The organism is Chitinophaga fulva (assembly GCF_012927205.1).
Lineage (GTDB): Bacteria > Bacteroidota > Bacteroidia > Chitinophagales > Chitinophagaceae > Chitinophaga > Chitinophaga fulva.
Genome location: NZ_JABBGC010000001.1, coordinates 2,352,481 through 2,583,166 on the forward strand (window position 1 = coordinate 2,352,481; position 230,686 = coordinate 2,583,166).

General features: G+C 48.6%; 178 protein-coding genes and 1 other RNA gene (2 of these 179 running past the window's edge). 101 read left to right on the plus strand and 78 right to left on the minus strand.

Features of this window, described 5'->3' with window-relative positions; translation table 11 throughout:
- Positions 1-2,529: the 5' portion of an SGNH/GDSL hydrolase family protein gene (locus HHL17_RS09845; protein WP_169224550.1), read on the minus strand. Its footprint begins 366 nt before the window's first position; 2,529 of the gene's 2,895 nt are visible here — the first part of the coding sequence; the start codon lies at positions 2,527-2,529; its stop codon lies beyond the left edge, outside the window.
- A gap of 37 nt (positions 2,530-2,566) precedes the next feature.
- Complete coding sequence (locus HHL17_RS09850; protein ID WP_169224551.1) at positions 2,567-3,001, minus strand: hypothetical protein; 435 nt, start codon at positions 2,999-3,001, stop codon at positions 2,567-2,569.
- A gap of 443 nt (positions 3,002-3,444) precedes the next feature.
- Here HHL17_RS09850 and HHL17_RS09855 point away from each other — a divergent pair, with 443 nt between their 5' ends.
- The 12 genes from HHL17_RS09855 (at position 3,445) to HHL17_RS09910 (ending at position 27,845) form a co-directional block, all read left to right on the plus strand.
- Positions 3,445-5,724, plus strand: coding sequence for a hypothetical protein (locus HHL17_RS09855; RefSeq protein ID WP_169224552.1), 2,280 nt, complete (start codon positions 3,445-3,447; stop codon positions 5,722-5,724).
- An 8-nt stretch (positions 5,725-5,732) separates the two neighbouring features.
- Positions 5,733-6,848, plus strand: a complete 1,116-nt coding sequence (locus HHL17_RS09860) for a hypothetical protein (RefSeq protein ID WP_169224553.1) — start codon at positions 5,733-5,735, stop codon at positions 6,846-6,848.
- 33 nt (positions 6,849-6,881) lie between these two features.
- Positions 6,882-13,628 (plus strand): DUF5977 domain-containing protein, encoded by a 6,747-nt coding sequence (locus tag HHL17_RS09865; RefSeq protein WP_169224554.1) that lies wholly within the window; start codon positions 6,882-6,884, stop codon positions 13,626-13,628.
- Between the two features lie 15 nt (positions 13,629-13,643).
- A complete protein-coding gene (locus tag HHL17_RS09870; RefSeq protein WP_169224555.1) occupies positions 13,644-14,879 on the plus strand; it encodes a hypothetical protein in 1,236 nt (411 codons plus the stop codon).
- Between the two features lie 4 nt (positions 14,880-14,883).
- Positions 14,884-15,633 (plus strand): hypothetical protein, encoded by a 750-nt coding sequence (locus HHL17_RS09875; protein WP_169224556.1) that lies wholly within the window; start codon positions 14,884-14,886, stop codon positions 15,631-15,633.
- Positions 15,634-15,648: 15 nt separating this feature from the next.
- Positions 15,649-24,486, plus strand: coding sequence for an RHS repeat-associated core domain-containing protein (locus HHL17_RS09880; RefSeq protein ID WP_169224557.1), 8,838 nt, complete (start codon positions 15,649-15,651; stop codon positions 24,484-24,486).
- A complete protein-coding gene (locus HHL17_RS09885) occupies positions 24,487-24,849 on the plus strand; it encodes a hypothetical protein (RefSeq protein WP_169224558.1) in 363 nt (120 codons plus the stop codon). It abuts the gene before it with no gap.
- Positions 24,850-25,056: 207 nt separating this feature from the next.
- Positions 25,057-25,830, plus strand: a complete 774-nt coding sequence (locus HHL17_RS09890) for an RHS repeat-associated core domain-containing protein (protein WP_317166570.1) — start codon at positions 25,057-25,059, stop codon at positions 25,828-25,830.
- A gap of 53 nt (positions 25,831-25,883) precedes the next feature.
- Positions 25,884-26,120 (plus strand): toxin glutamine deamidase domain-containing protein, encoded by a 237-nt coding sequence (locus tag HHL17_RS33940; protein WP_394353271.1) that lies wholly within the window; start codon positions 25,884-25,886, stop codon positions 26,118-26,120.
- A gap of 6 nt (positions 26,121-26,126) precedes the next feature.
- Complete coding sequence (locus tag HHL17_RS09900) at positions 26,127-26,426, plus strand: hypothetical protein (protein ID WP_169224561.1); 300 nt, start codon at positions 26,127-26,129, stop codon at positions 26,424-26,426.
- Between the two features lie 428 nt (positions 26,427-26,854).
- Positions 26,855-27,235, plus strand: a complete 381-nt coding sequence (locus HHL17_RS09905; protein WP_169224562.1) for a hypothetical protein — start codon at positions 26,855-26,857, stop codon at positions 27,233-27,235.
- Between the two features lie 145 nt (positions 27,236-27,380).
- Positions 27,381-27,845: a hypothetical protein gene (locus tag HHL17_RS09910; protein ID WP_169224563.1), complete on the plus strand. Its 465-nt coding sequence runs from the start codon at positions 27,381-27,383 to the stop codon at positions 27,843-27,845.
- An 82-nt stretch (positions 27,846-27,927) separates the two neighbouring features.
- Here the strand turns inward: HHL17_RS09910 and HHL17_RS09915 are convergent, their stop codons facing one another.
- Positions 27,928-28,290: a helix-turn-helix domain-containing protein gene (locus HHL17_RS09915; RefSeq protein ID WP_169224564.1), complete on the minus strand. Its 363-nt coding sequence runs from the start codon at positions 28,288-28,290 to the stop codon at positions 27,928-27,930.
- A 151-nt stretch (positions 28,291-28,441) separates the two neighbouring features.
- Between HHL17_RS09915 and HHL17_RS09920 the strand changes: the two genes are divergently transcribed.
- From HHL17_RS09920 to HHL17_RS09940, 5 genes are all read left to right on the plus strand, one after another.
- A complete protein-coding gene (locus HHL17_RS09920) occupies positions 28,442-28,663 on the plus strand; it encodes a SymE family type I addiction module toxin (RefSeq protein WP_240975118.1) in 222 nt (73 codons plus the stop codon).
- Between the two features lie 648 nt (positions 28,664-29,311).
- The gene (locus HHL17_RS09925) at positions 29,312-29,800 is read left to right on the plus strand and encodes a DUF3592 domain-containing protein (RefSeq protein WP_169224566.1); all 489 of its coding nucleotides are present in this window, start codon (positions 29,312-29,314) and stop codon (positions 29,798-29,800) included.
- Positions 29,801-29,886: 86 nt separating this feature from the next.
- Complete coding sequence (locus tag HHL17_RS09930) at positions 29,887-30,243, plus strand: DUF3592 domain-containing protein (RefSeq protein WP_240975119.1); 357 nt, start codon at positions 29,887-29,889, stop codon at positions 30,241-30,243.
- 28 nt (positions 30,244-30,271) lie between these two features.
- Positions 30,272-30,631, plus strand: coding sequence for a hypothetical protein (locus tag HHL17_RS09935; RefSeq protein WP_169224568.1), 360 nt, complete (start codon positions 30,272-30,274; stop codon positions 30,629-30,631).
- Positions 30,632-30,694: 63 nt separating this feature from the next.
- Positions 30,695-31,081 (plus strand): hypothetical protein, encoded by a 387-nt coding sequence (locus tag HHL17_RS09940; RefSeq protein WP_169224569.1) that lies wholly within the window; start codon positions 30,695-30,697, stop codon positions 31,079-31,081.
- A 324-nt stretch (positions 31,082-31,405) separates the two neighbouring features.
- On the opposite strand, the gene HHL17_RS09945 is transcribed toward HHL17_RS09940, so the two are convergent.
- From HHL17_RS09945 to HHL17_RS09955, 3 genes are all read right to left on the minus strand, one after another.
- Positions 31,406-32,857 carry a coiled-coil domain-containing protein gene (locus tag HHL17_RS09945; protein WP_169224570.1) on the minus strand — a complete coding sequence of 484 codons (1,452 nt, stop codon included), beginning with the start codon at positions 32,855-32,857 and terminating at the stop codon, positions 31,406-31,408.
- A 138-nt stretch (positions 32,858-32,995) separates the two neighbouring features.
- Positions 32,996-35,371 (minus strand): ribonucleoside-diphosphate reductase subunit alpha, encoded by a 2,376-nt coding sequence (locus tag HHL17_RS09950; protein ID WP_169224571.1) that lies wholly within the window; start codon positions 35,369-35,371, stop codon positions 32,996-32,998.
- 84 nt (positions 35,372-35,455) lie between these two features.
- On the minus strand, positions 35,456-36,430 hold the full coding sequence (locus HHL17_RS09955) for a ribonucleoside-diphosphate reductase small subunit (protein ID WP_169224572.1): 975 nt from the start codon (positions 36,428-36,430) through the stop codon (positions 35,456-35,458).
- A gap of 450 nt (positions 36,431-36,880) precedes the next feature.
- Between HHL17_RS09955 and HHL17_RS09960 the strand changes: the two genes are divergently transcribed.
- Positions 36,881-37,522 carry an ABC transporter ATP-binding protein gene (locus HHL17_RS09960; protein ID WP_169224573.1) on the plus strand — a complete coding sequence of 214 codons (642 nt, stop codon included), beginning with the start codon at positions 36,881-36,883 and terminating at the stop codon, positions 37,520-37,522.
- Between the two features lies 1 nt (position 37,523).
- Positions 37,524-38,645: a hypothetical protein gene (locus HHL17_RS09965; protein WP_169224574.1), complete on the plus strand. Its 1,122-nt coding sequence runs from the start codon at positions 37,524-37,526 to the stop codon at positions 38,643-38,645.
- Positions 38,646-39,283: 638 nt separating this feature from the next.
- On the opposite strand, the gene HHL17_RS09970 is transcribed toward HHL17_RS09965, so the two are convergent.
- Together HHL17_RS09970 and HHL17_RS09975 are read right to left on the minus strand one after the other, a co-directional pair.
- Entirely contained in the window at positions 39,284-39,853 is a 570-nt protein-coding gene (locus HHL17_RS09970; protein ID WP_169224575.1) for an NADPH-dependent FMN reductase, read from the minus strand.
- Between the two features lie 17 nt (positions 39,854-39,870).
- Positions 39,871-41,424, minus strand: a complete 1,554-nt coding sequence (locus HHL17_RS09975) for a hypothetical protein (RefSeq protein WP_169224576.1) — start codon at positions 41,422-41,424, stop codon at positions 39,871-39,873.
- Positions 41,425-41,578: 154 nt separating this feature from the next.
- Here HHL17_RS09975 and leuC point away from each other — a divergent pair, with 154 nt between their 5' ends.
- From leuC to HHL17_RS10010, 7 genes are all read left to right on the plus strand, one after another.
- On the plus strand, positions 41,579-42,982 hold the full coding sequence (gene leuC / locus HHL17_RS09980) for a 3-isopropylmalate dehydratase large subunit (RefSeq protein ID WP_169224577.1): 1,404 nt from the start codon (positions 41,579-41,581) through the stop codon (positions 42,980-42,982).
- Between the two features lie 44 nt (positions 42,983-43,026).
- Positions 43,027-43,776 (plus strand): class I SAM-dependent methyltransferase, encoded by a 750-nt coding sequence (locus tag HHL17_RS09985; RefSeq protein ID WP_169224578.1) that lies wholly within the window; start codon positions 43,027-43,029, stop codon positions 43,774-43,776.
- A gap of 12 nt (positions 43,777-43,788) precedes the next feature.
- Positions 43,789-44,388, plus strand: a complete 600-nt coding sequence (gene leuD / locus HHL17_RS09990; protein ID WP_169224579.1) for a 3-isopropylmalate dehydratase small subunit — start codon at positions 43,789-43,791, stop codon at positions 44,386-44,388.
- Positions 44,389-44,427: 39 nt separating this feature from the next.
- Positions 44,428-45,507, plus strand: coding sequence for a 3-isopropylmalate dehydrogenase (gene leuB, locus HHL17_RS09995; RefSeq protein ID WP_169224580.1), 1,080 nt, complete (start codon positions 44,428-44,430; stop codon positions 45,505-45,507).
- 27 nt (positions 45,508-45,534) lie between these two features.
- Positions 45,535-47,040, plus strand: a complete 1,506-nt coding sequence (locus tag HHL17_RS10000; protein ID WP_169224581.1) for a 2-isopropylmalate synthase — start codon at positions 45,535-45,537, stop codon at positions 47,038-47,040.
- Positions 47,041-47,162: 122 nt separating this feature from the next.
- Positions 47,163-47,525, plus strand: a complete 363-nt coding sequence (locus HHL17_RS10005; protein WP_169224582.1) for a hypothetical protein — start codon at positions 47,163-47,165, stop codon at positions 47,523-47,525.
- A 127-nt stretch (positions 47,526-47,652) separates the two neighbouring features.
- Positions 47,653-48,015 (plus strand): hypothetical protein, encoded by a 363-nt coding sequence (locus HHL17_RS10010; RefSeq protein ID WP_169224583.1) that lies wholly within the window; start codon positions 47,653-47,655, stop codon positions 48,013-48,015.
- 122 nt (positions 48,016-48,137) lie between these two features.
- Here the strand turns inward: HHL17_RS10010 and HHL17_RS10015 are convergent, their stop codons facing one another.
- Positions 48,138-48,860, minus strand: coding sequence for a M15 family metallopeptidase (locus tag HHL17_RS10015; RefSeq protein ID WP_169224584.1), 723 nt, complete (start codon positions 48,858-48,860; stop codon positions 48,138-48,140).
- A 118-nt stretch (positions 48,861-48,978) separates the two neighbouring features.
- Here HHL17_RS10015 and HHL17_RS10020 point away from each other — a divergent pair, with 118 nt between their 5' ends.
- The 9 genes from HHL17_RS10020 to HHL17_RS10060 all read left to right on the plus strand — a co-directional run bounded on the left by HHL17_RS10020 (position 48,979) and on the right by HHL17_RS10060 (position 56,725).
- Complete coding sequence (locus tag HHL17_RS10020; protein WP_206155955.1) at positions 48,979-49,761, plus strand: SDR family NAD(P)-dependent oxidoreductase; 783 nt, start codon at positions 48,979-48,981, stop codon at positions 49,759-49,761.
- 75 nt (positions 49,762-49,836) lie between these two features.
- On the plus strand, positions 49,837-50,592 hold the full coding sequence (locus HHL17_RS10025) for a hypothetical protein (protein WP_169224585.1): 756 nt from the start codon (positions 49,837-49,839) through the stop codon (positions 50,590-50,592).
- Positions 50,593-50,616: 24 nt separating this feature from the next.
- Positions 50,617-51,468 (plus strand): fumarylacetoacetate hydrolase family protein, encoded by an 852-nt coding sequence (locus HHL17_RS10030; RefSeq protein ID WP_169224586.1) that lies wholly within the window; start codon positions 50,617-50,619, stop codon positions 51,466-51,468.
- 6 nt (positions 51,469-51,474) lie between these two features.
- Positions 51,475-51,804, plus strand: a complete 330-nt coding sequence (locus HHL17_RS10035; protein WP_169224587.1) for an L-rhamnose mutarotase — start codon at positions 51,475-51,477, stop codon at positions 51,802-51,804.
- Positions 51,805-51,880: 76 nt separating this feature from the next.
- Positions 51,881-52,708 carry an amidohydrolase family protein gene (locus HHL17_RS10040; RefSeq protein ID WP_169224588.1) on the plus strand — a complete coding sequence of 276 codons (828 nt, stop codon included), beginning with the start codon at positions 51,881-51,883 and terminating at the stop codon, positions 52,706-52,708.
- A 22-nt stretch (positions 52,709-52,730) separates the two neighbouring features.
- Positions 52,731-53,513, plus strand: a complete 783-nt coding sequence (locus tag HHL17_RS10045; RefSeq protein WP_169224589.1) for an L-fucose dehydrogenase — start codon at positions 52,731-52,733, stop codon at positions 53,511-53,513.
- Positions 53,514-53,572: 59 nt separating this feature from the next.
- Entirely contained in the window at positions 53,573-54,811 is a 1,239-nt protein-coding gene (locus HHL17_RS10050; RefSeq protein ID WP_169224590.1) for a sugar MFS transporter, read from the plus strand.
- 64 nt (positions 54,812-54,875) lie between these two features.
- Positions 54,876-55,652: an MbnP family protein gene (locus HHL17_RS10055; protein ID WP_169224591.1), complete on the plus strand. Its 777-nt coding sequence runs from the start codon at positions 54,876-54,878 to the stop codon at positions 55,650-55,652.
- An 8-nt stretch (positions 55,653-55,660) separates the two neighbouring features.
- Positions 55,661-56,725: a cytochrome-c peroxidase gene (locus HHL17_RS10060; protein ID WP_240975120.1), complete on the plus strand. Its 1,065-nt coding sequence runs from the start codon at positions 55,661-55,663 to the stop codon at positions 56,723-56,725.
- A 59-nt stretch (positions 56,726-56,784) separates the two neighbouring features.
- Here the strand turns inward: HHL17_RS10060 and HHL17_RS10065 are convergent, their stop codons facing one another.
- From HHL17_RS10065 to HHL17_RS10080, 4 genes are all read right to left on the minus strand, one after another.
- Positions 56,785-57,357, minus strand: coding sequence for a DNA-3-methyladenine glycosylase I (locus HHL17_RS10065; protein ID WP_169224592.1), 573 nt, complete (start codon positions 57,355-57,357; stop codon positions 56,785-56,787).
- Entirely contained in the window at positions 57,345-59,546 is a 2,202-nt protein-coding gene (locus HHL17_RS10070; RefSeq protein WP_169224593.1) for a DUF4954 family protein, read from the minus strand. The genes HHL17_RS10065 and HHL17_RS10070 overlap by 13 nt, the downstream gene beginning before the upstream one ends.
- A gap of 14 nt (positions 59,547-59,560) precedes the next feature.
- Positions 59,561-61,396, minus strand: a complete 1,836-nt coding sequence (glmS, locus tag HHL17_RS10075) for a glutamine--fructose-6-phosphate transaminase (isomerizing) (protein WP_169224594.1) — start codon at positions 61,394-61,396, stop codon at positions 59,561-59,563.
- A 268-nt stretch (positions 61,397-61,664) separates the two neighbouring features.
- Positions 61,665-64,034 (minus strand): S9 family peptidase, encoded by a 2,370-nt coding sequence (locus tag HHL17_RS10080; RefSeq protein WP_169224595.1) that lies wholly within the window; start codon positions 64,032-64,034, stop codon positions 61,665-61,667.
- Positions 64,035-64,135: 101 nt separating this feature from the next.
- Here HHL17_RS10080 and HHL17_RS10085 point away from each other — a divergent pair, with 101 nt between their 5' ends.
- Positions 64,136-64,672 (plus strand): histidine phosphatase family protein, encoded by a 537-nt coding sequence (locus HHL17_RS10085; RefSeq protein ID WP_169224596.1) that lies wholly within the window; start codon positions 64,136-64,138, stop codon positions 64,670-64,672.
- A 179-nt stretch (positions 64,673-64,851) separates the two neighbouring features.
- Here HHL17_RS10085 and mgtE read toward each other — a convergent pair whose 3' ends face one another.
- Positions 64,852-66,228: a magnesium transporter gene (gene mgtE, locus HHL17_RS10090; protein WP_169224597.1), complete on the minus strand. Its 1,377-nt coding sequence runs from the start codon at positions 66,226-66,228 to the stop codon at positions 64,852-64,854.
- 59 nt (positions 66,229-66,287) lie between these two features.
- Entirely contained in the window at positions 66,288-67,163 is an 876-nt protein-coding gene (locus HHL17_RS10095; protein WP_169224598.1) for a bestrophin family protein, read from the minus strand.
- Between the two features lie 202 nt (positions 67,164-67,365).
- Here HHL17_RS10095 and HHL17_RS10100 point away from each other — a divergent pair, with 202 nt between their 5' ends.
- The 6 genes from HHL17_RS10100 to hutG all read left to right on the plus strand — a co-directional run bounded on the left by HHL17_RS10100 (position 67,366) and on the right by hutG (position 74,547).
- Positions 67,366-67,779: an SET domain-containing protein gene (locus HHL17_RS10100; protein ID WP_169224599.1), complete on the plus strand. Its 414-nt coding sequence runs from the start codon at positions 67,366-67,368 to the stop codon at positions 67,777-67,779.
- 693 nt (positions 67,780-68,472) lie between these two features.
- Positions 68,473-68,964: a MarR family winged helix-turn-helix transcriptional regulator gene (locus tag HHL17_RS10105; RefSeq protein ID WP_169224600.1), complete on the plus strand. Its 492-nt coding sequence runs from the start codon at positions 68,473-68,475 to the stop codon at positions 68,962-68,964.
- 38 nt (positions 68,965-69,002) lie between these two features.
- Positions 69,003-70,571, plus strand: coding sequence for a histidine ammonia-lyase (gene hutH / locus HHL17_RS10110; RefSeq protein ID WP_169224601.1), 1,569 nt, complete (start codon positions 69,003-69,005; stop codon positions 70,569-70,571).
- Positions 70,549-72,219 (plus strand): urocanate hydratase, encoded by a 1,671-nt coding sequence (gene hutU / locus HHL17_RS10115; RefSeq protein ID WP_169224602.1) that lies wholly within the window; start codon positions 70,549-70,551, stop codon positions 72,217-72,219. The genes hutH and hutU overlap by 23 nt, the downstream gene beginning before the upstream one ends.
- A 92-nt stretch (positions 72,220-72,311) precedes the next feature.
- Complete coding sequence (hutI, locus tag HHL17_RS10120) at positions 72,312-73,562, plus strand: imidazolonepropionase (protein WP_169224603.1); 1,251 nt, start codon at positions 72,312-72,314, stop codon at positions 73,560-73,562.
- Positions 73,546-74,547 (plus strand): formimidoylglutamase, encoded by a 1,002-nt coding sequence (hutG, locus tag HHL17_RS10125; protein ID WP_169224604.1) that lies wholly within the window; start codon positions 73,546-73,548, stop codon positions 74,545-74,547. The genes hutI and hutG overlap by 17 nt, the downstream gene beginning before the upstream one ends.
- Positions 74,548-74,674: 127 nt before the next feature.
- Here the strand turns inward: hutG and HHL17_RS10130 are convergent, their stop codons facing one another.
- Positions 74,675-75,502: a CHAD domain-containing protein gene (locus tag HHL17_RS10130; protein WP_169224605.1), complete on the minus strand. Its 828-nt coding sequence runs from the start codon at positions 75,500-75,502 to the stop codon at positions 74,675-74,677.
- A 104-nt stretch (positions 75,503-75,606) separates the two neighbouring features.
- Here HHL17_RS10130 and HHL17_RS10135 point away from each other — a divergent pair, with 104 nt between their 5' ends.
- The gene (locus tag HHL17_RS10135; protein ID WP_169224606.1) at positions 75,607-76,197 is read left to right on the plus strand and encodes a hypothetical protein; all 591 of its coding nucleotides are present in this window, start codon (positions 75,607-75,609) and stop codon (positions 76,195-76,197) included.
- Positions 76,198-76,294: 97 nt separating this feature from the next.
- On the opposite strand, the gene purU is transcribed toward HHL17_RS10135, so the two are convergent.
- Positions 76,295-77,161 (minus strand): formyltetrahydrofolate deformylase, encoded by an 867-nt coding sequence (gene purU, locus HHL17_RS10140; RefSeq protein ID WP_169224607.1) that lies wholly within the window; start codon positions 77,159-77,161, stop codon positions 76,295-76,297.
- A 65-nt stretch (positions 77,162-77,226) separates the two neighbouring features.
- Here purU and HHL17_RS10145 point away from each other — a divergent pair, with 65 nt between their 5' ends.
- Complete coding sequence (locus HHL17_RS10145; RefSeq protein WP_262889031.1) at positions 77,227-77,700, plus strand: metallophosphoesterase family protein; 474 nt, start codon at positions 77,227-77,229, stop codon at positions 77,698-77,700.
- 35 nt (positions 77,701-77,735) lie between these two features.
- Positions 77,736-78,812, plus strand: a complete 1,077-nt coding sequence (locus tag HHL17_RS10150) for a DUF4421 domain-containing protein (RefSeq protein ID WP_169224609.1) — start codon at positions 77,736-77,738, stop codon at positions 78,810-78,812.
- Here the strand turns inward: HHL17_RS10150 and HHL17_RS10155 are convergent.
- The 3 genes from HHL17_RS10155 to HHL17_RS10165 all read right to left on the minus strand — a co-directional run bounded on the left by HHL17_RS10155 (position 78,809) and on the right by HHL17_RS10165 (position 82,399).
- Positions 78,809-79,390, minus strand: a complete 582-nt coding sequence (locus tag HHL17_RS10155; RefSeq protein ID WP_169224610.1) for an LOG family protein — start codon at positions 79,388-79,390, stop codon at positions 78,809-78,811. The genes HHL17_RS10150 and HHL17_RS10155 overlap by 4 nt on opposite strands.
- 15 nt (positions 79,391-79,405) lie before the next feature.
- A complete protein-coding gene (locus HHL17_RS10160; RefSeq protein ID WP_169224611.1) occupies positions 79,406-80,035 on the minus strand; it encodes an HD domain-containing protein in 630 nt (209 codons plus the stop codon).
- 90 nt (positions 80,036-80,125) lie between these two features.
- Complete coding sequence (locus HHL17_RS10165) at positions 80,126-82,399, minus strand: aconitate hydratase (RefSeq protein ID WP_169224612.1); 2,274 nt, start codon at positions 82,397-82,399, stop codon at positions 80,126-80,128.
- Positions 82,400-82,693: 294 nt separating this feature from the next.
- On the opposite strand from HHL17_RS10165, the gene HHL17_RS10170 reads away from it, so the two are divergent.
- Complete coding sequence (locus tag HHL17_RS10170) at positions 82,694-82,915, plus strand: PspC domain-containing protein (RefSeq protein WP_169224613.1); 222 nt, start codon at positions 82,694-82,696, stop codon at positions 82,913-82,915.
- Between the two features lie 166 nt (positions 82,916-83,081).
- Here the strand turns inward: HHL17_RS10170 and HHL17_RS10175 are convergent, their stop codons facing one another.
- Both HHL17_RS10175 and kdsA read right to left on the minus strand, forming a co-directional pair.
- Entirely contained in the window at positions 83,082-83,489 is a 408-nt protein-coding gene (locus tag HHL17_RS10175; RefSeq protein ID WP_169224614.1) for a hypothetical protein, read from the minus strand.
- A gap of 67 nt (positions 83,490-83,556) precedes the next feature.
- Positions 83,557-84,378 carry a 3-deoxy-8-phosphooctulonate synthase gene (gene kdsA / locus HHL17_RS10180; RefSeq protein ID WP_169224615.1) on the minus strand — a complete coding sequence of 274 codons (822 nt, stop codon included), beginning with the start codon at positions 84,376-84,378 and terminating at the stop codon, positions 83,557-83,559.
- A 252-nt stretch (positions 84,379-84,630) separates the two neighbouring features.
- Between kdsA and HHL17_RS10185 the strand changes: the two genes are divergently transcribed.
- Positions 84,631-85,569: an NAD-dependent epimerase/dehydratase family protein gene (locus HHL17_RS10185; RefSeq protein ID WP_169224616.1), complete on the plus strand. Its 939-nt coding sequence runs from the start codon at positions 84,631-84,633 to the stop codon at positions 85,567-85,569.
- A 226-nt stretch (positions 85,570-85,795) separates the two neighbouring features.
- On the opposite strand, the gene HHL17_RS10190 is transcribed toward HHL17_RS10185, so the two are convergent.
- From HHL17_RS10190 to HHL17_RS10230, 9 genes are all read right to left on the minus strand, one after another.
- Complete coding sequence (locus HHL17_RS10190) at positions 85,796-87,043, minus strand: sulfate adenylyltransferase subunit 1 (protein ID WP_169224617.1); 1,248 nt, start codon at positions 87,041-87,043, stop codon at positions 85,796-85,798.
- Positions 87,044-87,076: 33 nt separating this feature from the next.
- Positions 87,077-87,985 (minus strand): sulfate adenylyltransferase subunit CysD, encoded by a 909-nt coding sequence (cysD, locus tag HHL17_RS10195; RefSeq protein WP_168869605.1) that lies wholly within the window; start codon positions 87,983-87,985, stop codon positions 87,077-87,079.
- 39 nt (positions 87,986-88,024) lie between these two features.
- Positions 88,025-88,708: a phosphoadenylyl-sulfate reductase gene (locus HHL17_RS10200; RefSeq protein ID WP_169224618.1), complete on the minus strand. Its 684-nt coding sequence runs from the start codon at positions 88,706-88,708 to the stop codon at positions 88,025-88,027.
- A gap of 665 nt (positions 88,709-89,373) precedes the next feature.
- Positions 89,374-89,793 (minus strand): RrF2 family transcriptional regulator, encoded by a 420-nt coding sequence (locus HHL17_RS10205; protein ID WP_078672022.1) that lies wholly within the window; start codon positions 89,791-89,793, stop codon positions 89,374-89,376.
- A 160-nt stretch (positions 89,794-89,953) separates the two neighbouring features.
- The gene (gene dapB, locus HHL17_RS10210) at positions 89,954-90,670 is read right to left on the minus strand and encodes a 4-hydroxy-tetrahydrodipicolinate reductase (RefSeq protein ID WP_169224619.1); all 717 of its coding nucleotides are present in this window, start codon (positions 90,668-90,670) and stop codon (positions 89,954-89,956) included.
- A gap of 37 nt (positions 90,671-90,707) precedes the next feature.
- A complete protein-coding gene (locus HHL17_RS10215; RefSeq protein WP_169224620.1) occupies positions 90,708-91,409 on the minus strand; it encodes a DUF5683 domain-containing protein in 702 nt (233 codons plus the stop codon).
- A gap of 1 nt (position 91,410) precedes the next feature.
- The gene (locus tag HHL17_RS10220; protein WP_169224621.1) at positions 91,411-92,319 is read right to left on the minus strand and encodes a ParB/RepB/Spo0J family partition protein; all 909 of its coding nucleotides are present in this window, start codon (positions 92,317-92,319) and stop codon (positions 91,411-91,413) included.
- Positions 92,316-93,116 carry a ParA family protein gene (locus tag HHL17_RS10225; RefSeq protein WP_169224622.1) on the minus strand — a complete coding sequence of 267 codons (801 nt, stop codon included), beginning with the start codon at positions 93,114-93,116 and terminating at the stop codon, positions 92,316-92,318. Before HHL17_RS10225 ends, HHL17_RS10220 begins: the two co-directional genes overlap by 4 nt.
- A gap of 68 nt (positions 93,117-93,184) precedes the next feature.
- Positions 93,185-93,865, minus strand: a complete 681-nt coding sequence (locus HHL17_RS10230; protein ID WP_169224623.1) for a metal-dependent hydrolase — start codon at positions 93,863-93,865, stop codon at positions 93,185-93,187.
- A gap of 387 nt (positions 93,866-94,252) precedes the next feature.
- On the opposite strand from HHL17_RS10230, the gene HHL17_RS10235 reads away from it, so the two are divergent.
- The 4 genes from HHL17_RS10235 to lon all read left to right on the plus strand — a co-directional run bounded on the left by HHL17_RS10235 (position 94,253) and on the right by lon (position 100,002).
- A complete protein-coding gene (locus tag HHL17_RS10235) occupies positions 94,253-95,521 on the plus strand; it encodes a metallophosphoesterase (protein ID WP_169224624.1) in 1,269 nt (422 codons plus the stop codon).
- Between the two features lie 218 nt (positions 95,522-95,739).
- A complete protein-coding gene (locus tag HHL17_RS10240) occupies positions 95,740-96,588 on the plus strand; it encodes a hypothetical protein (RefSeq protein WP_169224625.1) in 849 nt (282 codons plus the stop codon).
- 112 nt (positions 96,589-96,700) lie between these two features.
- Entirely contained in the window at positions 96,701-97,309 is a 609-nt protein-coding gene (locus tag HHL17_RS10245; protein WP_169224626.1) for a porin family protein, read from the plus strand.
- Between the two features lie 290 nt (positions 97,310-97,599).
- On the plus strand, positions 97,600-100,002 hold the full coding sequence (gene lon, locus HHL17_RS10250; protein WP_169224627.1) for an endopeptidase La: 2,403 nt from the start codon (positions 97,600-97,602) through the stop codon (positions 100,000-100,002).
- Positions 100,003-100,369: 367 nt separating this feature from the next.
- Here the strand turns inward: lon and HHL17_RS10255 are convergent, their stop codons facing one another.
- Both HHL17_RS10255 and ahcY read right to left on the minus strand, forming a co-directional pair.
- Positions 100,370-101,104, minus strand: a complete 735-nt coding sequence (locus HHL17_RS10255) for a pyridoxine 5'-phosphate synthase (RefSeq protein ID WP_169224628.1) — start codon at positions 101,102-101,104, stop codon at positions 100,370-100,372.
- A gap of 149 nt (positions 101,105-101,253) precedes the next feature.
- Positions 101,254-102,582, minus strand: a complete 1,329-nt coding sequence (gene ahcY / locus HHL17_RS10260) for an adenosylhomocysteinase (protein WP_169224629.1) — start codon at positions 102,580-102,582, stop codon at positions 101,254-101,256.
- A 464-nt stretch (positions 102,583-103,046) separates the two neighbouring features.
- Here ahcY and HHL17_RS10265 point away from each other — a divergent pair, with 464 nt between their 5' ends.
- The 4 genes from HHL17_RS10265 to HHL17_RS10280 are packed head-to-tail and all read left to right on the plus strand — an operon-like array spanning position 103,047 to position 116,093.
- Positions 103,047-110,390 carry a gliding motility-associated C-terminal domain-containing protein gene (locus HHL17_RS10265; RefSeq protein ID WP_206155956.1) on the plus strand — a complete coding sequence of 2,448 codons (7,344 nt, stop codon included), beginning with the start codon at positions 103,047-103,049 and terminating at the stop codon, positions 110,388-110,390.
- A 35-nt stretch (positions 110,391-110,425) separates the two neighbouring features.
- Entirely contained in the window at positions 110,426-111,340 is a 915-nt protein-coding gene (locus HHL17_RS10270) for a PorP/SprF family type IX secretion system membrane protein (RefSeq protein ID WP_169224631.1), read from the plus strand.
- 34 nt (positions 111,341-111,374) lie between these two features.
- Complete coding sequence (locus HHL17_RS10275; protein ID WP_169224632.1) at positions 111,375-113,570, plus strand: OmpA family protein; 2,196 nt, start codon at positions 111,375-111,377, stop codon at positions 113,568-113,570.
- 36 nt (positions 113,571-113,606) lie between these two features.
- Positions 113,607-116,093, plus strand: a complete 2,487-nt coding sequence (locus tag HHL17_RS10280; protein WP_169224633.1) for a Calx-beta domain-containing protein — start codon at positions 113,607-113,609, stop codon at positions 116,091-116,093.
- 280 nt (positions 116,094-116,373) lie between these two features.
- Here HHL17_RS10280 and HHL17_RS10285 read toward each other — a convergent pair whose 3' ends face one another.
- From HHL17_RS10285 to rplU, 7 genes are all read right to left on the minus strand, one after another.
- Entirely contained in the window at positions 116,374-116,868 is a 495-nt protein-coding gene (locus HHL17_RS10285; protein ID WP_169224634.1) for a GNAT family N-acetyltransferase, read from the minus strand.
- 10 nt (positions 116,869-116,878) lie between these two features.
- Positions 116,879-117,514 carry a DsbA family protein gene (locus tag HHL17_RS10290; protein ID WP_169224635.1) on the minus strand — a complete coding sequence of 212 codons (636 nt, stop codon included), beginning with the start codon at positions 117,512-117,514 and terminating at the stop codon, positions 116,879-116,881.
- Positions 117,515-117,645: 131 nt separating this feature from the next.
- Positions 117,646-118,395, minus strand: coding sequence for a PrsW family intramembrane metalloprotease (locus HHL17_RS10295; RefSeq protein WP_169224636.1), 750 nt, complete (start codon positions 118,393-118,395; stop codon positions 117,646-117,648).
- Entirely contained in the window at positions 118,392-120,080 is a 1,689-nt protein-coding gene (locus tag HHL17_RS10300; protein WP_169224637.1) for a helix-hairpin-helix domain-containing protein, read from the minus strand. Before HHL17_RS10300 ends, HHL17_RS10295 begins: the two co-directional genes overlap by 4 nt.
- 639 nt (positions 120,081-120,719) lie before the next feature.
- Positions 120,720-121,115, minus strand: coding sequence for a histone (locus HHL17_RS10305; protein ID WP_169224638.1), 396 nt, complete (start codon positions 121,113-121,115; stop codon positions 120,720-120,722).
- Positions 121,116-121,179: 64 nt separating this feature from the next.
- Entirely contained in the window at positions 121,180-121,458 is a 279-nt protein-coding gene (gene rpmA / locus HHL17_RS10310) for a 50S ribosomal protein L27 (RefSeq protein WP_078672044.1), read from the minus strand.
- A gap of 50 nt (positions 121,459-121,508) precedes the next feature.
- On the minus strand, positions 121,509-121,811 hold the full coding sequence (rplU, locus tag HHL17_RS10315; RefSeq protein ID WP_168811125.1) for a 50S ribosomal protein L21: 303 nt from the start codon (positions 121,809-121,811) through the stop codon (positions 121,509-121,511).
- A gap of 391 nt (positions 121,812-122,202) precedes the next feature.
- On the opposite strand from rplU, the gene HHL17_RS10320 reads away from it, so the two are divergent.
- The 4 genes from HHL17_RS10320 (at position 122,203) to ssrA (ending at position 126,823) form a co-directional block, all read left to right on the plus strand.
- Complete coding sequence (locus tag HHL17_RS10320; RefSeq protein ID WP_169224639.1) at positions 122,203-123,702, plus strand: GH3 auxin-responsive promoter family protein; 1,500 nt, start codon at positions 122,203-122,205, stop codon at positions 123,700-123,702.
- Between the two features lie 66 nt (positions 123,703-123,768).
- On the plus strand, positions 123,769-124,935 hold the full coding sequence (locus HHL17_RS10325; RefSeq protein WP_206155957.1) for a 1-deoxy-D-xylulose-5-phosphate reductoisomerase: 1,167 nt from the start codon (positions 123,769-123,771) through the stop codon (positions 124,933-124,935).
- Positions 124,936-125,020: 85 nt separating this feature from the next.
- Positions 125,021-126,367 (plus strand): RIP metalloprotease RseP, encoded by a 1,347-nt coding sequence (gene rseP / locus HHL17_RS10330; protein WP_169224640.1) that lies wholly within the window; start codon positions 125,021-125,023, stop codon positions 126,365-126,367.
- An 82-nt stretch (positions 126,368-126,449) separates the two neighbouring features.
- Positions 126,450-126,823, plus strand: a transfer-messenger RNA (tmRNA) gene (gene ssrA / locus HHL17_RS10335).
- Between the two features lie 382 nt (positions 126,824-127,205).
- Here ssrA and HHL17_RS10340 read toward each other — a convergent pair.
- A complete protein-coding gene (locus HHL17_RS10340) occupies positions 127,206-128,075 on the minus strand; it encodes a hypothetical protein (RefSeq protein WP_169224641.1) in 870 nt (289 codons plus the stop codon).
- 329 nt (positions 128,076-128,404) lie between these two features.
- Here HHL17_RS10340 and HHL17_RS10345 point away from each other — a divergent pair, with 329 nt between their 5' ends.
- Both HHL17_RS10345 and HHL17_RS10350 read left to right on the plus strand, forming a co-directional pair.
- Positions 128,405-129,166 carry a DUF6577 family protein gene (locus tag HHL17_RS10345; RefSeq protein WP_169224642.1) on the plus strand — a complete coding sequence of 254 codons (762 nt, stop codon included), beginning with the start codon at positions 128,405-128,407 and terminating at the stop codon, positions 129,164-129,166.
- Positions 129,163-130,326 carry a nucleotidyl transferase AbiEii/AbiGii toxin family protein gene (locus HHL17_RS10350; protein ID WP_169224643.1) on the plus strand — a complete coding sequence of 388 codons (1,164 nt, stop codon included), beginning with the start codon at positions 129,163-129,165 and terminating at the stop codon, positions 130,324-130,326. Before HHL17_RS10345 ends, HHL17_RS10350 begins: the two co-directional genes overlap by 4 nt.
- A 213-nt stretch (positions 130,327-130,539) precedes the next feature.
- Here HHL17_RS10350 and HHL17_RS10355 read toward each other — a convergent pair whose 3' ends face one another.
- On the minus strand, positions 130,540-131,805 hold the full coding sequence (locus HHL17_RS10355; protein ID WP_169224644.1) for an MFS transporter: 1,266 nt from the start codon (positions 131,803-131,805) through the stop codon (positions 130,540-130,542).
- A 111-nt stretch (positions 131,806-131,916) separates the two neighbouring features.
- Positions 131,917-132,864 (minus strand): helix-turn-helix domain-containing protein, encoded by a 948-nt coding sequence (locus HHL17_RS10360; RefSeq protein ID WP_169224645.1) that lies wholly within the window; start codon positions 132,862-132,864, stop codon positions 131,917-131,919.
- 175 nt (positions 132,865-133,039) lie between these two features.
- Here HHL17_RS10360 and HHL17_RS10365 point away from each other — a divergent pair, with 175 nt between their 5' ends.
- A complete protein-coding gene (locus tag HHL17_RS10365) occupies positions 133,040-133,825 on the plus strand; it encodes a M57 family metalloprotease (protein WP_169224646.1) in 786 nt (261 codons plus the stop codon).
- Between the two features lie 61 nt (positions 133,826-133,886).
- On the opposite strand, the gene HHL17_RS10370 is transcribed toward HHL17_RS10365, so the two are convergent.
- Positions 133,887-135,065, minus strand: a complete 1,179-nt coding sequence (locus HHL17_RS10370) for an epoxide hydrolase family protein (protein WP_206155958.1) — start codon at positions 135,063-135,065, stop codon at positions 133,887-133,889.
- Positions 135,066-135,336: 271 nt separating this feature from the next.
- Here HHL17_RS10370 and HHL17_RS10375 point away from each other — a divergent pair, with 271 nt between their 5' ends.
- The 9 genes from HHL17_RS10375 to HHL17_RS10415 all read left to right on the plus strand — a co-directional run bounded on the left by HHL17_RS10375 (position 135,337) and on the right by HHL17_RS10415 (position 148,753).
- Positions 135,337-137,184 (plus strand): type VI secretion system Vgr family protein, encoded by a 1,848-nt coding sequence (locus HHL17_RS10375; RefSeq protein WP_169224647.1) that lies wholly within the window; start codon positions 135,337-135,339, stop codon positions 137,182-137,184.
- A 32-nt stretch (positions 137,185-137,216) separates the two neighbouring features.
- Entirely contained in the window at positions 137,217-138,530 is a 1,314-nt protein-coding gene (locus tag HHL17_RS10380) for a hypothetical protein (RefSeq protein WP_169224648.1), read from the plus strand.
- A 42-nt stretch (positions 138,531-138,572) separates the two neighbouring features.
- Positions 138,573-139,055, plus strand: coding sequence for a hypothetical protein (locus tag HHL17_RS10385; RefSeq protein WP_169224649.1), 483 nt, complete (start codon positions 138,573-138,575; stop codon positions 139,053-139,055).
- A gap of 13 nt (positions 139,056-139,068) precedes the next feature.
- Positions 139,069-139,884 carry a hypothetical protein gene (locus HHL17_RS10390; protein ID WP_169224650.1) on the plus strand — a complete coding sequence of 272 codons (816 nt, stop codon included), beginning with the start codon at positions 139,069-139,071 and terminating at the stop codon, positions 139,882-139,884.
- A gap of 28 nt (positions 139,885-139,912) precedes the next feature.
- A complete protein-coding gene (locus HHL17_RS10395; RefSeq protein WP_169224651.1) occupies positions 139,913-143,947 on the plus strand; it encodes a PAAR-like protein in 4,035 nt (1,344 codons plus the stop codon).
- A 5-nt stretch (positions 143,948-143,952) separates the two neighbouring features.
- Positions 143,953-144,849: a hypothetical protein gene (locus HHL17_RS10400; RefSeq protein ID WP_169224652.1), complete on the plus strand. Its 897-nt coding sequence runs from the start codon at positions 143,953-143,955 to the stop codon at positions 144,847-144,849.
- 36 nt (positions 144,850-144,885) lie between these two features.
- Positions 144,886-145,662, plus strand: a complete 777-nt coding sequence (locus tag HHL17_RS10405) for a hypothetical protein (protein WP_169224653.1) — start codon at positions 144,886-144,888, stop codon at positions 145,660-145,662.
- Positions 145,663-145,789: 127 nt separating this feature from the next.
- On the plus strand, positions 145,790-147,784 hold the full coding sequence (locus tag HHL17_RS10410) for an amidohydrolase family protein (RefSeq protein WP_169224654.1): 1,995 nt from the start codon (positions 145,790-145,792) through the stop codon (positions 147,782-147,784).
- Positions 147,785-147,931: 147 nt separating this feature from the next.
- Positions 147,932-148,753: a glycoside hydrolase family 16 protein gene (locus HHL17_RS10415; protein ID WP_169224655.1), complete on the plus strand. Its 822-nt coding sequence runs from the start codon at positions 147,932-147,934 to the stop codon at positions 148,751-148,753.
- Between the two features lie 109 nt (positions 148,754-148,862).
- On the opposite strand, the gene HHL17_RS10420 is transcribed toward HHL17_RS10415, so the two are convergent.
- The 8 genes from HHL17_RS10420 to HHL17_RS10455 form a co-directional block, all read right to left on the minus strand.
- Positions 148,863-150,431 (minus strand): SusD/RagB family nutrient-binding outer membrane lipoprotein, encoded by a 1,569-nt coding sequence (locus tag HHL17_RS10420; RefSeq protein WP_169224656.1) that lies wholly within the window; start codon positions 150,429-150,431, stop codon positions 148,863-148,865.
- A 10-nt stretch (positions 150,432-150,441) separates the two neighbouring features.
- The gene (locus tag HHL17_RS10425; protein ID WP_169224657.1) at positions 150,442-153,933 is read right to left on the minus strand and encodes a SusC/RagA family TonB-linked outer membrane protein; all 3,492 of its coding nucleotides are present in this window, start codon (positions 153,931-153,933) and stop codon (positions 150,442-150,444) included.
- Between the two features lie 157 nt (positions 153,934-154,090).
- Entirely contained in the window at positions 154,091-155,026 is a 936-nt protein-coding gene (locus tag HHL17_RS10430) for a FecR family protein (RefSeq protein ID WP_169224658.1), read from the minus strand.
- Between the two features lie 119 nt (positions 155,027-155,145).
- Positions 155,146-155,733, minus strand: coding sequence for an RNA polymerase sigma-70 factor (locus HHL17_RS10435; RefSeq protein WP_169224659.1), 588 nt, complete (start codon positions 155,731-155,733; stop codon positions 155,146-155,148).
- Between the two features lie 127 nt (positions 155,734-155,860).
- A complete protein-coding gene (locus tag HHL17_RS10440; RefSeq protein WP_169224660.1) occupies positions 155,861-157,321 on the minus strand; it encodes a RagB/SusD family nutrient uptake outer membrane protein in 1,461 nt (486 codons plus the stop codon).
- Between the two features lie 24 nt (positions 157,322-157,345).
- Complete coding sequence (locus tag HHL17_RS10445) at positions 157,346-160,681, minus strand: TonB-dependent receptor (RefSeq protein ID WP_169224661.1); 3,336 nt, start codon at positions 160,679-160,681, stop codon at positions 157,346-157,348.
- 166 nt (positions 160,682-160,847) lie between these two features.
- Complete coding sequence (locus HHL17_RS10450) at positions 160,848-162,026, minus strand: FecR family protein (RefSeq protein ID WP_169224662.1); 1,179 nt, start codon at positions 162,024-162,026, stop codon at positions 160,848-160,850.
- A gap of 51 nt (positions 162,027-162,077) precedes the next feature.
- A complete protein-coding gene (locus HHL17_RS10455; protein ID WP_169224663.1) occupies positions 162,078-162,686 on the minus strand; it encodes an RNA polymerase sigma factor in 609 nt (202 codons plus the stop codon).
- Between the two features lie 293 nt (positions 162,687-162,979).
- Here HHL17_RS10455 and HHL17_RS10460 point away from each other — a divergent pair, with 293 nt between their 5' ends.
- Genes HHL17_RS10460 through HHL17_RS10480 form a run of 5 tightly spaced genes read left to right on the plus strand, consistent with a single transcriptional unit; the run spans position 162,980 to position 166,522 of the window.
- Positions 162,980-163,381 carry a VOC family protein gene (locus HHL17_RS10460; RefSeq protein ID WP_169224664.1) on the plus strand — a complete coding sequence of 134 codons (402 nt, stop codon included), beginning with the start codon at positions 162,980-162,982 and terminating at the stop codon, positions 163,379-163,381.
- A gap of 30 nt (positions 163,382-163,411) precedes the next feature.
- Entirely contained in the window at positions 163,412-164,461 is a 1,050-nt protein-coding gene (locus HHL17_RS10465) for a metallophosphoesterase (protein WP_169224665.1), read from the plus strand.
- Positions 164,458-165,150, plus strand: a complete 693-nt coding sequence (locus HHL17_RS10470) for an SH3 domain-containing protein (protein ID WP_169224666.1) — start codon at positions 164,458-164,460, stop codon at positions 165,148-165,150. Before HHL17_RS10465 ends, HHL17_RS10470 begins: the two co-directional genes overlap by 4 nt.
- Before the next feature lie 38 nt (positions 165,151-165,188).
- On the plus strand, positions 165,189-165,773 hold the full coding sequence (locus HHL17_RS10475; protein ID WP_169224667.1) for a GrpB family protein: 585 nt from the start codon (positions 165,189-165,191) through the stop codon (positions 165,771-165,773).
- A gap of 53 nt (positions 165,774-165,826) precedes the next feature.
- The gene (locus HHL17_RS10480) at positions 165,827-166,522 is read left to right on the plus strand and encodes a membrane or secreted protein (RefSeq protein ID WP_169224668.1); all 696 of its coding nucleotides are present in this window, start codon (positions 165,827-165,829) and stop codon (positions 166,520-166,522) included.
- Positions 166,523-166,582: 60 nt separating this feature from the next.
- On the opposite strand, the gene HHL17_RS10485 is transcribed toward HHL17_RS10480, so the two are convergent.
- Positions 166,583-168,514 (minus strand): gamma-glutamyltransferase family protein, encoded by a 1,932-nt coding sequence (locus tag HHL17_RS10485; protein ID WP_169224669.1) that lies wholly within the window; start codon positions 168,512-168,514, stop codon positions 166,583-166,585.
- A gap of 169 nt (positions 168,515-168,683) precedes the next feature.
- On the opposite strand from HHL17_RS10485, the gene HHL17_RS10490 reads away from it, so the two are divergent.
- On the plus strand, positions 168,684-170,150 hold the full coding sequence (locus tag HHL17_RS10490) for a sialate O-acetylesterase (protein WP_169224670.1): 1,467 nt from the start codon (positions 168,684-168,686) through the stop codon (positions 170,148-170,150).
- Positions 170,151-170,185: 35 nt separating this feature from the next.
- Here the strand turns inward: HHL17_RS10490 and HHL17_RS10495 are convergent, their stop codons facing one another.
- On the minus strand, positions 170,186-170,683 hold the full coding sequence (locus tag HHL17_RS10495) for a DinB family protein (RefSeq protein ID WP_169224671.1): 498 nt from the start codon (positions 170,681-170,683) through the stop codon (positions 170,186-170,188).
- A gap of 13 nt (positions 170,684-170,696) precedes the next feature.
- Entirely contained in the window at positions 170,697-171,104 is a 408-nt protein-coding gene (locus HHL17_RS10500; protein WP_169224672.1) for a Dabb family protein, read from the minus strand.
- 127 nt (positions 171,105-171,231) lie between these two features.
- Here HHL17_RS10500 and HHL17_RS10505 point away from each other — a divergent pair, with 127 nt between their 5' ends.
- From HHL17_RS10505 to HHL17_RS10530, 6 genes are all read left to right on the plus strand, one after another.
- On the plus strand, positions 171,232-172,743 hold the full coding sequence (locus tag HHL17_RS10505) for a sensor histidine kinase (protein WP_206155959.1): 1,512 nt from the start codon (positions 171,232-171,234) through the stop codon (positions 172,741-172,743).
- Positions 172,744-172,751: 8 nt separating this feature from the next.
- Positions 172,752-173,957 carry a DUF4407 domain-containing protein gene (locus tag HHL17_RS10510; protein WP_169224673.1) on the plus strand — a complete coding sequence of 402 codons (1,206 nt, stop codon included), beginning with the start codon at positions 172,752-172,754 and terminating at the stop codon, positions 173,955-173,957.
- A gap of 32 nt (positions 173,958-173,989) precedes the next feature.
- Positions 173,990-174,697, plus strand: a complete 708-nt coding sequence (locus tag HHL17_RS10515) for a LytR/AlgR family response regulator transcription factor (protein ID WP_169224674.1) — start codon at positions 173,990-173,992, stop codon at positions 174,695-174,697.
- Positions 174,698-174,938: 241 nt separating this feature from the next.
- The gene (locus tag HHL17_RS10520) at positions 174,939-175,529 is read left to right on the plus strand and encodes a TetR/AcrR family transcriptional regulator (protein ID WP_169224675.1); all 591 of its coding nucleotides are present in this window, start codon (positions 174,939-174,941) and stop codon (positions 175,527-175,529) included.
- Between the two features lie 60 nt (positions 175,530-175,589).
- Complete coding sequence (locus HHL17_RS10525; RefSeq protein WP_169224676.1) at positions 175,590-176,459, plus strand: alpha/beta hydrolase; 870 nt, start codon at positions 175,590-175,592, stop codon at positions 176,457-176,459.
- Between the two features lie 138 nt (positions 176,460-176,597).
- Entirely contained in the window at positions 176,598-177,629 is a 1,032-nt protein-coding gene (locus tag HHL17_RS10530) for a sugar phosphate isomerase/epimerase family protein (protein ID WP_169224677.1), read from the plus strand.
- Positions 177,630-177,723: 94 nt separating this feature from the next.
- Here HHL17_RS10530 and HHL17_RS10535 read toward each other — a convergent pair whose 3' ends face one another.
- Together HHL17_RS10535 and HHL17_RS10540 are read right to left on the minus strand one after the other, a co-directional pair.
- The gene (locus HHL17_RS10535) at positions 177,724-178,566 is read right to left on the minus strand and encodes a dienelactone hydrolase family protein (protein WP_169224678.1); all 843 of its coding nucleotides are present in this window, start codon (positions 178,564-178,566) and stop codon (positions 177,724-177,726) included.
- Positions 178,567-178,711: 145 nt separating this feature from the next.
- Positions 178,712-179,506, minus strand: coding sequence for a FecR family protein (locus tag HHL17_RS10540; RefSeq protein ID WP_169224679.1), 795 nt, complete (start codon positions 179,504-179,506; stop codon positions 178,712-178,714).
- A 316-nt stretch (positions 179,507-179,822) separates the two neighbouring features.
- Between HHL17_RS10540 and HHL17_RS10545 the strand changes: the two genes are divergently transcribed.
- Entirely contained in the window at positions 179,823-181,001 is a 1,179-nt protein-coding gene (locus HHL17_RS10545) for a proline dehydrogenase family protein (protein WP_169224680.1), read from the plus strand.
- A 197-nt stretch (positions 181,002-181,198) separates the two neighbouring features.
- On the opposite strand, the gene HHL17_RS10550 is transcribed toward HHL17_RS10545, so the two are convergent.
- Positions 181,199-182,509, minus strand: coding sequence for a RagB/SusD family nutrient uptake outer membrane protein (locus HHL17_RS10550; protein ID WP_169224681.1), 1,311 nt, complete (start codon positions 182,507-182,509; stop codon positions 181,199-181,201).
- A gap of 29 nt (positions 182,510-182,538) precedes the next feature.
- On the minus strand, positions 182,539-185,532 hold the full coding sequence (locus HHL17_RS10555) for a SusC/RagA family TonB-linked outer membrane protein (protein ID WP_169224682.1): 2,994 nt from the start codon (positions 185,530-185,532) through the stop codon (positions 182,539-182,541).
- 323 nt (positions 185,533-185,855) lie between these two features.
- On the opposite strand from HHL17_RS10555, the gene HHL17_RS10560 reads away from it, so the two are divergent.
- Complete coding sequence (locus HHL17_RS10560) at positions 185,856-186,677, plus strand: thymidylate synthase (RefSeq protein ID WP_169224683.1); 822 nt, start codon at positions 185,856-185,858, stop codon at positions 186,675-186,677.
- Between the two features lies 1 nt (position 186,678).
- Positions 186,679-187,173 carry a dihydrofolate reductase gene (locus HHL17_RS10565; protein WP_169224684.1) on the plus strand — a complete coding sequence of 165 codons (495 nt, stop codon included), beginning with the start codon at positions 186,679-186,681 and terminating at the stop codon, positions 187,171-187,173.
- A 3-nt stretch (positions 187,174-187,176) separates the two neighbouring features.
- Here HHL17_RS10565 and dnaG read toward each other — a convergent pair whose 3' ends face one another.
- Complete coding sequence (gene dnaG / locus HHL17_RS10570; protein ID WP_169224685.1) at positions 187,177-189,150, minus strand: DNA primase; 1,974 nt, start codon at positions 189,148-189,150, stop codon at positions 187,177-187,179.
- A gap of 146 nt (positions 189,151-189,296) precedes the next feature.
- Between dnaG and HHL17_RS10575 the strand changes: the two genes are divergently transcribed.
- Both HHL17_RS10575 and HHL17_RS10580 read left to right on the plus strand, forming a co-directional pair.
- Positions 189,297-189,527, plus strand: coding sequence for a hypothetical protein (locus tag HHL17_RS10575; protein ID WP_169224686.1), 231 nt, complete (start codon positions 189,297-189,299; stop codon positions 189,525-189,527).
- 370 nt (positions 189,528-189,897) lie between these two features.
- Entirely contained in the window at positions 189,898-191,070 is a 1,173-nt protein-coding gene (locus tag HHL17_RS10580) for an acetyl-CoA C-acyltransferase (protein ID WP_169224687.1), read from the plus strand.
- 95 nt (positions 191,071-191,165) lie between these two features.
- Here the strand turns inward: HHL17_RS10580 and HHL17_RS10585 are convergent, their stop codons facing one another.
- Positions 191,166-191,786, minus strand: a complete 621-nt coding sequence (locus tag HHL17_RS10585; RefSeq protein ID WP_169224688.1) for a hypothetical protein — start codon at positions 191,784-191,786, stop codon at positions 191,166-191,168.
- Between the two features lie 248 nt (positions 191,787-192,034).
- Between HHL17_RS10585 and HHL17_RS10590 the strand changes: the two genes are divergently transcribed.
- Positions 192,035-193,018: a pyruvate dehydrogenase complex E1 component subunit beta gene (locus HHL17_RS10590; RefSeq protein WP_078672086.1), complete on the plus strand. Its 984-nt coding sequence runs from the start codon at positions 192,035-192,037 to the stop codon at positions 193,016-193,018.
- A gap of 66 nt (positions 193,019-193,084) precedes the next feature.
- Here HHL17_RS10590 and cysM read toward each other — a convergent pair whose 3' ends face one another.
- The gene (gene cysM / locus HHL17_RS10595; protein WP_169224689.1) at positions 193,085-193,957 is read right to left on the minus strand and encodes a cysteine synthase CysM; all 873 of its coding nucleotides are present in this window, start codon (positions 193,955-193,957) and stop codon (positions 193,085-193,087) included.
- 9 nt (positions 193,958-193,966) lie between these two features.
- Positions 193,967-194,779: a serine O-acetyltransferase gene (locus tag HHL17_RS10600; protein ID WP_169224690.1), complete on the minus strand. Its 813-nt coding sequence runs from the start codon at positions 194,777-194,779 to the stop codon at positions 193,967-193,969.
- A gap of 272 nt (positions 194,780-195,051) precedes the next feature.
- Here HHL17_RS10600 and HHL17_RS10605 point away from each other — a divergent pair, with 272 nt between their 5' ends.
- The 5 genes from HHL17_RS10605 to HHL17_RS10625 all read left to right on the plus strand — a co-directional run bounded on the left by HHL17_RS10605 (position 195,052) and on the right by HHL17_RS10625 (position 199,940).
- Positions 195,052-196,236: a sigma-54-dependent transcriptional regulator gene (locus tag HHL17_RS10605; RefSeq protein ID WP_169224691.1), complete on the plus strand. Its 1,185-nt coding sequence runs from the start codon at positions 195,052-195,054 to the stop codon at positions 196,234-196,236.
- 13 nt (positions 196,237-196,249) lie between these two features.
- Positions 196,250-196,906: an alpha/beta hydrolase gene (locus HHL17_RS10610; RefSeq protein WP_169224692.1), complete on the plus strand. Its 657-nt coding sequence runs from the start codon at positions 196,250-196,252 to the stop codon at positions 196,904-196,906.
- A 212-nt stretch (positions 196,907-197,118) separates the two neighbouring features.
- Positions 197,119-198,306, plus strand: a complete 1,188-nt coding sequence (gene lepB, locus HHL17_RS10615) for a signal peptidase I (protein WP_169224693.1) — start codon at positions 197,119-197,121, stop codon at positions 198,304-198,306.
- A gap of 138 nt (positions 198,307-198,444) precedes the next feature.
- Positions 198,445-198,936, plus strand: coding sequence for a cytidine deaminase (locus HHL17_RS10620; protein ID WP_169224694.1), 492 nt, complete (start codon positions 198,445-198,447; stop codon positions 198,934-198,936).
- Positions 198,937-199,025: 89 nt separating this feature from the next.
- A complete protein-coding gene (locus HHL17_RS10625; protein ID WP_169224695.1) occupies positions 199,026-199,940 on the plus strand; it encodes a tetratricopeptide repeat protein in 915 nt (304 codons plus the stop codon).
- A gap of 229 nt (positions 199,941-200,169) precedes the next feature.
- Here HHL17_RS10625 and argS read toward each other — a convergent pair whose 3' ends face one another.
- The 4 genes from argS to HHL17_RS10645 form a co-directional block, all read right to left on the minus strand.
- Positions 200,170-202,098, minus strand: coding sequence for an arginine--tRNA ligase (argS, locus tag HHL17_RS10630; protein WP_169224696.1), 1,929 nt, complete (start codon positions 202,096-202,098; stop codon positions 200,170-200,172).
- Between the two features lie 195 nt (positions 202,099-202,293).
- The gene (locus HHL17_RS10635) at positions 202,294-202,875 is read right to left on the minus strand and encodes a porin family protein (RefSeq protein ID WP_169224697.1); all 582 of its coding nucleotides are present in this window, start codon (positions 202,873-202,875) and stop codon (positions 202,294-202,296) included.
- An 83-nt stretch (positions 202,876-202,958) separates the two neighbouring features.
- Positions 202,959-203,444, minus strand: a complete 486-nt coding sequence (locus HHL17_RS10640; RefSeq protein WP_169224698.1) for a GNAT family N-acetyltransferase — start codon at positions 203,442-203,444, stop codon at positions 202,959-202,961.
- A gap of 99 nt (positions 203,445-203,543) precedes the next feature.
- A complete protein-coding gene (locus HHL17_RS10645; RefSeq protein ID WP_169224699.1) occupies positions 203,544-204,905 on the minus strand; it encodes an OmpA family protein in 1,362 nt (453 codons plus the stop codon).
- A 303-nt stretch (positions 204,906-205,208) separates the two neighbouring features.
- Between HHL17_RS10645 and dnaK the strand changes: the two genes are divergently transcribed.
- The 3 genes from dnaK (at position 205,209) to HHL17_RS10660 (ending at position 210,952) form a co-directional block, all read left to right on the plus strand.
- Positions 205,209-207,113, plus strand: a complete 1,905-nt coding sequence (gene dnaK / locus HHL17_RS10650) for a molecular chaperone DnaK (RefSeq protein ID WP_169224700.1) — start codon at positions 205,209-205,211, stop codon at positions 207,111-207,113.
- A gap of 199 nt (positions 207,114-207,312) precedes the next feature.
- Positions 207,313-209,934 (plus strand): 4-alpha-glucanotransferase, encoded by a 2,622-nt coding sequence (locus HHL17_RS10655; protein ID WP_169224701.1) that lies wholly within the window; start codon positions 207,313-207,315, stop codon positions 209,932-209,934.
- Between the two features lies 1 nt (position 209,935).
- The gene (locus HHL17_RS10660; RefSeq protein ID WP_169224702.1) at positions 209,936-210,952 is read left to right on the plus strand and encodes a dipeptide epimerase; all 1,017 of its coding nucleotides are present in this window, start codon (positions 209,936-209,938) and stop codon (positions 210,950-210,952) included.
- Here HHL17_RS10660 and HHL17_RS10665 read toward each other — a convergent pair.
- From HHL17_RS10665 to HHL17_RS10695, 7 genes are all read right to left on the minus strand, one after another.
- Entirely contained in the window at positions 210,949-213,543 is a 2,595-nt protein-coding gene (locus tag HHL17_RS10665) for a hypothetical protein (protein WP_169224703.1), read from the minus strand. The two genes, HHL17_RS10660 and HHL17_RS10665, sit on opposite strands and share 4 nt — an antisense overlap.
- Complete coding sequence (locus HHL17_RS10670) at positions 213,540-215,894, minus strand: hypothetical protein (RefSeq protein WP_169224704.1); 2,355 nt, start codon at positions 215,892-215,894, stop codon at positions 213,540-213,542. Before HHL17_RS10670 ends, HHL17_RS10665 begins: the two co-directional genes overlap by 4 nt.
- Positions 215,878-216,657, minus strand: coding sequence for a hypothetical protein (locus HHL17_RS10675; protein ID WP_169224705.1), 780 nt, complete (start codon positions 216,655-216,657; stop codon positions 215,878-215,880). The genes HHL17_RS10670 and HHL17_RS10675 overlap by 17 nt, the downstream gene beginning before the upstream one ends.
- Positions 216,630-217,766, minus strand: coding sequence for an AAA family ATPase (locus HHL17_RS10680; RefSeq protein ID WP_169224706.1), 1,137 nt, complete (start codon positions 217,764-217,766; stop codon positions 216,630-216,632). The genes HHL17_RS10675 and HHL17_RS10680 overlap by 28 nt, the downstream gene beginning before the upstream one ends.
- Positions 217,767-217,817: 51 nt before the next feature.
- Positions 217,818-218,444 (minus strand): hypothetical protein, encoded by a 627-nt coding sequence (locus tag HHL17_RS10685; protein ID WP_169224707.1) that lies wholly within the window; start codon positions 218,442-218,444, stop codon positions 217,818-217,820.
- A gap of 61 nt (positions 218,445-218,505) precedes the next feature.
- Positions 218,506-218,796 carry a hypothetical protein gene (locus HHL17_RS10690; RefSeq protein ID WP_169224708.1) on the minus strand — a complete coding sequence of 97 codons (291 nt, stop codon included), beginning with the start codon at positions 218,794-218,796 and terminating at the stop codon, positions 218,506-218,508.
- On the minus strand, positions 218,783-220,330 hold the full coding sequence (locus HHL17_RS10695; RefSeq protein ID WP_169224709.1) for a C25 family cysteine peptidase: 1,548 nt from the start codon (positions 220,328-220,330) through the stop codon (positions 218,783-218,785). The genes HHL17_RS10690 and HHL17_RS10695 overlap by 14 nt, the downstream gene beginning before the upstream one ends.
- Positions 220,331-220,466: 136 nt before the next feature.
- Here HHL17_RS10695 and HHL17_RS10700 point away from each other — a divergent pair, with 136 nt between their 5' ends.
- The 3 genes from HHL17_RS10700 to HHL17_RS10710 all read left to right on the plus strand — a co-directional run bounded on the left by HHL17_RS10700 (position 220,467) and on the right by HHL17_RS10710 (position 223,392).
- Positions 220,467-221,702 carry a DUF6807 domain-containing protein gene (locus HHL17_RS10700; RefSeq protein WP_169224710.1) on the plus strand — a complete coding sequence of 412 codons (1,236 nt, stop codon included), beginning with the start codon at positions 220,467-220,469 and terminating at the stop codon, positions 221,700-221,702.
- Between the two features lie 97 nt (positions 221,703-221,799).
- Positions 221,800-222,318 (plus strand): hypothetical protein, encoded by a 519-nt coding sequence (locus HHL17_RS10705; RefSeq protein ID WP_169224711.1) that lies wholly within the window; start codon positions 221,800-221,802, stop codon positions 222,316-222,318.
- A 30-nt stretch (positions 222,319-222,348) separates the two neighbouring features.
- Positions 222,349-223,392, plus strand: coding sequence for a DUF3137 domain-containing protein (locus tag HHL17_RS10710; RefSeq protein WP_169224712.1), 1,044 nt, complete (start codon positions 222,349-222,351; stop codon positions 223,390-223,392).
- A gap of 5 nt (positions 223,393-223,397) precedes the next feature.
- Here HHL17_RS10710 and HHL17_RS10715 read toward each other — a convergent pair whose 3' ends face one another.
- From HHL17_RS10715 to tssD, 4 genes are read right to left on the minus strand one after another with little or no spacing between them, the layout of a single operon-like run.
- Positions 223,398-224,804 carry a hypothetical protein gene (locus HHL17_RS10715; RefSeq protein WP_169224713.1) on the minus strand — a complete coding sequence of 469 codons (1,407 nt, stop codon included), beginning with the start codon at positions 224,802-224,804 and terminating at the stop codon, positions 223,398-223,400.
- Positions 224,804-226,615 (minus strand): type VI secretion system Vgr family protein, encoded by a 1,812-nt coding sequence (locus HHL17_RS10720; RefSeq protein WP_169224714.1) that lies wholly within the window; start codon positions 226,613-226,615, stop codon positions 224,804-224,806. Before HHL17_RS10720 ends, HHL17_RS10715 begins: the two co-directional genes overlap by 1 nt.
- A gap of 43 nt (positions 226,616-226,658) precedes the next feature.
- On the minus strand, positions 226,659-227,786 hold the full coding sequence (locus tag HHL17_RS10725) for a hypothetical protein (RefSeq protein WP_169224715.1): 1,128 nt from the start codon (positions 227,784-227,786) through the stop codon (positions 226,659-226,661).
- Between the two features lie 3 nt (positions 227,787-227,789).
- A complete protein-coding gene (gene tssD, locus HHL17_RS10730; RefSeq protein ID WP_169224716.1) occupies positions 227,790-228,179 on the minus strand; it encodes a type VI secretion system tube protein TssD in 390 nt (129 codons plus the stop codon).
- A 663-nt stretch (positions 228,180-228,842) separates the two neighbouring features.
- Between tssD and HHL17_RS10735 the strand changes: the two genes are divergently transcribed.
- Positions 228,843-230,686 carry the 5' portion of an AAA family ATPase gene (locus tag HHL17_RS10735; protein ID WP_169224717.1) on the plus strand. Its footprint extends 613 nt past the window's final position, so only the first 1,844 of its 2,457 coding nucleotides appear in the window; it begins with the start codon at positions 228,843-228,845; its stop codon lies beyond the right edge, outside the window.

Here is a 230,686-nt window from a genome sequence, read left to right on the forward strand (position 1 = left end):
ATTGGTAGAGGTACCGTCCACATCGGAAGCCTGGTTGCCACCCAATACTGACCAGTATGTAGTGGCGCCGCTTACGTTGTCAATGGTCCAGTTGGTGGAAGGGTCTGTGGCAACAATATGCAGACCTCCTGTGGGATAGGTGACGTTAAACCATCCCGGAATAGGGGTGACTGCAGTTTTACTGAAGTGTGCCCGTAAGGTCTTTTTGCCGTTGTTGTTAGGGAACACCTTAACTGTAGATTGCGCGATCAGCGCCTCACCTTCAGCAGTGGTACCGGTAACTTTGAACACGAAGGTGCCATTTGTCAGCCCGGAGAAACTTGCAGACGCGGTATTACCATTGCTGATCGTTGCTGTGTTGGGGCCGGATACCTGGCTCCATTGATAAGAAGTGATCTGGGCATTGTTCACAGGAACGGCAGTCAGCTGCATCGTTGAAAGTAAGGTAGTGGTATCTGTCAGCTTCAGCTGCGGTAGTATGGGTAATGTTCCCATCACGCCAATATCGACAAGGCTGAGGTGCGCGAAAGTGCTACCTGCACCTACTCTCAGCACGATGTCCACGGAGTCCAGTCCTTTAACCTGGTTGAAGGTAATGGCCCGGTTGTAATCCGGTGTTGCGGTGGTGGCATACCGCATATCTGCGGACAGTGCTGTTTCCCAGGCAGCATCGCCCAGTTTTGCCTGCAGGATGCGCGGTGTCGTGGAGGCATCATCCAGACGGGCGCCCCATAGTTTGATGTAATAAGTATTTGTTTTAACGAGACCTTTTATCCGCAGGGTGATGCCATTGGGGTTGATAGACGAATGAAGGAACATGTTGTCATATACCGCTTCCATGGGGTAATCACCTACGGGCACGTTGAAGCCATTGTAGTTGATGGATTTGGTTGCTGATGAACCGAAAGTGCCTTGTGGCAGCCCAATGATCTGCATGCTCATTTTGGTCGCTGCATTGGTAGTGGTTTTGAGTGCTGCAATGGATGATTTGTCAGCAAAACCGGTTACATCTCCTATACCGTACCAGTTGTTCCAGTATTTACCGGAACCATCTGGTGACGGAGTAGGTTTGCCATCCGCCTTACCTGATCCGTTGAGTGTGATAAGGCCATCACCACCCAAATCTACCAGCAGGCGGTAGTTATAGTCATCCACACCGGGATTGGTGGGCGTTGTTTTTTCGTCCAGTACTGCTATGCTGGAGAAGGGAGAATAGCTGCCATCCTGTAATTCTGCTTTCACCCGGAAATATTGTTTTGCCTGGTTATAGCGTATAAAGGACCGTTTGACAATGTTGGCATCCTGTTCTACAGCAAACTGCGACCAGCTGGTTTTATCCAGTGAAGAATCGATAACATATCTTTTAACACCTCTTACAGACTGAAAGAACTCCATCCATTTGTCAAAAAGCCGGGCAGCGATAAGTTGGTTGCCGGCACTGTTGAGATGTATCCCATCACCTTTGTCATATTTGCTGAGAATATTTCCCGTGGCGGCCGGATCTGCCACATCATTATAGCCTTCCACAAAACGATTGGGCCAGATGGTTCTGATACTGTCTGCCAACTGTCTTAACATGTCCTGTTGTGGGGCAGTATAGCTGGTGCGTGGTTGTGTGGTTTCGAAAAATACCGGTATTCCGCGGGCCTGAGCAAGGTTGTCAATGTTTTTTAAGTTGGCAATGCTCTGGTTAACGGATATGTTGGCGGCGGGATCGTTCGACGGCAACGATACAAAAATAAAATCCGGATTAAGTCCCAGCGCTGTTTCGATATTATGACCAACAACGCCGCCCTGTGTTGCGGGTAATACATCTTTGCTGGTATATCCCGCTACGGCGAGATTGTTCCAGGAAGAACCGGCTGTATTATTGCCCAGCCATAGCGAGATCTTGTCTCCCAGCCTGTCCGGAGCATCCAGTCCATAACCTGCAAGGGTGGAGGAGCCGATACCTGCTACTTTAGGTTGCAGGTACAGTGTTTTTGCGTTGGATGTCCATCTTAGGGTATAGGTTTTATCTGCGTTTTCAAACACGCCCGCGCGGAGTTGCAGTCCCTGCGGGATAATTGGATTGCCGGTATTAACACTGCTTCCGTCGAGTGTAAGGTCCATGCCACCTAATGCCTCAATGTATATGTGATCATTGTTTTGCAGAGCAGGATAGAAAGTGATTTTACCGGCGGCATCATCTATTTTAACGCCATTGGAATTACTCCTGTATTGTAACAGACCATTCCGCAATACCTTGATGGTGTAATTGGCCAGAGTGGCATCCTGGTATACAGAGTCTCCGGCTGCGGGATAGCCGGAAGTACCGGCCAGGAACTGCATTTGCCTGCCCATTTTTCTGAACATCGTTTTGCCGTCACCGGTATTGTACAGATACCCTGTCACATCCTTCGTGTTGTTTCTTAATACCAGTTCGGCATTGGTGATTTTTACCGAGTCTCTTTCAACCCGGAGGGGGGATTGGGCAACAGTAGCTATTCCTGCGAGTAGCAGGGGAATATATAGGACTTGTTTAAACATATGGCTGTTTATAAGATGGAAATAATGAAAAGGGTATCTATAAAGAGAAAGCAGCATCTTCCAGTGCTTCTATGTATATTTTTTCGGACTGAACAAGTGCGGGGTAAAAGACAATTTTCCCGGTGGCATTGTCAATGCTTATTCCCTGTTGTGTGTTCGGTTTCTGGAGAAGTCCGTTGCGCCACACTTTTACAGCCTTCTTTACAAGAGAAGAATGGGTATACGAATTTTCCCCATTCGCAGGAAAACCGGTAGTACCAACTGTGAACTGAATGGCGCAACCTGTTTTTTGAAAATTCGTTTTCCCGTCACCTGTATTGAACAGGTAACCGGATGTATTCATTGTCTTGTTGCGAATAACCATCACCTGTGTGGAAATGGTGGCGGCTTGTTTGTTCACGTCCATCCTGGACTGTCCTTTTACCTGCTGCAGGGATACAAACAGGAGGACGCCTACATAATAGCGTATCATGTATTAATTTTTTGATAAAAAAAATAAAGCGTAGATGATCAGGTATAGGTATTCATCTAACGACAATCAAACTGGCATTTCGAAACAATTATATCATGCTTATTCTTTCACGGTATCGGTAAGGTCAAATGACAAGGGTTAATACACATGTTGATATAAAATTACAAAGATTCGTTTATGTTGATGATAATTTTTTTGATAATTTTTTCTTTTCGCTTGAAATGGCTTGTAGTGGCTGAAGTAAAAAAGTTTTTTCAAAATTATTTTGTTATCATTTAAAATGATATACCTTTGATTTCAATCAGAGAAATGCAGAATTTGTAGCTGAGCTGTTGACTATACCGAATATGAAATTTTAGTTTTTGTTTAGATTTATCCTGACTACATATACCTGAGTTTTGAAAATTTTATTGGCTTGTTTGTTTGTTACCTTATTGTTCGTCATGCCCGCACATGCCCAACTGAACGTGTTCAAAGGCGCAGCAGTGAATGATACAGGACACCTTATCCTCCGGCTGGGTTGTAAAGCACCCTTTTTTGTGCCTGTGGAACTTTATGGAAAACGGGATTCAATACCTGCTCCCGTGGTCAGGAAACGTATGCCCGTTAAGGTTATGCCTGACCAGCACAGGGCGCCCTGGATCACCATCCATGGTAACATCTCCTATGATTTATTTTATCAGTCAAATGTTGACACGCCTTATGTGGAACATGATATCTACCAACATACTGTACAAACCGTATTAGACCTGACTGTAAAGAACAGGTATCCATTACATCTGGCTTTTAGCACACAGATGGGAAACTCCAACCTGTTCAGAAATATTACAGGCATCAATCTGCAATACACTAACCGTGATTTGAAACAGATGCTGCTGGCCCGTGCAAGAGAATGGGACAGCAGGAAACTGAAGCAGCTGCAAGAGCTGGACAAACTACGGTCGGCCATTGCCAATGCAGGCGCCAATCTTGCTTCCCTGCGTGCCTGGCTGTCTTCACAGGTACAGCTACAGCGATTGATAGAAGAAAGAGAAAGAAACTTTTACGGTATAGCCGACTCCGTTAAACAGATTGCCGGCGGACTGGGAAATGTAGACCAGTGGCGGAACAAGCTGCGGGTTGATCCAAATCAGATTGCGGATAAATGGAAGCTTAAAAGTAAAATTGATCAGGCTAAAGACAGCCTGAAAAAGAAGCTGCCGGAAAATTCTTTTGAAAATTATTACCGTAAAAAGCAGCAGGAAGCTGATTCGCTGTCAGGGCAACTGGCTGCGGCGGAAACAAAATACCGTGCGCTGAATGCTAAATATGGACAGAAGGCGGCCTCGCTCGTAGATGCGATTACCCATAGCAAAACCAACCAGGAGCTGGTGTCTGCACTGGACCAGATGAACCTTCCGGACAGCATGCTGCCCAAAGGATACAAGACACTATTGTCTGTACGGTCTTTTGGTATCGGAAGAACGATGGTGAATTATTCGGAACTGACAGCAAAAGATATCAGCATCACGGGTGTGCAATTGGAATACAATCCTTCCTTTTATCTGGCGGTGGCCTCGGGTGCGGTGGATTACCGTTTCCGCAATTATATCGTCAAAGAAAACCGGAGCCGCCAGTATCTGAATTTGATACGTGCAGGTATCGGCATGAAAGAAGGCAACAATGTGATCCTTACCTATTATACAGGGAAAAAAGACCTGTACAATATGAATACGCAAGGTGCAGATCCTGCTACCTACGCAGGACAGCACATTATGGGAATAGCGCTGGAAGGGCAGTGGCGGCTGAATCGCTCTACTTTTATCACTGCTGAAATGGCCAAGTCATCGATGCCTCATTATGCCAGGGCTTCCTCACATGAGTCTCCTTTCAATAGTATGCTCAATTTCAGTTCCCGCGATAACGAAGCGTATGCCCTGAAATTTAATACCGTGGTGGAGAAAACACATACCAACGTTAGCGGGATGTTTAAACAGATGGGGCGCGATTTTCAGTCTTTCAGTCTATACACGACCGGCTCAAAACAAACAGCCTGGAACATCCGGATTGACCAGCCTTTTTTTAAGCGGCAACTGACCATTAGTGCCGCTATCAGGAAGAACGATTATGTGACGTACATGATGCCGGCCAATTATCATAGTAATACGGTGTTCAAAAGCCTGCAAGCTACCTGGCGGAAAAAGTACTGGCCGGTGATCACTGTCGGGTATCAACCATCATCACAGCTGATGAAGCTGAGCGATGATCATTTTGTGGAGAACCTGTTTTATACGCTGACGGGTACTGCCAGTCATTACTACAGCCTGCATGGTATCAAGATGAATAGCGTAGTGTCGTATTCGCAGTTCTATAACCGGCAAACGGACAGCAACTTCGTATACTTCAACAGTAAAAACCTGATGGCGTCGCAAACCCTATTCCTGGGCCGTTTTACGTTGAACGGACAACTGTCGGCCGCGGTGAACCAGGAGTATGGCCTGTACGGCGCTGGTGGTGATGTGAGCTGGAAAGTCCTGGACTGGCTGGAGCTGGGCGGTGGAATGAAATACAACCGTCAAACGGTGTATGGTTTATCGCTGCTGGGATATTCCGGTCATTCAAAATTTCGTATACCCTGGATCGGTGAGATTGGATTATATGCAGACAAAGGCTTTATACCAGGAGCCAATAAAAAACTTGTCACAAACAATACTGGTAGAGTAACCTATACCCGGACCTTTTAACTGATTGTATGCCCAAAAAAATTTATGCCCTGTTGATCTGTATGGGCCTGCTACTGACGGAAACCTTGCATGCACAAGTGAGCATGACGGTGCAGCTGCCTCCTGTAGGCGTGCTGGTAAAACCACAATTATGGAACATGGTGCTGGTGAACGCAGGTACACGGTCCACCGGTGTGCGTGTGTTGCTGCGGTTATCGGATGCCAATACCACGCAGCCGGTACTAACAGCTGTTACCAAAACCGTTATCCTGAGCCCAGGCGCTAACCAGTTGCAGGAGAAAGACCTTGCGCCGGTGCAGTATGAATACCTGATGATGACTACTGACAGAAGACCGGAAGGGATGTTGTCTCCGGGCAGTTACCTGGCCTGCTACAGTGTGGTGATTGATGGTGATAAAGCGGGGCAGCCGGCGACAGAAGATTGCATTCCTTTTACGGTAGAACCATTAAGTCCGCCTTTGCTGAATATGCCGGCAGATGCTGCTGTGCTGGACCATCGCTTGCCACAGTTTACCTGGATACCGCCTGCACCGTTACAGCTATTCACCGATCTGAATTATGAACTGTTGGTAGCAGAAGTAAGAGAAACACAATCCGCCGCAGAAGCCATACAGTCCAATATTCCCGTGTATCGTGCACCTGCCTTGCGCCAGGTATTCGCTGCTTATCCATCCGGCGGCGTGCCGCTGGACACAGGCCGTACTTATGCCTGGACAGTAAAAGCATATAACGGGCGACAGTTTGCAGCACAAACGGAGATATGGACCTTCCGGTTGAACAGTAAAGCCCTGTTACCTGAGTATAACAGTCCTTATGTGTCGTTGAAAAGGGAAGTGGATGGTGTCGTGACCAATTGTGGCAATACACTCCGTTTCGCCTATACGAATGAAACCGGTGAACCTGCTGTTCGTTATAGTGTGATATCCCTGGACAATGGCAACCGTGAAATCATGTCCGGCACCATGTCGTTGCGGCCAGGAAGTAATCTGCTGGAGCTGAAGTTGCGTAAAAGTGGCAAGCTCAAGTCAGGTGCTTATTATGCGCTCATACTGCATAACTCGCGCGACGAGCGGTGGAGGATGAATTTCACCTATAACCCGGAGGAAAACACCGTAACAGAATAAACAGAACCCTATACCTATAAATATTTTTCGAACATGATATTGCGATTGTTGGGTAAAACCAGGAAAGTGACTTCCATTGCGTTGCTTTCACTGATGTATGTAGAAGCGATACTGCCCGCCTATGCATTTGGAGGAACGAGACCGGCCAGGATGCCCTACCGGACGGTGAAGGAGGCAAAGATGCCGGCTGCTGTTTCGCCCGTATTACCGGTGGCAGCCGCCACGCCGTCACCTGCTGCACTTGCCCCATCAGGAAAGAAAATGTTTGCCGCAGATTTCGGCGGGCCTACACAACCCGAGACCCAGGGCTTCCATTCAGTTGGTAATGCAAATATGGTGAACCTCTTTACCGGCGATTTTTCCTATACGTTGCCACTGATGGATGTAGATGGTTATCCACTGACAATAGGATATAACAGCGGCGTTTCCATGGATGAAGAAGCCAGCTGGGTGGGCCTGGGCTGGACATTAAATCCTGGTAGCGTTAATCGTAACATGCGTGGGCTGCCGGATGACTTTAACGGAGAGGATGTCATTAAGAAGGAAATCAATGTTAAAGACAATAAAACAGTTGGTGTAACTACCGGTGTGAACGTGGAAGTCGTTGGGTTTCCGAGCCTGTTAAAAGGTGGTGGCGGCATGCAGCTGGGCGTCTTTCATAACAGTTACAAAGGCTGGGGGCTCGAATACGGCCTCAATGTGTCCCTGAATGCAAGCACCCAGGCAATGGGTAAATTTACGGCGGGGTTGTCTTTGCCTAATAACTCACAGGAAGGGCTGACCGTTTCGCCTTCGTTGTCTTACTCAACACCTGAGAAGGAAGAAGTTACTGATAAAGGTGCTTTCGGTGGCGTATTCAGCATTGGAGGGGCATATAACTCCCGCTCAGGCATGAAGGCATTACAGTTTAGTGCCGGCTTGAATCAATACGTAAAGAGCAGCAAAGCCAAAAAAGGGAAGGAGTCCGCCGGTAGTACTTTTTCAACAGACATCTCCTTTGCCTATCCCGGTTTCACGCCCAGTACAGCTATCCCTTTCACCAACCGTATTTTTACCGTGAACACCCGTTTCGGTGTAACGGTCAAAGTAGTGAATACTTCGTTTAACCTGGGTGGCTATGAAACCCTTCAGTATATTGATGAGAGTGACAAGGTAAGGACCTTTCCTGCATACGGTTATCTCAATTACCAGAATGGTGTTGGTGCCAGTGGTAGTTTGCTGGATTTTAACAGGGAACGTGATATACCTTACCGGGAGTTTCCCCCGGTGCCCAATATCGCGGTGCCTTCTTACACCTATGATGTTTTCTCCATTTCGGGAGAAGGCAGTGGCGGTATGTTCCGCGCTTACCGGAATGACCTGGGATATATGCGGGACCCGCTGGTGACCACAAGAGATAAATCGGACCGTTACAGCCTGGATGCCGCATATGGTGATATCGTGCATGCTGGTATTGATCTGACATTTACTCGTAGTTATACCGAAACCGGTATGTGGAATTCCAGTAATCCGCTGGCGTCCAGCCTGGCTTTTACCCGTTCCGATAAAAAATACGAGGCTGCTTATTTCCGTAATCCAGGTGAAAAAACATTGAATGACAAAGCATTTATGGACGCCATCGGCGGCGATGACCTGGTGACGGCCCGCTTGTTCCAGCCGGATAAAAGCTCACCTGTTATTACTACTACCAATAAGCTGATGCGGTATGCCAATAAACGGAATGTATCGGACATTACCCTGCCTGCGGGAATAGTGAAAAAGCAGGAGCGGGAAAAACGTACACAGGTGATCAGTTACCTGACTGCTAAGGAAGCAGGTGAAGCAGGCCTTTCAAAATATATTGACAGTTATGGTTATAACCAGGCTGTATTGAATACTTGTGATGACAAAGTAATACCGGACGAATTTCCTGAACAGGTTTATGGACTGAATGGAGATTTTCATAGAATAATGGATTGGGGAGAACAGACGTTTCAACGCGTGGATACCATGCTCAGTTTTATGAATATTGATAATTACCCCAATAGTTGGCCTTACAGTCCATTTGGCTATGACTACTTCTGGACTACCTGGACCGGCCGTTTACGGGCACCGGTGGACGGCAAATATGATTTCAGGGCAATGATTGATGAGGATTGCCATATATCCATAGAGGGTGTTCCGGTGCTGAGTGCCGGGAACAATAACGGAGGGGATAAAGAGACGTCTATTTACCTCCAGGGGGGCCGGCTTTATAACATCAGGATCGACTATAATAACGAGGAGTCTGAATCGAGGATGATCCTGCTATGGAAATATGGTAATATGACCGATTGGGGCAATATTCCTAAATCCTGCCTCGTGGCGTCTTCTCCCCAGGACAGTGTGAAGCTGGACAATGGTGTTGTCAGGGAACAGCGTGTGAATGCTTACCGTAAGCCACACCATATTTCTGAAATATCGGTGCTCAATAACGACGGACGCCGTTACGTATATGGTATACCGGTATATAACCTCGGACAGGAGGAGGCATCTTTTGCCGTTGAGTCAAACAAGGGAAATCCGGCTACGGGCCTGACCAGTTATTCTGATACAGAGAACTCTAAAAATAATAAGAGCGGCAGCGATAATTATTTCAGTAAGGAAACAGTGCCTGCATATGCGCATAGCTTCCTGCTGACAGGTATCCTGTCCCCGGATTATGTAGATGCCACGGGCAACGGCATCTCCGATGATGATGCCGGCACGGCAGTGAAGTTCAACTACACGAAAGTAGCGGGCATCAATAACCCGCAACTGTGGCGTACGCCCAACAGCGACAAGGCTTCTTACCAGGAAGGACTCAAAACGGATTCCCGTGATGACAAGGGAAGTTATGTGGCCGGCAAAAAAGAATTGTGGTACCTGAATTCCGTAGAGTCGAAAAATATGATCGCTGTTTTTACATTGGAAGACCGCCAGGACCTGACACAGCTTTCAGCTGCAGGTGTCCGTTCCTCCGGTGTGGCAAAAAGGCTCAAACAAATAGATCTCTATACTAAAGCGGAGTTTGCAAAAGGAACAGCTGCGATACCGGTGAAGACGGCGCATTTTTCCTATAGTTATAATTTATGCAGGGAAGCAGACGGCTCAGAGTATTTTGGTAAACTTACCCTGGACAGTATATGGTTCTCCTACAATGGTAATACCAAAGGACGCAAAAACCCTTACGTGTTCCGTTACAACACACATAATCCTGCATACGCTACGCAACAATATGACCGTTGGGGCAACTACAAAAATTCTGCGGACAACCCGGGCGGTTTGTCCAACGCCGACTATCCTTATGTTATACAGGACAGTACACTGGCAGCGCGTAACGTTGCGGCCTGGACAATGGATGAAATAGTGATGCCTTCCGGCGCCAAAACGAAAGTCACCTATGAAAGTGACGATTACGCCTACGTGCAAAACAGGCGGGCCATGCAGTTTATGAACATTGTTGGTTTTTCCCTGACGGAACCTCTTCATACCGGTTATCTTACCAATGCCTTATACAGCGGCGAGGGTGACAATATCTATGTATCGGTGAAAGTGCCGAAGCAGGTGGGAACCTTGGAGGAACTGTATAAACGCTACCTGGAAGGTATTGAGGACCTCAGTTTCCGGTTGAATGTAAAAATGCCGGGAGACCAATATGGACAAGGCAATGAGTTTGTTCCCTGCTATGCAAAGCTGGACAAGGACCACGGCCCTTATTACGGTTCTGTGAACGGTAGTGATATTATCTGGCTGAAGCTGGCCACTATCAATAAAAAAGCTGAGCCGGGAGGCCCATACAGCCCGTTGGCAAAAGCAGCGCTGCAGTTCCTGCGCCTTAACCTGCCATCCAAAGCGTACCCGGGTTCAGATATCGGAGATGATGTGAATGTGGCGAACGTGATAAAAGTATTGGGCAGCATGGTGGACAATGTCAAAAATACGATGAACTCATTTGATGAAAACAGCCGGAGGCGCGGTTGGGCAAGGGACGTAGACCTGAGCAAGTCATTTGTCAGGCTAAATAGCCCCACTTTCAAAAAATATGGCGGCGGTTTGCGTGTAAAACGTATTGTGACTTATGACAACTGGAATAAAATGACGCACCAGGCAGAGTCTCAATACGGACAGGAATACCAGTACACTACTTCCACCGTGATTAATGGAGATACGGTACAGATCAGCAGCGGGGTAGCTGCATATGAGCCTGTTTTAGGCGGCGAGGAAAACCCGTTCCGCCAGCCAGTGTATTACACCGGTCAGGTGGCGGCAATGGCGCCTGTGACCATGGGTTACGCAGAAGAACCTTTCGGGGAATCATTTTTCCCGGCTCCTATGGTGGGCTACAGTAAAGTACGGGTATTGTCTATCAATAAGAAAAATACAAGATCTGCTAATGGCCTGACGGAAAGTTGTTTTTATACCACTTACGATTATCCGACACTGACAGATCGGACAATGATCGACGGAGATACAAAGAAACGTTACAAGCCTTCTATTGATAATTTCCTGAAGATCAATGCACGCCATTTCCTGGCTGTATCACAAGGCTTCCGGGTGGAGCTGAACGATATGAACGGAAAGCCCCGTTCCGAAGCCGTGTATGCAGAAACGGACCCTTATAACCCTGTCACCAGTACTGCTTATTACTATAAAACAACGAAGAAGGATGGTGTAACGCGCCTGGACAACACGGTGCTGACGCTGAATAACCGCGGCGTAGTAAATGCCGCCGCAGTGATCGGGAAAGATATTGAGCTGATGACAGACATGCGCCAGGAACGTTCCGTAACCAACGCCAGTAATCCTAACCTGAATACAGACCTGTTTTCTTTCGGTATTCCGCCTGTGATGATCATCCCCAGCCTGATCATGCTGGCGCAGCGGGAAGAAAACCTGTACCGCTCTGTGGCCATGACGAAAGTGATCAACCGTCACGGTATCCTGGACAGCATGGTGGCGGTAGACAAAGGCAGCGGGGTGTCTACCCGTAATCTCCTGTATGATGAAGAAACAGGAGATGTGTTGCTGACCAGTGTACAGAATGAATACAACGATCCGATGTATCATTTTACCTATCCCAGCGGATGGATGTATGATGGCATGAGCGGCGCGTATAAAAATATCCAGCTGACACTGAATGGTCTTACCTTTTTAAATGGCCGTATTATAAAAGGTTTCCCTGCTGGTAATTCCCTGAATGATTATTTCTATCCGGGAGACGAAATACTGGTATATGCCAAAAGTGGTGTTGGCGGTCCTGAGTGTGATCCATGGATAGCCATGTTCCCTGGTGTTAACCGCATTTGGGCGGTGGATGCCAATATTACCGCCGGAGGCCAGCCGGACATTTATTTTATGACCAAAGAAGGAAAGCCTTTCAATGGAGAAGATGCTACTATTAAGATCATCCGTTCCGGGCGCAAGAATATGTTTGCCGCCGCCGGTGAAGTGACGATGATGTCAAACCCGTTGACAGGCAGCGGGGACGCCTATACGTTTGATATTAATGCAGGCAAGAGAATCATCAATGCCAGTGCGGTAGAATACAAACAGCTCTGGAAAGTGCAGGACAAAAAACTGCCGGTGAAGGTGCCTCCGATATATGAGAATGATATGGTATCGCGGTATTTCAAAGTTGTTTGCCCGGGACAGGCCGTGGATACATTGGTTTTGTATACGGTACCTTTCGGCAAGTATACCGGAAGCACCAGGCAGGAAGCCAATTTGAAAGCGGAGAACGATCTGACCACCAACGGACCTGCTTTTGCAGAGCAGCATAAGCGCTGCGGCTGTCTGAGTCCCGCCAGGTCTAAAGTGTTTTATAAACAGGATTGTGTAGATGCGGTACCGATGCCGTACACCTATACCGTTCCTGCCGGTAAATATCTGCGGGCCACTTGTGAGGAAGCATTGCAAGCCGTTTTGGACAGTATCGATATCAATGGCCAGCTGGAAGCTAACCAGAAAGGTGGTTGCGGGTGCGCGAATCCGGAAATGGGAGCGGGTTTCTATAGTCAGGTATGTACAATGCCGATACCTTACAGATATGTTGTACCAGCGGGTAAATATGTCCGTGCCACCTGCGAAGAAGCGAAACAGGCTGCATTGGATGACATTGCCGCCAATGGCCAGCGGGAGGCTAACGAAAAGGCAGTGTGCCACTGCGAGAATGACGAGATATCGAAGGTGTTCTATAAAAATGACTGTCCGGGTGGTCTGGGTTCTGCGGTAACCTTCACTGTTCCGGCAAGTACATTCCATCGTGTGACCTGTGAGGAGGCCAACAAAGAAGCGCGGGACTACCTAGAAGCGAACGGTCAGGCGTATGCGAATGCCCATGGCACCTGTGAGACATTTTATGTGAAAATGACATCTGAAAACCCGATACGGGAATTGTCAACCACTCCCACAGATAATCATGAATATGATTATTCGGATATAAGGGTGTCTTTCTATAAGGATGCAGCCTGTACTGTTCCGTTGGCGGTTCAAAACCAGGAGGTGTATTACAATATCACTACCCTTTCACGATATATTAACGACCATAGCCCCGGTTCCTGGAACAACGAGAATACTTCGGATCCTGTCAAGGTCATCTGTAATGGTACTTCTCAGTTACTACTGCAGAAGGTAGTGGTAAATCACGTCATGGATGTCAGGAAGTTTTCCAACGATAATGATCCTCGTCTTCCTCCGGAGGAGCAGGTACCAGAGGAGCATTATATCACGACCTATAAGTATCAGCTAAGCTCTGTGCCCGGATTCATTATTGTTAAATAATTAATGTCTGTTATCATGAATTCATTATATAAAACCCTTTTCTTTTCACCACTGGCGTTGTTATTATCCATGACCGCCAGCAGTGCTGGCAGCATTATAGCTGCCGGCGCCCTGAAGCCTGATACCTCCGGCGGATGCTTCAGCGGTGTTACTGAAGTAAGTGTGAATCCCTATACCTATGGCATCGCCGGCAATTGGCGCCCGGCAAGGTCCTATGTCTATTATGGCAGCCGCGCGGAGGAAGATCCGGCGGCCGCCACAGACATACGTAACAATGGCACCATCCCTTCCTTTATCGCTTTCTGGAATAATATGGCCGGTGCCTGGAAACCATCGCAGGATACCAACAAATGGGTGTGGAATGCGGAAAGCACGCTTTTTAATGCCAAAGGATTTGAACTGGAAAACCATGATCCGCTGGGAAGATACAATGCCGGTATATACGGGTATGACAATGCCCTGCCGGTAGCGGTAGTGCAGAACAGCCGTTACCGTGAGTCTTTCGCGGAAGGCTTCGAGGATTACAGCTATGGCAACTCCTGTGATGTTGTCTGCTCCGGCAACCGTACGTTCGATTTTTCCGGCCATAAAGATGCAATGGTACAAGGCAATGCCCATACCGGGCGTTATTCCCTGCGCGTGGAAAGTGGTAAGGACAAGGGCGTCAGCGCTATGGTGGTGTCAACCGATAACCAGGATTTCGCGCTGACGGTCAACCGTAAAGATGCTGCCTGCCGTTATCCGGGGCAGATACTGGAAAGCATCCGGGCCGGTGAGGCTGCGTTGTTGCCTGGTTTCTCTCCATTACAGGGCACACGGCTGTTGGTATCGGCCTGGGCAAAGGAAGAAACTCCCTGTAATTGTATTACCTACAGCAATGCAGGAGTGGAGGTGCAGACAGGAGATAAAGTCTATCACATAAGACCTGTAGGCTATCTTATCGACGGATGGCAACGTTATGAGATGGTCATCGATGTGCCGGCGAATGCCACTACGTTGTCGGTCATCCTTAAATCTACCGGTAATACGGCGGTGTTTTTTGATGACGTACGGGTGCACCCTTTCAACGCCAATATGAAATCATTTGTCTACGACCCGGTGTCACTGCGGCTGATGGCTGAACTGGATGAAAATAACTACGCTTCCTTTTATGAGTATGACGATGATGGAACACTCATCCGGTTGAAGAAAGAAACAGAAAGAGGTGTAATGACCATTAAAGAATCCAGAAGCTCGCTGGCAAAAGAATAAAGATATGAGAAGACTGATCGTCCTGTTTATAGCATTATGGTATAGTACCATTTCTAATGCACAATCGCCTGCTCTGGACCAGCAGTTACAAAAAGCTGTTGCCCTGATGCATAAAATACAGGCCGCAACGATGGCCACACCCTATAATTGCCAGGTGGAATACCGGTACAGCAATGAGTCTACTCCCGCTGTACTGCTGGATTCAAAGAAGGGTATGATGACGGTGGACAGCAGTCGTTATTTCCAGTTTATCGGGAACACGGAGATGTTGCATAACGACCGTTATGATATAGCGGTGTTTAATGATGATTCGCTTATTTACATCACCAACGCAACTGCTGCTACACAAAGCGCACGGCCGTTCTATAATCTGAAGGAAATGTTGAAAGACAGCTTGCTGGCCGGATGTACTATTAACAGCAAAGGGAGTACGAAAACGGTCCGTTTCCTTTTTCATCCCAATGTATCCTATAAGTGGGTTGAAGTAGTGGCAGATACTGTTAAGATGAGAGTGATGACTGTGAACATGGTGATGCGCACATCACTGATGATGAACGGAGCGGAGCCTGGCGAAGGGTACGAGGAATATGCGCTCATGAGCATACGTTTATCTGACTACCAGTCCCTGAAGCCCGGAGCAATAGCCAACATTTTCGACGAAAAAAGATTTTTCCATAAAACGGACAAAAGCCTTATCCCTTCGGCAGCCTATGCCGGTTACCAGGTTTTTTCCGGTTCACCCCAGCTTCAATAGCGTAATGCAATACCTATGTTGAAAAGATATCCTGTTTTATTTATCCTGACCTTCTTCCTGTTGCTGTGTGTAACCGGTCGGGCGCAGAACAGCGTTACTGTAAAACGTGTTCTGGAAGGAAGCAAAAATGAACTGGTTGCGAATGCCACGCTCCAGGTGCAGGACAGCATTTATTTTAATACCGACAGAAATAAGCTGGTACTGCCTTATCAGATCAGAAATGTGATCACTTTTAAGATTGATGAATATAATAAGACCTACCTGCCGGATGCCTATGACGCCAGCGTTACCGTAATGCTGACTTATACCTACCTGGATGGCAGTGGTAATCCACGCCAGGACTCAACGTCTACTTTACTGAAAATCTACAGTGATACCAGCCGTGTACATAATCCCCGTGCCTCCTTTGTGTTTAATAACGCACAAAATGTGGTTGCCAGAATCGTCGATATACAGGTGTCCAAACCCAATGCTATCAAGGCACTGGTGTTGGAAAACGAGATGAATATTCTGCCGGTATACAAACTGGACAGGACGGCCGATGCGGTGAAAAACCTGCAACATAACAATCCGCCTAATACGGATGATACTGACGAGATCCTGGTCACCTGGAATGCGGTGACCGGGGCAGATATGTATGACCTGGAATGGGCTTATGTTGACTACTCTGTGTTATCAAAGTATCAAAGCCAACCTGCGCTGATCTTTGCGAATAACGCCACCCGCGTGAGTGTCAGAGGAAACAGCTACAACATACCGTTGCTGTATGACAATGCCGGTTCTTTATTTGTACGTGTCCGCGCGGTACAGCAACAAAACAAAAAAGCGCGGTTGTATACTATCTGGAACACCGAGGTAAGTGGTGTTTCGGCATTATCGTACGACTTCAAAGGGCACCAGCAGAAGTTAAACTGGCAGTCAGATGTTACCTATGCAGAAGATGGTAAGAGGAAGGCTGTTGTGCAATATTTTGACGGATCGCTGCGTAACCGGCAGACTGTTACCAAAGATAATATCACCCAGCGTACCATCGTTGGTGAGACTTACTATGATCAGCAGGGACGCCCGGCGGTGCAGGTATTACCTTCACCTACGCTTAGCAACATTATCCAGTATAGCCGTAGTTTTAACGTGGCAGCCAGTGGACAGGAGTATGCCAAAGACCAGTACGATTACCTGGCCACTCCGCTGGATTACCGTACTGCCCATGCTGCTCCGCTGGATTCCTTTTTCGGTGGTACCGGTAGATACTATTCATCCATGAACCCGGAAAAAGACAATGGCATTAACCGGTACACCCCCGCGGCAGGAGGTTATCCATTGACAGAAACTGTTTATACGCCAGATAATACCGGCAGGATCGCCAAACAGGGCGGCGTGGGACCGGAGTACCAGATCGCTTCCGGGCATGAAACCATCTATTCTTATGCCGGTGCCGCTCAGAAACAACTGGACGTTATTTTCGGTACTGAAGCAGGTGATGAGAAACACTATTTCAGGAATACAGTACGTGATGCCAATGGCCAGTACAGTGTAAGCTATCTCGATATGCACGGCCGGACAGTCGCTACTGCGTTGTCCGGAAGCCCTGAGAATACCGGCTTGAAAGATCTCGACAGTAAAAACACGGTTACCGTTACAGACAGCCTGTCCACCGCCGGAAAGAACATGGTACAGGACCTCGTGGCCGTATCGCACAAAACCCAGCAGGTGGAAACGAAAGGGAATTATTCCTTTCGTTATTCCTTTACGCCGCCGGTAGTAACGGTCAATTCCTGCGCAGGCACTCCTTTAAGTTATATCGGGTTGTATGAGCTGGAAATCCGTATCACAGACAATGAGAACAACCAGTTGTTGCCCAACAGGGAGCCATATGTGAAAGTGTTGCGTAACTACAATGCCGGGCAGATCGTTGAGAACGGTATTACCCCAGGCCCGGTTGAGGTGAGCTTTGACCTGATGCTTGATAAAGGATCTTATGAAGTCACCAAGTCGCTCCGTATCAGTAAGGAAGGACTGGATTATTATAAGGAGAAACATCTGCCACAGACGGTATGTAAAAGTCTGAGTGAATTTGAACAAGAGCAGCAGGCAGCCACGCCCAATTTGGGTTGTAAGCCGAGTTGTTCTGCTTGTATGGCGCGTTTGAGGTCTTATCCTGATTTCAGGGATATGATGTTGTCGCAGATGGACTGGAATGCTCCTACCGATTCTGTTACTCACCGGAAGGAAATTCAAATGGCCTATGATAAGGCGTTGGAAGACTGTAAGGCGCTGTGCCAGACTTCCAATCTTTATGATGACATGAAAAAGGCACTGTTGCTGGATATGACGGTACCGTCCGGCCAGTATGCAGACCCCGCCAAAATGCGTGATCCGAGGTCAATTTTTTATTCAGACGCGAATACGCAGGCGTTTTATGCCCGGGTGACTACCGATTACCTGGATGCTAATGGACAACCGTCACTGGTATACGACCCGATTTCCGGTTTGAATGTAAGGCCACAGCAGCTGCGGCCTGCCCAATTCGCGGAGTATTTCCAGGCTTCGTGGGCGGAAAATCTGCTGTCTTTCCACCCGGAATACGGCATGCTGGTGAAGTATGAAACGTTTAAGGCGAGCATGGACTGGGACGCTAAGGTAAAGGCAATAGATTCCTATGATAAAGCAAGGGAGACTGGTTACCTCAACCCAACGGGAGACCAGGCTAATTTGCCTTTTCCTGCTGAGACATGGGGAATAGATGCGTTGGCCATTTACGATAATGGTGCATTGAAGGCCGAACTGCAAAATGGCCTGGCGAATTATAAAGACGACCTCTCCTTATGGTCGTTGGCAGCTATTTCAACGGTTTGTGATGCGAAAGATAATGCCTGCCGGGTTAACCGGTCATACACATCGAATGCGATGTACGCAGCCAGTTCTATTAGCACGGGCGACAAAAATATGATGTGGCGGATGTTCCGCGAGCTGTATATCGTTCTTAAGCAGAGAGTAATTTATAACCAGTTACGTGCTGCTTGTCCCAGCTGTCCTACCGATGTTCAATTGATCCAGGAAGGAAGAAATCCCAATTTCATCAATGATATGGGTGCCATGAACAAGGCCTATGGCGACCTGATAACCAACAGCGGCAGCGAAGAAGCCACCCGTACCAAGTCAGATGCATATCGCCAGGAGCAATACAAGGAAAACTGTAAGGTCTATGTAAAAACCTGGCTCAGTCAGTTAAGCAAATGTACCTACTATAGCCCGGCAGCATTAACGAAAATTACCGATGCGCTGCTGGAAGTGTGTATGCAGGGATCAGACAGTGACCACCCCATGGGGGCGAGCTCTGTGAAACCTTCCAGTGGAGCCACGCTCCGGAGCTTTGAGGATGTGATCAATGATTATAACAGGAATAATTATATAAATCAATCGGAGAATTGTAATGGTATGCTGGTGACCATCCCGGCTCCTTATGAGAAAAAGCAGGCGGCTGGTGGCAAACCGATCTTCTCTAAACCTTCCGATTGTGAATGCACCCGGATCAATGCTTTATACAAAGAATATGAAAGCTTTGGCATACCAGCAGGAGACGGCAGTTTTTCCGCTTATCTGCTGCGTACCCGGAAGGTAAATATGAGTGAGAGTGAACTGGCTACTTTGAGGGATGCCTGCAACGGACAGTTCGCTGGCCATTTCTTTACAAATATGATAGAGCTGCCGCCATTGCTGCAATGCAACACTGGCGGAGTATGTGTGACCTGTGTGGATTTTAATGCTGCTTACAACAGTTATGTGACGAACTACCCGTCAATGACACCAAAAGTGCAACCTGCTACTGAAAACGAAGTACAATTCAACCTCCTGTTTGAAAATTACATGAACTACAGGCTTGGACTGAACCGTACGGCGGCTGATTACCTGGCGTTCAAAGACAGCTGTGTGGCCGGTAGTTATACTTCAGACAGCGTTTGTACGGGTTCTGGTGTGGGTGTTATTCCTACTTATACGGTCATGCCTAACCTGGCGAAAGACATGATCGTAAAAGACATGAAACAGACAAGTGATTATGGATTTATTATGGCGGGGTCTGTGGTCAGAAATACCAGTTCCGGCGCTAATGAGGAAGCCTGTGTGATGAAGGTGGATGCGAATGCCAATGTGGTGTGGGCTAAAGTTTACAGCAGCAATGGAAGCGAACATTTTTCCAGGATAAAACGCACAAATGACGGGGGCTATTTATTAAGTGGTAGGTCCACCAAGAGCGGTGGCGTGATCAGTGGCCAGGTGGGGATCATAACGAAAATCAACAGTTCCGGCGTACAACAATGGACAAGGGCGATAGATGCGGGCACAGTTTATGGGGAAGATATCAGGGATGTGACAGAGCTGAGCAACGGGGATATTGCTTTTGCCGGTTGCTATAACCTGACAGCCGAAAAATCCAAGTTCCTGGTGGGTGTCATCAGCGGTAGTGGCGATGTCACCCGCTGGATCAAGAATATAGGAAGAAACGGGATCGGTGATATGGGCTATCGTGTGGAGCAGGACCAGGATACACTTGTATTGCTGGGGTTAACCAATAATGCCAGCAATTTTTACGGCACAGCATTGGTGAAGCTGAACCGGTCCACCGGTGCCATTATCAGCAGGGACCTGTATGAGAATGGTACAACTAAAAACGATATCGGTGACTTATTTAAAATGGATTTTGGTTACAGGCTGGCACTGGTCGAATCCACCAGCTGGAGCAATAGTAATAGTCAGCTGGTAATATTGGACATTAATAAAAACCGGTCAGTCCGTAGTTCAAGCCGTATTTTATCCGGAACGGCAGGTATTGACCGTATGGTTGTTGCTCAAACTACCGATTGGGGGATGATTGTGTCCCCGGTGTATAATACGCCGGATGGTTACTCTTTCTTTAAATTAAATGTTAACAACGATGTATCCTGGGCTAATAGGGTGGTTTATAAAGTAGCACCTACCAATACTGTAGGGGCTGTGGTGCCGATGACAGGTAACCTGTCTTCCTTCGCCCGGATGTCGAGCAATGGTTATTTTGCCGCTGCCATCCACCTCGATAATCATCCAGGAGTACTGGAACTGGATAACCAGGGCCGTGCAGGATGTTCGGACAATACGTATAGTGTTACCAGCTCACCGATCTCATATACGGTGACGAATGAATATCCGCTGCACGTAAACAACCTCCTGACTGATATTAACAAGCCGTTCCTGTTTACCATTACTGACGCAACGCCTGTCACCAACCAGGTAGGTTGTGGTACTATTCGCACCTGTACGAAGATCTATAACGGGCCGTACCTGTGTCCGGTCGTTATAGGTGGCAATGGCCCTGGAACAGCACCCGGTAGCCCCAATGACGTCAACGGCTGTTCTGACAATGTTTTCTTTGTAAAAAGTAAGTCTATTGAATTATACCGCCAGTACCGGGATTCTATCAGCAACAATTTTGAGCAGCAGTACCTGTCTTCTTTGCGGGACGCTTTCAACAAGGAGCAGTTTACCGTAACCCATGATGTATCAGAATATCACTATACCCTCTATTATTACGATCAGGCAGGCAATCTCTTAAAAACGATTCCTCCGCAGGGTGTCCTGATAGACACCACGGTGAATTGGCTGAACCGGGTAAGCGCAGCCCGCGCCGGTGGTCAAACACTGGTACCCGCGCATACCCTGGCTACCAACTACCGTTATAATTCACTCAACCAGGTTATTGCGCAGCAGTCTCCTGACGGAGGGGTGAGCCGCTTCTGGTACGACCGCCTGGGAAGGCTGGCTGTTTCCCAGAATGCGAGACAGGTGCCTAACCAGTACAGCTATACGTTATACGACGAGCTGGGAAGGGTGACCGAAGTCGGTGAGTTGTCGAACAGTGAGGCCATGACACCGGAGCTGGGCCGCAGCCCAAGCCGGCTGGTACAATGGGTGGCCAACGCCGGTTCTTCCCGCAGACAGATCACCCGCACGGTATATGATCAGCCTAATAACCTGATAGCGCCGGTATTGAGCAGTAATAATGTGCGCAACCGTGTGTCTTACAGCATGGTATACGATAATATAGCCGATACCGTAGCTGCCCGTTATATTGCAGCCACCTTCTACAGTTATGATATTCACGGTAACGTAGACACGCTGGTGCAGGATTACAAACGCGGTACCATGGCCGATAGCATGAACCGCTTCAAAAAGGTGATTTATGACTATGACCTGTTGAGCGGTAAGGTAAACCAGGTGGCTTATCAACCTGGCTACAAGGATGCTTTGTACCATCGTTATATTTATGACGCAGAAAACAGGTTGACTAACGTAGAGACGAGCCACGACAGTATTTACTGGGAAAACGATGCTTTCTACCAGTACTACAAGCATGGTCCGCTGGCACGTACCGTTATCGGTCAACAGCAGGTACAGGGTATCGACTACGCCTATACGCTCCAGGGTTGGCTGAAAGGAGTCAATGGATCAGGCGGAGCTACAGATATGGGCAATGATGCCCAGCCTGGTTCGCCGGTGGCCAAAGATGCCTTTGGGTTTACGCTGCATTATTATGGTAACGGCGACTATAAGCCGATTGGAACAGGTGTGAAATCACTGGCTGGTGTGAATACCTTTGCCGGTTTCCGTCCGCTGTACAATGGCAACATCGCAGCCATGGGCGTGCACTTGCCTATACTGGGACAACCATTGCTCTATACTTACCAGTACGATGTATTGCACCGTATTGCCGGCATGGATGCCAACCGCAACCTGGACGCCGCCAGCAACAACTGGGCGCCGCAGCCTATTCCTGACTTCCAGGAACGCGTTACCTACGACGGTAATGGCAATATCTTAAAATACCTGCGTAACGGTAACAATACCTTCGCTGGTAAGCCGCTGCAGATGGATAGCCTGAGCTACTTCTACAAGCCCGGCACCAACCAGCTGGACTATATCCGTGACGCCATCAGCAACACGGCATACGGTTCAGATATAGATGACCAGTCCGCACATAACTACGCCTACGATGCTATCGGTAACCTTATCTCCGACAAGGCCGCAGGTATTGACAGCATCGTTTGGAACGTATACGGAAAAATAAAACGGATACGTAAAACAAACGGCACCGTTATGGACTTCGCCTATGACGTAGCCGGTAACCGTATCAGCAAAAGTGTAAACGGTGTGCAGACACTGTACGTCCGCGATGCAACAGGCAACGTGATGGGTGTATATGCAGCCAATGACAACGAAAACGGAAAAGGACGGCTTATCCAACGGGAAGCGCACCTCTACGGCAGCAGCCGGCTTGGTATGAGCACCCGGCAAGTGGTAGTGGATACCGCCCAGGCGACACTGCCCGCTAAAAATGGCATCGGTATACCCAAAATGCTTACATTTACGAGAGGTGAAAAGCTCTTTGAATTAAGCAACCACCTGGGCAACGTACTGGCTACCGTGTCCGACCGTAAAAAGTCGGTGTCAGCCGATGGTACATCGGTAGATCATTATGATCCGGTTATCAGCGGCGCCCAGGATTATTATCCTTTCGGCTCCCTGATGCCTGGCCGCAGCGGTTACCTCTCCGAAGGAGGATGGACCAGCGGGGGCCCTGGCGGAGTAACGATACCGGCTACACTGACGGTTGACAGTCGCTCCAATAATACACCTGCGGAATATGCCGCTACCGAATGGATTGATTTTGCCCCTGGATTTGAGAGTGGTATCGACGATGCGTTTGTAGCGGTAATTAAAGATGCCGGCAGTGTACCTGGTGATGGCGGTAGTGGCGGAACGGATGGTACTGCGAGGGGTTATAGGTATGGGTTTAACGGGAAGGAGAATGATAATGAAATCAAGGGGGAAGGGAATCAGCAGGATTATGGGATGAGGGTGTATGATCCGAGAGTGGGAAAGTTCTTGAGTGTGGACCCGCTAACTTCAGCTTATCCATTTTATTCTCCTTATTTATATGCAGGTAATAGTCCGATACGTTTTGTTGATATCAATGGAGAAGGACCTGGCGATGGGCTAATGGCATTTGTTAGGCTAGCTTATAAAGCTCCCATTGTTCTAACCAAGTATGCATCCGATAAGTTTGCACAAACTAATGCTGGAAAGGCAACTGGTAAAACTGCTGCTCAAATCTATGTGTCTACCTTAGGGGTAGTAAATGGCTCTACGATGTTATTGAGCTTCGGATTATACAGTACTCCATATGAGAGATTGGGACTGCCTGAAGAGTATAGAGGATGGTATAATGGAGGAACATTAGTAGGCAAATCTCAACCACTTCCTGAAGCAATAGTTGGTCCAGGTGCGGGCGCATCTCCTAGTTTTTCCACCCCTTCGGGTAGAAACGTAATTGGTGCGACTAGACCAAGTGTAGTGCCTAGCACATATGTTTATTCAAACTCGACTAATAACAACGGGAATGGTTCCGGAGGAGAGTCAAATGGAGAGGGAGGGAGCACTAATTATAAAAGCCCTCTAACTGGTAGACATTTGGGTTCAAAGATTAATCAAAAAAGCCTTGCGAAGGAATGGAATACAGTATCGGATGGCTCATTCGAATTTAAGGTTGATGTGGATGCAATAAATGCAGGTAAGGCTGAAAGAGTTGGAAATGAGTTTCATATTAATAATAGGATATACGGTGAGCATGACGGTACATTATATCCAATATCAGGAGAGGGCTTATACAAATTAGATAGAGGCGCATTCAAGGCCTTAGGTCTTTTGAATCAATTTGGGAATACTGAAAGAACTCGAACGATAATGCAGAGTATGAAAATGGAGGAAAAAACTATAAATCAAGCAACAGAAGTTTATAACAAAATAAATAAATCACATTAGATGTATAATCTCATAATTGAAGATTGTGTAAGTCAATCAACAATCTTACATGGATTTACTGCTTATTTTGGTAATGGAATCTCAATAAATTGGATTGAGTTTGATAGCGTGTCAGATACGGATGTTTTGCTTGAATATATATTGATTAAAGGGGACTTTAATGTCAGCCTGAATGTATATACTGAAATGGAAATTGAACTACCGAAATTAGCTGGTTTTATTAGTATGAGTCTACATACTGATATTATTATCAGTGATGAAGGACTTGATCCATTTTCTTGGATTCTGATTAGTAGCGATGGAACACATAAAACTGTAAGTCAGATTGCTGCAGATGAAAATGAGTTTAGAATAAAAAGATAAAAGATATTAATCCTAAATTTTGCTGACGCCTTTTTGCGATGTTCCAAGTCTTTTTAGTTGTCTAGCTCATCTACATGGAGAATATATCGGCCACAGTACGGGGCCGGCTTATTCTCCATGTAGATGAAAACGAAATGAATAGTTATTATTATATGCTGAGTGTAGTTTTACCAGAGGATTATGGTGCTTTAGGATAGTACGAGGAAGATTTCTGTCGGCGTATATAGGTATGGGTTTAACGGGAAGGAGAATGATAATGAGGTGAAGGGAGAGGGGAATCAGCAGGATTATGGGATGCGGGTGTATGATCCGAGGATAGCCAAGTTCTTATCTGTTGATCCATTGACACAAGAATATCCATGGTATACACCCTATCAGTTTGCAGGGAATACACCTATACAGGCGACAGACAGAGATGGGGCTGAGGAAGAGTTGAGTCAGCTTGGTAGCGCTTTAAGGCGTAATGCAGCACTACAAAAGGCAAAGGCTGGAGAAGTTGGTATTGGTGAACCTAGTACAGGAACGATAAAAGCTACAGTGCCTAACTGGGGTGCCAAATGGAAGGCATGGAATGATAGTAAGTCGCCTACTCATACCGTTGGATTTTTTTCCAGGCTTTTATTTGCTGCTGTTAATGATGCTAAAATTGCTTATGCATCTGCCGTTGATGGTAAAAACCATGCAGTGGGAATTGATAACGGAGTTGTTAGTGATTATAAGGAGCGTGTAGGGGCGGGTTTGAATACTATATGGTTATTTAATCCATTAGCTGGTGGGGAGGCTCGATTGGAGTCTGCTCTGGCTGACGTGCTTGTGGTAGTTGGTAGTGCAGGAAGGACTCAACAAGTTAGTAAACGTTTAACTGTTCATAATGCAGAAGGGTATAAATGGAGCCTAATGGACATTAATGCGAGAAATAGAGAGTTTAGTGCCATACGTCAAAACTGTACTAACTGTGTAATTGCCCTGGATGCTTTTTAAAAGGGTTTCCTGCGTCTGCATTATTTTTGGAGAAAGGACGTGCCCCTAGTTTTTTGGAAAATTATTTTGGAAGAAAGTTTACTTATAATCTAACGATTGATCAAATTAAAGGCAGAGTTGGTAAGCCTGGTGATCTGGGAATAGTTATTAGCATAAGAGGAGGTGGATCGGCGCATGTATTTAATATTTACAATAATAGAGGAATTATCCAATTCTTGGACGCTCAGACAGGAAAGGTTGCTAATTTGAAGGATAATTATAAAGTATTCGGACTACTAAGGACAAACTAATATAATATGTTATCGAAAGGAGATGCATTAATAATCCTTCAGAGAATGTTGGATGACAAAGGATTAACTGAGCTTATGCTTTTTGATCAATATACGATTGAGGCAGAAACGTATTTTGTATTTTTTTGTAACTCAAAAAAGTTTTATGTATCGGGGGATTATTCTGATATGATAATTGAGAACACTATATTTATTCTTAATCGAAGTGATGGTAAAATGTACTATACCGCAACGGCTGAACCTATTGAGTATTATATAGAACTTTTTGAAAAGGGGGAATTACCTCTGTTGTATTCACCTGGCTAATCGCAAATTTTAACACCCTGATTCAGTCAAGTGAAATTATTATCCCGATTATCTTGATAATCGGGATTTTCTTATTTTTCACTCCACCGCAGTGACATCCAGTTCCCCGTTTTAAATTTTATTGCAGTTAGAGGTGTAAATGTGATCCGTGACTAGCATGCTGGGAAAAATGAATCCAGAGTTGAGGGGAGTTTTTGAAGATGCGTTAAAAAAATGGCTTTGCAAGAGCACAAGGAGAATCTGGGATAAAGCTGCTTACTAAACCTAATAGGAAAAAAGGAATTTTTCTGGTATGAGTTAAAAATTTCTGGTAAATATGGCAATCATAGATTGTATGGCAATATGGAAGATGTAATAGCTAATGGGGCAAAAGAAAGAAAGGTTGTATTTAGAAAATATTCACCAGATCATTAATAAAACAGTATTCAATGAAAATGCAAGACATTCTTCAAAGTAGCTTTACTCTTGAAAAATTAAGGTTAGACTTGTTTGGTTATCTTAATGATATGAACTACACAATGGATAGTAAGAGAGAATATTGTATATCTGTACCGAATATTGATACTAGTATTTGTGCAGAACTAATTTTAAGCCAAAAGGATGACATTCATGTTATTAAGTACATAGCAAACTATAACGTTATTGGAGGTCTTCATTATTATATAACAGTAGGAATTGGTAATTATATTGAATATGCTGACCTGGGACTTTTTACAGTAGATAAATGTTTAGTTGAGTTAAAGTATAATGATGATTTAACTTTCTATGATGCAGAATTGTATATAGAAGAGTTGAGTAGACAACATTAATGATTAATTGCATAATAAAGTTGTACCAATATTTATGATTTGTAATGGCTGACAAATGGGGATACGCTCAGAAGGTCACCATAACAGGATGCCTATTTATGAGCTAGGCGAGTTCTCTGTTTAATAAAACTAAAAAAAGAGCTGGATGAATACAGAACATAGTCGGTGGGTTTTATCCCGGGAGAGGGCTATTGAGGAGCTGCAGACTACCAAATTGAAATTTCTTACTTATTCAGATTTGATTTATTCTAATTCCCTTTTTGAGAAAATGGAAAGAATTGATAATAAAGATTTGAAACGGACCATCATACCTACTTGGTGTCGATATCAAAATGAAGAAATGGAGCTGAAGAACGAAGACTTTTTCAGTTTTTTTTTCGGTGACATCGGAATGGAGGAGTTAACATTTTTAATTACTGATGAAGGGCATGATAACGGATGGGTGTTTCAGTTTCTTGTTAAGGACTTTGCTGGTTTTAGTAAATGGTATGAAGCGTCTTTTGCGAGAGACTTTTTTCAGTTTAGTGATTATCTGGTGGTGTACCCTAGTCTCAATATGATAAGGTTGTTGGATGATGAAGGAGGTATTAATCAATTAGTTGTGTTATAATACTTAAAAGTGATTTTGTTTGTTTATCACCTTCTTAATATCTGAAATTCCGTCAATGGCGCGATTTCAGATATTAAGAAGCTTAATGAGTATAAGTTTGTTTTGTTTTTGCATCCCTGATAAACGCCGCAATCACTCTCAGCAATGCCTCTTTATCCTCATGAGGCAGCGTTTCGATCTCCTTGAAATACCTGATAATCTCTGCGTCATGTAGCGTTGCGCTGGCCTTGTCAGCGGTGTTTCCAAATATCAGGTAATCCACAGAAGTATCCAGTGCTTCAGCAATTTTTTTAATTACTTCAGCTGGCGGTTGGGCGTCTTTAGTCTCATAACGTCCAATCTGGGCATATGATATACCGACTTTATCAGCGAGCTTGCTTTGTGACCATCTCTTTGCTCTTCGTAGTTCCAGTATGCGGTTGCCAAGGCTATTCTTTTGAGACATAATTGCATGTTTTGGTTGCTAAAAATAGCTTATCTGTAGGAGGTCGGGACGTCGAATAATACGTGAGTGTGTTATGTTGCGAAAAATAGGTTTGTTTTTATGGTGCAAATAAGTTTATTTTGCTGCATAAATGTAGTAATTTAAAATGCATATGAAGCGAAAAACAATCCGGCGTGGGAAGGTCCACAGCCGTTGCCAGGAGGTAGTAAAACTTTATTCAGATGGCCGCTCCGGTTATCGGGGTGTCCCGCTATTGCGTATCGGCGGGTTATGGATGGAAAGGGTCGGTTTTATGATAGGGGACGCCATAGATATCACTGTAAAGGCGGAGAAACTGATCATAACAAAAGCCAGTGCTAATGAAAACCGCTAAGGCTAAGCCCTGGTATTGGTTATCATCAACGATAGATCCGTATTATTTGGGCTGAGCGAAAAAAAACGTTATTATCGTGTAACTTGGTCATAGGTTCGAATCCGCTCGGAACCTTTTAGTTCGAATCTAGTCGTCCCGACGAAGAGCATCTGACTGTTAATCAGAGGGTGTAATAGAAGGTTTGGGTGTTCGAATCTCCTTCTTCGCACTGAAACAGGTTCGAATCCAGTCATCCCGACAACGAGCATAGACCAACTGCCTTCTAAGCAGTAGGTCATTGGTTCGAATCCAATCCGGGATACAATGTGGGTTCAACTCCCTTCTGGGGTGTATTTTTAAATTTGCCCAATGGAGATGGCGGGAATCGAACCCGCGTCCCAAATTCCTTATCAGGGCTCGAATCCCTTCTTCTCCGCCAGCTGACTCTTAATCAGCGTGTCTATGAGCATCAGATTGTGGTACTGATGTATATCCTCCCAAATAAAGCTGAACCAGTACCTCCAAAAGTATTCCTTCGCTGCCCATTTTTATCTGCATCATGATTGCTTTATAAAAGAATGATTTGCTACGTTTATGTAGCAAAGTAAAAAGTTATTCACATTGTAATAAAAGTATATGCTTTGTCGCATATTGGGGTTTAATTTGTAGATGCCAAATCTTTGGAGTACTACATCTTTTAGTAACTCCATTGGCAATTTATTATTAATCAAAAGAAAGCAGGAAGCGCTATTAAAGAGAATCCACAAACTGAAGAATTACCAGAAAGCCGGAATGATGGTTTTTGTGTTGGCTGTTCTTTTCTTTGGTTTTTGGATGGGGAACCGGCGGGCAAATAGATTATATGAAGATGGTTATTGGACAACAGGCGTCATTGTTGAACGCGGAACAGATTATAAAGGCAGGTTAGCGTTTAATTATGAATTTTATGTTGACGGGAAGAAATACCATCATCAGGCTTCTGGAGTAGGAATACGACCTGAGTCATACCAGGAGTTTATTGGGAAGTCGTTGCCTGTACTATATAATTCAAAAGACCCTTCTGAGAATGATATGTTGTTACGTCCAAATGATTTTTCATCTCATGGGCGGGAACTACCTGATAGTTTATTTTGGATTTTAGATTGCGTAGAGAAATGATGATATCCTTTTAGCATATCATCGGTATTATTGTATTGCTGGCTATTGATTATTTTCTTTACAGAAGTATGATCAGAAATCTTATCATGCAGTACTTGCATGCAAAGAAGATGCTTAGATCTAGTGTGCATGTTAAGGGACAGATAACGGGGTTTGAGAGTAAGGAGGATCATGATAATCATACACAATTCGTTTCGGTAGTTGAGTTTGAATATGGGAATGGGGATAGGCATTTAGTAGTTTCTGACGATTATTTTTATACAAAACCGGAGGTAGGTTCATTCGTGGATGTATATTATGAAATGAATAATCCATCAAATTTTGTCATTGACTTTGGATCATTACTCCTGTTTAAATTTTTTCTGGCCACATTGCCTATTGTTATTGGGGTGATTTTAAATATTGCCGTCGTTTATTATGGTATGTTCGCAGTCAGTGAGTAAATGTCAATTAGTAAGAATGTTGTAGATCATGGAACGTTTAAATAAGAAAGAATGTTTTTTATCACTGTTGCAATTGTTAGCGACAAAAGGAGAGACGAGTAAAGCAGTATTGAATAAAATTACAACGGTTTTAAATTACTCTTGTATAACGTTAGAAACCAGTAGGGCTCATGGTTTGTACTCCCTTCGTCGTGATGTGGTAGAAAGAAAGGAAGAGGTAAAAGCGCAGTTTGATAACGTACTGCATTGTTTGTCCAATTACCCAGGGGAAGAGATAAGGCTTCATATAGTTATCCTGGGGAAGGTTGGTATTTTGATTTTTACGGGAATAAATGACGAATGTGAATTAGGCCATATTATGCTGGAAAGCGATAGGGAAGAGCCCTGAAGCCTTTTGGGTGCTTGGGGGATAGAAATGACGGATTTATTGTAGAATGGAATTAAAAACGCTATGAATATAACTATCACTGAAGTTAAAGATAAATACCTCCTGTTTGACAGCCCTCGTGGTCAGGGTATAGGGTTCTTTGCCAATCAGCGTTTAGAGCCGGGTAGCAACCATGGTGTTGAATTTGATTTTATGGAAGACCTGCATACTAATGTAAATACGCGTATTGGAACTACGAGGATGTTTGGTTTCTATCAGGAAGATGATTTTGTAATCGTAGTTGGAAATGTAGAGAGCGTTGATGAAGACGATGTTATATGTTTGAGAATAGACATGAGTTGTATCATCCTGGCGTATAAGAGTGATGTTCTTATACGCGAAGGTGATACCTTAGAGATCAGGCTTCACAAAGATCAGTTTAAAGTAACCAGCATTGGAACGGGATATTAATCTTCCGGGTATTAAAAAATGTGCAAACCTGGAGAAAAAGTGTTCCGGAACGGAGATTTTCTATATAGTTAAAAAAACATCAGGTCGGAAAAAGCGATATTAGAGAGATACGTATACGACAAGCGAAGGATACCTAAGAGATAACAAAAGAATAGCACCACAATAATTTGTAAATCATAAAGTTGCAAGCATAGTAAGAAATTGCATGTGACCTTGTATCCACCAATACTGATGATATTTTAAGCGATATCAATACAGCTGATACCTCACACAGCTATGAACGCTGCGGAGAAGTTATCAAAATAATGTAAATTAGAAGTAGGCTTAGAAATTATACCCCATCCTCACTTTAATAGGATCAGTCCTCGGCACATGCTGATTATACAGGAAATCAAACAGCACCATCATATTTCCTTTTAGTTTACTGTTGATCTTATACTTTTTGCTGATACCGATAAGGCCACTGGGCGTCCATACCTGGCCGACACCATTGGGGACACTGGCGATATCTGGTTGATAGTTCTGTTCGTAACCGCCGTTGAGGAAGAAAGTGCCTTTCAGTTTCCAGTCGATGAAGGAACGGATACTGGCGCCCTGACCGCTGAAATGAATATCATTAAAGCCGGTACCCAGACCGAGCTTATACGAGGCCCCGATACCTGCGCTACCGTTTTTATGGAATTTATAGGCTACCTGGCCGGCGAGATCGCTGGTGGTGGGGAAGAACTTGGTGCTACGTTGAAACTGGATATTGCTGCCGAATTCCAGCCTTTGCAGAAAACTTTTGGTCTTCAGCTCTTTCGGTTTGAAATTGGGCATATCGGCGGCGTTGTCCAGGTCGGGAAATTTGCTTTTCAGTTCGTTGATACGGCTGCGGGCTTCGGCCATCTGCTGACCGACAGCGGCGCCGGCATTGGGACCACCGCCCAGCCGTTGCTGGATGAGCTGCTCCACCTGTGAACGGGTTTGCAGGCCGGCGAGGTCCGCCGGGTTAGCGCTGCTGCCTCCCTGGAGGTTGAACAGGCTGGCCAACTGCGAGTTTTTCTGCATGAAATCATTAAAAGCGGGAACTTTTTTGATGATCTCCATCGCTTTCTGTTCTGCTTTTCTTTTATCCTTGAAGACTTCCTTGTACTCTTTCAGCTGCTGGGCGTAATAGTAGGCTTCCTTGTTCATTTTCTGAAGGTCTTTGGTGAAGCCGGTATATTGGGACAGTTGCTCTTTTAGTTGCTGTTTCCGCTCGCGGATGAAGGACTTGATAGCTTCGGCCTGTTGCAGTTTGTCTTTCAGCGCATCCATGGACTTGGTGGCGTTGCCGAGTTTATCGGTAATGCCTTTGCTCTGTTTGAGCAGGTCGTTGGAACCTTTGAGGAAGGCGAGGGAGTTTTGCAGGCTGTCCAGGTAAGGACCGCCGGGTTGGGAGAGCACGGAAGGTACTTTCACTTTCCCCAGTTTCCCTTTGAGGCGCGCTTGCAAGTTGCCTAGTGAGTCGATGCTGCGGGTGAAGATATTTTTAGCCGCCACGCTGTCTATTTTGGCCAGTTTTTTCTGCATGGCCTGTTCTTCTTTCAGGAAGCGTTTAAGTGCTTTGTCAGTGCGCGTGGTTACCTGTTTATTGAGTTTGTCGGCTTTGTTTTTGGCGGTGGAAATAAATTTCTCCGGCACCTGTTGCACTTTGGCGGCCACACTGTCTTTTTTAGCCAGGATGTCCTGTGCCAGTACAGGTTGCAGGCAAAAACAACAGAATAGGAATATAGCAGCGTGAATAAGTTTCATAAATAGGTACGGGTTACAAATAGTCAGGTGGCTATTGGGCGGTAAGATAGGAATTATCCTGCACATATAAACGAAAAAATCCCCGGCTGTTGAGGCCGGGGATGTTGATAATTATACTTATAAACCCTTTGCAAGTAATTAGGCGCTGCAGGTTACGCAACCTTCTTCCATGGTGCAAACAGCCCCTTCAGGGATGTCGTCGATGGAGATGTCACCGCCTTTGGCGATAACGGGTTGGATTTGCTGGCCGCCTTGTTTTTCAACGGTAAACTGTACCGCCTGGGTAGCTGCCTGTGTACGCAGATAATACATACCGGTTTTGAGGCCTTTTTTCCAGGCATAGAAGTGCATGGAGGTCAGCTTGGCGGCAGTAGGAGTGTCTACGAACAGGTTGAGCGACTGTGACTGGCAGATGAACGCGCCGCGGTCGGCTGCCATGTCGATCAGGCTGCGTTGTTTGATTTCCCAAACTGTTTTATACAGTTCTTTGATGTTAGCAGGGATCTCGTTGATATTTTGGATGGAACCGTTAGCGGAAATGATTTTTGTTTTCATATCATTGTCCCACAGGCCCAGTTCCACGAGGTCTTTCAGGAGATGTTTGTTCACTACCACAAACTCACCGCTCAGTACGCGACGGGTATAGATGTTGGAAGTGTACGGCTCGAAGCACTCGTTGTTGCCCAGGATCTGGGAAGTAGAGGCTGTCGGCATCGGTGCCAGCAGGAGGGAGTTGCGGATACCATCTTTAATGATGGATTTTTTCAGCGCATCCCAGTTCCAGCGGGATGTGGGTGTTACGTCCCACATATCGAATTGCAGCACACCTTTGGAGGCTGGTGAGCCCGGGAAGGTTTCGTAGTAACCGTCTTTTTTGGCGAGATCGTTGGAAGCGGTGAGGCCGGCGAAGTAGATGGTTTCAAATATTTCGCTGTTCAGTTTTTTAGCTTCATCGCTTTCGAAAGGATAACGCATCAGGATAAACGCATCAGCGAGACCTTGTACACCCAGACCGATCGGGCGGTGGCGCAGGTTGCTGCGTTCTGCCTCTTCTACAGGGTAGTAGTTGTGATCGATGATTTTGTTCAGGTTCAAAGTAGCCTGGTAGGTTACTTCAAACAGTTTCTGATGGTCAAACACGCCTTCGTTTACGAAGCGGGGCAGCGCCAAAGAGGCGAGGTTACATACGGCCACTTCATTAGCGTCGGTATATTCGATGATCTCTGTGCAGAGGTTGGAGCTCTTGATGGTGCCCAGGTTCTGCTGGTTGGACTTGCGGTTGGCAGAGTCTTTATACAGCAGGTACGGAGTACCGGTTTCAATTTGAGCGTCCAGGATGGCGAACCACAGGTCCTGTGCTTTCACAGTTTTGCGGGCGCGGTTTTCCTTTTCGTATTTTTCGTACAGGGCTTCAAATTCTTCGCCCCAGCATTCGTGCAGTCCGGGTGCTTCATGTGGACAGAAGAGTGACCAGGTGCCGTTGGCTTCTACGCGTTTCATGAACAGGTCAGGCATCCAGAGGGCGTAGAAGAGGTCGCGGGCGCGCATTTCTTCTTTACCGTGGTTTTTACGCAGGTCCAGGAATTCGAAGATATCGGCATGCCATGGTTCCAGGTAGATAGCGAAAGCGCCTTTGCGTTTTCCGCCGCCCTGGTCCACATAACGGGCAGTGTCGTTGAATACACGCAGCATCGGGATGATACCGTTGGAGGTACCGTTGGTGCCGCTGATATAAGAACCGGTAGCCCGGATGTTATGAATGCTCAGACCGATACCACCGGCGCTCTGAGAGATCTTGGCGGTCTGCTTCAGGGTGTCGTAGATACCTTCGATGCTGTCGTCCTGCATGGTGAGCAGGAAGCAGGAAGACATCTGCGGTTTCGGTGTGCCGGCGTTGAAGAGGGTGGGCGTGGCATGTGTGAACCAGCGCTCGCTCATCAGGTTGTATGTTTTGATCGCAGATTCGATGTCTTCTTTGTGGATACCTACAGACACACGCATGAACATGTGCTGCGGACGTTCTACTACTTTACCGTCTGTTTTCAACAGGTAAGAGCGCTCCAGTGTTTTGAAACCGAAGTAGTCGAAGGCGAAATCGCGGTCGTAAATAATGTTGGAGTCAAGGGTATCTGCATTTTTCTCAATGATGTCCCACACTTCGTCAGACAGCAAGGCTGCGTTCTTACCGGTTTTAGGATCAATGTAGTTATACAGTTTACGCATCGTTTTGGAGAACGATTTTTCTGTATTCTTATGCAGGTTGCTTACAGCTATGCGGGAAGCCAGCAGGGCGTAGTCCGGGTGTTTGGTGGTAAGGGACGCAGCTGTTTCAGCGGCCAGGTTGTCCAGCTCTGAAGTAGTTACGCCATCGTATAAACCCTGGATCACTTTCTTGGCCACGTCTATTGCGTCTACATATTCCGTATTAAAACCGTAGCACAGTTTTTCGATACGGGCAGTGATTTTGTCGAATTTCACTGCTTCTTTTCGTCCATCTCTCTTGATTACGAACATGGGTTTGTGAATTTAAGAGGTTAGATAAAATTTGGTTAGTTTTTCATTTAGTCATTTAAATAACCAAATGACACCATGAATAAATTAAAAGTCTTCTTCCAGGCTGAAGGTCTGCGCTTCTTTGCTGCCGCCCATTACGCCTGACTTCTGATAGTCACCCACACGTTTCTCAAAGAAATTGGTCTTGCCTTGCAATGAAATCATTTCCATGAAGTCAAAAGGATTGGACGCGTTGTATATTTTGCTGTAGCCCAGCTCAGACAACCATCTGTCGGCCACAAACTCGATGTATTGAGTCATCAGGTCTGAGTTCATGCCAATCAGGGCTACCGGTAAGGCTTCTGTAATGAATTCTTTTTCGTAGCTCACCGCATCACGGATGATGGTGTGCACTTGTTCTTCGCTGAGTTTATTTTCCAGCATGCTGTACAGCAGGCAGGCAAATTCGCAGTGCAGTCCTTCGTCACGGCTGATCAGCTCATTGGAGAAGGTCAGACCAGGCATCAGGCCTCTTTTCTTCAGCCAGAAGATAGAGCAGAAGCTGCCGCTGAAGAAGATACCTTCTACTGCTGCAAAAGCTACCAGGCGTTCTGCAAAGGTGCCGTTCTCGATCCAGCGCAGCGCCCATTCTGCCTTTTTCTTCACCGCAGGTACGGTGTCGATGGCGTGGAACAGCCGGTCTTTTTCTACTGCGTCTTTGATATAGGTGTCAATCAGCAATGCATATGTCTCGGAGTGGATATTTTCCATCATGATCTGGAAACCGTAGAAACAACGGGCTTCCGGGATCTGTACTTCACTCATGAAGTTTACGGCCAGGTTCTCATTGACGATACCATCGCTGGCGGCAAAAAAAGCAAGTACGTGGGATATAAAGTGGCGCTCGCCGTCATTCATGCTGGCCCAATCTTTCATGTCTGCACTCAGGTCTATCTCTTCGGCCGTCCAAAAACTCGCTTCGTGTTTCTTATACTGCTCCCAGATCCTGGGATATTTGATCGGTAATAAGACAAAACGGTCCTTGTTCTCTTTTAAAAGAATTTCATTCTCGTTACTCATAATAATATTTTTTATATCGGGTCGCGGTTCTCGGTTTTTCCTAAATGGGGTTGGTATACTGAAAAATTCGCATATCTCACATTTACCACCTGCCTGTTTCCAGCATCTATATCCTAAAACTGATTACGTCCGGGATTACAAATGTAAGGAACGACATTAGGGAGGGGAGTTTTAGTTTTCAACAGGTGTGGAAAAACAATGTGAACATTGTTGAAATGTAGTGCTGGAGCATGTTTCACGGTGATGTGGAAAACCCTGGGTATAACATTTTTTCTTCATGAAAAAAGCATGACATTTTGAGGAAATATATACACAAAAACCTTATGGACCGGCTAATAGTATGATGATCAGTGTAAAAAAAGCCGCTGGCAAATTTTTGTTAAATTGAATACCGGAATATATTATTATAAGGATTAATTCTTCATATTTACGGCCGATCAACTTATACGTATGCCCGAACCGGTTATTGCCCTTCATGCTGTCAAAAAGAATTACCAGGATGTGCCCATACTGGATATCCCCCATCTGGAACTGCCGGCCGGCATATACTGGCTACAGGGCGAAAACGGCGCGGGTAAAACCACCTGTATGAAAGTGATGGCCGGCCTCATACCCTTCAAAGGGGAAATCCGGCTTCGCGGGGAGGTCAGCAGCAAAGACCATCCTGTCGCTTTCCGCCGGCTGATCAACTACGCGGAGGCGGAACCGTTCTATCCGGCCTTCCTCACCGGCCGCGATCTGCTGGAACTCTACCTCGGTACCAAAGGGGGCGACCGCCAGCTGATTGGCGAAATAGCGGAGAGAATGGGTGTGCACATCTTTGTGAATAACCCGGTGAGCACCTATTCCAGCGGGATGCTCAAAAAACTGTCACTGCTGCTGGCCTTTACGGGCAATCCGGCGGTGATCCTGCTCGATGAGCCCCTTATCACCATCGATACCCGCACGCTGGCCATCATGTACGACCTGGTCCGCACCCGCCACGCGAATGGCGTTACTTTCCTTATCACTTCCCACCAGCCGCTGGACCCGGAAGAGGTCACCATCACGGGCACCCTGCGGATTGCGGATAAAAACATTACGCTCAATTAATATGCGTTCAGTTACGGCCATCCTGCAAAAAATATTCACTACCCAGTTTTATATACAGAACACGGGCTTCTTCCTGGTGCTGTTCTACTTCCTATTCGGCGTGGTGGACAGTGGCAGCCTTATCAGCTATCACAAAGGGCTCATGATGGGCTTCCTCGAAGGTCCTTCGTTCTTGCTGATCGTACTGGCGCTATGGGCGCTCTACTGCCTCAAATGTGTCGGCTTCGTGATGAAAGTGCTGCAAAGCCAGGGCTACGAATTCCTGTACCCGGCCATGGGCAGCATGGATAAAAACAGGCGGCTCCGCGAATGGCTGCTGATTCACAATGCCATCTACCTGCCGGTATGGATATATGCGGGAGTAGCGATGATGGTGGGTATTCGGTATCATTATTACGGGTCTTCCATCATCATCCTGGTGTTTAATGTGGCCATGGCCCTTTGGCCACTGGCGCTGTACGACAGGAAACTGTTCCAGCCGGATATTTTCTTCTTTACAGGGTATCTGCAACGCTGGATCAACCGCCGCTTTACCAAACCACCAGTGCTGTATTTCCTGTATGAACTGTTTACACAGTTTCCCCGCCGCATCCTCACGGCTAAACTGGTGTCTGCCCTGATGTTATGGCTCACATTTTTCCTCATGCAGCAGGGTGATTACTTTGATCTGCGCGGCCTTCAGCTGGGCGTGATGTTAAGTGTGCTGCTGCATCTTCAGCTGCTCACGCATCACCGCGCCTTTGATGATACATGGCTCAATTTCATGGAAAACCTGCCTATCAGCACCTTCCGGCATTATACCCGCATGGCGGCTGTCTACCTGATCATGTGGATACCGGAAATGGTGATGATCACGGTCAACGCCTATACGAAAACATCTGTGCTGTCACTGCTCATGGTTTTCTGCCTGGCGCTTTCCCTGTTGATGTTTTTCCGCGCGCTCTTATATTTTCCGAAGATGAATAACGAACTGCACGTGCGTTATGTACTGCTCACCTGTTTCGTCGTGCTGTTTATGGTGCTCGGACATTATGAATGGCTCGCTATTCTGCTGTTACAGGTGCTTTCAGCGATTGTTTTCTTTAGCAAATACCGGCGGTACGAACCTTATATTGAATCGTAAAAAGAGAGGTGTTACAAACAATTCAAATCAATTCATATTTACATTCGCTTGGCGTCGCATTCCCGATATTTTCATATTCGTCATATTGGTGATTCCCCGATTCCCCGATTCCCAGGGCTGAAGCCCTGGGCTACGATGTTATTCAGGTTCTTTTATGGCGGCATTATAATAGTAACCGGCCAGATGTGGCCAGTGCTGGGATATTCAACAGGGTACGTTCATTTATTGCAGTAGTAATTTTAAATGAATCGGGCTGACCAATTGGTCAGCCCGATTCATTTAAAATCTAAAATGTTTATGGTAGGTACTCATTTACAGCACATCCGGATAATGTTCAATTCATGTAGGATTTATCACCGATTGTCGCTAGACAGCCGTTAACCAGTAGTTAAGGAATGAAGCTAAATGAGGACTTGAAGAACATCGTAGCCCAGGGCTTCAGCCCTGGGAATCTCGAATGCACGAATCCCGAATCCCGAACCCCGAATGCACAAACCCTTAAACCTCGGATGTACGAATCCCGAATCCCGAATCCCGAACCCCGAATGCACAAACCCTTAAACCCCGGATGCACAATTGCCCGAATCCCGGATGTACATTCGGCGTAAATACACGCACATCTCATCCAAAACATTCATTTATTTCCCCTCACGCGGAAAACGATCGCTCAGCGTTGCCAGCGATTCCAGCATGATCGGTAATTGTTTACGGATAAATTCATCGTTCAGATTACCGTTTTCATCAAACTTATGCTGTGCATTGGCAATCATGATTTCCGGTTTGTTCACCACATGGGCGTTGAGGAACACCATCACCTGCCGCAGGTGGTACTGCATGCGTGCGGTGCCTACGTTACCCTGACTGGCGCCCAGGATGGCTACGGCTTTCTCGTTGAAAGGTTTGTCGGGGTGCCTGGAAAGCACGTCTATCACGTTTTTCAGGCCGCCAGGAATAGAGTAGTTGTATTCCGGTGAAACAAAAATAACCCCATCGGAGGATTGTATTTTCTCCGCAATAGGCACTACCTGTTCCAGCAGCTCCGTATGTACGTCGGCGTTATACACAGGGACGTGGTCGTAAAATACCTGTTCAATAGTGATGTGTGATGGCGCCAGCATTTGCATGGCTTTGAGGGCCATCTCGTTGTAGGACCCTTTTCTGAGGCTGCCACAGAAGGCAATAAAATGATACTTTTTTTCGACAGACATTGGACTGCTTTAAATGATTAAATTCTTCTTTCTTTATTGATGAACTTCCGGTGAATAACTTCCTGCACGGGGATGTTCTCGATCTTGCTTTCCAGCCACGAGATGATGTCCAGGTAGAGGAAGGACCGGCGTTCGTAAGGATCTTCGGAGATCTGTTCCAGCCTGTCTTTCAGGTCCACAAAGGCGCTGCGCAGCTCTTTGGGGTTAGCGTAAATATAACGGCGCAGGAACTTCATGATCGCTTCCATCACCAGTCCAAGGTCTTTGTGTTTGGAGATGAAGTGGTAAACGGATTTGATCAGGTATTCCACCAGGCTGTAATTTTCCAGTTCGTAGTGCGCGATGAGATGCAGTATACGGGCAAAACACTGAATATCGGCGCGCAGGTTGCCGATCTTCAGGTTGATGATTTTATTGAGATAAAAAATCGCTTTACTGTTATCGCCGCTACCGAAATACAGGCAGGCGATCTTATAGTAAAACACCAGTACCCGGTGCTGGTCTATTTTTAGGGTGTGATTGCTGATCTCAGACTCCAGCTCTGGTACCATGGCCAAACCCTGGCTGAAAGTGCCTTCCAGGAAGTAGCGGTTGATCTTGGCGGTATACAGGTATACAAACGCCGAGGTGCGCGTATTCTCATGGAAATGTTCTTCGTTGGCCCGGATGAACGTTTCCAGGTCACTCAGCGCTGACTTGAACTTCTCAAAGTTAGATGTATAAAAATGGGCGGTCAGCAGGTTGTGCTGTGCCTTGATGTACAGGTCCATGTCGGTCTGTTGCAACCTGGGATACTGTTTGAACAAATCCACCCATTTCTGTGTATACCGGTAATACATCACAAAGTCCTGCAGGATATAATAATACCAGCAGGAGGCCTGGTATAGGTATATTTTCTCATAGAAGCTCATCTGCGAAGCGTCGCGCTGCGGCAGCTGGCCTTCAAAAAACGATTTCACCATGTCGGCGTCGCGCTCGTTGCGGGCGTGTCCCAGCTTAAGGTACAGGCCGTACATGCGGAGGGAGAGCGTGCTTAGTCGACTGATATGTGTGAGCTGGTGTTCTATCTGCCGGGATTCGGAGCTGAGTGCTTCCGCCCGGTTCTCGAGGCTGCGGGTGATATGCCGGGATTCAATCAGTTTTTCAAACTCCACAATTTCGTAGCTCATCATCACTTCTTCCTGCTCCAGCGCCATGGTTTTGGCTTTGGCCAGCACTTTAAGGCTCTGGTTGTACAGTCCTTTATTATAAAGCACCCGGGCATGGTCCAGCTGTTCCCGCAGGTCTATCAGCGGGTCTTTCTGTTTATACAGCTGTCGCAGGCTCGATAGCAGATGTTTGTATAAGTGTGCCTTCACATTGGATAACTGCTGTTTCTTCAGGTCCGGCACTTTCTTCAATATCTGCTCCTCGTCGTAATCCTTCATTTTGTCCAACGTATTGAACAGCTGAATGAACAATACGTCGTCTTTGGTATTATTCTTATTAAATGCCAGCTGAAAATTCCGCTTTTCGGCTTTAGTTAGCGTTTTTATTAATATGAATAAAGCATCACTTTGGCTGTTGGGCATCGTTAATAAATTCTTATAAGTAATTGATAAACAATCTATTGATGTATATCAACCTATTTTAAAAGTTGTAATTATAGCAAATTTAGCGATATGGCAATTAAATATTGCCCATTAGATTTGAAGGTATAAACAATTTAAAAGGAAAGCATTAAGGATGGGAAAAACGTTATTTGATAAGATCTGGGACAGCCATATCGTGATGAGTAAGCCGGAACATCCGGACGCGGTGTATATCAACACGCACTTTATCCATGAAGTAACCAGTCCTCAGGCATTCGACGGCCTTCGCAAACGTGGCATCCCGGTATTCCGCCCGCAGAAGACCAGGGCTACCGCTGACCACAACGTACCTACGCTGGACCAGCACCTGCCGATCAAGGAGGCCCTGAGCCGCCACCAGGTGGAGATGCTCACCAAAAACACAGCGGAATTCGGTGTGGAGCTGTACGGTCTCGGCCATCCCTACCAGGGCATCGTACACGTTATCGGCCCGGAGCTGGGCATCACCCTGCCGGGCATGACCATCGTGTGCGGCGACAGCCATACCAGCACCCATGGTGCCTTCGGAGCCGTAGCCTTCGGTATCGGCACCTCTGAAGTGGAACAGGTACTGGCCACCCAGTGTATCCTGCAATACAAACCTAAACGCATGAAGATAGAGGTGAACGGTACCCTGAAAAAAGGCGTGCTGTCTAAAGACATCATCCTCTATATCATCTCCAAAATATCTGCTTCCGGCGCTACCGGCTATTTCGTGGAATATGCCGGCGACGCTATCCGCAACCTCAGCATGGAAGCCCGTATGACCATCTGTAACATGAGCATCGAAATGGGCGCCCGCGGTGGCCTCATAGCTCCGGATGACATTACGTTCAACTATATTAAAGGACGCCAGTTCGCTCCACAGGGCGCCGACTGGGACAAAGCGCTCGCTTACTGGAAAACACTCTATTCCGATAACGACGCCCAGTTTGATAAAGTACTCACCTTCGACGCAGCAGATATCGAACCACAGATCACCTACGGCACCAACCCCGGTATGGGCATGGGTGTTACCCAGCATATCCCGGCACTGGACCAGGTGGAAGAGAAAGAAAGACCTTCTTTCAAAAAATCACTGGAATACATGGACCTGGAACCAGGCAGCGCGCTGCTCGGCAAAAAAATCGACTATGTGTTCATCGGCAGCTGTACCAACTCCCGTATCGAAGACCTCCGTCTGGTGGCCGACTACGTGAAGGGCAAACGCAAAGCCGACGATGTGGTGGTATGGATCGTGCCCGGCTCCAAACAGGTGGAAGCTCAGGCTATAGAAGAAGGCATCGACAAAGTGTTTGCAGAAGCCGGTTTCCAGCTCCGTGAACCCGGATGCTCCGCCTGCCTCGCTATGAACGAAGACAAAGTGCCTGCCGGCATGTACTGCATCTCTACGTCCAACCGCAACTTTGAAGGTCGCCAGGGCCCTAATGCCCGCACCTTCCTGGCCAGCCCGCTTACCGCAGCTGCCGCAGCCCTCACCGGCCGGGTTACGGATGTTAGAGAAGCTTTCGGCCACTAGTCATCAAATATCTAAATACCAAAATATCAAAATCCGTAAATGACATGATCTGGGACGCCGACTTATATAAAACAAAACACGCCTTCGTGTTTGAATATGGCAACAGCCTGATCGGTGACTGGTTGCAACCACAGACCGGGGAAACGATCCTCGATCTGGGCTGCGGTACCGGAGAGCTCACCGCTCAACTGGCAGCCACCGGCGCCCGGGTCACCGGTATCGATGCTTCGCCCGAAATGATCGCCACCGCACGGCAGTCATTCCCAGAAGTGGCCTTTGAAGTGGGCGACGCCACCAGGTTCTCGCTGCCGCAACAGTATGATGCCATCTTCTCCAACGCTACCCTGCACTGGGTACGGGAAAAAGAAAAGGCCATCAACCGGATGTACACGCACCTGAAAAAAGGCGGCCGCCTGATCATCGAAATGGGAGGCAAAGGAAACGTAGACAGCATCCTGCGTACACTCGACAGCGTGATGCAGGCCAAAGGCTATCGCTATGAGCCCTTCTGGTATTTCCCTTCTCCCGGTGAATACACCACCCTGCTGGAAAATGCCGGCTTCCGCGTGGAAAGGGTCCATTTCTTTGACCGCCCCACTAAATTGGCCGATGCCGACCGTGGCATCATCGACTGGCTGGAGATGTTCGGCAATCACTTCTTTGCCAATGTCCCGGAAAATGATAAACAGGCTATCCTGCAACAGGTACAGCAGGAGCTGGGCCCGCAGGTGACCCGCGACGGACAGCTCTATGCAGACTACGTGAGACTGCGTGTAGCCGCCATAAAAATCTAAACAGACATTATTATGAGTAAAATATTTCAACATCTTGTTTCATCTGCGGTACCTGTACCCATTGAAAATATTGATACAGACCAGATCATCCCGGCGCGCTTCCTGAAAGCTACCACCCGCGACGGTTTTGGTGAAAACCTGTTCCGCGACTGGCGCTTTGATGCCAACAATCAGCCGAAAGCTGATTTTGTGCTCAACAACCCTGTGTACAACGGTAAAATCCTGGTGGCCGGTAAAAACTTCGGCTGCGGCTCCTCCCGTGAGCATGCGGCATGGGCCATCGGTGATTACGGTTTTAAAGTAGTGGTGAGCAGCTTCTTCGCAGATATCTTCAAGAACAATGCGCTCAACAACTTTATCCTGCCGGTACAGGTCAGCGAAACCTTCCTCGACAAGGTATTCAAAGCCATCGAAGCAGACCCGAAAGCAGAGATAGAAGTAGACCTGGAAAACCAGTTTATCCGTATTGTGGCCAGCGGTGAACAGGAAAATTTCGATATCAATGCATACAAAAAAACATGTCTGCGTAATGGTTACGATGATATCGACTACCTCCTGAGCCTCCGTCAGGACATCGAAAAATATGAAGGCACAAGAGCATTTAACTTCTAATAATCACTAAAACAACAACATAAAAAAGCAATATCCTGTATGGGCGTAGAGAAGAAAATACTGGTAATACCCGGCGACGGCATAGGCCAGGAAGTAACCACCTGGGGACAGAAAGTACTGACTGCCGTAGCTGCTAACTATCACCACCAATTCACGTTTGAAGAAGGCATCATGGGCCACGTAGCCATCGAAGCTACCGGTGACCCGCTGCCTGAAGAAACGCTGCAGAAGGCTAAAAACAGCGATGCCATCCTGTTTGGCGCCATCGGTCACGCGAAATATGACAACGATCCCACGCTGAAGGTAAGACCGGAACAAGGCCTGCTGAAAATCCGCAAGGAACTGGGCCTGTACGCTAACCTACGCCCTATCAAGCTGTTTGATGAACTGCTGGAAGCTTCCAGTATCAAACCGGAAATTCTCCGTGGTTCAGATATCCTCTTCTTCCGCGAACTCACCGGCGACGTGTATTTCGGTGAAAAGAAAAGGACAGAAGACCGCAACACCGCTTCCGATCTGATGATCTATCATCGTTATGAAGTGGAGCGCATAGCCCGCAAAGCATACGAGGCTGCCCGCACCCGCCGCAAAAAACTCTGCTCTGTAGACAAGGCCAACGTGCTGGAGGCCAGCCGTCTGTGGAGAGAAGTGATGCAGGAAATAGCGAAAGAATATCCAGACGTGGAAACAGAACATATGTTCATTGACAACGCTGCCATGCAGCTGATCAAAGACCCAAAACGTTTTGACGTAGTGGTAACAGGTAACCTCTTCGGTGATATCCTCACTGACGAGGCTTCCCAGATCGCCGGCTCTATGGGTATGCTGGCCTCTGCATCCGTAGGGGACACTGTAGGCTTCTATGAGCCTATCCACGGTTCTGCACATGATATCGCCGGTAAAGGTATCGCCAATCCGCTGGCATCCATCTTGTCTGCCGCCCTCATGCTGGACATTTCCTTCGGCCTCAAAACCGAGTCACAGCGCGTGATCAAAGCCGTGGAAGCTACGCTCCGCCAGGGCTACAGAACAATGGACATCGCCAACAAACATACCGAGAACGAATTCATCATGGGCACAGACGCCATGGGCGCCAAAGTCCTGGAAAACCTGAACTAATTTCTTCATTGAAAATATTACACTATCATGGATAAAAATCGTGTATACGTCTTTGATACCACCTTGCGTGATGGCGAACAGGTCCCTGGTTGCCAGCTGACTACTGTCGAAAAAATTATTGTAGCGAAAAAACTGGAAGCACTGGGTGTAGATATCATTGAAGCCGGCTTCCCTATCTCCAGCCCCGGCGATTTCCAGAGCGTGGTGGAAATATCCAAAGCGGTTACTGAACCCGTTATCTGCGCACTCACCCGTGCCAATACTACCGATATTGATGCTGCTGCGGAAGCCCTCCGTTATGCTAAACGCAAGCGTATCCATACCGGAATCGGTTCTTCGGATATCCACATCAAACATAAATTCAACAGCACCCGCGAACAGATCGTAGAACGCGCAGTGGCTGCCGTGAAATACGCCCGCAAATTCACCGATGATGTGGAATTTTTTGCGGAAGATGCTGGTCGCGCTGATAACGCTTTCCTCGCACAGATGATCGAAGCGGTGATTGCTGCCGGCGCTACCACCGTGAACATCCCGGATACCAACGGCTACTGCCTGCCCGACCAGTACGGTGCTAAAATCAAATACCTGACAGAACACGTCTCCAATATCGATAAAGCCATTATCTCCGTTCACTGCCACAACGATCTCGGTCTGGCTACTGCCAACACCATCGCTGGTGTCATGAACGGCGCCCGCCAGGTGGAATGTACCATCAACGGTATCGGTGAACGCGCTGGTAACACCTCCCTCGAAGAAGTAGCCATGATCCTGAAAACACATCACGGGTTAGGGTATAATACCAATATCAACTCTAAAGGCATCTACGAAATCAGCACGCTGGTAGAGAAAATGATGCGTATGCCGGTACAGGCCAACAAGGCTATCGTAGGCCGCAACGCCTTCGCACACAGCTCCGGTATCCATCAGGATGGTGTGCTGAAACACCGCGAGAACTACGAAATCCTCAATCCGGAAGACGTAGGCATCAACTCCAACTCCATTATCCTCACCGCCCGCAGCGGTCGCCACGCCCTGAAACATCACCTCGAGCGACTGGGCTACAAAATGGATAAAATCAACCTCGACGAAGTGTACCAACGTTTCCTCGAAATGGCTGATAACAAAAAAGAAATCAACGATGCTGACCTGCTGCAACTGATGGGCGACGGTTATAGCAAAAACTATGGTGATAAAGCTATTAAAGTAACGCTGTTGCAGGTTGTATGCGGTGATCCGCTGCGCCCTATGGCTACTGTGAAACTGCGCATCAACGGGGAAGACCGTGAAGCCAGTGCTGCCGGTAACGGCCCGGTAGACGCTACCATCAAGGCTATCCACGCTATCATTAAAGATGAGATTGAACTGGATGAATTCAGTATTCAGGCAATGCACGGCGGCAGCGAAGATGTAAGTAAAGTAAATATGCGCGTAAAACACAACGGCCAGTCCTTCTACGGTTTCGGTTATTCTACTGATATCGTGAATGCTTCTGTACACGCCTATGTGGACGCGCTCAACAAGATATACTAACTATTGCCAACAGAACGTACAACGGAGTTGCGGTGAATAACCGGCAACTCCGTTTTTTGTGTAGCATGGTTTTTGTTGACTGCGTTCACACAAATCAACTAGAGTCATTTAAACTACACAGTATGAAATTTAACCATGTCTTGTTGGGCATCGTATGCCTTGTTGCGGCTGCGTGTCACAAAACCACCTGCACGTCGGAGAATTACCCTCCCATCAAAGCGACCCGCATAGAAGGGAGCGCCGACAGTCTCCGGTTTAACCTGAGTTATTATACTTCCCGCTGCGAGAGTTTTAACGGGTACCAGGAATCTGATTCCGCCGGTATTCATGTGGTGTACATCAAAAGTTTGTTCCAGTCATGTGATTGTACAGACACACTGCAAAGAACGGAACGCTCATTTGCCGTTAAGACGCCGGGCCCCGGTACTCACTATTACAAATGGGGACCATTTAACGGCGCTATTGATACCATCGTTATACAGTAGAAAGGCATACAATAGAAAGAGGAGTTGCGGTCAGTTACCGCAGCTCTTTTTTTTAAAATTGTAACCTGACGGGCCGGAGATACGTTTTACCTGTGACCAAAATCTAAAATCCCCTTATCTTTTTTCTATGAAATTTATTATTGTCACCTTCGGTTATCTCTTCCTTAACGTTATGGGGTGTCACAAACCCGATTGTTCCGTTTATACCTATCCTTCCATAAGAGCATCCCGCGTGTCGGGACCAGCGGATAGCCTACGGTTCAACCTGTACTACATTTCCGGTTCGTGTTATGTTTATAAAGGTTTTCAGGAACGGGATTCCGCCAGTGTTCATATTATCAGTGTACTGGAGGCAAAAACGGATTGCGAATGTGTTGGCACGGCATTGCAACGTAATGTGGTATACGCATTCAAAACGCCGGCCCCGGGAACCTATTATTACAAATGGAATAACAACAGCGACCGCATAGACACAGTAATAGTGCCATAAACGATCAGCTTATAACGCATACAAATGGAATAACAGTAGCGACCGCATAGACACGGTGACCGTACCATAAACGATCAGTATACAACGTATAAACAGCCTGAATCACATCGTAGCCCAGGGCTTCAGCCCTGGGGGCCCTGGGGAAACAAAATATCCATCAGCGGATATTTTTTATAATCCGGGAGATAAAAATGCCACCACTCCGTGCTGGACCCTTTGAAACCGTGTTGTTTCATGGTGTCGCGCAGCAGTTTGCGGTTAGCCGTTACCGTTGGGTCGGAGGGGATGTAGTTCTCATGTGCTTTTTTGGTGAAATCGTCGAAGTCCGTTGGCATCGCCACGGGCTTTCCTGTTTTAAGGTCGGCCATGGACAGGTCTACTGCTACGCCGCGGTTATGCCCGGACCCTTTGCGGGGATCGGCGGCATACAGGTCATTGGGCACAATTTTAAACATCGCTTCGGTGACCCGGTAGGGGCGGTAAGCATCGTATATCAGCAGGGTATAGCCTTTTTTGTTCAGCGCTGCCTGTACGGCTTTCAGCTTCTCGGCCGCAGGTTTGCGCAGGTAGATCTTTGTGTTGGTATATAGTCGCTGATGGGTGAAATTGTTGGTGGTGGCATATCGCACGTCTTTGCGGATATGCGGGATAAACGTCTCCAGGTCCACCAGCAGCTGACTGCTGTCCTTTTTTACCAGCAGCGCGTACTGTTCAGGGGTGCCTATCACCAGCAGGCCGTACTTATTGGGTTTGATCTGCTGGGCGCCGGCATGCTGTAAAAGACCCCCTAACAGGGCTGTCAACATCAGTTTTCTCATGGTCTTAAATGATAAAAAGTCGTTCATTTGCTCCGGAAATTATTGAATTTTGCGAAAATTAGGCAAGAAAGTATGAAATACAGTGAAAATACAATTGCAAACCGCTTGGTAAAATAGGTATTTTAGAACCCTTAAATTTTTTAATATGGAGCTGTTCAGATTAGATCACAAAGTGGCGGTTATCACTGGTGGTGGTAGCGGCATAGGACAGGCGATCGCTAAATGCTTTGGCGCCCAGGGTGCAAAGGTGCATATTATTGAGCTGAATGAAGAAGGGGGCCGGAGCACGGCAGAGGAAATCAAGGCGGCAGGCGGACAGGCGGAAGTACATGCCTGCAACGTGGCCGACCAGGCAGCGGTGATCAACGTGATGGACAGCATTGTGCAGCAGTCCGGTAAACTGGATATCCTGGTAAACTGTGCCGGCATTGCGCATGTAGGCAACCTGGAAAATACCGCTGAACAGGATTTCGACCGGGTATACCAGGTGAATGTGAAAGGCACCTATAACTGTATGTATGCCGTCATCAAACAAATGAAAGCACAGGGCGGCGGCGTGATACTCAATATCGCTTCCATCGCTTCCAGCGTAGGTATCCCCGACAGGTTTGCCTATTCCATGAGCAAAGGCGCGGTACTCACCATGACGCTGTCTGCTGCGAAAGATTACCTCGGTAGCAATATCCGTTGCAACTGCATCTCTCCGGCAAGGGTACACACGCCATTCGTGGACGGTTTCATCGCCAAAAACTATCCCGGCAAAGAAGCAGAAATGTTTGATAAACTGAGCAAAACCCAGCCCATAGGCCGTATGGCCAAGCCGGTGGAAGTGGGGCACCTGGCCCTGTACCTCTGCTCCGATGAGGCTGGTTTCATTACCGGATGCGACTATCCGATTGACGGCGGTTTTATCAGGTTAAATAATTAATAGATTGAATGTGATGAATATAGCTGAAGGTTATTATCTTTCAATCTATTCATTCATCAATCATTAATAACGATTATGCAACATTTTCGTGTATGGCTGGCAGGACTGGCAGTATTGGCCTTTACCGCCTGTAATTCGGGAACCGGAACAAAGAACAACGGCGCCGATACGGCTGCTGCACTGGTACCTGCTACTCCTGCAGGCGCTGTGGAAGTAGCTATTACAGGCAGAGATAAAGACACCCAGCAGATCACCATTAAGTTTCAGATAAAAGATCTGAAAAAAGAAAAATCATTTGAACAGGTTGTCCTGAAAGACGCTCCCGATGCGGAACTGTTTAAAGTCCTCTGGGACGAGCCTAACAGCGCCTACATCGGTGTGCTGAAGGCCAACCATTCTGTCAGGTATTACCACGCCAGCCAGGATGATAAAGGAGACCTGAAAGTACTGTGGGCCACTGCTCCGCCGGAACGTATCTGGAAATACATGGAGAACACCATGGGCCTGGGCAAAGTGTCTGCTTCCGCTGAACTGACCAAAAAGTACAGCAAAAACATGCAGTCAGGCATGATCATCGCCGACTTCGTGGCGGAAATCAGGCCAGACAACACGCCCGACAGCGTGGAACTGTATGTGGAATTCGGTGGCGTACGCAAAAGCATGTACATCGGCATCCCGGCAGGTTACCAGCCTACCATCCAGCAAACATCGGATGCTGACCATGTGTACTTCTCCCTGGTAAAAGATGGCAAGGCAGAGCCATTCATCGACCTGAAAGTGGAAAATGGCCACTTACAGGTGAAAACACTGAAAGAAATCAAGAAAGACTAAAGGATAACAATAAAAAATATTGAAATGAAACTGATCAGGTTTGGTTTACCGGGACAAGAAAAGCCGGGCATTGTTACAGCAGCAGGCATGTTTGACGTCAGCGCTTTTGGAGAAGATTTTGGCGAACAATTTCTGGCTACTAACGGCCTGGAACGCCTGTCCCAATGGTGGGCACAGCACGGCGCTTCCTGTCCGCAGGTACCTGCCGGCACCCGCCTGGGTGCGCCGTTTCAGCGCCCTTCCAAAATCGTGTGCATCGGTCTGAACTACGCTGACCACGCCCGCGAAACCAATGCCCCGATCCCTACGGAACCAATCGTGTTCTTTAAAAGCACTACCGCACTGGTAGGCCCGAACGATGACCTGGTGATTCCACGCAACAGCGAAAAAACCGACTGGGAAGTGGAACTGGCCGTGGTAATCGGTAAAAAAGCCTCCTATGTGGAAGAAAAAGACGCGCTGGACTATGTGGCCGGCTACTGCCTGCACAACGACTACAGCGAGCGCGCCTTCCAGCTGGAAAGAAATGGTCAGTGGGTGAAAGGAAAAAGCTGCGATACCTTCGCTCCGATGGGCCCGTGGCTGGCTACCAAAGATGAAATCAAAGACGTGAACAATCTGCGTTTATGGCTGACCGTTAACGGGCAGAAAATGCAGGACGGCAACACGTCCAACTTCATCTTCAACGTGCAGTTCGTAGTATCCTACCTGAGCCAGTTCATGACACTGCTCCCGGGTGATGTGATCTCCACCGGTACTCCGGCTGGCGTAGGCCTCGGCATGAACCCGCAGGTTTACCTCAAAGCAGGCGACGTGGTGGAGCTGGGCATCGACGGCCTGGGTACTTCCAAACAATCAGTGGTAGCTTATAAATAACCGCATATGAAACGTTATTGCCTGGCACTGGACCTGGTCAACGATCCGCAGTTGATAGCCGAATATGAAGACTATCACCGCAACGTATGGCCGGAGATCAAAAAAAGCATTACCGACAGCGGCATCCAAAACATGGAAATATACCGCGCCGGCAACCGCTTGTTTATGATCATGGAAGTAAATGATACTTTTTCTTTTGAAAGCAAAGGCGCCATGGATGCTGCCAACCCGAAAGTACAGGAATGGGAACAGCTCATGTGGAAATACCAGCAGGCTTTGCCGGTAGCCAAGCCAGGAGAGAAATGGATCATCATGGATAAGATTTTCTCATTGTAATATTTTTTCATTTGGTTATTTGACCATTGATTGAATTCAATAAAATGGTCAAATAACCAAATAACCAAATGACTAAATGGTAATTGACGCACATCAGCATTTCTGGCAGTATGATCCCGTCCGCGACGCCTGGATAGATGAGTCCATGCAGGTCATCCGGAGGGATTTTTTCCCGGAACACCTGGAGCCTGTACTGGCTTCCAACGGCGTACACGGCTGTGTGGCAGTCCAGGCTGACCAGTCGGAAAACGAAACCGCTTTCCTGCTGGACCTGGCGGATAAACATCCGTTCATCAAAGGAGTGGTAGGCTGGACAGACCTGCGCAGTCCCGACGTACGGGAACGGCTGGCCGCTTATGCCGCCCATCCTAAACTGAAAGGTTTCCGGCATATTGTGCAGGGCGAACCTGACACCAATTTCCTGCTGGGAGACGCTTTCTGCCGCGGCATCGCTGCACTGGCTGAATTCGGCTTTACCTACGATATACTCGTATATCCGAAACAGTTAGCCGCCACGGCTGCTTTTGTGGAAAAATTTCCGGACCACCGCTTCGTGATCGATCATGTGGCGAAGCCGGATTTCAAAACCGGAGAACTGGACGAATGGGCTGCATATATGCGCCGCATCGCCCAATCGCCCAATGTGTACTGCAAACTCAGCGGACTGGTAACCGAAGCCGATTGGCAGCACTGGCAACAGGCGCATTTCGAGCCATTCCTCGATGTGATACTGGAATGTTTCGGCCCTAACCGGCTCATGTTTGGCTCCGACTGGCCCGTTTGCCTGCTGGCAGCGGAATATGCACAGGTGAAAAACATCATCACCAGCTACATCAGCAAACTATCAACAGCAGAACAAAACAACATTATGGGAGGCAATGCCATCTCATTTTATCATCTATAAAACAAAGCACAACACCACGCATATGGATTTAGGATTACAGGGAAAAGTGATTATTGTTACCGGCGGTGCCAAAGGTATTGGAGAAGGTATAGCCAAACTGGTAGCAGCAGAAGGAGGCATTGTCGTAATTGCCGGCAGAAATGAAGCAGACAACAGCAAAACCGTCAACGAGATCATCGGGGCGGGTGGCCAGGCCTATGGTATCCAGGCTGAGCTGTCCAATGTGGACGACTGCCGCAAAGTGATCGCTGAAACCATAGAAAAATACGGAAAAATTGACGGCCTGGTGAACAACGCTGGCGCTAATGATGGGGTAGGACTGGAAAGCGGTAGCCCGGAGCGTTTTATGCAATCACTGCAAAACAACCTCTCACACTACTACAACCTGGCCCACTTTGCGCTGCCATACCTGAAAAACACCAAAGGAAATATTGTGAATATCGGCTCTAAGGTAGCCACTACCGGTCAGGGTAACACCTCCGGCTATGCAGCTTCCAAAGGCGCCATCAACGCGCTTACCCGCGAATGGGCGGTAGAACTGCTGCCTCATTCCGTGCGTGTCAACACGGTCATCCCTGCCGAAGTATGGACACCGCTGTACGAAACCTGGATCAATTCTTTGCCCAATCCCAAGGAAAAACTGGCTTCCATCACCGCCAAAATTCCTTTTGAGCACAGAATGACCACCTCCGAAGAGATCGCCAACACTACCGTGTTCCTGCTGTCTCCCCGTTCATCACATACAACCGGACAGATATTATTCGTTGACGGAGGTTATACACACCTCGACAGGTCCATCAGCTGAGCATTAGCCAACTATACTGATACATTACACTTTTACCTGAAAACAATAAACTCTTCGTTATGGCCGGAGGCGCAGTAAGTAATTCCACCTATACCAGCAGTCCCCCAAGTGGGAAACAGGCTGGCAACTACCTTTTCCCGTTTATACTGGTAACCAGTCTTTTCTTTTTATGGGGCCTTGCATATGGCCTGCTGGACGTGTTGAACAAACACTTCCAGGAAGTGCTCAACATTACGCCTAAACGCTCCACGCTGCTACAAGGCGCTTACTTTGGCGCTTATTTTATCATGGCCTTGCCAGCGGGCATGTTCATGAATAAATTCGGCTATAAGAAAGGGATCATCATGGGACTGCTGCTGTATGCAGCGGGCGCCTTCCTTTTCTATCCTGCAGCCCGTGCGCTTAATTTTGACTTTTTCCTGCTGTCGCTGTTCATTCTGGCCTGCGGACTGGCCTGTCTGGAAACAGCTGCCAACCCATATGTGACTGTTCTGGGACCGAAAGAATCTTCCGAGCAACGGTTGAACCTGTCGCAGTGCTTCAACGGGCTGGGTTCCTTCCTGGGCCCGGTGATCGGTGGCGCGCTCTTCTTCGGCAGCGGAAAAGATGATCTGACTACCGTGCAGCTCACCTACATCGCGATCGGCGTGGTAGTACTGCTGATCGCTGGTTTCTTCTGGCGCACCAAACTGCCGGAAATCAAAGAGGCAGAAGCGGAAGGTGAAGCCGTCATGAAAGATGAAAGGCCCCTGTTTGCCCATAAACACTTTGTAGGCGGCGTAGTAGCACAGTTCTTTTATGTGGCGGCACAGGTGGGCGTAGGTGCTTTGTTTATCAACTATGCCACCGAATACTGGCAGGGAACCTCCAACGAAAAGGCAGCCTATCTGCTGTCTGCCGGTATGGTACTGTTCCTGGCAGGTCGTTTCGTGGGCACCGCCCTGATGCGTAAAATTGCCCCCAACAAGCTGCTGGCAATTTATGCGTTCGTCAACGTGCTGCTGTGCGCTTTTGTGATGACAGGCAGCGGCGCCGCTTCTGTATACGCACTGATAGCGGTGTTTTTCTTTATGTCTATCATGTTCCCGACTATCTTCGCCCTGGGGGTAAAAGACCTGGGAAAACATACTAAAAAAGGCGCTTCCTTTATCGTGATGTCTATCGTGGGAGGAGCATCTGTTCCTTACCTGATGGGCGTGGTGACAGAAAAGTATTCTACCGCCATTTCCTACGGTATCCCGATGCTTTGTTTCGTAGTGGTATTCTACTATGGCTGGCGGGGATACATGAGAAGCTAAGCCCTCTTTTTAATCCTTTAATCCGCAAAATCATCGTATCTTCCTGATCACAAAAAGGAATACCATGATCTTGCGGATTTTTACTTCCTATATCTTCCGTTGTGTCCTGATATGCCTGCCTATCCTATGGCTCTGCGGATGCGCAAAGAAAGATAAACCCTCTGACCCGCCACCGGCGTTTTATACCCGGTTGTCGCTGGACATCTCCCATGAAATGAATGGTAGTCAATTGGTAAGGAATACCACTACCTACACCAATCCTGCCGGGGAGAAATTCATCATCACCAAATTCCGTTATTACCTCAGCAATTTCGCGCTGGTAGATGATGCCGGGAAAACCATTCCGCTGGCATCGGCCTACTTCCTGGTAGACGACGCGGTAGACTCTACCAAACGCCTGTTGCTCGATAGCGTGCCTGCCGGCAATTTTACGGCTGTCCGCTTCCTGGTAGGGGTAGACAGCGCCCGTAACAATAGCGGCGTGCAATCAGGTGCTTTAGCCCCGGAAAACGGCATGTTCTGGACCTGGAACAGCGGTTACATCATGGCCAAGATGGAAGGCACCTCCGATGCCATAACGACGCCAACGCAAGGGTTCGAGTGGCATGTGGGCGGTTTCAGGGGAACTTACAATGCACTGAGGACCGTGCAACTGCCGTTAAGCTTCAGGGTGATACCGTTCATGGCCGCCATACCGCATTTTAACATGATCGCCAACGTAGGAAAATGGTTCGCGCCCAATGAGGCCAGCTTCGCAAAAACGCCGATCATTATGGCGCCGGGCGACGCGGCACTCAACATCGCCAATAACTATCAACAGATGTTCTCTATTAAAAACTAATACCGCGCATGCGTCATAAAGCGTTATATATCGCTGCTGCCTTCGGGATACTGCTGATGTTTGCCCACGCCTGTAAAAAGGAAAATAAGGGCGGCGCAGGAGGTTTCCGGACAGATCCTTTGACGCTATCACTGCCGCCCGGGTTCCCCGAGCCGGTATACAACTTCTCCAACAACCCGCTAACGAAACAGGGGGTGGCACTGGGCCGTTTTATTTTTTACGATTACCGCCTCTCAAAAGACAGCACCGTGTCCTGCGGCTTTTGCCATCAGCAGTTCGCGGCCTTCGGGCATTTCGATCATGCGCTGAGCCATGGGGTGGGCGGCCAGCAAGGCACCCGTTCGGTGCCGGTCCTCTTCAACATGATCTGGCAGAAAGAATTTATGTGGGACGGTGGAGTAAACAACCTGGAAATACAACCGCTGACGCCGCTCACCGATCACAAGGAAATGGGCGTGGACCTGCAGGAGCTGTTGAAGAAAATGCAGGGCGATCCCAGGTACCGGCAGCAGTTCAGCGCCGCTTTCGGTACGGAGGAAGTCACCAGTGAACGGATGTTCAAAGCCATTACACAGTTTGTAGGTACCATGATTTCCGGTAACTCCCGTTATGACAGCATCATCCGTAACGTGCCGGGAGCGGCCTTTTCGCCGGATGAAGCGGTCGGCTATACGCTGTATCAGCAGAAATGTGCGGCCTGCCATAAAGAGCCGTTGTTTACAGACCTGAGCTACCGCAGCAACGGCCTGCCTTACCTCGCCGCGCTCAACGATGTGGGACGTATGAAGATCACCAGCAATACGGCCGATTATCTTAAGTTTAAAGTGCCTTCCCTGCGGAATATCCTGAAAAGTTCTCCTTATATGCACGATGGACGTTTCTTCGATATCTTCCAGGTGTTTGCATTCTACGATCATGGCGTAAAGGATACCGTTACTACTGACCCGCTGGTGCGGAAGGGCATTTCGCTTACGGACCAACAAAAGCGGCAGCTGTACCTGTTCCTCAATACCCTCACCGACTATACGCTGATCAGCAATAAAGATCTCTCTGAAGTATTGATAGAACCGTAAAACAAAACCGCCATCGACGTTACATCGATGGCGGTTTCGCAATGTATTTTACCGGAAGGTTATCCCTTTGATCTTTTATAGCAGTCTGCTATATGATCATTCACCATACCTGTGGCCTGCATATAGGCGTAACAGATAGTAGACCCTACGAATTTGAATCCGCGTTTCAGCAGGTCCTTGCTCATAGCGTCGGAGATGGTAGTTTTAGCGGGTACTTCCTGTAAGGATTTGAAATTGTTGACAATGGGTTGATGGTTGACAAAAGACCAGATATACTTATCGAAGGTGCCGAATTCCTTTTGCACGGCCAGAAAGGCTTTGGCATTGGTAACCACGGCGTTGATCTTCAGTTTGTTGCGGATGATCCCTTCGTTTTCCAGCAGCTTGGAGATTTTCTTATCATCGTATTTGGCTATTTTTTTCGCATCCCAGTTATCGAAAGCTTTGCGGTAGTTTTCTCTTTTGGTGAGCACAGTATACCAGCTAAGGCCGGCTTGTGCACCTTCAAGGCAAAGCATTTCAAACAGGTGCTGGTCGTCATGATTGGGGGTTCCCCATTCATGGTCATGATAGTCTTTATACAATTGATCTTTCAGGCTCCAGCCGCATCTGGTTTTTTCTACAGTTCCCATTCATTGATGATTTTTCTGACCCGGTTTTTATATTCGCCCAGTTCATTCAATGTCTCGTTAATGAAGGCATTGTCTTCCAGGCTGCCTACCACTACATTCATCTCGTTGGCATTTTCGTAGGCCAGTTGGCGGAAAGGATTTTTGTAATCTTTTTCCCTTGAATAGCGGATGTTGTGCGTTATCCATTCCATCGTACGGGTAGAGTCTTCCAGCCATTCTGCGAGTAATGCAGCGGTAAAGTTTTTCAAAGATACCTCTTTTATTTCCAACATACTGGCAACGGCGTGCTGTAATTTGTCGGAGGCATATTCTTTACCAATCTCGATGTACTGTTCGTGCAGTTGCGGCCAGCTGGCTATTTTATTTTTCCGGATTTTCTGTTTGAGCAGGTTGACGGTTTCCGCTTTCATCAGTTGTCCGCCGATGTTATGCCATTCACCGCGTTTGGCTGTTTTGATGGCAGCCTGCAAAGCGAGGAATGACGGCTTGTTGGCGGCAACGATGTTTTTCATGCCGTAGAAAACGATCAGTTCGCGGAAGAGGGCGTAGGCCTTGTGTACTTTCAGCAGCTGTACCTCGCGGGAGCTGTTTTCCATACCGCTGGCCAGTATAGTCAGACGGGCTACTTCTTCCGGTTGTTGCAGTAACAGTTCCTTTCCTTTTTTACGTAGGTCCTTCTCCGTTATCTCCTTCTTGGGCATGTTTTCCGGCAGTGCGTACCAGGCTTTGCCCACGGCAACTTCCATGATGGCCATTCCCTGGAACATTTCTTCCACGGAGTCGGGCGCGAGGTAATCATATTCTATCTGCTGTGTTTTATCGGTGCGTTTGTCGCGGTCCACATACTTCCAGGAATTGCGGGCAATGGCGTACATGTTGTGCATGAACCAGTAGCCGGGCATGATCTTCAGCCGGTTGTCATGCTCATCATTCAGCACGAGGCAGAAAGGGATATTGATATGCAGTTCAGACATATAGTTACCCTTGGAGATGAGCGTGAAGCTGGCGAATTTGGAATTGTGTTTCAGGCTTACGCACAGTCCCGGCCAGAACCCTCTGCCGGCAATGATTTCACCGTCAGCGCCGCGGGAGTTGTGGTTGGAGCCGATGGTGGCGCCAGCAGCCATATTGCTTTGCCCCATGATGAGTGCTGCACAGAGGAACGAGTTATTATGGTGTTGTTCGTGTGCGGGAAATATCAGGGAATTGAGCACTTCGCAGCAGGAGATGGTCGCGTTGTTGCCAAGGTACGAGTTGATCAGGCGGGCGCCGTATTTGAGTTGCGAATGGGAGGCCATCACAAAACGTACGGCTTTCACACCGTAGAACACGCGGCAGCCGTAGCCGATGATACCATTCACCAGTTCGCATCCTTCGCCGATCTGTGAAGCGGCATCGCTGCTGCTGTTGATGGTGAGGTTTTTCAGCTTGTTGGCGCCTTTGAGGTAAGCATCGGTACCGATGGTCACGTCTTTGATGATCTTGCAGTTTTTGATCACGCAGCGATCACCTACCATGCCGTAGTAACCGCGGCGTTTATCGAATTGCTTTTCAGTGAAGGCTTTGAACTGCTGTTGCAGCTGCTGGTCATCGCGGGACCGTGTCCAGAGGTAGGCGTCGCCGGGCAGCATGCCATCGAAGGGCATCACGCTGCGACCGCCATTTTCGTTGCAGAGCTCCAGCTGTATACGGCCGCTCTCTGACTCGCCTTCTTTTAAGATACCGTTCCCAAACTTGGCGTAGTCGGTGGTGGCCATCTCGTTAACATTGGCCACAATGACTTCGTTGCCCAGGATATAATGGGAGAGGTAGTTGACATTATGTACCACTACGTTGTCACCGAAGTCGCAGGCACAGATGGTGCTGTTGTACAGTCCTACCGGCAGCCGCAGGTTATGGAACTCGAGGTAATACGGTTCCAGTTTACCGATGCGCACCATGCCAAAGAAATGGCAGTGCTGCACCAGCTGCGGATTAAATTCGTTGGACACAAAAATATTGTTCCAGTCGTCTGAACTGTTATCGTTGCGCACGAGAGCTTCCACCTCATGCGCCAGCAATCTTCTGTATTCGCCCTGCCGGCTCCATTGCTCATTACGCAGGTAGTATTCGTCTTTTCCCTTGGGTAGCGGGGCCTCAATAAAGTTGTACCCCAGTTCGGATAGAGGTTTCTTCTTGATGTTGTTCATGGATAAGATCTAAGTTATTCAACAGTCACACTCTTCGCCAGGTTTCTCGGTTTGTCTACGTCAAACCCTTTCATGACGCCGATGTGGTAAGCGAGCAGTTGTAAAGGGATAACGGAAACAATAGATGCAACGAGTTCATCTGCTGAAGGTACAAAAATAACGTCATCTGCCATGGGCGGAATGATGTGGTCACCTTCCGTCACAACCGCTATCACTTTACCTTTGCGGGCTTTGATCTCTTGAATGTTGGATACGATCTTTTCGTAGTAGCTGTCTTTGGTGGCCACAATCACAACAGGCAGGTTCTCGTCTACCAGTGCAATAGGACCATGTTTCATTTCCGCAGCGGGATAACCTTCCGCGTGGATATATGATATTTCTTTCAGTTTGAGCGCGCCTTCCAATGCTACCGGGAAGTTGTAGCCACGGCCCAGGTAGAGGAAGTCGCGGGCATCTTTGTATTTGGCAGCGATCTTTTGTACCTGGTCATCCAGTTTCAGCGCGGTAGCTACTTTTTCCGGGATCTGCTCCAGTTCATCGAGCAGGTGCTGGAAACGTTGGGTGGTGATGGAACCTTTCTCTGCGGCTATTTTCAGGCCTACGAGGCAAAGTACCGCCAGTTGCGCCGTGAAGGCTTTGGTGCTGGCTACGCCGATTTCCGGGCCTGCGTGCGTATAGGCGCCGGCGTGAGACAGGCGTGCAATGGAGGAACCTACCACGTTACATACGCCGAGGATGATAGCGCCTTTCTCTTTGGCCGCTTCAATGGCTACCAGCGTATCGGCTGTTTCACCTGATTGAGAGATAGCGATGATCACATCACCAGGGCCCACCACCGGGTTGCGGTAACGGAACTCTGAGGCGTATTCCACTTCCACCGGGATGCGGCATAATTCCTCAATCATATATTCCGCTACGAGACCGGCATGCCAGGAGGTGCCACAGGCTACAACGATGATGCGTTTGGCGTTGCTCAGGGTTTCTGCATATTCGCGGATACCACCCATGGTGAGGGTGCCATTTTTAGCATCCAGACGGCCACGCAAACTGTCAAAGATGGTTTGCGGCTGTTCAAATATTTCTTTCAGCATGAAGTGGGCAAAGCCGCCTTTCTCAATGGCTGCCAGCTCAATGTCCAGCTTCTGTATGTAAGGTGTTTGTCTTTCGTTGGAGATGTTTTTCAGGATCAGCTCATCCGCTTTAATGATGGCAATTTCGTAGTCGTTGACATATACTACCTCCTTGGTGTATTCCACGATAGGAGAGGCATCGGAAGCAAGGAAATGTTCTCCTTTACCCACACCGATTACCAGCGGACTGCCTTTGCGCGCGGCAATCAACGTATCAGGATTATCTTCGTCGATCAGTACGATCACATAAGCGCCGACCACTCTTTTCAGGGCTATACGCAGGGCTTCTTCGAGGGGGCACTGGTTCTGCTTTTTAATCTCTTCAATAAAATGCAGCAGCACCTCTGTATCGGTATCGCTCTGGAAAACATGTCCCTGGTTGGTCAGCTCCTGTTTCAGTTGTATATAGTTTTCGATGATGCCGTTATGTACCATCGACAGTTTTCCGTCACTGGAAACGTGGGGGTGTGCGTTGCGGTCACAGGGCTCGCCATGCGTCGCCCACCGGGTATGCCCGATGGCGATGGGGCTGCGCATGTCATAGCTGGACGCGTATTCTTCCAGTGCAGCAACTTTATCTTTCTTTTTGTATACCCGCAGTCCGTCATTGATGATGGCTACGCCAGCGCTGTCGTAACCGCGGTATTCCAGTCTTTTAAGGCCTTTCAATACTACCGGGTATGCTTCTCGGTGCCCGATGTAAGCTACAATTCCACACATGTGTTTAAGAGTGTTTTTTGGTGAGGGTGTTCATTGCAATATCGCATAAATTGTTAAAATAACATCACTTGATGTTAATAAAATATAATATAAGATATGGTTTCTACGCGTGCGTTTTCAAATAACGTGCATTCTTCGCAACATGAAAATTAAATGAAAAAGGGAATATAGTGCGCGATTAACCGAATGTTAATATCCGGATCATCATTCACTATATTCCCCTCTTATTAGTTACATAGGATGTATATATGATCTACATCCTGTATGGTTATTTCAATAATGTATTATCGAACAAATGTAAGATTCTTTTGTATTCATCCGTCCAACTGCTGGGTGTTGTAAATCCGTGGTCTTCCACCGGGTATACTGCCAGCTCCCAATTATCTTTTCCCAGTTCTATCAATCGTTGTGACAATCTCACGATATCCTGGAAATGTACGTTGGTGTCTACCATGCCATGACACATCAGCAGTTTGCCTTTCAGTCCTCCTGCAAAATAAATGGGGGAAGAGCGGCGATACGCAATACTGTCGGTGAATGGCTCATTCAGGATGTTGCTCGTATATCCGTGATTGTAATGCGCCCAGTCTGTAACAGAGCGTAAAGCGGCACCGGCTGCAAACACGCCTGGTTTGGTAAACATCGCCATCAGCGTCATAAAGCCACCGTAGCTGCCACCATAAATTCCAATGCGGCTGGCGTCAACCTGCAATTTCTCTGCCAGATATTTAGCTGCGTCCACTTCATCGTCCAGGTCTTTGCCGCCCATATACCGGTAAATACCGGTGCGCCAGTTGCGGCCGTAGCCGGCACTGCCACGGTAATCCACGTCCAGTACAGTGTAACCTTTATCGGTCAGCAGATTGTGGAACATATATTCACGGAAATAATTGCTCCACCATTTATGCGCATTTTGCAGATAACCGGCGCCATGTACGAAAATAACGGCAGCGCCGTTTTTCTTCGCTGGGTCTGGCGTATACAACCGTGCATATACAGGCTGATTGTCGCGGGCGGTGAAAGTAATCACCTGCGGATCGCGCCAGGGATAGGATTTGAATTCAGCCGACTGCGCCATGTTGGTCACCTGCACGGGTTTGCTGCCCGGACTGTTAGGCTGCAGGTACAATTCCCATGGCTTGGTGGAATAGGAGTAACGGTAAGCGATCCATTTTTCGTCAGGTGAAATGCTTACTTCGTTGGCCCCTTCCATGGTGGTGATGCGTTCTGCCTTTCCTCCGTTAACGCCTATACGATAAAATTGTTTTTCGCCTGGATGTACTTCGTTGGTGGAGATGTAAAAATGTTTTTTATCGTTGGAGAGATAAACATCCTGTACTTCATAATTGCCTTTAGTCAGTTGTTCAGTCTGCCCGGTCACTACCTGCGTGGTATACAGGTGAGAATAGCCAGTGGCTTCTGACTGGTACCAGCAGGTGTTTTCATCGGTCCATCCCAGGCTGGTATTGATTTGCCATCCGCTGATGCCGGGGCCGCCTATCCAGGCTTCGTCACGCTGACGGTTCAATGATTTCACCTTTCCGGTAGCGGGATCAATCAGTACGATCCAGCGGTCTTTGTTGTCGAGGGAACGTATATCTGTAATGAGATGCGTGCCCTTGTCTGACCATTGCGGGGCATTGACAAGTACGCCGCGCACTTTGGCGCTGTCTCTGCCAGGATAGTCTTTGCTGTAGTCCGGCAGGTCTTTAATGCCGGGCAGGTCTGTTACCACAATTGGCAATACCGTATCTTTTTCACGGTCGTAAAGGTAGCAGTCAACTGCAGCCTGCGGCCCGCCTACTTTATCACGGGAATGGATATCCGTAGTAAAACCGGAAGCGGTAACAAACTCCGGAACGATGGTATTTTTACCACCTGCTTCCTTATACACCTGGTAGGTAACATAACGGCCATCAGGGCTTATTTGCGCGCCGTCCAGCTTTTTGTCGCCGAGGTACAGCTTACGCAGTGGTTTGGTGTCGTTTTGTTTAGCGAAAGCGGTGGCGGCATCTTTTTTCGCTTTTTTGTCGCGGATGACAGCCAACAGTTCCAGCTGCTGTGCTTTTAGGTATTTCTCCTGGTCATTGCCTTTTTCGAGATCGCTCTTTTCTGCCGGTGGCTTGTCGCCGGTAGTAAAGTTGGTCAACTGGGTAGTAAGACCGGTGGACCTGTTCCAGGCAAAGAGGTCCTGGTTCTGCGTGTATACCACCTGTTGTCCGCCGAAACTAAAGACAGGGTTGGTTTCTGAGGCGGTGGTTTGGGTAATGCGGATGGTTTTGCCGGACTTTACCTCCATCAGGTATACATCTCCCTGGTAACTATAGGTGAGCAGGGTTTTATCTGTATTGTAGCTGCCTCTCGCCCGGGCTGCAATCAGGCCGCGGTCGGCGGCTGTTGTCTTTACCGGAGCGTGGTTTTTGATACCGGCGGCATAGAGGGAATCAGACAGTTGCTGGTCGGGATTCCAGCTGAAATAAACGGTCTGATTGTCGGTTCCCCAGAAAATATTATCGGGGGAAGTGCCTATCCATTTAGGATCGCGCATGATTTTTTCTACCGTAAGAGGCCCTGGTTGCTGGGCATAGAGACTGTTGGCTGATAAAAAAATAATGGCGGGCAATACCCATTTTGTCATAGCGGTTCAGTATTTTGTTGGGCGATAAATGTAACAGTTTAATCATAAATTGCTACAAATTTTGGATAGACGCCGGTTGGCTGTCTCTCATTATGCAGCTTATGCGCTTACTGCCTATCATATTTTGCCTTATCCTGCTGGCAGCCTGTAAACCCAAGGCGCCGGTACGGCAACCGGTACCAGTATCGGAAGACACTACTTTCCTGACGGGTACGTTCTACCTCGTCCGGCATGCAGAACGTTATCCCGGCGGCATGGATACCACCCTCACAGCGGAAGGTTTCCAACGCGCCGGTCTTTTATATGAACGGCTGAAAAATGCCCATCTCGACAAGATTTACCTGACGCCCTACCGCCGCTGCATCCAGACGGCCGACAGCCTGCGGATCAAACAACACCTGGATACCTGCTTCTATAAGGCAGATACTACCGGAGAATCATTGATATACGAAATCACGCGCCATGGCGACTGGGGAAAGCGCATCCTCGTCATTGGCCACAGTAATACGCTGGTGCCGGTATTGCGTGGACTGCGTGCTAAACCACACATGGCAACTATCGGAGAAGATGAATATAACTGGTTGTTTATCGTCCGCAAAACATCCGACGGGACTACCCTTACGGAAGATTGCTACTAATCCGTTATAGAAGACGTTACCAATCTCATATACAAGGCTGCTACCAATCTTAAAAGGCTTTTCATCGAAACCACAAAGCCGGCTGTTTCAGCCGGCTTTGTGAACATCGTAGCCCAGGGCTTCAGCCCTGGGAACCCGGGAAATTCGAAATCGGGATTCAACATCCGATTCCCCTGATGTTATAATAAAATACCTTTCATCAGTGTATAAGCCACGGAGAAATAAATCAGCAGCCCGGTCACGTCCACCAGGGTGGCCACAAACGGAGCCGAAGAAGTGGCAGGGTCGGCGCCGGCTTTCTTCAGAAGAATAGGCAGCATAGAGCCGGAGAGGGTTCCCCATAATACGACGCCTACGAGGGAGAAGCCTACGGTGGTGCCAATCAGTACGGTATGTTCGCCGTAAGTATGGAAAAGGCTGTTCCATAGCAGGATGCGGATGAAACCGATGAATCCCAGCACGCTGCCCAGCAGCAGGCCGGAAATGATCTCGCGCCGCATAACGCGCCACCAGTCGTTGATACTGATTTCACCGAGTGCCATGGCCTGGATGATCAGGGTGGAAGCCTGTGAGCCGCTGTTACCGCCGCTGGAAATGATCAGGGGGACAAACAGCGCCAGTACGACGGCTTTGGCTATTTCGTCTTCAAAGAAGCCCATGGCCGTAGCTGTCAGCATCTCACCGATAAAGAGTACAACGAGCCAGCCTACCCTTTTTTTGACCAGCTTCAGCAGGGGCATATCGAGGTAAGGCTCGTCCAACGCTTCGGTACCACCGATTTTCTGGATGTTTTCGGTGTGTTCTTCGTTGGCGATCCAGAGGATATCATCGATCGTTACGATGCCCAGCAGTATGCCGTTGTCGTCTACTACGGGCAGTGCCACGCGGTTTTCCATCCGGAATACCTGGACGGCTTCTTCCTGGTCGTCGTTGGCACGAAGGGATACGAAGCGGTCATCCATCAGGGTATGTACCACCGTATCGGTGGCTACCAGCAGGAATTCGCGGATACGGAAGTCATCGAGCAGGTGGCCCCGTTCATCGATCACATATATAACGTCAATGGTTTCACTGTCTTTGCCATGCTCCCGGATATAGTCCAGCACCTGTTTTACGGTCCACTCTTCTCTTACAGCGATGTAGTCGGGCGTCATGATACGGCCCACGCTGTTCTCCGGGTAACCCAGCAGGGAGAGGGTGATCCGGCGTTCTTCAGGGTCCAGCAGTTTGATCAGTTCTTTCACCGCTTCGCTGGGCAGTTCTACCAGGAAGGCGGTACGGTCATCTGCCGGCAGCTCGTTCATCAGCTCGGCGATCTTGGCAGGGGGCAGTACCCGGATCACATCTTCCTGCAGCGGGAAGTCCAGGATACGGAAAGCCGCTGCCGCTCTGGTGATCGACAATTGATGGATGATGATGCCCGCGTCTTCGGGATTATCATGGATCAGGTCCGCTATATCCGTAATTAACTGGTCGTCCAGGTACACCGAGAGCTCGCGATAGTTTTTTTCTTTCTTCAGTGTGCTGAATTTCTCCAGTAATGCTTCATTTTCCATGTACTAATTTGACTCTATGCGCGAAAATAAGTTAAAATAAAACGCCTCCGGGGTTATCACTATAATAATTCTCCGATGTGTTTGCGGATATTATTGGAAATAGTATCGGTGGGCAGGTCGTTGGCATCAAAGCCAAACGGGTCCTCAATTTCTTCCGCGATCAGCTCAAGGCTGGCCAGTACAAAAAAGATGAATACGACCATGGGGATAATGAGATACCCCAGGCTGAACACATACCCGAAAGGCATGGTCATGATATAGAAGAAGATGAATTTTTTGATGAATACGCTGTAACTGAAGGGGATAGGGGTGCTTTGGATACGCTCGCAGGCGCCGCATACTTCGGTGAAGGTCTGTAGCTCGTTGTTGAGGACGATCAGCTGTTCGCCGGTCAACTGTCCCTCCCGTTGCAGGTCTGCAATTTTCTGCATGATCCGGATTGCCAGCTGATTAGGCACATGCTTCGTCGGGTCCAGCGGTGGCTGTCCTTCGGGCAGCGCTTCCATCTCTTCAGCTTTATATATCTTCCGCAGATGGTTTTTCAGGCCGAAGGCATAGTTGGGGATCATGGTCCGGAAGAAAGCCCGGGCTTCGGTATTGCCGGCCGGCAGCATGGCTTGCAGCTTAATGGCCAGGTTGCGGCTGCTGTTCACCAGCGAGCCCCATTGGCGGCGGCCTTCCCACCAGCGGTCATAGGCGGTGTTGGTCCGGAACACCAGCAACAGGGATATCACAAACCCCAGCAAACCGTGCATCAGGGATATGTTCTTGATTTCACTGTTGGACGACAGTTGCCAGAACGATAGCTCCAGCCAGGCTACAATAGCAGAATAAATGGCCAAAGCTATAAACATGGGAAAGAGCTTCCGTACTGTGTCCGCTTTGTGGATACGGAAAATAAAGGTAAACCAGTCCTTCGGGTTGTAATTGATCATAAGCTTAAGTTAGCACCAGATATAAATCATTTAGAAATTTTGATATTTAGCTATTGGGAACCCCCTTAAATGATCAAATTTCCAAATAAACAAATAGCCAAATGAGATTAAATCGGGCCGCAAACCTAAAATTTTTCAACATGATTTTGATAACTTCTTCCTTTAACTTTACTTTACGCCTTCTTTTATTTGAATAAGTGCTATGATTAAGCCATACTTGTACATTGATAAGTCTAAGGGAAAAGGACGCGGCGTATATACCAAAGAAAGGATACCCGCCGGTACCAGGATCGAAACGTCGCCCGTGCTGGTCCTCTCTTACGACGATACGGAGATTGTCGACAAAACGAAGCTCCATAATTATATTTTCCTCTGGGGGGTACGCGAAACACGCTCCTGTATTGCACTGGGCTTCTGCTCTATCTACAACCACGACTATAATCCCAACTGCGAGTACGAAATGGATTTTGATGCCGAAACTATGAGCATCATTACCCGCCGCGATATCAAAAGGGGAGAAGAGCTCTTTATCAACTACAACGGCGACGTGGAAGATGATTCCCCCGTTTGGTTTGATATGAAACGTACTAAAGAAGACCAGGCAAAGGCCAAATAAGATCATCAGGAGGAAGGCGGCCACAAAACTACCTTTTTTACCTTCAATACTTCAGCCACGGGCTTTGACCCGGATTTCCTTCCAGTAGAGGCCTGTGGCAGATTTGTTGAAAAAATTCCTGACATCCCTTGGTGCTTGGTTATTTTTTCCTAATATTGTATAAGTACTTATATAATTTTGTTCTTTGACAGTGTGATTTTTTGTTGAGACGTGCGAATAATAGGATAAGCAATCCTGTTATACACCCCTCCCCGTCAAAATGGAGGTGGTGAAAAGGTGGACTGTACCGTTTTTATATAGGTTTAGGAAGGTATTCTTCCAAAAAGCCTGCAGGAAACAAAACTCGCACGGTCGATAATGATCACACGGGTTGATGATAACCGCGACTGGCTGCTCACCATGATAGTACAGGTTGATGATAACCGCGGATGACCACCACTGGCTGCACACCCGCTATCGTCAATCATGATAGTACTGGTTGATGATAACCACGGATGACCGCCACTGGCTGCACACCGTTATCGTCAATCATGATAGTACAGGTTGATGATAACCGCGGATGACCACCACTGGCTGCTCGCCGCATGTTTATCATCTTTTTTTAAGATAAATATATAAGCGCTTATATAATTTTAGATTGAAGTAGCGGATTCCAATCAAAAAATCCGTAAATCAAAAAATCCGTAAATCGTAATGAGTTTTTATCCTTCACTCGGGTACCTGGTCTTCGGCAGCCGCCTGCGCCGGCTCAGCGAATACTTCCTCGCGGAAGTCAACAAGGTATATGAACAGGCAGGCATCCCCTTCGATGCCAGCTGGTTTCCTGTATTCTACCTGCTCTCCGGCCAACAGCCGATGCCTATCATCGACATCGCCGCACAGCTGGAGATTTCCCACTCTGCTGTCAGCCAGATGGTGACCAACCTGCGCAAAAAAGGACTGCTCAAAACTACACCCTGTAAAGATGATGGCCGGCGGCAGCTCGTAGCCTTCACCAAAAAAGGGACCGACATGCTGCAACAGATACAACCCATCTGGCAAGCCATTTCCACGGCCATGGAAGAACTGGTCACGGAAAACAAACAAAGCCAGCAGCTGCTGGCCGCCATAGCCCAGGTGGAACAGGCGGTGCAACAGCAACCACTCTCGGAAAGAGTGATCAAATCCATTCAAAAGAACGACTAATCATACACCAGCAATCTTTATCTATAAATCAACTAACCATGAGTGTTATTTTCAAATACGGTATCGACCAGCTGACGGTAGGCGTGGTGCTCGACATTGCCGCAGGCAAAATAAAAGGCGTCCTCACTCCGGAAGTCATCACCAAAGTCAATACCAGCAATGGATACGTGCAACAGATCGTATCGCGGCATACGACGGTGTACGGTATCAATACCGGCTTCGGCCCTTTATGCGATACCAAAATTTCGGAAGAAGATACCCGCGCGCTGCAGTATAATATCCTGCAAAGCCACAGCGTTGGCGTGGGTAGTCCCATCCCCGAAGAGATCGCACGTATCATGCTCATCACGAAAGTGCATGCACTGGCACAGGGATACTCCGGCGCAGCCCTCTCCACCCTGGAACGTATCATCTGGCATATCGAAAACCATGTAACGCCATTGGTGCCTGAAAAAGGCTCTGTAGGCGCTTCCGGCGACCTGGCCCCGCTGTCACACCTCTTCCTGCCGCTGATAGGCCTCGGAAAAGTCTGGTACAAAGGACAGGTAACTGCCATGGAAGCAGTACTGCAACAGGAAGGCATACAACCAGTGGTGCTTGGCCCTAAAGAAGGACTGGCACTGATCAATGGAACACAGTTCATCCTGTCTTTCGCCGTGAAAGCAGTGCAACGCCTGTACAACGCACTGGAAGCGGCTGACATCGTCGGCGCGCTCTCCCTCGAAGGCCTCATGGGCACCCATAAACCTTTCGACCCACGCTTACACGCGATCAGGCCTTTCGCCGGCAATCAGCTGGTGGCGCACCGCCTCAAAACCATGCTCGATAATTCCGAGATCATGGCTTCGCATGTGGACTGTGACCGGGTACAAGACCCCTACTCCCTCCGCTGTATGCCACAGGTACACGGCGCTTCGCGTACCGCATGGCTGCACCTCCTGGAACTCACCACCATTGAGCTCAACGCGGTGACAGACAACCCGATCATCTTCAGTGATACGGACACCATCAGCGGCGGCAACTTCCACGGTCAGCCCATGGCACTGCCGCTGGACTACGCCACCGTAGCGGCAGCAGAACTGGGCAATATCTCCGACAGACGCAGCTACATGATGATCGAAGGAAGATACGGCCTGCCTAAACTGCTCATCGAAGATGCCGGACTCAACTCCGGGTTCATGATACCGCAATACACTACCGCCGCCCTGGTAACGGAAAACAAAACCCTCTGTTTCCCTGCCAGCGCTGATAGCGTGCCCACCTCCCTCGGACAGGAAGACCACGTGTCTATGGGCTCCATCAGCGGCCGTAAACTCAACCAGGTGATCGGTAACCTGGAATACATCCTCGCTATCGAACTGCTGTACGCTGCACAGGCGGTGGATTTCCGCCGGCCGCGCAAATCCGGTCCCATCCTGGAAGCTGTACATAGCTACGCCCGCGAGAAAGTGACCTTCGCGCACAAAGACCGCATCTTCGCTTACGATATTGAAGCATTACACCAAATCATCACGGACCAATCTCTTGTGCGCGTAGCCAACGAAGCAGCCGCACAACATCAATTACCTTTAAATGGCATCTACCATGACCAGTTTGGACTTTATTAAACAATACGCGGCACATCCGCACTACAAAGCGCCCCGTGGCGCACAGCTGCATGCTAAATCCTGGCAGACGGAAGCACCGCTGCGCATGCTGCTCAATAACCTCGACGCTGAAGTGGCCGAAAACCCCGATGAACTGGTGGTTTACGGCGGTATTGGCCAGGCTGCCCGCAACCGCGAAGCATTGGAGAAAATTATTAAAACCTTACTGGAACTGGATGAAGACCACTCCCTGCTGGTGCAGTCCGGCAAACCGGTAGGCATCGTGCGTACCCACCCGCAGGCGCCCCGCGTGATGCTGGCCAACAGTAACCTCGTGCCCAAATGGGCTACCTGGGAGCATTTCAACGAACTGCGCTCCAAAGGCCTCATGATGTACGGCCAGATGACCGCCGGCAGCTGGATCTATATCGGTACACAAGGTATCCTCCAGGGCACCTACGAAACCTTTATGGAATGCGGCCGTCAGCACTTCAACGGCAACCTGGCCGGTAAACTGATCGTTACTGCCGGTATCGGCGGTATGGGCGGCGCCCAGCCACTGGCCGCTACCATGGCCGGCGGCGTAATGCTCGCTGCTGATATCGATCCTTCCCGCATCCAGAAACGTATCGATACCCGCTACATCGACCGCATGACCTACTCCTATGAAGAAGCAGTAGCATGGGCCAAAGAAGCTATGGCTAAAGGACAACCACTGTCCATCGGGCTTGTCAGCGATGCTGGTGATATGCTGGAACGCCTGCTCAAAGACAATATCATCCCTGATGTGCTCACTGACCAGACTTCCGCACATGACCCCATCAACGGTTATGTTCCCAATGGCATGACGCTGGAAGCTGCACTGGAACTGCGTAAGAAAGACCCCGCCCGCTACCGCGAGCTGTCACTCAAAAGCATGGCCCGCCACGTAGGCTTCATGCTGGAGATGCAACAAAAAGGCGCTGTCACTTTCGACTACGGCAACAACCTCCGCGAATTCGCCAGAGAAGGCGGAGAACCTAATGCATTCAACTTCCCCGGCTTCACACCGGCATATATCCGTCCGCTTTTCTGCGAAGGCAAAGGCCCATTCCGCTGGGTAGCTCTCTCCGGCGACCCGGAAGACATCTACACCACCGATCGTGCACTGATGGAAGCTTTCCCGGAAAATACCCACCTGATCAACTGGCTGAAACAAGCACAGGAAAAAGTGGCTTTCCAGGGACTGCCCGCCCGTATTTGCTGGCTCGGTCTTGGTGAAAGAGAAAAAGCAGGACTTATCTTCAATGAACTGGTAAGAACAGGCAAAGTGAAAGCACCAATCGTGATTGGCCGCGATCACCTCGACTGTGGCTCTGTGGCTTCACCTAACCGCGAAACAGAATCCATGAAAGACGGTTCCGACGCTGTCAGCGACTGGACACTGCTCAACCTCATGGCTAATACCGGCGGTGGCGCTACCTGGGTGTCTTTCCACCACGGCGGCGGCGTAGGCATGGGTTACTCCCAACACGCCGGTATGGTTGTACTGGCCGACGGAACAGACCGCGCAGCGGCCTGTCTGAGCCGTGTGCTCTTCAATGATCCGGCGATGGGCATCTTCCGTCATGCAGACGCCGGCTACGAAAAAGCACAGGAGTGGGGCGATAAATTCGGCATTAACATTTAACTATTTGGCTATTTGGAAATTTGATCATGGAAGAGGTTTCCTGAATATCAAAATTTCTAAATAGCCAAATAACCCAATAAAAAAACGTTCCCATGAAAATATTACTGGGGCCTTTCTCGCAAATCCTTCCCCTCAGCGGCTTATCGCTGAAAGGTACTTTGCAGGACGAACAGCTAACCGTTATTGAAAAAGGCGGTGTGGTGATCAGCGCGGGCAGGATTGTGGCCATAGGCCCATACAAAGCGCTGCTGCAGGAACATCCTGATTGTGAAGTGGCTTTCATCGACAAGCCCATGGTATTGCTGCCAGGTTTTATCGACTGTCACACGCATATCTGTTACGATGGCACCCGCAACCGTGATTACGCGATGCGTATCGCCGGGAAAAGTTACCTGGAGATAGCCCGCGCCGGTGGCGGTATATGGGACTCTGTTACCAAAACACGTGTAGCCGATCTCGTTACACTCGTGGAAAATACCGTCGCCAGGGCTAACCGCCATTTACAGGAAGGCGTTACCACCATAGAAGTGAAAAGCGGCTATGGGCTTAACTTTGAAAGTGAAGTGAAAATGTTGCGTGCCATTCAGCAGGCATCATTGCATACGGCTGCCACGCTGGTACCTACCTGTCTGGCTGCCCATATGAAACCGCGCGATTTTTCCGGCACTGAGGAGGAATATCTGCAATGGGCGCTCGATGAGCTGCTGCCCGTACTGAAAGCAGAATCACTGGCCGACCGGGTGGACATCTTCATTGAGGAAACTGCTTTCTCCACGAAAGCAGCGCTGACCTATCTGCAAAAGGCCCGTGAACAGGGCTTTGTTGCCACGGTGCATGCGGACCAGTTCAGCGCTGGCGGTGCTGCGGTAGCGGTGGCGGCAGGCGCGTTGTCAGCCGACCATCTGGAGGCCAGCAGTGACCATGAAATTGACCTCCTGGCAAAATCTGACACCGTGGCGGTAGTATTGCCCGGTGCCTCCCTCGGTTTGGGCATGCATTATGCCCCGGCACGCAGATTGCTGAATGCAGGGGCATCGGTGGCCATTGCGAGCGACTGGAACCCGGGATCTGCGCCTATGGGCGATTTGCTGGTGCAGGCCGCTGTGATGAGCGCAGCAGAAAAACTGTCAACCGCTGAAGTATTGGCAGCCCTGACATTCAGGGCCGCGCCGGCACTGCAGCTGAAAGAGGCAGGTCAACTGCTGGCCGGTTTTGCCGCTGACATGCAGGCTTACCCCACGGCCGATTTCAGGGATATCCTGTACTACCAGGGTAAAATGAAACCAGCCAAAGTGTGGAAAAAAGGAGAACTAGTTCAATCATCTTATGATAACAAAGGATAGCTACCGGCCAACGGCCGCCAACACATGGACCGGCCGTATCGATGGTACAGAAACAGACCTGCTGCGCTGGCATCAGGTGGTCCGCACAGTAGACCTGTTGCAACAACCGCTTCCTGCCCTGCAAAAAGGACAGAAAGGGGTGGCATTCCTCGGGTTTGCCTGCGATGAAGGAGTACGCCGCAATAAAGGCCGCACCGGCGCCGTAGAAGGCCCGGGCGCCCTGAGAAAAGCCGTGTCCAACTTCCCGGCCCATTTTGAGGAAAACACCGTTTTGCTCGATGCCGGTGATATCGTCTGTGCAGATACTGAACTGGAAAACGCGCAACTGGTGCTCAGCGAAGCGGTACAAGCACTGCTGGGGGCCGGTTACCTGCCTGTACTGCTGGGCGGCGGTCATGAAATTACGTATGGCCATGCCAGTGGTATCCGCAAATTTGTGCAGCAGAAAGGCAACCTCGGACTGATCAACTTCGACGCACACTTCGATATCCGTATCCCTGGCGAAGAAGGCCCCAGCTCCGGCACAGGCTTCTGGCAACTGGCGCAGGACTGTAAAAACAGCGATGAAACATTTAACTATCTCGCCCTCGGTATCCAGAAAAATGGTAATACCCGCCAGCTTTTTAATATCGCCGGAGAAGAAGGGGCGACCTACGTAGGCGCCGACGCTTTCCATCTGAATGATAAAGACACGCTGCTGGCAGCTATTCAGCATTTCCTCAGCCAGGTGGACCATGTATACCTCACTACCTGCCTCGATGTTTTTGCTGCGGCATTTGCACCGGGCGTGAGCGCTACGGCTTACAATGGTATTCTCCCGGGAGGCATGTTCCTGCAATGTTACAGGGCCATCATGCATAGCGGAAAAGTGCGGGGAGTGGATGTTGCTGAACTGAACCCCTCACTGGACCAGGACAACCGTACTGCCAAACTGGGCGCTGCCATTGTCTTTGAAACGCTGATGGCGTATTGTGGAGAAGAGTAATATCATTTAGGGATTTTTGATTTTCGAATTTTTTGATTTCGGGGATCACAAGATAGAAGACCGAAGCGAATGACCATTTGCTTCGGTCTTCTCTTTTACCAGTCCCCGAAATCAAAAAATTCGAAAATCAAAAAATCCCCAAATCTCTCAGGTGTTTGGCACTGTCCGCCAGCTTTTCCCTGGTTTCTTTTTGCAGCAGCTTTATCAGCTGTGACACTTCTTCCGGCAGCGGTATTTTTTCTTTTTTGATATGAGTGGCCGTTGTTTTTACAAACAACAACAGTTCGCTGGCATCGTGCCATTGCCCCAGCAGATCGCCGGCTTTTTTGGCGTGTTGCAGCTGCTTCCGGTGCCGATGGGTGTGATGAGGCAATTGCGTAACGATACCCAGTTGGTAATAAAGCCGTTTCATGCGTTTGCGCAGATTATGCCAGGAGGCAGCCGGGGCGCTGCTTTCGGGCAGTGTCGTTTCATCGTACATGGTCGCCACATGGCCTACGATGGCGTCAATGGCGGCTGTTTCATCAATGTCGTCGATGGCCTCCTTAAAAGCAGCAGGCAGCCGGGAGATTTTTTTGATGGAAAGGTGTTCCACGGTCGCTTCCAGTGCCTTATCGGCTGTGGCTAATTGTGTCTTTAATAACAGATGCGCCACAGCAAAACGCCAGCCGATGGTTTTTTCATGATGAGAGAGGACCTGTTCCTGTAAACGGGTGTCGCGGGAGGTGCCGCCAATATCCTGTAATATCCTGAGCGTGCTGAGATAGGAGCGTGTTTTCAGCCGATAGCCGGGTATTTCTTTTGCCACAGCCAGCAGGGCACGTATCTTTTTACTCCCCACCCGCAGCTGATGGATAGCTTGCTGTCGCCGGGAGGGATGCTGGAGCTGTTCAAACGCTGTCAGGATGGTGGCGCAGGCGGTCTCCAGATACTCGTGCAGAATGGTTTTCAGCATTATCTTAAAGTTAACGAAAAAGGGGAAGCCCGGGAAAAAATAGGTAGAAATACGCACCATTATACTTCTCTCTTTTCATAGTTTTGCCCAAAATCCACACGATTATGCAAATCATCCCCAAAGTGGCGGCAGTTTTATTGCTGGCTACCATCGGACTCCCTGCGGTGGCGCAGAAAATCAAACTGATCGATGGCGATCTGTCTGCCCTGAAAAATGAAAAACAGGTGAATGTTGAATTCACCTACGATCAACTGAAAGTCGGCAAGTTCGACAATGAAGCGGACTACATCCAGAAGAAAACAACGGAATACAACCAGAAAGAAGCGGGTAAAGGCGATAACTGGGCCAAAGCCTGGAAAAATGACCGTAAAGACCGCTTCGAGCCCAGCTTTCAGTCACTCTTTAATGAGAACAGCGATACCAAAGTAGGCGACTATTCCGGCGCTAAATACACGCTGGTTTTCCATACCACCTTCGTGGAACCAGGTTTCAATGTGGGTGTTATGCGTAAAAACGCTTACATCGATGCGGAGGTGCTCATCGTGGAAACAGGCAGCAAAAAAACGGTTGCTAAAATCTCCGTGGATAATGCGCCTGGCCGCATATTTGGCGGTTTCGACTTCGATACCGGCGAACGTATCAAAGAAGCTTACGCTGTTTCCGGAAAGAAACTGGCGAGGTTTATCAACAAATAATGGTCCGGCGTCTGACATCAAAAGATCATATATACAAAAAATCCCTGCTGATGGTTTATCAACAGGGATTTTTTGTTAAATATCCTATAGGGGTATTTTAAAACACAATTGTCTTATTACCATGCACAATCACCCTGTTTTCGATATGGGCTTTCACTGCGCGGGTGAGCACCTGCCGCTCTATATCGCGGCCCAGCATCACCAGGTCGTCTACGGCATGTTTGTGGCTTACCCGGGCAACGTCCTGTTCAATGATGGGGCCTTCGTCCAGCTCATTGGTGACGTAGTGAGCGGTAGCGCCAATCAGCTTTACGCCGCGCGTATAGGCGTTGAGGTAAGGACGGGCGCCGGCGAAAGCGGGCAGGAAGGAATGATGTATGTTGATAATGCGTTGGGGATACCGTCCTACAAAGCGGGGCGACAGGATTTGCATATAACGTGCCAATACGGTGAAATCAACGTTATGCTGCTCTAGCAGGTCAATGGCCGCCTGCTCCTGTGCTGCTTTGTTGCTGGTATCTACCGGCAGATAGTGGAACGGGATGTCCAGTGAAGTGCATTCTTTTTCCAGTTTGGTATGATTGGAGATCACCACAGGGATGTCTACGGCCAGCTCATCATTGCGCCAGCGCCATAGCAGTTCCATCAGGCAATGGTCGTAGGAAGATACCATGATGGCCATCTTCTTGCGCTGGTCGCTGTAATGGATCTGCCATTCCATCGCCAGGGGAGTGGCCACTTTTTCCTGGAAAGACTGCTCCAGCCCGGCTCTGTCAGCAATGTCAAGCTGTATCTCCATACGCATGAAAAACAATCCTTCACGCGGATCGGTACTGTGTTGGCTCGCATCGAGTATATTTGCACCGAGTTGGAAAAAAAACACAGAAACACCGGCTACAATACCAGGCCGGTCAGGACAGCATATCAACAGGCAGGCGATCGTTTGTACAGGGGAGTTTTGCATAGAACTAAAAATAAAAAATAATCATATAAAGCTATAAAGTATTTCCGTTGAAAAAAATCGGGTTAATGTCGGATACGCACAGCTATCTGCATCCACAGGTGTTTAAGTATTTTGAAGAGGTAGACGAAATATGGCACGCGGGCGATATCGGCAATGTAGCGCTGGCTGACCAGCTGGAAGCTTTTAAGCCCTTCAGGGCCGTTTATGGTAATATCGACGGCGCGGATATCCGTATCCGTTACCCGGAAACCCTCCGCTTTACACTAGAAGGGGTAGAGGTATTAATGACCCACATTGGCGGCTATCCGGGGAAATATGCACCCGGTATCCGCGAGGTGCTGAAAAAAGACCCTCCGAAACTCTTTATCTGCGGGCATTCCCATATTTTGAAAGTGATGCCCGACCCGGCATTGCAATTGTTACACATGAACCCGGGCGCCTGTGGCCAGCAAGGATGGCATAAAGTAAAAACCCTGCTCCGGTTCCGGCTCGATCAGGGCCGCATTGAACAATTGGAAGTCATTGAATTACCCGGCTGATCCTCCTGTGGATACCTGTCACGACAAAAAAGCTTATGACCAAATTTGTATTATTAATATTGGCGATGGTATGTGGATGCGTTCATGCAATGGCCCAGGGGAAATTCTTCAAATGGCTGCAAACGAAGAATGACACGGCCTATATCGAAGAGCATACAGAAGATATTACCTTCCGCCTCTATGGATCGCGTAAATTCACCAGTTACGATATCATAGACAGAAAACAAAAGAAAAACATATTATACCGCCCTAATACCCCCTTCAATATCGGAGTGGGGGCCAACTACCGCTTTATCGGCATCAACCTGGGGTTTAATTTCCCCTTTATCAACAGGCACAACGAAAGGTTCGGTAATACCCGTTATATCGACCTGCAATCGCATATCTACCTGCGTAAGCTGGTGGTCGATTTTTACGGACAATCTTACAAAGGATATTATATCGCCAATCCGGAGAAGGTTTTCGGGAAAGAATACGCTCAACAGAATCCTTATCCTCAACGGCCTGATATACGGAACAGGGGACTGGGCCTGAATGTGCAGTATATCTTTAATGACAAACGGTTCTCTTACCGCGCGCCTAACCTGCAAAATGAATATCAAAAGAAAAGTGCCGGGTCTTTTATTGTGGGCGGCGAATTTTTTCTCGCGAACATCAAGGGAGACTCTTCCCTCATTCCTGCCAATATTGCGGATACTACCTTCCTGCGGGAACAGCACTATTTCAAAAGCGGGATCGTTAGCCTGGCGGCCAATATCGGGTATGCACACACGTTCGTTTACCGGCAACACTTTTTCCTGTCGTTGTCAGTGACTACCGGTCTCGGCGCAGCCAAAACCGGCCTGCACTACGACAATGGTGAGGTGGGCCATAATGTGGGGCTTCAGTTCAGTAATACGATCCGGGCATCGCTAGGCTATAACTCCAGCCGCTATTTTGCAGGTATTCACTATGTGGGTATGACTACCCGCAGCAAAATGCCCGAACCGCATACCTATCAGGCTTTCGGAGCGGGCAATTTCAGGGTAAGCCTGGTCCGCCGTTTCGAGTTAAAGAAACCGCTGTGGAGGGCTAATATGTTGAAAGAAAAGAAAGAAGCAATAATGAACTAGCTCTGCGCCGGTGTGATCCACTTCGGTTTTTCCACAGGATGGTATTGTTCCATCTTCGTCAGCAGCTCATCTATCTGATCGCTGTACAGCAGCATGTCACGGCTGGCAGCAGAAAGAAAACCTTTCTCCGTCATGGTTTGTGACAGCTGATGCAGCGCATCGTAAAAACCGTTGACATTGAGCATGCCGACAGGTTTCTGATGCAGTCCCAGCTGTCCCCAGGTGAGCATTTCAAACAACTCTTCCATGGTGCCAAAACCGCCTGGCAGCGCTATCACGCCGTCTGACAGCTCATTCATTTTGGTTTTGCGCTCATGCATGGTATCTACCAGTACCAGTTCGGTGAGACCATTATGCGCCAGTTCTTTCTGTTGAAGGAAATGTGGCAATACGCCAATTACTTTTCCCCCTTCCTGTAATGCGCCATCGGCTACGGCGCCCATCAGGCCTACTTTTGCGCCGCCATATACCAGTGTGATGTTGCGTTGGGCAAGTGCTGCGCCCAGTTGAAGAGCCTGGTCCATATATACCGGATCAAGGCCGGTGCTGGAACCGCAAAAAACGACGATACTTTTCATATGCATTTGTTTCCGTTATAAGTTGTTTAGTTCTGCCTGTATGTTTTGCCGGGCCTGTGTTTCATATTGTTGTTGAAAATCACGGGTACGGTAAATGGCAGGCATCTCCAGGAAATGTTGTAAAACCTTTTTCCTGCCGGGATGATAGAGGAGATCTGGATATATGCTGTATTCCTGGCGTATTTGCTGCACATATGCCTGGTAGGTTTCCGGCGAAGCGCCCAGTATCTGCAGATCAAAGTCCAGGAAGTAGTCAAGATCACTGTTGTTTTGGGTGTTGATGTGTGTCTGGGTTGCCAGAATAAATTCCTCCACGGCGGTAATTTTCTCCGTGGGAAAGCGGGTTTGCCGGAGGTACTGCACTGCGGCAACGGCGCTTCGTTGTTCGTTGTCACGCTGCTGTGCGTCGTATACAATATCATGAAAGAAGATGGCATACTGCACTACGTCCGGTTCCTGAAGTTGACCGGCATACATGTTTTGCAGCGTCAGCAGCTGGGTGATGTGCTGCAGGTTATGATAGTGTCTTTCGGGGGCGTGGTAGGCGGCCTGAATGTCCGCAAAGGTTTGTTGAACGAGCGTCGTGTCAGCAGTATACAGGTGATTCAGTTGGGTCCAGGTTTCGCTGATAACGGGAGTGGGCATATGGTGATGATTTACGGGGGCAATTTAAAAAGAAAAACGGGCAGAAAGCTCTGCCCGTTTTCCACATATTTGATTCAACCGTAGGTTGAATTATTTTTTGTTTTTAGCAGCTTCTGCACGGATTACGTTCAGCGCGCCGCCAGCTTTGAACCACTCGATCTGTTGTTCGTTGTAAGTGTGGTTTACAGCGAATTCATCGGTGCTGCCGTCTTTGTGATGCAGCACTACAGAGAGTTGTTTACCTGGAGCGAAGGTAGTCAGGCCAAGGATATCGATGCTATCGTCTTCCTGGATTTTGTCATAATCTTCTTTGTTAGCGAAGGTCAGACCCAGCATACCTTGTTTTTTCAGGTTGGTTTCGTGGATACGGGCGAAAGATTTCACCAGGATGGCACGAACGCCGAGGTGGCGGGGTTCCATGGCAGCGTGTTCGCGGCTGGAGCCTTCACCATAGTTTTCGTCACCTACTACCACTGCACCGACGCCGGCAGCTTTGTAAGCACGCATGGTAGCAGGAACAGCACCGTATTCACCGGTCAGGGAGTTCTTAACGGTATCTGTTTTATCGTTGAACGCGTTTACCGCGCCGATCAGCATGTTGTTGGAGATGTTGTCCAGGTGACCGCGGTATTTCAACCATGGGCCGGCCATGGAGATGTGGTCAGTGGTACATTTACCTTTTGCTTTGATGAGGAGTTTCAGGCCTTTCAGGTCTGTACCTTCCCATGCAGCAAAAGCATCCAGCAGCTGGAGACGGTCGGAGGTAGGGGATACGATCACCTGTACTTTGCTACCGTCTTCGGCAGGAGCCTGGTAACCGGCATCATCTACTGCGAAACCTTTAACCGGCAGTTCAAAACCAGTAGGTTCGTCCAGTTTCACGTCTTCGCCGTTTTTGTTTTTCAGGGTGTCAGTCAGCGGGTTGAAGGTGAGGTCACCTGCAATAGCCAGTGCTGTCACGATTTCAGGAGAAGCTACGAAAGCGTGGGTAGAAGCCAGGCCGTCGTTTCTTTTCGCGAAGTTACGGTTGAAGGAAGTGATGATGGAGTTTTTACGGTTAGGGTCATCGATGTGACGGGCCCATTGACCGATGCAGGGACCGCAGGCGTTAGCCAGCACTACACCGCCTACCTGGTCAAAGGTAGCGAGCAGACCGTCTCTTTCGATGGTATAACGTACCAGTTCAGAACCTGGTGTGATAGTGAATTCGGATTTCATGTCCAGTTGTTTGTCGATGGCTTGTTTTGCCAGGGACGCAGAACGGGAGATGTCTTCGTAGGAAGAGTTGGTGCAGGAACCGATCAGGGCTACTTCCAGTTTCTCAGGCCAGTTGTTTTCTTTGATCGCTTGTGCAAATTTGGAGATAGGCCATGCCAGGTCCGGAGTGAAAGGACCGTTTACATGAGGCTCCAGGGTATTCAGGTCGATTTCGATTACCTCGTCGAAGTATTTTTTAGGATCTGCATACACTTCAGCGTCCGGACGCAGGTGATCTTTCACCGCGTCAGCCAGGGCAGCAACTTCTGCTCTGCTGGTCACTTTCAGGTAGTCAGCCATTTTGCTGTCGTAAGCAAACACGGAGCAGGTAGCACCGATTTCAGCACCCATGTTACAGATAGTGCCTTTACCAGTGGCGCTCAGGCTGTCAGCACCTTCGCCGAAGTATTCCACGATAGCGCCGGTACCGCCTTTAACGGTCAGGATACCTGCTACTTTCAGGATAACGTCTTTGGCGGAAGTCCAGCCACTCATTTTACCGGTCAGCTTCACACCGATCAGTTTTGGCATTTTCAGCTCCCAGGGGAGACCGGCCATTACGTCTACCGCGTCGGCACCGCCAACACCGATAGCCAGCATACCCAAACCACCAGCGTTAGGGGTGTGGGAGTCGGTACCAATCATCATACCGCCGGGGAATGCATAGTTTTCCAGCACTACCTGGTGGATGATACCAGCGCCGGGCTTCCAGAAACCGATGCCGTATTTGTCAGAGATGGAAGAAAGGAAATCGTAAACTTCTTTATTAGTGTCAACAGCAGCCGCCAAATCTTGTGTGGCGCCTACTTTGGCTTGTATAAGGTGGTCACAGTGTACTGTGGAGGGAACCGCAACTTTTTCGCGGCCGGCGGTCATAAACTGGAGCAACGCCATCTGGGCGGTCGCATCCTGCATCGCTACACGGTCCGGCGCAAACTCAACGTAGGATTTGCCTCTTTCAAAAGGCGTGGTAGTTGGTGCATACAAGTGTGCGTATAAGATCTTTTCGGCAAGTGTGAGCGGACGGCCTAACAGCTGACGGGTTGCTTCCACTTTACCCGGTAGTGCCGCATACACTCTTTTAATCATGTCAATATCAAACACCATGGGAAAAAAATAATTTAAGAGCGGTTAAAAATTGCTCGCAAAATTAACTAAAAACAACAAGTTTTTAAATTAATTACTGAAGATACTGGCAGAATTTTACCCGACCGGATACTAAAAAAACAAGCCTGGCAAATTGGGTCCCACCTTTAAAAGAATTGTTAAAAAATGTTATATTAAGTTTTTACCCCCTGTCTGGGACAACCGGCGCCCGCACCGCTCCGGCCGCGCTCCTGTTAAATTACGGCAGTGACGGCCACTATTGTTTTTCCGGGGGAAATTTGATACATTTGAAACATGAACCGGATTAAAGACTTTTTGGAATGGAAGGCCTTTGGCGTATGTTCCGCCATCGGTGAGAAACTGGGCGTAGCTACCTCCAGGATCCGCTTCTTTTTCATTTATGCTACTTTCCTGACCATGGGATCACCTGTCATCGTCTACATGATCCTCGCCTTCTGGATGAATATGAAGAATTATATTCTCAACGGCAGAAGAAATCCCCTGCGTTACCTCTGATAACAAATCTTTATTTTTTTTAATTTATTTAGATAGGTGGGCTTGCATCAAGGCAAAACCCATCACAGACTGCTTTTGTTGACATAAAAGGCAGTCCTGAAATGACAAAGAGGATGCAACCGGTGCCCGGTCACATCCTCTTTGTCGTATATGCTTCATCCGGCTTTTATTCCAGATGGAAATTGGTCATACCATGATAATGGTTCTGCAATTCATTCAGCGTAATAGGCGCATTCAGGTTCCTCGTTTCATCGCGGTAATGCAACTGAAGCAAGGGCTGATTGCCTTGGTCATGTACGCGCACGGAGAACGGTCCCCGGACATACAATTTGCCTTTGCCATTGCCGGACTGGTTAGCGTCCAGATGGAACTGCAATCTGAGTAAGGTAGCCTCGTCCAACGGAATAGAGTGCAGGTTGTCGAGATCATACCAAAACTCATTCGTGTCATTATCGGTGGCCACAAGCACTTTTTTATCCTCATGATCCACCTGTAGAATCTTCCCCGGTTTCTCTACACCTGCGTAGCTGGTAATTACCGTATCTCCGGCTTTTAAATGGTGTAAACTGATCATAGTGAGCTGTTTTTAGTGTTTCATGAATTTACACAAAACGAACCAAAACAACAAGGGGAAGCAGACCTTATAATTTCACCGCTACTTTCCGCAGTTCTACCAGTTTTTCCAGCAGTTCTTCCAGCAGATCGAGACGCAACATATTGGCGCCATCAGATTTGGCACGGGAAGGCTCCGGATGGGTTTCAATAAACAGCCCGTCAGCGCCGGTGGCAATAGCCGCCTTGGCAATGGTGCTGATCATCTGTGGATTACCACCAGTAACGCCGCTGGTTTGGTTAGGCTGCTGCAAAGAGTGCGTACAGTCCATTACTACCGGCTGTCCCAGATGTTTCATCACCGGAATGTTACGATAGTCTACCACCAGGTCCTGGTAACCGAAGGTGGTACCCCTCTCTGTCAAAATGATATGTTCATTGCCCGCTCCCTGTATTTTCTCTACGGCAAATTTCATGGATTCACCGCTCAGGAACTGACCTTTCTTTACATTAACTACCTTGCCTGTTTCTGCTGCGGCCAACAAGATGTCTGTCTGGCGGCAAAGGAAGGCAGGGATTTGTAATACGTCCACGTAAGCTGCGGCCATAGCGGCTTCGGCAGCGGAGTGGATATCAGAAGTAACTGGTACGTTAAAAGTTTTGCCCACTTTCTGCAACAGTTCCAGCCCTTCCACATCACCAATACCGGTAAATGAATGTACGCTCGTACGGTTGGCCTTCCGGTAGGAAGCCTTAAAAACATAAGGAATAGACAGACGTTTGCAGATACCTGAAACTTTCTCTGCTACTTCCATCAGCAGCTCTTCTTCTTCTATCACACACGGACCAGCAATCAGGAAAAAATTTTCCGGATTGTATTGTTCTTTGAACAATGATTTTAAATGCTTCATAATTTTATAACTATTGGGTCATTAATCGCCATGCAAAGATAGTCTTTCCCGGCATTAACAGACCCCTGTACTGACAGCTCAACCCTATACGAAAAGTTAAAATTGTCATACTTTTGTAATCCGGGATTGGAAAGTCCACCCATTGCAGTTTTTATTGTTATAGCATTGTCATGCGCGTGGGCCGGTGGAACGGAAATATCGCCGAACCTGTTAATATTACGCTCTCAAATTATTGCTTTCAATTTTCGTTATATGAAGAAAGATAAGATCCTGGTTATTGGTGCCTGCGGACAAATAGGCGTGGAGCTGACCCTGGCGTTAAGGAAAATGTATGGAGATGCCAATGTGGTGGCATCGGATCTGCGCGAAGAACATGATCTGCTAAAAGGAACAGGCCCGTATGTGTCGCTGGACGTAATGAACAAAGAGATGTTGCACGTATTGATCATCCGGCACAACATCACCCAGGTATATCTGCTGGCGGCCATCCTGTCTGCCACCGGTGAAAAAAATCCGCTGCTGGCATGGCATATCAATATGCAAAGCCTGCTCAACGTACTCGATATCGCTAAGGAAGAGAATATTGATAAAGTATACTGGCCCAGCTCCATCGCGGTATTCGGCCCTAATTCCCCGATGCAGGACACACCACAACACACTATCATCGAACCGACTACCATCTACGGTATCAGCAAATTTGCCGGTGAACGCTGGTGCGAGTACTATAACCACCGTTATGGCGTAGACGTGAGAAGTCTCCGCTATCCCGGCCTGATCAGCTATAAGTCTGCTCCGGGCGGCGGTACCACCGACTATGCGGTGGAAATCTTCCATGAAGCAAAGGAAAATAAAAAATACACCAGCTTCCTGTCAGAGAATACTTATCTGCCTATGATGTATATGCCGGACGCTATCCGCGCTACCATCGAACTGATGGAAGCCGATGCCTCCAAAATATCTGTGCGCTCTGCTTATAACCTCTCTGCTATGAGCTTCTCTCCCAAAGAGATCGCGGCAGAAATCAAAAAACATATTCCTGAATTTGCCATCAGCTATGAGCCGGACTATCGCCAGCAAATCGCTGACGGCTGGCCTAACAGCATGGACGACAGCCTCGCGCGCGCCGACTGGGGTTGGAAACACGAATATGACCTGGAGAAGATGACAGCGGACATGTTCAAAAACATATAACCGTAACTGTGATGGTCATGATTATTGCTGATTCTCCTGATTGGAGAAGATTAGAGCGGAGATCAGCACGAGTTTAGAATAGCATATTATTGTTTGATTTGAGTATAAAATAAGGCCCGGTGATATCTTCACCGGGCCCTTGTTTTTATATTGCTTTATTCAGTCCTGAAAGTCGTATCAATCTCCGCTAATTAGTGTAATCGGCTGTAATCATGACCATCACAGTTCATATCAAAGTTCCGACAGCAACGGTCGTATTGTTGAACTCATCAATCAATATGAACGCGCCATTAGCGGGGTTTTTCGCGTAGATGTCAGCAAAGATAGGCTGGGCTGTTTTCAGGGTAATGCTACCGATATCATTTAGACCCATATCATTTTTGCCTTCGATGTGTTGATAACTGGTTACATCGATGACGAAGTTGATCTGCTGCACTTTTGCTTTCACGCGGTTAATGCCATGCTGGAGCAGGTAGGTTTTACCGGCGACCAGTTTCTGCTGGTCCATCCAGCAGATGTTGGCGGTGATTTCTTTGCGTTGTTCGGGAACGTTGTCTGTTTTTACCAGCATATTGCCCCGGCTGCTGTCAATTTCATCTTCAAGGGTGATGACCACACTTTCACGGGCATGGGCGGCAGGCAGCTGTTTTTCGAACTGCTCGATGGTTTTGATCCTGCTTTTCTGTCCTGATGGCAGGGAGATGATTTCATCGCCCACGTTGAAATGGCCACTGGTCACTTTGCCGGCGAAGCCACGGAAATCGTGGTATTCGGTGGTACGCGGCCGGATGACGCTCTGGATCGGGAAGCGGGCCGGGTGTCGGTTATCTTCCTGGTCAAAGGCGATTTTTTCAAGGTAATCGAGCAGGGTAGGGCCCTGGTACCAGTTGATGATACCGGTGCGGGTGGCCACATTTTCGCCGTACAGGGAGGAGATCGGGATGAACTTCACTTCCTGTGCTTTATAGGAGGCGCCGGCGAGCAGCTGCTGGAAATCTTCCACGATCTGATTGAAACGGGCCTCGCTGTATTCCACCAGGTCCATCTTGTTGACACACACTGCGAGGTAGGGAATGCGCAACAGGTTGGCGATGAAAAAGTGGCGATGTGTTTGTTCCACGATGCCTTTGCGGGCATCGATCAGGATGAGTGATACCTGCGCGTTGGAGGCGCCGGTCACCATGTTACGGGTATATTCAATATGGCCGGGCGTATCGGCGATAATGTATTTACGGTTGGGGGTAGAGAAATAGATATGCGCCACGTCGATGGTGATGCCTTGTTCTCTTTCTGCCACGAGGCCGTCTGTCAGCAGTGACAGGTCGGTGAAGTCGAGCCCTTTGCGTTTGCTGGCGGCGTGGAGCGCCTCCATTTTATCCTGGGGGATAGAGTTGGTGTCGTATAAAAGACGGCCGATCAGGGTGCTTTTCCCATCGTCTACACTACCGGAAGTGGCTATACGTAAAACCTCCATATGCGTTCGCTTTTTTGCTGTAAGAAGTAAATGTTAAAAGTAACCTGCCTGTTTTCTTTTCTCCATGGCGGCTTCAGAGCGTTTGTCGTCTATGCGTGCGCCACGTTCAGAAATTTTGGCTTCCATGATTTCTGCGATGATGTCTTCCAGCTTATCGGCTTCGGACAGCACGGCAGCGGTACAGGTCATGTCGCCAACGGTGCGGAAGCGTACTTTCTGGCGGAAAGGCACTTCATCGGCGGTGGTGTTGAGGTAGGCAGAGTAAGGCCAATAGAGACCGTCGCGCTCAATGATTTCCCTTTCGTGTGCAAAGTAGATGGAAGGTATTTCCAGTTTTTCGCGGCGGATGTAGTTCCATACGTCCAGCTCTGTCCAGTTGGAGATAGGGAATACGCGCACGTTTTCACCGATATTGATTTTTCCGTTGAGGATGTCAAACAGTTCAGGGCGTTGCATTTTAGCGTTCCACTGACCGAATTCATCGCGTACGGAGAATATTCTTTCTTTAGCGCGGGCTTTTTCTTCGTCGCGGCGTGCGCCGCCGATGCAGGCGTCAAATTTTCCTTCTTCGATGGCATCGAGGAGGGTAACGGTCTGCAGGGCGTTGCGGCTGGCGTATTTGCCCGTTTCTTCCTGTACTTTGCCCTGATCAATGCTGTCCTGCACGTTGCGGACGATCAGGTCGAGCCCCAGAGTGTTGACCAGCCAGTCACGGAACTCGATGGTCTCCGGGAAGTTATGGCCGGTGTCTACATGTAGCAGCGGAAAGGGTACCTTGCCCGGATAAAAGGCTTTCTGGGCCAATCTCACGAGGGTAATGGAATCTTTACCACCGGAGAAGAGCAGTACCGGCTTCTCGAATTGGGCGGCTGTTTCGCGTAATATGTATATGGCTTCATCTTCCAGCGCCTGTGGAAATTCCCAGTTTATCTGATGTGTCATGGGTGACAATGATTTTATGATTGCAAAGGCTGTTTTCTTTTATCCGTGCAGGCCGCATTCTTTCTGCGACTGTTCCCACCACCACCGACCGGCGCGCGGATGTTCTCCCGGCTCGATGGCGCGTGTACAGGGTGCACAACCGATGCTGATAAAGCCTTTGTCGTGCAGTTTGTTATAGGGAACGTTGTGTTGGGAGAGGTACGCCAGTACTTCATCATACCCCCAATGGATCAGGGGATTGTATTTATAGAGATGGCGTTGTTCGTCCCATTCCAGCGTCTGCATATCGTGGCGGTTTTCGGATTGTTCGGCACGTAGTCCGGTGATCCATACTTTTACGCCTTCCAGCGCCCTGTTGAGCGGTACTACTTTACGGATGCCGCAACACTGTTTGCGGTTTTCCACGGAATCGTAAAAGCTGTTGGGGCCTTTTTCGCTGACCAGTTTTTCTACGGCCGCTGTTTCGGGGTAAAACACTTCGATCGGCTGTTTGTAACGGGCAAGGGTGACGTCCATTACGTCATAGGTCTCCTGGAACAGGCGTCCTGTGTCCAGAGTAAATACCCTTACGGGTAAATGGTTACGCCAGATAATGTCTGCGATTACCTGGTCTTCCTGGCCAAAGGAAGTAGAAAACGCCACGGCACCCGGATATTGCTCCAGGAGATATTGTATGGCTTCTACCACCGGCTTGTTGGCCAGTGCGTTGGTAATGTCTGTCATGTAATCTTCCTTAAAGATAATTGCCTAGTGCCAGCGCGTACTTTTCAGTGACGCCGTATACAAAAATACATAAATCCTATAAAAAAGATAGACTATTGTGTTAGAAATTTATCGTTTGTGGGTGAATGAGCTATGGGGGCTGGTTTCCCAGGGCTGAAGCCCTGGGTTACAATGTTGTTCAGGTTCTTTTTTATACAGGGTGCATTAATCTTGGCCTTCGGCCGATGTTAATGTGGTTGTTGGGGGGAATTTTTTGAGGTACCAGAGTCTTAGGCTGGAGTTAATGTCGCTGTTGTAGGGAGTTTATTCGTGTTATCTTGGCCTTCGGCCGATGTTAATGTGGTTGTTGGGGGGAGTTTTTTGAGGTACCAGAGTCTTAGGCTGGAGTTAATGTCGCTGTTGTAGGGAGTTTATTCGTACTATCTTGGCCTTCGGCCGATGTTAACGCCATTCTGGGAATTTATTCATGAACGCTTGTCTCCTGCCGATATAAATGCTGCTATTTTGGGAGAACCCCATGGTTTGCGCCAATACTCATGCAATCCTCATAAAAAGAACCTGAACAACATCGTAGCCCAGGGCTTTAGCCCTGGGACCGCGAACGCGAAATAAAAAAGCCGGCACGAAAAAATCGTGCCGGCCGGATAATTTGCTCGCTGCGCAGGTTATGCGTTGCGGGTAAGAATATCTTTTAATGTTTTGGTCTCCAGCAGTTTCAGGGTGGCGTCCCTTACTTTGCTCATCACTTCATTCAGGCCGCATACGGCTTCATCGCGGCAGTTCTCGCAGCGCTCATAATAGTTGAGGCTTACGCAGGGCAACAGGGCGATGGGCCCGTCCAGCAACCGGATGATCTTGGCCAGTGCAATCTCTTTCGGAGGACGCATCAGGTAATATCCGCCGCCTTTCCCTTTCTTACTGCCCAGAATACCGGCATTTTTCAGCTCCAGCAGAATGTTTTCCAGGAACTTGATAGAGATATTCTTCTCCTGAGCGATCTCGGAGATCAGGATAGGCCCTTTATCAACATTTTCTGCCAGGTGAATGAGTGCGTGAAATGCGTATTGTGTTTTTTTAGATAACATAGTGACTTATTTGCATCCCTGGGGATGACGCTATCGGTGCTGCAATGAACATCTTTGACGTTACAAATATAAGCTCTTCTTTTGAGTTTTATGTTTTGGCAGCCAACGTGGAGCGTGACAGGAATAAATAACAATTGATTTTCAATTCATTATACAGCCTCTATAGGTTCAGCACGTCTCTCATCGTAAACACGCCTGTCTTACCTTTCAGCCATTCCGCAGCTACTACGGCGCCGGCAGCAAAACCTTCACGGGAATGTGCGGTATGCGTGATCGTGATATCATCGATGGGAGAGGAGTAATGAATGGTATGGGTGCCCGGTGCAGGATCTATTCTTTTGGAGATGATAGACAGCATGTCAGCCTGCTGTGTTTCTTCATTGACCCAGCCCTTTTTCCGGTCAACGGAAGCCAGCAGCTGTTCTGCCAGGGTGATGGCGGTTCCGCTGGGAGCGTCTTTTTTTTGGGTATGGTGGATTTCTTCCATCCATACGTTGTATTGTGGCTGGATGGCCATCAGGGCTGCCAGTTTTTTGTTGACTTCAAAAAAGATATTGACGCCGATGCTGAAGTTGGTGGCATGTAAAAAGGCATGATGGCCTTTTTCGCATTGTGCATTCACTTCCGGCAGTTGCTCGAGCCAGCCGGTGGTGCCGCTAACAACAGGTACATTAGCTTCAAAGCACTTTTGTATGTTATGGTAAGCCGTTTCGGGAGTGGTGAATTCAATGGCCACATCTGCCTGTCCAAGATGCTCTTTTTCCAGCAGATGCTGGGCATCGTGATCTATTCTCAGGATTACCTCATGACCTTTGGCAGTGGCAATGGCATCGATCGCCTTACCCATTTTACCATATCCGATTAGTGCTATTTTCATGACCCTTGCTGATATTTTTTAGTGGATGATGTGTTGGTTAACGACCTGCCAGCCAGGCAGACTTATGGTTTTTACGGCCGCCGCCGATGGCAAGTTTAACGCTGATGCCTAAACCCTGATTGTTGATGATGGCCGGAGATACCCGCATACTCAGTTCATCAGACATGTCCCAGTTGCGTAAATGTGCAAATACGGTGGCATCGGCGATATTAAGCGTGTAAGCCAGTACAAAGAAAAGTACGGAATAGTCAACATTCTGGCGGAAATAATCGCGGTTGGCTTTCAGGTACCCTGATGATTTATTGGCCAGCAACGGGTCCGGTGAGTTCGTGTCCGGATTACCGTCTACCGACAGCCGGTAGGCATCGCGGTATTTGCGGTAGTTGTCCATGTTCCATACGAAGAAGTAGGTACAGGTACCAATGGCGGCGTATACCAGCGGCATTTTCCAGTATTCGTGGTTGTACGCCTGTCCGAGCCCCGGCAGTATGGCCGAGTACAGCGCTGCTTTACGCGGGCTGTGCGGTGCTCGTGACGCCAGGCTGATAGACGCGGTGGTATCGGTCAGCTCAGTGCTTTTAGCCGTGTCTTTTACCGGATAAGCCAACGTATCTATGGTGCGGACAGTACGACGGGTAGTGTCCTGCCCTTTCAGTACAGGCGCCAATACCAGTAATGCCAGACATACCAGTACATGGCGACGAAATAAACGGAATAATCTTCCAGCCTTCTTAGCCACCTTATAAATCTATTTTTTCCAGGATGCTATTCAGTTCATCGTCTGAATAGAATTCAATCATAATGCTTCCTTTGCCATTCTTGCCTCTGTCCAGCTTCACTTTAGTAGAGAAGTGGGAGCTGAGGTTGTCCTGTATTTTCTGGAAAGCGGGCGGCAGTTTAACTTTAGCCGCTTTCTGCTGGTTACCTTTGTCAGCCTGGTTGATCTTGCGGGCCAGGTCTTCCGTTTGCCTTACAGACAGGCCGTTTTGAAGGATCTCATTGTAGAGGAACAGTTGGTTCTCCACATTTTCCACGCCGGTAAGCACACGGGCATGGCCCATGCTCAGTTGTCCGTTACGTACCGCTACCTGGATATCAGGTGGCAGTTTGAGCAGGCGGATATAGTTGGTGACGGTGCTTCTCTCCTTGCCCATACGGTCGGCCACCTGTTCCTGTGTAAGGGAACATTCTTCCATCAACCGCTTGTAGCTCAATCCAACCTCGATCGCATTCAGGTTTTCCCTTTGCAGGTTCTCCAGCAGCGCCAGTTCCAGCAGTTCCTGGTCGTTGGCTTGCCGCACATATGCCGGAATGTCTTTCAGGCCGGCCATTTTGCTGGCGCGCAGACGGCGTTCTCCGGCAATCAGCTGGAATTTTTTGTTACTGATCTTGGCCACCGTGATCGGCTGGATGATGTCATGCAGCTTGATAGACTGGCTAAGTTCCTGAAGGGCAACCTCATCAAAGTCACGACGCGGCTGCTTCGGATTGGTCACGATCTGTTCCAGCGCAATACGTTCAATACCTGTAGCAGTAGCTACCGCGTTATCGCCCAGGGCGCCGGCAGTGTGCTTCAGGTCAGTGTCTATGTTCTGGAGCAGCGAGCGGATACCTTTCCCCAACGCCTCTTTCTTACTTGGATTGCTCATTTTAAGATTTTGTCTTTGGATTTAATTTTCGTGTAGTTATGCTTCTGCAGTATTTCCTTGGCCAGGTTCAGGTAATTGATGGCACCGGTGCTGGCTGCATCGTACATAATAACAGATTTACCAAAGCTGGGCGCTTCCCCCAGTTTGGTATTACGATGGATGATAGTGTTGAATACGCTTTCCTCAAAATGCTGCTTCACTTCGTCCACCACCTGGTTGCTGAGGCGCAAACGACCATCGTACATGGTCATCAGGATGCCTTCAATTTCCAGGTCTGTATTCAGTCTGCTCTGAACGATCTTGATGGTATTGAGCAATTTGCCCAGACCTTCCAGTGCAAAAAATTCACATTGTACCGGGATAATCACCGCGTTGGACGCCACCAGTGCGTTCACAGTGATCAATCCCAAAGAAGGGGAACAGTCTACGATCACAAAATCGTAATCATCCTTTACCGCATCCACCACCTGCTTCATCACCCGCTCACGGTTGGGATGATTGATCAGTTCCAGCTCCGCACCTACCAGGTCAATATGGGAAGGTAATACTTTCAGGTTGGGCGTATCGGACTCCAGTATCACATCTTTGGCCTGAACATCGTTTACCATACAGTCGTACAGGCTCTGCTGAATATTACGCAGGTCAAAGCCCAGTCCTGTGGTGCTGTTTGCCTGGGGATCAGCATCTACCAGCAATGTTTTGAATTCCAGTACAGCCAGGCTGCTTGCCAGGTTGATTGCACTGGTTGTTTTTCCTACCCCACCTTTCTGATTAGCGATTGCGATTACTCTAGCCATTGTGTAATTTAAAAAATTCAAAGGTTCATTTATAGGATAAAGGATTAAATAGCAGGATCGCCTCTTCCTCAAACCTCTATGGTACTGCCTATTTCAGGCAGCAGCAGCTCCACGCCAGCTTCATCAAAAAGCTGCATGACCTCCCTCTTGTCTATCTTGATATACCCGAAGGTGTCGTAGTGGATGCCGATTATTTTTTCACATTCAATCATTTCGGCCGCGGCAATGGCATCTTCCGGGCCCATCGTGAAATTATCACCAATTGGCAAAACGGCAAAATCCAGTTCGGTAATACCCGGGATCAGCTCCATGTCCATGGTCAGCGCGGTATCACCACTGTAATAAAAATTGCCCTCATCAGTGACAAATACAAATCCCATCGGATTGCCACCGTAAGTGCCGTCCGGCAGACCGCTGGAATGCTGCGCCACCACACACTTCACTGTGCCAAAATCGAATTTCCACTTGCCACCGGTATTCATTGGGTGCAGCTTGGTCAGCCCCTGCTTGCCCGCCCAGGTAATAATCTCAAAATTGGATACCACCATGGCCCCGGTCTGCTTCGCCAGCGAAATCAAATCCGCCACATGGTCTTCATGACCATGGGAAACAAAAATATAATCCGCCTTAATAGCCTGAACGTCTACCTTGCTGGCCAGCTCATTATGCGTAATGAACGGGTCAAAAAGTATCCGCTTGCCTTTTATCTCCACTGCAAAGCAGGAATGACCGTAATTGGTGTATCTCATGGTCTCAATTTTAGGTAAAAAAAACGAATTACCGGTAATAATGATGAATTTAAGCTTTCGCCCAAAAAATCACTAACCCGGGTAATTAAATGTTACAAGCTACCTGAATCGGACAAAAATACAACGATTAGCAACAATTCCGGCGCTGTAGTATATTTATTTATTCACAAAGTGTCCTGATCAGGACGGAACCGGAGATGGGTGATATTTAATATATAATTAATATAAATACGCTGATAAACCCCGGTTTCGGAATTTAATTTAAAACCCTGCAATTTATCCGTTTGTTATTCGTCTGCATAGCTGCCGGCTACCCGTTTTAACTTTTTCTGACGGATAACTTGTGTTAATTTGCCTTTCTGTTAAATTTTATATTAAATATTTATAATGCGACCTGGGTTGAATTCTATTATATTAGTCGTTTTTCTTCTTTTGTTGGACCTCTACGTATTTCAGGCGGTAAGAGCCATGGTGTACATGTCACTGCCACGGGTACGGACCATCGCCTATACTGCCTACTGGTCTGTCTCCGCGGTCTGCATTATCATGGTCCTGCTGCTGCCATATATTCACTGGCATAGCTGGCCGGCCCAGCTGAAATCCTACCTGATGGCCATATTCCTGGGGCTGGTGGTCGCAAAACTGCTGGCGGTGGTATTCCTGCTGATAGATGATGTCCGCCGCGGCATCGTATGGCTGATACACCGGTTTTCTCCGGCACAAAGCACCACTGCTGCGGAAGGCGCGGTGAATGGTATCACCCGTTCCCAATTCCTGAGCCGCCTCGGCCTCATCGCGGGTGGCAGCCTGTTTGGCGCCCTGCTGTACGGCTTCTCCAATAAATACAACTACCGCGTCCATAAACTCAAACTGGCATTTAAAAACCTGCCTGCTTCCTTCAGGGGACTGCGTATCGTGCAGATCTCAGACATCCATTCCGGCAGCTTCGCCAACCGGGAGGCGGTGATCAAAGGCGTGAACATGATCAACGCCCAGAAGGCCGACCTGGTATTGTTTACCGGTGACCTGGTCAACGACCGCGCGGATGAAATGACCCAGTGGATGGACGTGTTCAGCCAGATCAAAGCCCCCATGGGCGTATACTCTACGCTGGGCAATCACGACTATGGCGATTATTACCCCTGGCCGGACAAAACACCCGCAGGGCATAGTGAAATGCAACGGAAGAACCTGGAACGCCTCAAGGTGGTGCACGGTGAACTGGGATGGAAACTGATGATGAACGAAAGCGTGGTGCTGGAAAAAGACGGCGGCCAGATCGCACTCCTCGGTGTGGAGAACTGGAGCGCTATCAAACGGTTCCCCCGTCATGGCGATCTGCGCCGGGCGTACGATGGCGTTAACCATATCCCCTTCAAAATCCTGATGTCACACGATCCCACCCACTGGGATGCCCAGATCCGTCCTGAATTCCCGGATATTGACCTCACCCTGGCCGGCCATACCCATGGTATGCAGTTCGGCGTGGAGATACCAGGCCTCAAATGGAGCCCAGCGCAATACTTCTACAAGGAATGGGCAGGCCTGTACAAAGCCGGAGAACAACGGCTGTATGTGAACAGGGGCTTCGGTTTCCTCGGTTACCCGGGACGGGTTGGCGTATTGCCGGAGATCACGGTGATTGACCTTGTGTAAGGTTCCGTCAGTTTGATAGGAGATGAAGGGAGAGTCCGGCTGTTTTTCTCAATCATAAAGCGCCAGGGGGTACTCACCGCCTTAAAAAGCCCGGTCACCGAATATCCAAATGGTCAAATGTCAAAATATGCTATATTGTGGGCAGTATCTCCTATTCAATGCGCGTATTCCTGACATGTCTGCTACTGTTTTGCTGTGTTTTCGCTGAAGGTCAGTCCTTGGCGGATCTCGAGAGACAGTTGGATTCACTGTTGAACAAACAACAGAAGAGTGAAGTAGTGGCAGCGCTTAGCTATGGCAACAATCCTGCTTATGGCAGTAAGACGGTCAACCTGGAGCAGCCTATTGTCATGAAGGCTTATCTTTCCCCTTCGCTGACCTGGTATCATAAAAGCGGCATATTCGCAGGCGCCAGCGGTTATTATTTGTTTGATACAGACAAAAAACATTGGTTTGAATGGGACTTCACTGCCGGTTATGACTATACGAAGAAAAGGAATTTCATCACCGGCATTTCGTATACCCGTTACTTTTTTGCCGATTCTACCGATGTTCCGTCCACACCGATCACCAATGAATTGTTCTCTTATTTTTACTACCGTAAATGGTGGCTGCACATGGGCGTTAGCGTGGATTATGGCTGGGGGAACTATACCAACAACAGGCCACGCCTGAGAGAACATGTAACCGGCAGCGATTTTAATGTGATAGCCACCGTGCGGCATCCTTTTATTTTCGATGGACTGCTCTGTTCCCGCGACGCTTTGTTGTTACAACCTTCCCTGTCGCTGACAATGGGCACGGCCAATTATTACAGTCAGCTGGCGGCTTTCCGTTATCTGACGCGTTCCTCCAAAATGAAACTCGATAAAATGCGTCCGGGTAAAGTCGTGAATTACGAAGACCACACTGATTTTGAGCCCCGTGCCCTCGATTGCACCATTAATGTCTCCTACCTGTTCGATCAATTTACCTTTTCTCCTTCCTTCACCATTTTTAAACCGTTAACCGGCGCAGATACGGAACTGATGGGCTATTTCACCGCTCGCCTGTCTTACAGTTTCTGATTTCTTTAACAAATAGCACGGAATTTGTATTTAGGGAATCTCCCTGATAACGTAGGGGTATTTTACTGTTCGGGCGTCTATAATTTTAACCATTACTAACAACAATACAATTATGAAAAAACTGTTTCTCGCCGTTGCATTGCTTGCAATGACCGCTGTTACCACCACTGTTAGCGCGCAAAGGTTACTGCGCTTTGGTATTAAAGGTGGCGCCAACCTTGGAAAACTGGATGGTTCCGGATTTCAGGACGGATTCAAATTGGGTTACCACCTGGGTGGTTTCGCACAATTAAACCTGGTAAAAGGTTTTGGTGTGCAGGGTGAAGTAATCTTTTCTTCTACTAAAACAGAAACCACTGATAATTTCAGCGATATCTATAAAAATGTAAGCACTTCAGATGACCGCAAAAAAGTCAACCTGAACTACCTGAGCATTCCGTTGCTCGCAAATATAGACCTGGGAACTCCCCGTCTCAAACTGCAGGTAGGTCCTCAGTTCGGCGCGATGGTGAGCGACAGAAAAGTTTTTGGTGCTGCCAATACTGCCTTTAAAGGTGGTGAAATTTCCGGTGTGGCCGGTTTGTGGCTGCAACTGCCGATCGTGAATGTCAGCGCCCGTTACATCATTGGTTTCAATGACGTAAAAGGCATCGAAAGCGTTACCAGCACCAGCAACTGGAAAAACCAGAGCATTCAGCTGGGTGTGGGCGTGACCCTGTAATCACGCGCACGCACAACGTATAAAAGAAGCCCGTATTTTGTAAGAACACAAAGAAGCGGAGATCACATTTGAGAATATGCAGGATGGTTGTTACCATTACGCACGTATTCACAGCGGTGATCTTCGCTTCTTTGTTTTTTTTGATATCGCGCAAAATACCGGTCACCGGGGTCGTTTGGCGTGACAACTCGTCACTTGGCACCAAACTTGACAAGGTAGTAGTGCATAAAAAAACGGAGGTTTCAGCAGTGTTTTCTGCCAGAATGTCCTCCGGGCATTAAATATCTCAGATGAACAGATTTTACTTAGGAAATTCAGAAGATGAAATGGAGTTTATGCCTATTATCCCTTTGAATGAAGACGGGGAAGGTCAGGAGGAAGATAATATTCCCGACCAACTGGCATTATTACCATTACGCAATACCGTTCTGTTTCCCGGTGTGGTTTTACCGATCACCGTGGGCAGGGATAAATCCATAAAGGCAGTTAACGACGCATACAAGGCTGACAAATTGATCGGTGTGGTGGCACAGAAAGACAGTACCATCGAGGATCCCAATGTGGCCGATCTGAGCGAGGTGGGCACTGTGGCCCGCATCGTTAAACTGATCAAAATGCCGGACGGTGGCACTACCATCATTATCCAGGGCCGCAAACGGTTCAAAATAAAAGAGATTGTTTCGGAAGATCCTTATTTCAAAGCCCAGGTGGAGTTGTTACAGGATGAGGCAGCAGAAGACGACTCGGAATTCGATGCCTATATTTCCTCTATCAAGGACCTGGCGGCACAGATCATCCAGCTCTCTCCCAATCTGCCTTCAGAAGCAAGCATTATCCTCAAAAACATTGAAAATGCCTCTTTCCTGGTGCATTTTGTGTCTTCCAATCTCAACTCTGATCTGAAAGACAAACAACAACTGCTAGAAATCAACAATCTGCGTACCCGTGCGGAACTGTTGATGAAACTGTTGCAGACAGAACTGCAGCTGGCAGAACTGAAAAACAAAATCACCAATAAAACCAAAGCCGACCTTGATAAGCAACAGCGTGACTACTTCCTGCAACAACAGATGAAGTCCATCAAGGAAGAACTGGGTGGCGATGCCAACGACCGTGAGCTGAAGGAAATGAAGCGTAAAGCGGAAGAAAAGAAATGGTCGGCAGCCGCTGCGGAAGCTTTTGCCAAAGGCATCGAGAAACTGGAGCGCATGCATCCCAGCACGCCGGATTACAGCGTGGTGTACAACCACCTGGACCTGATGCTGGACCTGCCCTGGGGCGAATTCACCACTGACAGCTACGACCTGAAAAAGGCGAAGAAAATATTGGACCATGATCATTATGGCATGGAGAAAATCAAAGAGAGAATACTGGAATACCTGGCCGTACTGAAACTGAAAGGGGATATGAAATCACCTATCCTGTGTTTCGTAGGCCCTCCGGGTATCGGTAAAACCTCTCTGGGACGCTCTATTGCCAATGCGGTAGGTCGTAAATATGTGCGGTTGAGCCTTGGTGGTTTGCACGACGAAAGCGAGATCAGAGGTCACCGTAAAACCTATATCGGCGCTATGCCTGGCCGGGTGATACAATCCATCCGCAAAATCAAATCTGCCAATCCTGTCATGATCCTGGATGAAATTGACAAGATCGGCAACGATCTGCGCGGCGATCCAAGTTCAGCGTTGCTGGAAGTACTGGACCCTGAGCAGAACAGTACTTTCTACGATAACTACCTGGAGCTGGAATTTGACCTGAGCAAGGTTTTGTTCATCGCTACCGCCAATAATATCGGTGCTATTCATCCTGCGCTGCGCGACAGGCTGGAAATTATTGACCTCAGCGGATATTCCATCGAGGAAAAAACGGAAATCGCCAAACGCCACCTGTTGCCCAAACAGAAAGAGGCGCACGGTCTGAAGGATACCAAGTTCAAACTCAACAACGGTGTCATTGAGCACATCGTCGCAGACTACACCCGCGAGAGCGGCGTAAGGGAGCTGGACAGGCTCTTCGCTGCGATCATGCGTAACCTGGCCAAAGAAGTGGCCATGGAGCGCAAAGTGCCTGAAAACATTACCGAAGCAGATGTAGAGCGGATATTGGGCAAACCCCGTTACTCCAATGAGATCTATAAGGTAGGTAACCCTCCGGGAGTAGCCGTAGGCCTCGCCTGGACATATGTAGGCGGAGAAATCCTGTTTATCGAAAGCAGTCTGAGTGAAGGAAAAGGCGAACTGAAACTGACCGGTAACCTGGGCAATGTGATGAAGGAATCGGCGGTAACCGCGTTGACCTATATACAGTCCCATGCCGCCGAGTTGAAGGTAGACCCGAAAATCTTCCATACGAAGAATGTGCATGTGCATATACCGGAAGGCGCCGTGCCGAAAGACGGTCCCAGTGCCGGTATCACTATGCTCACTGCGCTGACTTCCGTATTCACCGGACGTAAGGTAAGGTCCTATCTGGCGATGAGCGGGGAAATTACCCTGAGAGGACAGGTACTGCCGGTAGGAGGCTTGAAAGAAAAAATTCTGGCCGCCAAAAGGGCAGGGATCAAGGAAATTATCTTATGTTGGCAGAATGAGAAGGATATAAAAGAAATAAATCCTTCATATATCAAAGGCATGAAATTTCATTATGTAAGAGAAATGAACCAAGTGCTGGAAATAGCGTTATTAAAGAAGTAAGCAGGAAAGGCAGTGGTTACTAGTCGACGCTTTGGTCACTGCCGACCGGTTTTTATAAAAGCGAATTTATTTTAGTTTTAATATAAAGTCATTTTGTTGCCATTCCTGGCAGCAATTTTTTAAAAGTTCATATCGGTTTTGTTGTGACCCCGGTATGAGCATCATGTTGATTGTTTTAAGGGTTCTTAAAGCCATTCCTCTCAGCGGAATGGCTTTAATATTTGACCCCATGATGGACATGATTACTCCTGATTTCCCTGATTCATGGAGATCGACGGGAAGAGGGAGCGATTGACAACGCTATAAAAAGATACCCGTTTGATATATCATCAAACGGGTATCTTTTTTTATAAAATATTTTCTTGTGTTAGAGGTCTGCCAGTTGTCTTTTATAGAGCTGGATGGTGTTTTCGAGGCCATAATACAGGGCATCCACCACGAGGGCGTGACCGATGGACACTTCTTTCAGTTGCGGGATATGCAGTTTGAAGAAGCGCAGGTTGTCCAGGTTAAGGTCGTGGCCGGCATTCAGTTCCAGTCCTATGTTGGTGGCTTCGCGGGCCGTGTTTTTATAGTCGTTGAACAGCTGGAGGTTCTGCGGTTGTGTACGTGCGTTCGTATATTCTTCCGCGTAAGGGCCGGTATACAGCTCGATGCGGTCTGCACCTGCGGTTTTGGCGCCTTCCACCTTATCGGGTTCAGCGTTGAGGAATATAGAAACGCGGATACCGGCTTTTTTCAGCTCGCTGATCACTTCTTTCAGTTGGGATTGGTGTTGGATGGTGTCCCAGCCGGTGTTGGAAGTAATGGCATCTGGTGGGTCCGGTACCAGGGTGCACTGGTGTGGTTTTACAGCCAGTACGAGGTCCATAAAATCTCTGGAAGGGTATCCTTCGATATTAAATTCGGTAGTGACAAGGGGTTTAAGGTCTCTTACGTCCTGGTAGCGGATATGACGCTCGTCCGGGCGGGGGTGGACGGTAATACCGTCAGCGCCGAACCGTTCGCAATCCTGTGCCACTTTAAGAATGTCCGGAAGGTTGCCGCCCCGTGCATTGCGCAGGGTAGCAAACTTGTTGATATTTACGCTCAGCTTTGTCATGCCACAAAAATACTAATCAATTACGAATTACGGATTAGGAATTACGAGGGGAGGGCTGTTTTATCGCAGTGTGCATAAATAACCTGTACAAAACAGAAAGACCTGAGCAGGTATTCGCTCAGGTCTTTCTGTTTTCAATTCGTCATCGACTAGTATCTGTAGTAGTCTGGTTTGAACGGACCTTCTGCCGGAATGCCGAGGTATTCGGATTGAGCAGGGGTGAGTACGTCCAGTTCCACACCGATTTTTTTCAGGTGTAAGCGGGCAACTTTTTCATCCAGGTGTTTAGGCAGTACGTAAACTTTGTTTTCGTACTGGTCTGAATTTAGCCACAGTTCCAGCTGAGCCAGGGTCTGGTTGGTGAAAGAGTTACTCATTACGAAAGAAGGGTGACCTGTAGCGCAGCCCAGGTTCACCAGACGGCCTTCAGCCAGCAGGATGATGTCTTTACCATCGATGGTGTATTTATCAACCTGCGGTTTGATTTCCACTTTGGTATGACCGTAGTTTTTATTCAGCCATGCAACGTCGATTTCGATATCGAAGTGACCGATATTGGAAACGATGCATTTATCTTTCATCAGTTTGAAGTGTTCACCGTTGATGATATCGCGGCAACCGGTAGTGGTTACGATGATATCAGCTTCTTTAACGGCATCGTTCATTTTTTTCACTTCATAACCTTCCATCGCAGCCTGTAAAGCACAGATCGGATCGATTTCAGTAACGATTACACGAGCGCCTGCACCTCTCAGAGATTCAGCGGAACCTTTACCTACGTCACCGAAACCAGCTACAACAGCCACTTTACCGGCGATCATCACGTCAGTAGCACGACGGATAGCGTCTACACAGGATTCGCGGCAACCGTATTTGTTGTCAAATTTGGATTTGGTAACAGAGTCGTTGATATTGATGGCAGGCATGGGCAAAGTACCGTTTTTCATGCGCTCGTACAGGCGGTGAACACCGGTAGTGGTTTCTTCGCTCAGCCCTTTGATATGCTGGATCAGTTCAGTGTATTTGTCAAATACCATGTTGGTCAGGTCACCACCGTCGTCCAGGATCATGTTCAGGGGACGCTCTGAGCTACCAAAGAACAGGGTTTGTTCAATGCACCAGTCAAATTCCTGTTCGTTGAGACCTTTCCAGGCAAATACCGGAACACCGGCAGCAGCTACAGCAGCGGCGGCGTGGTCTTGTGTAGAGAAAATATTGCAGGAGCTCCAGCGTACTTCAGCACCCAGGTGTACCAGGGTTTCGATCAGTACAGCAGTCTGGATGGTCATATGCAGACAACCGGCAATACGGGCGCCTTTCAGGGGCTTCTTATCGCCATATTCTTCTCTCAATGACATCAAACCGGGCATTTCGGCTTCTGCCAGCTCTATCTCTTTACGACCCCAGGCCGCAAGCGACATATCTTTTACCTTATACGGAAGGCTAAAGTCGATGTTGGATTTCGCAATTGTAGACATTAAATAAAGTTTTGTGCAAATCTAGGCTTATTTTAACTTTTAACATAATGACACTCCCTCTATATCGCAGTGAGCCTCTAAAATTTTGTTAATCATCCTGTTAGAGCAATCTCTTCTGCTTCTAAACAAATAAAATTTGATTTAATATAAATTATGCTATAAGTTTGCAAATTAAAATATATGATTTTATATTTAATTGTTTAGTGGTAAAGAACAGTAAGTAGGGTATGAGCAATTATTAAACATCATAGTAAGCGCAATTAGTGTGTCTTATTCTTCCCCGATCCCTGGGTATTGATATCAGATAATTGCCGGCAACGCAAGGTTTTTCAGCTTCAACTTATGAAGTATTTAGGTTAAAAGTTGCCGGGAGAGCCAATTTACGAGGCATATAGGTTTTACAAAGGACTGTTTTTTACATTTTGATTAAATCTATATGTATAAATAGAAATTTACACACGCATATGTTAGTCCTGTCCCATCCTATGAAAACGAAAGAGCAGCTATTGCCGGAAGGCAAAACCGTGCTAAGGCGTTGCGTAACATTATTACTCCTGTTCCTGCTGGCATTTACCGGTACACAGGCCCAGGTTCCACTCCCCGCCACCCGCGTGATCAACAGCACCGGCGGCAATACCGCCAGCGACGGGCTCCGGCTCGAAATGGACACCAAAGGCAGAATTCAGGTGTTCCGCAATGGTAAAACAGATTCCTATGTGGCCAACGGCGAAAAAGGATACGGTGACTACATCCGGGTGAAGCACAGCACCAGCCCCATGACTGACCTGCAAAGCCTGGATACCAATATTTGTTACATCTCCCCCGTGATTGGAAACGGTACTCCGGCCTCCCCTTACAGAGTTTTCGTCTTTAATAAAATATATGATAAGAAAACACAGACAGGTCCGGATGTGGAACTGCCGATTTATATCACCCGCGCTTACACATATATAGCACCCAACAAATATTTCACGGTCGACTATTCATTTAATGGTAACAACATTGGTTATGACCTGATGATTTACCAGGAAGAACACCTGGCCATGCAGCAAACAACCAATTTTGCTTACGATCCGGGAAATGACTACCAGGCAGGTGTTCCCGGATACTGCGTGAGGGGATTTAAACAAAATGGTGCAACCGGATATGTAGGGGCTTACCATAAGCCCAATGATTGCAGCGTGTCACAGCCCTATACGCATGGGTTTCTTTCCGCTAACGCTTCGGGATTTATCAGCTATACCCTCCCAAACCAGACTGGCCTTCCGGGGGATTTTCAGGGTTCATCCCCATTGAATACCTTTCCTTATGACAACAGTATCGGAACTCCTTATGTGGATGGTTTTGACAGGATGTTGTGTGTGCAAACGGCCTTGAGAAACAAACTGGCTGGTAAAACGTTCGGTACCCGTATTGCAGTGGGCTATGGCGATCTGGACGCTACTCCGCCACCGCCGCCGGCCACGGCTTCCTATGCAGACTATGATGCCATATATACCGCCATTCAGGGCGCTACCTCCAATAACAGTACAGCCGTTACCGTCCAATTTGCCGGCGATGCCGGTGATAACGAAGGTAACGCCGGCAACGACCACGCGCCGCAAAGCCTGAAACTGAAAGTGACCGGTGGTGTCCTCACCACGCCCGTTTACGCAGAAATGAAAGTAGTGGCTGTTGGCGGTGAACTACACCCCGCAGTGGACGGTCAGGACTTCACCTATGAAATGGGCTTTATCATTCCGGCCAGAGACTATACACAAGCTGCTAATCAACTGGTGCCGGTCACCAATGTGATCATCAAAGGCAATAACAAACTGGAATACAGCCGTAAGCTCACCCTCCAGTTGCAGGATATCACCTGTAATGCACTGGTGCAACTAGGCGCCACCAAACAAGCTACCTACACCATTATTGATGATGAAGACCGTACGCTGACCATCAACTTTGCGCAAACGACCGTCAAAGAAGGCGATCCTAAGCTCGTTGGTACCATCTCCCTGCCTGGCGCTACCACGGTAACAGAAGATACCTATGTAGACCTGTCCGTTCTCAGCGGCAATACCGCCACCCCGGATGTGGACTTCACCATGGATAAAAAAGTGCTGATCGCTAATGGTACGGGCAGCGCTAATATCGAGATTGTAGCCAAAACTGACCTGGTACTTGAAGCCAGCGAGACGTTCAAAATACAAGGTGACGCTAATGTGCTGGGCCAGGCTAAAACAGCTGCCGGGCCGGTCATCACTATTACAGATGATACCCGTAACCACGACGAGAATATTACTTTAGGCGTTACCGTTACCCCTGCAGACCCTGATCCCGCCTATCCTGCCCTGACATTCAAGGAAGGATATAACAATGGTATCATTAATGTTAGTCTGCCGGCAGGTGTATCTACGGACATACCCATTACCGTTACCCTGGCGAAAGGTGGTACGGCTACAGACAATACAGACTACACCCTGACAGTGCCTGCCAATACCATCAATGGCAACACGCCCATCAGTGGTATCCTTAACCTGATAAACGATGGCAGAATAGAGGGAGATGAAACCATCGCCCTTACCGCCACTGTCACTGACGGCAGCGCTACCGCGTTTAAGATGACGCCGGCCACTATCACCATTAAAGATGCGCAGCTGCCACTCACGGCACCGGCTACACTCCACCTCTCCACCAATGATATTAATGAAGGTGACCCCACCGGCGCCAATTGCTGGATAGAGCTGCCTGCCGGGATCGTTGCCACCGACGTAGCACTGAATTTCGATATTTCCACCGCTGCCGGCACCACCGCGCAAACAGGTACCTATACCGGTTTACCTGTTTCCATGACCATTCCCGCTGGCACGAAAGCATCTGTACCACAGACCATCACGGCAGCTGCCAACCTGGTACTGGAAGATGACCGCGCCCTGGTGATCCATGCCGCCCCGGCTGCCAGCACCATAGCAGGCATTACCACCGGTGCAGATGTAACGCTTAACATCCACGATAAAACAGATGCCTCCGGGGCATCCTTAACAATAGCGCCGGTTACCAGTCCGCTGACAGAAGGACAAGCCACGCCCTTTACCATCACAATGTCCGGTGGATACAGCTCCGCTAAAAATATCAAGATCGCACTGGCGGCCAACCCTACAGGTACAGAGGCCAGCGCGACAGACTATACGCTGGTGAACGAGATAGAACTGCCTGCTTACACTATCGGTACTTACACTACCCCGGGCAATGTGCTGACGGCCGCTCCCGATATGGTGATCGAGAAAGATGAAGCGCTAGTGATCACCGGTACCAATGCCACCTATCATAATATTACCGGTGCCACCGTCACCATCAATGACGCCACCAGAAGGAATACAGCCAATACCAAAGTAACCCTGGCCGTTCCACAAACGACCATCACGGAAAACAACAGTACCACTATTACGGCTACACTGCCTGCCGGTGTTACCACAGAAATTCCTATTAATATTGATTTGAGCAGCATCACCGGCACAGCTACCGTTGATGACTATACGTTGACCGGGCCGCTTCAAATCACTGCCGTCGCACCAGCGCCGGTAGCCACATTAAACATCATCAAAGATGACCTGGTGGAAAACCAGGAAACCCTGACCATCACACCAGCTATCTCTGATGCTTATAGTACCACCTACAGCCTTGATCCGGCTACCCTGGCCTTTACGATCAATGACCGGGAGTATCCGCTGCTGGCCACCAACCCGGTCATCCTCAGCAGTACGCCTGCTACCATCAAAGAAGGTGACCTGACCGGCGCTACACTGACAGCCACACTGCCCAACAACTGGAAATCGGCTATACCGCTGACTGTACAGCTGGTGAAAAACAGTGGTTCCACTGCCACCGACGACCGCCACACCTCCATTCTTAATAAACAACTTATCATCCAGTCCACCGGTACTGCCTCCATGCAAATCCTGGCTACAGACAACGATGTGCTGGACGATGATGCAGACCTGATCATTGACGGTAACCCCGGTAACACCATATTGCCTGTTACCAGCATCACTATTCATATTGCAGATGGTACCATCGATAAACCCGATGCCCGGAAAATTACCCTCACCGCCAGCAAAACGCTGATACCGGAAGGAGAGAAGCTGAGCGTGACCGTTGCCCGACTGTATACTTCTGCCAAAAAAGTGGCCGTACAGGTATCCATAGACCCTGCATCAGAAGCCAGTCTCGCTAAGAACGACTACTCCGTGATCAACACGCTGCTGGAACTGGACAAGACTGATAAAACACACACCTACGATGTTATCCAGACCAATACAGATCAGATCCTGGAGAAAGACGAATCGCTGAAGATCATCGCCACGCTGGCTGGTTATAATGTGAACAACCTGGACCTGCAAATACAGGACCTGACCCGCACCGTTGCCGCTAACCGGGTACTGACACTTACACCGTATAAAACACAGCATGCCAAAGAAGGTGAAGATGGTACCGTGCATATCGCGCTGCCGGCAGGTGTTACCACAGAAGTGCCTATCAGCCTCACGCTCGCGCAGACCAACGGCGTGGCTGAAGCAGGAGCGGATTACCTCCTGAGCAATGCCTTCTCCTTTAATAACGCTAACGATACTACGATTGCGCTGAAGATACAGCCTGATAACCTGGTGGAAGGTCCTGAGAAATTTGAGATCACCACTACCGCCACAGACGCCATCAGCACTTATACCGCTAATGTGTTTGAAGTGAATATTGACGATGCGCAGTATCCGCTGACAGCGCCGATCAAGATTATCCGCTCACTGGCAGCCATCGATGAAGGAGGCGCCGGAGCAGCTATCGGCGTGGAACTGCCCAATGGCTGGCAGGCTGGTCAACCGATCGTTGTTACCATTAATAAAGACGCCGCATCTACCGCTGATGCCATCGACTATAAACCGTTGCCTTTCCCGCTGACCATTACGATCCCGAAACTGGCCACCGGCGCTACGCACCCGGTACTGCTGGAAGCGGTGAAAGACCTGATCCTGGAAGACGATGAAACGGTAATCCTCACTGGTACTACCGGAGACGTGAACATGCCGGTGCAGGGAGATGCTGTGGTGATCCTGGACAGAACGCACGACGACCCGGCCACCGGTTATATCCATATTGTCCCGGTAACGCCCGGTACTGCCGTAAGAGAAGGAGATACCTATACCGCCAAAGTATCACTGGCGCCTGGCGTTACTTCCAGCAAGCCTATCACCGTGTCTCTGTATGCCGGTACCGGTACGCAGGCGAAACCGACCGACTACAGCGGGCTGCCGGCACAAGTGACGATCCCTGCCCTGCAACCGGACGTAAACATCTCCGTACATGCGGAGCCTGATAACATTATCGAAAAGGATGAGTTGTTGCAACTGGTAGCGGCACCGAATAATATGAACGGTATGAAGGGCGACACCCTCAACCTGATCATACAGGATGTGACCCGCCTGGACCCGAACAACCTGAAAGTGCAGGTGAAGATTGATTCTACTATCCTGCACGAAGGCAGCAATTCTGCAGTAAAAGTAGGGTTTGTGAACAGCCTGATTTCTTCTGAAGAAGACATTGCCATCAATGTTAGCCGTGATGCAGCTTCCACAGCAGATGATGCCGACTACAGCGGCGTACCCGCTTCTATAACACTGCCCGCGCTGACTAACAATAAAGTATATACGTTGCAGATGATCAACGACAATGTGCTGGAAGGAGATGAAACCCTGCAACTGAATGCCCAGCTGGTAACACCTGGTTACACCCTTATTCAGCCGGGATCGGTATTGATACCGGAGACCGGTGACATGAGCGTACACCTGGTAAAAGATAAAGATGCCGCAGAACCTGCTACCAACGGCGCTTACATGATTAAACTGCCGGGTACCAGCACCGCTGCCGCTGATGTAAAAGTGGTATTCTATGTCAGCAGCATCGCCGGTACGACCAACATCGCACCGATACAGACTTCTGCTACCATCCCACAAGGACAAAACAGTGTATCCGTTCCCGTGAATGTGATCGACAACCTGGTCATTGAAGGTGATGAAGAAGTGAAAGCCGCCCTGATGCTGGCGCAGATGAAACGGTTCAATAAGAACATCGGTTTTGATGTAAATGACCTTGACACCGTGCGCATGACGGTTTTTGATGACGAAAGTTATGCTACCGGCCCTAAAGCTACCGCCCGTGAAATGATGGTAGAAAAAACAGCCGATGCAGCTGAGCCTAATACGCCGGGTTATTTCAGGGTACACTTCACAGACACCAAGCTGTCAGCCGTGAAAGATGTGACCGTGACCTATCAGGTGAGTGGCAATGCAACGCCGGATGTCCGCTACCGCAAACTCAATGGCACCACCGTGATTCCGGCAGGTAAAAACTATGCGGATATCCTGGTGGACCCGATTGACAACTCCATCGTGGAAGGTGATGAAAATGTACAGGTGCAGCTGAAAACGATCGCAGGCAACATTCCGGGTGTCACCTGGCCGCTGTCTGCCCAGTCACAGGCTGATGTGCTGATACACGATAACGACACGCTGGTGGTATCTGTCATCAATGACGGGCTGCCGGTAGATGAAGGCAAACCTGTTACTTTCAGCATCCGTGCTGTGAATACGGCCGCGCGTGACCTGCCTGTCCGCTTCCAGGTAGAGCAGGATGCCGCACGCAGCTTCACCGCTGCCGGCGCCACCGTGAATGGCAATACCATCACAGTGGTGTTACCAGCGCTCCGGACTTCACAAGACTTTACCCTGACAGCAGTAGATAATGATACCAACGATGATGACGGTTTCCTGAAAACGACCATCCTGCCGTATGTAAGTGGCAGCGGTACGCCGATCTATAAAGCAGGGGCTAACGCTTCCGCACAAACGATCATCCATGACAATGACCCATTGACACTGGCGTTTGCTGCCGAGAAATTCAGCGTGAAAGAAGGAAACAAAGGAGAAAACACACCGCTCAAATTTGTGGTGAAAATGAACCGGAGAAGTTCAAGGGATATCACTATCAACTATGATTTTGAAGAGTCCACAGAGGGCGTAAGTTACCCTTACCTGGATTTCAAAGCCACTCCGGGCAAGGACTTCGACAATACCATCAAACAGGCGAAAATACCTGCGTTCCAGTCAGAAGGAGCCGTAGTGGTGAACATCATCGGGGATGATGCTTTTGAACAGAACGAAACATTTATTGTGAAGATGCAGACCGTATCTGTGGCTTCCGGTCAGAATACCCCGGTAATGGGTGATCCTGTTAAAGCCACTGGTGTTATCCTCAACGATGACCCGATGTGCAAAACCTGCGATACAGATGGTGATGGTTTGACAGACGAACAGGAAGACATTAACGGCAACGGCGATCCGTTTGATGATGATACAGATAACGATGGTATCCCCAACTTCCTCGACCTCGATTCTGATGGCGACGGCGTTCCGGATTCCGTAAGCCGCTTCCATCTCGACAACAACCGCAAGATCGACTACCTCGACGGACGTGACGGTAAGATCAAGGTGCATCCTGCCATCTCTCCGAACAACGACGGACAGGGCAATGACCTGATGTATATCCAGAACATCGAGAAGTTCCCGAAAAATGAAGTAGTGGTATTTAACCGTTGGGGCGGTACCGTGTTCAAAACAAGTAATTACGATAATAAATCCAACAGTTTCAAAGGCAAGTCCAATACCGGTGGCCAGTCAGGCGCTGATGTGCCCGACGGCTCTTACTTCTACCAGATACAAATCTGGGTGGAAGGCAGGGTAGAACGGTATACCGGATTTATTGTCATCAAACGTTGAGATCATTATTGGTAAAAATATTCAAGCTGATACCTATGAACAAGCGACTTATGAAAGCTTTAGGGATTGCTGTAATGTGCTGTTGCTGCTGCCTGAAAGGGTGGGCGCAGCAACAGCCGATCTACTCCCAGTATATGTTTAACGGGATGATCATTAACCCGGCATACCCTTCTATGGATGAATCCTCCAGCCTCACCGCTGTAGGCCGCAACCAGTGGGTGGGGGTAGATGGCGCGCCTAAAACAGCTACCGCTTCTTTTTATACGCCACTGAAGGCTACCAATACCAGCCTGGGTGTGTCGCTGATGAATGAGAAGATTACCGTCAATTCTCAGACCGGCGTGCATTTCAATATATCCCAACGGGTAAAGCTAAACGAAAAGTTATACCTCGCTATGGGCTTAAAGGCAGGTATGTCGCAATTTCGGGAAGACAATGCTTCCCTGTCTACTTCCGATCCGGTATTTGCCCAGAACCAGAGCTACTGGAAAACAGATGTAGGCTTCGGTTTTATGTTGTTCACCGATCACTTCTTTGTAGGCATATCTTCTCCTACTTTTAAAAGTTTTGACCTGGGCAACAGTGTCAACAAAGTAGTGGTGCAATCACATTATTTTATTCAATCCGGATACCTTCTGACCATTAACGACAACGTAAAACTCAAACCCAATGTGCTATTGAGGATAGTAAAAGGCACGGGCGTGCAGTACGACCTCAATGCAAATATTCTCTTAAAAAATCTGGTATGGCTGGGCGCATCCTGGCGTTCCGAAAAAACGATGACCGGTCTTGTACAAGTGCAGCTGAACAAAAACCTGCAACTGGGCTATTCTTACGATACCCCGATGCAGTCAAACCTGAAAGGCGCACAAACAGTTTCCCACGAAATAATGATCAATTATCGTTTTTCCTGGTCCAAATGGAAAGTGGTGGCCCCGCGGTACTTCTAAAAAAAATGTTATGAAAACCCGATTCACGGAACGAATGCGAAATTACCAAGTTGGCCGCCTGGTGTTTTTCCTGGGTGTGCTGATCATGACTGGCTCCTGCTCTTTTGTTAAAGACCATACTTCCGGTAGTATGGGAAGCATGTCTAAAGTAAGAAGGGCAGAACGGTCATTTAAAAGACAGGAATATGAAAGGGCGATATCGCTTTGTAATGATGTGATTAACAATACTGGTAATGAAGATGCCCGTCGGCAGGCGAAGTTCCAGTTGGCCCGCATTTATTTTGAGACGCGGCAGTTTGAAAAAACTGTCAGCCTTTATGATGAGCTCCTCTATAAACCCAGCGATGATGTGCTGGTGTCTGACGTGACCACTTATATCGACCTGCTGAAACGCACCGGGAGAGTGGAAAAAGCGCGCCAGATCAGTGAAGTGTATGCCAAAAATTATAAAAACAACGCCCGCTTCACTAATCTACAGGAATCCCTGGTGAATTATTATAACTTCTTTAACCGTGATTCCCTCCGGAATGTAAAGGTTGACAGTCTCCGGCTTAGCTTGCCCGGATATCAGTACGGACTGGCTTTGTATAAAGACAACATTGTTTTTCTTTCCAATGATTTTAAGAAGAATGAAGCCCAGTCTTTCTACACCAATTCCAAACTGTACATGATTTCGGAAGATGGTATTGAGCCGTTCAATAACAGCCTGAAAGGTATTTTACAGGTAGGGCCGGCATCTTTCTATGATCAGGGAAAGCGGGTGATTTACACCTCTAACCGGTTTACCGACGTTAAAAACGATAAAAATTCCTTTATCAATTATAACAACGGCACGCAACTGTTGACCGCTACCTATCAGGAAAATCACGATGCGTGGAGCAAGCCGGTACCGGTAAAACTGGGTAAATCTTCAGAATCCTGGTCTTTCCTGCATCCGTCAGTTGCTTCAAACGGTAAACGTTTGTACTTTGCGTCCGATATGCCTGGCGGTCAGGGTGGTACAGATATCTACTACGCTGACTGGGATAAGACGGAGAAACACTGGAAAGCGCCTGTGAACATGGGCCCGAAGGTAAATACCAACGGCAATGAACTGTATCCGTTTATTGTGGGAGACAAATTGTTTTTTGCTTCCAACGGTTTACGGGGCTTCGGTGGACTGGACATATTCATGATCGATCTGAAGACAGCAGAGGAAGGGCCGGTTCACCTGCCTTATCCTGTGAATACGCAGTTTGATGATCTGAATGCAGTGCTGGATGAATCCAAATTGTTATTATACTTTACATCGGACCGTTCCGGTGTACATGATAATGACCATATCTATGTGCTGAATCTGAAGAAGAATCCTTTGAAACAACTGGGACTGCCTTATCCCGGCAAGCCGGTAAATGACGAAGACAAAGTGCCTTATACCATGACGCAGGCGGACAACCGTCAACAGCTGACTTTAGTAGGGGATAAAACCTATGATAACCTGTCTCCCGTTGTGAAAACGGAAGACAAGCCTGCTGCACCTGCAGTGGCCAGTACAGCCGTTCCCGTTAGTACCTCTGCCCGTGAAGTAAAGGAATATACAGATAATATAGTGGATAGTTCTCCGGAGATGATACCCTGGCAGAACCTGGCCCATCCTGCGGCTGCCGTTGCGACTACCGCCGCAACCGGTACTGCCACCGCCGCGCCGAACTATGGACAGCGGACCGTTGGCGGTCAGCCGGAGCAGCTCAGCTGGCAGACATCAGCTGCCGCACCGGGGCGTCCTTCGTCTGCCGTAAAAAATAATGTACAGGCAGACAGCGCGGTCATTCACGTGAGCGCCTATACGTTATCTGCCGACAGTACCACCCGTGTGCATGCATCCCTGTGGAGCGTACCAGGGGCCGTTTATTTCGATCTTAATTCCTATATCCCGCAGGACAAGGAATGGAGCAAGCTGGATTCCATTTTCTATATCTGGAAAGCTCAGCCCAAACGGATGATCATCGTTAACGGGCATGCAGACATTATCGGAACAGAAAAATACAACCTTGCCCTGTCTAAAAACCGGGCGGTGTATATCCAGGAATGCCTGCTCAGTCGTGGTGTAGAAGCCGGTCGTATCCGTATCAACTATTTCGGGTCTACCCGGCCCGTACTGGTTGCCAGTCAGTATAAACTGGATTCCGACCGGGAGAAGTTCATCCTGCAACAGGGCGTGAACAGACGGTGTGAGATCACCATACAATAAAACGATTTTTTTTATTGCGTATATCAAACTAACAAAATGAACAAAATTGCATCACTAATGCTGTTACTGGGAATGGGCTCACAGGCCTTTGCCCAGGAAATGCCAGTTGTGTTCAACAAAAGCATGGGTGCTCCCAAGAACCAGTATCGGAAACTGGCCATTGCGGAGAACAATGCCATTGTTGCTATCGGCGGTGGATTGGATAACGGATGTATCACCAAATTATCCTCCACGGGAAATCCTATTTACAGTACCCGTTTAAACAAAGGCGGGCTGGTAGCTTACCAGGACTTATTACTGCTGCCTAAAAATGAACTAGTGGCGGTAGGTGGCGGCACCATTGCCTATGGTAATGCCCGTATCACCAAACTGAGCGCCACGGGAGAAGTGGTGTTTGATAAAAGTATCGGCAACGGCCAGGGTGGATACTTCACCAAAATCATTGCCGATCGTCACGGTAACTACATCACCGTAGGCGTAGATGGCAGCAAGCCCGCACAGGCGCGCATCACCAAAATGACTGCTGACGGTAAGATCGAGTTTGACAAAGGTTTTGGGGCACACAACGTATTTACAAACGTATTAATCGACGAAGACGAAAATATTGTGGCTGTTGGTGGAGACGTAGGAGACGGTCAGGGTAAAGCCTTTATGGTAAAAGTAGATGGTAAAGGCGAAAAACAATTTGACCTCGCCTTCGGTAAGCCCGGCGCTGTATTTGAAAAAATGCTCCTGCTGGAAGACGGTTCTATTCTGGCCATGGGCGGTGGCGCTTATGGCACCGGTAACGCCAGCCGCATCGCTAAAGTGAATGCCGAAGGCCAGGTAGTATTCGATAAAGAATACAGCACCGTAGACGGTAAGTTCAACGCCATGAAAGTAAATGACCTGGGCCAGATCTTCGCCTGCGCTGAAGAAAAAGACAAAGGTCGTATCGTAAAACTGCGTCCTGATGGTACAGAGCTGTTCAACAAAGAAGTGGACGCCGCCCTGTACGCCCTGGAAGTAGGCAAAAACGGTAAAGTGGTAGCTGCTGGTGGTAATATCGGCATGAATACCGGTAAGATCGTGAAATTACTGCCGGACGGCACACAGGTAGTCAACAAAAACCTGGGTACCGTATTCCAGCACCTGTTGCTCACCGAAGATGACGAAATGTGTGTGGTGACCAAAGAAGGATACCGCCTCATCAAACTGACACCTGATGGTGAATTGATGTTTGACAAACAACTGGGCAAATACGATACTAAAACCACGCTTGCTTCCCTGCTGATGAGCCCTTCCGGCGAAATCCTGGCAGCTGGCGGTGGTGATGAAGACGGTAACCGTATCATCAAAATCAGCCATGGCGTATCTGTTAATGATATCGCCGTGTCTGAGCCGCTCAATGGCTTGTCTAACGCTTCACTGACCATCACGCTCTCCGGCTTCCTCAGAAGCAACGGTGTGCGTACACCGGTGAATGTACATTACAAAACTATTCCGCATAAAGATGGTGCTGGTCAGGGTGACTTCGACATCACAGAAGGTACCATTTCCTTCGTGCCGTCCGAATTTGCCGCAGGCGCTATTATCTCCAAAACCATCCAGATACCCGTGAAAAGCGATAACCTGCTTGAAGGCAAAGAGTCTTTCCACGTAGAAATCATGGATGCGTCTGATCTGCATCTTACCAAGGCCAAAGGCGAGGTGACCATCCTTGACCAGCCAGCCATGGTGAAATTCATTGGTGGTACCAACGGTGCAGAGCCTAATACCGATGTTGTATTCTCTGCAGGGCTGTTCAAACGCGACAATACGCCGCTGGTAAATGCTACCGGCAAACCGGTTAAGCTGACCTACAAATTCGGTAACGGTACTGCTTTGCCTGGTGCTGATTTTGTCAGCAGCATCAAAGCGCCGTTTGTGATTGACAATGGCGCCAGCACCGCCAGCCTGTCTGTGAAAGTAAAAGACGATAACCGTTTTGAGCTGGCAGAGACCGTAGTACTGGTACTCAGCGAAATCAAAGCAGAGAACGAAGCTATCGTGGGTTATAATGGAGATGTGACTTCTATTTCCGCATCCCAGTATATCCAGGACCAGGCAGCGCATATCACGCTGGTAAAACTGACAGACGCCAACGAGTCAGCTACCGCGCCGGTAAGCATGTTCAAATGTATCCTTGTAAAAGCTGTTGATGGCTCAGTACAGACCAACTGTACCGGCAGCGATATCAATATCTACTTTGGAGTGGATTCTGTGAGTGCAGCCGCTTATGGCCGTAAGTTCGTGATCATGAACGGTGACATGGTGAAAATCACTGGTGACTGCGCATTCAGCGAAACAGACATCCAGGTGGCCGTGGTAAACGACCGTATCAAAGAGTCCGATGCGGTTGTAGCCGTGAAACTGCGTGACGTGACTACCGCTAACAATGCCGGTATGTTGAAAATCTCCCCTGAGCTGAAACTGAACAAGGCCATAGCTGTTATCCATGATGATGATAACGACGAAGGAACCGTGTTGACAGCTACCAAGTAAACCCGGCTTGAATCAATAACCGATATACGCTGTTTCAGGCAACACCTACATTCCCGCATAGATTACTATGCGGGAATTTTTCTTTAATAAACTTAAAAGCAGCATCATTTATATTAAAATATAAAAGATGCTGCTTTTTTTATTATTTGTAAATCCACGATAATCTGTTTATCGTAGGTAATGGTAGAAAGAATGAATAAAATAACTCAAAAATAAAAGAGTTGTGTCTTTTAATGGTTAACTTGGGAATAGCCTGGTATGTCCTTACCGGGCTCTTTTTTTATAATGATTTCCTCATTACATAGTCTTCCATCAAATAACCATTACCGATATCGGTATCTTTCTCAGTATAGGTAGAGAATCCCATCTTCTCATAGAAAAAGCGGGCTTTATTGTAGCGGTTTACATCCAGTTCAAGGATGGTAGCACCCAGTTTTTTCACCTGGCGGATAACAGTATCCAGCAGGAAACGGCCTACGCCTTTACCCTGATAGTTGGTATCGAGATAGATTTTATGCAGTTTATAGACGCCTTCTGTGTCAGTGGTGCTATAAGATGCAAAGCCGATAGGTCTTTTATCGTCCTGCAGGATGATGAACTTGTGATTTAATTCCGCGATCTGTTTGGTGAGGGCGGAGGTGCTGTACATCAAATCGATCATATAGTCGATCTGTGCAGGTTCGAGGATGCGTTGGTAAGTTGGTCTCCAGATTCTTTCAGTCAACTCCTGTATAACGGGAATGTCGGCTACTGTTGTTGATTTTACGCGATACATGGTTTGTGTATTATAAACGGTTACTTTCCTCAATAATATTATCGACTGTTTGTTGCAGCCGGTCGAGTGGTGTGTATCCTCTTGCGCAGAGGTACAGTTGTTTGCCGGTGTCCAGAATGGCGGCGGGGAAGCCGGTAATGCCCCAGTTCTGCACCAGTTGAAACTCCTGATTTGTCTCATATCTCAGGTGCTCATTGTGCAGCCGGTCAATAAATTCATCTTCCGGCAGGCTATATTTCCGGACCAGTTTCCGGTAAGTAGTGTCAAGGTTAAGGCTTAATCCATCATAGTTAAGCGCATGTTGCATATCATGTGCGAAAGAGATGGCGTTCTCAGGCTGATAAGCCTTAAAAACGGTAAGGGCGATTGACGGTTTTTCTGAATCCATCATTTCCTCAGAAGGCAGCAGCTTTTCCAGAAAAGCGTTACCGAATTTCACTCCCGTCATTTCTTCCACGTTGGTATGTTCCCGTTGGATATAGGCAGCCATCGTAGAGAACGGGTGGCGATTGTCTCCCACGATCATACCGCCGGAGAGGATATCAAATTCCATGGCACCGCTGTGCAGCTGCTGAAACTGCATGACTACAGGTGTAAACCCGTAGCACCATCCACAAAGCGGATCATAGACATATATAAAGCGCATAAACAGGCATTTAGCTTTTCGCAGTTAGCTGTGCTAGCCGTTAGAAAAAGTGCAAGTCGCTGCAAAGATAACTAATCTCCAGTTTGAATTGACCCCTTATATGGTGCAACTGCAATTATGCAGGCTGTGGATCATAGCAAGTCGTCTTCTTCCACTTCATCCGGCAGGAGTGGAGAGGCGCCTTCCGCCTCTTTATCGAAGTGCCGGTGAAACAGTTTTTTCGACAGCATCATTTCTTTCCGGGTAGCCCTGTAAGATAATCTGGCAGCGATGACCAGCGTAAAAACCGCCGCCCCCAGTGCCAGGATGTTGTTACCGGAGAACAGGAAAAAGTCGAAGGAGCCATGGAAAAATACGGCGATCAGCAGGCCTTTCAGCAGGAGCATATTCCGTTGTGCCGGCATGAATTTGGCCAGCCCCACATAGTATCCCATGAGTATGGCAAAAGTAGCGTGGGCGGGCACTGAGAGGAACATGCGGGCTACGCCTGTACCAAAACCGAATTGACCAACATAAGCGATATTCTCCAGCGTGGCAAAGCCCATTCCGATCATCACCGCATACACGATGCCATCCAGCGGCTCGTTGAATGCTTTTTTAGGATAAGCATAGAAACGCAGCACGAGAAACTTGGCGAATTCTTCAGAGAGGCCTACTATGCCGTAAGCAAAGAAGGCCGTATCAAAGAGGCTTTGATTGGTTTCCCGGAAGCCGTACATGGAGGCAAGCACCTGAAACAGCAGTGGCATGACCACGCAGGCCATGCCAAGGAGAAAACTTTTCAGCAGGAGGCTGACCGGCTCGGGGTCGTATTTGTCTATCACAAATATCAGGAGACAGATAGCCAGTCCCGGGGCTACGGCCAGCGCCAGTAACATCATGAGAGGATATTTTTTTGTTTTTTACGTTCCTGCAGGAAACTATCGAGCATGTCAACGCTGAAACTGCTCAGATTGTTGGCTTTGGTAACGCCGCCTTTTTGAGCTGCCAGTGTGCCATAATGCACGTCCCGGTATCCCTGAATACTGTGGGCATCCGGATCGATAGATATGAGCACTTTCTTCTCCAGCGCATAGGACAGCCAGGTCCAGTCAATATCCAGCCGGCGTGGGTGTGCGTTGAGCTCAATCACCACGTTGTTGGCCGCGCAGGCGTCAATCACTGCTTTATGATTGACCGGGTAACCGTTGCGGCTCAGCAACAGGCGGCCGGTCATATGGCCGAGGATGGTCGTATACGGGTTTTCGATGGCTTTGAGTATTCTTGCCATGGCTTTTTCTTCCGTCATTTTCAGGTTGGAGTGCACGGAAGCGATGACGAGGTCGAAGCGGGCCAGCACCTCATCGGGATAATCCAGTGTACCGTCGTTGAGGATATCCGCTTCAATGCTTTTGAAGATACGGAAGGGGGTCAGTTTTTTATTTAGTTCGTCGATCTGCTCCTGTTGCGCAATGACCCTTTCGATGCTCAGGCCGTTGGCATAGAACGCAGAGCGGGAGTGGTCACTGATGACGAGGTATTCGAAGCCCTGGTTTTTGGCGGCAGTGGCCATTTCTTCGAGCGTGTCCACACCATCGCTCCACTGGCTGTGGGAGTGGATAATGCCTTTAATATCCGCCTGGGTAATGAGGGTGGGCAGTTGTTGCTGGCGGGCCAGTTCAATTTCGTGCTGTCCTTCGCGTAGGCAGGGCGGTATATAGGCCATGCCGGCGCCGCTGAAGATCGCTTCTTCAGAGGGGGCTTTGCGGATATGGGAGGCGCCGCCGGCAGCATTGAATTTATCGATGAAGGCAGGAGCGCCGGTTGTGCAGAAGAGGGTACTGTAGAAATCGTCGGCCTCGCAGGCGTGGGTGACTACATTGAGTTTATCGTTGTATTTCCATACCTGGTTAGGGCCGTTGGCGTCGCCGGGGGTGAATCCGGGTAGGGCAGCGATGCGTTCCCGCAGCGTTTCCGGTGCAGCTGCGATCACAAATTCCAGTTCATCGATGATCACCTCCTGACGGCGGAAGGCGCCGGTAAGCGCCACCGGTGCGGGCGCCAGCAGTTCCTGTAATTGTTTTTCCAGGTCGGCCGCAACGGTTTCCACTTCTGCAAAGAGGTAGCGGTTGCGGTTAGACAGGTAGAATTCTATATTCTGGCGGACGTTTTCCTGTGTTTTTTCACCGAAGCCTTTGAGCAGGAGCAGGCGGTTTTCGTTACAGGCGTACAGTAGTTCACCCATAGACTCTATCTCCAGCTCTTTCCAGATGGTTGCTATTTTTTTTGGTCCCAGTCCTTTGATCTTCATGATTTCGAGGATACCGGGAGGCGTGATGTTAAGGTAGTTGGTGAGCAGGGAAAAGCTGCTGGTATCGAGCATTTCGAGGATGCTTTTCCCGGTAGAATCCCCGATGCCTTTGATGCGGAATATCTCGTCGCGTGGCGTGTCTTTGAGTTGTGCCGGCAGTTTTTCGATGGTGAAGGCTGCAGAGGCAAAGGATTTGGCTTTAAAGCTGTTTTCTCCGTGGATGTCCATTAGTTTGGACAGCAGGGAGAAATTATCGGCTATTGAATTATTGTCCATGTGGTAAAAATACGAATTCCATGTATTCGTCGGATTGGTGTGTTTTGCTGATTTTTCGTGATTTTGGACGTTTTTTGGCGATTTTGGACAATTTTGCCTCCTAGGTTTCCCAGGGCTGAAGCCCTGGGCTACGTTGTTGGTCAGGCTGTTTTCAGGTAAAGGCTTGTTAGAGGTGGGGTGGGAATAAGGTTGGGATAGGTGGGAAATAGCGGTATTGGAAATGAAACTTATGATAGCGTGAACAGTGTATGGCATGATGAAGCTAAAGAACGGATTAGCGCAGGAATTCAGCTTCCGGGAACAGTGTTATTGTGATGTGAGATAATGTTGTGGCGATATGGAGGCTAAGGATGAAGGGAACAAAAGCATTTTAGTACAGTACTTCAGTTTCCGGGAACAGTGTTATTGTGAAGTGTGATAATGTAGTGGCGACATGGAGGTGAGGGGGCAAAAGCATAGTAGTACAGGCCATCAGCTTCCTGAGAACGGCATATTGTTGCATAAAATAATGTATGCAGCGATATGGAAGCCTGAACAACAATGTAGCCCAGGGCTTCAGCCCTGGGGACAAAAATGAGCATAAAAAAGATCCCGGCGTAGAAGCCGGGACCTTTATAACTACATTTTGTAAATCCGATCTTAGTTTGCCGGAGCAGCTGGTGCTGAAGGAGCAGCTGGTGCTTTTTTAGCAGGAGCTTTCTTCTTAGCAGCAGGTTTTTTAGCAGCAGCTTTCTTTTTAGGAGCAGCTTTTTTAGCAGCGGCTTTCTTTTTAGGAGCGGCTTTCTTAGCAGCGGCTTTCTTTTTAGGAGCAGCTTTCTTAGCAGCCGCTTTTTTAGGAGCGACTTTCTTAGCAGCAGCTTTCTTTTTAGGAGCAGCTTTCTTAGCAGCAGCTTTCTTTTTAGGAGCGGCTTTCTTAGCAGCAGCTTTTTTAGGAGCGGCTTTCTTAGCAGCAGCTTTCTTTTTAGGAGCAGCTTTCTTAGCAGCAGCTTTTTTAGGCGCAGCTTTCTTAGCAGCCGCTTTTTTAATTGTTGCCATTGTTTTTTGAATTTGGGTTAGTAAAAAAATATTGGGTATAAAAAAACTTTATGGCTAACACTGATTAGGCTTCTGCCTGAGCAGTGGTGTCAAATGCTTTAACAGAAACGTAAGTCTTGTTTTCGCGACCTTTTCTGAATTCAACCACACCATCTGCCAATGCGAAAATGGTAAAATCTTTACCAACGCCTACGTTTTGACCGGGATGATAAACGGTGCCTCTCTGACGAACAATGATGTTACCAGAAATAGCAGGTTGACCACCGAAGATTTTTACTCCGAGCCTTTTGCTCTGGGAGTCACGGCCGTTCTTTACACTACCTTCACCTTTTTTATGTGCCATTGTATAATTACTTTAATTTGTCTAAATAAGAATAATAAGCTTAAAATGAATTAAGCTATTTCATTGATCCGGATCTTTGTGAAATGGGTACGGTGTCCAACTTTCTTTCTGAAGCCTTTTCTTCTCTTCATTTTGAAAGCGATTACTTTGTCACCTTGCACATGGCTCAGGATCTCTGCCTTTACTACTGATTTTACATCAGTGCCTACGGTCAGTGCACCAGCATTGTCTGTTAACAGTACTTCGGAAAACTCCACTTTGTCTCCAACTTTTCCTTGTAACTGCTGTACAAAAATTTCCTGGTCTTTTTCTACTTTAAATTGCTGACCTGCGATTTTTACAACTGCAAACATAATTATCCAAAATATAATTTCCGCAAAAGTATCAATTGTTTTCCAATTGAACAAAGATTTCCGGCTTTTTTTAATTCATATATGTAAATACGTATTAAAAGCCGGATAAAAACTTAATCTTTTCAAAGATACATACTTTCTTGAATTTTAAATTTTTTTAACAAATTCCGGGCCATGCCGGCCGGCTTTCCGACAGGACATGACAAAGCGGTAAAAACAGTTATTTTGCTGCACAACCCAACACAATTTTATATACTTTTGAATTTTGGAATGTTGAGATTTTTTGATCGACAGATTTATTGACAAATGGCAGGGAATCCTCCAAAATCAAAAAATCAACCTATCCAAAATCAAAAAATGAACGTATACTCTCAATTATAAAATAACGGGCATGAAGTTTAAATCACTGCTAGCCAAGCCATTTGCTTCTATTGTACACAACAAGATCAAGAAGGAGATGCTCAGGGCGGTGGAAGACCAGGAGGCAATCCTGGAGGAACTGATAAAGACAGGCAAGAAGACGGAGTTCGGAAATGAGCATAAGCTGGATGCAGTACGTACCCACGAAGAGTTCAGACAAGCTGTGCCAATAAGGGATTACGAACAGTTCAAACCTTATATTGAGCGGATCAAAGAGGGCAAACAGAATGTATTATGGAGGGGACAGCCCATTTATCTGGCTAAAACTTCCGGTACTACCAGTGGTGTTAAATATATCCCCATTTCCAAAGATTCTATTTCCAATCATATTGATACTGCCCGTAACGCCCTCCTTAATTATATGGGCGAAACCGGCAACACCGCCTTTGCGGACGGAAAAATGATCTTCCTGTCCGGCTCCCCCGAGCTGGAAAGGGTAGGAGGCATTCCCACCGGCCGTCTCAGCGGTATCGTAAATCACCACATCCCCCGTTATCTGCGTACTAATCAATTGCCTTCATATGAGACAAATTGCATAGATGATTGGGAGACCAAGCTGGACCGGATCGTGGAGGAAACCATTAACCAGGATATGACCCTGATCAGCGGCATACCACCATGGGTACAGATGTATTTTGACCGCCTGATGGAGCGTACCGATGGCAAGAAGATCAAAGAGATATTTAAAAATTTTGATGTGATGGTATATGGCGGGGTTAACTTTGAACCTTACCGCGCCAAACTGATGGCCTCTATCGGTCAGCATATCCATACTGTAGAAACGTTCCCGGCGTCTGAAGGCTTTTTTGCCTTCCAGGATTCCCAGGACCAGGAAGGACTGTTGCTGAATGCTAATTCCGGTATCTTCTATGAGTTTATTCCAGCACAGGAAATTTTTAATGAGAATCCTACCCGGCTGTCGCTCAAAGAAGTGCAAACCGGCGTAAATTACGCTATGATCATCAACAACAACGCCGGATTATGGGGATACAACCTCGGGGATACCGTGAAGTTCGTCTCCACCAATCCATACCGTTTGCTGGTGACCGGCAGGATCAAACACTTTATTTCCGCCTTCGGAGAGCACGTGATCGGGGAAGAAGTGGAACATAGCCTGATGAAAGCCGCCGCTGAAGAAAATGTACAGATCACCGAATTTACAGTGGCCCCCATGGTGCAGACAAGTGGTGAACTGCCTTATCACGAATGGTTTGTGGAGTTTGAAAACGAGCCTAAAGACCTGAAGGCATTTGCCATGAAGGTGGACCATAACCTGCGTCAGAAAAATATTTATTATGATGACCTTTTGACCGGCAATATTTTACAACCCCTGAAAATAAGGACCGTACGCAAACAAGGCTTCATAGACTATATGAAGGCTATTGGAAAACTGGGGGGCCAGAATAAAGTGCCCCGTTTGAGCAATGACAGAAAGCTCGCCGATGAACTGACTAAATACGTGCAGCCATAATGTAAGGTGTGACCACTGTAGCAGCGTTCACATCACCGTGAAAGATTAATAAAGTAAATCACCGTAATGAATAAACGAAAAATTGCCATTTTCGGGTCCACCGGGTCCATTGGTATACAGGCACTGGAGGTGATAGCAGCGCACCCCGACAGATTCAGTGTGGAAGTGCTGACTGCACAACAGAATGCCGACCTCCTGATTGAACAGGCGTTGAAATTTAAGCCCAACGCGGTTGTGATAGGCAGTGAGGAAAAATATAAACAAGTAAAAGACGTATTGTTTGACAAAGGCATTAAGGTGTTTGCCGGTGCTAAAGCCATGGTAGAAGTAGCTTCCTGGAGCTCTATTGACATGGTGTTGGCGGCCATTATGGGTTTTGCCGGACTGGCGCCTACTTTATCTGCCATTGAACAAGGTACGCCGGTAGCGCTGGCCAACAAGGAAACCCTGGTGGTAGCCGGTGATATCGTGATGGCCACTGCCCGCCGGAAAAATGTGCCGGTCATCCCGGTTGATTCTGAGCACTCCGCTATTTTCCAGTGCCTGGTGGGAGAGCCCTTCAGCAAAGTGGAAAAAGTGATCCTGACTGCCTCCGGTGGTCCGTTCCTCGGCAAAAAGCCTAATTTCCTCATCAACGTAAAGAAAGATCACGCCCTGCAACACCCTAACTGGCGGATGGGCGCTAAAATAACGATCGACTGCGCCACCCTGATGAACAAAGGGTTGGAAATGATTGAAGCACGCTGGATGTTCGGCTTACACCCTGAAAACATCGAGGTGGTGATACATCCACAGTCCATTATTCACTCCATGGTACAGTTTGTGGACGGCTCCCTGAAAGCCCAGATGGGCCTGCCCGACATGAAACTGCCTATTCAGTATGCGCTCGGATATCCTGACCGTCTGGCCAATGAGTTTCCACGGTTTTCGTTCCGGAACTATTCTTCACTCACGTTTGAACAGCCGGACACCAAGACTTTCCGTAACCTGGCCATCGCGATTGATGCCATGCACAAGGGCGGTAATACGGCCTGTGTGATGAACGCGGCCAACGAAGAAGTGGTGCATGCCTTCCTGCGCAACAGGATCGGTTTCTTACAGATGACGGAAGTAATTGAGGAAACAATTGCCAAAATCCCGTTCATCGAAGCGCCGACGCTGCATGATTACTACGAGTGCGACCAGGCTGCACGTGAACACGCTGCAACCCTTATCAATGCTATCGTTATCTAAAATAACCGTTGAAAATTAACAAATAGTTTTGCCGGAATATCTGTTAAATCCGATATCTTGGGCAGATTAAAGCAGAAACAAGTAAATGACAACAGAGGTAATATTGGTGAAAGCCGGGCAGTTGTTACTGTCACTCTCTATACTGGTCGTATTGCACGAGTTAGGCCACTTTATCCCCGCCAAATTGTTTAAAACAAGGGTAGAGAAGTTCTACCTGTTCTTCGACCCCTGGTTTTCTCTCTTTAAAATCAAAAAGGGAGAAACAGAATATGGTATTGGCTGGTTGCCCCTTGGCGGATATGTGAAAATATCCGGCATGATCGACGAAAGTATGGACAAAGAGGCGATGTCCCTTCCCCCGCAACCTTACGAATTCAGGTCGAAACCAGCCTGGCAGCGGCTGATCATTATGATCGGCGGTGTGACGGTGAACGTTTTACTGGCTTTCTTTATCTATGCGATGATCCTGTGGCACTGGGGTGAGAAATACCTGCCTACAGATGCCGTGAAATACGGTGTTACCGTAGATTCCCTTGGTCAGAGCATCGGTCTGCGTGATGGTGATAAAATCGTCAGCGTAAACCATCAGAAAGTAGAACAGTTTCATGCGATCACCGGACAGGTAATCCTGCATGAAGCTAAAAGCATTGAAGTGATCCGTGACGGGCAGGAGCTGAGCATCCCCATTCCTGAAGGGTTTATCCGCTCCCTGTTGAAGCAGAAGGAGCCTTTTGCCTACATCCGTTTTCCGTATTACGTAGACCGGTTCGAGAAAGGTTCCTTTGCTGAAAAAAGTGGCCTCTTCAAACCAGGCGACCAGATGGTGTCTATCAACGGTCAGATGCTGCCTTATTTCACCGACTTCGCCAAAGAGATGCGCAAGCATAAAAATGAGGAGGTAAAAATCGGTGTGGTAAGAGGTAAGGACTCCCTGGTCATCCCGGTAAAGCTGGATGAAACGGCTAAACTGGGTATTTATCCACAGGACCCTGACAAATTCTTTGCTTATAAGACCAAGACGTACACCCTGCTGGAGGCCATTCCGGCCGGTTTCAGCATGAGCGTGGACAAACTGGTGAAATATGTACAGCAGCTGCGGCTGATCTTCGTTTCTAAAGAAGTGAAGGTGAGCGAGTCGCTGGGTGGTTTCATGAGCATCGGTAACCTCTTCCCCGAAGCGTGGGATTGGCTTACCTTCTGGGAGATGACGGCTTTCCTGTCCATCATCCTGGCGTTTATGAACATCCTGCCTATTCCGGCGCTGGACGGAGGGCATGTGTTATTCCTCCTGTATGAAATCATTACTGGCCGCAAGCCCAGTGAGAAATTCCTGGAATATGCACAGATTGCCGGTATGATCGTGCTGTTTGGCCTGCTGCTGCTGGCCAATGGTCTCGACTTCTGGCGGAACATTATCAGCAAATGGTTCTAAATCATATGATTTTATGAAGGATATGGATTACGGGATTTCCGTAATCCATATTTTTTTCGTATATTTGTGGTGCTAAAAATCCGGGGCTGCCTGGTTTTGACAGCATAGGTCTTTGAGAGTGTAAGCATGCCGTGCGTTGGATAATTAGCACGATAATCTGAATATTCAAACTTTAATTGGCGAATCTAACTACGCCATGGCTGCCTAATCAGTGATTAGACACCCATTATAGCCGCTTGGAGTTGTCGCCTTATGCGACTCCCGCCGCTGAATCATCAAACCCATAGGGATAGGTGCTCATGGTTTCTGTGAGTGAGTACTGAAGCTAAACGGATAAGGACAAGGTTGGTTTGTTGTGCCCCTGCCAAGTCCCGACAAATCAATGCATAAATAAGCATGTAGAAAGCTTTTGAGGAATATGTTTGGACACGGGTTCGATTCCCGTCAGCTCCACTTCGACAAATCCCAGTTTTTTGTTATCTGGGAAGAAAATTGACAGCTATCACAGATGTGGTAGCTGTTTGTTTTTAGGGATATCTCTTTATAAGCATTTAATGCTGTTTTCGAAGTTACCGCCTGGCATATTCGCTTGTCTGGGTATCACGATTTTGTTTAAGGTGTTGTAATCCATTAGCCGACTATCTGTGTTTCAGATTGAATTTGCTGTTTCCTTTGGTTTGAGTGATTGTAGGAAAAGTTTTTCATGAATGTACTGTCTTTATTCCTGCTAATCCCAAGGAGAACTTTGCTGATAAATAGGAAAAAGGGACAAGACTTTTATGAGTGGCATTCTGCTTTTGTTGCAACCTTACAAAGTGAATGTGCTTTTAACAGAACGTTATAAGTCCGCTGGATAATATATTTTCCATTTATCATCGTAAGTAGTAGCTGGCATTTGCTTCTGCAGGTAAAAACATAAATCTTCGGGTCCCGGCAGAAAGGGCGCGTAATCCTGCTGAAGGTAGCCTGCTCTTTCAAGATAAAAGCCTACAGATTGGTGATAAGGATAAGTGAAGTTCATCTTTTCCAGATAGCTGTAAAGAACTTTTGTGTCAAGCATCTGCTTACTTGCTTCAAATGCTTGGAGTATGTTCGTACAGCCACCCCCATATTCAGGTGCAACGACTATGTCAATGAGAGTTCTTTCTAAATCGGTATGCCTTGCGTCGACAGCCCAGTCTTCTTTGGGAGAACCCGGCGGAAGCTTGGGTAGTTTCTTACGAAGTATGCTGATTGTATAGTCTTTCCATTTCAACCGATCCTTGCTAAGCCTTGGAGGCTTCGAGAAAGCATTATCAACTGCTTCTTGGGTCAGAGGAGAAGCGTTGTTTTCACCCCATTGTTCATAGGTGAGAAAGATGTTCGGACCAAATGTAGGCATGATATGATTAAAGTACAAGGCTGTTGCGTGTGAGAAATAAGCAGATGGGGCCAGGCTTATAATAAATGATCTGTCTTCAACCGCGCCCAGCGTATAACGCTCCAGCCGGACTTCGCCGTTCTCATCACATAGCTGTTCCACTTTGAATAGGTTAAGGTGTTGCGTCGCTTCAATCAAGTCAGCTCCACTAGTACGTTTGCTAATCCAATCTCTTTGTTGAAACAACTCTAGCATTTCTTTCAGGCCTTCTTGTGTAAATATCTTCTTTTTGGTGCGTTTGAGATAGGATATGATGTTAGGAAGGTTGTCTAAAAGCTTGGATTTCATTATATTAACTAGAAATATGAGGCGTATCTTATTGAGGTACACCTCAATAAGATACTACGATTTACTCACTTATCACTATTTCTAAACCTATTTATTTTTGAGAAATATATAAGACAGGCTTTATCAAGGTACGATTTTTTGGCATTCACCTAAAGTCTGGATTTTATTTATAGAAATCAAACAATTACCAATAAAGTAAAAATTTTGGCAATTGTTTGATTTCTGTGAATTGCCAGAAATTGAATATATTTGGTTAATATTTGTTTTCAAATAAATGCCAATAATTCTAAATTTTGGTAATTGTTGGTTTTTAAAATAAATCTATATAATTGATTATCAATAATTATACTAATAAGCTGGAGGAACGGTTTAGAGAAAGAGCCTCTTTCTCTAGTGATGAATTACTTTCCTTTTTTAAGGAATGGGAACCAGATCTAAAAGAGACGACTTTTCGCTGGCGAGTTTATGAATTAAAACAAAGAGGTTTCCTCCAGTCTGTTAAACGAGGGTTTTTTACCTTACGAACCAAGCCAGTCTTTGAATTGTCAGTTTCTGACGTCGGGATAAAAGCATATAAAAGGATTTTAAAATCATATCCCCATATTCGGGCGTGTGTGTGGAACACGCAAAATTTAAGCAAGCTTATGCTACATCAACCCGCACGTTCGTGGGATGTATTGGAAGTAGAAAGTGATGCATTTGATTTGGTCTGGGAGAATGTAATAAGTGATGGGATCGGCCTGCCAATCAACGCACATCATCATGGCTCTATAGAATATGTTAATGCTAACAGTTCAACGCCCAAGTATTTTATAAAAAAGTTATTGACCCGTGCACCTGTTCAACCCGTAGCAGGAGAGGAGTATGTACTTCCTACACTAGAGAAGGTGTTGGTGGATATTTTTTGTGAACCAGATTTTTTCTTCACCTTTGCGGGCAGTGAATATTCGGTAATGCTGAATAACGCATACCATCACTTCGCAGTAGACTTTGCAAAATTGCTTCAGTATTCAGGCCGCCGCAACAAAGCAAAGGAGTTGAAAGACCTTATGCTTACAACTACCGACATACCCCCAAATCTAGTGGCATGATACACACAAATTCTTTTTCAGCCGAATGGCTGGAATATAAACGACAGGAGTCCGGCAGGGATCCGGGGCTGATTGAGAAAATGATCTACGCTCTTCACCTGGTAGAACAGCTACAGGTAAGTGGACTACCTTTTATATTCAAAGGAGGAACAAGCCTGGTGCTGCTGATGACAGAACCGCGCAGGTTTTCAGTTGATATTGATATCGTGGTAGCTGAAACCACAACCAGGGAAGAACTGGAACATTATCTTCAAAAGGTAACTGCAAGCAGCACTTTTATCCGCGTGGAGTTAGACGAGCGACGTAGCTACAAAGGAGAGATACCTAAAGCCCATTATAAATTCATCTATACTTCCAACGTACCAAACAAACGGGGACACGAGGTGTTTCAAAAACCCGAAGCAGAAATACTGTTAGATGTACTCTTTGCCGAGAACCCTTACCCGGCAATAGTTGAAAAACCGGTGCTCAGCTCCTGGCTGGAAAATAATGGAGATCCTGTCTACGTCAGCGTGCCATGTATCAATTCAATCACCGGTGATAAGATGGTCGCCTTCGCACCCTGTACTACCGGTGTACCTTACTTTGCCAAAAAAGAGCGCGAAATCATTAAACAACTTTTTGATGTCGGCAATCTGTTCGATCAGATAGATGATGTGGAGCTGGTACGTAAAGCCTATCATATAGCTGCTACTGCTGAAATGAAATACAGGTCAGAACGTAATATTGCTTCCATTGAGCAGATACTACAGGACACCATCGACACAGCCCTGTTGCTTGCAACCCCTAAATGTGCGGCCGGTAATGAGGCCAAATTAGAAGAATTGCGGACTGGTATTAAGCAATTTACTCATTTTGTTTTCGATCAAAAAGGGTTTAAGGTAGAAGATGCATTACTGTCCACAGCTAAAGCGGCCTATCTGGCAGCCTACCTGCTGAAAGGAGAAACAGGCCCACTAAAGCGTTTTGATAAAGCAACTTTTGATATGAAAACTTTCTTAATCGCTCACCAAGAGTTCAATTTCCTCAACAAGAAAATCAAGTTTGTAAAAGGAGGCGAGGCCTTGTTTTACTGGTTTCATACAATCAACTTGTTGCATCCGCCGTTATCTGAATTCTCCCTCGAAGTAGCTACAACTACAGCTAAAGAGATAACATAACAGGGCCGAATAACCGGGAAACCTGATCAATATTAGCCCATCCTTATAAGAGTTAAAAATTCCTGACTTCTGAGATATGGTGTCCTGCTGTCGAGAATCAATGTGCAAGTCAGGCAGATTGTTTAGATATTTTTTAAAAAAACGTATCGTAAGGTCCATCAGATACATAAAAAAACCGCTATGACAGCGGCTTTTTTATGTCATTTACTCACCTTACACATTCGCTTCTACAGATAATGACTGTATTGGAAGTGGTTGTTCCGCAGCTGTTTCCTTCACTTCCGGTTTTCTTTCTTCTGCCTCTTTCCATTTCGTTTTTACCAAAAACAGGAACGTGATAACCGCTATAATGCCATAAGCTATGCCCAGGGTCACCTGGTTGGTGATGGAGATGGTATTTACCATCAAGGAGCTCATGATAGAAGTCACTACTGCAAACCCACCACCTGTTAAACCGCTTGCTTTGCCTGCATATTGAGGAAAACGGATCAAACAATATGACATCAGGTTATTGAAGATGAACCCGGATGTGCTGTGCAGCAGGAAAACATAGGTTAATAGCGTGAATAGATTGTGGAAGTGGCGTGTCAGCGGTATCATCATGGCTACTACGAGCAACTGTGCTACACTGGCTACCATTAGTTTTTTGCCCAGCGGTTTACTCACGAGCATTCTTGATACCGTTCCGCCGATCATCACTGATACTCCGGAGAATAATGAACAATAGCCTGTTGTGGTGGCTGAGAAGTGCAACTGCTGCTCGATCAGAAATGGGCTGCACATGCCATACAGTAATATCAGACCATAGCTCAGTCCAAGTACTATCATACCTGCCGTAAAATCCGGTGTTTTGATCATGGTGCCATACGCTTGTGCCATTGATCGTACGCTAAAAGGCTGCGCCGCTTTCATCGATTCGCCGCCAATGATCAGTTCAACTACAAAGAAAACCAGTCCGAAGTAACCCAGGAACATGAAGTTGGAGGACCAGCCCCAGGTTGTCTGAAAAAATCCACCCAGGAAAGGCGCTACGATTGGCGCGATAGCCCAGATCACCGAGAACATGCTCGTGTATTTCTTTAATGCTTCTCCTTTATAAAGGTCTATAAAAAAGGCGCGTTTGCTGATGGCAATCACTGCAACAGTAAACCCCTGCAGTATACGCATGGCATAGATCATCTGCAGATTGGTGGAATAGGCAATGATAAAGCTGGCCGCGCTGAATACCAGTATGGATATCATATTGGGCATATAACGGCCATAGGTGTCAATGAGCCCGCCTACGATCAGTTGCGAAATACCATAGCTGATGATGAAGAGTGAAAGCGTAAGTTGAATGGAGGCCGGTGAAGTGTGTAGTTGCACCGCCATGTCGGGTAAGGAGGGGATGAATACATCCATGGCAAACCCCGATAATGGTATCAGGCATAACGACATGATTGTATTCCATCCTGTTCTTGATTCTTTGATCCTTCTCATACTTGTTGCTTTAAATTAGCGCTGTAAAGTTAGGAAGGCCGGTAACGGTAAACATTACACGTTTCAAAGGGATGATTATACAAATCAAATGTATTGCCGGTTGTTTATGGATCAGGATAATTTCCCCGGTGCGGTAGTTTTTGTTCCTATGCGAAACTCCAAAGGTGTTTGGGTGGTGAACTGCTTAAAGTATTTATTGAAGTGAGAAGGGTATTCGAAGCCCAGTGCATAAGCAATCTCTGAAATGTTCCAATTGGTATTGCGCAGCAAAGTTTTCGCTTCGGTGATCACACGTTCATGAATAATTTCACGGGTGGTTTTATTCGTGTGTTTTTTTACTACACTGTTTAAGTGGTTTACATGCACATGTAGCAGACCGGCAAAATGGGCCGGTGTTAATAATTTCAACGGAGATTCAGGTGAGTCTACCGGGAACTGTTGGTTCAGTAAGGTGAGGAAATCCTTCACCAGCCGGTCGCGCACCATGGTAGCCGGCGTTTCGCGGCTTTGCTGTAAACGGATGCCTTCATGAATGACGAGTTGCAGCAGGTGGCGTATCATATCCCATTTAAAAGGATAGTCGGTGTGCTGCAGCATTTGCATTTGCGTGAAGTAGGTGCTTATCCGTTGTCTATCTTCCCTTGTGAGCGGTATTACCGGCATCAGCGACGGATTGAACAATGGGCAGGCATATTGTATATCGGCGGGGATAGATCCTTCGATAAAGGGCGCGTTAAATAAACAATAGAAGCGGTTAAACGGGATATTTACCTCTATGGAAGTGGCCACGGCCGGATTGGTAAAAATCAGGCAGCATTGATTGAGCGGTATTTCCTGTTCATTATACAGCAGTATGCCACTAGCTTTTGCAGGCGTTTGGCTCAGGCATATTTTGAAATAGTCACGGCGATTGAAAGGTGTTTTGCGGGTGCAAGTCAGGGCTTCGCGAACATTAAAATGTGCTTTGCCGGATTCACGAAGGAGGTCTGAGGGAATGTCCTGGCCGGTGCGTTTGTAAAACTGCACCAGTGATTCAGTGGGAATGAGTTTGTCTGCCATAGCTTTTGGACATTATATAATTCAAAGGTAATGAATTTAATGCATGTGATCTGTATCATGCAGGCACATCCCCCAAATAGGAACTGCAATGACATTACCGCCATAAGCCGTAGTTTCAGTGTAGCATATGTTTTTTATTATTTAACCCAATTATTTAACCCAAAATCTGTGTAGCATGAAACACTCTAATGGACTCCACATTAGCGCTGCAATCTGTATTGTAGCTTTAACGACCCTCTTTTTTTCCTGTTCAAAGAACGACAAAGACCTGAAAGACCCGTCACCGGTTCCCAATGCAAAAGAAGAGATGACAAACTACCTGGTAAATCAGGGATTTGATCAGCAACACATTGTCTTTGATAAAGACCGTGTTGTTATTGAAGGTGATATTGTTATCACTATTCCTGAACTCAAAAAACGTGTTGCCGATTGGAAAGCAGAACAAAAGTCTGGCGTACCGCAAACAGAACAACGAAGAGGTACCTACATTGTAGGGAATGCCTATAATACCAATATCAAGTTTTATATCGATCCTGCCGTACCTACCGTGTGGAGGACTGCGATCGAAGGAGCAGTGAACAATTGGAATGCCGTGAATGGCACCCGTTTGGGCATGTCTATTGTCACCAACCAGGCGAGCGCCAATACCCGCGTCTTTATGGGGTATGAAAATTCAAACTGGATCGCAAGGGCCTATCTGCCAGGATCAGATAGCAAACCAGGGGTAACTGTTGAAATTAATTCCAAATACAATACCCTTTCTGCCAGTCAGCAACTGTTTGCCATCACCCATGAATTTGGCCATACGATTGGGTTCCACCATACCAACCAGACCACTGGTACATTAATACCCGGAACTCCTACCACAGATCCAAATTCTGTGATGAATTCAACTGTACTTCCCTGGAATGGATTTACAGCTGGAGATATCAAGGCAACACAGATATTATATCCACAATAACTCAAGTTGTAAGAAGGTCTTTGAGGCTGGCTGAAAATATTTTCAGCCAGCCTTTTTAGTTTTACTTCACACTTTTAAAAAACGTATCCACTTCTCCCGCCCATATTTCCGGCGCTTCCAGTGCTGCAAAGTGACCACCTTTTTCTATCACCGTAAACCGCTTTACATTCACTTTTCTCTCTGCCCATTCTTTTGGGGTGGGTGCGTCGCCGGAGAACACCGCCACACCGGTGGGCGTGTTTACTTTTTGGCTTGAAGCCAGCTGTTGAAAGCTTCCTACAGCGTAGGTACGCATGGAAGAATTGATGGTTTGGCTGACCCAGTAGATCATCACGTTGGTTAGCAGCTCGTCTTTGCTGAAGTGATCTTCTATAACGCCGCCGGGTGTACGCCAGGTGTTGAATTTTTCGATGATCCAGGAAGCCAGGCCTGCAGGTGAGTCGTTCAGGCCATATGCCTGCGTTTGTGGTTTGGTGGCGTGCAACATGGCATAGGCGCCTTCTTTGAACCACCATTGCTGTATAAACTGCCCGAATGCCTGTTCTGCCGGGGACATGGTGCTCCAATCTTCAGTACCGTTAGGATACCCCACGTCTGTGAGATGGATGGCTGCTACGTTTTCAGGATACAGGTTGGCGAGTGATTTGACGATACCGCTGCCTACGTCTCCACCGGCGGCGAAGAATGTTTGATAACCGAGCACATCCTTCATTAGGGTGGCAAATACTTTGGCGGAGCCGTCATCGGTCATGGCTACACGACCGGAGAAACCGAAACCGGGAATAGAAGGGATGACGAGATCATAGTCTTTTGTTAACAACGGAATGACTTTGTGGAAACGATAGAAACAGTCAGGCCAGCCGTGCACCAGCAGCAGGGGTTTTGCATGGGCATTGGCACTTTTGATGTGCAGGAAATGAATGGTAACGCCATCTATTTCCACGGTAAACTGAGGGAATTTGTTGAGGGCAGCTTCCTGCTTGCGCCAGTCGTAACCGTTTTGCCAGTACGTTACCAGGCTTTGAAGAAATATGGAGTCCGTACCATATTGCCAGCCAATGTTTTCCGGGGCGTCAGGCCAGCGGGTTTGGCGGAGGCGGTTGTTAAGATCGTCCAGTACAGTTTGTTGTACGTCAATTTTGAAAGGTTTTACGGTAAACATACGGTCGTTTATTGTAGGTTGTGAAAATGCGGTTATGGCTAAAACAGTGACAGTGAATAACAGAACGACTTGTTTCATAGTATTTTGTATTTAATGAAACAAAGTTCTAATTGGGAGATGACAACCTTATGTCAGCAGTAAATCGATTTCAAAAAATAAAAAATCTTTTTTATAAAAATCAGCACGCAGGGCAAAAGTTTTGTTATCTGTATAATAAATTTCAGGGGGTGCATGTTGGTTTCCTATAATTTCCTTAACTTAAGGTTCTGTTTGTTAGCTTAACCCTGCTTGCCCTTTAAACCGTTAATCCTTGTCAGGGAGGGAGCTATACCATATCAAACCGCTTTTTATGGCCTTGTATACCATTACCACCGTATCTATTGAAGAAGAACAATTCCGGCAGTTCCACTCTTTTCGCCTTGAACAGACTATTTCCGGGCATCACCACTTTGAATTGAAAATAGGATATGAATGGCTTTCCAAGTCAGGCAACAACCCTATTTCAGCGGGGAAGTCCCTGTTAGGCAAAGAGATCCGTATTTCCGTCCAGCCGGTGGAAGCAGCCGGAGGTTTCCGTCCGATGCTGTTTAACGGCATTATTACCGCGGTCAGCGCCGGAAAGGAAGATGACGGTACCAACGGCAGCTGTGTCTTCAAAGGCAGCGGCCCATCCGTTTTATTGGATGCAGACCCGCACATCCGCGCTTATGAGCAACAGGACCTTGCTGCCATCGTTAATACCGTACTGAAAGCCTGTAATCCTTTTGCCAGCCGCCCGGAAGTGAAACCCGCCGCCAGCAGGCAGCTGAAATACATTGTACAGTACAAGGAAACGGGGTTTGATTTCCTGCACCGCCTGTCACAACGATATGGTGAATGGTTCTTCTACAACGGCCAACAGCTGATCTTCGGGCAGTATACGCCGCAGAAAACTACGCTGGTGCACCAGGTGGACCTGATCAGCTTCGACCTGGAATTGCAGATAAAACCCAATAACCAGGCTACTAACGGGTACGACTATCGCCAGTATCAGATAGTGGAAGACGGTACCCAGCAAAAAACCGCGGGTAAAACTGATCCCTATACAGAACATGCACAGTCACTGAGCGAAAAACTGTTTCACCAGGCTTCGCTGTATAAAATACCATTTGCGTTTACCAGCAACGCCAAAGCAGAAATGGATGAGCTTACCCTGCGCCGTAAAAAAGCGCGGATGGCCCAGATGGTGCGTATCAAAGGACGCAGCAAAAACACCAGTCTGCGGCTGGGAGACATCATCGAAATACAGGAAAGCGTGCTGTCTAACGCTACGCATGGCGAGTTTATGATCACTTCGCTGGAGCATCATTGCAACGGCAATGGTGACTATTACAACCTGTTTGAAGGCATCCCTGCTTCCGCAGCGGCCCCTGACCTGGAACTGGGACATGTGCCTTATTGTGAAGCCCAGAGCGCTGTGGTGACAGACAACTACGATCCTAAAGGCCTGGGCCGCATCAGGGTGCGGTTCAACTGGCAGAAGGGACAGACACCCTGGATACGCCTCATGCAGCCTCATGGCGGCGCCGATAAAGGATTTTACTTCATCCCAGAGGTGGGGGAGGAAGTGTGGGTGGACTTCGAAAACGGCAACGCAGAAGCGCCCTATGCCATCGCGGCGGCCTATAACGGTAACGCCAAAACGGGATACGGCGACGCACAGAACAATATCAAAGTCATCAAAACACGCAGCGGCCATACCATCCGGCTGGATGATACCACCGGACAGGAAAGCATCACCATCCTCGATAAAGGCGGTAATATTGTGGTACTGGACACCAACGGCAGGAACATCACCATTACAGCCCCCGAAAATATTAAGATCAATGCCCGCAACATCATCATGGATGCCAGGGAACGGGTAGATGTAAACGCCGGCACCAATATGACGCATGTAGCCGGTATGAACATGAGCCAGATCGCCGGCATGAACATCCTCCACAATGCCGGTGATTCCATGAACCAATTCTCCGTGAATGATTATAAACTCACTGCCACCAATATCACCAAAATAGCCATGGAAGGGATGGACGTACAGGCGAAGAAAATCGAAAAAACAGCGGAACAGATAAAAGTAGAAAGTTCAAAAGATGAGATGACCTTTAATTCCGGTAAATCGGTAGAGGTGAAAAGCGCAGAGAAATCAAAATTGTTCTGATATCCCATCCACCATCTTTAAATTGAAAACCAATGGGAGAGAAAAATTCAGGGAACATCATCCTGATCTCCAAAAAATATACAGAAAACGGCGAAGGCGTGCGCTGGAACAGCAGTGCGGAAACCACACTTAACGCCGCCAAACACGTAAAAATGCACGGCCAGGAGTCTGGTGTCCGCTTCGGTACCTACGAAGCCACGCAGAAAAACACGCTGCTGGTGAAAAAAGTGGAAGGCCCGTTTGATGAAGACGGTAAACTGGTGACTGTCATGTACAAAGAAAAATGGTACACTTTTAAAGCGTCACAATTCAGCCGCAAACCTACTGATAAGGAGCTCCAGCAGGTGCAGTGGTCGAAACAACTGGATGATGAGCCTATTGCACATATCCACACCGGAGGGACCATCAAAGACGGGACGGTGCAGATCCAGTATAAAGTCAACGCACATACGCAGGTACAGCAGACTAAGATATTTGCCTATTTCCAGCGGCCGGTGAAATCAGTCAGTGTAGGTGCTACTGTAGCAGAAACGGAGCCGGTGATACTCTTTGTGAACGGTTATTGGAACAAAGACCTGCCATATGCCGGTGGTGATTCCGGCCAGCAATATTGGGCGAATAAATTTGTACAGGCCGGGCAAAAATACTTTAAAGCCCAGAAGCGGCTTTTTATCAATGGGTCCAATACCATGTTTTCTTCCGGCAGCCTGCGGTTTAATGAAGGGAAAAAAATTGCCCTCGACAGATTTAATAATCCCAAGTCCACTTTTTATCAACTTATTTTTAAAGAGAAAGGTGCTGACGATCAGTTCCTGACACCGGTGTTCATTGTGTCGCACAGTATGGGCGCCGCCTACGCAGAAGGGATTGCATCTGTACTGAAAGAGAAAGGCGTAAAAGTGAAGAAAGTCGTTCACTTCTCTCCCGCAGATGTGAACAACTTCTCCGCAACTTTCCCCGCCTGCACTTTCCAGCTTGATATATCTATTGACCCGGTACTGACATTTAAAAATATGAATGATGGCCTTTTCATAAAAGGCATTCAGTTTGCCGGCCAGGTGAAAAATCCGTCCAACGACGAATACGGGCATATGTATACGAAAACGGAAGCGTATGTCTGGGACTGGTTGGAAGATCTGGAAGGCATACAGTTAACTTACGCAGGAGAGATAGAAGTGACGGAATCGGTGCCTAGCCTTGGTGGCGGTGGCTTTGCCACGACGAGTACGAAAAAGAAGCTGTTTCATGCTTCCGGTGTTAAAAAGGGCACACAGTTCCGGCAGCTGAGGAAAAAAGATGGTGTTTACAAACATTATCAGGGAAATGATTATGTAAGTTGGTATTAATTGGATGATGGATATCCGGTTGTTTTATTTAAAAATGGAATAATGGCCCTTCGCAAAAAACAAAAAGTGCTCATCCTCGTTGCAGCGGCAATACTGGCAATTATCGCCATAGTGTGTTATTATGGTTTTTTCATTGTAATGTGGGTTACAACACCCGGAGATGGTGAGTTACGCCCCGCAGAGAAGACCTATTTTGATTCACTACGTACAGTTTATCACTCCCGACGTATTTGGAGGGACCCCAAATATTTTATCAGTGATACTTCCCGGAAGACTGAATATGCCATTATCATGACGTTTGATAAAAGCCCGGCTGGACTGGAAACAGATAGTCTCAAGCAGGACAGTCTCAGGCTGGAAGCGTTTAAAATAGCACGCCATGCCTATTTCAATGTAGTGGATAAAAGTCCGAAGTTCCCGGAGTATGATGTGAACTTTTCATATAGCGACTTATCCAGGGATTACAACTTTACTTTCAAACCCGAAGAACTGGAAGGTTCTTCCAATAACCATATCGGTCATTAATACTTAAAAAAGTATGGCCTTTTTCTCTTTTAAAAAACCATTGGCTGATAGCCCAACCTGGCAACTGACGCCAGCCCAGCCTCCCTGTATCCATACCGTTACCATTGTCTTTGAAACAGCGCAGCCGCAAACGGTCCGATACAATACTACCGTACAGCGGATGAATAATCCGAAAGACACATCGCAAGTCTTTTTCAGTATCACGCGAACGGATATACTGATCAACGGTTCGCCGGCGGATGATTATATGGCCGGAGACCTGGCAGCCCAATGCGGCAGCGTGGTATATCCCCTGCAGGTGAAACTGGAAAATGGCGGCCGCATTGCCGCCGTAGCCAACTATGCGGAGATATTGCAACGGTGGGCAGCCAAAAAGGAAAAGCTGGAACAGTACTACACCGGAGAAATCGCGGAATCCTATATACAACATACAGACGCCACGCTGCGCGACGCGGAGGTTTTCCGGAAGGCATTGTCAGGAGATATTTTCCTGGGTATGTATTTCCCCTTGTTGTTTGCCAATTATAAAACACAACGGGAGATGGAATACCCGGTGATTCCTTTCTCCGCCCCGGTTGCATTTGACATTCAACAGGAAAGAACACCTTTCGGCAGTACGCCGGATGTAATTATACAGAAAGGTATTTTGTCTGCCAGCGCCCCGCCGGCATATAGCCGCGGCCTTATTGATGTCACCTGTACCCTGACGCCTACACGTAATTACGTACAGCAGTTGAAGGGGAAATGGGAAATAAACGAAGGCGGTCAACATCATCAGATATCCGTCAGTATTGTTTGTCTGGAAGAACATACTGTCAACACGAAATAAAATTGTTTGTAATTAATCAGGTAGTAACATGGCTGATAAACATTTTGTGGTACAGGGAGCCACATGCCGTTGTAAGTTTGGAAGCTCCATCGACAAACTGAAAGTAACCGGCAATGAGAAGGATTATATCAACGACAACGATGGTAACTCAAAAGCTATTGCCAGCACCAAAGATATAGGTAAACCATTTGAGGCCGGAACTTTTGGCAACTGCTCCATCACGAAAGGCGCCTGTAGCCCCGGCGTTACCGCATGGAAAGATTTTTACCAGAAGGTAACCCTTACCAATGGTGGGAAAATCCTGACGGAAGACAGTACCGCTGCCTGCGCCACCGGCGGGCCCGGCTCCATCACCATTGAGCATCACGGACAGCAAGCGGCCGTATCACAGGCACACTTCGATAAAGTGGAAGTGGAAAGCCTGTCAGTCCTGAACCCGATGGCCCCCAAGCCCGATACCAAAAAAGAAAAGCCACAGGTAAAACAGATCAAGGTAAAACTGGAGAAACGCATTCCCCCCGAGCTGATGAGTGCTTCCGGAAAATCGGCGCCGGTGCCGGTGCTGCGGACAAGGCCCAATGAATCACTGAAATTTGAAGTGGTCAGTTATTATAACGCTGCTAAGGCAGATAAAGATAAGGTGGGATGGAAAGTGTCCGGCGGCAGCTCACAGGTATTTGAAGAGGTAGGCCCGTCATTCAGTATGAACTTCGATGAAACAGGCAGCTACCGCGTGATGGCTTTCGGTAACCCGGAAGCGCAGGACGATGTCCGTTGCGCCATTGATGTTTCCGTGGTGAACAACCAGCTGAAAGAAGAGCTGGAGCTGGGCGCTGGGATGGGGCGTGTTATTCCCGGTTTGCCCGGGAAGAATGCCAAACCTGAGCAATACCGCGTGCGTAGGGGTGTTCCCGTTACTATCAGTGCAAAATATGAGATGTCGCCAGCCACGGATGAAGAAAAGAAACGTGTATTCATGAAGGTGACCGATGCTGCGGGCAATATGATTGCGGGGCCTACAGATCCTGGTACAGATACGATTACCTTCACGCCGGCCAATACCGCCGCTACTTATACGGTGACGGCTACTATGCTGCCAGCCACAGAAGAAGGCGCTCCACAGGAGATAAGTAAAGAGATGGTGTCGGAAGCAAACAGTGTGGTGAGTGTGACGAATGATCAGGGTACGCATGTTGTCCGTCCGGGTACTACCATGAGCTTTAAAGTGAGTAAGATGTCCTATGCCACGCCGGCACAGGACTTTGAACAGGCGGCCATCAAATGGCAGCTCAATGGTAAGGTGGTAGGGAGCGGCGCTTCGCTGTCACTGGATGGTAGCACCTATTTCGCTGTTCCCGGCAGTTATGTGGTGGAGGCTTATGTGTCCCATGCTGACGCCTGGGACAGTAAGAAAGGCAAGGCCACCGCCGGTGCCGCTAAATCTGAAGATGACTGGTGTTTTGAGGTAAAACAAAATGAGATAACTGCCATCCGGGTCAAAAACGGAGAGACCCAATGGGTGGTAGGCAAACGTTATACGCTGATCGCCGATTTGTTGATGCCCTATCAGCCGCAACTGGACGGTCCTGTTTCCTGGACGCCCGCCGGAGGAAACAGTACTACCCGGGAGGGTATCTATGCACCTGCTAAAGGGAAGTTCGTGGTGACAGCCCAACTGCGGGGATCTTCCAAAAAACTCGATATCAATGCTGACCTGGCGGAGGTGACCCGCTGGTGTTTTACAGATGCGGAAAACAAGTATAAAACTAAAGCCGGCTGGAATGAAACTATCAAAGCGCTGATCGTCAGTCCCCAATCCGCGGGTGTGTCGGTGAACCTCCACGTACTGGAATACGATGGAGAGGATGATATCAACTACATCAAAGACCTGGGCAATGTTGCTTTCGACGCCAAAGGAGAGGCCCGGCTGGATGTTAAGACCAATGACCTGAAAGAAAAATTGCAGGCGCTGTGGTGGCAGGGTGATTATTACAGGGTTCTCTTTGGTGTGCTACAAAAGCCCGACGGAATGCGGTTTCAGGGGATGAAGACCATTATTTCCGATGGGAAGAAGTTCTGGTTCCCGGCAAAGCCCAGCCATCTCACGGAAAATGAAAAAGGTAATTTTATTTATATCAACAAAAAACCGGAGATCGTTAGTGTGTCATTCCTTGACAGTACTAACTACCCGGCATATAAAGTGTACCCTTATGGCGAGAAAATAAGAATCCATATACAAACCAAAAATCTGGCGGGAGAAGAATTGGTATTCCAGTTGTGGGAAAACAAATATAAGGCAGAAGATAAACTGGTGCAGAACACGAAGTTCAAGGTGAGAGACAACGAAACACTGCCTGTTGACCTGGATACCTCCAAATTGAGGACAGGTGTGGCTGTGCAGGATAATGGACTGCGCAATTTTTATGTGGTGCTGAAGAATGAAAAAACGGACAATTATATGTACCCCGAAAAGGTGGCCGATGCCAACGCATATAATCCATCTGATGTAAATTTCTACCATCATATCAAATTATCCGCAGCGATGGCTGATAGGCTGAACAACGCCACCAGACCGATAGCGCCGACGGTGCTCGGAGAGCCATTGGAGAGTATTGCTGTGAGTTGTAAAGGAAAATATTGTATTAAACTGAATGATAAAGGGCCACTTATCCGGGAAATTAATATCCGGCTTGCCGGTTTTGGCGGCGCTATACCGGAAGATGTATTTACCGTCAGGACAGAAAAAGCGGTCAGACAGTTTCAGCAGGACTATATGGAAGTAGCGCCTACCGGAAAAATATGTGGTAACACGCTTAAAGCCATCGATGAATTTTGTGTGAAATATATACAGGACCTGAAAAATTATATTTGTTTGTGCAATGGCGTGAAAAGCATTGAACATAAATGTTCTGGTTTCGGTAAAGGGCAGTTTAAGGGGGAGTACCTAAATCCCAAGCGCCCTGATGAATCCAATTACAAATATGAATATCCAGGCATCCACCGGAGCTTACTCTGGGGAGTGAGTGCAGCAACTTTCTATGCAGAGAAAAGGTCAGTCTTCACATATAATTCCATCTCTGCTGGTTATCGTTGCTGGGCGCATAATGAATACAAAGGCCGTAACACGACCAATCATATGGGTAAGGCGGTGGATATCCATTTTAATAAGAATGGTAAAGTGACGGGCAGCTCATCGGATATGGACAAGGTAAGAAGTGAGGTATTTGTAAAATACCTGGACGCACAGATGGGCTGGGACAATAGTAATAAATTTTCCTTGGAAAGAACGTCGGACGGAGCGACTTCCTGGGTACATATGGACGTAAGGAAATATGAAGAGAAGTATCTCGCTGATGAATTTTTTGTGAAAAAACAGGCCGATGTACTGGGCAAAAAGATTGTAGATCTGGCCCGGGAGTCAGGATTCAGCAATACCTGCGCCTGTATGGGCGAGCCTAAGCCACAGTCGTCAGCTAAGGTGGTATGCAATACTTGTAAAGCACTGGATAAAGAGAGGTTGGATTTCTACGAGGAATTTGGCGGATATGCCATCTCTGCGTTACAGAAATTTTCCAGTGCCAATAAATTCAAGATCTTTTATATGATTTGTCAGCGCCGGCAGGAAAATGGTTTCAGTATTCCACCGGGCAACAATCCGATGAACCTGAAAAGTAAAGGAGATGAAGGGTACGTTACTTATTTAACCCATGAAGATTTTGGAAACGGCCCTCAGGCAATGGAACAGAATTTTGGTAAATTTTCTACTGTTGAAAAGGGATTTGAAGCCTATATCGTTCAGTTACAAAGGAACTGGCCCCAGGCTTACAAGGCCCTCACGGATGATAGTATGGATTTCGAAGATTTTATAGTAGGTTTACAGGCAGAGGGACGATTAGGCGCATTTGCCACAGATAAAAAGTATGTTGCAGCGCTGAAAAGCATACTTCCCGGAGTCATCAGCGACTACAGAAAGTGGATCAACTGTAAATTGAAATGTGCCAGCTATGCTGCACAAAAAGCAGAACTGGAAAACGATCTAAAGTTATTGGATAAAATAAAATAACAACTATGAAGTATTTAGCACTGATACTGCTTATCTGTTGTATATCCTGTGGAAACAGCCAACGAGAAAACAAAACACCATCTGCAGATACCACTGGTATAGTCGGTGTGCCTGCCTGTAGCACAGAGGAAGAAACACTGAAGAAAATTGCTGCGCTGCCGGAGGTAAAAGAGGCACAAAAACAGATTGATTCCATCTCCAACCACACCCATGGAGTATCTTATATCACCCATGTGGATACGATTGACCATAAATATTATTACAAAATCGAAGTGGGCTATGAAAGTAGTATCAGAAGAGAAAATTATTTCATTTTTTATGTAGAAAAAGGGGATTGTAATAATATCCGGGTATGGGAACCGGTTGCTGGCAACATTGTTCCATTGGAGGACTGGAGAAAGACGCAGGCTGTCCAAGCGGAATCAGGTAGACAGTCGTCTGTGAGTAAAGCTGCTACTGAGACAGAAATACCTGTGAAGCTGCCATTTGACTTTAAAGGGTACTATAAAACCTGTGTTTATCCTGGTAATGCGCAGCAATGCGGGGTGGACTACCCTTCTTATCCGGTGAACCAAAATAATACCTTGCAGCAGATATTGAAACAACAGATAAACAGAGACCCTGAAGATTATTTTAAACTTCCCGTAGTGGATAATGGTATCAAGGCATTTTTGGTTACCTATAAAGGGGACGTAGAACAGTATTATCTGATCACTATCTCCAGTAACGATCAGTTTATTTCCAAGATGTTGGTTGGGCAGGTAGAGGAAAATGCCTTATTATATTTTTCTATCGATCAGAATTTGTTAATCAGCCTTTATAAGGCATCCAATAATGAGGAAAAAGGAACACTGCAGAAGCAATACAAGATAGATGCTGCGGGTAGAATAAACGTTTTGTAAGATCAGACAGGGTGATCGTTACGAAGAAATCAAAGAATGAGAAAGTTACTATCGCTATTCATTTTCCTGTATGCCTGTAACGGAGCAGTGCAAAATAAGGCCGCTACTGACAGCACGGCAATAACCGTGAAGACCGACAGCGCGGCTGTTATTGCGGCTCCTGCCGCTAAACAGCTGACGGTTGAAGTGACCAGTATTACCCAACAGGAATTTGAACAGTACAAGAGCGCTTACCATAACCAGATAGAACGTGATTCACTAAAGTTCCCGGTCGTAAATGGTCAGATAACCGTCACCACAGATGGTGGAAAGGTAGTGTTGAAGAATAATGCGGGCGTACCACATGACGAAGACCGGTTGGACTATCAGTATGCAGGGTATCTAAAACCATTGAACAAATACCTGGTGAGGGTGAACGGGTACGAACACGGTTATTGCCTCGCCATCGATAAAACCACCGGAAAGCAGGACACACTGAGTAATATCCCCATGGTATCGCCGGATGGGAGATTGGTATTATGCAGTAAGTCCAATCCGTACGAAGAGTATGAGCATATTCCTCCTCCAACACAGGATATTAGTATCTATACGGTTGAAAACAATGTCATAAGAAAAGCTTTTCTGCAACCGTATGGTTGGCTGGAAAAGGAACTGTATTGGAAAGATAATCATACCGTTTACGTCAAGGCTTCCCGTGGCGAAGCGGAAAACGCTCCAGTTGACTATCTACAGCTGGTGGTAGTAACAGGAACGGGTACACGCCCTGCGGCAGGTACAGCTGCCAGTGCAGCCTGGAAAGGTACCCGCCGGTAAAAAAGAAATTTATCCGTTGGATAAGAAGTAGTGGGCATCTGGATAAGATGGTAATGGTGAAAGGAATAAAGCATGTAAATATTCCTTATATTTACTTTATTCTTTTCAACCAAAATGACTACCTCTTATGTTACCCGGTAATGCCATCTTCAGAACACTGCTGCTATTGGTTTTCAGCGCACCTGTATGTACGTTTGCGCAGCAGCGTGATACGATCAGATACTCTCTCATTTTAACAGGAAATATCAAAGGTGAAAAGAAGGTGATTGAAACGTCGCCCGGCACTTTTGAATCCTGGTACCAATATAACGACCGCGGCAGGGGTGACAGCCTGCATACCATCTACCATCAGGATAATGACGGATTTCCTACTTATATCCATGCAGTAGGGAAAGACTATTACAAAAAGCCAGTATCGGAAGATTTTTCGCTGACAGACGGTATAGCGAAATGGAAGAATGCCGCTGAGAATGAAACTAAACCTGTTTCCGGAAAAGCATATTATATATGCATGAATGGAGAGGGCGGAAACATGATCAAGGCGCTGAAAGCCAGTCATCATAAAATAAAATTATTGCCGTTTGGTGAAGCCTCGCTGGAAATAGTGTTGGAGCACAAAGTGGGCGACCGGAACCTGCAGTTATGCAAGGTTTCCGGGATATCTTTCACACCGGGATATGTATGGATAGATGAACAGGATAACGGCTTCGGCTATATCGGTGACTGGTTTTCAATGGTCCGTAAGGGTTATGAACCTTATGTAAAGGAATTGCTGGCGGTGCAGAAAAAGATTGAACGGCAGCAGGATAACAAGTTGGCGAGAGAGTTGCCGGAAAGAGTGGCCGGCGATATTCTGATCCGTGATGTAACGCTGTTTGATGCTGAGAAAGCTGCCCTTTTGCCACATACCGATGTGTTGATAGGTGCGGGAAAAATCAAAGCAGTGTCTGTCGGAAAACGACTCACCGCAAAGGCTGACAGGATAGTGGATGGAAGTGGTCAGACGCTGTTGCCTGGTTTCTGGGATATGCATGTGCACCTGGGGGATGGCCCTGAGGATATCATGCACGTTGCCGCGGGAGTGACGCATGTACGGGACATGGGTAATGATACCACATTGCTTACACTGAGAAAAGAAATTGATAACGGAGAACTGATAGGGCCACATCTGGAAGTCATCAGCGGTCTGATTGACGGCGCCGGGCCGATGGCAGCACCTACCGGCATGTTGATTCACAATGTGGAAGAAGGCAAACAGTTTATCCGCATGTTTGCCGACAAAGGCTACGACCAGATCAAATTTTACAGCTCTATCAAACCGGAGTGGTTAAAACCGCTGATAGCAGAAGCGAAGAAATATCATATGCGTGTATGCGGTCATATCCCTGCTTTCATGACAGCCGCGCAGGCCATAGAAGCCGGTTATAATGAAGTGACGCATATGAACATGCTCCTGCTTAACTTCTTCGGTGATACGATCGATACCCGTACCCCGCAACGGTTTGCTATTCCGGCGCAAAGGGCCGCTTCACTGGATTTGAACAGTCCGCAGGTGAAACAGTTCATCGCCCTGATGAAAGCCCGGAATATCGCCTCTGATCCTACGCTGGTGGCATTTGAGCCGATGCTGACCGGCAGGGACGGCGTACTGGAAGAAAAAAACAAAGATATCATCACACATTTCCCGGTACAGATACAACGCAGCATGCGTGCGGGAGGCCAGGGCATACCCGTTCCGCCGGGAATGGACTCCACCTATATTCAGTCATTCGGCGCCTTTTTGAAACTGACCAAACTGTTATATGACAACGGTATCCGGATTGTTGCCGGTACAGATGGTGCGGCGGGATTTGACTATCAGCGGGAACTGGAGCTTTATGTTAAAGCGGGTATCCCGGCAGAGAAGGTGCTGCAGCTGGCTACTTTTGGGACTGCGGAATATACCGGCAAAAGTAAAGACCTGGGAAGTATCAAAGTGGGGAAAACAGCAGATATGGTGCTGGTGGCAGGAGACCCGGTGAAAAATATCAGCAATGTCCGGAAAACGAAACTGGTCATTAAAAACGGCGTGATCTACGATCCTGCGAAGTTGTATAAGGCGATTTCGGTGGTGCCGTTTTAGTAGGTATGTTAATCGATAGGTTTGGTGTTGATAATAACCAGTTCGATCGTAATCAAAGACACTGAAGATCCACGTTAAGAGGGCATCCTTTATGAGGGTAATCCTACCGTTGACAAGTATTTTTTCATCCTGTAAAAATATATCCGAATGAAAAACCATTTTTCAACTTCAACCAAAAGCATTGCAATTATAGCACTGAGTGCTATACTGTTTGCATCCTGTCAGAAAAGTATGATCAAACCGGAAGATAACGCCTCCGCTAAAAGGCTGCCTGACGATAAACCCGCTACCACTTTGATAGCAAGCACCATTAACTTCAGCGGCTATACGTGGACAGTGCGTTCTACCTCCTCCGGCACCCAGGGTCCGGGGCCTAATTACTGGAACAGCAATAATGCGTGGCTGGATGCAAACGGCCACCTTCATCTTAAAATGCAGAAAGATGCGCAGGGGCGCTGGAGCTGCGCCGAGGTGACCAGCAACAACAACTTTGGTTATGGTACCTACCAGTGGAAAATTGAATGTGATCTGAACATTATTGACAGGAACATAGTATTGGGACTGTTTAACTACTCCGGACAGGATGGTTACGACGAACAGGATATAGAACTTTCCCGCTGGGGTAATCCCTCTGCAGGGCAGTTCAATTACACGGTTTATCCAGCGCAATCCGGTGTACGTTACAATAATGTTCACTGGGAATCACCCAATATTGCGATGAACGGTACCTACAGCACGCATCGGTTCACGCGTTACAGGACAGATAGTATCGTGTATGAAAGCCAGCACGGGCACTACGATGCGGGCAGCACTATTGCCAGGAAAAAATTCACGTCTTCAGATATTAAACTGTCGGCACTGAATATGCCCATACTCATGAACCTCTGGTTGATGAACGGTGCCGCGCCTGTCAATGGCCAGTCATATGAAGTGATCATTCACGAATTTAAATTCACCCCTCTGCCCTGATAATAATAGAATACTGATTTAATGTAAAGGAGCTGTCTCAAAAGTAATTTGAGGCAGCTCCTTTCCTTTTGAGCGTCTCATTTATTTTTGAGACGTCCCCTGTTTATTTTTATGGCTTCAGCATCCACATCACATCATTTCGGGTATCAGACCCGCCAAACTGCCGCTTAAGGGCATCCTGGAGATTGGCTTTGTTGTTCTGGTATTCCGACTGGGGATAGATGAACCGTGTAGGTATTTTTCCACCGTTCTGGTTAGACGGGCCTACTGAAAATACGGGGACGCCTGTACGACGGTAGTTGTAATAAGCCTGCCACCCGGCGTTATTGAAGAAGGCCACATATTTCTGTGTGAGTATCTGCTTCAGGCCTGCATCGTTGTTGCCGGCATATTGCAGGAGCGGTTGCGCGAGGAACGTGGCGATATCTGCATCGCTGACGCCATAGAACTTCATAGAGGCGGTGATGCCGTCTTTGTAGTGCTGGGCAGCGTCGCCGCCAATCCAGCCACGGGTGATGGCTTCAGCGATCAGGAAATGTGTTTCAGCCGCGCCCAGCTGGATATTGGGCACACCGGCAGGACTGCTCAGCCAATAGCTGATATTGAACGTGCTGTATTTGCCTTTGTTGATATCGATATAGATCTGGTCCTGACGATCGCCGGTATTGGCGCCTTTGTAACGGGCAAAAGGATTGCCGGGAACGGCGGGCAGTGAATCGGCAGGAGCGGCCACGATGAACACACGCGGATCGCGCAGGGAATCGAGGATGTTGATATAAGTACTGCCGAGCGCGTTTCTTTTGGCCGAGAGGATACCTACTTCCATCGGGTACAACGGATAGTTGTTGCTTTTCTGCGTGGCGTTGTAGTTCATCTGCAGGTTGTCCGCATTCTCCAGTATCAGCGGATATTTTTCCGGGTTGTTGATGATACGGTTAAAGCGTCCTTTCAGGTCGAGAGAAGGATCATTCTCTTTGATGCTCAGGTTCATCAGCTCGCGCAGATAGCAGGTGTTGATGGCTTTTCTCCATTTCAGCAGGTTGCCGGCGTAGAAGATATCACCGTCAACGGTAGCTTTGGCGTTACGTTGTGTGATTGCTGCAAGGGAGTCGTTGGCTTCTTCCATCCATTTGAAACATTGCAGGAACACGTCTTTCTGTGCATCGTAGCGGGGGGCGTAAATACCGTCGGTAGCGCCTTTGATGGCTTCTGACATGGGGATGTCGCCCATCTGCGAAGTCATGGACAGGAAGTAGAACGTGCGGATGAACTTATTAACGGCATAATAAGGTGCAGCCAGCGCGGCGCCCTGTTTGGCGGCTTCGATGTCCAGCTGCGCGGCGTTACGGAGACTGCCATAGTAGCTGGCGCCGTTATCCCAGGAGTAGTCCTGGCTGCCGTAGTAGTCGTGGCCGAGTACGAGGAACTGATTGCTCATATGGGTATAGTTCCACGGACTGTTGCTCATATCGCCACTAAGGTCACTGCCGGAGCTGAAGCCACCTTTAGCGGAGCCCTGTCCGCCGATCATATCCATTTCCAGCCCTGTCAGCAATAGTTTGGGTGTACCTACCACAGACACGTTAGGGTTTACCCGCAGGTCGTCAAAGTTTTTACAGCCTGTCATGGCCAGTGGCAGCAGGCAGGCGGCTAATATATTTCTGGTTGTACGGTTCATGTCTGATTTTTTAGAAAACAAGGTTGATGTTGAAACCTACACTGCGGGTGGAAGGCATTTCCAGTCCTGCATTCTGGTCTATCCATTGGTCTACGTCGATATCTCTCACTCCTTTATGTGCCAGATAATACAGGTTACGGCCCACTACGGAGATGCTGGCCCTGTTGATTATTTTGGCCTGTTTCAACAATGTGGATGGTAGGTTGTAGGTCAGCACCACTTCCCGTATTTTCAGGTAAGAGCGGTCGTACAGGTTGGTGATGGCATTACCGTAGTAGTTTTTAGACCATGTTTGCCACAGCACCGGGGTGGTGTTGGGAGCAAACTTACGGGTGTCGGAAATCACGTTGCCATCGCCGTCTACCTGCAGGGAGCCACTGGTCACCTGCATGCCTTCTGGTACATAGGTGCCTTTATAGCCAGCGGTGTTGCGGTTGTCCCAGTCGGCCTGGCGGTATTGGTTAGCGGAAAGCGGATGGTTGCCACCCTGCCACATTTTCTGATCGAGGTAGTTGATGATCTTACCACCATAACGACCATCGACCTGTATTCTCAGGGAGAGATTTTTATAGGAGAAGGTGTTGATCACACTGGCTACCCATTTGTCGTTGGCATATCCCACCATAGAAAGATAGGAATTGGAGCGTGGCTGCCCGTTGGAACCCAATACCAGCTTGCCGTCGGGCGTACGCTGGAAGTCAGTCATGAAGATCTGGTCCATGCGTTCGCCGATTTTTACACGATTGTATACGTTGAGTGTGTCGTATACTTTGTTGAGGTACTTTTGGTAGGTGGACCAGTTGATCAGCACATCCCAGTTGAAGCCGCTCGCGGAGCGGACAGGCGATGCGTTCAATGATATTTCGATGCCTTTGCGCATGGTTACCAGACCGTTCAGTTGACGGGTCTTAAAGCCAGATCCTTCAGAGATGGTCGGGTAGAATATCTGTGGGCCGTCCAGTGTTTTGTAAACGGATACATCAAAACCGAGGCGGTTGTTGAGCAGGCGGATATCGGTACCTACTTCATATGATTTACTGAAAGCCGGTTTGATATTGGGATTGTAGAGGATATCACCAAATACTTCAGCAGGATTGCCATCCCAGCGGCTGCCTACGGAGTAGCTGGGGTAGAGGTTGTATTTGGCAGTGCCATCATCGTTCACCATGTCGCCGCCTACGTTGGCATAAGAGGCGCGCAGTTTCCAGAAAGAAATAGCTTTCGGCAGGTGCAGGATGTCTGACATCACAGCACTCAGGGAAACGGACGGATAGAAATAGGCGTTCTTGTTAGCAGGTAAGGTGCTGGATTGGTCCATACGGCCGGTCATCCCCAGGAAGAGATAATCGCGGAAGGAGAAATCCACAGAGGCATAGGCGCTCTTCACCTGACGGCTGTTTTTGGTGGAGGTGGCGCCTGGCGGGTCCACGCTGTTGTCCACGGTCCACAGTTGCGGCAGCAGCAAACCGTTGTTCGTATGTGCATACAGGCGGCTGTATTTCACAGTGCGGAGGTTACCACCGGCGGAAGCTTTCACATCGAAAGCCTTACCGATTTTATTGTTGTAGCTCAACAGTACATCGGTATTGTTATCCCAGTACGTTTCGCCTGATTCATTGTAACCACCTTTGATGAAATAGCCACCATCGCCGGAACGGTAAGAGCCGGAGATAGGGTAACGTTTGTTTTCGGAAAGGTCGTAAGCGCTGACGTTGGTGCGGAAGTAGCCGCTCCAGTGGTCGTTGAAGGTGTAGTTCAGTTTGATGTGGCCGTACAGGTCATTTTTGTAATAACCGTGCAACGCTTCGTATGCGGTGAGGTATGGGTTGGTATATTGATACGACTCAAAGTTGCGTTGTTGTATGCCTTCTTTACCAGGCATCCAGTAGTTTTTGAGATCGCGGATATCATAGTCGGCGCCGCTCCACAACATCAGTGTGTAGATAGGGCTGGACGGCTGATAGGTGGCATCGGGATAGTTAGGCGTATACTGCTTGTCATAGTTGATAGCGGTAGACAGCGTCATTTTTTTGCTGACGTTCAGGGTGCCGGAAAAATTTACGTTGGTGCCGCCCAGTTTGGTGTTGGGCACTGCGCCTTTCTGATACAGTTGCGTTACAGACATACGCATATTGCCTTTGTCATTGTTGGCAGAGATAGCGATGTTGTTGGATGACAGCAGGCCTTTACGGAGGAAGTTGCGGAGATTGTCATGGCCGCGGCGCTGCCACGGAATAGGTACTAATTTGCCGGTCTGCGGGTCTATCGGGCTGTTATACTGCGGAATGAGCTGCCCTTCAAATTTAGGCCCCCAGATGTCGTAATCGGCATCGTTGGTGCCGCCGCCCATGCCATCTACATATTCATACTGGAAGTTGGAGCCGGGGCCATATTCTTCCTGTTTGGTAGGGATGGCGAGGAAGCCCATCTGGAACTGGGTGCTGGAGTTCAGTTCCACGGAGATGCCTCTTTTATCGGTGGTACCTTTTTTAGTGGTGATGAGGATAGCGCCGTTCTGTCCCTGGGAACCATAGAGGGCTGCGGCGTTAGGGCCTTTGAGCACGCTGTAGGATTCAATATCGTCCGCACTGAGGTTCCACGAGTCGGAGTTGATAGGCACACCGTCTACCACGATCAGCGGTTTCACACCTCTCAGATAGATGCCCGGATTTTGAAACAAGCGTGTAGGCGTGGTGATCACCAGGCCAGACACTTTACCGGCCAGAGAGTTCACCGCATTCGGTTCGCGGGCTTTCACGGCTGTTTCTCCTTTTACTTCCTGTACTGCGTAACCAAGGGCTTTTTTCTCTTTCTTGATGCCGAGGGCTGTTACCACTACTTCATCCAGTTTTTTCTGGTCTGTTTGTAGCTGCACATGTATGTTGGCGCTGCCTTTAACGGCAACTTCGCGTGGTTCATAACCAATGAAGCTGATGAGGAGGACAGCGTTTTTGTCACTTACTGCAAGGCGGAAACGGCCGTTCTCATCGGTGCTGGCGCCGTTGTGGGTACCTTTTTCCAGTACGGTAACTCCGGGCAGTCCATTGGTGCCATCGGTGACGTTGCCGGTGATGACAAATTTTTCCTGTGCCGTACTGTTGCTGCTGCTACCATTGCCGGTAGTGGTTTTGGTGTTGCGTACAGAGATGATCACCTGGTCACCCTTGATGGTATACTCAAACCTGTCGGTGGGGAAAAGTTTGGTCAGCACCTCTTTCAGCGGTTGAGCATCGATGTTCAGGTTGATTTCCCGGGGTGGGAGCATGCTGACATCATAGGCAAAAGACAGGCGTGTCTGTTTTTCGATCTGTGAGATCACTTCTGTTATACTGGCCCTGGTCATATGTAGGGACACCTTTGGATTTTCGGGGTCCTGCTGCCGGGCGGTGACGCCGGCATACGCCAGGTGATGCCACGCCAGCAGGGAGCCGGTCAGTAACAGGCAAAGGAGTTTCCTGCCTCCGCGACGGCGCGGTGGCATGCTTAGTAGCACTCTTTTCATTAGAGCTGGTTTTTTAGGTGAATAAGGTTCCACCGGATGCTTTTTCAGTGCATCCGCGATGGTTTGAAATGACGATTAAAATGGTTGTTGGTGTTGATGCCGGATAGCAGGAGCTGTTCACTGTTCGTTGCTTCGGCTGTAATTTTGGTTGCGTTTTTTACTGATGGAATTCAAGTGTTTTATGCTTTTTTGTAATGTTGACATTTAATGCTTTTCCGATTACGTCCAATACTTCGTCCAGTGGTTTATTATTAAAATTGGCCTGTAGCACTTTGTGTGATACCACGCTGTCTGTCACCACTACATCCAACTGGTAGTAGTTGGCCAGCACTACGGCTACTTCGCTGAGCGGCATCTGGTTAAACACCAGGTGGTTGGTTTTCCAGGCCAGCACATTAGCGGTGGAGGTGGATACCGGCTTGATGTCCGGTGTTTTGCCTGACGAGGTGACCTGTGCACCGGCATGCAGCACCATGCTCTTCCCGCTTTTGTTTTCCGCTTTCACGCTGCCGCTGGTGACGAAGATGTCCACTTGTCCGTTGGCCGACCGGTGCACATTAAAGGCTGTTCCCAGTACTTTAATGTCTACTGCTGCGGCGTGTACGGTAAACGGATTGTTCTGTTGTGGCGCTACTTCAAAATAGGCTTCTCCGTTGTCCAGCATCAGTTCCCGGCTGCCTTTGCCGTAGTTGCGCGCATAACGCAGGGTGGTGTTGGCATTCAGGAATACGCGTGAACCATCAGGCAGCAGCAGGCTGTCTTTGGCGCTGGTGGTGGCCAACGTTTTCCAGGTGTTGTGCAACCACCAGTTGTAGGATAACAGTCCTGCTACCAGTATGGCTGCGGCCCAACCGGTACGGATCAACAAACGACGGATGTTAGTGCGAGAGGTGGCGGGCGCGTCGTCTATATGCGGCTGCAGCTGTTGCCAGCTGTGCATACGCATTTCATCTGCTGCCTCTTCCATCTCAGGGGTAAGCTGCAGTGCTTCGACAACCAGTATGGTTTTAAACAGTTCAGGGTGCTGGTCCAAAAGGGCCTGCAATTCCTGTTCTTCCGCTTCGGAGGCTTCTCCGGACTGAATCCGGGCCACTAATTCCCAAATATTTTCAGGCAACATATCCTTGGTTCTGATAGCTCTGTCAAAAAGATGCCTCTGTGTATAAGGCAACCTGTTTATTCAAAAACCCCTAAAAGGAGTTAAAAAAAATTTCAGCTGTTTTTAGGTACGGTCATATCATGCAATTGCTCGTGCAGTTTTTTGATGGCGATGGCCATCTGGGCTTCTACCGTTTTGACGGAGATGTCCAGTATTTCCGCCACTTCCCGGTATTTCAGGCCATCTTCCCGGATAAGTTTAAAGACAAGGCGGCAACGGCCGGGCAGGGCATTGACGGCCTTCTCTATCTTCCTGACAGCTTCGGTGGAAAGATGTAACTGCTCGGGGGAAGGGGAAAACTGCAACAGCTCCGGCTGGATATCATCCAACGGATCGGTGGTGCTGCGTGCATTTTTTTTCAGATAGTTATAGGCGGTATTCCTGGTAGCGGTATAGAGATATACGCTTACTTTTTCCACTGCCGGCAGGGTGTGCCTGTTCTTCCAGGTCCAGAGCATAACGTCATTCACCACTTCTTCTGCCTGCTCCCGCGCACCCAGCAAGGTGCTGGCGAAGTGGAGAAGCCGGCTGGCATAGTGATGGTAAAAACTTGCAAAGGCAGACTGATCACCCTCGACCTTCATCTTTTCCCATAATTCTTTTCCCTGGTCATCCGGGAAATCACGATTTGGTTTTGGCATCTGGAACTCCATTTCACAAAGCCAAAATAGGGATTTTAGTTAACAGGTGCCGTTTTTTGAGCGGGGCGGGGAAAAACAAACGGTGCGAAAATAGCAGCGGCGCCTGTTTCCGGGCGCCGCTTACTTTTTAATATCCCTCGTTGTTAGGAGCGAGGTTGGGGTTTTTCTGTATCTCAATGGCTGGTATAGGATACCGTATATGGAAATCCTGGATGTTGTTGGCGATATACGTGTCTTCCGTGGCGGCGGCTGTTTTCACGGCAGCTACCAGTTTACCCCAACGGATCAGGTCCAGGCGGCGTTGTCCTTCTCCATACAACTCTACGGCACGCTCTCTGAACAGATAATTACGCATCTCCTGTTGCCCAAGGACGGCGGTGAATGCGCCGGTGGCGCCGAAGGCACGCTTGCGCACTTCGTTGACGGCCCATAGTGCTTTGTCTGCATCGCCGTTTTCATTGGCGGCTTCGGCCAGCATCAGTAACACATCAGCATAACGGAACACGTACATGTCCAGCCCGCCATCGTTGTCCTGCTGGGTATTGAGCCGCCAGAATTTCGGGCCGCTCCATGCTTTGATCTGCTCTACAGGATCTACCAGGAAAGGCTGATTGTTGTAACTGGTGGCGATAATAGACGCGCGGCGCTTATCGTTGGCCTCGATGGTGTTCACGAAAGTGGTGTACGGAATATAGGTGCCATACCAGGAGCGGCTAACAAAAGGACTTACGCCCACTTGTTTATGTGGCTGGTACCAGGCGGAATGGTCATGACCGTTCAATATCGGCTCAAAGTCTACCTCAAAAATAATTTCAGGGCCAAACTCGTTGGTCTCAGTGAAAACATCGGCATAGTTGGCCTGTAATACATAGGTCTTGCTGTCTACAATATCCTGTGCTTTTTTCTGGGCGAGGTCCCATTTCTTTTGCCAGAGGTAAATTTTTGTCAGCAGTGTTTGTGCAGCGCCTTTGGTAGCGCGACCAACATCGGCGCCGGAATATTTGGCAGGCAGTTTACTTTCGGCATCTGTCAACGCTGCGATCAGGTTCTCCCGGATACCGGCGGCGGATACACGAGGAAGGCTCTGGGTGCTTTCGATGGCATAGTTGGTTTCGTCATAATACACCACATCGCCAAAGAGACTGGTGAGATAGTAGTAATACAATGACCGCAGAAATTTGGTTTCGCCGATAACACGGTCTTTCACCGCTTTGCTGACGCCGGCTGAATTGCTCACTTTATCGATTACCAGGTTAGCGTTGCTGATACCGCGGTACATGGTGGTCCAGATAGCGGAAGTATACCCGGGATTAAAGGAGGTAAGCTGGTACGTAGGTACGGGATCGTTGGCCCAGATACGGCCGCGGATAACATCGGTGCCTTCGTCGAGGGCGCGCCACAGGCTGCTCTTGAAAGCGCCGGAAGTACCCAGCCAGGAGTATACGCCGTTTACACCCAGGATGGCTTCTGCGTCGTTGGAATAAAAAGTATTGGTACCGATCGCGCTCTTCGGGTCTTCTACCAGCTGCTTCCCGCAGGAAGAGGCCAGCAACACACAGGCGCTAAAGAGGATATATATCTTTTTCATGTTGGTTGTCTGATTTCGGAGAGATTAAAGATCTATTTTGATGCCCGCTACATATGTCCTGCTTTGTGGATAGTTGGTCGCATCAAAGCCGCGTACGGTGGAGCTTCTGCCGTAGGCATTGGTTTCCGGATCGTAGTACGGATAGGAAGTGATCAGGAACAGGTTGGAACCGGATAGGTATACGTTGATGTTCTGAAACCAGCGTGCATGCACGGCTTTGGCAGGAATGTTATAACCCAGGGTGAGTGACTTCAGGCGCAGGAATGAACCATCGTATACCCAACGGGTATTCGGAATATAATCCCTTGAAAAAGCCGGTATGTCGGAGTTGGGATTTTGTGGAGACCAGCGGTTGACCAGTGTTTTATATTGATTGGACAGGAGATCGCCGGAATTATAGAAGGCGTCGGCGATGTTCATGATCTGGTTGCCTTCGGAATAGGAGATGTAAAAGTTGAGCGTAAACCGTTTGTACGTAAGGTTGTTGGCCATACCACCGAAGATGCGGGGATTGGCATCACCGATCACATGGTAGTCGTCCACGCTTAATTTGCCGTCGCCATTACGGTCTACGTACAACGCTTCGCCCAGCCTGGGCGTGGCATTGGGGGAAACGGCGCCGGGTATTTTGTCCAGCGTTTTACGGGTGCCGTAATAGTCCGCTCCCCAGAAGGTACCCACCGCATCGTTGAGGGTAAGGCGACTTACGTTGCCGGCGTAGGTGACGTTTTGCGTGAGGATATAATCCACCCCGCCGAGGTCTACTACTTTGTTTTTGTTATGGGCGATGTTAAAGGAAGTATTCCACTTGAAGTTTTTCCTGTCGATGTTAACCGTGTTGATCATCAGTTCTACGCCGGTGTTGCGGATAGCGCCAATGTTGGTGCGGATGCTGGAGTAACCGGTTTGTTCAGGCAGTTGTTTATTGTTGAGCAGATCGTTGGTGCGTTTGGTATAGAAGTCTGCTTCGATAGTGAGGCGGTTGTTGAAAAAACCTGCTTCGATGCCAAGGTCGTACTGACCAGTAGTTTCCCAGCGGAGATCGGCATTGCCGTAGTTGCCTTGTACATAACCGAGCGTGTTGTTATTGTTGCCCAGTATGTAACGGGAACCGGTGAGGGTAGGCAGTGAGCCATAAGGTGCAATAGCCTGGCTGCCTACTTTACCGTAAGAGGCGCGTAGCTTCAGGTTGGAGAACACGTTCAGGTTTTTGATGAACGGCTCTTCGATGGCGCGCCATGCCAGCGCCACGGCGGGGAAGAAAGCATATTTGTTGTTGACGGCAAAACGGGAAGAGCCGTCTACCCTGCCGGTAAGCGTCAACAGGTAGCGGTCTTTGTAGCCATAGTTGACGCGCCCCAGATAAGATACAATCGCAAACTGTGAATAAGACGAGTTGATATTAAACGTGCTTTGATCAGTGCCATTGAGGTTGTTGTATTCCATGCCGTCGGTGGGGTATTTGGAGCCTTGTGCACGCACATATTCTGTGTTGGCAGTTTGGAACGTCATACCGGCTACCGCATCGATGCGATGGTGTTTACGGAAAGTCTGGTTGTAGGATACGGTATTTTCCAGCAGGTACATCATGTCCTGTGTGGTAGCTACGCTGGCCACGCCGCCGCCATTACCGTTTTTAGCTACGGGAAGCTGACCGGAAGAGTAGGAGTTGTTTTTGGTGAAATTTAACTCAGTACCGAAAGAAGTTTTAAAGGTCAGGCTTTTGATCGGTTTATAGTTGATGGTCACATTGCCTAACAGGTTGTTCCTGCGGATAGGGTTGGAGATATAGGTGGCCTGCGCCAGCGGGTGGTTGAGGTTTCCGGAGCTGTATTCCCTTTTCAGCGCGAAGGTGCCATCGTCTTTATACACCGGCATGGTCGGTGCTACGCCCAGTGCGGAAGAGTAGTAGTCGAGGCCGCCGAGGGAAACGGGGTTGTTGTTGGTAAGGCCGCTGCCGGCGTTGAGGGTGGTGCTTACCTGTACTTTGGAAGATACGTTCCTGGAATAGTTCAACCTGAACTGGTAACGTTTGAAGCCGGAGTTGAGGATGATCCCTTCCTGGTCGGCATAGTTGCCGGAGATCATGTAGCTTGATTTGGCATCGGCGCCGGAGGCTTGTGCAGTGATGTTGTTCTGCCTGGCGGCACGGGTGATTTCTTTCTGCCAGTTGGTATTGGGTACATTGTTTACATCAGGATAGAAGGCCGGTTTCCCTTGTGAGGCCAGTTGGTCGTTGACCATCTGGGCGTATTCCGGTCCGCTCATCATGTCAATGAACTTCGGCAGTTCCTGGTAGCCGGAATTAACGTTAACGGATACACGATCTCTTCCTGCTTTTCCTTTTTTGGTGGTGATGAGAATAACGCCGTTGGAACCACGGGCGCCGTAGATGGCGGTGGAAGAAGCGTCTTTCAACACATCAATGGAGGCAATATCTTCCGGGTTAAGCAGGTTCAGGTTAAATTCATCGCCGGCGGCGATGATACCATCGATTACATATAACGGTTCGTTGGAAGCGCTGAGGGAGTTGCCGCCACGGATACGGATACTCGTGCCATCGCCAGGCTGCCCGCTGATAGACGTTACCTGCATGCCGGGCGCTTTACCTTGCAGCATCTGGTCCAGTGTGAGTATAGGCACGTTTTCAAAAGTTTCTCCTTTGATGGTGGCTACTGAGCCGGTAAGGTCTTTTTTGGATACCTGTCCGTAACCTACGACCACTACTTCATCCAGGCCGGTAGGTTTTTCTTTCAGCACTACGGTAAAGCCATCCTGGCCGCTGTAGGGGATTTCCTGTGTAACAAAACCCACATAGGAAACCACCAGTATCGCATTGTTGCCGGCATCTTTAAAGATAAATTCACCATTGGCATTGGTGGTGGTTACTGCGGTACTGCCTTTGATCCTGACAATAGCGCCCGGGAGACCGGTACCTTTTTCATCGGTGACTTTTCCTTTTACCTGGAGGAGGGTCAGCGGATGAAAGGGGGCCGGTTGTTTGGCGGTTACCACGATCACATTGTCTACGATGCTGTAGGCGAGGGGCTGGTCCCTGAAACACTCATCGAGCACCTGTTGCAGGGAGGCTTCCTTTACCTGTATACTGACAGGTTTTGTAAGGTAGAGGCTGGTATTTTCGAACCAGAAAAGATAGCGGCTCTGTTGTTCGATCTTTTTGAAAATACGCTCCAGTGGCACGTTCTGCTCAGACAACGTGAGTTGCTGGGCATAGCTGGCAGCGCTTAACTGCAAACAGGCTACGAGGAGTAAAAATACCGTCAGTTTCATGATCATCAGGATTTTGAAATGCTTCTTCCATTGTCCTTTTGGAGGAACATAAAGCGTAGAAAATTTCATACTTTTGAAAAGTTTGAGTGAAGTGTTTAATCGTCGTTGCAGATTGTTAACATGCGCTCAACAGGGCAGTTTTGAGAAAACAGCTCCCACCGGTAGTGTTACCAGCACTACCGGATTTTTTTTGAGCGGCATGAAAGGATCGTAGTGTTATTTCATGTCAGGTTTGTTAAGGTGTTACAATGATCTTCCGTCCGTCTATTGTAAAATGAATATTGCTTAGTTCGAGAATCTTCAGCACTTTGGAGACATTGGCGTTGCGGGGTATTTTACCCGTAAACTGCCGCTGTGGTATCTCTCCCTGGTAAACGATGTCCACATCGTACCAGCGGGCTATCTGCCGCATGATGCTGTGTATATCGGCATCGGAGAAAACGGTCATCCCGTTTTTCCAGGCAACCGCTGCTTCTGTATCGGCATCCCGCACCTGTATGCCGCTGCCAGTGATGGCTTCCTGACCGGGTTGCAGTACTTTACCTACATCACCTTTAGTAACGCGTACGGCACCTGTCAGCAGGGTGGTGCGGCTGTTTTTTTCATCGGCATAGGCCATGATGTTAAACTGTGTGCCCAGTACATCGATGGTGAAGTCATTTGCCTTCACGGTAAATGGTTGGGCATTAGGCATAGCGGCTACTTCAAAGTAGGCTTCCCCGTTAAGGCTGACGGTCCGCCTGCCGGCGCCGAAGGCAGCGGGGAATGTCAGGGAAGTGGCTGCGTTCAACCATACCCTGCTGCCATCGGGCAGATTCACCCGGTATTGGCCGCCTTTAGGCGTTTGGATGGTGTTGTAACCAGTGTCTGTTGATTGGTTATTACTGGTAATGGTATATGTCAGTTGACCGGTGCTGTTTTTATGAATGCTGACGCCTCCCTGGCTGGCAACAGTCCCTTCGGCAGTATCGTCCAGCACAATACGGGAGCCATTGGCCAGGGTGAGCGTAGCCTTGTTGCCACCGGCCGGAATGTCCTGGGTGGTGGTGTTGACGGCCGTAGGCGTGGGCAATGGGGCCGGCCGTGTAAGCAAATAAACGCCCCATAACAGCAACGCCAGCACGGCGGCTGCGGCAGGAATCCGGTACCAGGCGATGGTTTTCTTCCGTGGCGTGGGCACTGTGGCGCTGCCCAGCTGTTGCTGCAACAGTTGCCATTGCTGTCGGGCCTCCTGTTGTTGTGAGGCGGCGGCTAGCGCTATTACCAGCGGTTTGAGGGCTGCGGCTTCCCTGGCCAGCATCGGGTCCTGACGAAGCCGTTCTTCCCAATACTGTACGTCAGCGGCATTGCGCTGCAGGCAGTAGTTGATGAATTGCTCGTCATGCACGAGGTAAGAGAAGTCATTTTCAGACATATGTCATCCGCTGTTTAATCAATAGAGCAGGAAAAAAATCATTTTCACTACTCAGCGAGAAAATAAAATGTGAGAGAAAAAAAGAAGGTAGATCAAAGCCGTGATCAACTCTTTGTTGATACTGGTTTTCAGCTTGTCCAGCGTTTTGTAGATGGTATTGTAGACCGTGTTGACAGACACGCCATTGGCGGTGGCTATCTCGGCATAGGAAAGGTTGAGGAAAAATTTCTGGTAGATCATCTGCCGTTGCCGCGATGGAAGGTTCTCCAGCTGCCGGTTGATGGTTTGGTACAGCTGCGCTCTCTGTTCCTTTGCTATCAGCTGCTCTTCGGCGGAGTCGGACAGCAGCCAGTCGGGCGCTTCTGCTGTCATCACGGTGGCGTCTATAGCTGGACTGTCCTGCCGGAACAATGCCCGCAGGAAGATGGTCACGATATAGTTATGGAAATGTGCTACCTGCTGTAGTTTATGCCGGCCTTCCCACAGTTTCAGGAAAACATCGTTGATGATGTCTTTTACCTGTTCGCTGTCAAACCCTTTTTTCAGGCCCAGGTAAGACAGGTAATGGTAATAGTGCATGTAGATGCTGTAGAAAGCCTCCTGGCTTTCCTGTGTTGCAAATTCCCCCCATTCTTTCTTTAAATCTTTTCCTGAGATCATGAACTGCGATGCGCCTTTAAAGAAAAAACAAAAAATAAAAGTAGTATGTCCACTGGCATATTTTCCTACCGTGCGTTAGTCTTAACAGAAACTTTACATGACCGGGTTGACGGCGGTCCGTGGCTTCATTGTTCGTTTTCCATTCCCTTAAAACGTGGTTACTGACTGCCATAATACGACAAATAATCCGGTATTTTTATACCCGAACCTGCCAGTGTACCGGAAGAACCTTTATTTATACCATTTACAGCCCTTTCTCCCGTTTTACATTTGATCATTAAAATGATCATCATATGAAAGTAAAGGAATTACGTCTTGTATTGACTGTCGATAACCTGGAAGAAATCATCCGGTTTTACCGGGATACTGTTGGATTACCAGTTTCCAAATCGTGGAATGAAGAAACCGGCAGCGGTATTATACTGGAAGCCGGCAAAGCCTCACTGGAGCTGATTGATGCGAAACACGCCGCCACTATCGATGCTATCGAAGTAGGCCGCCGGGTGGCCGGTCCGGTACGCCTGGCCCTGAATGTGGGAAAGGACATTGAAACGGCCACGGCTACACTGACAGCAGCAGGGGCGGAGGTCATCAGTCCGGTCACAACAGCGCCCTGGAGCCGGGTGTCGCGTCTGAAAGACCCGGCAGGCATGCAGCTTACGCTGTTTGAAAAATCGACGTTGTTGGAGGAATAACTGTATCTTGCGGCGTATATCCCTGACAGTATGAAAACAGCCCGTCATTTTATCATTGGAGATATCCATGGTTGCTTTGATGAGTTGATGATGTTGACCCGGAAAATTGGCCTTACAGACGATCATGTGTTAATCTCCCTGGGCGATATTGTGGACCGCGGCAATAAATCAAAAGAAGTATATCATTATTTCAGGAACAGGCCCCGTTCTGTTGTGTTGATGGGCAACCATGAACGTAAACACCTGAATGGGGTGCTCAACTATGCGCAGGACATCGTGAAACTGCAACTGGGAGAGGAGTACCCTGCATTTCTGGAATGGGCGGCGCAATTGCCCTACTATTTCGAAACCCCGGAGGCCATCATTGTTCACGCGGCCCTGGAAAACGGTGTGCCGCTGTCTGCACAGCGGGAAGACGTGCTTTGCGGCGCTACCGCCGGCGAAAAATACCTCGAAAAAAGATACCCGGAAGGAACTTATTGGTCGGACCATTACACCAGTGAAAAACCGGTCATTTATGGGCATCACGTAGTCGGCGATCAAATCAAGGTCAGTAACAATACTTACGGTATTGATACCGGTTGTTGTCATGGTGGTTATCTCACCGCGATAGAACTGCCCGGCTTTATTGTGCATCAGGTGAAATGTGAGACAGACTACTGGAAGGTGGCACAAAAAGAATGGCAGGTGCCGGTGTTGCAGGCGAAAGACTGGGCTGGTATGGAGCTGACGGCCATCCGGCGGCAGCTGGATAAACTGGCGTACATAGAAGAACCGGCAGCCAGACAGTACCTCGATCAGCTTCACCAAGGCCTCGGCCAGCTGGAGGCACTGTTCCCGGTGCTGAAGGAACAACTGGATGCATTTGCCACGCGGCTGTTGGAAAATGGCCGGGAGGCATTCAGCCGGGAGGCGAACACCTATCCATTCAAAACATATTTATTTAAAAGCAGTAATCATAACCTGAAAGTGGAGGATTTACAGAAAAGCTTGCTCACGCCGGAAAAAATCAATCAACTGGCAGGGGCGCTGGGGGTAACGCCTGTTGAGTTTCCACCTTTCGTTAATACAGTAAGATGAAATATATCGGCTCATTGATGTTATTGTTAGCGGGAATGCAGGCGCAGGCCCAGTTTGGTATCATACAGGACAAGGATGGTTACACCAATGTAAGAGAGGGTGCAGGCATCTCCCGGAAAATAGCAGACAAGGTAGCAAATGGCGAAATCGTTTATACGTGGGAGAAGCAGGGAGAATGGTTTGATATCAATTATCGCCGGAATGGTGAAATACAGGGAGGATTTGTGCATAATTCCCGTATAAAAATGATAGACTCTTTTGACAAAATCAAAGTAAGGCAGGAGAGTACCACTAATATGGTGTTTCAGCAGGATTCTGTGACCGTGATGTTTACGACCAGGCCATTTGTAGAAAAAGCCCACCAGATAGGTCATAGTAAAACTGACGATGGTTATCCGATTGTAGACAAGATAGACGGTAAACAATTTTATGGCTGTGATGGCGGCCTGCCTTCCCGTGAATACAATACGTTCACCATACAAATCGGGAACCGTGCCGTGGTAGTACCGGACAAGGCTATACGCGATTTGTATCAGCCGAACCCTGAACTGACCACTGTGTATTACGACCGTAAAAACGACCGGCTTTATATTGCTGCTACCAATAGTGATGGCGCTGGCAGTTATGAGGTGCTGCTACAGTTCGATCGTGGCGTATACACCCGGAGAGCTATTTTCTACGGATTTTAGTGGCCGGCCTAACCGGAAAATTGAGGATCTTTACAGCCATGGAAAACAGAACGATCACCGTAGTGCCTTATTCCGCTGAATGGGCTGATACTTTTGAACGACTGGCCGGCATCTACCGGGCGCAGCTGGGGCATCTGATCAGCGGGGTTGAGCATGTAGGCAGTACTTCCGTACCCGGACTGGCAGCAAAACCTATCATCGATATTGATATTCTCATACAAACGTCTGCTGGCTTACTGCCGGTAGTGGCTATTTTGGAGCAACTGGGATATACCTGGAGAGGTGATCTGGGCATCCCCGGCAGAGAGGCCTTCGGCAGGAATGCGGACACAGCCCCGCTGGATGGCAGCAGTACTTCATGGCCGGCGCACAATTTGTATGTTTGTGTAGAAGGGTGTGTAAGTCTGAAAAACCATTTACAGCTGCGCAATTACCTGCGGCAGCATCCCGAGGCGGCCCGGCAGTATGGTACGCTCAAACAGGAACTGGCAGTAAAATACCCCAACGATATTGACAGCTATGTGGAAGGGAAAACAGCCTTCATTACGGGAATACTGGCGCACACAGGCATGGAAGCGGACGCACTGAAAAACATTACGGCACAGAACAAGGCAACAAAGTAAAGATAGATGGCGCCTCATAAGATGCTTATATTTTTCACTATAAAATAGCTTGTATGAGAACATTATGCCTTCTTTTTTCCTTCCTGTGTGCCTTTGCGGCCATCGGGAAAGCACAGGACAACATCCGGGGCGCCTGGAAATCGGATCATGGAGGTGTGAGCAGCATCCTGCTGATCACGCCGAATTATTTTTCCATCACCAGCTATAAGGACACCAGTTTTATTGACACCATGGGTGGCACCTGGAAATCCGATGGTAGTAAGGATGTGTCCATAAAAATAGAATTCAACACAGAAGAGCGTAATCAGATAGGTTGGGTAGGTTCCGTGCCCGTTTCCTACGCAGATGGAAAACTCTTTACCAACCAAAGCGGTGGCCAACGCGTGGAATGGACCCGCGTTGATAACGGAGATGGTCCGCTGGCCGGCAGCTGGCAGATTACCGGCCGCGAACAGGACGGGAAAATGAATACGATCACCCCTGGCGCCCGCAAGACCGTTAAAATCCTTACCGGTACCCGCTTTCAATGGGTGGCTATCAATACTGATACCGGTGAATTCTTTGGTACCGGCGGTGGTACCTACACCTTCCAAAATGGGGTATATACGGAGAAAATTGATTTCTTCTCCCGCGATAATTCCCGCGTCGGCGCATCACTCACCTTCAAAGGCAAAGTGGACGGTAACTCCTGGGACCACAGCGGATTAAGCTCCAAAGGGGAACCGATACATGAAGTATGGCAGAAGTAATTGATTCGCATAAAAAAAGAAAGGCCCTTTAAGGCCTTTCTTTTTTTATGCGATGTTGTATTACCAGCCAATTCCATAATCTTCACCATGGTTGCTGCTGCCACCCCACAGGGTACTATGTTTGCGGTCCAGGTAAATAGCATTAATCGGCCCACTGGTTCGTTGTTCAAAACTGAGATGATATCCCATGCCTTCCAGTATGCTGCGCGTCTTTTCGGGTGTGTTGCTGTTGAGCAGAAGGCTTCCCGGCCGGGGCATACGGTCGCTGACTTTACTGCCGCCAAGAGACAGCCACAACTGGTTGGTATTGATATTGGCCGCTTCAGTGGCCTGTTGTACGGTCATGCCAAAATCCACCACATTCAGAAAGAACTGCAACAGGTTCTGGTCCTGTGTATCGCCGCCCTGTACGGCGAAGGAAAGGAACGGTTTACCGTCTTTCAGCGCCATAGACGGGGTAAGGGTAACGCGTGGCCTTTTGCCGGGCGCTATGACGTTAAATGGACAGATAGCGGAATCCAGCACAAAACTTTGCAGGCGCTGACTCATACCGATACCGGTACGGCCTGCGATACAGGCGGGTAGCCAGCCGCCGCTGGGGGTAATGGATACTACCCATCCGTCTTTATCTGCGGCTTCTACGCTGGTGGTGCCGCGCCACAGGCGGTCGTGATAGGCGCTGTCTGCAGCTTGTTGTGCGTACAGCCGGTCTATATCGGTTGCGGCCCTGAAAGTGGTCGCATCATGTTTGGGAACAAAACCACCGGGCTTACGGCCGTTGGTGGTATCCATGTAACCTTTGCGCTCTTCGAGGAAATGCAGATAGGGATTGGTTTTGCCGATGTAAGGATACGGGTCGCCCGGACCGGCGGCAGCATCGTTGCGGTCAGGCAGGATTTGTTTGGCCCGCGCTTTTGCATAGTCTTTATGCAGCAGTCCTTCAATAGCCCTGTTCTTATTGAAATACGGATCGCCATAATAAAAATCGCGGTCCGCGAAAGTGAGGTTCATGGTCTGGTAAAGCGTATGGATGTATTGCGGAGAGTTGTAGCCCATCGCTTTGAGGTCGAAGTTCTCAAGGATATTGAGACTTTGCAGCAGCATTGGCCCCTGTGTCCATTCCTGCAATTTGTATACTTCAATACCGCGGTAGTTGACATGCAGCGGTGCTTCTTCTATCGGCTTCCAGCGCGCCAGGTCTTCGAGGGTAATGAGACCACCCTGTTCCTGGCAACCACGTACAAATTCTTTCGCGATGTCTCCTTTGTAGAACCGGTCGTAAGCTGCCATGATGGCTTCTTTGCGGCTTTTATGTTTTTTCAGTGCTTCCTGTTCGGCTTCCACCATTTTGGAGAGCGTGGCCAGCAGGTCTTTCTGTACAAACATTTCCCCTGCTTCGGGCGCTTCTCTTTTTTCACCGGGATGTGTCAGGAAGACGGCTTTGCTGTAAGGCCATTGCTGAATATATTTTTTGCCGCGTTCTATGCTGTTGGCTGTCTGCGCTTCTATCGGGTAGCCGGAAGCCATGTCCATGGCGGGTGCCAGCACTTCTTTGAGGCTCATGGTGCCGTACTGTGCCAGCATATAACAGAGGCCGCCTGCGGTGCCTGGGGTGACTGCCGCCAGCGGACCGTATTCCGGAGGAAAATCATACCCTTTGGATTTAAAAAACGCTGGTGTGGCGCCGGTGGGTGCTACGCCCAATGCATTGATAGCAATCACTTTCCCTGTCTTCGGGTTGTAGATCAATGCTTGTGTTTCACCACCCCAGCTTAATACGTCCCACATGGTACAGGTAGCTGCCAGCATGGCGCAGGCGGCATCTACGGCGTTACCGCCCCGCTGGAAAATCATGGCGCCGGCAGTGGCTGCCAGCGGCTTGCCGGTAACGGCCATCCAGTTCTTTCCGTGCAGTGGCGGCTTCTGTGTTTGTTGCGCTTGTACGCCGGTCCACATAAGACTGACGGCCAGCCATAAAAGAAGATGTCTCATAAAGCAAATTTGCGATTTTGGATACTGGTTTTGATTGTGGGCAACACATGACTGTGCCGCCGGTAGACTAAAAATAATAAAGTATCCTTGATTGTACCAGTCAGGGTTGCACCGGAACATTCTTTTTATTACTTTTTACCTTTCAAAAGCACGCAAATTTCTATCGACCATGATCAAACCCACCTGGCTGCTGACAGCCTGTTTATTAATAGCGGAGAGTGTATCCGCCAACGTTACCTTACCGGCATTTTTCGGCAGCGGGATGGTGCTGCAACGCGACCAACCCGTCTATATCTGGGGCTGGGCCGATAAAGGTGAAAAGGTCACCGTACGGTTTAAGTCGCAGCAACAGTCCGTGAAAACCGGCAGCGATGGCAAATGGATGGTGAAACTGAAGCCGGAACAGGCCGGAGGCCCCTTCGTGCTGACCATCAACGGTAAAAACAATATCAGCTACGACAATGTCATGATGGGCGATGTCTGGATATGCTCCGGGCAGTCCAATATGGAATGGCATGTAAAAGATGCCAGTAAGGGTGCTGAGGAGATAAAGGCTGCCAATTACCCGCAGGTGCGGGAGTTTACTGTAAAAAGAGCGGTGGCCAAAGAACCGCTGGAAAACGTGGCAGCAGCAGGCTGGCTGCCTGCCACACCTGAAAACGTGGGTACCTTCAGCGCTGTCAGCTATTTTTTTGGACGTGAACTGTATAACGACCTGCAGGTGCCGATAGGACTGATACATACTTCGTGGGGCGGTACACAGGTGGAAGCCTGGATCAGCAAAAAAGGTTTCCTCGGTAGTGAAACATTCAAGACGATGATGTCCACACCACTGGGTATCGATTCTATTACAGGTCCCAATGGTTATCCCGCCTGCCTGTTCAATGCCATGATACATCCTTTGCTGCCTTATGGCATCAAAGGCGCTATCTGGTATCAGGGAGAAAGTAATGCGGGCCGTGCTTATCAATACCGTCAATCATTTCCATTGATGATCACCGATTGGCGCAACCAGTGGAAACAAGGCGATTTCCCTTTTTATTTTGTGCAGCTGGCCAGCTTCGACGCTACACACGGCGAAGGGGAAGGTAACAGCAACAATGGCAGTACCTGGGCTGAACTGAGGGAAGCGCAGGCCATGACACTGTCGCTGCCTAATACAGGCATGGCCGTTATAACGGACATCGGCGAACGAAATGATATCCATCCCAGAAACAAACAGGACGTGGGCAAACGCCTCGCCTGGAATGTGCTGAAAAACGTATATGCCAAACCGATGGTACCTGCCGGACCGGCGTTCAAATCCATGGACATCAGCGGTAATAAAGCGCTGATATCCTTTACTGACCCTGGATCAGGGCTGGTAGTAAAAGACCGCTACGGTTACCTGAAAGGCTTCGAGGTAGCCGGCGCTGATCAGCATTTCCATTATGCTAAAGCCGCTATTGTGAATGGAAAAGTGGAAGTATACAGCGATCAGGTGACGGCCCCGGTAGCGGTGCGCTACAACTGGGCCGATGATGCTGCCGATGGTAATCTCTTTAACCGGGAAGGACTGCCCGCAGCGCCCTTCCGGACGGATAAGTGGAAAGGGGTTACTGATAATGTGGTGTATCAGTTGCCCGTTCGTAAATAGTCCAATAACAAAATAATCAAAGGAAGAGGGCTGTTTTACAGCCCTTTTTTAATGACGTTTACCGTCACCAGCAGCTGCCCGGTATGCCGCATCGTATGCTCGGCGGCATGAAACAGCAACCCCTGTACGGTGGAAGGCAGCTGTTTACGGCCTACGCCCCTGAAATCCGTCAGCGTGGCGGGGTCTGTCTGCGACAGCTGTGCCAATGCTTTGTCCACCTGCTGGTTGAAGGCTTCCAGCAAAGCTGCGGACCCGTCGACAGGCTTGCCTTCTGCGGCCAGTTCCTCCAGCTGCTGTGGTGACAGGAGCTGTCCCTGCGCATAGGTGAAAACCCGGTCCAGCACGCCCCGCAGGTGTTGTAAATGAAAACCGGGAGCGGCTACCCCTGCTGGCTGTTCCCATAGCCGGTCTTCCGGGAAGCCGTTCATCAATGCGTTGATTTCAGCCCGGGCTTGTAACAGCGTATGGGCCACCGGTTGTAATAAAGCAGGGATGCCATCTATAGGGCCCTGCATCCAGTATTCTGTTGCCATGATTGTATGGTGTTTATACTTCCTGTGCGTCGTATACTACTACTTTTTCCCACAGTGAACTGTAGTTTTTAACGAAATCGAGGTGAATGGGATGTGTCTGATAAGCTGCCTGTGAGGCCAGGTCGCGGAAGAAAATCAGTTCAGATACGGCCCAGCTGGCATCTACCACTTCCCGTTTCTCCGTGTTGGCAACAACACCCACATGCAGCTGGCCTACAGCCGGAATACGCGAGAGTGTTTTGATGCCTTCCACCAGTTTATCACGGTCGGCAGTGGAACCTGGATTTTTCAGCCAGAAAAATACATGATGCACAATCGGGAATTTATGGTTGCCTGCGGGCAGTGGCATGGCGGCTGCAGCGCTGCCTGCGCATAAGGCGGCAGCGGTACCAAGAAATTTTCTTCTGCTGGATGTTTTCATAAGGTGTAAATTTGAAGACCTGAAAATAATAAAAGATCAGGGATTCATCCCATAATCCGGCCTTTTCATCCCATTTTGGCCGGCTGGACCTTTTCAATAGCTAATATTGCTGTAAATATTCCCGCTTATGGACCAGTACAGGAAATTAGAGTTTGGTTTGGCATCAGGATTAGCCCTGCTGCTGCTGTTTGGCCTGCTCTATCCCAGTGTTATCTACAATGTGTTTGAGTTACAGCAAATTTATGGACGAAAATTCGCCCAGTATGATCAGGTGTTCGATTATTATATCCATTACCTACTGCCGTCCATGGCGCGTATTGTGCTGGTATATATCTGTTTCCTGATGGTGAATTTTGTGGTCGTTCCCCGGTTTTTGGAACAAAAAAAATGGGGAGTGGGTATTTTGTTGCTGTTGCTGACCGGACTGATATTTTTTCTGGGGATGATGATTGCCGGCTCCTATTACAACGGTTACCTGCTGGGCGTATATGAGACGGTGCAAGGGGCGCACACGCATTTTGCAAAATCAGCTTTCATCACAACGATCTTCTGTGGTGTATTGTATGTGGTGTATTATTTTGTGAAGCAGACCTATTTCAGCTATCTGCACGAGCGTTTCCTGCTCAATCCCCACTACCGGAAAATAGCCCGTGAGGTATTGATCGTCTCCGGGGTACTGCTGGCCATTATGGCGCTTATTTTCAGCGATTCACGGGATGCTTTCTGGCTCATGTTTTACTTCGGGCCTATCATTGTCAGTGTTGCTTTCATCCTTTACTATAAAATCATCCCGGACTTTAAACTCGGACATCACAACCAGCGGATATTGATCCGGGATATCGCGCTTCTGGTAGTAGGTGTGAACTTCCTCATGGCGTTGATTGTCCGGGCTATCCGCCATGGTGGTGCCGGTTTATTTGCTCCCATCATCGTTTTTGGTGTGCTGATATGTATTGGTGTGGTACTGCCTGTTACCTGGTTCCTGTATATATCCCGCCAGAAACAGGTCACCACGGTGAAGAAACTGCAAACGGCACTGGGCCATTCCGCGGCCAACCTGGATTTCCTGCGGGCGCAGATCAACCCCCACTTTTTGTTCAATGCGCTGAATACCCTGTATGGTACTGCTTTACAGGAAGAGGCGCCCCGCACCAGCGAAGGTATCCAGAAGCTGGGTGACATGATGCGGTTTATGCTGCATGATAACCATCTGACTAAAATTCCGCTGGACAAAGAAGTGGCGTACCTGCAAAACTACATCGATCTTCAGCGGTTGCGGGTGATGTCTTCCCCCGATATCCTGATCGAAGTGAATATCGATGATAGCCAGTGCCAGCATGAAATAGCGCCGATGTTACTGATCCCGTTCGTGGAAAATGCTTTTAAACATGGGATCAGCCTGCGTCACCGCTCTCGTATCGTGATCTCGCTCAGCTGCAACAGCGAACAACTTTTCTTCGACGTATATAATAGCGTGCATCCGCGTCCGGAAAACGATCCTGAACGTGATAGCATGGGCATTGGACTGAACAATGTGAAAGAAAGACTGGCACTGCTGTATCCTAATCGCCATGAGTTGAGCATACGGCATACTACCACTGAATTTTTTGTACACCTGACAATAGATGTTAAAGATTAACTTATAAGATGTTAAAGAAAGATATCAATACGAAAGAAGAAGTAAAACCGCTGCCTGCGCCGGATGGTATCACCCGCTTCCTGTGGTGGCTGGCAGCCGCTGACGCCGATATCCTGGCAGAGTGCCGGACGGAAAGAGAGAGATACCGTATCATCGGTCTCTCCGTATTCGTGACCTGGATGTTTGCCACACTGGCATGGGGATATTTTTTCTCCACCATCGTGAAAGATGATATGATCATACTGGCGTTGGCGTTATTCTTTGGTTTCGCTATTCTGTCCATCGACAGAACGTTGATTGCAGCCATGTCCCGGGGTAACGGTAATATGCGGTTTATGCCGGTGGCATTTCGTTTATTGTTGGCCGTTACCATCGGGCTTTTTATATCGCAGCCCGTGGTGCTGATGTTGTTTAAGAAAGACATTACGGCTCAACTGGAACTGAGTAAACAGACCAAGCTCGATGCTTATCGTAAAAAGGTGACCGCCATGAATGCCGGTCAGCGGGCAGAGTTGCAGCAGTCGCTGGACCGTGGCCGGCAACAGCTGCAGCAGAAGGAAAGCGAACTGAAATTTTATAAAGACGCCTATATCAAAGAAACAGATGGTACCGGCGGCTCCGGCAGAATAGGGGAGTCTTCTATTGCCCGGGTAAAAAAATCGGCTTACATGAAGTCAGAAGAAGAACTGGCGCTCATGAAGCATGAATGGGAGCCTAAAGAGCAACAGTTGCAGGTACAGGTGGCCGCTATGCACAGCGTGGACAGCCTGAAGGAGACCATCTACCAGGGTACGCTGACAGACGGTTTCCTGGCACAGATAGAAGCCCTGCACGAGCTAACCGACGAGCATCCTGCTTTACAACAACGGTACCGGCTCATCGTATTTATCATCACGCTGATAGAAATTATGCCGCTGCTCAGTAAGGTACTGATGCCTAAAGGTGAATATGAAGAAAGGCTGGCCAGCGCCACCACGCAGAGCACCGCTGCCGCAAGGCTGGAAACAGAGGCCGGGAAAGAGCTGCTGCAGCATTACCAGGAAGCCGCGCTGACAGCCGACAAGGAAATTGTGGACGAAGTGTTTGAAAGCACCCGGGAACTACGCCGCGAAGAAGCTGCAGCCATCGTAAAGGACTGGCAGCGCCGTGAAAACCGGCATTACCGCCAACTGTGGCAACAGATCAAGAACCTGTTGCTCGGTAGAATTTCGTAAATCCCTATCTTGTTACAGGAAAATGTAGTGTTATGAAGCTTGCCGCCATTGCAATTGATGATGAACCAGTGGCCCTGGCCGTGATAAAAAATCACGCTGCCATGGTGCCCTTCCTGGAAATGAAAGGCTATTTTACCAACGCTTATGAAGCGATGGAGTTTCTGAGCAGAGAGAAGGTAGACCTCCTTTTCCTCGATATAAAAATGCCCGATATATCCGGACTGGACTTTATTGCCAGTCTGCCGCAACCGCCCATGACCATCTTTACCACCGCTTACTCCGAACATGCGGTTAAAAGTTTTGAACTGGATGCGGTGGATTACCTGCTGAAACCATTTTCCCTTATCCGTTTTATCAAAGCATGCAACAAGGCCCACAGCCTGTGGCAGCTGAAGCAGCAGAATCCACAGCCTAAAGACGCGCCAGCCTATATTTTCCTTAAAAGCGGGTACGAGCAGTTTAAGATTATGCTGGAAGATATCTTATACCTGGAAAGCGCAGGTAACTATGTGAATTTTATCCTGAAAGACCGCCGGCTGATTTCCCGACTGTCGATGCAGGAAGCCATGGACCTCTTGCCAGCTACATTTTTTACCCGTGTGCACCGCTCTTATATTGTGGCCAATGATAAGGTAGAGCGGGCCGACCGCACTTCTCTGTATGTCCGCAATGTGGCCATTCCCATTGGTGCTGCCTACGGTACCGCAGTAGATAACATACTGGGCGCCACCGGTCGTTAATAGTTTGTGGTAGCACCATGCATCAGGCTTACAGCAATATTGCTCCGATGAAGAACGAATGTCATCTGGCTCGCTGAAAATAAACCTGCTCCTTTACTTTAAACTTAATACTTAGAAAGACTTTAAATAACACCTTAGCCCCGGGCGTGAGCCCGGGGATTTCGTGATTCGGGGATTGCCCCGCCCAACCCGCAAATTATTTTATTTGCTAAATAAGACCGAAAGGTCTAATTTTAGTATCATGAACAAAGCAGCGAGAACGAGGCAGTTTATCATTGAAACGGCAGCGCCCATTTTTAACCAGAAAGGTGTGGCGGGCACGGCTATCAGTGATATCATGGAAGCTACCCGGTTAGCCAAAGGCGGACTGTATGGTAACTTTTCCTCGAAAGAAGAAATCGTGGCGGAGGTATTTGATTACATCGCGGAGCAGGAAAAGCAGCGGCTTAAAGCTGTTACCGGGCCGGAACCGACAGCCTTAGCGAAGTTTGAAGCCCTGTTCTCGTACTACGCCCGTTTTCCGCTCAACCGTGACATTGCCGGTGGCTGTCCCATGCTCAATTTCGGCGTGGAAGCAGATGATACCAATCCGATCCTGAAAAAGAAAGTGCAGGAGCTGGTGCAGTATTTTCAACAGCGTATCCGGATGCTGGTACAGCTGGGCAAGGAAAACGGGGAATTCAAAAAAGACTGGGATGAAGATAAGTTTGCCGTGTTGATGTTCACCATGCTGGAAGGCGCCATTTTTGTCACCGGTATCATGAACAACAATCGTCAAATGCTGGTGGTACTGGATTTTTTAAGAAAGGAAATCAAACGTCACTGTAAATGATGCAACGCCTCTTCTGCAGTGATTTTTTTTGTTCAAATAATAAACCAATCGGTCTGAAACATGCAACACCAGGTTTTACCGCTGTCATTGCGGATGACAGCCTTCCTGCTATCCGGTATGAGTAAACCCTTTCCGGGGCTTACAGCCCGCCTGTTTTACCGCCTGTACTGTACGCCGCCCGGCACTAAAATCCGCTCGTCTCATCTGGAACTGCGCAGCGCGGCACAGCTGGACCATCTGACGGTTACCCGTTATCCGTTTGATGAACGGCCAATGACCATCACCACCTATCGCTGGGGGAGTGCTGACAAAAAAATATTGCTGCTGCATGGCTGGGGTGGCAGTCCGTTCCATTTCAAAAAACTGATCGATACGCTGGTTAAACAAGGGTATGAAGTTGTAGCCTACGATGCGCCTGCCCACGGTGATTCGGATGGCAAACGGACTAATCTCGTGCAATGGAGCCATGTGCTGGAACAGGTGATTGTCCGGGAAGGCCCGCTGTACGCCATTATAGGGCACTCACTGGGAGGACTAAACGCTGCACTGACACTTTCCCGCAGAACGGTGCAGGTGCCCCGGCTGGTCATGCTGAGCTGCGCACTGAGCGCCCCGGTGTTTTTTAATGAAGCCTTGCAGTTGTTCCGCATACATCCTGTAGTGATGCCGCCACTGCGGCAACTGATACATAAACGGCTACGGGAAGACCTGGAAGAGCTGGACCTCCATCGTTATATCAATCAGATCAAAGCAGAAAAAATATTCTTCGCTTACGATACCACAGATACACTGGTGGACGAGAAGGAGGTCACTGCTTATGTGGAACAGTATCCATCCATACACGCAATGCGTATCACCGGTGAAGGACATTTCCGTATCATGCGCCAGGAGCCGGTAATCAGAGAGGTCATGCAGTTTCTTGAAAAGTAGATTACTATCATCTTTGCCAATCATAACATTGCCCGGGGCCAGCGCTCCGGGCTTTTTTGTCATTTCCGGCAACAAACTTGCTTTACCCCGCTGAAATCAATATTTTTAGTCACCATTAATTTTAAAAACCCGCGTTATATGAGTAACATCAACAACCGCCGTCAGTTTCTGCGCCAAATGGGGCTGTATACGATGGGCATCGGTTTCCTGCCTTCTGTACTGGCAGCTTGTAATGAAGGTAAATCCACTAAAGGCACGAAAGACAGTTCCGCTCAACCGGGAGCCGGCGCTGGTACTGAAACGGCCAAAGAACTGTTCTTTAAAATCTCCCTGGCGGAATGGTCTTTCCACAAAGCGCTCTTCGCCGGTAAAATGAACCACCTCGATTTCGCAGCCCGCGCTAAAAATGAATTCGGTATAACCGGTGTAGAGTATGTAAACCAGTTCTTTAAAGACAAAGCGAAAGACGTGCCTTATATCCTCGACATGAAAAAACGTGCCGATGACAATGGTGTGCGCAATGTCCTGATCATGTGCGACGGGGAAGGAGAAATGGGCGACCTCGATGTTAAAAAACGTATGCAGGCGGTGGAAAACCACTACAAATGGGTGGAAGCGGCACAACTCCTCGGCTGCCACGCTATCCGCGTAAATGCGGCTGGTGAAGGTAAAGCGGAAGAAGTAGCTAAAGCAGCTATCGAGTCACTGACCAAACTGGCTGGTTTCGGAAAGGAACACGGCATCAATGTGATCGTGGAAAACCACGGTGGTTTCTCTTCTAACGGCAAATGGTTAAGCAATATCATGAAAACAGTGAACATGCCTAATTGCGGCACTTTGCCGGACCTGGGCAATTTCTGTATCAAAAGAAGCAAACCGGAAAACAATACGCCGGAAGCATGGGCCAAAACTACCTGCCTTGAAGAATATGACCGCTATGAAGGGGTGAAGGAGCTGATGCCTTTTGCCAAAGGTGTCAGCGCTAAAACGTATGACTTTGATGATGCCGGTAATGAAACAACCATCGACTACAAACGTATGTTACAAATCGTAAAAGATGCAGGATATAAAGATGGCTATATCGGTATTGAGTATGAAGGCAACCGCCTGTCAGAGGAAGAAGGGGTGAAGAAATCGAAAGAGCTGCTGCTGCGCCTGGGAGCTATATAAGATGTTGAAATTTTTTGATTTACGATTTTTTGATTTAAAGTATGCATGGTCTTTTTTAAATCAAAAAATCGTAAATCAAAAAATCACTAAATGATTATTTGAACCTTTGCTTCAGAAAGGCGATGGTATGCGTATAGGCGTCTTTGGTAGCTTCGCTGTTGTAAATAGGGTTACTGGGGTTAGCGAAGGCGTGTTCTGCATCATAACGTTTAACCGTTAACGTTTTACCTGCCTTTTTCATGTTTTGCTCAAACTCGTCCACGATCTGTGGGGTGATGCCTTTGTCTTTATTGGCGAACAGCCCCAATACCGGACCATGCAGCTGTTTCAGCGCATTCACATCCTTCTCCGGCATACCATAATACATCACACAACCCATGTTCCTGTCGCCATTGATCAGGGCTGATTGCAGTGCGATAGCGCCGCCGAAGCACCAGCCCAGCGTTACAATATTTGCCGATTTGCCGGCATAATTGCGGGCGCCTTCCATGATCGCTTTCAGCCGTTCCCTGGGTACCGACTGCATGGTTTTGGCTGCTTCCTCCCGGTTGGTGGCCACTACTTTGTCGTACATGTCTACTGCCAGTACGTTCACCGAGCCGCCGAGGTCGTTGTAAAGTTTTTCGGATTCCTTTTTTACGTAGTCATTCAGGCCGTACCATTCCTGGAATACAAACAGGTATTTGTCGGTAGGCTTCTTTGCTTTAAACAGAAAACCGTAGGCTGTTTTACCATCAGGTGCCGGGAAGCTCACTTCCGTGCCGGCGGTTCCCTGGTAGGTGTAGGGGAGCGGGTCCTTGTGTGCCATCCGGAAGTCTTCCCGGTTGGCGAGCCCGGTAAATTCTGTCACGGCGTCTGTATGGCAGCACGGCGCTGTTTGTGCGTGCAGCCCGAGTGCGCTGCCCAGTGTCAGCAGCAGTAAGGATAGTTTTTTCATAAATGGAGCGCTTTAATTGTACTAAAATTACAAAAATGTCGGGTGAATCGCTAATAGGTGCTATCTGCCGGTGCAGGCCGTTATATAGTCAATAAAAAGGCCCGGAGTGGATACACGCCGGGCCTTAATAACGTTGATGGATATACTAAAAGTTGAGTATCACTTTGTTCTTGTCAACTTTGTATTTAAAGCCTTGCTGGTCGCTGAGATTACTGAGCACATCATCGAGGGAAGCGTTGAAGAAGAGCGCTTCTGTAATGACACGGGCTTTGGATGCATCGCCTCGCATTTCCACTTCCACGCCAAACCAGTCCTCCAGTATGCGGGATACGGCCATTGGATTGGCATTCTGGATGCGAAGGATATCGGAGAGCCAGGTTTCCAGCTCTTCGGGATGGTAGGTTTCTTTTTCCATCAGGTCTATCTCACGGTTGGCCAATACCATTTGTCCGCGTTCCAGCACTTCCGGTTGATTGTCGGTGGAAGAATGATAGGACTTGCCCACCCGGCTGGAACCTTTCAGCTGATAGTAGGTTGCTCCCTGCTGGCTGGTAAAAGAACGCATCCGGAAAGAGGTGCCCAGTACGGTGGCCTTGAGGATGGCGCTGGTGACGGTGAAACTGTCTTTGCCAGGCTTCACATCAAAAAAAGCATCTCCGTCAAGGATAACGGAACGGTTGCCGGAAGCGTAATCTGCCGGAACATGGAGGGTAGACGCGGAATTCAGGATCACGGTCGTGCTGTCAGGCAAAGTGATTTCGGTACGGCTGCCAGTCTTTCCCTCATGCTGTTGATACTGGACGCCCGGAGCTTTTAAATCAGCAATCGTATTCACCGGTGTTTTCGGTGACGCTGGCTCCCGCAATTTCCAGGTCAGTAAAACGATAACGCCTAAAGCCACTAAAATCAATGCATAAAGCCAAGTACGGGATTTCTTCATATTTCCGGGTGTTTGTCAACAGAAAAGCCTAAAAATAAACAAATAAACTGCTCCGGGCAAGATTTCCCCTCGTTTAACAGGAGCGCTGGTACCATTCCCGGATTTTTTTTTCGGTATAATGTTTAGATATTATATGTAGATGATAACATATTTGATAGAATGCTACCGGATAAATTCTGTCCCGGTACAGTCCACTTTTTCGCGGGCAGCAATTTTTGAAAAGCAATAGACAATATCGGTTTATGCTATTAAAAATATCTGCTGATATTATAATGATTTTTGTTTAGGATGCAGGCGCACCCTAACTTTGCGCCTCATGGAAAAGCAGCTAACTTTATCATTCGATAATACGGCTATTGCATTTGAGGCAAAGACCGACAAGGCGTTAAAAAAAGCCAACTTTCTGTTCAGCAACATCGGAAAGCCGTGGCTGGTGAAAATGGGCGCAGCACTCACTCCGCTGGCGTTCAAACTCAGACTACCGATCAAAGGCATTATCAAAAGCACGATATTCTCCCAGTTCTGCGGGGGGGAATCCCTGGATGAGGCGGCACACACGGCGCTGCAACTGGGAAATTACCATGTGGGCGTAGTGCTCGACTATGGCGTGGAAGCCATGGAAGGCGAAGAAAGCTACGATCATGCGGTACCTGAATTTATCCGGGCCATCCAGTATGCGGCCAGCAAACCGGATATTCCGTTCATCGCGATCAAGATCACCGGCTTTGCCCGCTTTGAGCTGCTCGAAAAAGTACACTGTGGCGACACCCTCACCCCACCAGAACAACAGGAGTATATCCGTGTCCGTTCCCGCGTTCATTCGGTGTCGGAAGCGGCTGCCCAGTATAAGGTAGGCCTGCTGATCGATGCGGAAGAGTCATGGATACAAAAACCGGTAGATGACCTGACGGATGAAATGATGTCGCTGTTCAACCGTCATGAAGTGATCGTGTACAATACTTTCCAGATGTATTGCCACGACCGTTACCCCTTCTTGCAAAAGTCACTGGAAAAAGCTGCTAAAGAAGGTTACCTGCTTGGGGCTAAACTGGTACGTGGCGCCTATATGGAAAAGGAAAACAAACGCGCGGCCGAGAACAACTACCCGACACCTATCCAGCCCAGCAAAGAAGCTACAGATAAAGATTACAATGCTGCAGTACAGTTCTGCCTGGAGCACCTGGACAAGCTGGGGGTATTCTTCGGCACGCACAACGAAAACAGCTGTATGCTCGCTGCCCGTACCATGGATGAAAAAAATATCCCGCACAACCATCCGCATGTCAGCTTCTCACAGCTGCTGGGTATGAGCGATAATATTACCTTCAACCTGGCGCATGCAGGCTATACGGTCACTAAATACCTGCCATATGGCCCGGTAAAAGACGTGATGCCTTACCTGATCCGCAGAGCACAGGAAAACACCTCCATTGCCGGTCAAATGGGCCGCGAACTGTCGCTGATAAGAAAAGAAATGAAGAGACGCGGCATATAACTGTGATGGCCATGATGATTGCTGATTTCCCTGATTAGCGAAGATCAGATCGGTAATAACAAGATTATAAAGCATAAAAAAGAGAGAATACCGCTTGATAACATATCAAGCGGTATTCTCTCTTTTGTCGTGTCAGCTTTTTATTGCTGTTCGCTTCGATCTTCGCTAATCAGGGAAATCAGCAATCATCATGGCTATCAGTTGTTGGCTTCGTTCATCGGTATTGGATACCGTGACCAGACATCGTCGCCTGCTCTGTCTACAGGCAGCTGGTTAAGCCGGTTGTACCTGCGCATATCTATCCAGCGGTGGCCTTCCATGAACAGGGAATAGCGGCGCTGATAGAGCAGCTCGGTGATGAGCGCGTCTGTTGTGAGAGCACCGGCGTAAGGAGTCTGGTTATGGCCTGTCCTGATCCTGTTAAGCGCCACAACGGCATCCGGGAATTGTCCCAGTTGTATTTTGGCTTCGGCATAAATCAGGACCAGTTCCTCATTCCGGATAATGGAGATGGGGCTGCTCAGGGTAGGCCAGAGTGTCAGATCGCGGTTGCCGGTGAGGCCCACGCTGCTTACGGGAGAGGTACGCAGCGCCGTTTTGGTGATACGGTCATCACCCGCTATGATATCCGTGGCAAACGAAGGATGTGCTACCCTTACTTCCCCGGTAGCATTAGGCTGCAGGTACATGGGGTTTATCAAGTCGCCACCATTGGTGGAGTAAGCACTGAATACTCCTTTGGTAAAAGGACCGTTCAGGTCAAAGAAAGATTCATTCAGGGCTGTCAGTGCGGCGGCCCAGTTTTTCCGGTAGATGTGCACCCTTGCGGCAATAGCCCGGTTGAATTTCAGCAGTCCGGCAGCATCTTTGAAACCGGCGAAGCCGTCGGAGAGCGGGAAGAGCACTTCAGCTCCGGTGAGGTCTGCTTTGCCGGCATCAAGGAATTTCAGCACAGAGTCCAGGACAATGCCCGGATTGGTGATGATAGGTCCCAGGTTGGCATTGTCAGCCACCGGGATTCTGGCGCCGTTGGAATCCGTCATGTTGATGTTCAGCAGCAACTGATAACCGATCAGCGTTTCTGCAAAACCCTGGAAGGCTTTTTTCTGCGCGTCGCTGGCTACTTCGGTACGGGTGGTCTTCAGCGCCTGCATGAGGATAAAACACTGGCGGGCCACCTGGTACCGGGCCGCAAACGGATTGGTGATGTAGAATGTATTGTTGTCCAGCTCTTTGGAACCTCCACCCAGCATATCGGTTGTCCAGCGTGGCTCGGAGCCGGAGAAGCGGTATTGCTCGCGTCCCAGTACGCCAAAACCGTCGAGGTAGGTGCCGAAGCTGTTGCGTAACCCGGATTCTGCACCGGTAACCAGGTTAAAAAGATCACTCCGGCTGGGATTGACGACGATGCCGCCTACCACCGGTGTATTCAGACTGTTGATTTCTCCTTTCTGGCAGGCACTCAGGGCGAGCAGGACGCCGGACAGGTATATAATAAGCTTCTTCATTTGTTACAGTTTTAATAGTCAGATAATGATCAGAAATCGATGCCTAAGTGGAAGCTGGCCCTTTTGTTGGACGGGAAAGGCATTACGTCCACGCCGGTAGATAAACCGTTGCTGCCGCGGCTTTGCGCAGTGGTAATGGTGTTGCTGCCGAAGTTGGATACTTCCGGATCATATCCCACATATTTTGTCCAGGTGAAAAAGTTATTGGCGGAAACGCCCAGCCGGATACCTTTAATGGTTTTGGTATTCTTCAGCGGAACGTTGTAATAAAGACCGATCTCACGGATACGCACATAGGAAGCGTCCTGCACATACACACCGGCACCGGCTCCGGGCCTGTATGCACCGGCTTTCACGCCGTTGATCAGGTCATCATAATCGGGAGAAGTGGCGCCACCGTCATTGAGCAACTGGCTCAGGTTGATGTTGTCTCCACCTTTCTTCCAGTGAATGAGAAAACGTACAGAGAAGTTCTTCAGGAAAGTAAGGTCATTGTAAAAACTCATCTGGAATTTCGGTTCTGAATTACCAATCAGTACCAGCTGTTTGTTGACAATACCTTTGATCTGGGTAACAGGTTGTCCTTCTTCCAGGTAAAAAGTTCCCAGTGAGGCGCCGAACGCACCAATAGCATAAGGCGGAATGATCAGTTTGGTCATTTTGGAACGGTTCCGCCACCAGTTGATATTGGATGTCCATTTGAATTTGGCGGTATTGACAGGGATAACGGTCAGACCCAGTTCCACACCGCTGTTGGTAAGGTCGCCACTGTTCTTCCATTCTGTTGCATAGCCGGTGGAAGAGGGGGTGGCATGCCTTAACAATACGTCGTAGATACGTTTGTTATAGTAAGTAGCTTCAAGCGACACACGGCCGTTGAACAGGCTGAAGTCGATACCGGTTTCCAGTTCTGACTGTCTTTCCGGTTTGATGTTCGGGTTGCCCAGCAGGTTGTCTACCAGTACACCGGGGAAACCACCGATGTTGCTGCCGATCATGCCGGTGAATTTACTGCCGTAGGGCGGTACGTTACCAGACTGGCCATAGGCGATGCGTACTTTCAGGTTGTCTACTTTATCTACGTGCCAGAAAGGCATTTTGGAGATGTTCCAGGAGAAGGCACCTTTGGGGAAGACATAATATTTGAGATAATCACCATTGTTGGTGGAACGGTCAAAACGCACGCCGGCACTGATGGTGAAGGCATCCATCAGGGAGAGGTCTTCCTGGGCAAAGATACCGTTGTCACGGTATTTCTGCCGGAACTGGCGGGTGCTGGTGTTACCGCTGGCATCGAGGTTGGTTTGGCCGGACACGAGATTGGTGGCCACGGTCACGATATTGTCCAGGTAACCTGTTTCCAGGGTGGCGCCGGCGGTGCTGGTGAGACTGAGTTTTTCACTCGGTGTCCAGGTGTTGGCCACAAAGCCCAGGAGGTTGGTGTTGATGTTGTTGGTATTACCCTGGATGGAATGGCCCTGCTGGGCTTTTTCCTCAAACTGAAGGTCGCGTGGGAATACGGCGATGGTTTTCAGGTTGAAGTAGTCCACACCCGCTCTGACAGCAACTTTCGTAGAGGAGTGGTTACTTTGCTGGATACGGTATTCGATGTTGCCGCCGCCTACAAAACGATTCACGCCTTCGTTGTTCATCATCTTATCCCGTGTTTCTATCGGGTTGGATGCGGCGAACGCGTTGCGTGGGTATTCACCAAGAGCGTTGGGATGCAGCTCCACAAATCCCGGGGTGGTGGAAAGGGCCACACCAAGGGATACACCGTTGTTATCGTTGTTGGTAACACCTCTGTCGGAAGAGGAGTTAATAAAGTTGGTAGTAACGCCAACGGATAAACGATCATTTATTTTGTGGTCTACATTCAGGCGGAATGAGTTGTTGAAGTAGCCGGTACCTTTTACGATACCATTTTCCTGTCTGCGGTTGCCGGCCATATAGAACGTGGTTTTTTCTGAACCACCGCTGAGGGCTACGCCGGTATTAAGAATGAGGCCGGTTTGACCAAACATTTCCTTTTCATAGTCATAGATTTTTCCGGCAGCCTTGGCGGCTTCAAACTGTGCTTTCATGGCTGCGCGGGCGGCGATCACATCGGGATCGGTGCTGCTGGCGCTACCTCCCAAATCGGCGGCTGTTTCGGCGGTAAATTGCCGCACGCCCACGAGATGGCGCACTTTTGCAAAGCCCACTTCCTGGTTGAAAGTCACCCTGGTTTTACCGGCTTTACCTTTTTTAGTGGTGATCACGATAACGCCTGCTGCTGCTTTGGCGCCATACATGGCTGCTGCGGAAGCCCCTTTGAGCACTTCTATGTTCTCAATGTCTTCCGGGTTGAGGTCGGCGATACGGCTGGACGGGTTGTCCTGGTTGTTGGGGTTGCCGGAAGTAGCGGCGCCGGTAACATCATTCAGGCCGGCGGGGATACTACTGTTGTTGAAGAAGACACCGTCTACTACGTACAACGGCTGTGAGTTACCGAACACAGAGGTGATACCACGGAGCTTCACGGAAATACCGCCACCGGGAGCGCCGGAGTTGGCGGTGATCAGTGCGCCGGGCACCTTGCCGCTGAGGGCGGCATCAAAGGTCTGTGCCGGCGCCACGCCATTCAGTTCCTTGCCTGAAATGGTGGCTACGGCATTGGCCAGATTGCTGCGTTTGATATTGGTCGCCAGGCCGGTCACCACGATCTCGTCCAGCCGGGCAAAATCTTCCTCCAGTGAAATATTCAGTGTGGTGGCACCGGGAGGGATAGATACGGTCTGTGTTTTGTAGCCGGTATAACTAACGATCAGCTTAGATACCGCTGCCGGTACACTGATCGTGTATTTGCCGTCCATGTCCGTAATGGTTCCCTTGTTACTGTTGGGCACGCGCACAGTGGCGCCGGGGATGGCATTGCCATGGGTGGCATCCTTGATCCTGCCCGAAATGTTTTGTTGCGCAAATAAGGCAAGTGTACTGCATAAGCACAGCAGCACCAGCATACTGGATTTTGGTAGAAGCATAGCACGAAAATTGGTTTAGATTAAAATGATGGTGGCGTAATCACGATAGCGTAATTAAGATTTTGGTGAACGGGGAAATATGGTGTTTTCGTTTGAGTTCGATTTTGGTTGAGTCAATCTTATCTTCTGCTACCGTTGTTGGCGAATATCAGGGCTTTTCAATATCAGGGCGCACCTCCCGGTAGTGGTCTTCGTAGTCGTCTATAAGCTTTGTTGTAACTGTTGGCTATTTTGAATGTCAGTTTACGAAAAATCAGGCTGACTTTCACTTTTTTTGTTTGACTTATTTAGGTTATATTTTTCTCGTAACTTGCCGCCTGATTATGGAACAATATCTCACTTTATTACAACATATTATCAAGGAAGGCGCCGTTAAAACTGACCGCACCGGTACCGGTACCACCAGCTGTTTCGGTTATCAGATGAGGTTCGACCTTAGCAAAGGCTTTCCGCTGGTGACGACCAAGAAATTACACCTGAAGTCCATTATATATGAACTGCTGTGGTTCCTGAAAGGTGATACCAATATCGCCTGGCTGAAAGAACATGGGGTGAGCATATGGGACGAATGGGCAGACGCTAATGGCGATCTGGGCCCCGTATACGGTAAACAGTGGCGCAGCTGGGAAACCACCTCCGGTGAAACGATCGACCAGATCACCATCGCGGTAGACACCATTAAAAAGAACCCGGACTCCCGCCGCATTATTGTGAATGCCTGGAATGTGGGCGACCTCACTAAAATGGCGCTCAGCCCCTGCCACTGCCTGTTTCAGTTTTACGTAACACCTCCCGATGCTGCCAAAGGCGAAACCAGGGGCAAACTCAGCTGCCAGCTTTATCAGCGCAGCGCTGACGTATTCCTTGGCGTACCTTTTAATATTGCCTCCTACGCGCTCCTCACCATGATGATGGCGCAGGTGTGTGACCTCGATGCGGGTGACTTTATCCATACCTTCGGAGATGTACACCTGTACAGCAACCACATGGAACAAGCACAACTGCAGCTGACCAGAACACCTTTCCCACTGCCGGTCATGAAAATAAACCCGGACGTGAAAGACCTGTTCGCATTCAAATATGAGGACTTCGAACTGGTGGATTACCAGTTCCATCCTGCAATTAAAGCACCTGTAGCGATCTGATATGAGGGTATCCATTATAGTGGCCGCATCAGAAAACAATGTGATCGGCATCAACAACCAGTTGCCCTGGCGCTTGTCTACCGACTTGAAGTACTTTAAAAGCACTACGCTGGGCAAACCCATTGTCATGGGAAGAAAAACGTTCGAATCGCTCGGAAAACCGCTGCCAGGAAGACCTAACATCGTCATCACACGGCAAACGGATTTTCAGCCGGAAGGCGTGTACGTGGTGGCTTCCATCGATGAGGCCATTGCCAAAGCAAAAACATTCGACGGCGATGAACTCTTTATCACCGGCGGTTCCCAGATATTTGAACAGGCCTGGCACCTGGTAGACCGTATCTACCTCACACGGGTATACGCAGTGGTGCCGGGAGACGCATTTTTCCCTGCCGTCCATGGCAACGAATGGACACTCGTGAGCGACAAACGCCACGAAGCGGATGAAAAGAACGATCATCCTTTCTCATTCCAGGTATGGGAACGCAATCAGTAAAATCTATTTGAAAATAACGGTACCGAGGCCCTGGGTAAGCTCCTTTTCCAGGGCCTTCAGGTGTACCTGCATCTCAAGGCAGCGCATCACCTGCTCCATTTCGGTGGCTTTCTCCGCTTCCTCCTGGTTTTCCGTGATCAGCTTTTTGATCTTCCGGAGAATAAGATAGTTGGTGGTAGATATAGTGTCTTTCAGATAGGCATTATCGCCATAAACGGTATCAATCTCGAACCGCTCCTTCCAGTTAACGCTTAAGTCAGCTTCTTTATCTTCCAGTATCAGCGCGGTATACTTGCTCATATCGGGGTCCTGGTGGTACAGGAACCATTTTTTATCAGGCAGACTGCCTTCGTCGTACAACTGTTTGTATTCCCGGAGGATACGTTTCACCATCTCACTGTCTGCCAGTGATTCAAAATCATAAGGGAGATGGAAAATATAATCGGCTACCGTACTGTTTTCTTCTTCACTAAACGGTTTGTCGCCAAAACGCAGCAATATTTTCACCAGTTCCTTCTCCTGCTTTTCATCCTTGTTGAGCAACGAGGAAATGGAGACACCGGTTTCGGCGGCTTCCATGGCGGCAATGGCCTCTTCGCTCAGCACGTCGTCCTGCTCTGCTGGCGATGGCGTATTGCGGGCTATGGCCTGCTCCCGTTTGACCAGCCTCTCCCGGATGAACTTATTGACGAGCGCTATGAGCCCCTGCTCATCGATTTTGAGCAACTGGCTGCACTGACGGATATAGTCCTGCTGCCGGGTGAAATCTTCGGCTTTATCGATCTTGGAAATGGTTTCCGCGATCTCGTTGACCAGCTGTGATTTTTTAGTACTGTCGTTGCCGGCTTCCTGCATGCTTAATTGCAGTTTGAACAGCACGAAGTCCTGCTTGTTCTCCTCAATGAATGTGCGGAAGGCGACGGCTCCGATGCGCTGTACATAACTGTCCGGGTCTTCTTTGTCGGGCAGCAGTACCAGTTTTACGTTGAGGCTTTCTTCCACGGCCATATCGAGGCCGCGCAGCGCTGCTTTGATACCGGCGCTGTCACCATCATAGATAATGGTGAGGTTGTTGGTGTATTTTTTAATGAGCCGCAGCTGGTCCTGCGTGAGGGAGGTGCCGCTGGAGGCCACCACGTTCTCCACACCTGCCTGGTGCAGGGAGATTACGTCGGTATAACCTTCTACCAGCAGGCATTCATTGAGTTTATCAATGGCATGCCGCGCAAAATAGGTACCATACAGTACCCGGCTCTTCACGTAAATCTCGTTCTCGGGGGAGTTGATGTACTTGGGGGCCCGGTCTGATTTGACCAGGATACGGGCGCCGAAGCCGAGGATCTTGCCCGACTGGTTATGTATCGGGAAGATGACCCTGCCGCGGTAGTTGTCGGCGGGTTGCTCGTTACGAATGGTCACCAGCCCGGTCTTCTGAAGATACTCGAGGTTGTAGCCTTTGGCCAGCGCTGTTTGGGCAAAGGTGTCACGTTGATTGAGACAGTAGCCCAGCTGGAATTTGCGGACGGTCTCCTCGGTGAAACCACGTTCTTCAAAATAACTTAACCCTACATTCTGTCCTTCGTCTGAGTTAAACAGGGTGTCGGTAAAATATTCCCGGGCGAAACCGTTGATAATGAACAGGCTGTCGGACATCAGCTGATGCTGCCGCAGCTCGGGGCTCACCTCTGTTTCTTCAATCTCTACCTGGTACTTCTGTGCCAGCCATTTGATGGCTTCCACATAGGAGTACTTCTCATGCTCCATGACAAAGCTGATGGCGTTGCCACTTTTGCCACAGCCAAAACACTTATAGATCTCTTTGCTGGGAGATACGGTGAAAGAAGGGGATTTCTCGTTGTGAAACGGGCAGAGGCCCATGTAGTTAGCGCCTCTTTTTTTCAGTTTCACAAAAGAACCCACTATCTCCACAATATCAATGCGGCCAAGGATCTGTTGTATGGATTGTTGAGATATCACGGTTTGATCAATGCAACTGCAAACATACGGTAATTTCTCCGGAGCGGGAATATGGTCAACTTATCAAATGGTAGGAAAACATAAATCTTGTTTAAATTATATATAATTTTATGCGATTTTTTTTGCTTACCTATACCGATCCCTATATGAATAGACTTTTACTATTGTTTGTTTTATTTTTTGAGTTGACTACCGGGCATGATTCGGCAGCAATGCCCAAAATAACAACGATTGATAACAGGGCTACCTTCCGGTTTAATGTGCCATACCCTTACACTGATGTGGACTGCTGTGCCGTAGATCTTGATGACGGATCAGGGCGGCAGGGCTATCGGGCTGACTGGGTGTATAACGCCCGGTATGCCACCGACGGATAACGTATATACGATACAGTTAGCCAACGCAGACAACGGCCCAATACCCGGTGCAGGGCAGGAGAGCCTGTTGTGACGAACATCGTCAGCTTCCCATGGGCGATGGACCTCAGCCATATGCCGAAAGGATTGTATTATGTGCAAGGTGAGCGGCAGGGAGAAACAAAAGCCGGTATTGATAAGTATTCAATAAAATCAATAAAAACAGGCATTTAAAGCAGGCGGATAACGAATCCCGGGTGATACATTAAACAGCTTTCAGTATTTGCTGTTTTTCGCTCAAAATTCGTTATTCGCCTGTTGTTTTTTCCAAATCAGCTTTCCTTATATTTGGTAGATTATCAAAACAAGCCAAATCAATCTTAATAAACAGATGAAAGAAGTTTTTATAGTAGCCGCAGTCCGTACGCCTATTGGTGGTTTCAACGGCACACTGTCCGGCGTTTCGGCCGTAAAACTGGGTTCTACCGTGATCAAAGCTGCACTGGAGCAGGCAGGAATTGATGCTGCTAAAGTGAATGAGGTATATATGGGCAACGTGATCAGTGCTAACCTGGGGCAGGCGCCTGCCACACAGGCGAGCCTGGGTGCGGGTTTACCGAATACCGTGCCCTGTACCGGTGTCAACAAGGTATGTGCTTCCGGTATGAAAGCCATTATGATGGGCGCTCAGAGCATCCTGCTGGGTGACAATGATATTGTGGTGGCCGGCGGCATGGAAAACATGAGCGGCGTGCCTTATTACCTGGATAAAGCCCGTACCGGTTATAAGCTCGGCCCTGGCGCTGTGATCGACGGCATCATCCGGGACGGCCTCTGGGACCCTTACAAAGATTTCCACATGGGCAACGCTGCAGAGCTTTGTGCCGCGGAATATAAGATCACCCGGGAAGACCAGGATGCCTACGCCATTGAAAGTTATCGCCGTGCGGCAGTAGCCTGGGAAAAAGGATACTTCAAAAAAGAAGTGGTGCCGGTGGAAATACCTGGTAAAACAGTGGTAACCGTATCAGAAGATGAAGACTATAAAAAGGTGATCCTTGAAAAAGTGCCTACCCTGAAACCTACTTTCCAGAAAGATGGCACTATCACTGCTGCCAATGCCTCCAATATCAATGATGGTGCTGCAGCTGTGGTACTGGTAAGCGGCGAGAAACTGAAGGAGCTGGGCCTGAAGCCACTGGCTAAAATTATCAGCTTTGCCGATGCCAACCAGGCGCCGGAATGGTTTACCACCACCCCGGTGAAAGCCGCGGAAAAAGCGCTGGCCAAAGCTAACCTGAAAATCACTGACATGGATTTTGCAGAGGTAAACGAAGCTTTCTCCTGCGTGCCCATTGCCAATGCCAAAGACCTGAACATGCCATTGGACAAAGTGAATGTATGGGGCGGTGCAGTAGCCATGGGACACCCGATCGGTTGCAGTGGCGCCAGGATAGTGGTAACACTCAATTCCATCCTGCATGAAAACAATGCCCGCTATGGGCTGGCTGCCATCTGTAATGGTGGTGGCGGCGCCAGCGCGATGATCATAGAAAAGATTTAATCATTGGGTTATTTGATCATTTTGATATTTTGATATTGGAAGGACTCCCTCGAAATAGCACAATATCAAAATGATCAAATAACTAAATGATAAAATTATTCCAGTGCCAATAGCGTGTCTTTTCGCATCTTACCATAACCCCATTGTACCAATACGCTGTCAGCTCCCCTTTTCTTTAACCGCAAATTGCTTATTGCATGTTGGGGTTTAATCACGTCAGGCGTAATTTCTTCAAACAACCAGTATTTATCCGTGATCAGGCTGTAGGTAGGTGTTACCGACAGAATGCCACTGGTTTTGCTTTGCAGGGCATGGTCATCATCGATGGTGTACCGGCGAAAGTCGCTGTCAGACAATAAGGTGAGCGTTACCACCAGTGTCAGGATGCGCAGTGGAGGGATAATGAGCCCAAACAATAATACAAAGGGAAAGCCGAAAAGTGCCGTCAGGTAAGCATACCGGGCATCGGTGCCGGGTTTGCTCAGGCCATAAAGGACCATGCCGCTGCCGGCATAGAGTGTAAAGAAAACCCTTTCCGTCTGGGTGCCTTTAAATCCATATCCATTGATCATCAACAGCAGACATACTATCGAGAAGAACAGGAAAATGATATGGGCATACCAGGTAAGGGCCAGTGCTACCGGTGATTTTACCTTTTTGATTTTACAGGATACGGCCGTGAGAAAACTGATGGTGAGAATGGTCAGTGTAACCATTATTGGTTTATTTGATTATTTAGAAATGTTGATATCGGGAGTTGATCAGCGACCACCTTTTAATCTCACTTTTCCCTGTTTAATTCACATGTTAAAATAATAAAATATAAAAATAATAAAATAACTAAATATTATAGGCGGGCTGTCATATTAATTATTAATCCTTTGCTTTTTCGTCAACAAACAATATTTTTGCCCTGCCTTACGACAATCAGGCACTTAAACTTTCAAACTTTATTAAGAATAGCATGCGTCAGATAGCTTTCAGACAAGCCTTAAGAGAAGCCCTGCAGGAGGAATTTCGCCGTGATGAACGGGTATTACTGATGGGGGAGGAAGTAGCCGAATACAATGGTGCTTATAAAGTGAGCCAGGGAATGCTCGATGAGTTTGGTCCAAAACGTGTGATTGACACGCCGATCGCTGAACTTGGATTTGCTGCCATAGGCGTTGGTGCTGCTCAGAACGGCCTTCGCCCGGTAGTGGAATTTATGACCTGGAACTTCGCAACACTGGCTTTAGATCAGATCCTGAATACGGCTTCCAAAATGCTCGCCATGAGTGGTGGCCAGGTTGGCTGTCCGATCGTTTTCCGCGGACCTAACGGTTCTGCCGGTCAGCTGGGCGCTCAGCACTCTACAGCTTTTGAAAGCTACTATGCTAACATCCCCGGCCTGAAAGTGATCTCCGTTTCCAATCCATATGACGCCAAAGGTTTGCTCAAAGCGGCTATCCGTGATGACGATCCGGTTGTTTTCATGGAAAGTGAAGTGATGTACGGCGATATGGGCGAAGTACCGGAAGAAGAGTACATCATCCCTATCGGTAAAGCTGACATCAAACGTGCCGGTAAAGACGTGACCATCGTTTCTTTCAATAAAATGATGAAAGTAGCCCTCGGCGCAGCGGAAGAACTGGCAAAAGAAGGCATCGAAGCGGAAGTGATCGACCTGCGTACTATCCGTCCGCTGGATTGGTTCACCATCCTCGAGTCTGTGAAGAAAACCAACCGCCTGGTGATCGTGGAAGAACAATGGCCGTTCTCCAGCGTTTCTTCTGAAATCGCTTACCGCATCCAGAAAGAAGGTTTCGACTACCTGGACGCTCCGATCCGCCGTATCACTGCTCCTGATGCTCCGATGCACTACGCTCCCAACCTGGTGAAGCTGTACATGCCGGATGTTGAACGCACCGTGAAACTGGTGAAAGAAGTAATGTACATGAAGAAATAATTCCCTTCGGAATATAAAAAAACGGCGAAGATATCCTCTTCGCCGTTTTTGCTTTTATATAGTTGTTCAGGCAAACAAGTCGCTCGACAGGTACCGGTCGCCCCGGTCACAAATAATGCCCACGATCACACCGCTGGTCAGCTCCCGTGAAAGCCGCAATGCTGCTGCCATAGCGCCGCCGCTGCTCATGCCACAGAAAATGGCTTCTTCCTTCGCCAGTCTTTTGGTCATCTCCCTGGCCTCCTGTTCATCGATCTCCATGGTCACATCTACCCTCGATTTATCAAATATTTTAGGGAGATAGGCCTCCGGCCATTTACGGATACCCGGTATTTTGGAGCCATCGGTTGGTTGACAGCCCACAATCTGCACAGTTGGGTTCTGCTCCTTCAGGTACCGGGATACGCCCATTATGGTGCCCGTAGTGCCCATGGCGCTCACAAAATGGGTGATCTTACCAGCCGTGTCCCGCCAGATCTCGGGACCGGTGGTTTTATAGTGCATCCCGTAATTATCGGGATTGGCAAACTGATTCAGCATCACATAGCCGCCTTTGGCCACCTGTGCATTGGCATAGTCAATAGAAGCCTCCATGGATTCTTCCAGCACCACTTTGGCGCCATAGGCCTGCATGGTCTGCACCCGCTCCAGTGTGGAGTCGGCCGGCATCACCAGGTCTATCTCGATGCCAAATAAATTGGCGATCATCGCCAGCGCAATGCCGGTATTGCCGCTGGTGGCTTCTATCAGCCGGGTGCCCTTGCTGATCTCGCCCCTGTCCAGTGCTCCTTTGATCATACCATATGCAGCCCGGTCCTTCACACTTCCACCAGGATTGGTACCTTCCAGTTTAGCATAGATTTTAACGCCCGGGTTCTCCGGGATTCGTTGTAATTCCACCATTGGCGTATTGCCAACGAGGTCCAGTATTGTTGCCATAATCGGTAGTTATTCGTGATTGCTCTCCAGGTATTTATGCTCTGCTTTGTAATAGATACGGGAAAAAGGCTCCACGCTCCGTATCAGCCATACGTTGCCGCCTATAACACTGTGATGGCCTATCACCGTGTCGCCGCCGAGAATGGTGGCGCCGGCGTAGATCACCACATGCTCTTCAATAGTGGGGTGCCGCTTGCTGCGCGCCATCGTTTTTTCAATACTCAATGCACCCAGTGTTACGCCCTGGTACAGCTTTACATGTTGACCAATAACGGTGGTTTCACCGATCACAATACCGGTGCCATGGTCTATACAGAAGAACGGTGCAATCACTGCTCCGGGATGGATATCAATACCGGTGCGGGCATGCGCCAGCTCCGTGATCATCCTGGGCAGCAGCGGGATTTTCAGCTCATACAGGACATGCGCCATGCGGTAGAAGGCAATGGCATAAAACCCGGGATAGGCGCGGATCACTTCATACAGACAAGTCGCCGCCGGATCGCCCTGGAAAATGGCGTTCGCGTCTTTGGTCAGCTCATCATAGATCAGTGGTACCCTGCTCATAAAAGCCCGGCTGATATGGCCCGCTTCTTCGGGTAACTGATGCTGCATTGGCAGCAGCAATGTCTCCAGCTGTTTCTCCAGCTTGCGTCCGTACTCTTTCAATAGTACAGGATCGGCCATCACCTGGCCGGTATGTTCGGGGAATAACCAATTAATCAGACTATTGGCAAAATCACTTACAACACTCGTGGCGGGATAAGCATTTGCGGCAGCCAATTGGTGTCTCCGCTTCAGTTCTTCCAAAAAATCGCTCATATGCGGAAGGAATTACAGATCTGTATTCGTTTGTATGCTAAAATTACTCATATTCCCTGTAAAGTTAGTAGACTTTTCATTTGGATATGTTGATATTCGGATATTTGTACGGGGTGGGGATTACCAATCGTCAATTTACGTCGATTTAATGCAACTATTCTTCTGGAGAATCTAAATAACCGGATACAAAATGAAAAAATAGCCAAATCTCCGTTATTTTTGGCGCTGATTACTACCGGACTATACCGGTATTATAAATCTCAACATTCGCTATGGCAAACATTTTAATTATTGACGACGAAAAAAGCATCCGTAAAACACTCACTGAAATTCTGAGCTATGAAGGCTATAAGGTAGAAGAGGCTGCGGACGGCTTGGAAGGATTTAAAATGTTCCAGGCAAAACAATACGATGCTGTATTGTGTGATATCAAAATGCCTAAAATGGATGGCCTGGAATTTCTGGAGAAAGCCCGGGAAATCAACCAGGACGTGCCTATCATCATGGTGTCCGGCCACGGTAATATCGATACTGCCGTTGACGCTGTGAAAAAAGGCGCATATGACTATATCTCTAAACCACCGGACCTGAACCGCTTGTTGATCACCCTGCGTAACGCTATGGATAAAACGAAGCTGGTGACGGAAACGAAGACCCTGCGCCGCAAGGTCAACAAAGTGCCGGAAATGATCGGTTCTTCTGCCCCTATCCTGAAAATCCGTGAAACGATCGAGAAGGTGGCGCCTACCGATGCACGTGTACTGATCACCGGTGAAAACGGCGTAGGAAAGGAACTGGTGGCCCGCTGGCTCCACGAACGCAGCAACCGCGCCTCCGGCCCGATGGTGGAAGTTAACTGTGCTGCTATCCCCAGCGAACTGATAGAAAGCGAACTTTTCGGTCATGAAAAAGGCTCTTTTACTTCCGCTGTAAAACAACGGATCGGTAAATTTGAACAAGCCAGCGGCGGTACCCTTTTCCTCGACGAAATCGGCGATATGAGCCTCAGCGCACAAGCTAAAGTGCTCCGCGCCCTGCAGGAAGGAAAAATCACCCGCGTGGGCGGCGACAAGGAAATCAGTGTGGACGTGCGTGTGGTCGCTGCTACCAATAAGGACCTCCTGAAAGAAGTGGATGAAAAAAACTTCCGCCTTGACCTCTATCACCGCCTGAGCGTTATCCTTATTCACGTGGCATCCCTCAACGACCGCCGCGATGACGTGCCGCTGCTGGTGGACAACTTCCTCGACGCGGTGTGCAATGAATACGGCATCGCCCGCAAAGGAATTGATAAAGAAGCCATGAAAGCGCTGCAAAACCACAACTGGTCCGGTAATATCCGTGAACTGCGCAACGTGGTGGAAAGACTGGTGATCCTCTCCGGCAAAACCATCACCACAGAAGATGTAGAAGACTTTGTAGTACCTATCCGCGAAAGAAAAAAAGCAGGTTCCTGAATCTGAAAATAATATGTCCAGACAGCTGTATCTCATTAGTGGCCTTGGGGCTGACGAACGCATCTTCAACAACCTGCGTTTCCCGGCCGGCTATGACATACACCACCTGAAGTGGATAGACCCGCTTCCCGATGAGCCTATCAGCAGTTATGCCTCCCGTATGGCGGCAGGCATCACCGCTGATGGGCCCATTTCTTTGATGGGCGTGTCTTTTGGCGGTATTATGAGCCTCGAGATCGCCAAGGTGCGGCCTATCGCACAAAATATCCTGGTGTCCAGCATCAAACATACTGCTGAAAAGCCGCCGTATTATAACTGGGTGCGCAAGCTGCGGCTGCACCAGCTGCCAGATGCCATCATCTACCGGCAGAGAGGCCTGGTGGTGAAGAAGTTCCTCAACATCGAAAGCAAAGAAGAAGGACAGCTGGTAAAGGAATACCTCACCAAAAGCGACTTCACGTATACCCGATGGGCGGTTAACGCGATCCTGCACTGGGAAAACGATATGGTGCCGCCAAACCTGGTACATATCCATGGGGGCAAAGACATGCCCTTCCCCATCCGTTTTGTGAAGCCCACGCACCTCATTCCCGATGGCGGCCACTTTATGGTGCTCAACCGGGCCACAGAAGTCAACCGCATACTGGGCGAAACGTTGCTCACCGCTTAGGGCCTGACTAGTTGACACTACTGCCTGCCGCTTATCAGCTACGGGCACCCTCCAGGGAATTTCCCACTGCGGATTTAAAACATTATTTTTAATTTTAATAGCTATAGCTGTACTATTTAAGCTATTTTTAAGAAAACTTTTCTCCGGGAAAAGCTACTCACTAACAACAGAATATTATATTTGCCTTTTTAAGCATCTAATAAGCGTATTGAATGAATCTGGCATTTTGGAAAAAAAATAAAGAAGGTCAGCCAAAGAAAAAGAAATCTACGGCGAGAGAATGGTTAGACGCTGGCATCTTTGCTATTATAGCAGCCACGCTTATCCGCACTTTTATTTTTGAGGCCTATACCATTCCTACACCTTCCATGGAAAAGACCTTGCTGGTAAACGATTTCCTTTTCGTCAGCAAGATCAGTTACGGCCCCCGGATTCCCATGACGCCGCTGGCCATGCCTTTTGTGCATCACACCATGCCGTTCACCAAATCCACCAAAGCTTATTCTGAAGCCATTAAATGGAAATACAAACGCCTCCCGGGTTTCTCCGACATCAAACGGTATGATGTGGTGGTGTTTAACTTCCCTGAAGGAGATACGGTGGCTATCGATGCACCTGATCCAAGTTATTACAACATGGTAAGGCAGAACGGTTGGCAGGCTGTCAACAATTCCTATCAGATCATTCATCGCCCGGTAGATAAAAGGGAAAACTATATCAAACGCTGTATGGCGGAAGCCGGCGATACACTCAAAATCGTACACGGCGTAGTATATGTGAATGGTCAGCCGGCACCGGTGCCTCCTGGCAGCCAGCATAAGTACGTAGTGGAAACAACCGGCGATCAGCTTAATGCCAGCCGTCTGGATGAACTGGGCATTACCGGTCCGGAATATACGTTCGACAACAACAAGTACGTGTACAACCTCACACCGGACAACGTGGCTGCGCTGAAACAATTCCCGATCGTTAAAAACATCAGTGTATACGAAGAGTCCAACTATGTTGATTTTAACTACAACATGGTGTTCCCGCATGATACCGCGCATTTCAAATGGACAGAAGAGAACTTTGGCCCGCTTTATATTCCGAAGAAAGGCGCTACCATAAAACTGGATGACAGCAATATTGCGATATATGACCGCGCCATCCGCGTGTACGAAGGCAATACGCTGGAACGGAAAGATGGTAAATTTATCATCAACGGTCAGCCTGCGGATTCCTACACCTTTAAAATGAACTACTACTGGATGATGGGGGACAACCGCAACAATTCCCTCGACTCCCGCTTCTGGGGCTTCGTTCCGGAAGATCACGTGGTGGGTAAGGCATGGCTGATCTGGATGAGCTATGGTGACAACGGTATCCGCTGGAGCCGCTTGTTCAGAGGTATCAAATAAGCACTGGCTGAAAATATTTTTTAAAGTAAATTACGGACTGGCATATTGCCGGTCCGTAGTTGTCTTTACCCCTTTACAGCCCCCGATTTGCAGGCGTATCCCGGTAAAGGCTATACGTAACAGCTTCACACTTTTTTTATGGAGAAACAATTGCAACAATTTGAGTTTTGGGTATATAACGATATTACCGGCCTGGATGACAGGGACGCGTGGTTACTGAAAGAGGCCCGTGATGTGACCCGTCATGCTTATGCGCCTTATTCCCATTTTCAGGTGGGTGCGGTGATACGGCTGGTCAATGGAGAAATTGTGGCTGGGTCCAACCAGGAGAATGCCGCTTTCCCTGCTGGCCTGTGTGCTGAAAGAGTGGCTTTGTCTGCCGCTTCATCAGCCTATCCGGATGTGCCGGTAGATACCATTGCCGTTAGTTATAACAATATGCATGGTGACAGCGACCATCCCATTTCGCCCTGTGGTGTTTGCCGTCAGACGCTGGCAGAATACGAGCTGCGCCAGGATAGCCCGATACGCCTCATCTTAGGTGGACTGAGCGGGAAGGTGTATGTTATCAGCAAGGCCAACGACCTGCTGCCGTTAGGGTTTTCTGCGTCCGATATGACAGAGAAATAGTTCAATATATTGAAATTCAATTTATTATTATCTTAATAATATAATATATAAATATTTAAATAATATTATCTTTGTAGGGAAGCCTACACATGATGACCTTTCGCCTTATCCTATGTTTGCCTGTTGTGATGCTCAACCTGGCCATTCATACTGTCAACGCGGTGCCATTAAACAAATGGTACGATAAAGCCCGTGATCTTTACCGCGAAGGTATTGCCTTCAGGAAATCCGGTCAGCATGAAGCTGCCCGCCAGCGCTTCGCCGCGGCCATTAAGGCGGACAGTGCTTTTACTGCTGCCTATAGTGCCCTGGGAGACATTTACTTTGAGAAGAAATCATACACGGACGCGCTGTTCTGTTGCCGTAAAGCGCAGCAGTTGGGAGCGGCCAATATGAGCCGGCAGATAGGGCTGAGTTATTACTATCTGCATCAGTATGAAAACGCGCTGGAAGCGCTGCAACAGGCCCTGCAGGAAGAACCGGGCAATAAAATGGTGCCTTATCAGCTGGCGCAACTCTACGCACAGCTGGGCAACTACCGGGAAAGCATACACTATTATCAGGAGGACCTGTTGTTGGACAGCACGCATACCGCAGCCTGGTACGAACTGGGCATGATGTGGTTTAATGTGACGGAGCCGGCAAAAGCGGTCCGCGCTTTTGAAAAAGCTGCTACGCTGGGATGTAAACAGGATGCGGTTTTTCTGTTCAACACCGGCGCCGCATGGTTGCAGTTGCAGGAAACAGAGAAAGGCATTGCCTGCCTGTTGAAAGCACAGGAACTACAGCCAGACGACGAGCAGGTGGGCTTCAATCTTGCACAGGCCTTTTATGGCAAAGGTGATTTTGAAGCAGCCGTTTCTCAGTGGGAAAAAGTGCTGTGTTTGCAGCCTACAAATGCATTTGCTATGTTTATGCTCGGAAAGTCGTATATGGGTAAGGGTGAGATGGAAAGAGGCATGGCCCTTTGTGATAAGGCTACGGCTACCGGCACTATCAGATAATATTGTACAAACATTATTTGCCACAGTGAGGAAGGATTAAAAACAACGCATCAAGGATTGGCAAGCTCCTTTTTCGTTGCTGCTAGCTGTGGTATTTTCTTCGGCAGTTTCGGCCACGGCGGCCGTAAGCTGCTAACGCTGCGGCCCGCGAGGACCGCAGCGTTTATTTTTTACATGAAAAAAGGCAAAGCCGGAAAGCTTTGCCTTTTTGTATTTTATCCGGATAAGATTACATCCGCTCCGGTACATTGATGCCCAACAGCTTCATACCCTGACGGATCGTGTGTGCGGTGAGGGTGATCAGTTGCAGTCTTAATTTTTTCTTGTCCTGGTTTTCTTCCCGCAGTACAGAATAAGTATACACACCTTCCACCTTTGCAGCATAGAATGAATTGAATGTCTGCGCCAACAGGAACACGTAGTTGGCAATAACAGACGGGCTCATTTCACGGTGTGCATCAGCCACTGCGCCGGAGAACTGTTCGTTGAGCACAATCAGCTCTTTTTCCAGTGGCAGCAGTTCGCCATTGTACCGGAAGTTGTCAAGACCTTCCACAGACCCAACATCTCTCAAAATAGATTTGATACGGGCGTGTGCATACTGGATGAACGGACCGGTAAATCCATGCAGATCGATGGACTCTTCCGGGTTGAAGATCATTTTCTTCTTAGGATCTACCCGAAGCAGGAAGAATTTCATGCCTCCCAGGCCGATGGTTTCATACAGCTCATGCAGTTCTGCTTCCGTGATATCGTTATGTTTTTGCAGGGCTTTTTCTGTAGCTTCTTTGGCGGTATTCACCATTTCTGATGTGATGTCGTCAGCGTCCACTACGGTGCCTTCCCGGCTTTTCATCCGGCCGTGAGGCAGTTCCACCATGCCATAGCTGAGATGGTAGATACCGGCAGCAGATGGTTCGCCCAGTTTTTCCAGGATCAGCTGCAGTACTTTGAAGTGATAGTTTTGTTCATCGGCCACCACATAGATGCTCTGTTCCATGTGATAGTCGTTGTATTTCAGGCGGGCGGTGCCCAGGTCCTGTGTCATGTATACGGAAGTGCCGTCGCCACGGAGCAGCAGCTTCTCGTCCAGCCCGTCAGCGGTGAGATCTATCCATACAGAGTTGTCCTCTTTTTTAAACAGTACGCCTTTTTGCAGGCCATCTGCTACGAGGTCTTTACCCAGCAGGTAAGTATCGCTTTCGTAGTACATTTTATCGAAGTCGATGCCAAGGCGTTTGTAAGTTTTGGCAAAGCCTTCGTATACCCAGCCATTCATAGTAGCCCACAGGTGGCGTACTTCCGGATTACCGGCTTCCCACTGCTGCAGCATGATTTTAGCCTGCTGCATGATCTCCGTTTTATTACGGGACATCTCTTTGATGTCGCCCATAATTTTAGCGGTTTTATCTTCGTCGGCTTTTACTTCCGGCTTGTGCAGCGCTGTTACCAGTTTGGTCAGCTTTTCCACATCTGCGCCTTCGAAGTCCTGGAAGTCGTTTTCCAGTACCCGGTCGATGATGGGTTCTGCCTGTTCTTTCACTACGCTTTCAAACTTCACGTAGTAGTCGCCCACCAGGTGGTCGCCTTTGGTACCGGTGGATTCCGGGGTATCGCCGTGTGCAAACATTTGCCAAGCGAGCATGGATTTACAGATGTGAATACCACGGTCGTTGACGAGGTTTGTTTTAATGACCTCATATCCGTTGGCCTTCAGGATTTCTGCAATGGAATAACCCAGGAAGTTATTACGCAGGTGCCCGAGGTGCAAAGGCTTGTTGGTATTGGGGGAGGAGTACTCCACCATGATTCTTTTGCCATTGGCGGGCTGTATACCGATGTTGCTGTTGTTATAGTTCTCCTGCAGGAAAGCAGTCCAGTAGTCCTGGTTGATGTCCAGGTTGAGAAAGCCTTTTACCACGTTAAAACCGGCGATCAGTTCCGGTTGGTTGGCAGTGAGCCAGGTACCGATATTTTGAGCGGTTTCGTCGGGTTTTTGTCGGCTGAATTTGGTGAATGGGAAAACAACAATGGTATACTCACCCTGAAACTCAGGCTTGGTCACATTGATCGAAACGTCGGCCAATGCGATGTCCTGGTTATAAAGTGATTTAATGGCGGCAACGGCAGCCGTTCTGATTGATTGTACAACACTCATGCTGAAAATGATTAATGCGAGGAGCAAAGATAGTGGGTTTAATGCTAAGGCGCAAAGCGGGTGACTTTTTTAGCAGGATGTTAATGGGGAAAGGGCAGGAGGCAGCCCTGGAATGATGGATGCCACTATATCGGGGGCAAAATAAAAAGGCTGACCGTTAAGGTCAGCCCTGAGAAGTTCAATATTGCGCTGCTACTAGAACATGTAGAACAGACCGATCTGTGCTACGGAGTTCTTGTTGGTAACTTTGTCAGAGTCGTAAATGTTGGTCAGGCCAAAGTTGTAACGGCCGGATACGCCCAGGCCCATGTCAAACTTGTAGCCGAAACCTACGCCGATGCCAAAATCCACTGTTTTCATCTGGTCTTTTACATCTACAGATACGCTACCGCCTTTCGCTTTAGCGCTTGCGAGGATACCCAGTTGCGGACCAGCTTCGAGGTAGAAAGCCGGAACAATAGAGTACTGTACCATTACAGGGATGTTGATGTAATCTGTTTTAAGCGTGCCTTCAGTCGTGATCAGGCCACCGAGGTAGCTGGATTTCAGCTTAGCGCCCTGTCCGGAGTACAGTAACTCTGGCTGGATAGCCCAGCTTTCATCCAGTGCAATGTTTACGAGACCGCCGGCATAGAAGGAGGCACGGGTTTTAGCCGAACTTTCGTTGGTGATTTTAGCGAGGTTGAGGCCACCTTTAACGCCAAATTTTACAGTTTGTGCTTTTACTGCCAGTACAGTACCAATGGCGAGTATACCAGACAGAATAAGTTTTTTCATGATATGAATTTTTTACTTCGCCCCTCATACCAAGAAATATGCCGGTTTTGATCAGTGCATAAAAAACTACGGAACGTGGAATCCTATAAATCCTTCAGCATCCAGCTGTCACAGCCAAAATGACCGGTATTGCCCATAGGGCCTGTCAGGTACCGGAACCCGAATTGTTCATATACTTTTCTCGCCCTGGCCAGTTCCGGGCTGGTTTCGAGGTAGCATTGGGTGTATCCGTTGGCTTTGGCATAATCAAGGCACATGGTGATCAGTTTACCCGCCAGTCCTTTACCTCTGGCTGCAGGAACGAGGTACATCTTCTGCAGTTCACAGATATGGGCTTCTCCGCCGTCCAGCGGATGAATGCCGGCGCCGCCGAGGATAGTCCCGTTTTCTTCCGCGACATAATAAGTAGCCCTTGGTTTATCAAATACTATTGACAGGTGGTCGGTGGTGGGATCGGAGTAGGCGGTCCCGGGTTTGTTCATACCGAATTCTGTCAGTGTGGTCCTTACAATGTTGGCGATAGCATAGTCGTCGGCAGGGGTAATAGTTCTTATTGTCAGTGTTTCCATATAATAAAAATACGAATAAGGGCTTTTCTATGGGAAGTTTATTTAGTCACCTCTCCATAAAAAGCCCCTGATTCGTCATCCGTAATTTGTAATCCGAAATTAGAATATGGTAAATTCTACCCTTCTGTTTTTCTGTCTGCCGGCAGCGGTTTTATTGCTGGCAATGGGTTGTGACATACCATAACCCACGGCTTCAATTTTAGAGGCGTTTACGCCTTTGGCTACCAGATAGGATTTCACGGATTCAGCTCTTTCTCTGGACAGGGCCAGGTTGCGTTCTTTGCTGCCTACGTTATCTGTATGGCCGCTGAGTTTGAGGTTTAGGTTTTTACGTTTGAGCAGTTCTGCCACCCTGTCGAGTGCCGGGTAAGAGTGTGCTTTGATAGTCGCTTTCGCGAAGTCGAATTCCAGGTTCTGGATCGCTTCTTTCACGATGCGGGTATCTTCTTCCGTGATGATCACTTTTTCTTCTTTCTTCTCTATTACCGGGGCAGGCAGGGGACATCCGGCGCCATCAACAGCAGTATTGGCTGGTGTGCCGGGGCATTTATCGAAGAAGTCGGAAACGCCGTCGCCGTCACTGTCTTTGGTCAGTTTGTCCACATCGGCTGTCAGCCTTGCATTAGCCCGGTTGGCATCATCGAGGGCTGTGCGGAGAGTGGCTTTCTGGGCTTCCAGTTCGTCATATGTAGCGGCGGCAGGATTATGCCACTGTAGCTGGGGCTTGCCTTTTTTGCCAAGGGCAAATTCCAGTCCGGCATAGCCGTAGGAGTATTTGTCCTTGTTGGGCCCATGATGATAACCGTCGAGGTTGTCCCCGTCAGTATAATACATGGTATAACCCAGGTCGAGGTTGATGAATTCAGACAACCTGAATTTCAGGCCGGCGCCTACCGGGATGATCAGCTCCTTGATAGTGCCATTGGTTTTATAATCAAAAGAAGTGTTGCTGCCAGTTGGGGTAAGAGAGGGGCTATAGCCGGCAATACCGCCACCCACAGAGCCGTACAGCATGACAAAATTCTTACGGAACAGCCAGTTGACCGTCGTGATATTGAATACGGCATTCAGGGAGGCCGACCATTTTAACTTTGTTTCAAACGAGCTATAAGGACTTACGAGGGGAGTACCGTTACCCAGATTTTTGCTGTTGTCGGCTTTGAGTTTACCGCCTACATAATCAGCGCGTAAGGCCATAAAGTGAAGTATCTGGTATTTCACATAAGCGCCATAACCGGCGGACGCCTTCCATTTGGTAAAGTCGTTACTACCGCCGGTGGCAGCCACAGGGGCCAGGAGGCCGCCGTTGACACCAATAGACCATGTTTTGTATTCCTGGGGGCCTCTAAATAGCTGTACGGTGGGAACAGCAGACGTTGTTGTTTCGTCCTGGGCATTGCTGAAGAGGGGCAAAAGGGCCAAGAGGGCACAGGATGCCCGCCAGATAGTGGATTTGTTCATAAGAAAACACTTAAGTGATACAATTGCTTTTGTCTGATAAAACGATTGAAATACAGGATAGAGACGAATAGGCTGCTAAAGAAAGGCGAGGTTAAGAACGGGTAACAGAACTACACAGGTGCCATATTGCTTGGCCATTTTGTCGGGTTCTATAAATGACTAAATAACCAAATAATCAACCCACTTGTTCAAATATAGGACACCTGACTGACATAATTTCATATTTTTTTGCTTGGCATAATCATTGACAAACCTAAGACAAATAAGACTTTTAACTTACAACTAAAGGAGAATCTTAATACTATGGGAAAAATAATAGGCATTGACTTAGGAACTACCAATTCATGCGTTGCCGTTATGGAAGGTAACGAACCGGTAGTGATTGCCAATGATGAGGGAAGGAGAACGACCCCGTCAGTAGTGGCATTTTTGAAAAACGGAGAAAGGAAAGTAGGTGACCCTGCAAAGCGTCAGGCTATTACCAACCCCGTTAACACCATTATGTCAGTGAAGCGTTTCATGGGACGTCATTTTGACGAAGTGTCCAACGAATTGACGCACGTTAGCTACAAAGTGGTAAGAGGTGATAACAACACCACCCGCGTTGATATTGATGGCAGATTATATACGCCGCAGGAGATTTCCGCAATGATCCTGCAGAAAATGAAAAAAACGGCCGAAGATTACCTGGGCCAGGAAGTATCAGAAGCGGTGATCACCGTTCCTGCTTATTTTAACGACGCTCAGCGTCAGGCGACCAAAGAAGCCGGTGAAATTGCCGGTCTGACTGTACGCCGTATCATCAATGAACCTACCGCAGCCGCTCTGGCATACGGTCTCGATAAAAAACATACCGATACTAAAATCGCTGTATTTGACCTCGGTGGCGGTACCTTCGATATCTCCATCCTGGAACTGGGCGACGGTGTGTTTGAAGTAAAATCCACTAACGGTGATACTCACCTCGGTGGTGACGACTTCGACAAAGTGATCATGGACTGGCTGGCCGACGAATTCAAAAAAGACGAAGCGGTAGACCTGCACAAAGACCCGATGTCCTGGCAGCGTCTGAAAGAAGCTGCTGAAAAAGCTAAAATCGAGCTGTCTTCTTCTGCTGAAACAGAAATCAATCTTCCTTATATCACCGCTGTTGACGGTGTGCCTAAGCACCTGGTGAAAAAACTCACCCGCGCTAAATTTGAGCAACTGAGCGACAGCCTGGTGGAAAGAACACTGGAACCTTGCCGTAAAGCCCTGAAAGATGCAGGCATGAATACCTCCGAGATCGACGAAGTTATCCTCGTAGGTGGTTCTACCCGTATCCCGAAAATTCAGGAAGTGGTAGAGAAATTCTTCGGTAAAAAGCCGAACAAAGGTGTAAACCCTGATGAAGTGGTGGCCGTAGGTGCTGCTATCCAGGGCGGTGTACTCACCGGTGAAGTAAAAGATGTACTGTTGCTCGACGTTACTCCGCTGTCTCTCGGTATCGAAACCATGGGCGGTGTGTTTACCAAACTGATCGAATCCAACACTACTATTCCGAGCAAAAAATCCGAAACCTTCTCTACTGCCGCTGACAACCAGCCTAGCGTGGAAATCCACGTGCTGCAGGGTGAAAGGCCAATGGCTAACCAGAACAGGACCCTCGGACGCTTTATCCTCGGTGATATTCCTCCGGCTCCACGCGGCGTTCCGCAGATCGAAGTGATCTTCGATATCGACGCCAACGGTATCCTGCACGTAACTGCCAAAGATAAAGGCACCGGTAAAACGCAGAATATCAAAATCGAAGCTGGTAGCGGTCTGAGCAAAGATGAAATCGAGAAGATGAAAGCGGAAGCAAGAGCCAACGAATCATCCGATAAAGAACAACGCGAAAAAATCGAAAAGCTCAATAAAGCAGACAGCCTGATCTTCCAGACAGAAAAACAACTGAAAGAATACGGCGATAAAGTACCTGCTGATAAAAGAACAACTATCGAAACAGCGCTCAATAAACTGAGAGAAGCCCACAAATCCCAGGACAGTGCACAGCTGGATGCTGCTACTACTGAACTGGAAGCTGCATGGACCGCTGCTTCTGAAGAAATCTACAAAGCATCTCAGGGTCAGCCGGAAGGTGCTACTGCCGGTGCCGGCCAGCAACAAGGCCAGCCCAACGCAGGCACAGACGGTGTAACCGATGCTGAGTTTGAAGAAGTGAAATAAATCCATTTAGGGATTTTTTGATTTTCGATTTTTTGATTTCGGGGATCAAAAGAGGATAAAAAAGACCGAAGCAATAAGATTGCTTCGGTCTTTTTATGCTGTACAACCAATTCGTTTGGGGCATCCCCGAAATCAAAAAATCGAAAATCAAAAAATCCCTAAATAATTTTTACATTGTTCCCGCTTAGCCAGGGAACAGATGCATCAGAAATTACGGTTTTACCTTCGTTACCACACCCATTACGGGCAGGAAATTTACCTGCTGGGAAATATTCCTGCACTGGGTAACGATGTGCCGCACCAGGCCCTCCGCCTGCAATGGGAAAATGACGACTGGTGGAGCGCTACTATCCATATTACTACCGACGCCCCTTTTGTCCTCCAATATCAATACATACTCAGGGAACTGGAAGAAGTGACCTACGAAGGCGGTATCCGGGAAATATCGCTCGATCCGGCCCAGGAAACGTATCAGTTCACCGATACCTGGAGCTATGCCGGACAGCCACAACATGCCTGGCAAACGGCTCCTTTTACCCGTGTGTTTTTCCGTCATCCGGTACAACAGCCCGACAGCCGCCATGCCACCCACCTTTTCCGGGTACAGGCCCCCCTGCTGCCAGCCGGCAAAACCGTTTGCCTGCTCGGTAATGTCCCGCAACTGGGTAATTGGAACATTGAAACACCACTGCTGCTGCAATATGATGCCCAGGGCTGGTTTACCGCTGCGCCGAAGCTGCCGGCCGCTACTACTGCACCTGTGCGGTACAAGTATGGTATCTACGATCTGGACAATCACACTTTCGAGTGCTATGAAAACGGCCCTGACAGGGAATTGCCGTCTTTCGCTACCGGTGGCCTGACTGTGCTGCATGATGATTTTGTGCGGAGGGATTATCCCCACTGGAAAGGCGCCGGTGTATCCGTGCCCGTATTCAGCCTGCGCAGCAACGAAGGTTTTGGCACCGGTGAATTTGCAGACCTGGCGCCGCTGGCACAATGGGCACGGCAGGGCGGGCTGCAACTGATACAGCTGCTGCCGGTCAACGATACGATCAGTACCTGGACCTGGCGCGACTCCTACCCGTATGCGGCCATCTCCTCCTTTGCCCTGCATCCGCTCTATATCCGGTTGCAGGACGTTGGCCAGCTACCGGATAGCCATCCGCTGCAACGGCAGTTCCATTCGCTACGGCAATGGCTCAACGAAAAAGAAGACGTAGATTATGAAACCGTACTGTCTTATAAACTGGCCTATCTCAAAGCTCTTTATGAAGCAGAAGGGGAGAAGCTGCAAACCCGTGCGTATTGGCAGTGGTTTGCTGCCAACGAGCACTGGCTGCTGCCCTATGCCGTTTTTTGTTACCTGCGTGATAAATACCATACCAGCGATTATTCCCGCTGGCCGGAATATAACCAGTACGACTATACGGCTATCAACCAGCTGGTGATAGCAGACAGGGCTGCGGCAGACACTGCACACTTTTATTTTTTTATACAGTATCACCTGCACCTTCAGCTGCAAAGTGCCGTGGAGGCCGTACACCAGGAAGGAATAGCCCTGAAGGGAGATATCCCCATCGGTATCTCCCGCTACAGCGCAGATGCCTGGATGGACCCCGGCCTTTACCACCTGGACGCACAGGCCGGCGCGCCACCCGATAGTTTTACGGCAGAAGGACAGAACTGGGGTTTCCCTACCTACAACTGGAAGAAAATGATGGCTGATGGCTGCGATTGGTGGCAGCAGCGGCTCCGGCATATGTCGGTTTATTTTGACGCCTTCCGTATAGATCACATCCTGGGTTTCTTCCGCATTTGGCAAATACCGGAAGATGCCGTACAGGGGCTGCTGGGGTATTTTCATCCAGCCATTCCCGTTAGCCGCGAAGAACTGCTGCAGAAAGGCATCCCATTTGAAGAGGAACGTTTTTGCAAACCCTGGGTTACTGACGTTATGCTGGACGAGATTTTCGGCAGTTATGCGGGGATTATTAAAGACCGTTACCTGTATACATTGCCCAACGGGCACTACGCTTTTCAGGCACATTGTGATACCCAGCGTAAAATCAGGGCGCTGCAACTGCCGGAAGCCGTGGAATCGGCCCTGTTCCGCCTGATAGCGGACGTGTTGCTGATAAAGGTCACGAAAGGGGAAAGGGTGATGTACCATCCGCGTTACGATCTGGCTTCTACCGCCTCTTTTGCCGCACTGGACACCGTTGCACAGCAGCGGTTGCAGGCGCTGTACCATCATTATTTTTATGTACGGCAGGAGAGCTGCTGGCGTAAGGAAGCCATGCACAAGCTGCCCCTTATCAGAAGGGCCACCCGTATGCTGATCTGTGGCGAAGACCTGGGCATGGTGCCACACTGTGTGCCCGGTGTCATGCAGGCACAGGGCATCCTGGGACTGGAAGTGCAGCGCATGCCCAAACACAGCGGACATGATTTCGCCGCTATTTTTGAGGCGCCCTACCTGTCTGTGCTGACCCCGGCCACCCACGATATGAGCACGCTCAGAGGGTGGTGGGAAGAAAACGCAGGCATCTCCCGAAAATATTATCAACAGGTATTAAAACATCCTACACCTGCCCCGCAACATGCCAATACTATCCTGATAAAGGAAATTATCGACCAACACTTGCAGGCTAACGCCATGTGGCGTATCTTTCAAATACAGGACCTGCTGGCAGCCTCCGGCTACATTCCGGACCAGCATCCTGATAAGGAAAGGATCAATATTCCCGCAGTGACACAACATTACTGGAGATACCGAATAAATAAACCAATTACGGATTACGAACTACGAAAGTTTTAAAATGAAACTCACACTTTATCCTTTTGAGCTGAAATTCCGCCACACGTTCACCATTTCACGTAAATCGAAAGACGTACAACCCTTACTGGTAGTGGAACTGCAGCAGGATGGCCTGTCCGGCCTCGGAGAAACGGCCGATAATTCCTATTACAATATGACCGTGCCCCGGTTGATGGAATCCATCAACGCCCACCGCCCGTTTATCGAGAGCTATACACTGGACAAGCCGGAAGCTTTCTGGAAGGACATGTTCCCGTTATTGCAGGACAATATGTTCGCCCTTTGTGCACTGGACCTCGCGGCATGGGACCTGTATGCTAAACGGCAAAACAAAAAGCTCTATGAAGTGTGGGGACTTAATATCTCCCATAATCCACTGACAGACTATACCATCGGCATAGATACCATTGAAAACATGGTGAAGAAATTAAAGGAGTTCCCTTGGCCGATCTATAAAATTAAACTGGGCACTAAGGAAGATATTGCGATTATCACCGAGCTCAGAAAGCATACCACTGCTGTATTTCGTGTGGATGCCAACTGCGCCTGGGGTGTGGAAGAAACACTGAATAATGCAGCCGCCATGAAACCGTTGGGCGTGGAATTCATCGAGCAGCCGATGCCGGCAGCAGACCTTGAAGGCATGAAAACCGTTTTTGAACAATCTGCGCTGCCGGTAATTGCGGATGAGAGCTGTATCGTGGAGCAGGATGTAGCCCGTTGTCATGGCTATTTCCACGGTATTAACATTAAATTGACCAAATGTGGCGGCATCACGCCGGCGCTGCGCATGATCAAAGAAGCGCGGCAATACGATATGAAGATAATGACCGGGAGCATGAATGAAAGCACTGTCGGAACTTCCGCCGTGGCGCATCTGTTGCCCCTGCTGGACTACGTAGATATGGACGGGCCGCTGTTGCTGGCCGAAGATACCGCTGATGGTATCCGTATTGACAACGGCCGTATTATTTATGCCGACAGGCCCGGTGTGGGTGCTGTGCTGCGGCAGGCTTAAGCCGGCAGGTCACAAATACTGAATTGCCCTTCTTCATCCAGGATGCCGATACAGTGAGGCTGCGGCATGGGGAGTAAGGCCCTCACAGTGGCAGCTGTGGTATACTGCGCAACATAGGTGGTGGTTACCTGGCTGCCGCTGACTTTATATATCGCTACTTTCAGCCGGTCGCCGATGGCCAGCCGGTTGTGAGGCAACCAACTCAGTATAATATCACGTGTAGCCGATGATGTTATATATCCACTTTTAGCGCTTAACAATTTCCCGCCAAATTGAACGATCACAACTCCCTGAACGGTGGCCACGGCCAGTGTTATACCATACAATGCAGTGGTGGCGCTCATGTGCAATATTTCTGCGCCCATTGGGAAGGCCTCCAGTTGCCCGTCCCAGGCGCAACGTAGTATGTCTGTTCTGTTGAAGAAGTAGAAAAAGCCCTGATGAAAAAAGACTTCCTGAATTTTGCCGTAAGGCTGTTGTAAGAGGAATGGTTTCCCTTCCAACCGGCATTCTTTCGGATTGCCAGCAGTACCTGACGAAGTATAGTCCCTGAATACCAACACACCGTTGGCGGAATAAAGTGTAATGATAAACTGTTCTGTGATACTGACCCCGAACAGGTTTTGCGGGAGCCAGGAAGGCATTTCAATGGTAAGCCTATCCTCGGTTTCGGGGGCCGCCAACCCTTTTGCCTGCAATGAAGGGAAATCTCCCAATAAAAGAACACGGTTGGCACTATTGGGTTGGAAAATCATGGTGATAAGCAGGGGATGGAGAATACCCATCTTCCATAGGTGATAGTACCATTTTTTCCCCATGTCGAAGTCCAGCAAATAAACACCGTTTTCACTGAAACCCGTAAACAACATTTGTTGGGGTAACCGTGTGCCACTTAACCATTTCACGTCTTTGGCAAATTGCAACACCTGTAATGGGCGCATGGTAACCGGGGCTGCCTGTTTGTGTCCGGTGTAGTGGTTAATGTCTTTCTGTAGCAGTTTGTCATCAGGAATGAAATACCGGAGGTATGCCAGCAACGAATCGTCATGGCGTTGCAACCGCTTGTTCACGATCTCATAGGTGATATCCAGACCGGTATCCCGGATGGCTGTTTCCGGGTGCTGGACAGTCACGTCTTTCAGCACCATCAGGAGGTCTGTTTCATGGCCGGCAGGCATATGGTCACGGTAAACAGTTTGTATGGCTTGTTGCAGGTGGTTGGTCTGCAAATCAAAATATTGTTTCAGCGACTGTTGCGGATCGATTTTTTTCTCCCAGCTGGTCAACAGCAACTGGCCAGCGAGCGTGTTGTCATGCATCTTTTCCCGTGCTATCCGGGCGGCAAATTGATAGTTGCCGTGCTTCAGTGCGAGATCGATCATGCATTGATATTCCAGCATGGCCAGATCATGCTGGTGGAGCAATATATACAGGTCGCCGGCTTTTTCATGCATTTCGATACTGATGTAGATGTCAACAGCTTCTTCGAGGAAGCCGCCTTTTTCCAAAGCTGCTGCGGCGGCTTTGTGATTTTTCAGATGATCGAGATATAAAGCAGCGGCCTCCCGGTAAAAGCCGCCTTTTTCCAGTACGTTAGCGGCCATGTTGTAATCACCTAACAGGTGCGCATAGATGTAGGCAGCTTTGCGGTAATCACCAGCAGCGATGGCCTTTTTTGCTGCTTCAAGGTACTTCTCCCGCAGCGACTGCTGAAAGTCTCCTACGTTCCAATAACTGACCGGACCACCTCCGCCCAGGTTGCCCAGCGAAAAATTGGTGTCTCTCCGTCCCAGGGAAGTGCCACTGTCCAATGACATGCCCCTTGGTGCATAAGGACTGTCTAACGGTATCGCATACTCGAGCGCTTTGTTGTAATCGGTATCAAAGAGATCAGTGAGGCGTTGCAGGGCCTGTTGCCGCAATTGATCGGATGACGGTGATTTTGTAGTACGGAAAGGGCTCACCATGGTGAGCAGGCGTAGGAGCTTGCTGAAGAAGGAGGGGCGCTTCGTCTTTGCCGGTGTGGGAATAATATCTTCCAGTGGTTGATGACCGATTTCCTGTTGGATGTCGAGGAAGATGGTATCAGTGGCCACTGCTTCCAGCAGCACTCTTTTTAACGAAGGAGCGGGAAGCGTCCCCATGCGCGCATGTTCCCAGTCGGCAGGCAATGGCGGGGAGAATGTCAGTAGAGATGACAGCGGGATCAGCTGGTCATGATGGAAGCCGGTAAATCCCAATACGGGGTGGAGTATTTGCTGGTCCCATATCAACAGCTTTTTTCGTTCGCCAGTCGTCAACGCAGGCGTCAGCACGGCGTTGACAGGGATAAAGAGGTTGTCCAGTTGCTGATAAGGATATTGCAATAGTTCCGGGAAAGGCGGAACAGCGCCGTTGAACAGCACCAGCAAGCCCGCTGTGGCAGCGCTGTCGCGCTGCGGTACGGGGAGGGCTTTCAGCTGTTCCATCGGCAGCTGCCACCGGCTGATGGCATCGAGCCATTCACCGGCATGCCGCCCGTATACGAAAGCTGCGGCGATATTGGTCGTCGGTGCTGCATCATGATATTGTAGACCCAGTGTTAGTTTCATCTTAATTGAGCAATAAACCGGAGAATGTATTGACTGAAAAAGGTATCCACCGGAACAACAGTATCTTCTTTATGTAGTTGAAAATACGTATTACCGGCGAAGTGATAGTTGGCCCAGGCAGCTGTGGGTGCGCCCAAAGCTGCCACGATCACAATATCGGGGATACTGCTATCGGAGCTGCGCAGGTACAGCAATCCGCGGCTATAGGTGATATGGCTTCCATCTGCCCAGGTGAAGCGTGTTTGTTCAACGTAAGGAGTACCAGGAAGCGGAATGATTTCCGGCCCGTTATTGACAGGTTTCCGGCCGGCCTTGAATTTCTTGCGCTCTGACAGCCACAGAAATGTAACACCTGTGTAGATGCGGACTACATGTAAGCGCCTGTTTTGTATGATCAGTTCACCTTCCTCACTGATAAATATCTCCTTCACCACGGAAAGGCCGGAGATGTGCTTACTCATGGCACGGTACAGCGATTTGTGTTCTGTTGTTCTTTGCCGGTACATCTGTGCTATGTCGGGCGGAGTGTTTTCTGCATCGTCATGAACTGCTCCGGTAACGGCATTCACCTTTTTAAAGGAAGGGGAAAGGCAGAACTCATCATTACGCAGGCTGACGGAATAGTTCTCTCCTGGCACGTCTGTTACTATCCGTTTACAAAGAAAGGAATTGTCCTGTTGTGTAAAATGATACAGTATCAGTGTGGGAAACATTGATGTTTGTACCAGCAAACTAAAGGAGTTGTCCGGAAGCGTCAGCAACGTGAAAGTTCCTTGTTCCACATACCTGCAGCATTCCAGTGCGCCTGTTTTGGAGTTGCTCCGCCATTCCACCCTGCCACAGCGGTTAATGGAAATAATACCAGGAATTCCGGCCACTTCCCTGCTGAAAAAGTGACCTGGTTTGTTTTTGATGTTGGTAGCTGGGAACCTTACTGGTGGTTGGTCTTCCTGGCGAATAAGGAAGGAAGACGGAGAGCCCGTTTTCAGGGAGGGGCTTGTCATGATTTCTTCCAGGTTGATCTGTGCATGACTGACCAGTTTTTTCCTTCCGCCGGAATAATGATAACAATAAAGCGCTCCTCCGCGGTCCACCGTCAACAGAAAATCCACTTTAGGTGGATGAGTGTTCAGTATAGCCTGTATCTCGGGATGGGCTGCGGTTTTCTCACAAGTGACCAGGTAATATTCGGTATCCGTTTGTTTTTCTGCCAATGCGGAAGACAAGGCATCGGCCATATGTAGTCCTTTGTCCAGCAATGTCAGTGCGCTTACTACGCCTGAAGGTGTGCCCAGGTCCATAGTGTAGGTATCGCTGTCTCCCAAAGCTATGGAGATGATGGTACTACCTTTTTCCTGTTGCTGATGACAGGCCAACGCTGTGGCCATACCAAAGGCACGGGGCATGCCCCACATTTTCAGGGTAATGTCCAGCAGGATGACGACGGTCTTTTTGCGATCAAGCGGTGGTTCTTCCCGGCGCAGGTACAACGCTTCGTTGTTGGCAAGGCGTGCGGTCAGCAACAGATCGTCCTGCGCCAGTTCGCTGATCAGCAGGCGATCGTAAGCACCTTTGTTGGTAATGTCTGCGTAGCCGCCCAGCTGATGCGCACCACTGTTGTAGGTATGCATGGGCACATGGATGGCAGCCATGATATGCCTGGCCAGCCGCGCGATGCCGGCAGTTTGTTCACTGCCTTCCAGTTGCGTTAGCAGATCACTGTGTCCCGGCAATGGCAGTTCAACCGGCAGTGGTTGCAGTTGAATAACGTCGGGTTGTAACGCTGCCAGCAGCGTGGCCCGGTCCGGAAATTTTTTGCCTGCCTGTGCCAGCCAGTCCAGGTCGAGATTTATGGTATCGAAAATTGTCTCATCGTCGCTGTAGTTACCGGGTGTAAAGTGTTCCAGCACTTCAGCGGCCTGTTGATTATTGATATATGGTTTAATGTCATCGAACAGTGTTTTCAGCAGATGGGCTTGTTGATGGTAAGCCCGTAATTCAGCTGGCAGAGAATGTACCAGTTCCAGTAAATGGCAGGAATAGTTCAATGCATCGGCAACACCTTGCTGTAGTTCGTGTAATTGCTGTAGTCCCGGTGCAGCGTAGGCATCATTGACATGTTCTTTTAGCTGCCACGTAGTGAGGGCAGCATGGGTGTGGCTCTCCTTACAGGCACAGAGGACGAATAGTATACTGCCCAGCGGGGGCCATCCTGGTGGGATCATTTTCCATAAAAGCCCTGTGAGGGCTTCGGTGTAGCAAACCGTGAAACCGTTGTCCAGTTCGATCACCTGGCCATCTTCGCCCCATTTCCAGCAATAGCCACGGGTAAGTTCAAAATACGTTGTCATAAGTTTCAGGTTGCGCAGGGCCGGAATGGGTAGCGCGGATGCCGCGCCGGGTGGCCGGTACCAATGCATGTTGCGGAATACGTTCCCAGCTGCCGTCGGGATGGAACAGTAACAGGTATTCGTGTTGTGGGTCCAGCTGCTGTATGATAATCGATGTAATGCCGGCCGGCTGCAGGGCAAAGCCAGCGGGTAACAGCAGTTGCTGCTCTTTTACATAAGCTTTGCCGGGAATGGCAGGCAGCGGGTGACCGACGATCAGCACCCTGTCCTTGTTGTCTGCGGCAAAGGAGAGTTGTTGCAGCCGTATAGCCGGTGCTGTTTCTCCGTAGATGTGCCAATGAGCTAGGGTGGTGAGCAGGGCGGTCGTTTCGCCCGGTTGTGCTACCGGTATTAATGTAATGCCAGCGCCCTCGGTGACGGGATGCGGCATGCCTGATACGGGCAGCGACACCGTCAGCCATTTGGGTAGTGGCTGCCATGGCAGGGAGTTGTCCAGTATAGCCGTTGGCGTTATATCGCCTTTCTGGAAAAGCCGTTGCGCGTTATCCACATACCAGGTACAGATGGCCGGCAGCTGTAATAGCAGCGGGTGTACCGGTTCTATGGCGGAGATACCTCTTAGCCACACGGAAGTGGCGTCTGCCGCCGCTTCCAGTCCGGGCAGATGCCTGACAGTTCCCAAGGCGGCGTACTGCTGTAAGGGCAGTTGTAATATGATGCCGGTGAATTGCGGCGTCATGACTGCTGCATGATTTGTTGCCATAGTGCGGTAATCGGTTGCATGACATATTCACGACGGGTGGGGTTGGTAATCCATTCGCAGCGGCCGTTGAGGTAACGCAACCGGTCTTTGATGGAAGCCTTGTCAGCCGGTGAAATGGCAGTGTCATTCCATTGAATGGTCATCTCCTGTAGTTCACGGTATATTTCATCTGCATTGGGAAGGCCGCTATGGCGTGCCCGGGGATGTTCCTGTTCTCCGGCGGGTTCACTGTTGATCATCTCATCAACGATGGCCGCGATAATGGGTTGTTGTTCTTCCGTATCCCAGATATAACGCAGTACCCACATGTCAGAGCGTTGTGCGGTGGTCCTTTTGCTGATCAATGCGCTGGCAGCGATGAGGCGTTGCAGTTTTACCGCGCGGCGGTCGGATACTTGTAAACCTGCATTGCGCAACTGTTGGATGAGTGTGAGATAATCTGGTCTGATAGCATCCAGGTTAACCAGCCCGATCTGCTGTTGCAGCTGGAAGATATCATCATGGCTGATGGAGGTGGCTGTGCTGTCGTTTGCCTGTTCCAGCTGCCATCCTGCCTGTAGAACGGAGGATAACAGTTGCGGATCTACGTAGTCACATTTCACTCTTATCAGAAAACGATCGTATAATGCCTGTAGCGCTTCATCTTCCGGCAGGTGGTTGCTGGCGCCAATAACCATGAGGGCCGGCAGTTTACGGGTTTCGCGTCCCCTGCGGAACACCCTTTCGTTGAGTACCATCAGGAGACTGTTGAGAATGGCGCTGTTGGCGTTGAGCAGTTCATCCAGGAAGATGAAGGAGGCTTCCGGCAACATGCCTTCTGTATTGGTGATCAGCTCACCTTCCCGCAGTTTACGGATATCGAAGGGGCCAAAGATTTCGTTGGGCTCTGTGAAACGGGTGAGCAGGTATTCAAAAGTATGGCCGTCGATGTGGCTGGCCAGTGCTTTGACCAGGGCGCTTTTGGCGGTACCCGGAGGTCCCAGCAGGAAAAGGTTTTCACGTCCGGCTAGGCAGATGCCCATGAGGTCGATGATATCTTCTTTTCCGATAAAGGTGTGCTTCAGTTGTTGGAGCACCTGATGGAGTTTGTCTACCAGTTGTTCGTTCATAGTATATGGCGGTACCGCTGCGGGGCAGGGGATTGGGTTAATGTGTATGTTTTAGTCCCGGAGGCTGTCGTGAAATCCGGGCCACAGCAGATCGGCGTAGTTGCCGAGGGCGGCTTTGACGGCGGTCATGACGGTGGGGTTACTGCATCTGCCGGTGTCCTTGCTGGCGATGACGCGGTCGGTGTAGGCCAGTAACAGCGAAGGATGTCCGGTGATCGCGGTAACGGCCGTAGCCGGGAAGATGTTCATACCGGTGGACGAGAACGGCCATTGGGCGGCTGTTTCGGTGAGGCGTTGTACCAGTGGGTCTGCGGGGGCGAGGTCTTTGGCCATGCTGAGCAGGTCTGGCAGGTAACGCAGGCACAGGTCGGCGGAATAAACGGCTTCCGGTCCGGCGGCTCCGGGATGTTTAGGCAACCATTGATCGATACCGGCGTTGTCGATATGCCGGAGTTTAATCAGCTGTGCTGCCCTGTAGATAAAGCCGGCTGCCCATAGTGCGGTATCGCTGTCGAACGCAGGTGCTTGTCCGGGCATATCAGTGAGATCGTGCTGATAATAATTCAGGAGTACCTTCCGGGTCTCCGTCAGGTCATCCTGGGCAAAGGGATGGACCACAGTGGCTACAGTCACTTGTCCATCGCGGACCAGGGTGGTTATAAAAGAGGATAGATTCATAGGTTGCTGTTGTCATCTATGCGTGCGGGATGGCATCAAATGCCAAAGTAATAAAAAACCGCTAAATAGCAGCATCCGGGTGAGGATCTTCTTCTACTTCTTCTTTCCACGAGCTGGCCAGAAATACATAGTCTACGATATACCCTTCGGCGGTGATGGTTTTCCCGGCGAGTTTCATCAGCGGGTTGTCCATGAAGGGGTTGGCGCCGGCAGGGCGTATCAGATAGTCGCCCTGATCGGTGACGAGGTATACGCCCAGGTGCTCGCTTTTGGAGCGCTGGCCGAAAGTCCGCAATACCAGGCGGCCGGTAAGGAGGATGATATTTCTTTCGTGATAATTATCTGCTGACATATTCACGGTAGCCCAGTATTTGATTGTTTTTTTCTTTTACGACCAGCACTTTGGTGCTGGTGCGCTCACCACTGACTGCTGATTCCGAAAATACATGAAATTTTACAGATGGCATGGACGCGCCTGATGCCGCGTTTGCCGGCAGGCTTTTCCGCTGGCTGATAAATGTTTTGGCAGGCGGGGGCGTGGTGAACTGTTTCTCGCCTAACAGGGAGTGCATGGCCGCTTCCAGTGCGGGATCAGTGGCATGGGTGTCTGTAGTGTGCTCCGGCGTGGACAGGAAATCATCGAGCATTTTGCCACGGGCTTCCAGGTTATCGCGGCGGTTCTGGAGGGTATTTACAAAAGGCTGTGTCACCCCATCGGTGCTGGGGTCTCTGTCATTGATCACCGGTTGCAGCGATGGGTCGCCCAGCAGGTAAAACTGGGCCGCTGTCTTGAGCTCAAAGGGATCGAGGGTGGGGCCCATTTCATGCAGGAAGCGTTGGCGGGCTTCCAGCAAGGCCCTGCCGGTGGAGGCGCCATTGAGCACGTTGATCAGGAAAAACTGTGTCAGCAGGTCGGCCAGTCCCTGGCCGGTAGGCGGTCCGTAGGCGATGTTGGAAGCGCCTACAAAAGCGATGGCGTGATTAAGCAGGTAACTGTTGGCCATGCTCATCAGCTTTGCCGCATTTTTCTGCGGGTCGTATAATTGGCCGCCATAGCAGCATTCGGCCGCTACTATGGTGCCGGTGCTTAGTTTGGCGGTAATGGTGTCAGAGCGCATGGCCAGCGGGAAATCGGTTGATTTCTGGCCGTAATAGCCAGGATTATACACGGCACCATGACAGTTGATGAAATGTGTTTTAGGCATCATCTGGGTGGACCAGTTGGTGCCGTTCAACGCATCTGTGCCCGGGAAAATCAACAGACTGTTTTTGTCGCCAAATATATTTTGCAGGCTGTTTTGCGTTGAGTCCTGCCAATCGAATGTGCTGGCAGCGAAATAGGGCTTGTACACAAGGGCCGGTTGCGACACCGTGTCCAGTATGTCTTTGATGAGCGACCGCAGGTAGGCTGGATCAGCTACCCCCGGGATGTCCGGCACGCGGCCTACCACCCGTGTGGGCGCGATGAATTTGCCAGGGTCGGTATCGTATGGCGCATCACAGGCATAAGGCAGATCGCTGGGGATAAGGCTGTCCGGGTCATTGTCTTTCAACAGGTTCTTTAGCCGTTGAAAGGGGATAATGTCCTGCGCGCCTACCAGCATGATATAACCGGGAGAATAAAACCGGTATAAGTCATCGATCGCCTTTTTATGCTGGGCTTCATCTGTTATGTCAGTCACCGGGGTTGACTGGCAGGCTTGCATCTGGGTGACATCATCCAGAAAAATCAGCTGCGTGGACAACTGCCTGCCGGCATCTGCTGCCTGCAACGATGTAAGGTCGTCCAGTAACGCCTGATGCTGGTCTCCGTACTTCTTTTGTAAGGCCGTTTTATTGGTTATAATGAGTTTCGTTGTCAGCATATGAATCGCGGGGCTTGCCATATATCCTTCATTAAGCGCTAAAAGTATTAAAATAAAAGGATAACCTGCAAGGTTCCGGTAACAATATTAACATACCGCCACGCAAAGTACTTGCATAGTGAAAAAGGAAACCGTATTTTGTTGCAAACGTTTGCAGATGAAAACATATTTCCGGAACTTATGTCTCCTTGGCGGCCTGCTGGCCGGCCATACCGCTACCGCACAGGTCATTGCCCGTTATACCGTGCAGGCAGGTGATATCGCCCGTCACAACAGCATCGTGCACATACGGCTGGAGCACCCGGCAGACACCGAAGACCTGCTGCTGGAAGAAGTGACCGGAAAAAAACGTGTGCCCGTCGCCGTTACCTCGGCGGAAGGAGAGCTCTGGTGGGTACTGGAAGGGCATACGCCCGCAGGCGCCAAAAGATCGTACGAACTGAAAAAAGCCAATCGGAAAACATCTACCCTGCCGGTCATGCAGGTCTCCGATAACCGCAGTGCCCTCATACTGCAAGAGGGCTCACAGAAAATTCTGCAATACAACTATGCTACCATAGAACCGCCTGCCGGCAGCGATACGGTATACCGCCGCAGCGCCTTTATCCATCCGCTGTGGGCGCCCAACGGCGCTGTGCTTACCAATGCCTTCCCCAATTCCGGCCATCGCCATCATATGGGCATCTGGAATCCCTGGACACATACGAGCTTCGAAGGACGGGAGACCGACTTCTGGAACGTACAGAAAAAAGAAGGCAAGGTACGTTTCGTGAAAATGGAATCCGTTACTGACGGTAATGCCTGGTGCGGCTTCAGCGCCCGTCAGGAACATGTGGCGTTCCTGAAAAACGGCACGGAAAAAGTAGCGATCAACGAAACCTGGAAAGTACGGGCTTATCCGGCGACTGACAATAGGAAACGCCGTTTATGGGACATCACTTCGCTGTTCACACCCGCTACCCAAGACGGCATTACCCTGCTGCAATACCGTTATGGAGGCGGTTTCGGACTGCGCACCACGGCTTCATTTACCGCCAGCACCAGCCAGGTGCTTACCTCCGAAGGCAAAACCCGTAAGGACGCTGACAGCACCCGTGCCCGCTGGGTGAAAATAACCGGCACTACGCCACAAGGCAAAGCCGGACTGCTCATCATGAACGCGCCAGCTAACTATGACTCCCCGGAGCCACTTCGCGTATGGCCTGAAAATATGGAAGGTGGTGAACTGATGCTCAACTATTCACCTACTAAAATGAAATCATGGACGCTTACTAACGGAAATGAGTATACGTTGACTTACCGCGTAATGGTGTACGATGGCGACATCACACCGGCAGAGGCGGAAGCTGCCTGGAAGGATTTTGCCTTCCCGCCGGTAGTCCGGAAAGAATAAGGATCTATTTTGTGATGTCATGCTTTTTACTTTACTTCGTCACGGAAAAAGGTTGACCCATCCCTGGATTTCCTGATATTGAAAAACTAGCTACCATATGAAAAGTCTACAGGACCTAAAGGCAACGTTGACGGCCATCCACGAGAAAGATAAAAAGCAGATATTTCAGGCGCTGATCACTGCGGAAATACTGGCATTGCTGCTATTGGCAGTGGTCCTCACTTCCGTTCTCAAAAGTGGTGCGGAGATACCCTTTTTACTGATACTGATTTTTTGCTGCATTGCTATCGGTCCGGTGATCCCCTACGCCATCATGCTGATACAGGCCGACAAGCGCCAGCAAAAAATTGACGAGTTCGTGGAATGCCTGCGGAAAGGAGAAGCTGTCAGCAACCTGAACACCTATACAGACTACAAGCTCATCCTGCCATTGCGCCTCATCCGCGTGCGGCTGTTCCCAATGGAATACGTACAGATCGTGGTAGGCCCCGGGAGGAAGTCCTATAAACTGCCGCTTTCCGAAGAAAATGTACAACCTTTCAGGGCTTTTGTGAGCATGGCCGGAACCAGCACCATTGCCGGCAATAACCCCTCCGCCAACTGGTCCGCCAATTAAACAACCATGCCGTGAGGCTGTTATAACTGTATGAAGACATTAGCCGAATTTAATACGTTTGTAGACCAACAACTGGATGCGCAACTGCAGCAACTGGAAAAACAACGCAAAGCCGGACAGGCCTGGGTACGCCGTATGCGCATCCTTGGTATCATGCCGGTGGTCATCTTTTTTATTTTCCTGATGTGGGTGGTCATCCCCCGGCAGGAGAGCAGTGGTACCAATAGTTTATCTGTTTTCCTGATTTTAGGCGCCGGGATTATTATCACACTGGGACTGAGTTTTGCGCTCCGCCGCTATATGGCCAAACAAAAAGGCATGCAGGAAATGGTGGATTATAAACAGGACTTTAAAAACAAGGTGATACAACCGATCATCCGTTTTATTGATCCTGCTTTCACTTATCAACCGCTGAACCATGCCAGTTATGAAGAATTCACCGAAAGCGGCCTGTTTGCAAACAAGGAATATAATATCACGGGCAATGACCAGGTTTTTGGCAAGACGGGAGACCTGAGCTTTCAATGGTGTGACCTGAAGGTAACGCATATGCCCACTGTTACGCTGCGTGGATTGGGCCCTGACGTGATCTTTGAAGGCACTTATTTTGTGGCGGAGTTCCCCCGTTATTTCAATACGCCGGTATATATCATACCACGTATTACTATGATGCAAAACCTGGCGTCGGCCGCACAGACAGATACTGATTATATTGAAACCTGGAACCTGGGGAAAAAAGTAACGGCGGCAGATGCTGCTTTTAACAAGGTCTTTATGGCATATGCCAAAGATGCGGATGAAGCGCAACAGCTGCTGACAGTACCTTTGCTGGAAAAAATCACCCGTTTGCAGGAACGTTCACAGGCGCCTGTATTTATTTCATTTTACAATAACCGCATCTATATCGGTATCAGTCATGGTGAGGACTACTTTGAGGCAGGATTGGAGGATTCACTGACAGACCGGCGGATGCTGACCAATTTTTACGTAGACTTTGCCGGTCTGCTGGAGATCGTGGACGACCTGCGGCAGAACGGCAATATCTGGACATCCATCGCTTTATCCCGTTCTTAAAAGCCTTATCGTTTTTCTGTTGGAGAGCCGGCTGTTTCTTCGGCTTCTTCTTCCTCTTCTTCTTCGCTTAAGTGTGGTTGCATCAGTGACTTCACTTTGGATTTCTTCAGTTTGTCCACTTCCGCTTTCCATTCCTTGCCAAAAACGCGGCTCATACGGTCGTCAATTTCTTTGACGAGCGAAACCTGTTTGTGCGTATAGGCGTAATCGTAATAATCTGCTGTGAGGAAGCTATAAACAGAAGAAGACAGTTCATCGTCTGTCATAGGAATACCGCATTTATAGGCTTGTTCCAGCAGGGAGTGGTAACGGCTGCTGTCTTTCCGCCGGCTCAGTTCCACCGCCTGGTACCAGGACGTTGCGGCCTGTGACAGGTATTGATGCTGTTCTGCCAACGCTGCCTGTTGCAGGAACCATTCGATGGCGGTAGTGTAATTACGCCGTATCTGGGCGTAAGCGCCCTGGTAGCCGTATGCCTGGATGAGTAGTGACAGGCAGGCGTTGTCTCCCATCTGTATGCCCTGTTTGGCAATACGGGTGGCTTTTTCCAGCAGCAGGGGCAATTGGGGATCACGTTTGAAATTGAATAGCATGCCGGCATAGGAAAGGTGCGCCGTGGCAAAGAGGCCTTTGTTACCGCTGCGTTGCGTGACTTCCAGCATACGCTCTCCCCAGTAATGCAGCCGTTTGATGTCTTTGTCTTTGGCGGCATTACCCATTTCAAACAGGCATTTGCGATAGGCTATTTCCGGATCGTTGGGATTGCCGGCCGTAGCGAGGCGTTGAATTGCATTGGCCAGTTGCAGTGGTACATGAAACGAAATGATTTGTCCGGGAAATGGTCGGTCATTGATCAGCAGATAATCTTTTCCCACATGGTCCACCACCGTTATACGCACGCCCGCCGGAATGCCCAGTTTGAGCAGCCGCGTAAGCCAGCTGGCAAAACTGCGGGTATCACTTACCTGCCATGGAAGCAGTGCCAGCACCAGTGTGGCCGGTTGATGGGGTAACGCCTCGCGGAAAGACCGCAATAGTTGCAGCAGCTGTTTGTCTTGAGGACCAGCAGCTGGCAACTGTCTGAAGGGCGCGGGGTCCCACGTCAGCTTACTGTTTTTGGCTTCCATTTCCTGTAACAGTGTGGCGCTGTTGTCATAGGTAGCCAGCCAGTCCTTGATGATGGCAGCGCTGAAGGTATCTTCACCTTCAAATGATGTCAGGTGTGTAACAAATATTTCTTCCAGTTGGCCGTGAGGAGAGGATTCCAGTTTAAAAAAACCTTCATAGAGCCTTGCTTCTTCCGGTAATATCATGAGGCGTACGAGGCGCAGCGGATCATTGCCGCTGACGGCCTTGCGCCAGTGTGCCTGAATTTTATTAATCTCCAGTGCTATCGGATTGTGTTCGTTCATTAGCAGTTCAGGTTTACCATGCCACCTTTAATGTCTGTTGTGGTACCTCCGTCTACTTTAATGGAGGTGCCTTTGATGGATACTTGTGTATTGCCTTCCGTTTCGTGGTGGAGGGCGCTCATTTTCATATTGGCAAGGCTTTTCAGCTCATGCAATGTGTCGGCGGTGGCCGTTATTTTGTCAGCTCCGCTGGTGATTTTGTTGGATTCATTATCGACCGTGATTTGGGCTGGTCCTTCCCCGATGACCACTTTTTTGGTGCCTTTCAGGTGAATTTCCTTCGACAGGAATTCTATTTGGTTAGGAGCGTCTACCACGATTTTGTCTTCCGTTTTCACAGTGACCAGTGTTTGTGACTTTACGGTAATGTTGCCTGATCCGTCCATGATCATGGTACTGCCGTTTTTATCGGTCACGGTCACGCTGCCGGTATTGTCGTCGAGCTGTATCAGATTGCCACTGCGTGTTTTGATGGCCTTCATATTGTTTTGAGCGTCGCCATAGCCGCTTTTGGACTTGCCGTTGAATTTACTTCCCAGTACGAAAGGCATTTCTGCGTTGCCGCCTTCGAAGCCGATCACGACTTCTTCCCCTACTTCCGGTACAAAGTGAAAGCCGGTGCCGCCGCCGGCAGCCGGTGAAGCCTGGCGTATCCAGGGGCTCATATCATTTTGTTGCTGCCAGAAGAACTGTACTCTTACACGGCCTAGTTTTTCCGGATCGTTGTTATCTTTTACGATGGCGCTTTGCATATCTGCTTTGGGCACCAGGTGGGGATTGCTGTAAGGGGGCACTTTCACATCGGCCGGAATAGCCGTAAAAGAGCAATGATAGTTACCTGGCGTGCTGGCATAGTGCGTAGCGGAGATAACGGTGTAGGCGTTTTGCCCGGAATCGCTGGCGATGCTGATTTGCTGGCCGGGCATTACCGGCAGTTCGCTGATGCCGCTTACGCGAACAAATGCAGCAGCGTTGACTTTGTTCTGTACTTCCTTTACCTGTTTCAGTTCGTCCTGTGTATAACCGTGATGCACAAACGTTTGTTTCTGGGAAGAAGAGCTGTACAGGTCATCTGATGCCGCAGATGACAGGTGCATCAATGGGTGGGAGCCGGCTTCCGCCTTTTGCGATTTCTCGCTCAGGGGAGAGGCTTTCATCATATCATATGAAACATAATTGATCCGCTGCGGTGTTACGGCAGCAACGGTTTTTAGCTGATGGAGCGTAACGTTTTTGGTGAGTTTTACTTCGTCTTTCTGGGTATCGCCGATGACGAGGGCGCTGCCGTCGTAGTACATCCATTCGCCGTAGCGGGCGGATATGCGTGCCAGGAATTCGAAGTCCGTTTCGTTATATTGTACACAATAAGGGAGGGTGCCTTTATGTGCCGGTACCACCTGTGTTTTCAACAGGCCGGAGCCTGCGTCCTGCAGAGCGCCTTGCATCACCTGTTGCAGGGATTTCTGGTAGAAAGAGGTGCTTTGCGGAACATCGTCCAGCAGGATAGTGGGGCTAACACCTGAAACCTGGAAGCCGATAGCTGCGCCATCTTCCTCTATCACGGCCATGCTGGTGATGAGGCCTTTAAAGCGGAAATCATCGAAGTTGATGGAAATACCTTTACCGATATATTTTTCAATGATTCCCTGCTGATAGGAGAGGTTGCTGCTCAGGCTGCCGGGGCGCCATAGAAAGCTGAAATAGTGGTGGCTGCCGATAGCCTGTTCCAGTGTCACATTTTTAAACTCTACCGGTCCGGCATAGCCTTCAATGCCTATTGTTGACTTGTTCAGAAATTTATCGTCACCCATAGTATTCAGGTTTAATAATTTTTGTCAATGAATGAATGTGTAGTCAATCTTTCGGGTTGACCTTGATCACGCCTATTTTTTGAAAATCGATATCACCGCCTTTGACATCTTCTACATGCATGTAGATAAAATATTTATAAGGCTGCCCGGAAGCATCCCTGGGGTTAGGGTCAAAGTGGCTGGTATAATTGTGTGTCAGTGATCCCGGAACGGTTTTGTTGCGCCAGGATTGCTGATAGGCGTCTTCTGTTAGATAGAGGCCTACGAACTGGGTGCCCCAGTGTCTGTTATAGGCGTCAAGCATTCTGGTGAGGGGGCCGTATCCGCCACCTTGTTCAGGTGTTGCCTGTTGTGCCATGTTGATGTTTTCCAGGTCCGCCTCTTTGAATTTATCGTTGGCCATGATGTCCAGCAATTGCGTGGCGCCGGGTACATAGTCGATGCCCGGGAAATTGCCTTCACCTGCTTTTTTAGTGCTCAGGTCGGCCATGATTTCGCCGGGATTTCCTGCCAACACGCCTTTTACTAGGTCTCTTTCTTTGAAGAGCCCTTTGTAGATGTCATGTACGCCGCTGAAGTGTTTGATTTGTGTTCTGAATTTCATGAGGTTAACACCACCTGGCGCTTTGGCGAAAGCTTTTATTTTATCTTGTATGGCATCCTTTGCTTTGTCTTTCAGGAACCCGGCATCGCGGTTGATCTGTCCGTCCACGTCAGGGCCTGTACGAAGCCGGTAACGGGAAAGGCTGTCCGTTGCAGGGGCCGCCTGTGTTTTGGCCTCTGCCACGGTTGGCCACATAAAGGTGACCATTCTGCCATACTGGATATCAAGTATGAAGGTGCCTACTTCCTGCACATATACGCCCAGTAGGTTGTTTTGCAGCTGGCAGTAGATGTGGGAGGCCGGTATGAGTGTTTTGGTGAGCCCTGTGTTATGTAATACCACCGGCAGATGATAGGTCATAGCGGTTAGTCCCTGGTTGAGCTGCTGTTGCTCCGCTTTGTCAAGCGCTATGTCTGTATTGACATTTGTCAGAAAGCTTTCGTTGTACCATTTTTGGTGGTCACGTTCTTCCAGGTGTTTGCTCATATGAATATCCGCCAGGGTACGTTGCAGTGCCAGCAGGATAAAGCGGGCCACTACTTTGATGTTTTCGGGGATATGCTCCATGGCTTAGTCCTCCCATTTTCTTTTATAAGCAACGTTACCAATTTTAAGTTCTCTTGCAGAGATCACGATATGGGTGATCATGGGGCTGTTGCCTGAGTGGTGATAACTTTCATGGAACTGTACACAGATGCCTTCGGTGAATTCCACGGTGCGGAGGCTGGAGTCATGATCGCGGCGTTTGAAAATGATGGTGCCATCGCGTTTTTCCTCCGGGGAGATCATCCATTGCACCAGGTCGGTGTCGCGGGCTGATTCCAATACAAGGGAGATGGTCCCGCCGCGGGGCATGGTACTGGGCTTGCCGATGGCGTCAGTACCCTGGGAGAAACCATAATTACATTCCAGCACATTGGCTGACTTTCCACCTATAATCAGTTCTGCCTTAAAAGACATAAAAAAAGTATTTTTTTAGTGTTAACAATCCGGTTGTCCGGTGGCTATGCGCAGATAGACACAGGCATAACGGGTGATATACGAAATTTATATGGTTGTTGTGTTCCTCTTGTTGGAATGGGTGAATGATATCTTATGAAAGTTAATGGTGACGCATGTTTCCGGGCAAAAGGTCGTTCTCACGGGTCTCTTGTTCATGGATGTTCAAAGGTTTTTTCTCTTCAATAAAGGTTAATACGAAAGTAATTATTCTCGTCCATAAATGGTGTGCGTATGTTGATTTATTTTCGATCATGAATAATAACCTGTCCTATTTAATAGGTAGACATCCTTTCGAAGTTTGGATACTTTTTTTGTCGAATAAAAAATTTATGTATTAATTTTATATTTAAAATAATTTTTGATTTTAATGAGATAAGATAGCAGTAGATCGTTTGGAATGTATACTGGTATTGTATTTTTGAAGACTTTAAAATCGTATACAGATACAGGTTACCCCAATAATAAATATTTATGAAAAAAATAATGTTAGCCTCCGGTAAGAATTTCTTGCAGATTGAATTTTATGTAAATGTTTTCGCAGTATCTTTACCCAACTGCTTTTGTTAAGCAGCTGCGTTGTTGTAAATGTTAACTTGATTAGAAAAACCTTGAATCACCCAAATGACCCTTTCAACATTGACCATATTCAGCGTTGAACTGCAATCTGCTATCAGGATTGCCCAGGCAATTGCAAAAGATCATCATCATGTGCAGTATACCCCTGCTCACCTGCTCCGTGCAGCCATGCATAAGGAGGTGGGACTGGCGCCCCTGTTGCATCAGATAAACATAGACGTATATTATCTGGAAGAGTGGGCCGAAGTAAGACTGGACGAGTTGCCCCGTACATCCCGCACCGTAGACGAAGTAGAACCTGATGATGCCGCTGCTACCGTATTGCAGGAAGCCATCAGTATAGCCCAGGAAGCCGATAAACCGGAAACAGATGTCTGGAGCCTGCTGATTGCGTTATGTACCCCCGGCGTGGGCTTTTCCTACGAACAATTAAAATCGTTCCCCTTTACCCGTGACCAACTCATGGCTGCCAGCGAACAGGGCCGCAGTAAGCCGGAAAACACGCCTAACGGCAAAACTACTGCAGCGGCCATTAAACCGGCATCGCTGAAGTATGTGTACCGGATGACAGACCCGCAGCTGTTGCAGACCTATCACCCGGTCATCGGAAGAGATGGTGATATACGGGCGCTTTCGGAGGTGCTTACCCGTAAAGACCGCGCCAGTGTACTGGTGATCGGTGAAGGCGGCGTAGGTAAAACCGCACTGGTGGAAGGACTGGCCCGCGCTATCGCGCAAAAGCAGGTCCCGCTGCAGTTGCAGCAATCCGATATATACGCCCTCGACTATGGCGCCTTTATCGCCGGGGCTGCCTATAAAAACGAACTGGAAGACAGACTGCTTCAGATCATCCAGCAGCTCAAACAAACGGGCAGGCATATACTCTTTATAGACAATCTCCATACACTTCTCGATAAACAATCCGGTGGCGGCATGGCCAACGTCATCAAAGCCGCACTTGGAAAAGGAGAGATCATCCTCATCGGCACCACCACCCCGGAAGGCTTCCGCAAACTCATTGAGCCGGACGCTATCCTGCGGCATCGTTTTGAAACCATCACCCTGGGCGAGCCCGATGAAACACAGGCCGTCCGTATGATGAGCGCCGTAGTGCCGGTGTATGAAAGCTTTTATCAGCTGCAGGTACCGCAGGACGCCACCCGTGAGGCTATCCGCCTCTCGCGCCGCTACCTGAAGGAACGTTGCCTGCCGGACAGCGCTATCAACCTGCTGGACCGTACCATGGCCGCTATCCGCACCATGCAGGACACCGGCGCGCCACTGCTGTTATCCCTGCGGGAAGAGCTGGAAACGCTGCGTGGTAAGGATAACTTACAAAGTGAAGACCTGCATTGGTTTTACCGGCAACTGACTGACAGGCTGGGCGCACTGCTGACTGGTAAATTGCAGGTGGAAACTGAACTGAATAAAATAACGGATACCACCGTACTGCTGGACGCCTTGCAACAACTGCTGGACCAGCTGGCCGGCGTGGTATCGGTGCAACATAAGACCGTAACGCCTGTTGACCTGGCTACCATGATAGCCGGTATGACAGGGGTGCCGCTGGGCAAAATCCAGTCACAGGAAAGAGAACGCCTGGTGGCGATGGACCTGCACCTGCGCAAAAGGGTAGTAGGACAGGACCATGCACTGAAAGCCGTATCTGACGCCATCCTGGAGTCACGGTCCGGCCTCAGCAGGCCCGGGCAGCCGATCGGTTCTTTCTTCCTCCTCGGACCTACCGGTACCGGTAAAACGGAGCTGGCGAAATCTCTGGCAGATTTCTTGTTCCAGGACGAACGCTGCATGATCCGCTTCGATATGTCTGAGTTTAAGGAAGAACATGCAGCAGCCCTGTTGTATGGCGCACCGCCGGGATATGTGGG

Bases quoted from the DNA above. Each gene is read 5' to 3' on its own strand.
- HHL17_RS09945 (WP_169224570.1), bottom strand. From the start codon at position 32,857: ATGAAACTTATTCACGCTGCTATATTCCTATTCTGTTGTTTTTGCCTG.
- HHL17_RS10710 (WP_169224712.1), top strand. From the start codon at position 222,349: ATGAAGACATTAGCCGAATTTAATACGTTTGTAGACCAACAACTGGAT.
- HHL17_RS10390 (WP_169224650.1), top strand. From the start codon at position 139,069: ATGGCCTTTTTCTCTTTTAAAAAACCATTGGCTGATAGCCCAACCTGG.
- HHL17_RS10080 (WP_169224595.1), bottom strand. From the start codon at position 64,034: ATGACAAAATGGGTATTGCCCGCCATTATTTTTTTATCAGCCAACAGT.
- HHL17_RS10320 (WP_169224639.1), top strand. From the start codon at position 122,203: ATGAAGTTTAAATCACTGCTAGCCAAGCCATTTGCTTCTATTGTACAC.
- HHL17_RS10680 (WP_169224706.1), bottom strand. From the start codon at position 217,766: ATGAACGAACAACTGGTAGACAAACTCCATCAGGTGCTCCAACAACTG.
- dnaK (WP_169224700.1), top strand. From the start codon at position 205,209: ATGGGAAAAATAATAGGCATTGACTTAGGAACTACCAATTCATGCGTT.
- HHL17_RS10005 (WP_169224582.1), top strand. From the start codon at position 47,163: ATGAAATTTAACCATGTCTTGTTGGGCATCGTATGCCTTGTTGCGGCT.
- HHL17_RS10525 (WP_169224676.1), top strand. From the start codon at position 175,590: ATGCAACACCAGGTTTTACCGCTGTCATTGCGGATGACAGCCTTCCTG.
- HHL17_RS10205 (WP_078672022.1), bottom strand. From the start codon at position 89,793: ATGTTATCTAAAAAAACACAATACGCATTTCACGCACTCATTCACCTG.
- HHL17_RS10225 (WP_169224622.1), bottom strand. From the start codon at position 93,116: ATGGCTAGAGTAATCGCAATCGCTAATCAGAAAGGTGGGGTAGGAAAA.
- HHL17_RS10660 (WP_169224702.1), top strand. From the start codon at position 209,936: ATGAAACTCACACTTTATCCTTTTGAGCTGAAATTCCGCCACACGTTC.
- HHL17_RS10100 (WP_169224599.1), top strand. From the start codon at position 67,366: ATGATTAAGCCATACTTGTACATTGATAAGTCTAAGGGAAAAGGACGC.
- HHL17_RS10655 (WP_169224701.1), top strand. From the start codon at position 207,313: ATGCATCAGAAATTACGGTTTTACCTTCGTTACCACACCCATTACGGG.
- lepB (WP_169224693.1), top strand. From the start codon at position 197,119: ATGAATCTGGCATTTTGGAAAAAAAATAAAGAAGGTCAGCCAAAGAAA.
- HHL17_RS10420 (WP_169224656.1), bottom strand. From the start codon at position 150,431: ATGAACCGTACAACCAGAAATATATTAGCCGCCTGCCTGCTGCCACTG.
- HHL17_RS10550 (WP_169224681.1), bottom strand. From the start codon at position 182,509: ATGAAGAAGCTTATTATATACCTGTCCGGCGTCCTGCTCGCCCTGAGT.
- HHL17_RS10640 (WP_169224698.1), bottom strand. From the start codon at position 203,444: ATGGAAACACTGACAATAAGAACTATTACCCCTGCCGACGACTATGCT.
- cysM (WP_169224689.1), bottom strand. From the start codon at position 193,957: ATGGCAACAATACTGGACCTCGTTGGCAATACGCCAATGGTGGAATTA.
- HHL17_RS10515 (WP_169224674.1), top strand. From the start codon at position 173,990: ATGAAGCTTGCCGCCATTGCAATTGATGATGAACCAGTGGCCCTGGCC.
- HHL17_RS09880 (WP_169224557.1), top strand. From the start codon at position 15,649: ATGTTGAAAAGATATCCTGTTTTATTTATCCTGACCTTCTTCCTGTTG.
- HHL17_RS10185 (WP_169224616.1), top strand. From the start codon at position 84,631: ATGAAGAAAGATAAGATCCTGGTTATTGGTGCCTGCGGACAAATAGGC.
- HHL17_RS10715 (WP_169224713.1), bottom strand. From the start codon at position 224,804: ATGAACGAACACAATCCGATAGCACTGGAGATTAATAAAATTCAGGCA.
- HHL17_RS10575 (WP_169224686.1), top strand. From the start codon at position 189,297: ATGAATAGACTTTTACTATTGTTTGTTTTATTTTTTGAGTTGACTACC.
- HHL17_RS10670 (WP_169224704.1), bottom strand. From the start codon at position 215,894: ATGACAACGTATTTTGAACTTACCCGTGGCTATTGCTGGAAATGGGGC.
- HHL17_RS09910 (WP_169224563.1), top strand. From the start codon at position 27,381: ATGAATACAGAACATAGTCGGTGGGTTTTATCCCGGGAGAGGGCTATT.
- leuC (WP_169224577.1), top strand. From the start codon at position 41,579: ATGGGAAAAACGTTATTTGATAAGATCTGGGACAGCCATATCGTGATG.
- HHL17_RS10725 (WP_169224715.1), bottom strand. From the start codon at position 227,786: ATGGAGCATATCCCCGAAAACATCAAAGTAGTGGCCCGCTTTATCCTG.
- HHL17_RS10280 (WP_169224633.1), top strand. From the start codon at position 113,607: ATGAACAAAATTGCATCACTAATGCTGTTACTGGGAATGGGCTCACAG.
- HHL17_RS10675 (WP_169224705.1), bottom strand. From the start codon at position 216,657: ATGGCAACAAATCATGCAGCAGTCATGACGCCGCAATTCACCGGCATC.
- HHL17_RS10155 (WP_169224610.1), bottom strand. From the start codon at position 79,390: ATGAAAAGTATCGTCGTTTTTTGCGGTTCCAGCACCGGCCTTGATCCG.
- HHL17_RS10285 (WP_169224634.1), bottom strand. From the start codon at position 116,868: ATGTATCGCGTAAAATCAACAACAGTAGCCGACATTCCCGTTATACAG.
- HHL17_RS10170 (WP_169224613.1), top strand. From the start codon at position 82,694: ATGAACCGGATTAAAGACTTTTTGGAATGGAAGGCCTTTGGCGTATGT.
- HHL17_RS10485 (WP_169224669.1), bottom strand. From the start codon at position 168,514: ATGAGACATCTTCTTTTATGGCTGGCCGTCAGTCTTATGTGGACCGGC.
- HHL17_RS10405 (WP_169224653.1), top strand. From the start codon at position 144,886: ATGAGAAAGTTACTATCGCTATTCATTTTCCTGTATGCCTGTAACGGA.
- HHL17_RS10635 (WP_169224697.1), bottom strand. From the start codon at position 202,875: ATGAAAAAACTTATTCTGTCTGGTATACTCGCCATTGGTACTGTACTG.
- hutH (WP_169224601.1), top strand. From the start codon at position 69,003: ATGAGTGTTATTTTCAAATACGGTATCGACCAGCTGACGGTAGGCGTG.
- HHL17_RS10350 (WP_169224643.1), top strand. From the start codon at position 129,163: ATGATACACACAAATTCTTTTTCAGCCGAATGGCTGGAATATAAACGA.
- HHL17_RS09915 (WP_169224564.1), bottom strand. From the start codon at position 28,290: ATGTCTCAAAAGAATAGCCTTGGCAACCGCATACTGGAACTACGAAGA.
- HHL17_RS09855 (WP_169224552.1), top strand. From the start codon at position 3,445: ATGCCCGCACATGCCCAACTGAACGTGTTCAAAGGCGCAGCAGTGAAT.
- HHL17_RS10540 (WP_169224679.1), bottom strand. From the start codon at position 179,506: ATGAAGAAATCCCGTACTTGGCTTTATGCATTGATTTTAGTGGCTTTA.
- leuB (WP_169224580.1), top strand. From the start codon at position 44,428: ATGGGCGTAGAGAAGAAAATACTGGTAATACCCGGCGACGGCATAGGC.
- HHL17_RS10135 (WP_169224606.1), top strand. From the start codon at position 75,607: ATGCAAATCATCCCCAAAGTGGCGGCAGTTTTATTGCTGGCTACCATC.
- HHL17_RS09920 (WP_240975118.1), top strand. From the start codon at position 28,442: ATGAAGCGAAAAACAATCCGGCGTGGGAAGGTCCACAGCCGTTGCCAG.
- HHL17_RS10065 (WP_169224592.1), bottom strand. From the start codon at position 57,357: ATGGGAACTGTAGAAAAAACCAGATGCGGCTGGAGCCTGAAAGATCAA.
- HHL17_RS10255 (WP_169224628.1), bottom strand. From the start codon at position 101,104: ATGACAAAGCTGAGCGTAAATATCAACAAGTTTGCTACCCTGCGCAAT.
- HHL17_RS10290 (WP_169224635.1), bottom strand. From the start codon at position 117,514: ATGCGCTTTATATATGTCTATGATCCGCTTTGTGGATGGTGCTACGGG.
- HHL17_RS10145 (WP_262889031.1), top strand. From the start codon at position 77,227: ATGTCGGATACGCACAGCTATCTGCATCCACAGGTGTTTAAGTATTTT.
- HHL17_RS09975 (WP_169224576.1), bottom strand. From the start codon at position 41,424: ATGCCCAACAGCCAAAGTGATGCTTTATTCATATTAATAAAAACGCTA.
- HHL17_RS10505 (WP_206155959.1), top strand. From the start codon at position 171,232: ATGGACCAGTACAGGAAATTAGAGTTTGGTTTGGCATCAGGATTAGCC.
- HHL17_RS10690 (WP_169224708.1), bottom strand. From the start codon at position 218,796: ATGTCAGCAGATAATTATCACGAAAGAAATATCATCCTCCTTACCGGC.
- HHL17_RS10475 (WP_169224667.1), top strand. From the start codon at position 165,189: ATGGAAAACAGAACGATCACCGTAGTGCCTTATTCCGCTGAATGGGCT.
- HHL17_RS10265 (WP_206155956.1), top strand. From the start codon at position 103,047: ATGTTAGTCCTGTCCCATCCTATGAAAACGAAAGAGCAGCTATTGCCG.
- hutU (WP_169224602.1), top strand. From the start codon at position 70,549: ATGACCAGTTTGGACTTTATTAAACAATACGCGGCACATCCGCACTAC.
- leuD (WP_169224579.1), top strand. From the start codon at position 43,789: ATGAGTAAAATATTTCAACATCTTGTTTCATCTGCGGTACCTGTACCC.
- HHL17_RS10565 (WP_169224684.1), top strand. From the start codon at position 186,679: ATGAGGGTATCCATTATAGTGGCCGCATCAGAAAACAATGTGATCGGC.
- HHL17_RS10560 (WP_169224683.1), top strand. From the start codon at position 185,856: ATGGAACAATATCTCACTTTATTACAACATATTATCAAGGAAGGCGCC.
- HHL17_RS09930 (WP_240975119.1), top strand. From the start codon at position 29,887: ATGCAGTACTTGCATGCAAAGAAGATGCTTAGATCTAGTGTGCATGTT.
- HHL17_RS09905 (WP_169224562.1), top strand. From the start codon at position 26,855: ATGAAAATGCAAGACATTCTTCAAAGTAGCTTTACTCTTGAAAAATTA.
- HHL17_RS10665 (WP_169224703.1), bottom strand. From the start codon at position 213,543: ATGAAACTAACACTGGGTCTACAATATCATGATGCAGCACCGACGACC.
- HHL17_RS10425 (WP_169224657.1), bottom strand. From the start codon at position 153,933: ATGAAAAGAGTGCTACTAAGCATGCCACCGCGCCGTCGCGGAGGCAGG.
- lon (WP_169224627.1), top strand. From the start codon at position 97,600: ATGAACAGATTTTACTTAGGAAATTCAGAAGATGAAATGGAGTTTATG.
- HHL17_RS10620 (WP_169224694.1), top strand. From the start codon at position 198,445: ATGGAGAAACAATTGCAACAATTTGAGTTTTGGGTATATAACGATATT.
- dapB (WP_169224619.1), bottom strand. From the start codon at position 90,670: ATGAAAATAGCACTAATCGGATATGGTAAAATGGGTAAGGCGATCGAT.
- HHL17_RS09860 (WP_169224553.1), top strand. From the start codon at position 5,733: ATGCCCAAAAAAATTTATGCCCTGTTGATCTGTATGGGCCTGCTACTG.
- HHL17_RS10070 (WP_169224593.1), bottom strand. From the start codon at position 59,546: ATGAACAACATCAAGAAGAAACCTCTATCCGAACTGGGGTACAACTTT.
- rseP (WP_169224640.1), top strand. From the start codon at position 125,021: ATGACAACAGAGGTAATATTGGTGAAAGCCGGGCAGTTGTTACTGTCA.
- HHL17_RS09865 (WP_169224554.1), top strand. From the start codon at position 6,882: ATGATATTGCGATTGTTGGGTAAAACCAGGAAAGTGACTTCCATTGCG.
- HHL17_RS10275 (WP_169224632.1), top strand. From the start codon at position 111,375: ATGCGAAATTACCAAGTTGGCCGCCTGGTGTTTTTCCTGGGTGTGCTG.
- HHL17_RS10495 (WP_169224671.1), bottom strand. From the start codon at position 170,683: ATGGCAACAGAATACTGGATGCAGGGCCCTATAGATGGCATCCCTGCT.
- HHL17_RS09970 (WP_169224575.1), bottom strand. From the start codon at position 39,853: ATGTCTGTCGAAAAAAAGTATCATTTTATTGCCTTCTGTGGCAGCCTC.
- HHL17_RS10380 (WP_169224648.1), top strand. From the start codon at position 137,217: ATGGGAGAGAAAAATTCAGGGAACATCATCCTGATCTCCAAAAAATAT.
- HHL17_RS10045 (WP_169224589.1), top strand. From the start codon at position 52,731: ATGGATTTAGGATTACAGGGAAAAGTGATTATTGTTACCGGCGGTGCC.
- HHL17_RS10300 (WP_169224637.1), bottom strand. From the start codon at position 120,080: ATGGACAATAATTCAATAGCCGATAATTTCTCCCTGCTGTCCAAACTA.
- HHL17_RS10200 (WP_169224618.1), bottom strand. From the start codon at position 88,708: ATGACAGACATTACCAACGCACTGGCCAACAAGCCGGTGGTAGAAGCC.
- HHL17_RS10450 (WP_169224662.1), bottom strand. From the start codon at position 162,026: ATGTCTGAAAATGACTTCTCTTACCTCGTGCATGACGAGCAATTCATC.
- HHL17_RS10050 (WP_169224590.1), top strand. From the start codon at position 53,573: ATGGCCGGAGGCGCAGTAAGTAATTCCACCTATACCAGCAGTCCCCCA.
- HHL17_RS10130 (WP_169224605.1), bottom strand. From the start codon at position 75,502: ATGCTGAAAACCATTCTGCACGAGTATCTGGAGACCGCCTGCGCCACC.
- hutG (WP_169224604.1), top strand. From the start codon at position 73,546: ATGATAACAAAGGATAGCTACCGGCCAACGGCCGCCAACACATGGACC.
- HHL17_RS10325 (WP_206155957.1), top strand. From the start codon at position 123,769: ATGAATAAACGAAAAATTGCCATTTTCGGGTCCACCGGGTCCATTGGT.
- HHL17_RS10395 (WP_169224651.1), top strand. From the start codon at position 139,913: ATGGCTGATAAACATTTTGTGGTACAGGGAGCCACATGCCGTTGTAAG.
- HHL17_RS10175 (WP_169224614.1), bottom strand. From the start codon at position 83,489: ATGATCAGTTTACACCATTTAAAAGCCGGAGATACGGTAATTACCAGC.
- HHL17_RS10245 (WP_169224626.1), top strand. From the start codon at position 96,701: ATGAAAAAACTGTTTCTCGCCGTTGCATTGCTTGCAATGACCGCTGTT.
- HHL17_RS10535 (WP_169224678.1), bottom strand. From the start codon at position 178,566: ATGAAAAAACTATCCTTACTGCTGCTGACACTGGGCAGCGCACTCGGG.
- HHL17_RS10510 (WP_169224673.1), top strand. From the start codon at position 172,752: ATGTTAAAGAAAGATATCAATACGAAAGAAGAAGTAAAACCGCTGCCT.
- HHL17_RS10385 (WP_169224649.1), top strand. From the start codon at position 138,573: ATGGCCCTTCGCAAAAAACAAAAAGTGCTCATCCTCGTTGCAGCGGCA.
- HHL17_RS10585 (WP_169224688.1), bottom strand. From the start codon at position 191,786: ATGGTTACACTGACCATTCTCACCATCAGTTTTCTCACGGCCGTATCC.
- HHL17_RS10305 (WP_169224638.1), bottom strand. From the start codon at position 121,115: ATGGCAACAATTAAAAAAGCGGCTGCTAAGAAAGCTGCGCCTAAAAAA.
- cysD (WP_168869605.1), bottom strand. From the start codon at position 87,985: ATGACACATCAGATAAACTGGGAATTTCCACAGGCGCTGGAAGATGAA.
- HHL17_RS10230 (WP_169224623.1), bottom strand. From the start codon at position 93,865: ATGAGATACACCAATTACGGTCATTCCTGCTTTGCAGTGGAGATAAAA.
- HHL17_RS09900 (WP_169224561.1), top strand. From the start codon at position 26,127: ATGTTATCGAAAGGAGATGCATTAATAATCCTTCAGAGAATGTTGGAT.
- HHL17_RS10235 (WP_169224624.1), top strand. From the start codon at position 94,253: ATGCGACCTGGGTTGAATTCTATTATATTAGTCGTTTTTCTTCTTTTG.
- HHL17_RS10695 (WP_169224709.1), bottom strand. From the start codon at position 220,330: ATGGCAAGCCCCGCGATTCATATGCTGACAACGAAACTCATTATAACC.
- ahcY (WP_169224629.1), bottom strand. From the start codon at position 102,582: ATGTCTACAATTGCGAAATCCAACATCGACTTTAGCCTTCCGTATAAG.
- HHL17_RS10455 (WP_169224663.1), bottom strand. From the start codon at position 162,686: ATGATCTCAGGAAAAGATTTAAAGAAAGAATGGGGGGAATTTGCAACA.
- HHL17_RS10490 (WP_169224670.1), top strand. From the start codon at position 168,684: ATGATCAAACCCACCTGGCTGCTGACAGCCTGTTTATTAATAGCGGAG.
- HHL17_RS10095 (WP_169224598.1), bottom strand. From the start codon at position 67,163: ATGATCAATTACAACCCGAAGGACTGGTTTACCTTTATTTTCCGTATC.
- HHL17_RS10600 (WP_169224690.1), bottom strand. From the start codon at position 194,779: ATGAGCGATTTTTTGGAAGAACTGAAGCGGAGACACCAATTGGCTGCC.
- HHL17_RS09850 (WP_169224551.1), bottom strand. From the start codon at position 3,001: ATGATACGCTATTATGTAGGCGTCCTCCTGTTTGTATCCCTGCAGCAG.
- HHL17_RS10270 (WP_169224631.1), top strand. From the start codon at position 110,426: ATGAACAAGCGACTTATGAAAGCTTTAGGGATTGCTGTAATGTGCTGT.
- HHL17_RS09940 (WP_169224569.1), top strand. From the start codon at position 30,695: ATGAATATAACTATCACTGAAGTTAAAGATAAATACCTCCTGTTTGAC.
- HHL17_RS10470 (WP_169224666.1), top strand. From the start codon at position 164,458: ATGAAATATATCGGCTCATTGATGTTATTGTTAGCGGGAATGCAGGCG.
- HHL17_RS10020 (WP_206155955.1), top strand. From the start codon at position 48,979: ATGGAGCTGTTCAGATTAGATCACAAAGTGGCGGTTATCACTGGTGGT.
- HHL17_RS10410 (WP_169224654.1), top strand. From the start codon at position 145,790: ATGTTACCCGGTAATGCCATCTTCAGAACACTGCTGCTATTGGTTTTC.
- HHL17_RS10000 (WP_169224581.1), top strand. From the start codon at position 45,535: ATGGATAAAAATCGTGTATACGTCTTTGATACCACCTTGCGTGATGGC.
- HHL17_RS10445 (WP_169224661.1), bottom strand. From the start codon at position 160,681: ATGAAATTTTCTACGCTTTATGTTCCTCCAAAAGGACAATGGAAGAAG.
- HHL17_RS09885 (WP_169224558.1), top strand. From the start codon at position 24,487: ATGTATAATCTCATAATTGAAGATTGTGTAAGTCAATCAACAATCTTA.
- rpmA (WP_078672044.1), bottom strand. From the start codon at position 121,458: ATGGCACATAAAAAAGGTGAAGGTAGTGTAAAGAACGGCCGTGACTCC.
- argS (WP_169224696.1), bottom strand. From the start codon at position 202,098: ATGAGTGTTGTACAATCAATCAGAACGGCTGCCGTTGCCGCCATTAAA.
- HHL17_RS10645 (WP_169224699.1), bottom strand. From the start codon at position 204,905: ATGAACAAATCCACTATCTGGCGGGCATCCTGTGCCCTCTTGGCCCTT.
- HHL17_RS10360 (WP_169224645.1), bottom strand. From the start codon at position 132,864: ATGGCAGACAAACTCATTCCCACTGAATCACTGGTGCAGTTTTACAAA.
- rplU (WP_168811125.1), bottom strand. From the start codon at position 121,811: ATGTTTGCAGTTGTAAAAATCGCAGGTCAGCAATTTAAAGTAGAAAAA.
- HHL17_RS09935 (WP_169224568.1), top strand. From the start codon at position 30,272: ATGGAACGTTTAAATAAGAAAGAATGTTTTTTATCACTGTTGCAATTG.
- HHL17_RS10580 (WP_169224687.1), top strand. From the start codon at position 189,898: ATGAAAGAAGTTTTTATAGTAGCCGCAGTCCGTACGCCTATTGGTGGT.
- HHL17_RS10370 (WP_206155958.1), bottom strand. From the start codon at position 135,065: ATGAAACAAGTCGTTCTGTTATTCACTGTCACTGTTTTAGCCATAACC.
- HHL17_RS09875 (WP_169224556.1), top strand. From the start codon at position 14,884: ATGAGAAGACTGATCGTCCTGTTTATAGCATTATGGTATAGTACCATT.
- HHL17_RS10520 (WP_169224675.1), top strand. From the start codon at position 174,939: ATGAACAAAGCAGCGAGAACGAGGCAGTTTATCATTGAAACGGCAGCG.
- HHL17_RS09870 (WP_169224555.1), top strand. From the start codon at position 13,644: ATGAATTCATTATATAAAACCCTTTTCTTTTCACCACTGGCGTTGTTA.
- purU (WP_169224607.1), bottom strand. From the start codon at position 77,161: ATGCAAAACTCCCCTGTACAAACGATCGCCTGCCTGTTGATATGCTGT.
- HHL17_RS09955 (WP_169224572.1), bottom strand. From the start codon at position 36,430: ATGAGTAACGAGAATGAAATTCTTTTAAAAGAGAACAAGGACCGTTTT.
- HHL17_RS10415 (WP_169224655.1), top strand. From the start codon at position 147,932: ATGAAAAACCATTTTTCAACTTCAACCAAAAGCATTGCAATTATAGCA.
- HHL17_RS10085 (WP_169224596.1), top strand. From the start codon at position 64,136: ATGCGCTTACTGCCTATCATATTTTGCCTTATCCTGCTGGCAGCCTGT.
- HHL17_RS09965 (WP_169224574.1), top strand. From the start codon at position 37,524: ATGCGTTCAGTTACGGCCATCCTGCAAAAAATATTCACTACCCAGTTT.
- HHL17_RS10555 (WP_169224682.1), bottom strand. From the start codon at position 185,532: ATGCTTCTACCAAAATCCAGTATGCTGGTGCTGCTGTGCTTATGCAGT.
- HHL17_RS10375 (WP_169224647.1), top strand. From the start codon at position 135,337: ATGGCCTTGTATACCATTACCACCGTATCTATTGAAGAAGAACAATTC.
- HHL17_RS10015 (WP_169224584.1), bottom strand. From the start codon at position 48,860: ATGAACGACTTTTTATCATTTAAGACCATGAGAAAACTGATGTTGACA.
- HHL17_RS10465 (WP_169224665.1), top strand. From the start codon at position 163,412: ATGAAAACAGCCCGTCATTTTATCATTGGAGATATCCATGGTTGCTTT.
- HHL17_RS10055 (WP_169224591.1), top strand. From the start codon at position 54,876: ATGATCTTGCGGATTTTTACTTCCTATATCTTCCGTTGTGTCCTGATA.
- HHL17_RS10605 (WP_169224691.1), top strand. From the start codon at position 195,052: ATGGCAAACATTTTAATTATTGACGACGAAAAAAGCATCCGTAAAACA.
- HHL17_RS10530 (WP_169224677.1), top strand. From the start codon at position 176,598: ATGAGTAACATCAACAACCGCCGTCAGTTTCTGCGCCAAATGGGGCTG.
- HHL17_RS10480 (WP_169224668.1), top strand. From the start codon at position 165,827: ATGAGAACATTATGCCTTCTTTTTTCCTTCCTGTGTGCCTTTGCGGCC.
- HHL17_RS10025 (WP_169224585.1), top strand. From the start codon at position 49,837: ATGCAACATTTTCGTGTATGGCTGGCAGGACTGGCAGTATTGGCCTTT.
- HHL17_RS10160 (WP_169224611.1), bottom strand. From the start codon at position 80,035: ATGCCCACTCCCGTTATCAGCGAAACCTGGACCCAACTGAATCACCTG.
- HHL17_RS10190 (WP_169224617.1), bottom strand. From the start codon at position 87,043: ATGGAGGTTTTACGTATAGCCACTTCCGGTAGTGTAGACGATGGGAAA.
- HHL17_RS10030 (WP_169224586.1), top strand. From the start codon at position 50,617: ATGAAACTGATCAGGTTTGGTTTACCGGGACAAGAAAAGCCGGGCATT.
- HHL17_RS10355 (WP_169224644.1), bottom strand. From the start codon at position 131,805: ATGAGAAGGATCAAAGAATCAAGAACAGGATGGAATACAATCATGTCG.
- HHL17_RS10545 (WP_169224680.1), top strand. From the start codon at position 179,823: ATGGAAAAGCAGCTAACTTTATCATTCGATAATACGGCTATTGCATTT.
- HHL17_RS10295 (WP_169224636.1), bottom strand. From the start codon at position 118,395: ATGATGTTACTGGCGCTGGCCGTAGCCCCGGGACTGGCTATCTGTCTC.
- HHL17_RS09925 (WP_169224566.1), top strand. From the start codon at position 29,312: ATGCCAAATCTTTGGAGTACTACATCTTTTAGTAACTCCATTGGCAAT.
- HHL17_RS10400 (WP_169224652.1), top strand. From the start codon at position 143,953: ATGAAGTATTTAGCACTGATACTGCTTATCTGTTGTATATCCTGTGGA.
- HHL17_RS09950 (WP_169224571.1), bottom strand. From the start codon at position 35,371: ATGTTCGTAATCAAGAGAGATGGACGAAAAGAAGCAGTGAAATTCGAC.
- HHL17_RS10590 (WP_078672086.1), top strand. From the start codon at position 192,035: ATGCGTCAGATAGCTTTCAGACAAGCCTTAAGAGAAGCCCTGCAGGAG.
- HHL17_RS10685 (WP_169224707.1), bottom strand. From the start codon at position 218,444: ATGAATCTATCCTCTTTTATAACCACCCTGGTCCGCGATGGACAAGTG.
- kdsA (WP_169224615.1), bottom strand. From the start codon at position 84,378: ATGAAGCATTTAAAATCATTGTTCAAAGAACAATACAATCCGGAAAAT.
- HHL17_RS09960 (WP_169224573.1), top strand. From the start codon at position 36,881: ATGCCCGAACCGGTTATTGCCCTTCATGCTGTCAAAAAGAATTACCAG.
- HHL17_RS10165 (WP_169224612.1), bottom strand. From the start codon at position 82,399: ATGGTGTTTGATATTGACATGATTAAAAGAGTGTATGCGGCACTACCG.
- HHL17_RS10460 (WP_169224664.1), top strand. From the start codon at position 162,980: ATGAAAGTAAAGGAATTACGTCTTGTATTGACTGTCGATAACCTGGAA.
- HHL17_RS10705 (WP_169224711.1), top strand. From the start codon at position 221,800: ATGAAAAGTCTACAGGACCTAAAGGCAACGTTGACGGCCATCCACGAG.
- HHL17_RS10700 (WP_169224710.1), top strand. From the start codon at position 220,467: ATGAAAACATATTTCCGGAACTTATGTCTCCTTGGCGGCCTGCTGGCC.
- HHL17_RS10150 (WP_169224609.1), top strand. From the start codon at position 77,736: ATGACCAAATTTGTATTATTAATATTGGCGATGGTATGTGGATGCGTT.
- HHL17_RS10500 (WP_169224672.1), bottom strand. From the start codon at position 171,104: ATGAAAACATCCAGCAGAAGAAAATTTCTTGGTACCGCTGCCGCCTTA.
- mgtE (WP_169224597.1), bottom strand. From the start codon at position 66,228: ATGGAAAATGAAGCATTACTGGAGAAATTCAGCACACTGAAGAAAGAA.
- glmS (WP_169224594.1), bottom strand. From the start codon at position 61,396: ATGTGTGGAATTGTAGCTTACATCGGGCACCGAGAAGCATACCCGGTA.
- HHL17_RS10440 (WP_169224660.1), bottom strand. From the start codon at position 157,321: ATGAAAAAGATATATATCCTCTTTAGCGCCTGTGTGTTGCTGGCCTCT.
- HHL17_RS09985 (WP_169224578.1), top strand. From the start codon at position 43,027: ATGATCTGGGACGCCGACTTATATAAAACAAAACACGCCTTCGTGTTT.
- HHL17_RS10340 (WP_169224641.1), bottom strand. From the start codon at position 128,075: ATGAAATCCAAGCTTTTAGACAACCTTCCTAACATCATATCCTATCTC.
- HHL17_RS10035 (WP_169224587.1), top strand. From the start codon at position 51,475: ATGAAACGTTATTGCCTGGCACTGGACCTGGTCAACGATCCGCAGTTG.
- hutI (WP_169224603.1), top strand. From the start codon at position 72,312: ATGAAAATATTACTGGGGCCTTTCTCGCAAATCCTTCCCCTCAGCGGC.
- HHL17_RS10435 (WP_169224659.1), bottom strand. From the start codon at position 155,733: ATGCCAAAACCAAATCGTGATTTCCCGGATGACCAGGGAAAAGAATTA.
- HHL17_RS10010 (WP_169224583.1), top strand. From the start codon at position 47,653: ATGAAATTTATTATTGTCACCTTCGGTTATCTCTTCCTTAACGTTATG.
- HHL17_RS10040 (WP_169224588.1), top strand. From the start codon at position 51,881: ATGGTAATTGACGCACATCAGCATTTCTGGCAGTATGATCCCGTCCGC.
- HHL17_RS10625 (WP_169224695.1), top strand. From the start codon at position 199,026: ATGATGACCTTTCGCCTTATCCTATGTTTGCCTGTTGTGATGCTCAAC.
- tssD (WP_169224716.1), bottom strand. From the start codon at position 228,179: ATGTCTTTTAAGGCAGAACTGATTATAGGTGGAAAGTCAGCCAATGTG.
- HHL17_RS10220 (WP_169224621.1), bottom strand. From the start codon at position 92,319: ATGAGCAATCCAAGTAAGAAAGAGGCGTTGGGGAAAGGTATCCGCTCG.
- HHL17_RS10105 (WP_169224600.1), top strand. From the start codon at position 68,473: ATGAGTTTTTATCCTTCACTCGGGTACCTGGTCTTCGGCAGCCGCCTG.
- HHL17_RS10610 (WP_169224692.1), top strand. From the start codon at position 196,250: ATGTCCAGACAGCTGTATCTCATTAGTGGCCTTGGGGCTGACGAACGC.
- HHL17_RS10720 (WP_169224714.1), bottom strand. From the start codon at position 226,615: ATGGGTGACGATAAATTTCTGAACAAGTCAACAATAGGCATTGAAGGC.
- HHL17_RS10365 (WP_169224646.1), top strand. From the start codon at position 133,040: ATGAAACACTCTAATGGACTCCACATTAGCGCTGCAATCTGTATTGTA.
- HHL17_RS10060 (WP_240975120.1), top strand. From the start codon at position 55,661: ATGCGTCATAAAGCGTTATATATCGCTGCTGCCTTCGGGATACTGCTG.